Source organism: Aurantiacibacter sediminis (assembly GCF_016019885.1).
In the GTDB taxonomy this organism is placed as follows: Bacteria; Pseudomonadota; Alphaproteobacteria; order Sphingomonadales; family Sphingomonadaceae; genus Alteraurantiacibacter; species Alteraurantiacibacter sediminis.
Map to the genome: position 1 here is coordinate 55,116 of NZ_JAEANY010000001.1, position 222,364 is coordinate 277,479.

Annotated in this window: 233 protein-coding genes and 2 tRNA genes (2 of these 235 only partly in view); 110 read left to right on the forward strand and 125 right to left on the reverse strand. The window is 60.7% G+C overall.

Annotated features, from left to right (window positions below; genetic code table 11):
* From ahpC to I5L03_RS00305, 4 genes are all read left to right on the forward strand, one after another.
* Window positions 1-84: the end of an alkyl hydroperoxide reductase subunit C gene (gene ahpC / locus I5L03_RS00290; RefSeq protein WP_197919675.1), read on the forward strand. Its footprint begins 483 nt before the window's first position; only the last 84 of its 567 coding nucleotides appear in the window; the start codon falls outside the window, past its left edge; its stop codon occupies window positions 82-84.
* Between the two features lie 160 nt (window positions 85-244).
* Complete coding sequence (ahpF, locus tag I5L03_RS00295; protein WP_197919676.1) at window positions 245-1,846, forward strand: alkyl hydroperoxide reductase subunit F; 1,602 nt, start codon at window positions 245-247, stop codon at window positions 1,844-1,846.
* A 212-nt stretch (window positions 1,847-2,058) separates the two neighbouring features.
* Window positions 2,059-4,275: a catalase/peroxidase HPI gene (gene katG / locus I5L03_RS00300; RefSeq protein ID WP_197919682.1), complete on the forward strand. Its 2,217-nt coding sequence runs from the start codon at window positions 2,059-2,061 to the stop codon at window positions 4,273-4,275.
* Between the two features lie 126 nt (window positions 4,276-4,401).
* Window positions 4,402-5,022 carry a Pr6Pr family membrane protein gene (locus I5L03_RS00305; RefSeq protein WP_197919684.1) on the forward strand — a complete coding sequence of 207 codons (621 nt, stop codon included), beginning with the start codon at window positions 4,402-4,404 and terminating at the stop codon, window positions 5,020-5,022.
* Here the strand turns inward: I5L03_RS00305 and I5L03_RS00310 are convergent.
* Entirely contained in the window at window positions 5,019-5,816 is a 798-nt protein-coding gene (locus I5L03_RS00310) for a LytTR family DNA-binding domain-containing protein (RefSeq protein WP_197919685.1), read from the reverse strand. The genes I5L03_RS00305 and I5L03_RS00310 overlap by 4 nt on opposite strands.
* Window positions 5,817-5,971: 155 nt before the next feature.
* Between I5L03_RS00310 and I5L03_RS00315 the strand changes: the two genes are divergently transcribed.
* Window positions 5,972-6,526, forward strand: a complete 555-nt coding sequence (locus I5L03_RS00315) for a DUF2306 domain-containing protein (protein WP_197919687.1) — start codon at window positions 5,972-5,974, stop codon at window positions 6,524-6,526.
* Between the two features lie 3 nt (window positions 6,527-6,529).
* Here I5L03_RS00315 and I5L03_RS00320 read toward each other — a convergent pair whose 3' ends face one another.
* The 3 genes from I5L03_RS00320 to I5L03_RS00330 form a co-directional block, all read right to left on the reverse strand.
* Entirely contained in the window at window positions 6,530-7,102 is a 573-nt protein-coding gene (locus I5L03_RS00320) for a Smr/MutS family protein (protein WP_197919688.1), read from the reverse strand.
* Window positions 7,099-8,220 carry a murein transglycosylase A gene (gene mltA, locus I5L03_RS00325; RefSeq protein WP_325099997.1) on the reverse strand — a complete coding sequence of 374 codons (1,122 nt, stop codon included), beginning with the start codon at window positions 8,218-8,220 and terminating at the stop codon, window positions 7,099-7,101. Before mltA ends, I5L03_RS00320 begins: the two co-directional genes overlap by 4 nt.
* A 76-nt stretch (window positions 8,221-8,296) precedes the next feature.
* Window positions 8,297-8,968, reverse strand: coding sequence for a Tim44/TimA family putative adaptor protein (locus I5L03_RS00330; RefSeq protein WP_197919692.1), 672 nt, complete (start codon window positions 8,966-8,968; stop codon window positions 8,297-8,299).
* Between the two features lie 291 nt (window positions 8,969-9,259).
* Between I5L03_RS00330 and secB the strand changes: the two genes are divergently transcribed.
* The 4 genes from secB (at window position 9,260) to I5L03_RS00350 (ending at window position 13,293) form a co-directional block, all read left to right on the forward strand.
* Window positions 9,260-9,799, forward strand: a complete 540-nt coding sequence (gene secB / locus I5L03_RS00335) for a protein-export chaperone SecB (protein WP_197919694.1) — start codon at window positions 9,260-9,262, stop codon at window positions 9,797-9,799.
* 30 nt (window positions 9,800-9,829) lie between these two features.
* The gene (gene murJ, locus I5L03_RS00340; RefSeq protein ID WP_197919696.1) at window positions 9,830-11,413 is read left to right on the forward strand and encodes a murein biosynthesis integral membrane protein MurJ; all 1,584 of its coding nucleotides are present in this window, start codon (window positions 9,830-9,832) and stop codon (window positions 11,411-11,413) included.
* Complete coding sequence (gene trpS / locus I5L03_RS00345; RefSeq protein ID WP_197919697.1) at window positions 11,410-12,429, forward strand: tryptophan--tRNA ligase; 1,020 nt, start codon at window positions 11,410-11,412, stop codon at window positions 12,427-12,429. The genes murJ and trpS overlap by 4 nt, the downstream gene beginning before the upstream one ends.
* A 156-nt stretch (window positions 12,430-12,585) precedes the next feature.
* Window positions 12,586-13,293: a DUF4136 domain-containing protein gene (locus I5L03_RS00350; RefSeq protein ID WP_197919698.1), complete on the forward strand. Its 708-nt coding sequence runs from the start codon at window positions 12,586-12,588 to the stop codon at window positions 13,291-13,293.
* A gap of 63 nt (window positions 13,294-13,356) precedes the next feature.
* Here I5L03_RS00350 and dut read toward each other — a convergent pair whose 3' ends face one another.
* The 6 genes from dut to I5L03_RS00380 form a co-directional block, all read right to left on the reverse strand.
* Entirely contained in the window at window positions 13,357-13,815 is a 459-nt protein-coding gene (gene dut, locus I5L03_RS00355) for a dUTP diphosphatase (protein WP_197919699.1), read from the reverse strand.
* Window positions 13,808-15,538 (reverse strand): bifunctional phosphopantothenoylcysteine decarboxylase/phosphopantothenate synthase, encoded by a 1,731-nt coding sequence (locus tag I5L03_RS00360; protein ID WP_325100096.1) that lies wholly within the window; start codon window positions 15,536-15,538, stop codon window positions 13,808-13,810. The genes dut and I5L03_RS00360 overlap by 8 nt, the downstream gene beginning before the upstream one ends.
* 47 nt (window positions 15,539-15,585) lie before the next feature.
* The gene (locus I5L03_RS00365) at window positions 15,586-16,698 is read right to left on the reverse strand and encodes a hypothetical protein (RefSeq protein ID WP_197919700.1); all 1,113 of its coding nucleotides are present in this window, start codon (window positions 16,696-16,698) and stop codon (window positions 15,586-15,588) included.
* A 32-nt stretch (window positions 16,699-16,730) separates the two neighbouring features.
* Window positions 16,731-17,795 carry a hypothetical protein gene (locus I5L03_RS00370; protein WP_197919701.1) on the reverse strand — a complete coding sequence of 355 codons (1,065 nt, stop codon included), beginning with the start codon at window positions 17,793-17,795 and terminating at the stop codon, window positions 16,731-16,733.
* Window positions 17,796-17,848: 53 nt separating this feature from the next.
* Entirely contained in the window at window positions 17,849-19,405 is a 1,557-nt protein-coding gene (gene ubiB, locus I5L03_RS00375) for a 2-polyprenylphenol 6-hydroxylase (protein WP_197919703.1), read from the reverse strand.
* Window positions 19,406-19,547: 142 nt separating this feature from the next.
* Entirely contained in the window at window positions 19,548-20,279 is a 732-nt protein-coding gene (locus I5L03_RS00380) for a class I SAM-dependent methyltransferase (protein ID WP_197919705.1), read from the reverse strand.
* A gap of 56 nt (window positions 20,280-20,335) precedes the next feature.
* On the opposite strand from I5L03_RS00380, the gene mutM reads away from it, so the two are divergent.
* From mutM to I5L03_RS00405, 5 genes are all read left to right on the forward strand, one after another.
* Window positions 20,336-21,151, forward strand: coding sequence for a bifunctional DNA-formamidopyrimidine glycosylase/DNA-(apurinic or apyrimidinic site) lyase (mutM, locus tag I5L03_RS00385; RefSeq protein ID WP_197919707.1), 816 nt, complete (start codon window positions 20,336-20,338; stop codon window positions 21,149-21,151).
* A gap of 479 nt (window positions 21,152-21,630) precedes the next feature.
* Entirely contained in the window at window positions 21,631-21,891 is a 261-nt protein-coding gene (gene rpsT / locus I5L03_RS00390; protein ID WP_197919709.1) for a 30S ribosomal protein S20, read from the forward strand.
* 521 nt (window positions 21,892-22,412) lie between these two features.
* The gene (gene dnaA / locus I5L03_RS00395; protein WP_325099998.1) at window positions 22,413-23,816 is read left to right on the forward strand and encodes a chromosomal replication initiator protein DnaA; all 1,404 of its coding nucleotides are present in this window, start codon (window positions 22,413-22,415) and stop codon (window positions 23,814-23,816) included.
* Between the two features lie 257 nt (window positions 23,817-24,073).
* Window positions 24,074-24,286: a hypothetical protein gene (locus I5L03_RS00400; protein ID WP_197919713.1), complete on the forward strand. Its 213-nt coding sequence runs from the start codon at window positions 24,074-24,076 to the stop codon at window positions 24,284-24,286.
* A 119-nt stretch (window positions 24,287-24,405) separates the two neighbouring features.
* The gene (locus I5L03_RS00405) at window positions 24,406-25,185 is read left to right on the forward strand and encodes a HesA/MoeB/ThiF family protein (protein ID WP_197919715.1); all 780 of its coding nucleotides are present in this window, start codon (window positions 24,406-24,408) and stop codon (window positions 25,183-25,185) included.
* On the opposite strand, the gene I5L03_RS00410 is transcribed toward I5L03_RS00405, so the two are convergent.
* The gene (locus I5L03_RS00410; protein WP_197919717.1) at window positions 25,182-25,880 is read right to left on the reverse strand and encodes an NAD-dependent deacylase; all 699 of its coding nucleotides are present in this window, start codon (window positions 25,878-25,880) and stop codon (window positions 25,182-25,184) included. The genes I5L03_RS00405 and I5L03_RS00410 overlap by 4 nt on opposite strands.
* A gap of 117 nt (window positions 25,881-25,997) precedes the next feature.
* Between I5L03_RS00410 and dapB the strand changes: the two genes are divergently transcribed.
* From dapB to nth, 3 genes are read left to right on the forward strand one after another with little or no spacing between them, the layout of a single operon-like run.
* Window positions 25,998-26,726: a 4-hydroxy-tetrahydrodipicolinate reductase gene (gene dapB / locus I5L03_RS00415; protein WP_197919719.1), complete on the forward strand. Its 729-nt coding sequence runs from the start codon at window positions 25,998-26,000 to the stop codon at window positions 26,724-26,726.
* A 27-nt stretch (window positions 26,727-26,753) separates the two neighbouring features.
* Window positions 26,754-27,926 (forward strand): M48 family metallopeptidase, encoded by a 1,173-nt coding sequence (locus I5L03_RS00420; protein ID WP_197919721.1) that lies wholly within the window; start codon window positions 26,754-26,756, stop codon window positions 27,924-27,926.
* On the forward strand, window positions 27,923-28,573 hold the full coding sequence (gene nth / locus I5L03_RS00425; RefSeq protein ID WP_197919723.1) for an endonuclease III: 651 nt from the start codon (window positions 27,923-27,925) through the stop codon (window positions 28,571-28,573). Before I5L03_RS00420 ends, nth begins: the two co-directional genes overlap by 4 nt.
* Before the next feature lie 315 nt (window positions 28,574-28,888).
* Here nth and I5L03_RS00430 read toward each other — a convergent pair whose 3' ends face one another.
* Both I5L03_RS00430 and I5L03_RS00435 read right to left on the reverse strand, forming a co-directional pair.
* Complete coding sequence (locus I5L03_RS00430; protein WP_197919725.1) at window positions 28,889-30,169, reverse strand: dicarboxylate/amino acid:cation symporter; 1,281 nt, start codon at window positions 30,167-30,169, stop codon at window positions 28,889-28,891.
* A gap of 64 nt (window positions 30,170-30,233) precedes the next feature.
* A complete protein-coding gene (locus I5L03_RS00435) occupies window positions 30,234-30,911 on the reverse strand; it encodes a glutathione S-transferase family protein (protein ID WP_197919727.1) in 678 nt (225 codons plus the stop codon).
* 308 nt (window positions 30,912-31,219) lie between these two features.
* Between I5L03_RS00435 and I5L03_RS00440 the strand changes: the two genes are divergently transcribed.
* A complete protein-coding gene (locus tag I5L03_RS00440) occupies window positions 31,220-33,430 on the forward strand; it encodes an EAL domain-containing protein (RefSeq protein ID WP_197919729.1) in 2,211 nt (736 codons plus the stop codon).
* A gap of 206 nt (window positions 33,431-33,636) precedes the next feature.
* On the opposite strand, the gene yihA is transcribed toward I5L03_RS00440, so the two are convergent.
* From yihA to I5L03_RS00470, 6 genes are all read right to left on the reverse strand, one after another.
* Window positions 33,637-34,278, reverse strand: a complete 642-nt coding sequence (gene yihA, locus I5L03_RS00445; protein WP_197919731.1) for a ribosome biogenesis GTP-binding protein YihA/YsxC — start codon at window positions 34,276-34,278, stop codon at window positions 33,637-33,639.
* A gap of 27 nt (window positions 34,279-34,305) precedes the next feature.
* The gene (gene yidC, locus I5L03_RS00450; protein ID WP_197919733.1) at window positions 34,306-36,081 is read right to left on the reverse strand and encodes a membrane protein insertase YidC; all 1,776 of its coding nucleotides are present in this window, start codon (window positions 36,079-36,081) and stop codon (window positions 34,306-34,308) included.
* Between the two features lie 6 nt (window positions 36,082-36,087).
* Window positions 36,088-36,345, reverse strand: a complete 258-nt coding sequence (gene yidD / locus I5L03_RS00455) for a membrane protein insertion efficiency factor YidD (protein ID WP_197919735.1) — start codon at window positions 36,343-36,345, stop codon at window positions 36,088-36,090.
* Window positions 36,342-36,722, reverse strand: coding sequence for a ribonuclease P protein component (gene rnpA / locus I5L03_RS00460; RefSeq protein WP_197919737.1), 381 nt, complete (start codon window positions 36,720-36,722; stop codon window positions 36,342-36,344). The genes yidD and rnpA overlap by 4 nt, the downstream gene beginning before the upstream one ends.
* Before the next feature lie 305 nt (window positions 36,723-37,027).
* A complete protein-coding gene (rpmH, locus tag I5L03_RS00465) occupies window positions 37,028-37,162 on the reverse strand; it encodes a 50S ribosomal protein L34 (protein WP_160674864.1) in 135 nt (44 codons plus the stop codon).
* 69 nt (window positions 37,163-37,231) lie between these two features.
* The gene (locus I5L03_RS00470; protein ID WP_234034972.1) at window positions 37,232-38,014 is read right to left on the reverse strand and encodes an alpha/beta hydrolase; all 783 of its coding nucleotides are present in this window, start codon (window positions 38,012-38,014) and stop codon (window positions 37,232-37,234) included.
* Window positions 38,015-38,142: 128 nt separating this feature from the next.
* Between I5L03_RS00470 and I5L03_RS00475 the strand changes: the two genes are divergently transcribed.
* A complete protein-coding gene (locus I5L03_RS00475) occupies window positions 38,143-39,639 on the forward strand; it encodes a YifB family Mg chelatase-like AAA ATPase (RefSeq protein ID WP_197919741.1) in 1,497 nt (498 codons plus the stop codon).
* A gap of 86 nt (window positions 39,640-39,725) precedes the next feature.
* On the opposite strand, the gene I5L03_RS00480 is transcribed toward I5L03_RS00475, so the two are convergent.
* The 3 genes from I5L03_RS00480 to I5L03_RS00490 all read right to left on the reverse strand — a co-directional run bounded on the left by I5L03_RS00480 (window position 39,726) and on the right by I5L03_RS00490 (window position 41,684).
* Complete coding sequence (locus I5L03_RS00480) at window positions 39,726-40,619, reverse strand: DUF5694 domain-containing protein (protein ID WP_234034973.1); 894 nt, start codon at window positions 40,617-40,619, stop codon at window positions 39,726-39,728.
* 296 nt (window positions 40,620-40,915) lie between these two features.
* Entirely contained in the window at window positions 40,916-41,215 is a 300-nt protein-coding gene (locus I5L03_RS00485) for a hypothetical protein (RefSeq protein ID WP_197919745.1), read from the reverse strand.
* Window positions 41,187-41,684, reverse strand: a complete 498-nt coding sequence (locus tag I5L03_RS00490; RefSeq protein WP_197919747.1) for a winged helix-turn-helix transcriptional regulator — start codon at window positions 41,682-41,684, stop codon at window positions 41,187-41,189. Before I5L03_RS00490 ends, I5L03_RS00485 begins: the two co-directional genes overlap by 29 nt.
* 153 nt (window positions 41,685-41,837) lie before the next feature.
* Between I5L03_RS00490 and I5L03_RS00495 the strand changes: the two genes are divergently transcribed.
* Complete coding sequence (locus I5L03_RS00495; RefSeq protein ID WP_197919749.1) at window positions 41,838-42,152, forward strand: CC_3452 family protein; 315 nt, start codon at window positions 41,838-41,840, stop codon at window positions 42,150-42,152.
* Between the two features lie 87 nt (window positions 42,153-42,239).
* Here the strand turns inward: I5L03_RS00495 and I5L03_RS00500 are convergent, their stop codons facing one another.
* The 3 genes from I5L03_RS00500 to galE form a co-directional block, all read right to left on the reverse strand.
* Window positions 42,240-42,860, reverse strand: a complete 621-nt coding sequence (locus I5L03_RS00500; RefSeq protein WP_197919750.1) for an HAD family hydrolase — start codon at window positions 42,858-42,860, stop codon at window positions 42,240-42,242.
* 72 nt (window positions 42,861-42,932) lie between these two features.
* Window positions 42,933-43,058, reverse strand: coding sequence for a type B 50S ribosomal protein L36 (ykgO, locus tag I5L03_RS00505; protein ID WP_007165381.1), 126 nt, complete (start codon window positions 43,056-43,058; stop codon window positions 42,933-42,935).
* 88 nt (window positions 43,059-43,146) lie between these two features.
* Complete coding sequence (galE, locus tag I5L03_RS00510) at window positions 43,147-44,157, reverse strand: UDP-glucose 4-epimerase GalE (protein WP_197919751.1); 1,011 nt, start codon at window positions 44,155-44,157, stop codon at window positions 43,147-43,149.
* An 83-nt stretch (window positions 44,158-44,240) separates the two neighbouring features.
* Between galE and I5L03_RS00515 the strand changes: the two genes are divergently transcribed.
* Window positions 44,241-44,843 (forward strand): DUF4136 domain-containing protein, encoded by a 603-nt coding sequence (locus I5L03_RS00515; protein WP_197919752.1) that lies wholly within the window; start codon window positions 44,241-44,243, stop codon window positions 44,841-44,843.
* An 11-nt stretch (window positions 44,844-44,854) separates the two neighbouring features.
* On the forward strand, window positions 44,855-45,985 hold the full coding sequence (locus tag I5L03_RS00520; RefSeq protein ID WP_197919754.1) for a M14 family metallopeptidase: 1,131 nt from the start codon (window positions 44,855-44,857) through the stop codon (window positions 45,983-45,985).
* 5 nt (window positions 45,986-45,990) lie between these two features.
* Here I5L03_RS00520 and I5L03_RS00525 read toward each other — a convergent pair whose 3' ends face one another.
* Genes I5L03_RS00525 through I5L03_RS00535 form a run of 3 tightly spaced genes read right to left on the reverse strand, consistent with a single transcriptional unit; the run spans window position 45,991 to window position 47,683 of the window.
* Window positions 45,991-46,401, reverse strand: a complete 411-nt coding sequence (locus I5L03_RS00525; RefSeq protein ID WP_197919756.1) for a hypothetical protein — start codon at window positions 46,399-46,401, stop codon at window positions 45,991-45,993.
* Window positions 46,402-46,443: 42 nt separating this feature from the next.
* Window positions 46,444-47,142 carry a glycoside hydrolase family 25 protein gene (locus I5L03_RS00530; RefSeq protein WP_197919758.1) on the reverse strand — a complete coding sequence of 233 codons (699 nt, stop codon included), beginning with the start codon at window positions 47,140-47,142 and terminating at the stop codon, window positions 46,444-46,446.
* 49 nt (window positions 47,143-47,191) lie between these two features.
* Window positions 47,192-47,683, reverse strand: a complete 492-nt coding sequence (locus I5L03_RS00535; RefSeq protein WP_197919760.1) for a UPF0262 family protein — start codon at window positions 47,681-47,683, stop codon at window positions 47,192-47,194.
* Window positions 47,684-47,835: 152 nt separating this feature from the next.
* Between I5L03_RS00535 and I5L03_RS00540 the strand changes: the two genes are divergently transcribed.
* Both I5L03_RS00540 and I5L03_RS00545 read left to right on the forward strand, forming a co-directional pair.
* Entirely contained in the window at window positions 47,836-49,356 is a 1,521-nt protein-coding gene (locus I5L03_RS00540) for a replicative DNA helicase (protein ID WP_197919761.1), read from the forward strand.
* A gap of 90 nt (window positions 49,357-49,446) precedes the next feature.
* Window positions 49,447-50,265, forward strand: a complete 819-nt coding sequence (locus I5L03_RS00545) for a universal stress protein (protein ID WP_197919762.1) — start codon at window positions 49,447-49,449, stop codon at window positions 50,263-50,265.
* 13 nt (window positions 50,266-50,278) lie between these two features.
* Here I5L03_RS00545 and I5L03_RS00550 read toward each other — a convergent pair whose 3' ends face one another.
* Window positions 50,279-51,445 (reverse strand): phospholipase D-like domain-containing protein, encoded by a 1,167-nt coding sequence (locus I5L03_RS00550; protein ID WP_197919764.1) that lies wholly within the window; start codon window positions 51,443-51,445, stop codon window positions 50,279-50,281.
* A gap of 126 nt (window positions 51,446-51,571) precedes the next feature.
* Here I5L03_RS00550 and rpoZ point away from each other — a divergent pair, with 126 nt between their 5' ends.
* Complete coding sequence (gene rpoZ, locus I5L03_RS00555) at window positions 51,572-51,916, forward strand: DNA-directed RNA polymerase subunit omega (protein ID WP_197919765.1); 345 nt, start codon at window positions 51,572-51,574, stop codon at window positions 51,914-51,916.
* 63 nt (window positions 51,917-51,979) lie between these two features.
* On the opposite strand, the gene I5L03_RS00560 is transcribed toward rpoZ, so the two are convergent.
* The gene (locus tag I5L03_RS00560) at window positions 51,980-52,801 is read right to left on the reverse strand and encodes a sterol desaturase family protein (RefSeq protein ID WP_234034974.1); all 822 of its coding nucleotides are present in this window, start codon (window positions 52,799-52,801) and stop codon (window positions 51,980-51,982) included.
* 79 nt (window positions 52,802-52,880) lie between these two features.
* Here I5L03_RS00560 and I5L03_RS00565 point away from each other — a divergent pair, with 79 nt between their 5' ends.
* Entirely contained in the window at window positions 52,881-54,035 is a 1,155-nt protein-coding gene (locus tag I5L03_RS00565) for a DUF3667 domain-containing protein (RefSeq protein ID WP_197919767.1), read from the forward strand.
* 6 nt (window positions 54,036-54,041) lie between these two features.
* Here the strand turns inward: I5L03_RS00565 and I5L03_RS00570 are convergent, their stop codons facing one another.
* The 3 genes from I5L03_RS00570 to ftsH all read right to left on the reverse strand — a co-directional run bounded on the left by I5L03_RS00570 (window position 54,042) and on the right by ftsH (window position 56,731).
* Complete coding sequence (locus I5L03_RS00570) at window positions 54,042-54,275, reverse strand: DUF3072 domain-containing protein (protein WP_197919768.1); 234 nt, start codon at window positions 54,273-54,275, stop codon at window positions 54,042-54,044.
* 87 nt (window positions 54,276-54,362) lie between these two features.
* Window positions 54,363-54,647: a hypothetical protein gene (locus tag I5L03_RS00575; RefSeq protein ID WP_197919770.1), complete on the reverse strand. Its 285-nt coding sequence runs from the start codon at window positions 54,645-54,647 to the stop codon at window positions 54,363-54,365.
* 137 nt (window positions 54,648-54,784) lie between these two features.
* Window positions 54,785-56,731: an ATP-dependent zinc metalloprotease FtsH gene (gene ftsH, locus I5L03_RS00580; RefSeq protein WP_325100003.1), complete on the reverse strand. Its 1,947-nt coding sequence runs from the start codon at window positions 56,729-56,731 to the stop codon at window positions 54,785-54,787.
* Window positions 56,732-57,118: 387 nt separating this feature from the next.
* Here ftsH and I5L03_RS00585 point away from each other — a divergent pair, with 387 nt between their 5' ends.
* From I5L03_RS00585 to I5L03_RS00605, 5 genes are read left to right on the forward strand one after another with little or no spacing between them, the layout of a single operon-like run.
* Window positions 57,119-57,313: a hypothetical protein gene (locus I5L03_RS00585; RefSeq protein WP_197919772.1), complete on the forward strand. Its 195-nt coding sequence runs from the start codon at window positions 57,119-57,121 to the stop codon at window positions 57,311-57,313.
* Window positions 57,310-57,735 carry a hypothetical protein gene (locus I5L03_RS00590; protein WP_197919774.1) on the forward strand — a complete coding sequence of 142 codons (426 nt, stop codon included), beginning with the start codon at window positions 57,310-57,312 and terminating at the stop codon, window positions 57,733-57,735. Before I5L03_RS00585 ends, I5L03_RS00590 begins: the two co-directional genes overlap by 4 nt.
* Window positions 57,735-58,328: a hypothetical protein gene (locus I5L03_RS00595; protein ID WP_197919775.1), complete on the forward strand. Its 594-nt coding sequence runs from the start codon at window positions 57,735-57,737 to the stop codon at window positions 58,326-58,328. The genes I5L03_RS00590 and I5L03_RS00595 overlap by 1 nt, the downstream gene beginning before the upstream one ends.
* Window positions 58,325-58,537: a helix-turn-helix transcriptional regulator gene (locus I5L03_RS00600; protein WP_197919776.1), complete on the forward strand. Its 213-nt coding sequence runs from the start codon at window positions 58,325-58,327 to the stop codon at window positions 58,535-58,537. The genes I5L03_RS00595 and I5L03_RS00600 overlap by 4 nt, the downstream gene beginning before the upstream one ends.
* Before the next feature lie 25 nt (window positions 58,538-58,562).
* On the forward strand, window positions 58,563-59,489 hold the full coding sequence (locus I5L03_RS00605; RefSeq protein WP_197919777.1) for an alpha/beta fold hydrolase: 927 nt from the start codon (window positions 58,563-58,565) through the stop codon (window positions 59,487-59,489).
* On the opposite strand, the gene I5L03_RS00610 is transcribed toward I5L03_RS00605, so the two are convergent.
* Window positions 59,486-60,472 carry a hypothetical protein gene (locus I5L03_RS00610; RefSeq protein WP_197919778.1) on the reverse strand — a complete coding sequence of 329 codons (987 nt, stop codon included), beginning with the start codon at window positions 60,470-60,472 and terminating at the stop codon, window positions 59,486-59,488. The two genes, I5L03_RS00605 and I5L03_RS00610, sit on opposite strands and share 4 nt — an antisense overlap.
* 149 nt (window positions 60,473-60,621) lie before the next feature.
* On the opposite strand from I5L03_RS00610, the gene I5L03_RS00615 reads away from it, so the two are divergent.
* Window positions 60,622-61,428, forward strand: a complete 807-nt coding sequence (locus I5L03_RS00615; RefSeq protein WP_197919780.1) for a class I mannose-6-phosphate isomerase — start codon at window positions 60,622-60,624, stop codon at window positions 61,426-61,428.
* A gap of 1 nt (window position 61,429) precedes the next feature.
* On the opposite strand, the gene I5L03_RS00620 is transcribed toward I5L03_RS00615, so the two are convergent.
* The 4 genes from I5L03_RS00620 to I5L03_RS00635 all read right to left on the reverse strand — a co-directional run bounded on the left by I5L03_RS00620 (window position 61,430) and on the right by I5L03_RS00635 (window position 65,229).
* On the reverse strand, window positions 61,430-61,846 hold the full coding sequence (locus I5L03_RS00620; RefSeq protein ID WP_197919781.1) for a hypothetical protein: 417 nt from the start codon (window positions 61,844-61,846) through the stop codon (window positions 61,430-61,432).
* Window positions 61,843-63,198: an NADP-specific glutamate dehydrogenase gene (gene gdhA / locus I5L03_RS00625; protein WP_234034975.1), complete on the reverse strand. Its 1,356-nt coding sequence runs from the start codon at window positions 63,196-63,198 to the stop codon at window positions 61,843-61,845. The genes I5L03_RS00620 and gdhA overlap by 4 nt, the downstream gene beginning before the upstream one ends.
* Window positions 63,199-63,296: 98 nt before the next feature.
* On the reverse strand, window positions 63,297-64,175 hold the full coding sequence (gene mmsB / locus I5L03_RS00630) for a 3-hydroxyisobutyrate dehydrogenase (protein ID WP_325100097.1): 879 nt from the start codon (window positions 64,173-64,175) through the stop codon (window positions 63,297-63,299).
* Between the two features lie 37 nt (window positions 64,176-64,212).
* Window positions 64,213-65,229 (reverse strand): helix-turn-helix transcriptional regulator, encoded by a 1,017-nt coding sequence (locus I5L03_RS00635; RefSeq protein WP_325100005.1) that lies wholly within the window; start codon window positions 65,227-65,229, stop codon window positions 64,213-64,215.
* 29 nt (window positions 65,230-65,258) lie between these two features.
* Between I5L03_RS00635 and cysD the strand changes: the two genes are divergently transcribed.
* The 3 genes from cysD to I5L03_RS00650 all read left to right on the forward strand — a co-directional run bounded on the left by cysD (window position 65,259) and on the right by I5L03_RS00650 (window position 68,920).
* On the forward strand, window positions 65,259-66,173 hold the full coding sequence (gene cysD, locus I5L03_RS00640) for a sulfate adenylyltransferase subunit CysD (protein ID WP_197919783.1): 915 nt from the start codon (window positions 65,259-65,261) through the stop codon (window positions 66,171-66,173).
* Between the two features lie 96 nt (window positions 66,174-66,269).
* The gene (gene cysN / locus I5L03_RS00645) at window positions 66,270-68,180 is read left to right on the forward strand and encodes a sulfate adenylyltransferase subunit CysN (protein WP_197919784.1); all 1,911 of its coding nucleotides are present in this window, start codon (window positions 66,270-66,272) and stop codon (window positions 68,178-68,180) included.
* 11 nt (window positions 68,181-68,191) lie between these two features.
* Window positions 68,192-68,920 (forward strand): 3'(2'),5'-bisphosphate nucleotidase CysQ, encoded by a 729-nt coding sequence (locus tag I5L03_RS00650; protein ID WP_197919785.1) that lies wholly within the window; start codon window positions 68,192-68,194, stop codon window positions 68,918-68,920.
* Between the two features lie 50 nt (window positions 68,921-68,970).
* Here I5L03_RS00650 and I5L03_RS00655 read toward each other — a convergent pair.
* Window positions 68,971-69,057, reverse strand: a tRNA-Leu gene (locus I5L03_RS00655).
* A 233-nt stretch (window positions 69,058-69,290) separates the two neighbouring features.
* On the opposite strand from I5L03_RS00655, the gene I5L03_RS00660 reads away from it, so the two are divergent.
* Together I5L03_RS00660 and fsa are read left to right on the forward strand one after the other, a co-directional pair.
* The gene (locus I5L03_RS00660) at window positions 69,291-70,238 is read left to right on the forward strand and encodes a complex I NDUFA9 subunit family protein (RefSeq protein ID WP_197919786.1); all 948 of its coding nucleotides are present in this window, start codon (window positions 69,291-69,293) and stop codon (window positions 70,236-70,238) included.
* A 129-nt stretch (window positions 70,239-70,367) separates the two neighbouring features.
* Complete coding sequence (fsa, locus tag I5L03_RS00665; RefSeq protein ID WP_197919787.1) at window positions 70,368-71,021, forward strand: fructose-6-phosphate aldolase; 654 nt, start codon at window positions 70,368-70,370, stop codon at window positions 71,019-71,021.
* A 43-nt stretch (window positions 71,022-71,064) separates the two neighbouring features.
* Here the strand turns inward: fsa and I5L03_RS00670 are convergent, their stop codons facing one another.
* The 3 genes from I5L03_RS00670 to I5L03_RS00680 all read right to left on the reverse strand — a co-directional run bounded on the left by I5L03_RS00670 (window position 71,065) and on the right by I5L03_RS00680 (window position 74,443).
* Window positions 71,065-72,747, reverse strand: coding sequence for an AMP-binding protein (locus tag I5L03_RS00670; RefSeq protein ID WP_197919788.1), 1,683 nt, complete (start codon window positions 72,745-72,747; stop codon window positions 71,065-71,067).
* A 184-nt stretch (window positions 72,748-72,931) separates the two neighbouring features.
* Entirely contained in the window at window positions 72,932-73,345 is a 414-nt protein-coding gene (locus I5L03_RS00675) for a DUF4168 domain-containing protein (RefSeq protein ID WP_197919789.1), read from the reverse strand.
* A 228-nt stretch (window positions 73,346-73,573) separates the two neighbouring features.
* Complete coding sequence (locus I5L03_RS00680) at window positions 73,574-74,443, reverse strand: dienelactone hydrolase family protein (protein WP_197919790.1); 870 nt, start codon at window positions 74,441-74,443, stop codon at window positions 73,574-73,576.
* A 201-nt stretch (window positions 74,444-74,644) separates the two neighbouring features.
* Between I5L03_RS00680 and I5L03_RS13355 the strand changes: the two genes are divergently transcribed.
* Window positions 74,645-75,091 carry an NINE protein gene (locus I5L03_RS13355; protein ID WP_234034976.1) on the forward strand — a complete coding sequence of 149 codons (447 nt, stop codon included), beginning with the start codon at window positions 74,645-74,647 and terminating at the stop codon, window positions 75,089-75,091.
* Between the two features lie 18 nt (window positions 75,092-75,109).
* Here the strand turns inward: I5L03_RS13355 and I5L03_RS00690 are convergent, their stop codons facing one another.
* From I5L03_RS00690 to I5L03_RS00700, 3 genes are read right to left on the reverse strand one after another with little or no spacing between them, the layout of a single operon-like run.
* The gene (locus I5L03_RS00690; RefSeq protein WP_197919791.1) at window positions 75,110-76,132 is read right to left on the reverse strand and encodes an NAD(P)H-dependent flavin oxidoreductase; all 1,023 of its coding nucleotides are present in this window, start codon (window positions 76,130-76,132) and stop codon (window positions 75,110-75,112) included.
* Window positions 76,133-76,151: 19 nt separating this feature from the next.
* Window positions 76,152-77,330, reverse strand: a complete 1,179-nt coding sequence (purT, locus tag I5L03_RS00695) for a formate-dependent phosphoribosylglycinamide formyltransferase (RefSeq protein ID WP_197919792.1) — start codon at window positions 77,328-77,330, stop codon at window positions 76,152-76,154.
* Between the two features lie 3 nt (window positions 77,331-77,333).
* Window positions 77,334-78,614 (reverse strand): aspartate kinase, encoded by a 1,281-nt coding sequence (locus tag I5L03_RS00700; protein ID WP_407647586.1) that lies wholly within the window; start codon window positions 78,612-78,614, stop codon window positions 77,334-77,336.
* A 52-nt stretch (window positions 78,615-78,666) separates the two neighbouring features.
* Between I5L03_RS00700 and ubiG the strand changes: the two genes are divergently transcribed.
* Window positions 78,667-79,434, forward strand: a complete 768-nt coding sequence (gene ubiG / locus I5L03_RS00705) for a bifunctional 2-polyprenyl-6-hydroxyphenol methylase/3-demethylubiquinol 3-O-methyltransferase UbiG (protein ID WP_197919793.1) — start codon at window positions 78,667-78,669, stop codon at window positions 79,432-79,434.
* Here ubiG and I5L03_RS00710 read toward each other — a convergent pair.
* The 7 genes from I5L03_RS00710 to I5L03_RS00740 all read right to left on the reverse strand — a co-directional run bounded on the left by I5L03_RS00710 (window position 79,409) and on the right by I5L03_RS00740 (window position 84,248).
* On the reverse strand, window positions 79,409-80,419 hold the full coding sequence (locus tag I5L03_RS00710) for a glycerophosphodiester phosphodiesterase (RefSeq protein WP_197919794.1): 1,011 nt from the start codon (window positions 80,417-80,419) through the stop codon (window positions 79,409-79,411). The genes ubiG and I5L03_RS00710 overlap by 26 nt on opposite strands.
* A gap of 89 nt (window positions 80,420-80,508) precedes the next feature.
* Window positions 80,509-80,862 (reverse strand): ArsC family reductase, encoded by a 354-nt coding sequence (locus I5L03_RS00715; protein WP_197920666.1) that lies wholly within the window; start codon window positions 80,860-80,862, stop codon window positions 80,509-80,511.
* A gap of 57 nt (window positions 80,863-80,919) precedes the next feature.
* Window positions 80,920-81,384: a crossover junction endodeoxyribonuclease RuvC gene (gene ruvC, locus I5L03_RS00720; protein WP_197919795.1), complete on the reverse strand. Its 465-nt coding sequence runs from the start codon at window positions 81,382-81,384 to the stop codon at window positions 80,920-80,922.
* Window positions 81,385-81,489: 105 nt separating this feature from the next.
* The gene (locus tag I5L03_RS00725) at window positions 81,490-82,236 is read right to left on the reverse strand and encodes a YebC/PmpR family DNA-binding transcriptional regulator (protein ID WP_197919796.1); all 747 of its coding nucleotides are present in this window, start codon (window positions 82,234-82,236) and stop codon (window positions 81,490-81,492) included.
* 110 nt (window positions 82,237-82,346) lie between these two features.
* Entirely contained in the window at window positions 82,347-83,417 is a 1,071-nt protein-coding gene (locus I5L03_RS00730) for a hypothetical protein (RefSeq protein WP_197919797.1), read from the reverse strand.
* A 63-nt stretch (window positions 83,418-83,480) separates the two neighbouring features.
* The gene (locus I5L03_RS00735; protein ID WP_197919798.1) at window positions 83,481-83,717 is read right to left on the reverse strand and encodes a DUF2312 domain-containing protein; all 237 of its coding nucleotides are present in this window, start codon (window positions 83,715-83,717) and stop codon (window positions 83,481-83,483) included.
* A gap of 213 nt (window positions 83,718-83,930) precedes the next feature.
* Window positions 83,931-84,248, reverse strand: a complete 318-nt coding sequence (locus I5L03_RS00740; protein WP_197919799.1) for a DUF1244 domain-containing protein — start codon at window positions 84,246-84,248, stop codon at window positions 83,931-83,933.
* A gap of 60 nt (window positions 84,249-84,308) precedes the next feature.
* On the opposite strand from I5L03_RS00740, the gene pyk reads away from it, so the two are divergent.
* A complete protein-coding gene (gene pyk / locus I5L03_RS00745) occupies window positions 84,309-85,799 on the forward strand; it encodes a pyruvate kinase (RefSeq protein ID WP_197919800.1) in 1,491 nt (496 codons plus the stop codon).
* On the opposite strand, the gene I5L03_RS00750 is transcribed toward pyk, so the two are convergent.
* Together I5L03_RS00750 and I5L03_RS00755 are read right to left on the reverse strand one after the other, a co-directional pair.
* Complete coding sequence (locus I5L03_RS00750) at window positions 85,781-86,314, reverse strand: hypothetical protein (RefSeq protein WP_197919801.1); 534 nt, start codon at window positions 86,312-86,314, stop codon at window positions 85,781-85,783. The genes pyk and I5L03_RS00750 overlap by 19 nt on opposite strands.
* Window positions 86,315-86,371: 57 nt before the next feature.
* A tRNA-Gly gene (locus I5L03_RS00755) sits at window positions 86,372-86,446 on the reverse strand.
* Window positions 86,447-86,659: 213 nt separating this feature from the next.
* Here I5L03_RS00755 and trxA point away from each other — a divergent pair.
* Window positions 86,660-87,589, forward strand: coding sequence for a thioredoxin (gene trxA / locus I5L03_RS00760; RefSeq protein WP_197919802.1), 930 nt, complete (start codon window positions 86,660-86,662; stop codon window positions 87,587-87,589).
* Entirely contained in the window at window positions 87,586-88,203 is a 618-nt protein-coding gene (locus tag I5L03_RS00765; protein WP_197919803.1) for an LON peptidase substrate-binding domain-containing protein, read from the forward strand. Before trxA ends, I5L03_RS00765 begins: the two co-directional genes overlap by 4 nt.
* A 158-nt stretch (window positions 88,204-88,361) precedes the next feature.
* On the opposite strand, the gene I5L03_RS00770 is transcribed toward I5L03_RS00765, so the two are convergent.
* From I5L03_RS00770 to argB, 4 genes are all read right to left on the reverse strand, one after another.
* The gene (locus I5L03_RS00770; RefSeq protein ID WP_197919804.1) at window positions 88,362-88,985 is read right to left on the reverse strand and encodes a MarC family protein; all 624 of its coding nucleotides are present in this window, start codon (window positions 88,983-88,985) and stop codon (window positions 88,362-88,364) included.
* A 14-nt stretch (window positions 88,986-88,999) separates the two neighbouring features.
* Window positions 89,000-89,773 (reverse strand): hypothetical protein, encoded by a 774-nt coding sequence (locus I5L03_RS00775; protein WP_197919805.1) that lies wholly within the window; start codon window positions 89,771-89,773, stop codon window positions 89,000-89,002.
* Window positions 89,774-89,814: 41 nt separating this feature from the next.
* Window positions 89,815-90,090: a YggT family protein gene (locus I5L03_RS00780; RefSeq protein WP_197919806.1), complete on the reverse strand. Its 276-nt coding sequence runs from the start codon at window positions 90,088-90,090 to the stop codon at window positions 89,815-89,817.
* Window positions 90,091-90,183: 93 nt separating this feature from the next.
* Window positions 90,184-91,083: an acetylglutamate kinase gene (gene argB, locus I5L03_RS00785; protein WP_197919807.1), complete on the reverse strand. Its 900-nt coding sequence runs from the start codon at window positions 91,081-91,083 to the stop codon at window positions 90,184-90,186.
* Window positions 91,084-91,244: 161 nt separating this feature from the next.
* On the opposite strand from argB, the gene I5L03_RS00790 reads away from it, so the two are divergent.
* The 3 genes from I5L03_RS00790 (at window position 91,245) to I5L03_RS00800 (ending at window position 92,757) form a co-directional block, all read left to right on the forward strand.
* On the forward strand, window positions 91,245-91,397 hold the full coding sequence (locus I5L03_RS00790; RefSeq protein WP_197919808.1) for a hypothetical protein: 153 nt from the start codon (window positions 91,245-91,247) through the stop codon (window positions 91,395-91,397).
* A gap of 58 nt (window positions 91,398-91,455) precedes the next feature.
* Window positions 91,456-92,229 carry a polyphosphate kinase 2 gene (ppk2, locus tag I5L03_RS00795; RefSeq protein ID WP_197919809.1) on the forward strand — a complete coding sequence of 258 codons (774 nt, stop codon included), beginning with the start codon at window positions 91,456-91,458 and terminating at the stop codon, window positions 92,227-92,229.
* Window positions 92,230-92,334: 105 nt separating this feature from the next.
* Window positions 92,335-92,757: a thermonuclease family protein gene (locus tag I5L03_RS00800; protein WP_197919810.1), complete on the forward strand. Its 423-nt coding sequence runs from the start codon at window positions 92,335-92,337 to the stop codon at window positions 92,755-92,757.
* On the opposite strand, the gene nhaA is transcribed toward I5L03_RS00800, so the two are convergent.
* Together nhaA and I5L03_RS00810 are read right to left on the reverse strand one after the other, a co-directional pair.
* A complete protein-coding gene (gene nhaA, locus I5L03_RS00805; RefSeq protein WP_197919811.1) occupies window positions 92,754-93,965 on the reverse strand; it encodes a Na+/H+ antiporter NhaA in 1,212 nt (403 codons plus the stop codon). The genes I5L03_RS00800 and nhaA overlap by 4 nt on opposite strands.
* A 131-nt stretch (window positions 93,966-94,096) precedes the next feature.
* Window positions 94,097-94,282, reverse strand: coding sequence for a YdcH family protein (locus I5L03_RS00810; RefSeq protein WP_197919812.1), 186 nt, complete (start codon window positions 94,280-94,282; stop codon window positions 94,097-94,099).
* A 299-nt stretch (window positions 94,283-94,581) separates the two neighbouring features.
* Here I5L03_RS00810 and I5L03_RS00815 point away from each other — a divergent pair, with 299 nt between their 5' ends.
* The 3 genes from I5L03_RS00815 to I5L03_RS00825 are packed head-to-tail and all read left to right on the forward strand — an operon-like array spanning window position 94,582 to window position 96,068.
* Entirely contained in the window at window positions 94,582-95,040 is a 459-nt protein-coding gene (locus I5L03_RS00815; RefSeq protein WP_197919813.1) for a DUF4870 family protein, read from the forward strand.
* A complete protein-coding gene (locus I5L03_RS00820; RefSeq protein ID WP_197919814.1) occupies window positions 95,040-95,675 on the forward strand; it encodes a hypothetical protein in 636 nt (211 codons plus the stop codon). The genes I5L03_RS00815 and I5L03_RS00820 overlap by 1 nt, the downstream gene beginning before the upstream one ends.
* 6 nt (window positions 95,676-95,681) lie before the next feature.
* Window positions 95,682-96,068 (forward strand): hypothetical protein, encoded by a 387-nt coding sequence (locus I5L03_RS00825; protein ID WP_197919815.1) that lies wholly within the window; start codon window positions 95,682-95,684, stop codon window positions 96,066-96,068.
* 64 nt (window positions 96,069-96,132) lie between these two features.
* Here I5L03_RS00825 and I5L03_RS00830 read toward each other — a convergent pair whose 3' ends face one another.
* On the reverse strand, window positions 96,133-96,591 hold the full coding sequence (locus I5L03_RS00830; RefSeq protein ID WP_197919816.1) for a hypothetical protein: 459 nt from the start codon (window positions 96,589-96,591) through the stop codon (window positions 96,133-96,135).
* A 627-nt stretch (window positions 96,592-97,218) separates the two neighbouring features.
* Here I5L03_RS00830 and I5L03_RS00835 point away from each other — a divergent pair.
* Window positions 97,219-97,581, forward strand: a complete 363-nt coding sequence (locus tag I5L03_RS00835) for an endonuclease domain-containing protein (RefSeq protein ID WP_197919817.1) — start codon at window positions 97,219-97,221, stop codon at window positions 97,579-97,581.
* Between the two features lie 268 nt (window positions 97,582-97,849).
* On the opposite strand, the gene I5L03_RS00840 is transcribed toward I5L03_RS00835, so the two are convergent.
* The gene (locus tag I5L03_RS00840) at window positions 97,850-98,818 is read right to left on the reverse strand and encodes a hypothetical protein (protein WP_197919818.1); all 969 of its coding nucleotides are present in this window, start codon (window positions 98,816-98,818) and stop codon (window positions 97,850-97,852) included.
* 8 nt (window positions 98,819-98,826) lie between these two features.
* Window positions 98,827-99,888 carry a ribonucleotide-diphosphate reductase subunit beta gene (locus I5L03_RS00845; RefSeq protein ID WP_197919819.1) on the reverse strand — a complete coding sequence of 354 codons (1,062 nt, stop codon included), beginning with the start codon at window positions 99,886-99,888 and terminating at the stop codon, window positions 98,827-98,829.
* A 194-nt stretch (window positions 99,889-100,082) separates the two neighbouring features.
* Here I5L03_RS00845 and I5L03_RS00850 point away from each other — a divergent pair, with 194 nt between their 5' ends.
* Window positions 100,083-100,337, forward strand: a complete 255-nt coding sequence (locus I5L03_RS00850) for a hypothetical protein (RefSeq protein ID WP_197919820.1) — start codon at window positions 100,083-100,085, stop codon at window positions 100,335-100,337.
* A 152-nt stretch (window positions 100,338-100,489) separates the two neighbouring features.
* The gene (locus tag I5L03_RS00855) at window positions 100,490-100,711 is read left to right on the forward strand and encodes a hypothetical protein (protein WP_197919821.1); all 222 of its coding nucleotides are present in this window, start codon (window positions 100,490-100,492) and stop codon (window positions 100,709-100,711) included.
* A gap of 17 nt (window positions 100,712-100,728) precedes the next feature.
* Here the strand turns inward: I5L03_RS00855 and I5L03_RS00860 are convergent, their stop codons facing one another.
* Entirely contained in the window at window positions 100,729-101,031 is a 303-nt protein-coding gene (locus tag I5L03_RS00860; protein WP_197919822.1) for a hypothetical protein, read from the reverse strand.
* A 137-nt stretch (window positions 101,032-101,168) separates the two neighbouring features.
* Between I5L03_RS00860 and I5L03_RS00865 the strand changes: the two genes are divergently transcribed.
* Complete coding sequence (locus I5L03_RS00865) at window positions 101,169-101,411, forward strand: DUF2171 domain-containing protein (protein WP_197919823.1); 243 nt, start codon at window positions 101,169-101,171, stop codon at window positions 101,409-101,411.
* A gap of 103 nt (window positions 101,412-101,514) precedes the next feature.
* On the opposite strand, the gene I5L03_RS00870 is transcribed toward I5L03_RS00865, so the two are convergent.
* The 5 genes from I5L03_RS00870 to I5L03_RS00885 all read right to left on the reverse strand — a co-directional run bounded on the left by I5L03_RS00870 (window position 101,515) and on the right by I5L03_RS00885 (window position 104,819).
* Window positions 101,515-101,796, reverse strand: coding sequence for a hypothetical protein (locus I5L03_RS00870; protein ID WP_197919824.1), 282 nt, complete (start codon window positions 101,794-101,796; stop codon window positions 101,515-101,517).
* A 23-nt stretch (window positions 101,797-101,819) separates the two neighbouring features.
* A complete protein-coding gene (locus tag I5L03_RS00875) occupies window positions 101,820-102,005 on the reverse strand; it encodes a hypothetical protein (protein WP_197919825.1) in 186 nt (61 codons plus the stop codon).
* A gap of 12 nt (window positions 102,006-102,017) precedes the next feature.
* A complete protein-coding gene (locus tag I5L03_RS00880; protein WP_197919826.1) occupies window positions 102,018-102,209 on the reverse strand; it encodes a hypothetical protein in 192 nt (63 codons plus the stop codon).
* Between the two features lie 181 nt (window positions 102,210-102,390).
* Window positions 102,391-102,600 carry a DUF3892 domain-containing protein gene (locus I5L03_RS13610; RefSeq protein ID WP_407647587.1) on the reverse strand — a complete coding sequence of 70 codons (210 nt, stop codon included), beginning with the start codon at window positions 102,598-102,600 and terminating at the stop codon, window positions 102,391-102,393.
* A 176-nt stretch (window positions 102,601-102,776) separates the two neighbouring features.
* A complete protein-coding gene (locus I5L03_RS00885; protein ID WP_197919827.1) occupies window positions 102,777-104,819 on the reverse strand; it encodes a ribonucleoside-diphosphate reductase subunit alpha in 2,043 nt (680 codons plus the stop codon).
* A gap of 625 nt (window positions 104,820-105,444) precedes the next feature.
* On the opposite strand from I5L03_RS00885, the gene I5L03_RS00890 reads away from it, so the two are divergent.
* Window positions 105,445-105,666 (forward strand): hypothetical protein, encoded by a 222-nt coding sequence (locus tag I5L03_RS00890; protein ID WP_199803173.1) that lies wholly within the window; start codon window positions 105,445-105,447, stop codon window positions 105,664-105,666.
* Between the two features lie 7 nt (window positions 105,667-105,673).
* Here the strand turns inward: I5L03_RS00890 and I5L03_RS00895 are convergent, their stop codons facing one another.
* The 4 genes from I5L03_RS00895 to I5L03_RS00910 are packed head-to-tail and all read right to left on the reverse strand — an operon-like array spanning window position 105,674 to window position 109,815.
* A complete protein-coding gene (locus I5L03_RS00895) occupies window positions 105,674-106,129 on the reverse strand; it encodes a putative periplasmic lipoprotein (RefSeq protein ID WP_197919828.1) in 456 nt (151 codons plus the stop codon).
* 32 nt (window positions 106,130-106,161) lie between these two features.
* A complete protein-coding gene (nadB, locus tag I5L03_RS00900) occupies window positions 106,162-107,751 on the reverse strand; it encodes an L-aspartate oxidase (RefSeq protein WP_197919829.1) in 1,590 nt (529 codons plus the stop codon).
* The gene (locus tag I5L03_RS00905; protein WP_197919830.1) at window positions 107,751-108,866 is read right to left on the reverse strand and encodes a calcium:proton antiporter; all 1,116 of its coding nucleotides are present in this window, start codon (window positions 108,864-108,866) and stop codon (window positions 107,751-107,753) included. The genes nadB and I5L03_RS00905 overlap by 1 nt, the downstream gene beginning before the upstream one ends.
* Before the next feature lie 4 nt (window positions 108,867-108,870).
* Window positions 108,871-109,815: an ABC transporter ATP-binding protein gene (locus I5L03_RS00910; protein WP_197919831.1), complete on the reverse strand. Its 945-nt coding sequence runs from the start codon at window positions 109,813-109,815 to the stop codon at window positions 108,871-108,873.
* Between the two features lie 55 nt (window positions 109,816-109,870).
* Between I5L03_RS00910 and I5L03_RS00915 the strand changes: the two genes are divergently transcribed.
* The 4 genes from I5L03_RS00915 (at window position 109,871) to I5L03_RS00930 (ending at window position 111,726) form a co-directional block, all read left to right on the forward strand.
* Window positions 109,871-110,152, forward strand: coding sequence for a zinc-finger domain-containing protein (locus tag I5L03_RS00915; RefSeq protein WP_197919832.1), 282 nt, complete (start codon window positions 109,871-109,873; stop codon window positions 110,150-110,152).
* A 140-nt stretch (window positions 110,153-110,292) separates the two neighbouring features.
* Window positions 110,293-110,649: a hypothetical protein gene (locus tag I5L03_RS00920; protein ID WP_197919833.1), complete on the forward strand. Its 357-nt coding sequence runs from the start codon at window positions 110,293-110,295 to the stop codon at window positions 110,647-110,649.
* Window positions 110,650-110,731: 82 nt separating this feature from the next.
* The gene (locus tag I5L03_RS00925) at window positions 110,732-111,154 is read left to right on the forward strand and encodes a hypothetical protein (protein WP_197919834.1); all 423 of its coding nucleotides are present in this window, start codon (window positions 110,732-110,734) and stop codon (window positions 111,152-111,154) included.
* Window positions 111,155-111,171: 17 nt separating this feature from the next.
* A complete protein-coding gene (locus I5L03_RS00930; RefSeq protein ID WP_197919835.1) occupies window positions 111,172-111,726 on the forward strand; it encodes a DUF924 family protein in 555 nt (184 codons plus the stop codon).
* A gap of 1 nt (window position 111,727) precedes the next feature.
* Here I5L03_RS00930 and I5L03_RS00935 read toward each other — a convergent pair whose 3' ends face one another.
* From I5L03_RS00935 to I5L03_RS00970, 8 genes are all read right to left on the reverse strand, one after another.
* Window positions 111,728-112,516 carry a hypothetical protein gene (locus I5L03_RS00935; RefSeq protein ID WP_197919836.1) on the reverse strand — a complete coding sequence of 263 codons (789 nt, stop codon included), beginning with the start codon at window positions 112,514-112,516 and terminating at the stop codon, window positions 111,728-111,730.
* A 9-nt stretch (window positions 112,517-112,525) separates the two neighbouring features.
* A complete protein-coding gene (locus I5L03_RS00940) occupies window positions 112,526-113,173 on the reverse strand; it encodes an endonuclease III domain-containing protein (RefSeq protein ID WP_197919837.1) in 648 nt (215 codons plus the stop codon).
* A complete protein-coding gene (locus tag I5L03_RS00945; RefSeq protein WP_234034977.1) occupies window positions 113,170-114,327 on the reverse strand; it encodes an alkene reductase in 1,158 nt (385 codons plus the stop codon). Before I5L03_RS00945 ends, I5L03_RS00940 begins: the two co-directional genes overlap by 4 nt.
* 83 nt (window positions 114,328-114,410) lie before the next feature.
* Window positions 114,411-115,124 carry an endonuclease III domain-containing protein gene (locus I5L03_RS00950; RefSeq protein ID WP_197919838.1) on the reverse strand — a complete coding sequence of 238 codons (714 nt, stop codon included), beginning with the start codon at window positions 115,122-115,124 and terminating at the stop codon, window positions 114,411-114,413.
* A gap of 28 nt (window positions 115,125-115,152) precedes the next feature.
* Window positions 115,153-116,727: a glutamine-hydrolyzing GMP synthase gene (gene guaA / locus I5L03_RS00955; RefSeq protein ID WP_197919839.1), complete on the reverse strand. Its 1,575-nt coding sequence runs from the start codon at window positions 116,725-116,727 to the stop codon at window positions 115,153-115,155.
* A gap of 61 nt (window positions 116,728-116,788) precedes the next feature.
* Window positions 116,789-117,349: a PAS domain-containing protein gene (locus I5L03_RS00960; RefSeq protein ID WP_197919840.1), complete on the reverse strand. Its 561-nt coding sequence runs from the start codon at window positions 117,347-117,349 to the stop codon at window positions 116,789-116,791.
* Between the two features lie 357 nt (window positions 117,350-117,706).
* The gene (locus I5L03_RS00965) at window positions 117,707-119,329 is read right to left on the reverse strand and encodes a tetratricopeptide repeat protein (protein ID WP_197919841.1); all 1,623 of its coding nucleotides are present in this window, start codon (window positions 119,327-119,329) and stop codon (window positions 117,707-117,709) included.
* A gap of 116 nt (window positions 119,330-119,445) precedes the next feature.
* Window positions 119,446-120,120, reverse strand: coding sequence for a PEP-CTERM sorting domain-containing protein (locus I5L03_RS00970; protein ID WP_197919842.1), 675 nt, complete (start codon window positions 120,118-120,120; stop codon window positions 119,446-119,448).
* Between the two features lie 215 nt (window positions 120,121-120,335).
* Here I5L03_RS00970 and gyrB point away from each other — a divergent pair, with 215 nt between their 5' ends.
* Genes gyrB through I5L03_RS00985 form a run of 3 tightly spaced genes read left to right on the forward strand, consistent with a single transcriptional unit; the run spans window position 120,336 to window position 124,765 of the window.
* Entirely contained in the window at window positions 120,336-122,885 is a 2,550-nt protein-coding gene (gene gyrB / locus I5L03_RS00975; RefSeq protein ID WP_197919843.1) for a DNA topoisomerase (ATP-hydrolyzing) subunit B, read from the forward strand.
* 12 nt (window positions 122,886-122,897) lie between these two features.
* On the forward strand, window positions 122,898-123,998 hold the full coding sequence (locus I5L03_RS00980) for an AI-2E family transporter (RefSeq protein ID WP_197919844.1): 1,101 nt from the start codon (window positions 122,898-122,900) through the stop codon (window positions 123,996-123,998).
* A gap of 44 nt (window positions 123,999-124,042) precedes the next feature.
* Window positions 124,043-124,765 (forward strand): M50 family metallopeptidase, encoded by a 723-nt coding sequence (locus I5L03_RS00985; protein ID WP_197919845.1) that lies wholly within the window; start codon window positions 124,043-124,045, stop codon window positions 124,763-124,765.
* On the opposite strand, the gene I5L03_RS00990 is transcribed toward I5L03_RS00985, so the two are convergent.
* The 8 genes from I5L03_RS00990 to I5L03_RS01025 all read right to left on the reverse strand — a co-directional run bounded on the left by I5L03_RS00990 (window position 124,749) and on the right by I5L03_RS01025 (window position 132,245).
* Complete coding sequence (locus I5L03_RS00990; RefSeq protein WP_234035040.1) at window positions 124,749-125,879, reverse strand: endonuclease/exonuclease/phosphatase family protein; 1,131 nt, start codon at window positions 125,877-125,879, stop codon at window positions 124,749-124,751. The genes I5L03_RS00985 and I5L03_RS00990 overlap by 17 nt on opposite strands.
* 42 nt (window positions 125,880-125,921) lie before the next feature.
* Entirely contained in the window at window positions 125,922-127,355 is a 1,434-nt protein-coding gene (locus I5L03_RS00995; protein WP_197919847.1) for an MFS transporter, read from the reverse strand.
* 3 nt (window positions 127,356-127,358) lie between these two features.
* The gene (locus I5L03_RS01000; RefSeq protein ID WP_197919848.1) at window positions 127,359-128,156 is read right to left on the reverse strand and encodes a DUF1295 domain-containing protein; all 798 of its coding nucleotides are present in this window, start codon (window positions 128,154-128,156) and stop codon (window positions 127,359-127,361) included.
* Entirely contained in the window at window positions 128,149-128,790 is a 642-nt protein-coding gene (locus I5L03_RS01005; protein WP_197919849.1) for a lysophospholipid acyltransferase family protein, read from the reverse strand. The genes I5L03_RS01000 and I5L03_RS01005 overlap by 8 nt, the downstream gene beginning before the upstream one ends.
* Window positions 128,791-128,854: 64 nt before the next feature.
* The gene (locus tag I5L03_RS01010; protein ID WP_197919850.1) at window positions 128,855-129,160 is read right to left on the reverse strand and encodes a DUF3088 family protein; all 306 of its coding nucleotides are present in this window, start codon (window positions 129,158-129,160) and stop codon (window positions 128,855-128,857) included.
* On the reverse strand, window positions 129,160-130,761 hold the full coding sequence (locus I5L03_RS01015; RefSeq protein ID WP_197919851.1) for a carboxyl transferase domain-containing protein: 1,602 nt from the start codon (window positions 130,759-130,761) through the stop codon (window positions 129,160-129,162). The genes I5L03_RS01010 and I5L03_RS01015 overlap by 1 nt, the downstream gene beginning before the upstream one ends.
* A gap of 21 nt (window positions 130,762-130,782) precedes the next feature.
* Window positions 130,783-131,082: a DUF1330 domain-containing protein gene (locus I5L03_RS01020; RefSeq protein ID WP_197919852.1), complete on the reverse strand. Its 300-nt coding sequence runs from the start codon at window positions 131,080-131,082 to the stop codon at window positions 130,783-130,785.
* Window positions 131,082-132,245 carry an isovaleryl-CoA dehydrogenase gene (locus I5L03_RS01025; protein ID WP_197919853.1) on the reverse strand — a complete coding sequence of 388 codons (1,164 nt, stop codon included), beginning with the start codon at window positions 132,243-132,245 and terminating at the stop codon, window positions 131,082-131,084. Before I5L03_RS01025 ends, I5L03_RS01020 begins: the two co-directional genes overlap by 1 nt.
* 138 nt (window positions 132,246-132,383) lie before the next feature.
* Here I5L03_RS01025 and I5L03_RS01030 point away from each other — a divergent pair, with 138 nt between their 5' ends.
* Entirely contained in the window at window positions 132,384-133,895 is a 1,512-nt protein-coding gene (locus I5L03_RS01030; protein ID WP_197919854.1) for a PAS domain-containing protein, read from the forward strand.
* A gap of 1 nt (window position 133,896) precedes the next feature.
* Here I5L03_RS01030 and I5L03_RS01035 read toward each other — a convergent pair whose 3' ends face one another.
* Together I5L03_RS01035 and lgt are read right to left on the reverse strand one after the other, a co-directional pair.
* Window positions 133,897-135,015: a class I SAM-dependent methyltransferase gene (locus I5L03_RS01035; protein ID WP_325100013.1), complete on the reverse strand. Its 1,119-nt coding sequence runs from the start codon at window positions 135,013-135,015 to the stop codon at window positions 133,897-133,899.
* The gene (lgt, locus tag I5L03_RS01040) at window positions 135,012-135,962 is read right to left on the reverse strand and encodes a prolipoprotein diacylglyceryl transferase (RefSeq protein WP_407647588.1); all 951 of its coding nucleotides are present in this window, start codon (window positions 135,960-135,962) and stop codon (window positions 135,012-135,014) included. The genes I5L03_RS01035 and lgt overlap by 4 nt, the downstream gene beginning before the upstream one ends.
* 124 nt (window positions 135,963-136,086) lie before the next feature.
* Between lgt and I5L03_RS01045 the strand changes: the two genes are divergently transcribed.
* Complete coding sequence (locus tag I5L03_RS01045; protein WP_197919855.1) at window positions 136,087-138,855, forward strand: [protein-PII] uridylyltransferase; 2,769 nt, start codon at window positions 136,087-136,089, stop codon at window positions 138,853-138,855.
* Window positions 138,856-138,862: 7 nt separating this feature from the next.
* Here the strand turns inward: I5L03_RS01045 and I5L03_RS01050 are convergent, their stop codons facing one another.
* The 3 genes from I5L03_RS01050 to I5L03_RS01060 all read right to left on the reverse strand — a co-directional run bounded on the left by I5L03_RS01050 (window position 138,863) and on the right by I5L03_RS01060 (window position 140,513).
* Window positions 138,863-139,201, reverse strand: coding sequence for a PilZ domain-containing protein (locus I5L03_RS01050; protein WP_197919856.1), 339 nt, complete (start codon window positions 139,199-139,201; stop codon window positions 138,863-138,865).
* A 111-nt stretch (window positions 139,202-139,312) separates the two neighbouring features.
* Window positions 139,313-139,789 (reverse strand): hypothetical protein, encoded by a 477-nt coding sequence (locus I5L03_RS01055; RefSeq protein WP_197919857.1) that lies wholly within the window; start codon window positions 139,787-139,789, stop codon window positions 139,313-139,315.
* Between the two features lie 58 nt (window positions 139,790-139,847).
* The gene (locus I5L03_RS01060; protein ID WP_197919858.1) at window positions 139,848-140,513 is read right to left on the reverse strand and encodes a YggS family pyridoxal phosphate-dependent enzyme; all 666 of its coding nucleotides are present in this window, start codon (window positions 140,511-140,513) and stop codon (window positions 139,848-139,850) included.
* 20 nt (window positions 140,514-140,533) lie between these two features.
* Here I5L03_RS01060 and I5L03_RS01065 point away from each other — a divergent pair, with 20 nt between their 5' ends.
* From I5L03_RS01065 to I5L03_RS01115, 11 genes are all read left to right on the forward strand, one after another.
* Entirely contained in the window at window positions 140,534-141,070 is a 537-nt protein-coding gene (locus I5L03_RS01065; RefSeq protein WP_197919859.1) for a thiamine phosphate synthase, read from the forward strand.
* Window positions 141,071-141,145: 75 nt separating this feature from the next.
* A complete protein-coding gene (locus tag I5L03_RS01070; RefSeq protein ID WP_197919860.1) occupies window positions 141,146-143,503 on the forward strand; it encodes an FtsK/SpoIIIE family DNA translocase in 2,358 nt (785 codons plus the stop codon).
* Window positions 143,500-144,558, forward strand: coding sequence for a hypothetical protein (locus I5L03_RS01075; RefSeq protein ID WP_234034978.1), 1,059 nt, complete (start codon window positions 143,500-143,502; stop codon window positions 144,556-144,558). Before I5L03_RS01070 ends, I5L03_RS01075 begins: the two co-directional genes overlap by 4 nt.
* Before the next feature lie 34 nt (window positions 144,559-144,592).
* Window positions 144,593-145,075, forward strand: coding sequence for an ATP-dependent zinc protease family protein (locus tag I5L03_RS01080; protein ID WP_197919862.1), 483 nt, complete (start codon window positions 144,593-144,595; stop codon window positions 145,073-145,075).
* Entirely contained in the window at window positions 145,072-145,977 is a 906-nt protein-coding gene (rimK, locus tag I5L03_RS01085; protein WP_197919863.1) for a 30S ribosomal protein S6--L-glutamate ligase, read from the forward strand. The genes I5L03_RS01080 and rimK overlap by 4 nt, the downstream gene beginning before the upstream one ends.
* Before the next feature lie 90 nt (window positions 145,978-146,067).
* The gene (locus I5L03_RS01090) at window positions 146,068-147,042 is read left to right on the forward strand and encodes a beta-propeller fold lactonase family protein (RefSeq protein ID WP_197919864.1); all 975 of its coding nucleotides are present in this window, start codon (window positions 146,068-146,070) and stop codon (window positions 147,040-147,042) included.
* Entirely contained in the window at window positions 147,032-148,210 is a 1,179-nt protein-coding gene (locus I5L03_RS13575; protein WP_197919865.1) for a 7TM domain-containing protein, read from the forward strand. The genes I5L03_RS01090 and I5L03_RS13575 overlap by 11 nt, the downstream gene beginning before the upstream one ends.
* A complete protein-coding gene (locus I5L03_RS01100) occupies window positions 148,125-148,895 on the forward strand; it encodes a sugar-transfer associated ATP-grasp domain-containing protein (protein ID WP_325100014.1) in 771 nt (256 codons plus the stop codon). The genes I5L03_RS13575 and I5L03_RS01100 overlap by 86 nt, the downstream gene beginning before the upstream one ends.
* Window positions 148,896-149,039: 144 nt before the next feature.
* Window positions 149,040-149,834 (forward strand): hypothetical protein, encoded by a 795-nt coding sequence (locus I5L03_RS01105; RefSeq protein WP_197919866.1) that lies wholly within the window; start codon window positions 149,040-149,042, stop codon window positions 149,832-149,834.
* A gap of 10 nt (window positions 149,835-149,844) precedes the next feature.
* The gene (locus tag I5L03_RS01110) at window positions 149,845-150,531 is read left to right on the forward strand and encodes a hypothetical protein (RefSeq protein WP_234034980.1); all 687 of its coding nucleotides are present in this window, start codon (window positions 149,845-149,847) and stop codon (window positions 150,529-150,531) included.
* Complete coding sequence (locus I5L03_RS01115; RefSeq protein ID WP_234034981.1) at window positions 150,524-150,799, forward strand: hypothetical protein; 276 nt, start codon at window positions 150,524-150,526, stop codon at window positions 150,797-150,799. The genes I5L03_RS01110 and I5L03_RS01115 overlap by 8 nt, the downstream gene beginning before the upstream one ends.
* 37 nt (window positions 150,800-150,836) lie before the next feature.
* Here the strand turns inward: I5L03_RS01115 and I5L03_RS01120 are convergent, their stop codons facing one another.
* The gene (locus I5L03_RS01120; protein ID WP_197919867.1) at window positions 150,837-152,939 is read right to left on the reverse strand and encodes an amino acid permease; all 2,103 of its coding nucleotides are present in this window, start codon (window positions 152,937-152,939) and stop codon (window positions 150,837-150,839) included.
* Window positions 152,940-153,098: 159 nt separating this feature from the next.
* Here I5L03_RS01120 and I5L03_RS01125 point away from each other — a divergent pair, with 159 nt between their 5' ends.
* From I5L03_RS01125 to I5L03_RS01135, 3 genes are all read left to right on the forward strand, one after another.
* Window positions 153,099-154,550, forward strand: a complete 1,452-nt coding sequence (locus I5L03_RS01125) for a helicase HerA domain-containing protein (RefSeq protein ID WP_197919868.1) — start codon at window positions 153,099-153,101, stop codon at window positions 154,548-154,550.
* 85 nt (window positions 154,551-154,635) lie between these two features.
* Entirely contained in the window at window positions 154,636-155,751 is a 1,116-nt protein-coding gene (gene ald, locus I5L03_RS01130; RefSeq protein WP_197919869.1) for an alanine dehydrogenase, read from the forward strand.
* Between the two features lie 182 nt (window positions 155,752-155,933).
* On the forward strand, window positions 155,934-157,643 hold the full coding sequence (locus I5L03_RS01135) for a GGDEF domain-containing protein (protein ID WP_197919870.1): 1,710 nt from the start codon (window positions 155,934-155,936) through the stop codon (window positions 157,641-157,643).
* A gap of 1 nt (window position 157,644) precedes the next feature.
* Here the strand turns inward: I5L03_RS01135 and I5L03_RS01140 are convergent, their stop codons facing one another.
* Both I5L03_RS01140 and I5L03_RS01145 read right to left on the reverse strand, forming a co-directional pair.
* Complete coding sequence (locus tag I5L03_RS01140; RefSeq protein ID WP_197919871.1) at window positions 157,645-158,067, reverse strand: acyl-CoA thioesterase; 423 nt, start codon at window positions 158,065-158,067, stop codon at window positions 157,645-157,647.
* Window positions 158,064-160,184, reverse strand: coding sequence for a S9 family peptidase (locus I5L03_RS01145; RefSeq protein WP_197919872.1), 2,121 nt, complete (start codon window positions 160,182-160,184; stop codon window positions 158,064-158,066). Before I5L03_RS01145 ends, I5L03_RS01140 begins: the two co-directional genes overlap by 4 nt.
* A 40-nt stretch (window positions 160,185-160,224) precedes the next feature.
* Here I5L03_RS01145 and I5L03_RS01150 point away from each other — a divergent pair, with 40 nt between their 5' ends.
* From I5L03_RS01150 to I5L03_RS01170, 5 genes are all read left to right on the forward strand, one after another.
* Entirely contained in the window at window positions 160,225-162,030 is a 1,806-nt protein-coding gene (locus I5L03_RS01150; RefSeq protein WP_197919873.1) for an aminopeptidase P family protein, read from the forward strand.
* Window positions 162,031-162,101: 71 nt separating this feature from the next.
* Window positions 162,102-162,485 (forward strand): VOC family protein, encoded by a 384-nt coding sequence (locus I5L03_RS01155; protein WP_197919874.1) that lies wholly within the window; start codon window positions 162,102-162,104, stop codon window positions 162,483-162,485.
* A 219-nt stretch (window positions 162,486-162,704) separates the two neighbouring features.
* Window positions 162,705-163,262, forward strand: a complete 558-nt coding sequence (locus I5L03_RS01160) for an EF-hand domain-containing protein (RefSeq protein WP_197919875.1) — start codon at window positions 162,705-162,707, stop codon at window positions 163,260-163,262.
* Entirely contained in the window at window positions 163,262-164,002 is a 741-nt protein-coding gene (locus I5L03_RS01165; RefSeq protein ID WP_197919876.1) for a response regulator, read from the forward strand. Before I5L03_RS01160 ends, I5L03_RS01165 begins: the two co-directional genes overlap by 1 nt.
* Window positions 164,003-164,019: 17 nt before the next feature.
* Window positions 164,020-165,456 (forward strand): ATP-binding protein, encoded by a 1,437-nt coding sequence (locus tag I5L03_RS01170; protein WP_197919877.1) that lies wholly within the window; start codon window positions 164,020-164,022, stop codon window positions 165,454-165,456.
* Here the strand turns inward: I5L03_RS01170 and I5L03_RS01175 are convergent.
* Both I5L03_RS01175 and I5L03_RS01180 read right to left on the reverse strand, forming a co-directional pair.
* Window positions 165,453-165,860, reverse strand: a complete 408-nt coding sequence (locus I5L03_RS01175; RefSeq protein ID WP_197919878.1) for a ribose-phosphate pyrophosphokinase — start codon at window positions 165,858-165,860, stop codon at window positions 165,453-165,455. The genes I5L03_RS01170 and I5L03_RS01175 overlap by 4 nt on opposite strands.
* A 1-nt stretch (window position 165,861) precedes the next feature.
* Window positions 165,862-167,418, reverse strand: coding sequence for a helicase HerA-like domain-containing protein (locus I5L03_RS01180; protein WP_197919879.1), 1,557 nt, complete (start codon window positions 167,416-167,418; stop codon window positions 165,862-165,864).
* A 55-nt stretch (window positions 167,419-167,473) separates the two neighbouring features.
* Here I5L03_RS01180 and pabB point away from each other — a divergent pair, with 55 nt between their 5' ends.
* The 8 genes from pabB (at window position 167,474) to I5L03_RS01220 (ending at window position 174,189) form a co-directional block, all read left to right on the forward strand.
* Window positions 167,474-169,270 (forward strand): aminodeoxychorismate synthase component I, encoded by a 1,797-nt coding sequence (gene pabB / locus I5L03_RS01185; RefSeq protein WP_197919880.1) that lies wholly within the window; start codon window positions 167,474-167,476, stop codon window positions 169,268-169,270.
* Window positions 169,267-169,923 (forward strand): RluA family pseudouridine synthase, encoded by a 657-nt coding sequence (locus I5L03_RS01190; protein ID WP_197919881.1) that lies wholly within the window; start codon window positions 169,267-169,269, stop codon window positions 169,921-169,923. The genes pabB and I5L03_RS01190 overlap by 4 nt, the downstream gene beginning before the upstream one ends.
* Window positions 169,923-170,339 carry an alternative ribosome rescue aminoacyl-tRNA hydrolase ArfB gene (gene arfB / locus I5L03_RS01195; RefSeq protein ID WP_197919882.1) on the forward strand — a complete coding sequence of 139 codons (417 nt, stop codon included), beginning with the start codon at window positions 169,923-169,925 and terminating at the stop codon, window positions 170,337-170,339. The genes I5L03_RS01190 and arfB overlap by 1 nt, the downstream gene beginning before the upstream one ends.
* A 304-nt stretch (window positions 170,340-170,643) precedes the next feature.
* Window positions 170,644-170,811, forward strand: a complete 168-nt coding sequence (gene rpmG / locus I5L03_RS01200; protein ID WP_047003840.1) for a 50S ribosomal protein L33 — start codon at window positions 170,644-170,646, stop codon at window positions 170,809-170,811.
* Between the two features lie 102 nt (window positions 170,812-170,913).
* Window positions 170,914-171,582, forward strand: coding sequence for a LolA family protein (locus I5L03_RS01205; RefSeq protein ID WP_197919883.1), 669 nt, complete (start codon window positions 170,914-170,916; stop codon window positions 171,580-171,582).
* Window positions 171,583-171,830: 248 nt separating this feature from the next.
* The gene (xth, locus tag I5L03_RS01210; RefSeq protein WP_197919884.1) at window positions 171,831-172,622 is read left to right on the forward strand and encodes an exodeoxyribonuclease III; all 792 of its coding nucleotides are present in this window, start codon (window positions 171,831-171,833) and stop codon (window positions 172,620-172,622) included.
* 35 nt (window positions 172,623-172,657) lie between these two features.
* Window positions 172,658-173,695, forward strand: coding sequence for a GTP cyclohydrolase II (gene ribA / locus I5L03_RS01215; protein WP_325100018.1), 1,038 nt, complete (start codon window positions 172,658-172,660; stop codon window positions 173,693-173,695).
* Complete coding sequence (locus tag I5L03_RS01220; protein WP_197919885.1) at window positions 173,692-174,189, forward strand: GNAT family N-acetyltransferase; 498 nt, start codon at window positions 173,692-173,694, stop codon at window positions 174,187-174,189. Before ribA ends, I5L03_RS01220 begins: the two co-directional genes overlap by 4 nt.
* Before the next feature lie 7 nt (window positions 174,190-174,196).
* Here the strand turns inward: I5L03_RS01220 and asd are convergent, their stop codons facing one another.
* The 7 genes from asd to recQ form a co-directional block, all read right to left on the reverse strand.
* On the reverse strand, window positions 174,197-175,039 hold the full coding sequence (asd, locus tag I5L03_RS01225; protein ID WP_197919886.1) for an archaetidylserine decarboxylase: 843 nt from the start codon (window positions 175,037-175,039) through the stop codon (window positions 174,197-174,199).
* Between the two features lie 10 nt (window positions 175,040-175,049).
* Complete coding sequence (locus tag I5L03_RS01230) at window positions 175,050-175,313, reverse strand: DksA/TraR family C4-type zinc finger protein (protein ID WP_197919887.1); 264 nt, start codon at window positions 175,311-175,313, stop codon at window positions 175,050-175,052.
* A 50-nt stretch (window positions 175,314-175,363) separates the two neighbouring features.
* On the reverse strand, window positions 175,364-176,365 hold the full coding sequence (locus tag I5L03_RS01235; protein WP_407647589.1) for a right-handed parallel beta-helix repeat-containing protein: 1,002 nt from the start codon (window positions 176,363-176,365) through the stop codon (window positions 175,364-175,366).
* A gap of 56 nt (window positions 176,366-176,421) precedes the next feature.
* Entirely contained in the window at window positions 176,422-176,670 is a 249-nt protein-coding gene (locus I5L03_RS01240; RefSeq protein ID WP_197919888.1) for a hypothetical protein, read from the reverse strand.
* Between the two features lie 2 nt (window positions 176,671-176,672).
* On the reverse strand, window positions 176,673-176,879 hold the full coding sequence (locus tag I5L03_RS01245) for a toxin-antitoxin system HicB family antitoxin (protein WP_197919889.1): 207 nt from the start codon (window positions 176,877-176,879) through the stop codon (window positions 176,673-176,675).
* A gap of 6 nt (window positions 176,880-176,885) precedes the next feature.
* Window positions 176,886-177,797, reverse strand: a complete 912-nt coding sequence (locus tag I5L03_RS01250) for an SPFH domain-containing protein (RefSeq protein ID WP_197919890.1) — start codon at window positions 177,795-177,797, stop codon at window positions 176,886-176,888.
* Between the two features lie 81 nt (window positions 177,798-177,878).
* Complete coding sequence (gene recQ, locus I5L03_RS01255; protein WP_197919891.1) at window positions 177,879-179,678, reverse strand: DNA helicase RecQ; 1,800 nt, start codon at window positions 179,676-179,678, stop codon at window positions 177,879-177,881.
* 121 nt (window positions 179,679-179,799) lie between these two features.
* On the opposite strand from recQ, the gene I5L03_RS01260 reads away from it, so the two are divergent.
* Genes I5L03_RS01260 through phhA form a run of 3 tightly spaced genes read left to right on the forward strand, consistent with a single transcriptional unit; the run spans window position 179,800 to window position 181,312 of the window.
* Window positions 179,800-180,105, forward strand: a complete 306-nt coding sequence (locus I5L03_RS01260) for a hypothetical protein (RefSeq protein ID WP_197919892.1) — start codon at window positions 179,800-179,802, stop codon at window positions 180,103-180,105.
* Between the two features lie 7 nt (window positions 180,106-180,112).
* Window positions 180,113-180,304, forward strand: a complete 192-nt coding sequence (locus I5L03_RS01265) for a hypothetical protein (RefSeq protein ID WP_197919893.1) — start codon at window positions 180,113-180,115, stop codon at window positions 180,302-180,304.
* Window positions 180,305-180,364: 60 nt separating this feature from the next.
* Window positions 180,365-181,312, forward strand: a complete 948-nt coding sequence (gene phhA / locus I5L03_RS01270; protein ID WP_197919894.1) for a phenylalanine 4-monooxygenase — start codon at window positions 180,365-180,367, stop codon at window positions 181,310-181,312.
* A 76-nt stretch (window positions 181,313-181,388) separates the two neighbouring features.
* Here the strand turns inward: phhA and I5L03_RS01275 are convergent, their stop codons facing one another.
* The 5 genes from I5L03_RS01275 to I5L03_RS01295 all read right to left on the reverse strand — a co-directional run bounded on the left by I5L03_RS01275 (window position 181,389) and on the right by I5L03_RS01295 (window position 187,204).
* Window positions 181,389-181,634, reverse strand: a complete 246-nt coding sequence (locus I5L03_RS01275) for a hypothetical protein (RefSeq protein WP_197919895.1) — start codon at window positions 181,632-181,634, stop codon at window positions 181,389-181,391.
* A gap of 103 nt (window positions 181,635-181,737) precedes the next feature.
* Complete coding sequence (locus I5L03_RS01280; RefSeq protein WP_197919896.1) at window positions 181,738-182,010, reverse strand: GlsB/YeaQ/YmgE family stress response membrane protein; 273 nt, start codon at window positions 182,008-182,010, stop codon at window positions 181,738-181,740.
* A gap of 100 nt (window positions 182,011-182,110) precedes the next feature.
* Window positions 182,111-182,956 carry an undecaprenyl-diphosphate phosphatase gene (locus I5L03_RS01285; RefSeq protein WP_197919897.1) on the reverse strand — a complete coding sequence of 282 codons (846 nt, stop codon included), beginning with the start codon at window positions 182,954-182,956 and terminating at the stop codon, window positions 182,111-182,113.
* Window positions 182,957-183,107: 151 nt separating this feature from the next.
* The gene (locus I5L03_RS01290; protein ID WP_197919898.1) at window positions 183,108-185,288 is read right to left on the reverse strand and encodes a M13 family metallopeptidase; all 2,181 of its coding nucleotides are present in this window, start codon (window positions 185,286-185,288) and stop codon (window positions 183,108-183,110) included.
* A 131-nt stretch (window positions 185,289-185,419) separates the two neighbouring features.
* Complete coding sequence (locus I5L03_RS01295; RefSeq protein ID WP_197919899.1) at window positions 185,420-187,204, reverse strand: ABC transporter transmembrane domain-containing protein; 1,785 nt, start codon at window positions 187,202-187,204, stop codon at window positions 185,420-185,422.
* A 257-nt stretch (window positions 187,205-187,461) separates the two neighbouring features.
* On the opposite strand from I5L03_RS01295, the gene I5L03_RS01300 reads away from it, so the two are divergent.
* Complete coding sequence (locus I5L03_RS01300; protein ID WP_197919900.1) at window positions 187,462-188,682, forward strand: polyhydroxyalkanoate depolymerase; 1,221 nt, start codon at window positions 187,462-187,464, stop codon at window positions 188,680-188,682.
* A 273-nt stretch (window positions 188,683-188,955) separates the two neighbouring features.
* On the opposite strand, the gene I5L03_RS01305 is transcribed toward I5L03_RS01300, so the two are convergent.
* Genes I5L03_RS01305 through I5L03_RS01320 form a run of 4 tightly spaced genes read right to left on the reverse strand, consistent with a single transcriptional unit; the run spans window position 188,956 to window position 192,277 of the window.
* Window positions 188,956-189,579, reverse strand: coding sequence for a DUF4126 domain-containing protein (locus tag I5L03_RS01305; RefSeq protein WP_197919901.1), 624 nt, complete (start codon window positions 189,577-189,579; stop codon window positions 188,956-188,958).
* A 46-nt stretch (window positions 189,580-189,625) separates the two neighbouring features.
* On the reverse strand, window positions 189,626-190,732 hold the full coding sequence (locus tag I5L03_RS01310; RefSeq protein WP_325100023.1) for an acyltransferase family protein: 1,107 nt from the start codon (window positions 190,730-190,732) through the stop codon (window positions 189,626-189,628).
* The gene (locus I5L03_RS01315; RefSeq protein ID WP_197919902.1) at window positions 190,729-192,099 is read right to left on the reverse strand and encodes a putative O-glycosylation ligase, exosortase A system-associated; all 1,371 of its coding nucleotides are present in this window, start codon (window positions 192,097-192,099) and stop codon (window positions 190,729-190,731) included. Before I5L03_RS01315 ends, I5L03_RS01310 begins: the two co-directional genes overlap by 4 nt.
* Window positions 192,092-192,277: a hypothetical protein gene (locus tag I5L03_RS01320; protein WP_197919903.1), complete on the reverse strand. Its 186-nt coding sequence runs from the start codon at window positions 192,275-192,277 to the stop codon at window positions 192,092-192,094. The genes I5L03_RS01315 and I5L03_RS01320 overlap by 8 nt, the downstream gene beginning before the upstream one ends.
* A gap of 87 nt (window positions 192,278-192,364) precedes the next feature.
* Between I5L03_RS01320 and I5L03_RS01325 the strand changes: the two genes are divergently transcribed.
* From I5L03_RS01325 to I5L03_RS01340, 4 genes are all read left to right on the forward strand, one after another.
* Window positions 192,365-193,594, forward strand: a complete 1,230-nt coding sequence (locus I5L03_RS01325; protein WP_197919904.1) for a TIGR04063 family PEP-CTERM/XrtA system glycosyltransferase — start codon at window positions 192,365-192,367, stop codon at window positions 193,592-193,594.
* A 42-nt stretch (window positions 193,595-193,636) separates the two neighbouring features.
* The gene (locus I5L03_RS01330; RefSeq protein ID WP_197919905.1) at window positions 193,637-195,487 is read left to right on the forward strand and encodes a hypothetical protein; all 1,851 of its coding nucleotides are present in this window, start codon (window positions 193,637-193,639) and stop codon (window positions 195,485-195,487) included.
* 336 nt (window positions 195,488-195,823) lie between these two features.
* Window positions 195,824-200,416 carry a glutamate synthase large subunit gene (gene gltB, locus I5L03_RS01335; protein WP_234035048.1) on the forward strand — a complete coding sequence of 1,531 codons (4,593 nt, stop codon included), beginning with the start codon at window positions 195,824-195,826 and terminating at the stop codon, window positions 200,414-200,416.
* Window positions 200,417-200,427: 11 nt separating this feature from the next.
* Complete coding sequence (locus I5L03_RS01340; RefSeq protein WP_197919907.1) at window positions 200,428-201,864, forward strand: glutamate synthase subunit beta; 1,437 nt, start codon at window positions 200,428-200,430, stop codon at window positions 201,862-201,864.
* Here I5L03_RS01340 and I5L03_RS01345 read toward each other — a convergent pair.
* The 5 genes from I5L03_RS01345 to ung all read right to left on the reverse strand — a co-directional run bounded on the left by I5L03_RS01345 (window position 201,861) and on the right by ung (window position 206,208).
* Entirely contained in the window at window positions 201,861-202,853 is a 993-nt protein-coding gene (locus tag I5L03_RS01345; protein WP_197919908.1) for a hypothetical protein, read from the reverse strand. The two genes, I5L03_RS01340 and I5L03_RS01345, sit on opposite strands and share 4 nt — an antisense overlap.
* 7 nt (window positions 202,854-202,860) lie before the next feature.
* Window positions 202,861-203,802 carry an acyltransferase family protein gene (locus I5L03_RS01350; protein ID WP_197919909.1) on the reverse strand — a complete coding sequence of 314 codons (942 nt, stop codon included), beginning with the start codon at window positions 203,800-203,802 and terminating at the stop codon, window positions 202,861-202,863.
* An 85-nt stretch (window positions 203,803-203,887) separates the two neighbouring features.
* Window positions 203,888-204,958, reverse strand: a complete 1,071-nt coding sequence (locus I5L03_RS01355) for a sensor histidine kinase (protein WP_197919910.1) — start codon at window positions 204,956-204,958, stop codon at window positions 203,888-203,890.
* Between the two features lie 73 nt (window positions 204,959-205,031).
* On the reverse strand, window positions 205,032-205,358 hold the full coding sequence (locus I5L03_RS01360; protein ID WP_197919911.1) for a TraR/DksA C4-type zinc finger protein: 327 nt from the start codon (window positions 205,356-205,358) through the stop codon (window positions 205,032-205,034).
* A gap of 166 nt (window positions 205,359-205,524) precedes the next feature.
* Window positions 205,525-206,208: a uracil-DNA glycosylase gene (ung, locus tag I5L03_RS01365; RefSeq protein WP_197919912.1), complete on the reverse strand. Its 684-nt coding sequence runs from the start codon at window positions 206,206-206,208 to the stop codon at window positions 205,525-205,527.
* A gap of 113 nt (window positions 206,209-206,321) precedes the next feature.
* Here ung and I5L03_RS01370 point away from each other — a divergent pair, with 113 nt between their 5' ends.
* From I5L03_RS01370 to I5L03_RS01380, 3 genes are read left to right on the forward strand one after another with little or no spacing between them, the layout of a single operon-like run.
* Window positions 206,322-206,939, forward strand: a complete 618-nt coding sequence (locus tag I5L03_RS01370) for a ribonuclease D (RefSeq protein ID WP_197919913.1) — start codon at window positions 206,322-206,324, stop codon at window positions 206,937-206,939.
* Window positions 206,940-206,976: 37 nt separating this feature from the next.
* Window positions 206,977-207,645, forward strand: coding sequence for an LPS export ABC transporter periplasmic protein LptC (gene lptC, locus I5L03_RS01375; RefSeq protein WP_197919914.1), 669 nt, complete (start codon window positions 206,977-206,979; stop codon window positions 207,643-207,645).
* A gap of 19 nt (window positions 207,646-207,664) precedes the next feature.
* Window positions 207,665-208,219 carry an LptA/OstA family protein gene (locus I5L03_RS01380; RefSeq protein ID WP_197919915.1) on the forward strand — a complete coding sequence of 185 codons (555 nt, stop codon included), beginning with the start codon at window positions 207,665-207,667 and terminating at the stop codon, window positions 208,217-208,219.
* Here the strand turns inward: I5L03_RS01380 and I5L03_RS01385 are convergent.
* From I5L03_RS01385 to I5L03_RS01395, 3 genes are read right to left on the reverse strand one after another with little or no spacing between them, the layout of a single operon-like run.
* Window positions 208,216-208,917 (reverse strand): hypothetical protein, encoded by a 702-nt coding sequence (locus I5L03_RS01385; RefSeq protein WP_197919916.1) that lies wholly within the window; start codon window positions 208,915-208,917, stop codon window positions 208,216-208,218. The two genes, I5L03_RS01380 and I5L03_RS01385, sit on opposite strands and share 4 nt — an antisense overlap.
* Window positions 208,914-210,293, reverse strand: a complete 1,380-nt coding sequence (locus I5L03_RS13505) for an O-antigen ligase family protein (RefSeq protein WP_197919917.1) — start codon at window positions 210,291-210,293, stop codon at window positions 208,914-208,916. Before I5L03_RS13505 ends, I5L03_RS01385 begins: the two co-directional genes overlap by 4 nt.
* Window positions 210,286-210,549 (reverse strand): hypothetical protein, encoded by a 264-nt coding sequence (locus I5L03_RS01395; RefSeq protein ID WP_234034982.1) that lies wholly within the window; start codon window positions 210,547-210,549, stop codon window positions 210,286-210,288. The genes I5L03_RS13505 and I5L03_RS01395 overlap by 8 nt, the downstream gene beginning before the upstream one ends.
* A gap of 155 nt (window positions 210,550-210,704) precedes the next feature.
* Between I5L03_RS01395 and I5L03_RS01400 the strand changes: the two genes are divergently transcribed.
* From I5L03_RS01400 to I5L03_RS01420, 5 genes are read left to right on the forward strand one after another with little or no spacing between them, the layout of a single operon-like run.
* The gene (locus I5L03_RS01400; protein ID WP_197919919.1) at window positions 210,705-212,594 is read left to right on the forward strand and encodes an asparagine synthetase B family protein; all 1,890 of its coding nucleotides are present in this window, start codon (window positions 210,705-210,707) and stop codon (window positions 212,592-212,594) included.
* 21 nt (window positions 212,595-212,615) lie between these two features.
* Window positions 212,616-212,972 (forward strand): tail fiber domain-containing protein, encoded by a 357-nt coding sequence (locus tag I5L03_RS01405; RefSeq protein WP_197919920.1) that lies wholly within the window; start codon window positions 212,616-212,618, stop codon window positions 212,970-212,972.
* A 46-nt stretch (window positions 212,973-213,018) separates the two neighbouring features.
* Window positions 213,019-214,143 carry a methyltransferase domain-containing protein gene (locus I5L03_RS01410; protein WP_197919921.1) on the forward strand — a complete coding sequence of 375 codons (1,125 nt, stop codon included), beginning with the start codon at window positions 213,019-213,021 and terminating at the stop codon, window positions 214,141-214,143.
* Complete coding sequence (locus tag I5L03_RS01415; RefSeq protein ID WP_197919922.1) at window positions 214,140-214,997, forward strand: phosphoenolpyruvate carboxykinase (ATP); 858 nt, start codon at window positions 214,140-214,142, stop codon at window positions 214,995-214,997. The genes I5L03_RS01410 and I5L03_RS01415 overlap by 4 nt, the downstream gene beginning before the upstream one ends.
* Entirely contained in the window at window positions 214,975-215,274 is a 300-nt protein-coding gene (locus tag I5L03_RS01420) for a PqqD family protein (RefSeq protein WP_197919923.1), read from the forward strand. The genes I5L03_RS01415 and I5L03_RS01420 overlap by 23 nt, the downstream gene beginning before the upstream one ends.
* A gap of 6 nt (window positions 215,275-215,280) precedes the next feature.
* Here I5L03_RS01420 and I5L03_RS01425 read toward each other — a convergent pair whose 3' ends face one another.
* Window positions 215,281-216,444: a nucleotidyltransferase family protein gene (locus I5L03_RS01425; RefSeq protein WP_197919924.1), complete on the reverse strand. Its 1,164-nt coding sequence runs from the start codon at window positions 216,442-216,444 to the stop codon at window positions 215,281-215,283.
* Between the two features lie 142 nt (window positions 216,445-216,586).
* Here I5L03_RS01425 and rfbA point away from each other — a divergent pair, with 142 nt between their 5' ends.
* Genes rfbA through rfbB form a run of 4 tightly spaced genes read left to right on the forward strand, consistent with a single transcriptional unit; the run spans window position 216,587 to window position 219,963 of the window.
* Complete coding sequence (gene rfbA, locus I5L03_RS01430) at window positions 216,587-217,528, forward strand: glucose-1-phosphate thymidylyltransferase RfbA (RefSeq protein ID WP_197919925.1); 942 nt, start codon at window positions 216,587-216,589, stop codon at window positions 217,526-217,528.
* Complete coding sequence (gene rfbC / locus I5L03_RS01435) at window positions 217,525-218,070, forward strand: dTDP-4-dehydrorhamnose 3,5-epimerase (protein WP_197919926.1); 546 nt, start codon at window positions 217,525-217,527, stop codon at window positions 218,068-218,070. The genes rfbA and rfbC overlap by 4 nt, the downstream gene beginning before the upstream one ends.
* Window positions 218,067-218,915, forward strand: a complete 849-nt coding sequence (rfbD, locus tag I5L03_RS01440; protein ID WP_197919927.1) for a dTDP-4-dehydrorhamnose reductase — start codon at window positions 218,067-218,069, stop codon at window positions 218,913-218,915. The genes rfbC and rfbD overlap by 4 nt, the downstream gene beginning before the upstream one ends.
* Window positions 218,908-219,963 carry a dTDP-glucose 4,6-dehydratase gene (gene rfbB / locus I5L03_RS01445; RefSeq protein WP_197919928.1) on the forward strand — a complete coding sequence of 352 codons (1,056 nt, stop codon included), beginning with the start codon at window positions 218,908-218,910 and terminating at the stop codon, window positions 219,961-219,963. Before rfbD ends, rfbB begins: the two co-directional genes overlap by 8 nt.
* Here the strand turns inward: rfbB and I5L03_RS01450 are convergent.
* Complete coding sequence (locus I5L03_RS01450; protein WP_197919929.1) at window positions 219,960-221,222, reverse strand: MATE family efflux transporter; 1,263 nt, start codon at window positions 221,220-221,222, stop codon at window positions 219,960-219,962. The two genes, rfbB and I5L03_RS01450, sit on opposite strands and share 4 nt — an antisense overlap.
* A gap of 141 nt (window positions 221,223-221,363) precedes the next feature.
* Here I5L03_RS01450 and I5L03_RS01455 point away from each other — a divergent pair, with 141 nt between their 5' ends.
* Window positions 221,364-222,364, forward strand: the 5' portion of a protein-coding gene (locus I5L03_RS01455) for an acyltransferase family protein (RefSeq protein ID WP_197919930.1). Its footprint extends 136 nt past the window's final position; the window shows 1,001 of its 1,137 coding nt (coding positions 1-1,001); it begins with the start codon at window positions 221,364-221,366; the stop codon falls past the right edge of the window.

Sequence of the window (222,364 nt, forward strand, 5' to 3'; positions counted from 1 at the left end):
AACCCTGGCCAGGTGTGCCCGGCCGCATGGGAAGAAGATAGCGAGACGCTGAGCCCGTCGCTAGATCTCGTCGGCAAGATCTAAGCCGATAATCGGTCGCTGCAGGGCACTCTCTCTCCCCCGCCCTGCAGACCCCCCGGGCCGTGACGCCCGGAATAAAGAAGGCCCGGAGCATCTCTCCGCCCTCCCGCTCCGGGCCTTCCACTTTTCCTGAAAACCCGATTTTTCGAAAGGCACCGCGCCCATGCTCGATGCGAACATGACGACACAGCTCAAGACCTATCTCGGCAATTTGCGCGAGCCGATCACGCTCGTCGGATCGCTGGACGATGGGAAAAAGTCTGCGGATACGCGCGCTTTGCTCGAAGAGATCGCAGCGCTGTCCGACAAGGTGAGTGCCAGCTTCGATGGCGATGATGCGCGCAAGCCCAGTTTTGCCGTGACCCGCGCTTCGGACGAGACGCGCTCGGTCCGCTTTGCCGGCCTGCCGATGGGCCACGAGTTTACTTCGCTGGTGCTGGCGCTGCTCTGGGCAGGCGGTCATCCGCCGAAAGTCGAGCAGGATGTGCTCGACACGATCCGCGCGCTCGATAACGATTTTGATTTCGAGATGTATTTCTCGCTGAGCTGCCACAACTGCCCTGACGTGGTGCAGGCGCTGACGCTCATGGCGCTCGAGAACCCGCGCATCTCCGCAACGCTTATCGAAGGTGGGACATTCCAGTCCGAAGTCGACGAACGCGATGTGATGGCGGTCCCCTCGACCTATTTGAACGGCGATCTGTTCTACAACGGGAAGATGAGCCTTGAGGAAATCCTCGCCAAGCTGGACGATGGCGCAGATGCCAAGGCCGCAGAAAAGCTGTCCGCCAAGGAGCCGTTCGAGGTCCTGGTGATCGGTGGAGGTCCGGGCGGTGTCGCCTCGGCCATTTACACCGCGCGCAAGGGCACTCGCACGGGTATTGCGGCTGAGCGCTTTGGCGGCCAGCTGAACGATACGCTCGGGATCGAGAATCTGCCCGGCACAGAATATACCGAAGGCCCGAAGCTAACCTCGGATCTCGAACGCCAGGTGGCTGCGCAGGGCGATATCGACCTGATGAACCTCGCGACAGCCAGCAAGCTGATCCCGGCGGAAACCAAGGGCGGCCTGCACACGGTCGAACTGACAAATGGCGGTACGCTGAAGGCACGTTCATTGATCCTGTCGACCGGTGCGCGGTGGAAGCAGCTCGGCGTGCCGGGTGAAGAGGAGTACCGGAACAAGGGTGTCGCCTATTGCCCGCATTGCGATGGCCCGTTGTTCAAGGGCAAGCGCGTCGCCGTGATCGGAGGTGGCAATTCAGGCGTGGAAGCCGCGATCGACCTTGCTGGCGTGGTCGGCCACGTCACCGTGATCGAATTTGCCGAGGAATTGCGCGCGGACAAGGTGCTGGTCGACAAGCTGGAAAGCCTTTCCAATGTCGACATCATCACGAGCGCCCAGACCACCGAAATCACCGGCGATGGCAGCCGCGTTTCGGAGCTGACTTATTTGGACCGCGCGACGGAGAACAGCCATACGCTGGAGCTTGAAGGCGTCTTCATCCAGATCGGCCTTGTCCCGAACACCGAATGGCTGAAAAACAGCGATCTCGAACTAAGCCAATATGGCGAAGTCGTGATCGACAGCCACGGTGCGTCCAATTTGCCCGGCATCTTTGCCGCAGGCGATTGCACCAATGTGCCGTACAAGCAGATCGTGGTGGCGATGGGCGCAGGCTCCAAGGCGGCGCTTTCCGCTTTCGACTACCTCATCCGCAACGAAGCATCGCCGCAGGAGGAGCGGGTTCTGGAGCCCGCATAGGGCTCGCCAGAAGCAAAAAACTGCAAGGCCCGTCCGGATCAGCCGCGGCGGGCTTTTTGCATCTTGGCGATGTGCAGCACCGCTTCATCGAAAGAACGGCTGATCCGATCATTGAGTGCCAACTAATCGATTGGACTAATGAAGGCCGACAGTCCATTCCTGCATCATCAGGGGACATACGAGTCCCGATTATTGGAGAGAGGAACACTACAATGGACGCAAAGACCGGTTCAATTTCAGGCGGATGTCCCTTCCACGGCGATGGCGGCGTGCGCGATTTGCTCGGCCGGACCAATCGGGATTGGTGGCCTGATGCGCTGCAGCTCGACATTCTCACCCAGCAGGGCCGCAGCGCAGACCCGATGGACGAGAAATTCGACTATGCAGAGGCGTTCAACACGGTCGATTATAACGCTCTGAAAGCAGATATCACTGCCTTGATGACCGACAGCAAGGAATGGTGGCCTGCCGATTACGGGCATTACGGCCCCTTCTTCATCCGCATGGCATGGCACGCAGCCGGCACATATCGCACCGGCGATGGGCGTGGCGGCTCTTCCAGCGGACAGCAGCGCTTTGCTCCGCTTAACAGCTGGCCGGACAATGGCAATCTCGACAAGGCGCGCCGCCTGCTTTGGCCGATCAAGCAGAAATACGGCAAGAAGATCAGCTGGGCTGACCTGTTCATCCTGACCGGCAATGTCGCCATCGAAAGCATGGGCGGCCCGGTCTTCGGCTTTGGCGGTGGGCGTGCAGACGTCTATGAGCCCGAAACCGTGTATTGGGGCACCGAAGAAGAGTGGGTCGACGAAGGCGTTGAAACCCGCATCATCCCCGACGAGGGCAAGGCGCTGGAAAACCCGCTCGCGGCGATCCAGATGGGCCTTATCTATGTCAATCCGGAAGGTCCGGGCGGCAATCCCGATCCACTTCAGTCTGCCCGCGACATGCGCGAGACTTTCGCCCGCATGGCTATGAATGACGAAGAAACCGTCGCTCTCACCGCTGGCGGTCACGCCTTCGGCAAGGCGCATGGTGCAAAGCCTGCCGATTCCTTCGGCGGCGCGCCGGAAAGCGAAGTCCTTGCGCTGCAGGGTTTTGGCTGGCTGCACGATGAGGAAGAAATCGCCGCTGGCAATATCACCACTTCGGGCATCGAAGGCGCGTGGACGCCCAACCCGACGCAGTGGGGTGGCGACTATTTCCGTCTGCTGTTCAAATATGATTACGAGCTTGTCGAAAGTCCGGCAGGCGCGAAGCAGTGGCAGCCGGTGAACCCGGATGAGGAAGACATGGCGCCCGATGCGCGCGATCCTTCCAAGAAGGTGCCGACCATGATGACCACCGCCGACATGGCGCTGAAGATGGACCCGGATTATCGCAAGATTTCGGAGCGCTTCCGCGATGATCAGGCCGCGCTGGACGATGCCTTTGCGCGTGCATGGTTCAAGCTGTGCCACCGCGATCTGGGCCCGAAAGCCTGCTATCTCGGCCCGGAAGTTCCGGCAGAAGACCTGATCTGGCAGGATCCAACCCCCGCTGGCACGACCCCGTCCGACAGCGATGTATCGAGCTTCAAATCGGCAGTGCTCGATAGCGGGCTGACCGTCTCCGAACTGGTGAAGGCGGCTTGGGCCTCGGCCTCGACCTTCCGCAATTCGGACCGCCGCGGCGGTGCCAATGGTGCGCGTGTTCGCCTTGCCCCGCAAAAGGACTGGGCGGCGAACGATCCGGAGGAGCTCAGCAAAGTCCTCGGCAAGCTCGATGAACTGCGCGGTTCGCTATCGATGGCCGATGCCATCATGCTGGCTGGTGCGGCGGCTGTCGAGAAGGCAGCCAAGGATGGCGGTTTCGACGTGCATGTCGATGTCACCACCGGGCGCGGCGATGCCACCGAAGAGCATACCGATGCCGAAAGCTTCGAGCCGCTCGAGCCCTTCGCCGATGGTTTCCGCAACTACCTGAAGACCAAGGCCAATGTGAAGACCGAAGACATGCTGGTGGACAAGGCTCACCTGCTCGGCCTGTCCATTCCGGAAATGACGGCGCTGGTCGGCGGCATGCGCGCGCTTGGCGCGGTCAGCCATCATGCCGAGCATGGCGACCGGATCGGAGTGCTGACGGATCGCCCGGGCGTGCTGTCCAACGACTTCTTCACCAACCTGCTCGACATGGGCACGAAATGGGAAGTGGTCGATGAAAGCGGCGACGAGGAATTTGTCGGCCGTGACCGCGACAGTGGCGATGAAAAATATCGCGCCACCCGCACCGATCTCGTCTTCGGATCGAACTCGCAGCTGCGCGCGATTTCCGAAGTATATGCCGAGAATGGCGGGGAAAAACGCTTCGTCGATACGTTCGTGCGTGCATGGATCAAGGTGATGGACGCAGATCGGTTTGACATCCGCTACGCAAAGTATAGTGGCTGACGCATTGGTTTAACGGCCAAAGCCCGGAGAGCTTGCCCCCCAAGTATTCTTCGGGTCGCTGGGAGGCCCCTGGCAGCTTGCTGTCAGGGGTCTTTTCCTTTCTGTCGTCCGTCTCGAAGGCTTCGTATGGCCACGCCCTCTACCACTTCCACCACCGCCCGTGCGCTCGCCGTACTGATCGTGATTGTCGCGCTGGGCAGTGTGGCAATGCAAGTAGGGCTGAACATGCGCGACGGAGCGAGCCTTGCGGAAGTGCTGGCAGGGATGAGTCGCTACTTCACCATTCTTACCAATGTGCTGGTGGCCGCGACGTTTGCACTGGTCGCTGCAAACAGAGCCGTTTCGCCGCGTTGGCTGCTATGCATGGCTTCGGCCATTGCCGGGGTCGGAATCGTCTATCATGCAGCTCTGGCGCGATATCTCACCCATGAGGGCTGGGAAATCATCGCCGATCAGGGCGTGCATACCGCCGCGCCGATGCTGACGGTGATGTGGTTTATCGCGCTGATTCCGAAACGCATAGTGCGTTGGCGCGACGTGCCACTCGTCGTGATCTGGCCGATGCTTTATTGCTTCTATGCGCTGGGACGGGGAAGCCTGACGGGTGATTATGTGTACTTCTTCATCGATGCGAATACGCTGAGCGTCACGCAGATGACGGCGAATATCGCCGGGCTGACGGTGTTTTTCGCACTGCTGGGTGCAGCATGCGTCTGGTTCGTAAAATTGCGGCCCGCGCGGCGTTAGAACCAACCTGCATCCTTCAGCGGCGCGACATTTGCACGGCTGACCGGGGCCTCTATGCCATTGTCCAGCACCAACCGTACGTTGCGACCCTCTCGCTTAACATCGGCGACCGAACCGCGCGCGACCCACCAGCTGCGATGGACCTGTTCGCCTTCCATCCCGTCCAACTCTGCCACCGCATCGCGCATTCGCAGCAACACCAATTCACTGCCGAGCGCGGTGTAGGCGCGGACGTAATGGTCCTCCATCTCCAGCGCGATCAGCTGCGTGCCAAGCTCCGGAGGCAGGCGGTCGAGGAAGCGTGCTGGCGAGGGCGTTTCCGTTTGCGACACAATTGTCGAAGGCGTCGAAGCTGGTTCAACAGAGGGCTGCGCCTGCCGCTGGATCAACTGATTTGCCAGCGCGATGAGCGCGCCAATCATCGCCACATAGACATAATGCGTCATAGCAACATCGAGGCCGGGCCAGCCCCACCGCTCCGGTCCGCGCTGGATCATCCACACCACGGCCGCCATGGGAACGGATGAAATCAATACTCCGGCAATTCGCAACGCCCATGCGGGAAGCTGGAGTATCGGCGCGAGGCGCTGGGCGAGAGTGTCGATAGGTGCGTAGAGCGCATATCCCAGCACCGCAAAACCGATCCACACAACCAGCCTTATCGGCAATGGATCGTTGAAGCTGCCGAATGGCCCGATCAGCGCGAGCACCACGCCGATTGCCACCATGGTGGCGAGATCGACCAGCAATCGGCTGACGAAAGGCTTCTGATCGCGCGGCGTGCTCGTGCTCATGGTCGCAAGCCTAGCGCCCGTTCGCGCTTCGTAAAGTGGCAATCAGGCGTAAATCCGCGCTTTTCACGCATGCGCCGCACCGCTGCCGCAAATGGCATTGCCCGCAAATGGGCATGAGGCAGACAGGGTCTCGACACATCACAGGGAGACCTCACATGACAACCGCCACTGCCAATCCGCTGCAATTCTTCAATCCCTTCCACCGCCCCGCAGGCGCGCTGGACCTCGGTCCTTGGATCAAGGGGCTGGTGATCCTGTCGGGCACTTTCATGACGGCCATGTGCGTGCTGGCGATCGGCAAGGCCGCGCTCGGCCTGTCGGGCGACCTGCCGCATCTCAGGCACTTCGTCATCATGTTTCATGTCAGCACCGTGCTGCCCTGCGTGCCGCTGGGTCTTTACCTGCTGCTCGCCCCGAAAGGCACGCCGATGCACAAACAGCTGGGCATGCTGTGGCTCACGCTGATGGTCGTCACCGCACTCAGCACGCTGTTTATCCATGACGGCATGCGCCTGTCCTGGATCCACATTTTCGTGCCGCTGACCCTGCGCGCCGCCTGGCTGACGATTTCCAAGGCTCGCCGTGGCGATATCAAGGGACACCGGAATGAGATTGTGAGCCTTTATCTCGGCGCGCTGATGATCCCCGGCATCTTCGCATTCGTCATCGAAGGCCGCATGATGAACGCCATGCTTTTCGGCTGGGGCTGAGCCTCAGCGTCGCCGCTTGAGCACGATATAAAGCGCACCCTCGCCCCCGTGGCGGCGGTGCGCCTTTCGTATGGCGGCAATATCGGAGGCGTGCTGACCCGCAGCCAGCCAGTCGAGGATTTTCGCGCGGATCGCGCCGCGCTTGCTAGAGCGGTCCGCTGCATCGACCGGGCGCGACTTGCCGGTCACCACCAGCACCAGCCGCGCGCCCATGGCTTTGGCCTGCACAAGCCCGTCATTCAGCCGCACATAGGCCTGATCGAGCGTGTGACCGTGCAGGTCGAGCGAGAAGTCAGGTTCGGTTGCCGTACGCGAAAGTCGGCGCTCCCAATGCGAATCGAGACCGTGGGGAGCTTGCGTTGCAAGCGGTTGTGGTGCGGAAACGGTCTGCGGCCTGTCTCGCACACTGCCGGGAACGGGACGCGGAGTAGCGGGCTGCACAGGCTTCTTCGGTTTGGCCGTGGATGGCGATGCAGGTTTGACAGTTTGCCGACCGGGATGCAGCGGCGTGACCGTGCTCGCGACCTTGTTCCATAGCGCAGCCTCTTCGGGCGAAAGGCCGCGCGGTGCGCTCATCGGCTGAGGCGTGCAGCAGAGGCGTGTGGCAGCAGAATTACGGCCGGGCCGCGCCCGCTCATGCCGCCGGCGATCTCACGTGCTTCTGCGCCGCCACCCCAGAAAGTGTCGAAGCGATTGGCCCCACGAATCGCTCCGCCTGTGTCCTGCGCGATCCAGATGCCGTCTGCGACGTCACGGTCGAGATCGAGCAGCACCGGTGCGCCATAAGGCACATATTTGGGATCGACTGCGACGGCGTTGCGCGCGCGCACGGGCACGCCGATCGAGCCGATGGGCCCCTCGCCTTCCAGCTCGCGGAAAAACACCCAGCTTTCATTGAGGCGCATCAGCTCCGCGCCCTCTTGAGGGTTCTCGCGGATATATTGCATGATGCCCTGCATCGATCCGGCAAATTGGCCCGGCCCGTCTCCCAGCAGGCCACGCTCCCGCATTACGCCGCCAATGCCGGTGTAGGCATGACCATTCTGATTGGCATAGCCGATGCGGATGATCTCGCCGGTCTGCGGATCACGAATGCGGCCAGAACCCTGGATCTGCAGGAAGAAGAATTCGACCGGATCGCTGGCATAGGCGAGCACCTCAGAACTGCCATCGAGCGCGCCCTGCTCGATCTCGGCCCGTGTATAATGTGGCACGCAGCCTCCGTCCGGCGTGCGGCGGCTGAGAGGCGCGCGACCGGTGCGCTCGCGTTCGGGAATATCGTCTCGCCAGCAGCGTTCCAGATCACGCGGCGGGGCATAGACCGGCACATCGCCGGCCGAACGGCGGGTGCGGCTGCCGAGAATTTCGGGCTCGAAATAGCCGGTCGCAAAGGCGCTGCCATCGCCCACGCGAACTGGCACGAATTGGGTCGCAAAGAATTCGGCTGCGCGTTCGCGGGGCCATTCTGTTGCAGCATTGCACGGCGCTTCCCAATCCTCAGTACGCGTGAGGCCGGACTGGTCCTCGCGGCTGGTCGCAACGCGACATGACAGGCGAAACGCGTCAAAATCGGCGCGCAATTCGCTTCCGGAAATGCTCGCGAAAGATAGCGCGGGCACCTGCACTGCGCCCATGGCCGCAGCCGTTGCACCAGCAGGCGGAACAGGGCCAGGTCCGTCAGTTGCAGGAATCACCCGTGCGCATGCAGCAAGCAGGCCGATCGCACATAATGGGAGGAGGTGGCGCAGTTTTCTCACGCCGCCATTGCTATCAACCAGCGTCGGTCTCGTCGAGCAGCCAATTCGGATCGCTCGAGCGCGTATCGCGGCTGAAAGTCCAGATATCGCGGCTTTCGATCGCATCGTCGAGCGAGCCGGCCACCACATTGCCATCCTTGTCGCGCGTCACGCTGGCGATATCGGCCACGAAACGCACGGCGATGCGGGCAATCTTGCCGTCGAGCACGGCGGAATGGACCGTCTCATCTTCGATGCGGATCAGGCGATTGTCGAGCTTCAGGCCATTGGCCTCGCGATCATCGATTGCAGCGACGAAGCTTTCGTAGACATCGTCATCGCACAGATCGCGCAGCTCTTCCTTGTCGCCGCGCCAGAAGGCTTCGAGCACGAGCTCGTAAGCACCCTTCGCGCCTTCCAAGAAAGGCAGCAATTCAAAGCTGCGATCGGCGGCCTGAATGTCACGCAGGCCGGATTCGATTGCGGGGGAGAAGCCTGCGATGGCACGTTCGGTGCGCGCGGGTTCACCGGCGGGAGCGGCAGCATTCTGCTGCGCATCTGCTTCGGCATCGGCTTCCTGCTGGGCGCGTTCCAGCCGGTTGGCAATCAGCTCCTCCTCATGCTCGGCCTTGCGGCCCAGCACGGAATACAGACGCATGCCCAGAAAGGCTGCAATCATGGCGAGGATGACGATTTCCCAAATCACGCGATAAATTTCCCACTTCTTCCCTGCACTTTTCGAACGCCGAAGCGCTGCCCGCAGGATTACAACTTATGTGGACCAGATAAGTGCCAATAGCAAATGGACAAGGCCGACTTAAGGCTTGCTGAAGGAGACAGATACCGTCTCATCGTAAATAGTCAGAAAATCACGCGCGGCTGAGCAATTCATTGCGTTGAAACGCATGGCCAAGGGTGATAGGCGCGCAGCCGGATTACCATAGCGCCCAATCACCGCATTTGCGGCGCAAAAACAGACAGCGAAAGAATACAGATCATGGCCGATGAAGGCGACGTCCTGAAGAACCTCGATGATGGCAATGCCGCAAATGCCGGCAATGGCGCAGACAACCAGCCGGTGGCGGGTATCGTCTCGCAATATGTAAAAGACCTCTCGGTCGAAAACCCGAAAGCGCCGGAAAGCTTCAAATGGCGCCAGCAGCCCGAAATGGACGTGCAATTCAATATCGCCGCTCGCCAGATTTCGGACGAGCTGAGCGAAGTCGAACTGAAAGTCACCGCAACCAGCAAGACGTCGGAAGGCACGGCCTATATCGTCGACCTGTCCTATTGCGGTCTTGTCGGCATGCGCAACCTGCCTGAAGAACAGCAGCACGCTTTCCTCTATGCAGAGGCTCCGCGCATCCTGTTCCCTTTCGCGCGCCGTGTGATTTCGGATGCCGTGCGCGATGCAGGCTTTACTCCGCTGATGCTCGATCCGATCGACTTCAACGGCCTCTATGTGCAGCAGCTGCAGCAGAAGCGCGCGCAGGAAGCGGCGGCCGGTCAGGCACCCGCGCCCGGCGGCGAAGGCTAAGCCACCACAGATGAAGCGGGCCAGCGAGCAATGAGCCTGCTCAAGAATGTCGGCACGATCGGCTCGCTGACGATGGTCAGCCGGGTCGCCGGGATGGCGCGCGAGATGATTTTCTCGCGTGTCCTCGGCGCGAATGAAGTGACCGATGCTTGGTTTCAGGCGCTGATCATTCCCAACGTATTCCGCCGCCTGTTTGCGGAAGGCGCATTCTCGGCGGCTTTCGTGCCGATGTTCTCGAAGCGCCTGCATTCGGGCAAAGGCGGTGCGGAGAATATGGAAGCTGCGCGCACGTTCTCGCAGGACGTGATAAGCGTCTTCGTGCCCGTTCTGATCGCGCTGACGGCGATTTTCGAAATCGCTATGCCGGGTGTGATCTGGTTGCTCGCAGACAAACCTGTCGATCCGACAAGCTTCGACTATTCGGTCGATTTCGCGCGGATCATGTTTCCGTATATTTTCCTGGTCAGCATCGTCACGCTGCTGACAGGCATGCTGAATTCGGTGAGCCGCTTCGGGCCCGGCGCAAGTTTTCCGATCATCCTCAATCTCGTGCTGATCGGCACTCTGCTTTATGTCGAGACGACCGGGCTTGGCGTGGAAGCGATGGGCTATATCGTCGCCTGGGCCGTGCCTGCGGCGGGAGTGTTGCAGCTCGGCTGGCTGGTATACTGGGCGCATGTGGAGGGCTTTCGCCCGCGCTGGATCACCCGCCCGCGCCTGACGCCGGAGGTTAAGCGGCTTGGCATTATCGCCCTGCCTGCCGCCATCGGGGGCGGCGCCTACCAGATCAATACGCTGCTGCAGGTCTATTTCCTCAACCAGCTGGATGGCAGCACGGTGAGCTGGATGAATTATGCGGACCGGCTGAACCAGCTGCCGTTAGGCATCATCGGCATCGCGCTTTCCACCGCGATCCTGCCGAGCCTATCGAAATTCATCGGCGCGAAAGACGACGCAGGCGCGGCGCGCATCCAGTCGAACGCAATCGAGCTGGGCATGTTGCTGACGATCCCTGCGGCTGTGGCGCTGGCGATTTGTTCAGAGGCGTTCATCACCATCATCTTCCAGGGCGGACGCTTCACCATGGAAGATGCGGCCATGTCGGGCCGTATCCTCGCGATCCTCGTGCTCGGCCTCCCCGCTTACGTGCTGGTGAAAGTGCTGGTGCCTAGCTTCTACGCCCGGTCGGACACCAAGACACCGGTCTATGCCGCCTTCGCCGCGCTGGCTGTGTTCATTGGGTTCAACGTCGCTTTCCTGCAGCGCTTCGGCGTGGAAGGCGTCGCGGCAGCCTCTGCCATCGGCGCGTGGCTCAATGCGGCGATCCTTTACACCGTGCTTCGCTTACGCGGATATTACCGGGCGGACTGGGCCCTGATCGGGCGCGTAGCGCGACAGTTGATCGCCGCCGCCGCCATGGGCGTCGCGCTGTATTACGCACAGGACTATCTCGCCGATTATTACGCGGCTGGCCTCTTTGCCCGTCTCGTGGCAGTAGGCGCGCTCGTCGGCTGCGCTGGCATCGTTTATTTCGCCGTGGCCTTTGCCATCGGCGCAGTCAGCCGGGATCGGCTGAAAGCCTACACCAAGAAGAGAGTGCCCGAAGCATCATGATCGTCGTTTCCGGAATCCAGCCCACCGGCAAGCCGCATCTCGGCAATTACCTCGGTGCGATCCGCAATTACGTGAAATTGCAGGATGAGGCGCATGCGAGCGGCGGCAAATGCTTCATCTTTCTGGCAGACCTGCACGCGATCTCCATGCCGCATGACCCGGCAGAGCTGCATGCCAGCACGCTGGAAATGGTCGCGACACTGGTCGCGTGCGGGCTCGATCCTGCGAAGTCGGTGCTCTTCAACCAGGCGCAGGTGCCGCAGCATGCAGAACTGCAATGGCTGCTAATGGGCACGGCGCGCATGGGCTGGCTCAACCGCATGACGCAGTGGAAAGACAAGGCCGGCAAGAATCGCGAAGGCCAGTCGGTCGCGCTGTTCGGCTACCCGGTGCTGCAGGCCGCCGACGTGCTGCTGTATCAGGCCACCCATGTCCCGGTGGGCGAAGACCAGAAGCAGCATCTGGAGCTGGCGCGCGACATTGCGCAGAAGTTCAACAATGATTTCGCTTCGGAAGACGCGCCCGTCTTCACCCTGCCCGATCCCTACATCCCGGAAGAGGCAGCGCGGATCATGTCCTTGCGTGATGGCTCGAAGAAAATGAGCAAGTCCGATCCTTCGGATATGAGCCGGATCAGTCTGACCGACGATGCCGACACGATGGCGCAAAAGATCAAGAAGGCAAAAACCGATCCTGAGCCGTTGCCCAGCGAAATGGCTGGCCTTGCCGATCGCCCCGAAGCGCTCAACCTCGTGAGCATTTACGCCGCGCTGCAAGGCTCAAGCCCGCAGGCGGTGCTAAATGAATTTGGCGGCGAAGGCTTCGGCAAGTTCAAGCCCGCTATGGCGCAACTGCTGGTGAGCACGCTCGGCCCGATCCGCGATCGCTTCGTCGAGCTGAAGGAAGATCGCGAAGCGCTGGACGCCATTCTGGCGCGCGGTGCATCGCAGGCCCGCGAAGCGGCGGCTCCCACTCTTGCTGCCGCGTACACCGCGCTCGGCCTTGTGAGAGGCTGACGGAACCATCCAACCCCCTGAATCGTAAACATTTGTCAATGGCTTGGTTCAAGGCATATTCAGCACGCCCTTGATAAACACCGGGTCATCGTAGACATTATTGAGCGCAGAGTCGGGCATGCTTCCGGCTGCGCAAGGGACTGGAAGAGGTTTATTATGGCCCGTACAAAGGCGCGTATGCGCAACCTGAAATTGGCAGCTGTGCCTGCCCTCGCGCTGGCACTTGCAGCTTGCGCATCACCTTTCCGCGCCGATGTTTCGCGCTTCGAAAGCCAGCTTCCGGCACCGCAGGGGCAGAGCTTTTATGTCGTGGCCGATGATCCTGCTCTCGCAGGCGGCCTCGAATTCTCGCTGTATGCAGATGAAGTTGAAGAGGAAATGGCCTCGCTCGGCTACACCCAGGCAGCCACGGCAGAAGATGCCAGCCTGCTGGTCCGCTTCGACTATGGCGTAGACAATGGCCGCGAGCGTGTTCGCTCCACAGGCTTCCGCAATGATCCGTTCTTCAGCCCTTGGCGCACTTTCTCGCGCCGTGTGGCTTACCGCGATCGCCGCGGCCGCTTGCGGGTCGCTTACGTGCCGACCCGTCGCTGGGGCTATGGCTGGCAGGATCCGTTCTTCGGCGGCAATGACATTGTCAGCTACACGATTTTCACCAGCGGCATCGATTTGAAGATTGACGATGCTGCCACGGGTGAGCGTCTGTTCGAAGGCAATGCCCAGGCCGTATCGCAATCCAATCGCTTGCAATATCTCGTGCCGAACCTGGTGGAGGCGATGTTTACCGACTTTCCCGGCAATTCGGGAGAAACGGTACGCATTTCGATCGCTCCGGAAGACCGCGCAGAACGGCGGGGCGACTGATCGGAACGACTTTATCGAGTAGAAGAAGGGCCTCCATCGCGGGGCCCTTTTTTTATTGCGCGTCTAAAGCTTCCCGTGACCACCCGTCGAACCGAAGCCGCCTTTACCGCGCACGGTTTCGCTCAATTCGTCGACCTCTTCCCATGCTGCCAGTGTGACTGGAGCCAGCACCAATTGCGCGATCCGGTCTCCGCGCTCGATGGGGAAATCGTCATCGCCGAGATTGATCATGATGATCTTCAGTTCGCCCCGATAATCGGAATCGATCGTACCGGGCGTGTTGGGCAGAGTGATGCCATGCTTCAGCGCGAGGCCGGAGCGGGGGCGCACTTGCACTTCATATCCATCGGGAATGGCAATTGCGAAGCCGGTCGCGACCGCGTGGCGCTGGCTTGGCCGAAGCGTCAGGCTCTCAGCGGCGACCACATCCATGCCCGCGGCACCGGTGCTTGCGTAAACCGGAAATTCGAGGCCGTGGCCATGCGGCAGGCGCTTGATCTGCACCGGTACTTTATCAGGCATCCTCGGTCAGTCTTTCGGCAATCTGGGTGACGAGCTTCATCGCCACGGTCTGCTTGGTCATTTCGTCCCAGTGCTCGACCTTGCCTTCACGCACAAGGTGGATCTGGTTGTCATCACCACCCATCACGTCTTCGGAGACATCATTGGCGACGATCCAGTCCACGCCCTTGCTCTTGCGCTTCTTGCGGGCATTTTCGACGACATCGTCGGTTTCCGCAGCAAAGCCAATCAACAGTTCGGGCCGGTCGGTGCTGGCGGCGACGCCTGCGAGGATATCGGGGTTTTCAGCGAGGATAAGTGCAGGCGGGGCAGAACCACGCTTCTTGATCTTCTTTTCGATGTAATCGCGCGGACGCCAGTCGGCGACGGCAGCGACCATGATCGCGACATCGGCGGGCAGAGCTTTCTTCACAGCATCGGCCATGTCCTGCGCGCTGCCGACATCGATCCGGTCGACGCCCAGCGGCGTGCGAAGGTTTACAGGGCCGGAGACGAGCGTGACTTTCGCGCCGGCAGCAGCGGCGGCGGCAGCGATGGCATAGCCCTGCTTGCCGCTCGACCGGTTGGCGAGATAGCGCACCGGATCGATCGGCTCGTGCGTAGGCCCGGCAGTGACGAGCACGTGCTTGCCGTAAAGCGGGCGCTTCTTCGGATCTTCGTCGAATGCCGGCTGGCCTTCTAGCGGATCGAATTCGTCGAATGCGGGGCCAAGGCCGCCTTCCGACGGTGCATCGACCGGATTGACCGTGCCGCGCGCCATCGGGCCGACGGGCGCCGCGGCATCTTCGCCTTCGAATGGCTGCGGGGCCTGCTGGCGGGCATTGACTTCGTGATTGATCGCCTCGCGGTCTGTCGGCGGCGCGGCGCTGGCCTTGCCCTTCTTTGCAAAGAGATGTTCTGCGCCGGACAGATCGGGTTCGGGCAATTCGGGGCCAGGTACGATGCCTTCGGGCAGTTCCATATCGGCATATGCGTCGTCGTCGAAATCGTCCTGCTCTTTGGCCGCTGCGCGCGGGATGATATTGCCGAGTAGGCCGCCAAGGCCCATGCCGCCATCTTCGCCTTCATCCTCTTCGCCCACCTCAACATCATTGCGGCGAGCGAGGTAGGCGGCGATGTCAGTGCTGGCGGCTGCTGCATCGAGGCCGAGCGCATCGGCGATTTCAAGGAACACGGCTTCTGGCTCTGGCAGGCGACCGGGGCCGAATTCACCGCAGGCCATGCTGCCCATATCGGGCTCCATCACATTGACGCCGATATCGCGCAGGGTCTGCACGTTGCGCATGGTTGCTTCATGCTGCCACATTTTCACATTCATGGCAGGCACCGTCATCACCGGCGTATCGGTGGCGAGCAGCATCGTGGTGGCAAGATCATCGGCAATGCCCGCTGCCATCTTGGCGAGCAGGTCTGCCGTCGCGGGGCAGACGACGACAAGGTCGGCTTCGCGCGACAACTGAATGTGGCCGATCTCGGCCTCGTTCTTCAGATCCCAAAGCGTGGTGAAAACCTGGTTGCCGGAAAGCGCGGCGAGCGACATCGGCGTGACGAATTGCGCCCCGCCTTCGGTCAGCACGCAGGACACATCGGCCCCGCCCTTTTTGATAAGGCGGACCAGTTCGCAACTCTTGTAAGCGGCGATACCGCCACCCACGACAAGCAGGATGCGGGGATTGGTCGAGATGTCCTGTTCTCCGTCCTTGTTGATGCGCTGCTGGAGCACGGTTCTCACCCGTTAATAGTCCAAGCAAGCGCCTTCGCAAATGATGGTTAAGATAGTGTTGGTTTTTGCCCGCGCGCAGCAGTGAAAAGATCGACCACCGCGCGCGGCGCGAAGGCGAGGCCCGCAAGGTAGATTGGGAGGGTCAATTGCACCCAATAGAAATTCTCCGGCCGGGCGAATAGCGCCATCGCGGTGAAGAAGCCGGTGAACCAGATCGCCGCGAAAAGCCCCATGGTGCGGCCAAGCCCGATCCAGCCCAACAGCGGAAGGATCGCCAGCGGCACCGCCAGCCACAGCGGGAACAGCAGGAGGACAGTCAGTCTGGATAGCGCCGTCAGCGGCAGGATCGGTCCGGCAAGGGCATTCCACCCTTGCGAGGCGACATCGCCCGGCAGGCGCTGCGCCTCGACACCCAGATAATGCAGATACATGCCGACGCCGAAAAGGGCGAGCAGCAGGCCGATACCGACCGCTTCGCTCCAGCGCCTCTGTAACAGCGCAAAGGCGAGCCAGAGAAATACGAAAGGTGCGGCAAGTTCGCGCACCGCGAGGGCCATGCCTGCCAGCAAGAGCGCGGGCCACCAGCGATGCGGGCGGTACGAAGCAAAGGCGAGCGATAGGAGCAGGCCGGCGACGATTTCGTGGATCAAATAGGCTTCGGGAATAATTACCCCGGCGCCGCCAAACAGCATCGCGATCCCTGCGCCCGCCCGTTCTACGGGCAGAACCTGACCTTTCAGCCGCGCCATGAACAGGAGGATGGCGATAGGCAGCAAAGCTTTCAGCGTCAGGCTGACTGCCTGTGTCCCAATAGTCGCATGGAGTATCGCAAGCGTTGGCGGGCGAACGGTGACGAAGGGGCGCGTCGGATAATTGCCGCTGCGCTGCTCATCCATCGCGGCGGTATAATAATCCTCCCCTGCAATCACCCGATCCGAAATGCGGCTGTAAAGCGCGAGGTCGCCATCACCCTCCTCCAGCTCAACCTGCTCGGTTGCGGGTCCCTGATGGGCTCCGCTGCTCATATTGGGAGCGAGAACCGCCCACACCATCAACGCGCCGAGCAAGAGACACAGGAATGCAGCCGCCGCGCGTGGCAAATGGCGCAGCGGTCGGTCCAGACCGTCCCACCAGCCAATCGGATCGCGCGCAATGCTCATGGTATCGACTGTGAACCGGGAAGCTTGCCGCCTCAATGTCCGCGCGCCGAATTCCACAGGCTAGAAAACGCACGCGGCACCATGGCGAGGCCGACGAACCACACCGGCATTACGATCAGCGCCCAGTAGAAGTTGTTGTCACGCCCGGCGATCATGAACAGCACGCCGTAGCCGAGGCACAGCAGGAAACCGGTCAGTCCGAACCAGCTGCGCCAGCCCGCCCAGCCGAGCAGCGGCAGCAGCGCTAACGGTGCGGCGATAAAAGGCGGCAGGAGATAAAGCGGACTGGAGAGCACGATATTGGCCGTCCACCCGCCAAGACCGCGCAGGGACAACCAGCCGGGCGATGCGGGGTCTGCCTGGGTGGTGACAGCGCCGACCGCGAGCAGATGCATGGTCAGCGCCGCGCCGAACACAAGCACCAGCGCGCCCCACGCGGCGGCCTCCGCCCGTTTGCCGCGCGTCAGGGCGATGGCGCCCATAAGCAGGATGAAAGGCAGGGCCAGTTCGCGGATAAACACCGCAAGCGCTGCGGCGAGCACTGCCCAGATCCATCGCTCTGGCCGGTACAGCCCGATCGAGAGCGCAATCAGCATGCCTGCCCAGACTTCATGCAGGGCAAGATATTGCGGCTTCAATCCGCTGACCGATCCGATCACCAGCAACAGAAGCAGATAGCGAAGACGCCCCGGCCCGCCCTGCACATCGCGCAGACGGAAATGCCAAGCCGTAACCGTTGCGATACCCAGAATTATGGCGAGAACGATCAGCCCGCCCTGCCCGACAAACGCGGTAATGTGCGCGAGCGTTGGCAGGCGCACCGCTAACCCCGGGCGCACCGGAAAGTCGCGCGCGCGCTGTTCCTCGACCGCCACTTCATAATAGTTTTCGCCAGCAGCAACGCGCTCGGCGATACGGTCGTAAAGCTGCAGATCGGTGTCGCGAGGGACTTCGCCCTGCACATCCTCGGCGCGCTCTTCCTTCAGCTCGACAGGAGTAGCATCGGCAGGGGCGGTTACATCCAGCCCTGCCTGCGTGTCCTGCGCAGTAATCGCCGCAGCGATCAGCACGGCAGCCACCAGCGCGAGCGCCAGCATCGCCGCACCCGGCGCCCAATGCGCAAACCTGTCCCACGGCTTGGACCGTGATCTTACCCTAGCCACCCTGCTTCAATGCCCCCGAACACCAATGCGCCTCCCACAAGCGCCGCCATAACATAGCCGATCCAGCCCCGACCCTGTTTCTCGCGCCGATCCCAGATAAGCTCCACTTCATCGAGCGGCGGCTGTTCAGGCGCGCCGCCCTTGGGCGGGAATTTCTCTTCCAGCCGGCGGATCAGCTGCGGCACGCGGAGTAATGTCTCGGTATCGTGGCGGATACGATCGGCAATCGCCGCTTCCGGGCCCAGTTCATCGCGCATCCAGCTGCGAACATAGGGCGCGGAAGTCTCCCACATATTGATCGACGGATCGAGCTGTGTCGCGATACCCTCGACCATCACCATGGTCTTTTGCAGCAGCAGCAAGTGCGGCTGCGTCTGCATGTCGAAATCGCGGGTAATGGCAAACAGCCCGTCGAGCATTTGCCCTACCGAAAGCTCGCTCACCGGCTTGCCGCGCATCGGTTCTCCCACGGCGCGCAGCGCGGTCGCGAATTCGCCGACATCGTGATAGCTCGGCACATATTGCGCTTCGAAATGAATCTCGGCGACGCGTTTGTAATCGCCCGTGATGAGGCCGTAGAGGATTTCTGCCAGCCACTGCCGCGCCTGCGTATCGATCCGACCCATTATCCCGAAATCGATGGCAACGATTGTGCCATCATCTTTCACGAACAGATTGCCCTGGTGCATGTCCGCGTGAAAGAAGCCGCCTGCAATCGCCTGTGTCAGGAAGGCAAGCACCAGCCGGTTGGCAAGTTCGGGCAAGTCATGGCCTGCCGCGATCAGCGCTTCGCGATTGGAGATCTTGACGCCATCGATCCACTCGATGGTCATCACCCGGCCATTGGTACGATCCCAGTCGATATCGGGGATGTGATAGCGCTCGATCCCGCGCATCGCCTCAGCCAGTTCCGAAGCCGAAGCCGCCTCGCGCCGCAAGTCGAGTTCGCGATTGGTCCAGCGTTTGAAATTGGCAATGGTCAGGCGCGGGCGCAGCCGAGATGCTTCCCCGCCGAGCGCCTCAAGATGCGCCGCAGCCCATTCATAGGTCGCGAGGTCCTCGGCGAATTTCTCACGAATGCCGGGACGCAGCACTTTGATCGCGACTTCGCGGCCTTCGGTGGTGATGCCCTTGTGCACCTGCGCGATGCTGGCGGCACCTACGGGATCAGGATCGACGTGGCTGAAGAGTTCTTTGAGCGGCCGCTCGAAACTCGCTTCGATATGCCGCTTGATCTCTGCAAAGGGAACGGGCGGCAGATTGTCCTGCAGGCTGAGCAGATTATGCGCCGCTTCGTCGCCCACCAGATCGGGGCGCGTCGCCAGGGACTGCCCAAGCTTGATCGCCGCCGGTCCTACAGCACGGAATGCTCCGGCATAATCGGGCTCACGCGGCTGGATCGTGCCGAAACGGGCAATCCGCACCAGCCGTTTGACCGGAGCAGGCGTGTTGGGATCGCGCTCGATCCCGCGCAGCGCGCCATGCCGCGCCAGCGTCCGGCCCCATTTGAGAAGCCGCCAGATATGGGTCGAAGGCCGCGTCACGCCAAATCATCCCTTCCCGCTTGCGGGAGGGGCAGCGAGACTTGGCAGCTTGCCTGCCTAGCCGCAGCGGGGTGGGCTCTGTCGAGCCCATGCCCACCCCTGACCCCTCCCGCAGGCGGGAGGGGAATCGTCTTGGCGCTGCTCACACTTTCCACCCCGAATGGATGTTCACCGCACCGCCAAGGATGCTTTCGACCTTGGTATGCGCAAAGCCCGCGCGCTGAATCATCGCTTCGAATTCGGGCGGCTTGGGAAAGCGGCGAATGCTTTCGGCGAGGTAGCGATAGCTGTCCTCATCATTGGCAATCGCCTTGCCGATCTGCGGCATCAGCCTGTGCGAATAGAGATCGTAGACTTCCTTGAAGCCGCTCCATTCGGTGTTGCTGAATTCCATGCAGAAGAAGCGCCCACCGAATTTCAGCACACGGTGCGCTTCGGCCAGCGCCTTGTCGATAAAGGTGACGTTCCGGATGCCAAAGACGATGGTGTAGGCATCGAACTGGCGATCGGGATAGGTAAGCTCTTCGGCATTCTGGCAGGACCATGAAAGTCCATCGATACCGCGATCCATCGCCCGTTCGATCCCGACATCAAGCATGTCCTGATTGATATCGGCAACCACAACATCCGCGCCGCGCTCTGCCATGCGAAAAGCGATATCACCCGTGCCGCCAGCCATATCGAGAATCGCCTCGCCCGGCTGCGGTTTTACGCGGCTGACGAATTTGTCCTTCCACAACCGATGCATCCCGCCCGACATGGCATCGTTCATGATGTCATATTTGGCAGCGACATTGGAAAAGACCCCGCCCACACGTGCAGTCTTCTCATCGGGCGCCACGTCTTCGTAGCCGAAAGATACCTTTTCACTCATGGCCGCTCACTTAGGGGCAATTGTGCCTCGCGCAAAGGGTGTTAAAGGCTGTAGCCATGCCGGAATTGCCCGAAGTCGAGACAACCGTGCGCGGATTGGCGCGTTTCATGGATGGCGAGCGGATCACGCGCGTCCAGCTCAATCGCCCGGACATGCGCTTTCCATTCCCGCAGGGTCTGGTGCAATCACTCACCGGCGCGCGAGTGAGCAGCCTTGGCCGCCGTGCCAAATATGGCCTTATTCATACCGACCGGGACAGCACGCTGATCTTCCACCTCGGCATGAGCGGCCGCTGGCGGATCGATCCCGAAGACGACGAGAAGCACGATCACCTTGTTATAGAGACCGCGCGCAATCGCTTCGCGCTCAATGATCCGCGACGCTTCGGCTATGTCGATCTCGTCGATACGCCAGCCCTCCAGCAATGGCCTGCCTTTGCCGCCATGGGTCCGGAGCCGCTGAGCGATGATTTGACAGTCGAGCATCTGCGCGCGGCTATCAGTGGCCGGAAACAGGCGATCAAGCTGCTGTTGCTGGATCAGCACGTGGTGGCAGGGCTCGGCAATATATATGTGTGCGAAGCGCTGTTCCGTGCCGGTATCAATCCGTGCAAGGCAGGCGGGCGAGTATACAGGCCGGCATTGGAAAAGCTGGTTCCCGCGATCAGGGATGTGCTGACCCAGTCGATTACCGATGGCGGCTCCACCTTGCGCGACTATGCCCGCCCCGATGGCGAGCTCGGCTACTTTGCCACGCGCTTTCAGGTTTACGGCCGTGAAGGCGAGCCGTGTGTGCGCGGCGACGGCGGGATCATCAGGCGGGTCGTGCAAGGCGGGCGCAGCACATGGTATTGTCCTGTTTGTCAGGTTTAGCCTCATGATCGCCCATCCGGGCGATCGTCCTCGGTAATTATTTGTCTCATGCGGCCACATCCGTGGCCGCGTCCTCGGTGCTATTCGCTCCGGCGGGCTTCGTCCGCCTGCGCGGCACCTGCGGGCTTCGCGGTTGCTCGCTGTCGCCCGCCTGCGGCCAGCGAGACCAGCGCTCCAGTGTATCGGTGTTGCGGAGCTCGCTCGGCGACCAGCCGAGGGCAAGGCCGAACGGCCACCCGCAGCGGGCGCGTAGCGAAGCGGAGCGCGTCTAGCGAGGACGAAAGCGCGGATGCGCTTTCGAAAAGCAAACCACACTCCCCGGATGGGCGTGCGGAGAATATCGACCCAACTCAACACTTGCGTTTTTCGGACTGCGACACTAAATGCCGCGCCGATGCGGCGCTTTTTGCGCCCTTTTACCGATTCTAACGAGACAATGGACCGGCCGTTCGCGGACGGCTGAGATACAGGATTTATACATGGCCAACACGCCGCAAGCCAAGAAGCGCATTCGTCGCAACAATAACCGCGCCGAGATCAACGGTGCCCGTAAGAGCCGCATCCGCGGTTTCGTGAAGAAGGTCGAAACGGCCGTCTCCGAAGGCGACAAGAAGTCGGCTGAAGAAGCACTGCGTGCTGCGCAGCCCGAGATCGCTCGCGGTGTTGCGCGCGGCGTGATGCACAAGAACACGGCCGCTCGCAAAATGAGCCGCCTTTCGAAGCGCGTCGCCGCTCTTTGATTCGCTGACACGGCAGCTGCGATTCGCACGCAGCCGGCGCGGCAAAACGGAACGAAATTAGAACGAGGCTCGGGGTTTTCCCGGGCCTCTTTTTTTGCGTTTGCGAACTGACCCGAGAGCGCTCGGTAAGAATCTAGGAATTCCCGCGATTCGCGAGACTGTCACAAAACTATCTTTTGGAATCAGTGATATAAACGCAAGTCTGCGGCTTAGAGGCGAGTCAAGAACCTAAATTTTAATAAATTTGTCACCACACACTTGCCCCCCGGCGTGAGACGTTCATAACAGGGTTCTGGACGCGGCGCACTGCATCGCAGCCGGCAAATATTTAGTTATCGACGACAACAGTTCTGAAGCTCTCCAGCACGAGTTTCGGATCGGGGAAGTTGTGTCTGTGTCGCCGATGAGAGGGGGCAGCCTGCAAAGGCTCATAACCAAGGGACGGGGTTCACGAGATGATAAGAATGGGACCGCACAGCGGCCGTTCGGGCGCCAGAAAAAAAACAGCGGTTGAGGAAAATATGGAAGATCACGAAGCAGTAGACCTGGCCGCCGATTGGGCAGACATCAGCCAGGGGCTTCGAAAGGATCTTGGTCACCAGCTTTTCACCCAGTGGATCAAGCCGATCCAGCTGGGCAAGATCGACAAAGAAAGCGGCACGCTGCAGCTTTTCCTGCCGACCGAATTTTCCGCAAACTGGGTACGCGATCGCTATCATGATCGCCTGTCGCTCGCGTGGAAGATCGCACGCGGCGAAGTGCGCCACGTCAAAATCGAAGTGCATCCGGGCCGCCGCAAGATTGCCGATTTCGATCTGCGTGGGGACGATGGCTTTGGCCACCGCGCCGCCAATGATGCGACATTGGCGATGGAATCGATCGGTGACGATGGCTTCACTAGCTCGGTCGGCCTCGACCCGAGCCAGACTTTTGCCGCTTTCGTGACCGGCAGCACCAATGTGCTTGCCAAGAATGCGGCAGAGCGCATGTCCAAGGCCGAAAAGCCGCAATTCAGCCCACTCTATCTGAAGGCCGCGACGGGCCAGGGCAAGACGCACCTGCTCCACGCCATCGGCCATTCTTACCTGCAGGCCTTTCCGCGCGCCCGCATTTTCTACTGTAGCGCCGAGCGCTTCATGGTCGAATTCGTGCAGGCGCTGAAATCGAACGCAATGATCGAATTCAAAGGCCGCTTGCGCGCTTTCGACCTGCTGCTGGTCGATGACATCCAGTTCATCATCGGCAAAGCCGCCGCGCAGGAAGAATTGCTTTACACGATCGATGCGTTGCTCGCCGAAGGCAAGCGACTGGTGTTCGCCGCCGACCGCGCACCGCAGGCGCTCGATGGGGTCGAACCGCGCCTGCTCAGCCGCCTCTCGATGGGTCTGGTCGCCGACATCCAGCCTGCCGATATCGAACTGCGCCGCGCGATCCTTGAATCGAAACTTACGCGTTTCGCGCCGCTGGAAGTGCCCGCCGATGTGATCGACTTCCTCGCTCGCACCGTGTCGCGCAATGTGCGAGAGCTGGTTGGCGGCCTCAACAAGCTGATCGCTTACGCCCAGCTTACGGGGCAGGAAGTCTCGCTCCAGCTCGCCGAAGAGCAGCTGACCGATATCCTGTCGGCCAATCGCCGCCGCATCACGATTGACGAAATCCAGCGCACCGTTTGCCAGTTCTATCGCATCGACCGCAGCGAGATGAGCAGCAAGCGCCGCGCACGCGCCGTGGTGCGTCCGCGCCAGGTGGCGATGTATCTGGCCAAAGTGCTGACCCCGCGCAGCTACCCTGAAATCGGTCGCAAATTCGGTGGCCGCGATCACTCGACCGTGATCCACGCCGTGCGCCTGATCGAGGATCTGCGCGAGCGCGATGCCGATATGGATGGCGATGTGCGCAGCCTGCTGCGCCAGCTCGAAAGCTGAAACGAGTTACCGGCGGCGCGGCCTGCCTGCGTCGCCGGACCACAGCCTATCCACCTGCAATCCACTGACCTCGCACAGGGCTGTGCACAGCCTTGCGCACATGCGCGCCCGCCGGCGCTAACTACAGCCTTAAGTCGCAGGTTTTTCTTAGATAGTGTGCCCTGCCGCGTTGCGGCAACGCTTGGCCGTGGCGGGGCCGTAGATGTGGAACGCGGGCCCTCCTGATCGATTGAATCGATAATAACAGGAGAATTACAATGGCTGGTCCACTTATCGCACTTTCCCTTATGACACTCGGCGCGGGTGCCGCCGTAGGCGTGCAGCAATATCGCAAGATGAAGCGTCAGCTGCCAGAGAACAATGACATCCATCCGGAAGAGCGCTTGCAAGAGCAGCGTCTCGAAGAGGAGCGCGCAGAAGAGCCGCGCCTTCGTCAGGATGAGCAGCGGCTTGATAAAGCGACCGTCTAGGCAGACGTAAAAACTGATCCAGAAAGGCCGGCCGCAGCGCCGGCTTTTTTGTGCGCATCATCCAGTGCGGCCGGAGCAAAAGTATCGACACTGCGCCCCGCCAATGCCAACAGGCGCGCATGGACGAACCTCCCCATCCCCTGTCTCAAGAACGGCTCGATCGCTTCGCGCGGCACATTGTCTTGCCCGAACTGGGCGGCGTAGGGCAGATGGCCTTGTCGCGCAGCCATGTCGCGCTGATCGGCCTCGGCGGTATCGGCGCGCCCGTTTTGCAATATCTCGCCGGGGCGGGTGTCGGGCGGTTTACCCTGGTCGATGATGGCGATGTGGAGGCGAGCAATCTCCAGCGGCAAACGATCTACACCACACGCGACATCGGCCACGGCAAAGCGGTTTCCGCGCGCCGCTGGCTCGCCAATTTCGATGACAAGCTAAGCGTGGAGATTCACGACCAGCGGATCGCAGCTGATAATGCCGAAAGGCTGTTCGCCGACGCCGATCTGGTCATTGACGGAACCGATAATTTCGCCACGCGTCTCGCCGTATCGGACACATGCGTGGAGGCCAAAATCCCGCTGCTTTCAGCTGCCGTCGGCCGCTTTCAGGGGCAGGTCGCGGCCTTCCAGGGCCATCTGCAAAGCGAGCCTTGCTACCGCTGCTTCGTCGGCGATGCTTTCGACGCGGAGGACTGCGACACTTGCGCAGAAGATGGCGTGCTCGGCGCAATGGTCGGCTGGGTCGGCACTTTCGCCGCTATGCAGGCGGTGCGCATTCTGGTGAGCACGGCTGCCAATATGGGCGATCCCGGCTGGGGCACTCTCCAGCTGATGGACGGGATGAAACCCGGCATGCGGCCTATCACGATTGCAAAGGATCCGGAGTGTAAGGCGTGCGGCTAGCCGCGCGCTGACAACACCTCATCCACCCATCTCGGTACCAGCTCGCTCGCCGGGCCTAGCCGTGTTTTATCGAAGAAATGCGATCCGGCGCTGCCTTCAAGATTGAGTTCGAGCGTTCGCGCTCCTGCGCGGCTAGCTTCCTGCACGAAGCCGGCTGCGGGATAAACTGCGCCGCTGGTGCCGATGCTGACAAACAGGTCGGCTCGCGCGACGGCATCGAAAATGCGGTCCATCTGGTATGGCATTTCGCCGAACCAGACGATGTCGGGGCGCATCGCCGCCGCTCCGCATGAGGGGCAGGCAGGGCCATCGCACAGGGTGCCGTCCCATCTGTGCCGGGTATCGCAGGCGCGGCACCATGCGGACAGCACCTCGCCGTGCATATGGAGCGTGTTTTGCGCTCCGCCGCGTTCGTGGAGATCGTCGATATTCTGGGTGACGAGCAGCAGCTCGCCGTCCCATTCGCTCTCCAGCCGCCCCAATGCCTTATGCGCCGCATTCGGCTGGGCTCCCATCACATTGGCGCGCCGTTCATCATAGAAACGTTGGACGAGATCCGGATCGCGGGCGAACCCTTCCGGCGTGGCGACCTGTTCCACCGGATGGTTTTCCCAAAGACCGTCTTCGGCGCGAAACGTCTTGAGGCCGCTTTCGGCGGAAATCCCTGCGCCTGTCAGGATCACGATGTTTTTCATGGACAGACACTCCCCGATTCCGTTTGTCCTGTGCTTGTCGAAGGACTGCCTTTTCTTCTAGCTATGTAAACAAGCAAGGACAGCCCTTCGACAAGCTCAGGGCAATCGGAGGGTGGTTTGGCGAAAATTGGCATCATCGGCAGCCAGGGGCACATGGGGCAGGCCATCGCAGCAGTGCTGGGCGCGGGCGAGCATGAGTGCGCTGGCGGCGCGGACAAGGATGGCGACGTCCCTGCACTGGCAAATCGCAGCGATGCGCTGGTCGATTTCTCCTCGCCCGCCGCACTACAGGCCAATCTCGATGCAGCGAGCGCAGCGGGCATTCCGATCCTGATCGGCACCACGGGGCTGGCAGACGAACATCATGCAGCAATCGAGGCGGCGGCAAAGCATATTCCCGTCCTGCAGACCGGGAACACGTCGCTCGGCGTGACGCTGCTCGCCCATCTGGTGCATGAAGCCGCCGCGCGCCTTGGCGACGACTGGGACGTCGAAGTCCTCGAAATGCATCACCGCATGAAAGTCGATGCGCCATCGGGGACGGCGCTGTTGCTCGGCGAAGCGGCAGCGGATGCGCGCGGCATCGCACTGAGCGATCAGACCGAAAGCGGGCGCGACGGGCACACCGGGGCGCGCGCCAAAGGGGCAATCGGCTTTGCAGCACTGCGCGGCGGCACGGTAGCCGGAGAGCATTCGGTGATCCTAGCTGGCGAGGAAGAGCGCATCACCCTCTCCCACAGCGCGGAAAACCGCAGCATCTTTGCCCGCGGTGCCGTTCGTGGAGCGGCATGGCTCATTGGACGAGAAGCGGGACGCTATACGATGAAGGATGTGCTTGATCTCTGAGTCCCGATTTTGGGGAGGGGAATTCAGATGGCAATCGATCCGGCAGCAGCAACGCAGGCATATATCGACACGCTGAGTGCCGAGGAGTTGGCACTCGCTCGCGACTACACCACGGGCAATCACTGGCTGCTGCTGGCGGGTCTGCTGGTTTCGGCCTTTGTCACCTGGGTCATCGTGCGCAGCGGTGTGCTCGACAAGGTGGCGAAAAAACTGGAAGCGCGCGGCTTTTTCCTGCGCACCTTCTCCATCGCGCTGGTTTTTCTCCTCGTCAGCTCCATCCTGGCGCTGCCTTTCGGTATTTACGAGGATTGGTGGCGTGAAACGCAATATGGCCGCACGAGCCAGCCGCTCGCCGATTTCCTGAGCCAGGGTGCGATTGGCACGATCATTTCCGCAGTGCTGGGCGGGCTATTCCTGACCGGCCTTTATCTCCTCATTCGCAAGGCCGGCCGGTTCTGGTGGGCGTGGAGCGGCGCGCTGGTTGCGGGAGCGGCGTCTTTCCTTTTGCTCTTATCGCCCGTGTTCATCGAGCCGATCTTCAACCAATATCAGTACATCCCCGAAGGTGAAGTGCGTGATGCGGTGCTGGAATTGGCCGCCGACGCAGGCGTTCCGGAGGATCGCGTCTTCATGTTCGATGGTTCGCGCCAGTCGAACAATTTCACCGCCAATGTCTCCGGCGTGGGCGGCTCTGCACGCATCGCGATTTCCGATGTCGCGATGGATGAGGCTTCGCTCGATGAAGTAAAGGCGGTTACCGGGCATGAGATCGGCCATTACGTGCTCGGCCATGTGTGGCGCACGCTGATCGTCATCAGCATCCTGGCAGTGCTCGTCTTTTTCCTGACCGATCGCACCTATGGCTGGTTCGCTCACAAATTCGGTAGCGATGCCGCCTTGAAGGATCCGCGCGGCTTACCGGTATTGGCCTTTACGTTTGGCCTGTATTTCCTGCTGGTGACGCCTGTGACCAATGCAATGACGCGCATCGGCGAACGGGAAGCTGATGCCTATTCACTCGAGACGGTCGGCCTGCCCGATGCGCTCTCAGGAGCGCTCATTAAAACGGCCGAATATCGCTATCCTCTCGCGGGCCCTGTGGAAGAGGCGATCTTCTACACCCATCCGACCGTCGAAAACCGCATCCGCCGCGCAATGGAATGGAAAGCCGCGAATGGTGACGCTACAGCCGGGGAATGACGAAAGACCAGATTTTCGAATTCTTCCGCCGGATGGCCGAGCATAATCCGGAGCCGGAGACCGAGCTCGAATATAGCAATTGCTACCAGCTCGTCGTCGCCGTCGCGCTATCGGCGCAGGCTACCGATGTGGGCGTGAACAAGGCGACGCGCTCGCTCTTCGCGAAAGTCGAAACCCCGCAGCAAATGCTCGATCTGGGGATCGAGGAGCTGACCCGTCACATCAAGACCATCGGGCTGTTTAATTCCAAGGCGAAGAACGTCATGGCGCTCAGCCAGCTACTGGTGGACGAATATGGCGGCGATGTGCCCGACACGCGCGAAGACCTCGTCCGCCTTCCGGGCGTGGGCCGCAAGACCGCAAATGTCGTGCTGAATTGCTGGTTCAAGCAGGAGACGTTCGCAGTCGACACGCATATCTTGCGCGTCGGCAACCGGACGGGCCTCGCAAAAGGCAAGACGCCCGAGCAGGTCGAAGCCAAGCTGGAGAAGCGCGTGCCCCAACCCTTCCGCTTGCACGCCCATCATTGGCTGATCCTGCACGGCCGCTATGTGTGCAAGGCGCGAACGCCCGAATGCTGGCGGTGCGACCTGGTCGATCTATGCAGTTTCCGGAAGAAGGTGCTGGAGAAGCCGAAGGGGCGCTAAAGGCAACCGGCTGCGAACTCGCACGCATACCAAAGTGCGAAAACGGCTGTCGCAAAAAGTCCGAGAGGTACGTAGAGCATCGTTACGATTGCTTTCCATCGCTTGCCGATAGGAAGGATTTGGATTCCCATCACACCCGGCACCAAGAGCCCCACCCAGATTAGCCACCAAGGTAGCTCGAAGCTGCGTTGCGATGCGGTGAAGTCAGGTGGGCCAATCAGTAGCGCGAGTAATACGAACGGGGCCACTAGAGCTAGGGCAAGCCCTATGGTCCACAAAAACGGATTAAACTCTGTCAGGCCTTGTGGAGCTCGCTCAAACATCATCCGCGCTGCGTAGCTCGCCTTTGTCGAGTTCGCCCAGACTGCTTGCTGTCGTTACTGTAACGGTCGCATCGCCGGTCACATTTGTGGCCGTGCGCATCATGTCCATGATGCGGTCCACGCCGGCGACGAAAGCGATCGTTTCAAGCGGCACGCCGACAGCGCTGAATATCGCGCCCATCATCACGAGGCCCCCGCCCGGAATGCCCGCAGCGCCGATCGAACCGAATGTCGCCAGCAATGCGATCACAAAATAGTCGGCCCAGGAAAGGTCCACACCGAAAAGCTGCGCACCGAACAGGGTGACGAGGCCGAGATACATGGCCGTCCCGTCCATATTAATGGTCGAGCCGAGCGACACGACGAAGCTGGAGGTCGGCCTGCTGACACCCAGATTGCGCTGAGTGCAGCGCAAGGTCACAGGCAGAGTCGCAGAGGAGCTTGCCGTGGAATAGGCAACCGCGATCGCATCCACCATGCCGCGGAAAAAGCCGATGACATTCACCCTCGCCACGAATGCTAGGATGCTGACATACATGACGCTGATCACGATCAGGCAGCCGACATAGTTCAGCGCCACCAGCTTGCCGAGCGCGACGACAGCATCAAGCCCCAGCGTGCCGACCACCCACGCCATCAGCGCAAAGACACCGAAAGGCGTCAGCTCCATGATCAGGATGGTGATCTTCTGGAAAATCAGCGCGCCGCCATCGAAGGCTTTCGCGATCATCGCCGCGCCGTGCACGCCTGCGCCGGTTTCTGCTTCGTCATCATCCTCTACATCGCCGCGTGCAAGCAGGATGCCGATCCCGACGAGCAGCGAGAATACGATCAGTGGCAAGACCTGGACATTGGCCATCACGCCTACCGGGCTGACGGGGATCATGCTGCGCAGCATCTCCCGCCAATCGAACGGTGCCGGTTCGGGGATTTCTCCCATTTCGAGGATGGAGGTATCGATGCCGGCGCCGGGCTGGAAAATCGTGCCGAGCGTCAGTCCCAACACTACGGCCACTTGGCCTGTAATCACGAAAAGCAGTATGGCCCGCCAGCCGACGCTGCCCAATCGGCCGAGATTGCCGATCGCCGCGACGCCTGAAACCACGCTGAAAAAGATCAGCGGCACGATCAGCATCTTGATGAAGTCGATGAAGATATCACCGATGATCTTGATGCTTTCAGCGCCGGGTCCCCAGATATAGCCGGTGATGCCGCCGAGGATCAGCGCCGCTATCACGCGTTGCCACAGCGGAATTGCGAACCAGAGTTTCATGCGCGGCGTCCCTTCCCTAGCTCGCCATCAGACCGTCTGTGCCTATGCGGCAATGAGCGCTTTCTCAAGCGCCCCTCTCTTGCGCATCACCGATTTCAAACTGCGAAATTGTCCATTCCTCGGATCGCGCGGCCTCAATCCATTGCTGCATCCAGTCGTGCTCCCACACCGCCTGCATATAGGCCTGCGCGAAGCCGGGCACATTGATACCGTAGGTGATGAAGCGGCTGACGATGGGCGCGTAGAAAATGTCTGCCGCGCTGAACGTGCCGAACAGGAATGGCCCGCCCTTGCCGAAGCGCGCCCGCGCCTCTGCCCACAGGCCGAGGATGCGCACAATATCGGACTTAGTCTCATCGCTCAGTTCGACTTGTACCTTGGCGCGAATGTTCATCGGGCAATTGCGGCGTAGCGAGAGGTAGGAGGAATGCATTTCCGCGACCATCGCCCGGGCCATGCCGCGCGCTTCATCGGCTTTCGGCCAAAAGCGATCCCGCCCGACTTTGTCTGCGAGGTAATCCATGATGGCGAGGCTGTCCCACACCACGACATCGCCGTCCCACAGCACCGGTACCTTGCCATTGGAGGGCTGGAATTCGCCTTCCTGCGCCTTCTTCGCCTCCCAGTCCTCTCCGGCGATGTGCACGATCAGCTCTTCGAAATTGAGGCCGCTTTGCTTTGCCGCCAGCCAGCCGCGCAGCGACCAGCTGGAATAGTTCTTATTGCCGATAATCAGCTTCATGCAGTGCTCTTTCCCCGTTTCAGCGAGGCCTAACGGTTAATGTTGACGCTGTCGAGGCTGAACAAAAGCCCATCAAAAAGCACGGTTTCCCTCGGCTTTGCAGACGTGGTTATCACGCGAAATGTAAAATGCCTTCCCGGTTTGTTAACCATCCTCTGCCATGACGACCACTGACCTTCGGGCAAGTCCCGCATAGATGAGGGGTGTGAGTGGTCGGCACAAAACCGACAGGAAGGGCGAAAGCCCGGCGGATTGAACGCCTTAAGCATGCTCTTTGGGCAGGGTTGATAGCGTGCCTTTGCGCTGTCATGGGTCTGTTCGATCCCGTCGATCAGACGATCTGGGCAGTTCAAAATCTCAGCGCCACCCAAAATGCGTCAGGAGACGTCGGCTATATCTCCACCGAGCGGGACCTAACCGACGCCAACTTCCCGGAGCGCAGGGTTGAGCTGGCCCATTTGATCGATCGTTTGGACGCAGCAGGCGCGCGCGAAATCTATATTGATGGAGTATTTTCTCAGCCAACTTCGGAAGATGCCGACTCCACGCTGAACAGCTCGCTCCGGAATTTCAGCGGCGAGGCGTACCTTGCTCAGCGGGTTTTCGAATCGATTTCCCTGCAGATTGAGACCAAACGATCGGTCCCGCAAATCGCAGAGGGTATCCCAGAGGTCGCTTCCGACAAAATAACCAACTTTCTCGGCTTTGATTGGGAAGGAACATATCAGGTTAACACCGTTGACGGCATGAAACCCTCAATTGCAGCGCAGGTTGCTGGGGTTGAACCCACCGAAACAAATTCCTTCCCGATCAATTACTCCTTCGATCTGAGCACCATCCCGTCGATGAGCTTTGCACAGGCGAGGCGAAATGATGCTGATCTCTCACGCTTCGAGGGAACGGTGGTAATCATCGAGGCATCGCAGGTTGAAGGATTCAGCATTCCTGGGGTCAGAGATGTGCCTTCCGTTCTCGCGCACGTCTTTGCCGCAGAATCGCTCAAAGCCGGACACACACGATTTGTACCAGGTATCTTTGCCGCGGGAATTCTTGCGCTGTTGGTACTGTTGGCGGGCTTGGTCGCAGAGAAAACGATCCGTCGCGCACTTTATGCATCGCTGATTGTCGCGCTGATCGGATTCAGTGCATTTTCCGCCGTTCTTGGCTGGCGTATGGGCTTCGCCGATGCTCTTGCCTTTGCCGGAATCTTCGCGATTTTCCGCCTGCGGACCGTCTGGAAAGAATCCTTCGCGCTCGTCGATCTCGAAACCAATCTCCCGAGCTTTGCGGCGCTGGAGACCGACAGGGATGTGTCGGAAACCGTACCCGCCATCATTGTCGCCAAGATTCATCGGTTCGAGCAGGTCCGTCGCTCACTGCCAAAAGACCTTCATGCCGAATATATGCTGCGCATTACCAACCGGCTGAAGGCGGCAACGCAGGACGCGACGATTTACCTTGGCCAGGGGCACCTGATCGCATGGGTCATGCACGAGAAGGACCCGGCCCTGTTGCGGGAGCATCTGGAAGGCTTGCGCGCACTCTTCTCTGCTCCATTGCTTGTGGCTGACCAGCAGGTCGATGTCGGAATTTCATTCGGCGTCGATATTTCACCCAGCCCCAATGTCGCACGGCGACTGGCGTCGGCGGTCGAAGTCGCGGAAAAGACCAATGAGACTTATGAGCCTATAGCGATCGCCGATACGGCATCGGATGACGATCTGATCTGGAACATCTCGTTGCAGGCCCGCATCGATGCAGCGCTTTCGAACGGCGAAATCTATCTGGCCTACCAGCCCAAGGTGATGGTGCAGACCGGCGAGATTATCGGCGTGGAAGCACTCGTGCGCTGGAAAGACCCGGTGAAGGGACACATTCCGCCAGACAATTTCATCCGTCAGTGCGAGACCGCAGGACGCATGACCCAGCTCACCCGTTTTGTACTTCAGGAGGCCTGCAAGGCTGGCAATGCTTTTGAGGATAAGGGCCTCAACCTGCCGATTGCGGTCAATATTTCGGCCACGCTGGTTCACGAACATCAGATCGTCACAATGGTCTCGGACGTGCTCGACGAGACCGGCTTCGATCCGCGTCGCCTGACGCTGGAGATTACCGAGACTTATCGTATCTCCAATATCGATCGCGCAGCGGAAGTCCTGACCAGCCTTCGCCAGCTTGGCCCGAAGATTTCGATGGACGATTTTGGCGTCGGCGCCGCCAGCCTCGAGGCACTTTTGCGGCTGCCGTTTTCAGAGCTGAAAATTGATCGGCTTTTTGTCTCGCAAATCACTACCAGCGCCAAGGCCGAAGGCATCGTGCGGTCCATCCTTCAGATGGGCAAGGACCTGCGAATCATCGTTGTTGCTGAAGGGGTTGAAGACAGCGGAACGTTAACCCTTTTGCGTGATTCCGGGTGCCTCGTGGCGCAAGGATTTGGCATTTCCCGGCCCGTTGATTTCGATAGAATCATTAAATTTCAGATAGATAACCCTAAGACGCTTCTGCAAAACATGGTTTAAACTTTACAAATACCTTTGGTTAATGCAGTTTGATCCTGTTCAAACAGGAGAAAACCCATGGGTAGAAGCATTTGGGATTGGATCTTCGGTCGTGGCGGTCAGCGCAGCTGACCTCAGCCAAGAGATTTTATCAATATGAAAAAGGGCGCCGCTGGCGCCCTTTTTTATGTGCGATTTGGAAGCGATCTGGCCGCCGAATTGCGCCCTTAAAGACGCACGTCGCGCAACAGGGCCGCGCGCAGCTCATCGAGGCCCATGCCCTTTTCAGCGCTGGTGACATGAATTTGCGGGAATGCGGCCACGTGCTTTCGCGCTTCGGCTTCGACCTTTGACGTGACCGCTTCCAATGCGCTAGCTTTGATCTTGTCCGCTTTGGTCAGCACGACGCGATATCCGACAGCTGCCTCATCGAGCATTTTCATCATCTCACGGTCTGAATCTTTCAGCCCGTGGCGGCTATCGATCAGCACCATGGTCCGCTTCAGCGGCACGCGGCCGCGCAGAAAGGTTTTGACGAGGTTCTTCCACTTCGCGACGACTTTCACCGGTGCCTTGGCGAAGCCATAGCCCGGCATGTCGACGAGGCGGAACTGCGTAGGCTCGCCCACTTCGAAGAAGTTTAGCTCCTGCGTGCGTCCCGGTGTTACCGATGCGCGCGCGATGGCCTTGCGCCCCGTCAGCGCATTGATGAGCGAGCTTTTGCCGACATTGGATCGGCCGCAAAAAGCGATTTCGGGATAGTCCGGCTCGGGAAGGAATTTGAGCTGCGGCGCAGATAGCAGAAACTCCACACGGCCTGAAAACAGGCGGCGCGCTTCCTCCGCCAATTTCTCTTCTTCCTCGGTCATTGCAATTCCTCCGAACCGGCGAGGGGGTCATCCCTTCGCCTGTTCTGCTTTCTTGCGCTCCGCCTCTCGCGCCTTTTCCTCGCGCTCCTTCTCCATCTGCGCTTTCAGCTGCGGATTGCGCGAATAGAGGTATTTCTGCTGGGCCAGCGTCAGTATGTTGTTGCTGATCCAGTAAAGCAGCAGGCCCGCAGCAAACGGTGCCATCACGAACATCAGCACCCACGGCATGATCATGAAGATCTGCTGCTGCATCGGGTCCATCGCCGCGGGGTTCAGTTTGAACTGCAGCCACATGGTGAAGCCGAGTAGCACGGCCAAAATACCGATCGCGAGGAAGCCCGGCGGGGTGAAATCGAGCAGGCCGAACAGGTTCAGGATCGTTGCCGGATCGCGCGCCGAGAGATCCTCGATATAAGTAAAGGGCTGGTGGCGCATCTCGATCGCGAGGAGCAGCACCTTGTACAGTGCGAAGAAGATCGGGATCTGGATGAAGATCGGCAAGCAGCCGGCCAGCGGATTGACCTTCTCATCCTTGTAGAGCTTCGCCATCTGCTGCTGCAGCTCTGGTTTGTCGTCCTTGTAACGTTCCTGCAGCGCTTTCATCTTCGGCTGCACCGCGCGCATCTGAGCCATCGAGTGGAACTGCTTCTGCGCAATCGGGAACAGGATCAAGCGGATGATGAGCGTCAGGCCGATAATGGCGAGGCCGAAATTGCCGACAAGGCCGAACAGGAAGATCAGCACCTGCCACATCGGCCAGGCAATCCAGCGAAACCAGCCCCAATCGATAGCAAGGCCGAAGCGTTCCACGCCCTGCGCCTGGTATTCGTCCAGAACGCCGCTTTCCTTCGCGCCTGCAAACAGGCGAGTGGTGCGCGACACGGTTTCGCCGGCGGGCACGTTCACCGCGTCATACAGAAGTTCGGAGCGGAAGAGGTTGTTGCCAAGCGAGCGGACATAGCCATTGGTCGCTTCGCCTTCCTGCGCGATAAGCGCCGAGAGCCAGTAGATATCGGTGAAGCCAACCCAGTCGGTATCGCTGCCGAAATTGATCGGGCCTTCTTCAAGGACCTCATCATAGTCCCAATCGAAATTCACGCCTTCGCCGGTGGCCGCGATCGGGCCTGAGTGGACATTCCACGTGCTGGCGCTGGCAGTCTCGCTGGTACGCGTGACAGTCGCGAACGGACGCAGTGCGACAGTCGATGCGCCAGCATTGCGCACGGCCTGCGTGACGGTGAGCATGTAGTGCTCGTCAATTTCGAAGCGCAGCGCGAAGGTCAGTCCGGCGCCATTGTCCCATGACAGGGTGACAGGGGTTTCCTGCGTCAATTGGTCGCCTTCGGTAACGCTCCACACCGTTTCGGGTCCGGGCAGCGATACGCCGTCGCCATCCCAGCGGAACGCAGCGTAATGCTGTGCACTGGTGCCAGCGGGCGAGAACATGCGCACATTGTCGCTGCTTTCATCAACCGTCTCACGGTGTGTCTTCAAGTCGATATCGTCGATCCGCGCGCCGACCGGATTGATCGAGCCGTGGATTTCCGGCGCGTCGATGGTGACGCGTTCGCTGCTGGCAAGCGCGCTGGCGAGATCGACCTCGACTTCCGCGCTCACATCTCCGCCGACTCCGGATGCAGCTACATCCCCATCGGCGCGAGCGGCCTGCGTGTCCTCACGTCCGGCCATATTGGAAGGCGTTTCTTCCGGCTCCGGATAATAGGTGCGCATGGCGAAGTCCCAGCCGAAAAGCAGGACTGCGCTCAGCACTACGGCGAGAATGAGATTACGCTGGTTGTCCAAGATGAATTATCCGTCGCGATTATCTGTGTCGGGAAGCGTGGCAGCGCCGCGCGCCGGCGGAACCGGATCGTGACCATGCCCTCCCCAGGGATGGCAGCGCATTATACGCTTGAACGTCATCCATCCACCCCTGATTGCACCATGTCTTTCGAGAGCCTCGATTGCATAGGCGCTGCAGCTGGGCTGGAAGCGGCAGGTGGGCGGCAAAATGCGGCTCGGCCCCACTTGCCAGAAGCGCGCGATGAGGATCAAAACGCGCTTCACCGGCGCGGCCTCCTGCTGCCCTTGCGTGGACGGCGTGGCGGGTCCCCCTTCCCTTCACGGGCGCGGGTGAGAGCGGCTTCCAGCTCCTCGCCTAGCTGCGCAAAATCGCGCTCCACCCCACCATCCCGGCCAATCAGCACGTGATCGTGATCGGGCAGGCCATGCTCCGGCAGTGCGGCGCGCAGCAACTCACGAAAGCGCCGCTTCATGCGATTGCGGACCACCGCATTTCCGATCTTCTTAGTCACAGTGATGCCGTAACGCATTCCCTCGCCGCCATTAGGCCGCACAAGCAGCACGAACCCCGGCCGCGCAACGCGCAGTCCGCGATTCGCCGCGAGAAAATCCGCGCGTTTGGTGAGGACCGTTGGGGTCATGTTTCGAGAGATAGTGGGCCGAGAGAGCGATGCCGAATCTTTTGTTGTGCGAAGCCGCATCCGCGGCTTCGTCCTCAGTGCTATTCGCTCCGCGGGGACTTCGTTCCCGCTGCGCGGCACTTGCGGGTCGCGCCGTGCGCTCGGTCGGTCGCTTCGCGCCCGAACTGAGCCCTATTCTATAAACGCAAAAACGGGCTCCGAGAGGAGCCCGCAAGGCCGAATTGGCCGTCCACAGGTGCTGCGCAGTCCGAAGGACGGAGCGAGCAGCACCGAGGATGCTCGCCCGGATGGGCGAGCCTAAAGAATCAGGCGCAGAGGTTCTTGCGACCGCGACGACGGCGCGCGCGCAGGACCTTGCGGCCACCCGGGGTGGCCTTGCGGGCGAAGAAACCGTGGCGACGAGCGCGCACAAGGTTGCTCGGCTGGAAAGTGCGCTTCATGGCAAATACCTTCAAATAAGAACAAAAAGGGCCGCCAAACGGGGGCGGCCGCAAACATTGATGGCGCGCTTACTGCGAGACGGGGTCCAAGTCAAGATAGGCGAGCCTGGGAATTACCGCCTCTGCCTCCGTGCCTAGCCCGTCCTGCGCGCCACCCGAAGCGGCGTTAGCAGCTACCGGCGATTCGCTCAGCCAGTTTTGCATCTCTGCACCTGTCAGCCATCTCGCATCGTCGAACGACACCGAATTGGTCATGGCATAAAAAGCCCGCGCAGACGCCTCGTCCATGCCCATGTCGATGTAATAATCGAGATAGCGGCGATGCTCCGGCGCGCCAGCCGGATAGTCTTCTGCTCCCATACCGTATTCGTCCAGCCAGCCGTGGACCGCGAAGCTCGAACCGGCGGCGATTTCGCGCGAGGTGCCCGCAAGGAACAATTCCACTGCGCCCGAGCGGACAGATCCACCCTCAGGTGCGCGGGTAACAAGCCCTCGTTCGCGAATCATGCGCCCGACGCGCAGGTTCGCGAGATCATTATGGGTGCCCGGCGCTTCGATGAATTCCAACACGGCGATCTGGGGAAAGGCGGACAGCATCGCTGCGAATTGTGACGGCGTGCGACCATCGGTAATATCGACTAGCGCAGCCGTGCGATTATCGATGACGCGGAAAGGCCCGAAAGCCGCCAGCGCATCGCGATCTGCCGCCTCGTGCTCGGGCGAGACGTAACGGGCGGCACCGCGCACCTCGACCCATTCCTCCACCACCACGATTTCGCTCTGCTGCGCGGCTGCAGGCCCAGCGCAGAGCGGAGCGAGAAGTGGTGCGAGAATAGACAATTGCCGGAACATACCAGCCAAACTGGCAGGCCGATGCTGCGCAAATCCCAAGAGAAGGGGTTGCTATTAAATTAACGACACCTCCCCTCGACAGCGCAGCGTTCTCCGCTATCACCATAGAACAAAGGGGGAAAAATACATTGGTTTCAATGGTCAGCACGGTTGCCTATCTGGGGCTCGAGGCGCGCAGCGTGGAAGTGCAGTGCTCGCTCGCACTGGGCATGCCGAAGTTCAATATCGTCGGGCTGGCAGACAAGGCGGTTGGTGAAAGCAAGGAGCGGGTTCGCGCCGCGCTCTCCGCCATGGGCCTCTCGCTGCCGCCCAAGCGGATCACGGTAAATCTCTCACCTGCCGATCTTCCGAAGGAAGGCTCGCATTACGATCTGCCTATCGCGCTCGCGCTGCTATCGGCCATGGGTGTGGTGGACGCAGAAGCGATGAGCGAATGGCTTGCCGTGGGAGAACTCGCGCTCGATGGCCGCATCGCCGCTTCGCCCGGCGTTTTGCTTGCCGCCCTTCATGCCAGTGAGCAGGAATTGGGGCTGATCTGCCCCGCCGACCAAGGTCCCGAGGCGCGCTGGGCGAGCGACATTCGCGTATGCGCCGCGCCCGATCTCACCAGCCTGCTCAATCATCTGCGCGGCACAGCGCAGCTCGCCGAACCGCAGCCGGGAGAAGTGCAGGAAGCCGCACCGGGGCCGGATCTGAAACAGGTCAAAGGACAGGAAACAGCCAAGCGCGCTCTCGAGATCGCGGCAGCGGGCGGACACAATCTGCTGATGAACGGGCCACCGGGCGCGGGCAAATCGCTGCTGGCATCCTGCCTGCCCGGCATCCTGCCGCCGCTTTCCCCGGCAGAGGCGCTGGAAGTCAGCATGGTCGCCTCGGTCGCTGGAACGCTGGAAGGCGGGCGCATCAGCCGGGAGCGGCCATTCCGCGCTCCGCACCATTCGGCGAGCATGGCGGCGCTGACGGGCGGCGGGCTGAAAGTGAAGCCGGGTGAAGTCAGCCTTGCGCATCTGGGCGTGCTCTTCCTCGACGAGTTGCCCGAATTCCAGCGGGCGGTTCTCGATTCTCTGCGCCAGCCGCTGGAGACGGGCAAGGTCGATGTGGCGCGCGCCAATGCGCATGTGTCCTACCCCGCGCGCGTGCAGCTGATCGCGGCGATGAACCCATGCCGCTGCGGCCATTTGGGGGACCCGGCGCTCGCCTGTTCACGCGCCCCGCGCTGCGCCGCCGATTACCAGAGCAAAGTGTCCGGCCCGATGCTCGACCGGATCGACATGCATGTGGAGGTAGACCCAGTCTCCGCTGCGGACCTTGCCCTGCCCCCACCTGCAGAAGGCAGCGCCGAAGTGGCCAGCCGCGTGGCAGCAGCGCGCCGGTTGCAAACCGCGCGCGGCGTTCGCAGCAATGCCGAGCTGGAAGGCGACGCGCTGGAGCAACATGCCGGCCCGGACGACGCAGGCCGCACTCTGCTGATGCAGGCCGCCGAAGCGATGCGCCTCTCCGCCCGCGGCTACACGCGCATGCTGCGCGTTGCGCGGACCATTGCCGACTTGGCAGGCAGCGAAGGGGTAGGCCGCATGCATATTGCCGAGGCGCTCAGCTATCGCAGGCAGCCGCCGCGGGCTTAGTGACCGTTTTCGACCTTAGTCGCGGACAGAGCTAGGCGATTATTCAGCCCTTGGGAGCAGCCATTAGCAACCGAAGAGATCTGCAGTTATTCCTCCAGAATTGGTAGAACATCAATCAGCTCGACATCTCGCATTTGCGCGAGATAGGCTTCGTAATAGGCTTTGTGGGATTCTCCTACTATCGCGAGCATTCGCGAACCCGGCGAACGCCCCAAGACTTCCCGCATATTGGCAACCATCCGCAAATTCCTCGTCTCCCAATAAGCGACATACCTGCGACCATATTGCCCCTGCGATTGTTCAGCCAAAGCAGCGCCCCAATCCGACTCATAAGCCAATGCAGCAAATTCTGGCGAATTGGACGCTTGATACATTTGCAGAAAGGCGCCGGGTTCTGCGAGCAACGAATAAAGGGCTTCCCTATCTTCTGCGCGCTGCTGCGAAGCGGGATTGTCCCAAGCCGCATTGAGGGCAGCGCCATACGCTTCCCAGTCAGTCGCACCGGCGTAGAAATCTTGGGCGTCGACGCTCCACAACCGCTGTAGTCCGCTACGTACGGCGATGGGAGCAGCGATGAGACTGATCTCGCTCTGTTGCTCTCGCCTGCCTTCGAGCTCTCCCACGAGTGCTTCTGTCAAACCGTCCTGAGCGCTGCGTTCGCTTTGCGGGAGATACAGCCATTGAACCAGCGCGGACCCCGGCTCTCCGGCCGCGAGGAAAAGCAGCGCATTTCGTCGTCGATCGGATGCATTTTCCGTCTGACCATCGGCTAAGCGCTCCTCGATCAAAGCGGTCGCTTCGAACACGTTAAGTCCAGCGGCAGTGGTGGCTGAACTCGTATCGTAGCAGAAACGAGACAAGCTGCTCGCATATCTGGAAGGCATTTGTCGCATCATTTCGCATGTGAGCCCGGACATCGTCTCGACAGCGATGAAGTTTGGTGACCATGCCGAGAAGCGCTCGACAATTGGAGCGACCATTGTGGGCTCGAAAACGTCAGGCAGTCCACTCAAGTGAGGAGTTCCCAGGACCGCTACCTGATTGGCTTGACCTGCTGGCTTGTCAGTCATTTCGTCGGGCTGAAACGTTCGCTCATAGGGTTGTGCGGAGGCTGCTATCGAAGCAAGAAGACAGGGGACCGAGATAAGTAGGCGTCTGATCATGTGCGTGTGTTAGTTCTGCAAAACACCCGACGCAAGATGGTAATTTTCTTGTGGCTGGTTTTGAGACCTAATTGCCGACCATCCGCTGCCCACCCGACTGTTGCCATTCCTGATCACTCGCCCCCATAAGGCGTATTCTTTACCAGCTTGCGATTGTAGTCGGGCGCGCCGTCGTCCCACCACACGGGGCCGCGTTCGCCTAGGGCCACTTTGGCCTCGTGCACTTTGGCGCGGGCGGCTTTCACTTTGTCCTCATCACCCGTGGCATCGCGCACGGCGCGGCGGGCGTCCATCAGCTCGTTGACCAATTGTTGGCGGCGCTCTTCGGGCAAGTCAGGATTGCTCGCGCGCCATAATCGTCCATCGACGATGATGTAGCGCCCGTCAGGCGTTTTCCTTGGTGTGGTAGCCATCGTGCCGTTCCACCGGAGTGCCGATCTTGTCAGGGGTCTGCCAGCCGAGTTCGTGCCAGCCAAGCGCCCTGCCGTCATGCGCCTGAATGCCTATGGTCTGCACTGGCTCACCATCGCGGCAATCGACAAGCACCAGGTTCGGATTGCAGACATCCGCATGCTTTTCGCCCCATTGGCGCAAGGCCAGCATGGCCGGGAGCAGGCCGAGGCCTTTTTCGGTCAGGCGATATTCTACCTTGCGACGATCGCTTTCACACGGTGTGCGTTCGAGCACCCCGTGTTCGACCATCTTGGCAAGGCGATTGGACAGGATGTTGCGGGCAATGCCCAGCTCCTGCGAAAATTCTTCAAAGTGACACAGGCCGTTGAACGCGGCGCGCAGGATGAGGAACGACCAGCGTTCTCCCATCACTTCAAGTGCATGCGAGAGGCCGCAGCCAAGCTCGCCCAGTGGTTCTCTTATGCCCATACAATCATCTCAGTCCCGTACCTCTCCTACAGAGAAATGCGGGAATGCCAAAAACTTTCGCGAATAAGGGTTGCTAATCGAAACTTAGACTTATAGGTAGCGAATCACAACTGGTTTTCAGTTGCAACTTAATCGACGATCAAGGAGCCCGCCATGAAACGCTTCGCTGCCGCTGCCCTCTCTGCCATTCTCCCGCTTGCCGCGCTTGCTGCGCCCGCCGCCACGCAGGCGACTGGCACCAGCCAGCACTATTTCGAAGCGACTCTCTTAGCGCCCACTGAAGAGGAAACCGCGATTGCCGGCGGCGTTGTGTTCCGCTGTGATGGCGAGAGCTGCACCGGCCCACGCAGCGGCGATCGTCCCTTGCGCGTCTGCTCGGACTTGCGCCGCGATGTCGGCCAGATCGCCAGCTTCAAGGTTCGCGGTGAATTGATGTCGGACGCCATGCTGGCGCGCTGCAACGGCTGATCAGAACCGATCCCGCCGCCCCTCTCCATCTGGGCGGCACTTCATTGCCCCGGCGCCTTCGCGGCTGTCGGGGCATTTTTTATATGATCAGTCGAGCAGGCCGCGGGAAGTCAGGTCAGCTTCAAGCTTTGCAGCGTCCTCGAATACGTGCCCATGCCAGCCACGCGCTTTGGCAGCGGCGATATTCTCCGCCTTGTCATCGATGAAGAACAGGGCAGAGGGCGGAAGGCCGAAGCGCGTTTCCGCCAGCGCATAGATCGCCGGATCGGGCTTTGCGACTTTCTCCGTGCCGGAGACGACCACATCTTCGAAAACATCAAAGACCTCTTCGGTCGGCCGGAAAAGCGGCCAGAAATCGTCGCCGAAATTGGTAAGCCCGAATTGCCGCACACCGCGCGCATGCAGCCGCACAACGAGATCATGCGTGCCGGGAACATGGCCCGGAATGGTCTCGTTGAAACGCGTCGCATAGGCGCGGATGTGCTCAGCATATTGCGGATATTGCGCGATTCGTTCTGGCACCATCTCGGATAGCGAGCGGCCTTCATCCTGCTGGTGATGCCAGCGCTCGGTCACGACATTGGAGACGAACCATTCGAGCTCTTCGGGATCGTCGATCATCTTCCCGAACAGGCAGCGCAGATCCCATTGGATCAGCACGCGTCCAACGTCCCAGACGACGGCAGAAGGCGAATGGATCTCAGACATGCAAAAAGCCCCCGCACTGGCGGAGGCTCTGCAAAAGACCTGTGCCGCGCAACGCTGGCGGCACGGCGCCGGTTAGCCCTGACGGGCCTTGAAACGACGGTTGGTCTTGTTGATCACATAGGTGCGGCCGCGACGGCGAATCACGCGGCAGTCACGGTGACGGTTCTTCAGCGACTTAAGGCTGTTACGGATCTTCATGGTCTTTTCCCGAAAATATTACGGCACCGGAGATAGTCCCCGATGCCGGAAATTCAAGCCGCGCCGATAAGGTGGCGAGCTTACTTAGTCAACCATTTCCCCTGATTTCGCCGAGCTTTCGCTCCCATGCTAGGGCGTGGCCGATGATTTCATCGAGATCGGCGTGCTGCGGCTCCCAAGGAAGCGTTTTCTTGATGCGGCTTGGATCCGAAACGAGCGAATCGGAATCGCCTGCCCGCCGGGGCTGCATCACGCGTTCAATTTTCAAATTGGTCACCCGGTCCACCGCGTCAAGCACTTCGAGCACGGAGAAGCCACGGCCATAGCCGCAATTCATCGTCAGCGACGTGTCGGGCTTGGCGATCAATTCTTCCAGCGCCAGAACATGGGCAGCAGCAAGATCGCTGACATGGATATAGTCGCGCACGCCAGTGCCATCGGGCGTGTCATAGTCCGTGCCGAAAACCGCCACGCTCTCCCGCTGGCCAAGCGCCGCCTCCACCGCCACTTTGATGAGATGCGTCGCGCCAGCAGTCGACTGCCCGCTGCGTGCCTGCGGGTCTGCTCCAGCGACGTTGAAATAGCGCAGCGCGCAGTAATTTATGTCATGCGCAAATGCCGTGTCGGCGAGCATCTGCTCTGTCATCAATTTCGACCAGCCATAGGGGTTGATCGGCACTGTCGCCGTATCTTCGGTCACCGGCGAGACATCGGGGATCCCATAGGTCGCAGCCGTGCTGGAGAAAATGAAATGAGGGACGCCTGCTGCCACAGCCGCATCTAGCAGGGCGCGGCTTTTCACTGTGTTGTTGTGATAATATTTGAGCGGATCGGAAACGCTTTCAGGCACCACGATGGAGCCTGCAAAATGCATGATCGCGCGCGTCCCCTGCTCCTCGAAAACCCGCGCAAGCAGATCCGCATCGGCGATATCGCCTTCGTAAAAAGGCACATCATCGTGCACGGCAAAGCGAAAGCCGGTTGTGAGATTATCGATCACTGCAACCGGCCAGCCGCGATCGCGCAGGGCCAGCACCGCATGGCTGCCGATATATCCGGCGCCGCCGGTCACCAGCACGGGAAGTTTCATCGTCGTCATGGCGTAGCGCACTAGCAGGAAAGGGCTAAGGCACAATTACTGCGTTCTGGTGCACTTTCGCGTTTTGGTGCGTTATAGATCACATGATGAAATCTCCCCTCTTCCTGCTCGCCGCCTGCGCGCTCGCCACGGGATGCGCTGCACCTGCCTATGTCTCACCTGTCCAGGTCACGCGCTTTGTCAGCGAAACACCCGCATTCCTCGGTCAGGGCACGGTGGAAGTGGTCGCAGCGCCCGGCAGCGATGCCGCCTCGCTCGAATATGAAATCTATGCCAATGCCATCCGGCTCGAGCTGGAAGAGCTTGGCTATCGCATTGTCCCGGATGATGGAAACCAGACGGCGATGGTCTCCGTCGAGGTCTTCGTGGGCGCAGAAGAAAGGCGCAGGTCTCCTGTCACTGTTGGCGCTGGCGGATCGACCGGAACCTATGGCAGCGGCTTAGGCGCAGGCATCGGGATCAATCTCGGCAGCCTCTCCGGACCGCCGCCCGAACGTATCGAGCGGGAGATTTTTGTTGCGCTGCAGGGTAACGAAATGACTACCAATCTGTGGGAAGGCCGCGCAACCATGGTCGCAACCAGCAATAGTGATTTCGCCGAAGACGCAGCAGCCGCTGCCCGCATGGCGGACGCGCTTTTTGCAGGTTTCCCCGGTAATTCCGGCGAAACCATCGAAGTCGAATAAAAAGAGAATTCATGTCACAAACTGATATTGCCATCGATGCCGCTTTCGACAGCGGCAATATCGAGATCGTTTCCATTGATGGCGCCACAGCACGCCTACGCATTCCGAAGGACCGCAAGAGCGAATTTGCGCAGTGGTTCCACTTTCGCGTTTCGGGCGCAGTGGGCCACGAAGTCACGCTCATCTTCGAAGATCTGAAAAACACCGCTTACCCTGAAGGCTGGCCGTCATACCGCGCCTGCGTGTCGGAAGATCGCGACTTTTGGGGCCGCGCCGATACGGAATATGATGCCGACGGCGGCACAATGACCGTGCGCTACACGCCAGCATCGGACATGGCCTATTTCGCCTATTTCGCGCCCTATTCGATGGAGCGTCACCACGATCTCGTCGCCGAAGCAGCCAGCGCGGAAGGCGTGACCTATCGCCGCCTGGGCGAGACCTTTGACGGGCGCTCGATCGATTGCCTCGAAATGGGCGAAGGCGAGACGCAGCTCTGGATTTACGGTCGCCAGCATCCGGGCGAAACGCAGGCCGAATGGTGGATGGAAGGCGCGCTCGAAGTGCTCACCGATCCCGCCGACGTCGTTGGCCGGGCCCTGCGCGCCAAATGCCAGATTCACGTCGTGCCTAACTGCAATCCCGACGGCAGCGCCCGCGGTCACTTGCGCACCAATGCCGAAGGCGTGAACCTCAACCGCGAATGGGCCGAACCGTCAGCAGAGCGCTCGCCCGAAGTGCTCGCCATCCGCAATGCGATGGACGAAAGCGGCGTGGATTTCGCGATGGATGTGCATGGCGATGAAGCTATCGCCGCCGTCTTCCTCGCAGGCTATGAAGGTATTCCCAGCTGGAGCGATGATTTCGGTGAGCGCTTCTATCGCTACCAGCGCATACTCGATCGCCGCTGCCCCGATTTCCAGACCGCGAAGGGCTATCCAAAATCAAAGCCGGGCACTGCCAATTTGACGGTCAGCACGAACCAGGTTGCAGAGCGCTATGGCGCAACTGCCATGACGCTGGAGATGCCGTTCAAGGACAATGACGATTGGCCGGATGAAGCGCAGGGCTGGAGCCCCGAACGCTGCAAACTGCTGGCGCGCGATTGCCTCGCAGCGATGGTAGAATGGTTCGAGACCTAGGAAAGCTAATAGCCAAAGGTTTGCCGCCGCCATTGCTCTAGGTAAGGCACGGTCGATAGCGCGACCCAAACGCGTCCGTCGCCGATATCGTCGTTAAATCGTCCGGTAATCAGCGTTGTGCAAAGTCCCGCGTCCATTATCCGCTGGGGCATTGCACCTGCATCGACGAGGCGAGCGCGCATTTGCTCACGGTGATAATGGCCGCGATCCCCGTCGCTCGTCGAACATAAAATTACAGCAGGGTCAGCCACTTCTTCGGCTGCCGATACCAGCATCGCTGCCACGGCTGTCGATCGCTCTTCATCGGCCTCTGAAAAATCGACTATATAAATCCCGTCTTGCTGGGCTTGTGCTGGCACAGCCGAGAAGAACCCGACAGCAAGCGCAAGAGGAGCAGTTCCGATCTTCATCGGCATAAACATGCCAATTGATGAATTACGGCGCGCTTAACAGCCCCCTCAGTTCTGCACCACCACCCAGCGCATCGGCTCGCTATTCGCTGCGTTGGTGAGCGCGGAATTGGCAGTCCACAGCGTCCACGGCCTGCCCGCGTAATCGGGCTGCAGCCAGTCCCGCTCCAGCCAGAGATTCCGCTCGATCCGGGTGGCGATTTGATATTGGCGGGCGAATTCCTCGCTGATCTTCAGAACCACTGGCTGCCCGGCATGGCCTTCCACCTGATTGATGAACGTCGTCAGCTCGCTTTCGAGCGCGGCCTCCAACACGGGATCGCCGCATTCGCTTGGCTTTTTGTTAAGATAGATCGCTGGCGGCATCAGCGTTGCATCACGCGGGACGATCGTTACGAAATTGGCGGCCTGCTCTTCTGCCGGGATGCACGGATCATAGGTGTGGACCGCACCATGCGGGATATCGGTCTCGGTCAGCGCGGCCAGATTGCGGCCAAAATTCTGGTCGCGGCCCTCGGCTCCGCTGCTTGCCTCAAGATAGACGAAATCGGCGCGCGCCGTGCGCAGGGCGGAGATATCGACGATACCTTCGGCCTCGCCCATCACCACGCCTTGCACCGGATATTCGGCGCGTGGCGGTGCCCAATTCTTGCTGTGCCACCACAGGCCGACGCCGACGCCGATAAGGGCGATGAGCAGCAGGGCTTCGATCCAGAAGCGCAGCACGGATTTCTTTTTCTTGCCCATCGGGCGTCCCTGTTTGTTTCCTGCCGCTTGCTGCTCTTGAGGTCTGGTTTCAGGCCTTGATATGCAGCACGCAAATTAATGTGAAAAGACGGCGCGCAGTCTCGAAATCGGTTTCGACTTTGCTTTCCAGCGAATCGAGCAATTGCCGCGTGCCGCGATCATGGATGGCCCGGCGCGCCATATCGATCGTTTCGATTTCCTGAGCGGAGGCGCGGCGCAAAGCTTTGTAATAGCTGTCGCATATCGCGAAATAATCGCGCACCACCCGGCGCAGGCGCGCAAGGCCAAGGCCGATTGTACCTGCCGATTCGCCTGCGCGATCAGACAGGTGCAGCGCCAGCATCCCGTCGATAATTGCCAGATGCACATGCCACGGGCCCGAATGCCCCGCTTCCTCGGCCCGCAGTGGGCGGAAGAGATTATCCTCGACCAGATCACGTAGAGCCACTTCGCGCTCTTTTTCGATATCGTCATTGCGCGCGATCACCGTCGCTTCATCAAGCGTGATGCGATCGATCCGGTGGTCTTCGTCCTGCGCCATAACAGCATTCTCTTGGCCCAGCCGCGCCCCACATTGCAATTGCGAAAAGGATGGGATGCACAATCGTCCCCGCTTTCCACAGGGGGTGGTGCAAATTTGCAGAGCGCGAAGGCTTGCCCGCAGCCCGCGCGCCACGCAATAAGGCTCCCACAATGTCAGACGAAGATCTCCTTATCAAAACCGACGCGAAACCCGCCGATGGCGAGCCGAAAGGCCGCGCGCTTCCCGCCAATCTTGAGGCGGAAGCCGCCTTTATCGGCGCAGTCCTGATTGATAATCGCGTACTCGAAGAGCTGCCGGTGGAGCTTCAGGCCAAGCATTTCTACGCGCCGATCCACCAGCGGATTTTCGATCGCATACTGATCGGCGTCGAAAAGCAGATGGTCGTCACTCCGGTGACGCTCAAACCCTACTTCCAGGATGACGAGGGCCTCGCCGAACTGGGCGGCACCGCCTATCTTGCGCAGCTGACCGCCGACGGACAGGGCCTGCTCGCCCCGCGTGAAATGGCGCAGCAGATTTACGATCTGGCGCTTTTGCGCGAGCTGGTGAGCGTGGGTCGCGATCTGGTGGAAGGCGCGCTCGATACCTCCGAAGAGGTCGAGCCGATGAGGCAGATCGAAGGCGCAGAGGCGCGCCTCTTCCAAGTGGCCGAAGGGGCGACGAGCGAGAAAGCGGAAACCAATTTCCGCGCCGCCTCCATGGAAGCGATCCGCATGGTCGAAGCCGCGATGAGCTCGGGCGGCGGGCTGTCTGGCAAGACAAGCGGCCTCGCCTCGCTAGACAGCAAAACGGCCGGCTTGCACAATTCGGACCTTGTGATCCTCGCCGGTCGCCCGGGAATGGGGAAAACCTCGCTCGCCACCAATATCGCCTTCAATTGCGCCGAAGAACATCTCAACTGGATGCGCGATGGCGGGCCGCACAATTACGGCGCGCCGACAGCTTTTTTCAGCCTGGAAATGAGCGCCGACCAGTTGGCGACGCGTATCCTGGCAGAGCAGGCGGAGATCTCTTCGGAAGCGCTGCGCATGGGTAAGCTTTCAAAAGCTGAATTCCAGCAGCTTTCCTTTGCCGCGCAGCGTCTTGCCGAGCTGCCGCTATTCATCGACGACACGCCTGCGCTGACCATTTCCGGCCTGCGCGCCCGCGCGCGGCGTTTGAAGCGGCGGCACGATATCGGGCTGATCGTGATCGATTACCTGCAATTGCTCCAGGGCTCGGGCCGCGCGAATGACAACCGCGTGAACGAGATTTCCGAAATCAGCCGCGGCCTGAAAACCTTGGCCAAGGAATTGCAGGTTCCGGTGATCGCGCTGTCCCAGCTCAGCCGTGCGGTGGAGCAACGCGAGGACAAGCGCCCCATGCTCTCCGACCTGCGCGAATCAGGATCGATCGAGCAGGACGCCGATATGGTGTGGTTCATTTTCCGCGCCGAATATTACCACGAGGCGCTGCGCCCCGATGTCCCGACCGAAACCAGTTCGGAAGCCGACAAGGAGAAATACTCCGTCTGGGCCAGCCGAATGGAGGAGCTTGCCAATCGCGCGACGCTGATCGTCGCCAAGCAGCGTCACGGCTCCACCGGCAATGTCCCGCTGCATTTCCAAGCCGAGTTCACCAAATTCACCTCGCCCAATATGAAGGATTATTCGGACTACGGGTTCGAGTGATCTCTGTGAAAAGCGCGCGAATTTGCGCCAGATCAAATCGCTGATAGTCTCAGCAGGGCATAGTCGACTCATCACAGGAGGAGATTTGTCATGTCAGGCCCCATTATCGCCGGAACCGATTTCGGACCTCGTGCAGACCGCGCGATCGACCGTGCCATTGCGCTAGGTGAACAGCTTGGCCGCGAGGTGATCGTGTTTCACGCGCGCGATTTGCCTCCCTACTCTACCGACGACGGCCATGATCTCGATGCGCAATTGCGCGAAGTCTTGCCGCGCGGCGCGCAGGGTGTGCAGTTCGCCTACAAAAGTGGCAGCCCGCCCCATGCTATTGGCGAATATGCCGATGAGAAAAATGCGGAGCTGATCGTGCTGGGCGTGGCGCGACACAATTCGATTGGCGACTATTTCCTTGGCACTGCAGTAGACAATTGCATCCGCCGCACGGATCTGCCGGTATTGGTGGTTAAGAAGCGGCCGCAGCGTGAATATGAAACGATCGCCATCGCCACCGATTTCTCCGAATTTTCCGTCAGGGCAGCGCGCTGGGCAGCGGAGATGTTTCCGGACGCAAAACTCCATCTGCTGCACGCTTTCCATGTGCCCTACGCTGCCTGGAATAACGCCGCCTATGTCACCGAAGAAATCAGCGGCTATGCGCGCGAGAAGATGGATGAGTTCATGAAAGCACTGCCCGATGAAGTGCAAAGCCGTATCACGACCCATGTCGAAAAGGGTATGCTGACCAGCGCGATCAATACGCTGATCGCCCGTGAAGGCATTGATCTGGTCGTTCTCGGTTCGCACGGCGAAACGGGGTTTCGGCACGCAACGATCGGCAGTCAGGCGAACAGCCTGCTGACCTCCAGCATAGCGGATACGGTGATTATCGGCCCCCGCGTCGCTGACTGATAAGCGGGGGGCTTTACGGGTTGAGGCGCCGCGTCACCGTATAGTCGACCACCGATACGAGGCTCCAGCCGATCCAGCGTTTTAAGCGCTCCCATGAATTTGTGCGCTTGCTATGCAGTTCCGGTGTGATGTGTTCCGACACGTCCTGAAGCGTGTCGATATATTCACGAATGCGGTTCGCAAGATCCTCGTCCTCGATCCGGAACATCAATTCGAGATTGAGGCGGATCGAGCGGTGATCGAAATTGGCGCTGCCGAAGTAGGTGCAATCATCGACCACCAGCAGCTTCATATGCAGCTTGCTCGGCTGGAATTCATAAATGTTTGCCCCTGCCTTCAGCAGCTTGCCATAGGTTGAGCGCGCGGCGGCGATGGTGGCAGAATTGTCTGATTTCGCTGCCATCACAAGATTCACTTCCCCGCGCTTGGCAAGCTTGCGGATTAGGCGCCGATAGCTGCGCGGCGGCGAGAAATAGGCCATCACCATGTCGAGCCGCTTGGCATCGTTGAAATCGCGCTTGATGTAATTTTCCCAGTTACTGGGCACGCGTGTAGGGCCGCCGACAAGAAGCTGAACCGGGCCATCGCCCGGCTCCCAATCACGCACCATTTTACGCACCGCGCGGTAATGTGCGTCGTCATCACTCGCCCAGTCTCGAATCTGCGCAAACCATTCGCGTAATTTATCGACAATCGGCCCGCGCAGAAGGACGCCGAGATCGGTCCAGCCATTCTCTTCCGGCGGCTTGAAATAGTTTTCCGACACGTTGAATCCGCCGACAATCGCGCTTTCTTCATCGGCGATACACATCTTCTGGTGGTTGCGGATCAGGTACCGGCGCGTGGCCTTTGGATTGAAGAAGCAAAAACTGCCCCCGGCATCGACGATGGGCTGGAAAAACTTCTTCTCCGCATCGGTGCCGAAGCGGTCGACAATCAGCGTGACTTCGACCCCGCGCTCCGCCGCCGAGACCAGTGCATCGCGCACCGGGCCGCCTGCGGCGTCATCCTGAAACATATAGTAAAACACTTCCAGCTTGTGCTTCGCATCGCTGATGAAAGCGAGAAGCGCGACGTAGCGATGGGCGCCGTCCGGCATGAAAGTGAGCGTGTGGCCTTGCGCCTCTACCGTGAAGGGTTCGGGGAAATCATGCTGGCAGGCATCGGGCTCGGCGTACATAGGTGGTCCTTCAATGGCCTTTGGCGGGAACTGGGCCACCGCTGCCTCTACGCAAAGACCTTGACCCTTGTTCCCTCACCGCCTATTTGCGGCTCTTTCCGACAACACCAGAATATCGGAGTGCCCATGGCGCGCGTTACAGTCGAAGATTGCGTCGACAAAGTTCCAAATCGTTTTGACCTCGTCCTGCTGGCCGCACAGCGTGCGCGAGAGATTTCGGGCGGTGCCGAAATCACCCTCGATCGCGATCGTGACAAGAACCCGGTTGTGGCCCTGCGCGAAATCGCCGAGCAAACGGTGAAGCCGAAGCACCTGAACGAATCGCTGGTGCAGTCGCTGCAGCAGATCCTGCCGGATGATGAAGACGAGGCCGATGATGTCGGTTCGCTCAGCCAGTCGGCAGAGGCCATGCGCCTTTCCGCTGCCGCGCCGACCCGTTCGACGTCGATCGGTGCCGATTACGACGGCTGATCTTTTCGGATCATGCGATAAGCATAAAGGGGCCGCGCCTTCGGGTTGCGGCCCTTTTTGTTTTTAGCGGCGGGTGAAAGGTAGCCAGAGGCTGAAGCCGAGGCGCGATGTCTGATCGCCTTCCCATTCCTTCAGCCCGATGGTCATGCCGCGCTGACCCTCTCGTCCGCTCGCGACATAGGTGCCGAACAGCCTGTCCCATAGAGTTAGGACAGTGCCGTAATTGCTGTTCGTCTCCACTTCGCGATCTGAATGGTGGATGCGGTGCATGCTGGGTGTGACGAGCAGTTTGCGAACTCCGCGATCCCAGCGCTCGGGCAATGCGAAGTTTGCATGGGTGAATAGGGTGGCGACAGCAAAGCCGACCTCGAAAACGAAAACCGCCAGCGCCGGCGCACCGAGCGCAATGACCACCCCCATCTTCCAGAGCATCGACAGGACAATTTCGACCGGATGGAAACGCGCAGCCGTGGTCACGTCAAAATCGCGATCGCTGTGATGGACGCGGTGGAGCCGCCAGAGCAGCGGCACGCGGTGCGTCGCCCAATGCTGCAGGTAGAGTGCCAGATCGAGCAACAGCAATGTCGCGACAAAGGCCAGCCAGTATGGCGCAGCGATCGTGTTGAAAAGGCCCCAGCCCGCTTCTGCCGCCCACAGCGCTCCGCCGACCATCGCCAGCGGGAAAACCAGGCGGATCAGCAGCGTATCGAGCGCAAAGAGGGATAGATTGGTGAACCAGCGGCGCGGTTGTGATTGCTCACGATCCCGCACCGGCAACAGCCACTCGGCGAGAGCCAGCACCGCAAAAGCGATTGCCATGATGGCAAGGCCGATGGTGGGCGAGATACTGTCTGTGCCGGGCATAGCCGCAATGTGGTCTGTCATCGCGCCTTTCACAAGAAGGGCCGATTGTGTCTCGCTCCGCGCTGCCTATAGTGGGCAGTGACCAGGGACGGGGATCAGCATGAGCGACATTCTGGGCGGTATCGGCAGCGTGGTGGAGGGCGGATTGTTTTCGCGCGCGCTCGAGCCTGATTCCGGAGCCAAACTGCCGCATCCCGATCAGCCCGATGCCTGCAAGAATTGCGGTACGCCGCTCACTGGTGCCTATTGCCACGCCTGCGGGCAGCGCGGACACGTGCACCGCACAATCGGTGCTTTCCTGCACGAGCTTGTGCATGGCGCGCTGCATTTCGAAGGCAAGTTCTGGCGCACTCTGCCTCTGCTGATTTTCAGGCCGGGCCAGCTGACGCGCCGCTATATTGAAGGCCAGCGGGCGCGCTTCGTATCACCCATGGCGCTGTTCCTGTTCACGGTCTTCCTGATGTTCGCCGTGTTTCAAGTGGCTGGCCTCTCCACCTCCTCACTCGATCTCGATGATCCGCGCAGAGTATGGAATACGGAAATCGCCCTTCAGGATGTGACCGACAATCTGGAGCGGGCGCGTGAGGAGCGCGACACGACTGCGCGCAATCTCGAAGAAGCGCGCGCCGAGGATCCGAATAGTGCGCTTACTGCTCGTCTTCAAGACGAACTCGCTCAGGCCGACGCAGACATAGCGAACCTTGAAGCGGGGCAGGAGCAGCTCAGAGACATCGCATCCGAAATTGAAGGGGGCATTGAGCCGAGCCAATCTCTCCCTGAAAGCATGGTGCAGGTCGAAACAGAAGAGAGCGAGATGACGGGCGTCGATTTCCTTGACGAAGGGCTGCTCGCCAAGTGGAATGAGAACCCTGGGCTCATGCTCTATAAATTGCAGGCCAATGCTTACAAATTCAGCTGGCTTCTGATTCCCATTTCGATCCCATTCGTCTGGTTGCTATTCTTCTGGAAGCGGCGCTTCAAAGCTTACGATCACGCGATTTTCATCACCTATTCGCTCAGCTTCGTGACGCTGTTGTTTATCATCCTATCGGTGCTGGGAGTCGCCGGTTTCGGCCAAGCAGCGTGGCTTTTGCCAATGTTCGTGATCCCGCCAATCCACCTCTACAAGCAGCTGCGTCACGCCTATGAGCTCAGCCGCTTTAGTGCGTTCTGGCGGCTCATGGTGCTCAGCATTTTCATCTGGATAGTGATCATACTGTTCGTCCAATTGCTGCTAATGCTGGGCGCTTATTAGCCTCGCTCAGCTGCCGCGCCCGGTCGCGTCCTGCAATTCGTCAATCCGCTTGGATGCTTCTGCCTTGGTCAGCGACGTGTCGTAAGCATCGGGCTGGCCGGCCTCTTCGCTCAGCGTCTTGAGATAGCTCGCCTGCGCGCCGGTCATGCGCTCATCGCCTGTCGTCCAGTTCTCGGGCGCCTTTTCGGCATTCGATACCGGATCGCTTTTCGGGGCTTCATTGGGTGAAGGTGCAGTCATGATTGTCTCCTTTCCCGAATAACGTGTAAGTTCACGGTTTGTTCCGCGGACCGTCTGCCCACTGTTATTGCGGCAGACGGGTCGCGACTATTCTTGGATATTATCGCCCGTAATCGGAGCCGGGCCTGGTTCTTCTTCGTCGCCTTCGCGTAGCTCATCGGCTAGGTTCGATGCGCCTTCAGCAACCGCTTCGGAAGCGTCGATCGCGCCCTCTTCGATCGCTTCGCCAGCGACCTCGGCGTTCGCAGCGGCATCTTCAGCGGCCATATCTGCCGTTCGCGCTGCGTCGTTTTCAGTCTGCTCGGAACAGGCGGCAAGGCCGAAACATGTGACCGATGCGGCGAAAAGGGTGGTGGCGATGGCGGTTTTCATTACTCGTACTCCGGAATGTTCTTTGGATTTTAAACCCCTGAGAACAATGAGTGTTCCGATAACACTTCGCACATGCGAAAAGGGCGGCGCATCGCTGCACCGCCCTTCGCGTGTTTCAAAAGCTGTAGGAAAGCACTTTACGCGCCTTCGGGTGCCTCGCCGCCGCCAAAGCGCTTGCCAGCCTTGGGGATGGAGGAGCCATGCGTCGGCTGCTGGATGACGGGGCCGCTCGGCGCATCGGGCCGGTCGATCTTGCCGTTTTCCATCAGCTGCGTGATCTCGTCACCGGTCAGCGTTTCGTATTCGAGCAGCGCCTGGGCGAGCAAGTGGAGCTTGTCCTCCTGTTCGGTCAGCACGTCGGTGGCGCGCTTGAGGCCGCTTTCGACGAGGTCCTTTATCTCCGCATCAATCAGCTTGTTGGTGTCGGCACCAGCCATCGTGCGGCTGGACTGACCCATGCCGAGATAGCCTTCCTGGCTCTGCTCATACATCAGCGGGCCGAGCTTGTCCGACATGCCCCATTTGGTGACCATGTTCTTGGCCAGATCGGTAGCATATTGGATATCGCCCGACGCGCCGCTCGAGACTTTGTCATGGCCGAAGATGATCTCTTCAGCGACACGGCCACCCATGGCGACCGCCAGGTTCGCGTGCATCTTGTCACGGTGATAGGAGTAATTGTCCCGCTCCGGGAGGCGCATCACCATGCCCAGCGCGCGGCCGCGCGGGATGATGGTAGCCTTATGGATCGGGTCCGATGCCGGCTCGTTCAGCGAGACGAGCGCATGGCCAGCCTCGTGATAGGCTGTCATCTTCTTCTCGTCCTCGGTCATAACCATGGACTTGCGCTCGGTGCCCATCATCACCTTGTCCTTGGCGTCCTCGAACTCCTGCATGGCGACAAGGCGCTTGTTGCGGCGCGCGGCCAGCAAGGCGGCTTCGTTGACGAGGTTGGCAAGGTCAGCGCCAGAGAAGCCCGGCGTACCGCGCGCAATGGTACGCGGGTTCACATCAGGCGCCAGCGGAACCTTCTTCATGTGCACGGCGAGGATCTTCTCGCGGCCATCGATATCGGGAACCGGCACCACAACCTGGCGATCGAAACGTCCCGGGCGCAGCAGCGCCGGATCGAGCACGTCGGGACGGTTGGTGGCGGCGATGATGATGATGCCTTCATTGGCTTCAAAGCCATCCATTTCGACCAACAGCTGGTTCAGCGTCTGCTCGCGCTCATCATTGGAATTGCCGATACCGTTGCCGCGATGGCGACCCACGGCATCGATTTCGTCAATGAAGACGATGCACGGCGCGTTCTTCTTCGCCTGTTCGAACATGTCGCGCACGCGGCTTGCGCCCACGCCCACGAACATCTCAACAAAGTCGGAACCCGAAATGGTGAAGAAGGGCACACGCGCTTCGCCTGCAATCGCGCGGGCGAGCAGCGTCTTACCCGTACCGGGAGAGCCGACCAGCAGCGCACCCTTGGGAATTTGTCCGCCAAGCTTGGAGAAGCGCTGCGGATCCTTCAGGAATTCGACGATTTCCTGCAGCTCTTCGCGCGCTTCATCGATGCCGGCCACGTCTTCGAATGTCACACGGCCCTGCTTTTCAGTCAGCAGCTTGGCCTTGGATTTGCCAAAGCCCATCGCGCCGCCTGCACCGCCGCCCTTTTGCACCTGGCGCAGCGCGAAGAAGGCAATGCCGAGAATGAGGAGGAATGGCAGCGAGTTGATCAGCACGACCCAGAACAGGCTCATCTGCTCAGCCTGCTCGCCCGTATAGCTCACGCCAGCTTCTTCCAGCTGTTCGATCAGCTGGGGATCTTGGGGCGGCGGCACGGTGGAGAATGTCTGATCGTTACCCAGCGTACCGGTGATGCGGCCTTCAGACAGCACAACCGATTCGACGCTGCCTTCGGCCACGCGGTTCTTGAAGTCCGAATAGGGGATCTGCGAGCCCGGCGCTTCGCGGTCTCCGCTGAACATCGAAACGGTCAGCAACAGGGCGAGGAAGATACCACCCCATACGAAGAGGCTCTTCATCCAAGGGTTGGGTTGGTTTTCGGGTTCGCGATTCTCATCCATGCTCAGGGGCATCCTTTCGTCCAGACAATGTAGGCCTGCCGGAGTGAATGACAAGATAACGGCGATACCGCTTTTGGGGCGGGATTTCCGATCGGTGTGAGCGGGATGACGAATGGCGGGGGTGTGACAGGTGTGACAGTGTCCTGGCGCAATTAGTCGCCGATTGCGCAAAGCGGCGGAAAACCAAGGTTTCGAACCACAAATTGAAGCGCGCAGTGACATGTCGCCTGCCTGCGCTACAGGACTGCTTGTAGGAAAGCGGAATTCGCTGGCGCCACCCGGCACATAATATTCGCAGGTCAAGCAACCCAATCCTTTTGACAAGGTCGCTTGACAAAATCCGAATCGATGTCTAGGAACCTTTACATCACTTCAAGGGAGCTTGACATGAGCACCATTCAAAAATCGCTTTTATGGGCCGCCGCCATCATCATCTTTGCGCTGATCGGTGCTTTCGGCCCGGTGGAGAACGACACCTTCAAGTCCATGTTCTTCATGCTGCCAGTGCTCGCATGGGCAACCATCGGACAGCGGCGTAGCTGCCTGCCCTGCCCGATTTCCAGAACGGGAGAAAAATCATGAGCTTTGCATCGCGCGCCAAGCCTGAAAAGCTGCGCTATCTCATCCGAATAGCCTTCGCGATGGTGATTTATCTCGGCTCGCTTTTTGCAGCAGAAATCCTGATCGAGGATCAGGGCATGTCAGGGTGGCCCGCCTATGTGCTGGCTGCCCTGCCCGGCCTTTCCTTCGCCGCCGTTTTCTGGATCTTCGTCCGCCTGATTGTGGAAGAGCGCGATGAGTATTTCCGCATGCTGTATGTCCGCCAAGTGCTTGTCGCGACCGGCCTTGCGCTGACAGCCGCAGCGGTCTGGGGCTTCCTCGAAACCTATATGCCGGTGCCGCATATCCGCGCCTTCTGGTGGCCCACCATCTGGTGCTTCGGCCTCGGCGTGGGAGCGGTTTATAACAAGATCACGATGGGCACCTATGGGGAGTGTGCGTAATGACTGATGCTGTTCAGAAGAAACCGAAGCCCGGGCTCTGGGCAGGTCTGTTTGCCGCCAATCTGGGCATAATCGCCGCACTGTTCATTACTGGGGCGCTGGAAGCGCCGACGCCATATATTCTATTCGCGCTCAATTTCCTGCTGCTGATCCCGATGATCAAAGCCGGAAAGCAGGCGCAGGAGGAAAGCGGCGCGATGACGCGGGCCATGCGCGATTACAATCGTCGGTTTTTGGTCGCGAGCGCGCTTTACGCTGCCACCATGTTGGGCGCGGGCGGATTGACCAATGTCATCCCACAGGAATCGCCCGCTATGTGGCTGCTCGCGATCGCTCCCATGCTGCCCGCTTTCGGGATGATCTGGGCGATAACCCGCTACCTGCGCGAGGAAACCGACGAATACCAGCGCTACAAGGCCGTGCGCGCCTCGATGGTCGGGCTGGGCTTCGTGCTGGTACTCGGCACCGGCTGGGGTTTCCTCGAAACATTCGGCCTCGTCCCACATATCTGGGCCTGGTGGGTGTTCCCCGCATGGGCCATGGGCCTCGCTCTCGGGATGGTCCTGCCGGAGCATGCCGGAGATGCCTCGTGAACAATCGCCTCCGCGTCTTGCGGGCAGAGCGGCAATGGAGCCAGCAGGATCTTGCCGACCGGCTCGAAGTCAGCCGCCAGAGCGTGAATGCAATCGAGACGGGGAAATACGATCCCTCGCTCCCCCTCGCGTTCAAGATCGCCGATGTTTTCCAACTCGCGATCGAAGAGATTTTCCTGCGCGATGTGGGGGAGCAGGCTGCCGAATAGGCGCTCGAGACAAAGGATAAATTCAATGATGTTTTTCGGAATCTCGCCTCTGCGAGCACGCCATGTTCTTGCCGTCTCGCTGAGCATCATTTTGCTCGGTTTCGCTGCTCTCCTCGCGTTGCCTGCCAAGGCGCAGGAGGCATTTGAGCCGACGCGGTTCAGCGTCGAGGTGGTCGGAGAGGGGCCGGATGTGATCCTCATCCCCGGCCTCTCGACCACACGCGAAGTATGGCGACCGCATCTCGGCGCGCTGGAGGGTCACCGCATCCATCTGGTGCAAGTGCGCGGCTTCGGTGAGGATGCTGGCGTGAATGCCGAAGGCCCGATCATGAACGGCCTGATCGCCGAGTTAGCGCGCTATATCGAAGCAAACGGGATGGAGAACCCGGCTATCGTCGGCCATTCAATGGGCGGCTTTATCGCGATCTCGCTGGCAGCGGACCATCCCGGCCTGCCTGGTCGCATCATGATCGTCGACAGCTTGCCGTGGTTCGCCGCCATTATGGTGCCGCCGGGAACAGAGCCAAACATGGCGCAGGTGGAAGCGCAGGCTACAGCAATGCGGGCCATGATGCTCTCCATGCACGGGCGCGATATGCCAGAAGGTTCCAACGACGCGCTGCTTTCAAGCTACACTATCGACCAGGCCAATTTGCCGCGGTTGCGGGAGCTTACTGGCGACGCGGATCTGCGTGTGACTGGGCAACTTGCCTATGAACTCATGACGAGCGACATGCGGCAGGCCATCGCCGCCATCACCGTTCCCGCGACCGTCGTCGTCCCCCAAAATCCGGCATTTGGGACCGAGGAAGCGACAATCGCCTTCTACACCCAGCAATACGATGTGTTGCCGAATGTGGAGTTCGAAGTGATCTCGCCAGCTGCGCATTTCGTGATGGTGGACCAGCCTGCGGCATTCGAAGCAGCACTCCTCGATTTCCTCGCCGACTAGAACAAATTATGGCGGGCGGGGATTGGCGCACCCGCCTGCTCTGCGATCATACCAAGCCATTGCTGGACCTGGCCGATTTCCTGCTCGAGTGCGGGCGAAGCAGCCGAGGCCTTCTCATCGAACTCGCCACCGAGTTTGGCGTGCTTGCGGAAGATCGGGCCATCGACCACGGTCTCTACCTCCCGCGGATCGTAGGGCAGCCCCGCCAGCTCCAGCACCGCCTCCACCGTATCGGCGCGGTCGAGCGCGAAACGATCTCCGTCCAGTACGCGCAGGCGCGGCCCCTGCGAACTAGCCTGCAGCATCGCGTACATCCGCTGCGAGAGAAACCACGCGAGGCCTGCCGCCTGCAGGTCAGTCATCGAAAACTGCTCGCGCGCATCCATACCGAGGTCCATGCCCGCATATCCCATGACTTCGAGATAGAGCTGCCGCCCCCAGCGCCGCCCCATCAGCGCGCGCTTGTCGACCGAGCGCAGGAATGTGGGCAGCGGATTGGTCATCAACACGGCTTTTGCATCCGGGCGCGCTTCCAGCAGCGCGGGGATCAGCATGTTGGCGTGATTGGTCGGCTTGACGAAGACGGCCTCGGCGCGGCTCCACGGGCGCGAGAGCAGGTCGCATACAGGCTTTACAAGGTTCTTCGCCGCGTCGCCTGCACCTGCAAGCTGGGCCAGAATGCCCGGCTCCGCCATGCCGACGCTCACACCGGGAATGTTCATGGCGCGCGCGAGCAGGGTCGAGCGGCAGAAGGCGGTGTGGAAGATGAAATGCAGCGGGCCTGTTTTCACCTGCATGCTTCGGACTGAATTCAGCGGCAGCCACTGCGCATCCTCGTCGCCTTGAGGCTGAAGATCGGCGAGAAATCCGGACTGCGTGAGTGCGTCCTTCGAAATCCGCACAAACCGCATACGCTTACCCGCCAGATCGAGCGTATGGGGGAGCCAGTGCGGATCGGCCTGGATTGCGGCGATATCGGTCATGGCCGTGACTTACGGCAGGTCTCGCGCGAATTCAAAACGCGTTTCGCCCACTATCGCACTGGAATTGTTCGCAGCGTTATGCAAACGGCAATATTTCATGGTTAAGCGATCCTTTCATGGACGCTGCTCACTCATTCACAAGGTCACCCATGGTTCTGCCTACGCGCACGGTCGAGAAAGTATGGGGCCGGGACGAACTTCCCGCACCTTTCGTCTCGCCTGAAGGCAAGCGCATCGGCGAAATCTGGTTTGAGCCACCTGCAGACCTGCCCGAACTGCTGGTTAAATACCTTTTCACAAGCGAGAAGCTTTCGGTCCAGTGCCATCCCGATGCCGATCAGGCGGAGGCGGCAGGCCTCGGCCGCACGGGCAAGGAAGAATGCTGGCTGGTCGTCGCTGCAGAACCGGGCGCAACGCTGGGCATCGGTTTCAAGTGCGATCTGAGCGCCGAAGACATGCGCGCCGCCGCGCTTGACGGTTCGATCGAAGAACTGATGGTCTGGCACGAGGTTCAGCCAGGCGATTTCTTCTATATCCCGGCCAACACGGTCCACGCGATTGGCCCGGGCTGCTCGATCATCGAAGTGCAGGAAACGAGCGATATTACCTATCGCCTCTACGATTACGGGCGCGATCGGGAATTGCATCTTGAGCGCGGCATCGCGGTGGCAAGCGGATCGCCCTATCCTGCCGACTTGCGCAAATCCCTTCCCGCCTCCGGCCATGCGAATCTGGTGTCAGGCCCTGCTTTCACGCTCGATTATGTCGACGGCGTCGCGGATGACGCTCTGCTCTACGCCTATTCGGAAAAGCTGCTGGTGGTCCCCCTGTCAGGAGAGGTGCTAGTGGCAGGCGAAGTGGTGAAGCCCGGCGAATGCGCCTACGCGCCAAACCTCGCCAGCGTCACCTTCGACCCGCACGGCAAGGCACTGGTGACGGCGCCCTGCGTTAGCTAACTTAGCCAGTTGTTTCGGCCATTTCGCTAATCAAACGATCAATCTCAGGTGTAAGGACGAGACCGCTCGCCTCTAGGTCGGCAATAGCCTCAACTGTTACATAGAAATCCTCCATGCCGATGGTTTTGTCTCTCGGCGACACTTCTGCATCGGCAAGCATGACCACGTAACCATCATCCTCTCGCGATGGAAACGCCAGCGCGGTCTTGCCGGATTCGCCGACGTTCCGAAGGATTATTAGCGGCTCATTTTCCGAGCGCTGTCCCACTTGGGAATGAGCGACCTGTAAAATGGAATACTCATGCTTATTGGCTAACTCGTTGCAGCTTGCATCTCCGCGCTGGCAATTATCTTGCTGACAGCCGGATATAACAAGCGCGCTGAACAGGAGCGCGATATTTACGCTAGCCTGCTTCACATCACCCCGAATGCCAGCATCGCATCGGCCACTTTCTTGAAGCCAGCGATATTCGCGCCTTTTACATAGTCGACATATTTGCCGTCATCGCCTTCGCCGTGCTCGACACATTTTTCATGGATGTCGTCCATGATGTCCTGCAGCATTGAGCCGAGCTTTTCGGTGTCCCAGCTGATGCCGTCGGCATTCTGGCTCATTTCGAGACCCGATACTGCAACACCCCCGGCATTGGCGGCCTTGCCGGGCCCGTAAAGCACTTTGGCGTCGCGGAAGATTTCGACGCCGTCATTGGTGGTGGGCATGTTCGCGCCCTCGGCAATTGCCAGCACGCCATTATCGACCAGCTTCTGCGCCTCGTCTTCGCCGATTTCGTTTTGCGTGGCACAAGGCATGGCGAGGTCGGCTTCGATGTCCCATGGCTCACCATCCTCGGTGAATTCGACGCCTGAATATTCGTCCGCATATTCGGAAATTCGGCCGCGCCGGTTCATCTTCAGGTCCTTGATCCAGTCGAGCTTATCGGCATCGATGCCATCGGGATCGTGCACGCATCCATCGCTGTCCGACAGGGAAAGGACCTTCACGCCCTTATCGATCAGCTTTTCGGCAGCATGCAGAGCGACATTCCCCGAACCGGAAATGATCGCGGCTTTACCATCCAATTCCTTGTCGGCATGCTTGAGCATGTTTTCCAAGAAATAGACCGCACCATAGCCTGTCGCCTCGGGGCGCATTTTTGAGCCGCCATATTCGGTCGCCTTGCCCGTCAGCACGCCTTCCCAGCGCCCGGTGATGCGTTTGTACTGGCCGAACAAATAGCCGATTTCGCGGCTGCCCACGCCAATGTCTCCAGCGGGCACGTCAACCTCCGGGCCGATGTGGCGGTAAAGCTCCGTCATGAAGCTCTGGCAGAACCGCATCACTTCACTGTCGCTTTTGCCTTTGGGATCGAAGTTGGATCCGCCCTTGCCACCACCGAGCGGAAGGCCTGTGAGCGAGTTCTTGAATGTCTGTTCAAAGGCGAGGAACTTTAAGACGCTTTCGGTCACGCTGGGATGAAAGCGCAGGCCACCTTTATAAGGGCCGATGGCGTTGTTGTTCTGCACTCGCCAGCCGCGCTCCACGCGGATATTGTTGTCGTCGTCTTCCCAGCATACGCGGAAAGAGACGATGCGATCGGGCTCTGCAATGCGCCGCAGAATGCTCGCTTCGTGATATTCCGTCTTGTCCTCGATCCAGCCGAAAATGTCCTGCGAGACTTCAGCTACGGCCTGAACGAATTCTTCCTGTCCGGGATTGCGCTTGCGAACGCCTTCCATGAATTCTTCAAAGGTCGGGCATTGGCTGGACATCGCGGTTCCTCGGCAGCATTCGTACCGCAGCAATCGCGCGCGGCTTCCCCTGTTAGGCGAGCGAAGCCGCGATTGGTTCCGCTGGTTAGGCCGAGACTTCAGTCGTATTCGGTAATGATCGCGCTGAAATCGCGCGCACCGTTCCCGTCTGCGTCGAACGCTTCGTAGAGTTCCTTGGCCTTCGCACCGATGCGGGTGTTCATGCCTGCCGTCTCCGCCGCTTCCATGGCGAGCTTTAGATCCTTCAGCATCAAACCTGTCGCGAACCCGCCCTGATAATCATTGTCCGAAGGCGATGTCGGCCCGACGCCGGGGACCGGGCAATAGCTCGTCATGGACCAGCACTGGCCCGAACTGACGCTGGAAATGTCGTAAAAGGTTTGCGGATCGAGGCCGAGCTTCTGTGCCATCGCAAAGGCCTCTGCCGTGCCGATCATCTGGACGGCGAGCAGCATATTGTTGCAGATTTTCGCCGCCTGACCGTTGCCCGCATCGCCTGCATGGATCACCGCCTTGCCCATGTGCTTCAGCACTTCTTCGGCGCGCTTGAACCCCTCATCGCTGCCCCCGACCATGAAGGTCAGCGTGCCCGCATCGGCTGCCGCGATCCCGCCCGATACCGGCGCATCCACCATGGGGTATCCAGCAGCCGCAGCGGCTTCAGCCACTTCGCGTGCGGTCGATACATCAATGGTGGAGCAATCGATCAGCACCGCACCCTCGGGCGCATGGCCGATCACGTCGCCGGTATAGACTGCTTTCACGATTCCGCCATTGGGCAGCATGGAGACCACCGCATCGACACCTTTGCATGCCTCGCTCGCCGATGTGAAAGCCTCGCAGCCCTTTTCTTTCGCCGCCGCCAACGCCGCCTCGCTCAGGTCGAAAGCGCGCACCTCGTGCCCCGCCTTTGCCAGGTTAGCGGCCATGCCGCCGCCCATGTTTCCAAGACCGATAAATGCGATTTTCATGGCGATTCTCTCCTTGGGCCTGCGCTTCTCATTTCAGATGAAACTATGCAAGGGCGAGCACCCCTGTCAGCACATGGCGCACGAGGTCGACCTGCCCGCGCGCGCCGGTTTTGGCGTAAATTTTCTTCGAGTAATTGCGCGCAGTCTCGATTGTCAGGCCGTGCTCTTCTGCTGCCTCGGCAATCGACAGACCTTGCGCCATGGACCAAGCCATACGCGCCTCGCTCGGTGTCAGGTCGAAAAGATCGACCAGCTGTTCGGCGCGCGTTTCGGAGGAGGACCGGTCCCCGCGAAGGTAGACAACCGCCACCGCATCCTTGCCGCCTGCCAGAGCGGCGAGCCGCAGAGGCGATACCAGAATATCGATCCACGGATCGTGGCTGAGGTTGATCGCGCGCGGACGCGCCTTTGAGTTCGCAGCGAATTCCTTCACCAAGGCAGTGAGCTGGCGGTCCACTGCCGGATCTGAAGGAACCAGCCTGTCATAGGCGCCGCGCGCCAATAGCCCACTTTCGCGCAACAAGCGCTCGGCCTGCTGATCGCTGTCCACGATCCGGCGCTTCGCATCGAGACTGATCCACCCGAAATCGAGCCGGGCAAAGGCTTGCGCGCTCATGGCCGAGCGGGCGCGCTCCCGCTCCAGGCCTGCCAGCACGCGCAGGGCGGCGGCAAAATGCGGGGCCAGGGCAGCGAAAAGGCCGGCGATGCCCCCCTCGCCATTCTGAAGGACAAGCGTTGCTGTCAGCCCGGCTTCGCCAGCAAGCCGGATGGCGTGATGCTCTCCGCCAAGTTCGTCGGGTGAATAGGGCCTGCCGGGACGCAGATCGGCAAGAGAAGTGGGCTCGCTTACCGAACCCGCCGTAAGTCGCACAACATCACCGCCCGATTGCAAGATGATCGCCGTGCCGTGTGCATTTGCAGCCGATCGAAGCCGCGAAAGAAAGGTCTGCCACATCGGCTGTTCGAACATGCCGTCATGCAGCGGCACGAGCAGTTCAGTCTCGCCGAGATTGGGAATACGCACGCCATCGCCATACCACCTCCCATTTGGGAGGTCCACTCGGCATGCAGCGCGCTAAAGGGCTTCGCATGACTGCACCGCTCACTCACCTCCAGCGCCTCGAGGCAGAGGCCATTCACATCATCCGCGAAGTCGCTGCCGAGGCCGACAAGCCGGTGATGATGTATTCGATCGGCAAGGATTCAGCGGTGATGCTGCATCTGGCGAAGAAGGCCTTCTACCCCTCGCCGCCGCCTTTCCCGCTCCTCCACGTCGACACGACCTGGAAGTTCAAGGACATGTATGAGCTGCGCGAGCGCTCTGCCGAAGAAGCGGGCATGGATTTGATCGTGCATCAAAACCCCGAGGCGCAGGAACGCGGCATCAATCCGTTCGACCACGGCCCGCTGCACACCGATATGTGGAAGACGGAAGGGCTGAAGCAGGCGCTGACCATGCACGGTTTCGATGCGGCCTTCGGCGGCGCGCGGCGCGACGAGGAAAAGAGCCGCGCTAAGGAGCGCATCTTCTCCTTCCGCACCGCCAGCCATGGCTGGGACCCGAAAAACCAGCGCCCGGAATTATGGAACCTCTACAACGCGAAGAAGCGCAAGGGCGAGAGCATCCGCGTCTTCCCGATTTCCAACTGGACCGAATTGGACGTGTGGCAATACATCCAGCTCGAGAATATCGAGATCGTCCCGCTCTATTTCGCAGCCAAGCGCCCCACGTTCGAATGGGAAGGCGGACTGTTCATGGCCGACGATATCGAACGGCTTGAACGCGTCATGGGCCATCGCCCCGAGATTACCGAGCGCTCGGTCCGCTTCCGTACGCTGGGCTGCTTCCCGCTGACCGGCGCAGTCGAAAGCGAGGCGGCAACGCTCAGCGAAGTGATCCAGGAAACGCTGCTCACCACCACCAGCGAGCGCCAGGGCCGCGTCATCGACAAGGATGCGGGCGGTGCCGGCATGGAGAAGAAGAAGCAGGAGGGCTATTTCTGACGCGAAGCGTCATCCCGGACTTGATCCGGGATCTTGTAGAAAGAAGCTCTTAGATAAATTCATGGAGATCCCAGCTTTCGCTGGGATGACGAAAGAATGACCGACTCAGCCTACCAGACCGACGCCCTCATCGCCGAGGATATCGACGCTTATCTCGACACGCACCAGCACAAGACGATGCTGCGCTTCATCACATGCGGCAGCGTGGACGATGGCAAATCGACGCTGATCGGGCGCCTCCTTTACGACAGCAAGATGATCTTCGAGGACCAGCTCGAAGCCCTCAGCAACGACAGCAAGAAAGTCGGCACGCAGGGGCAGGACATCGACTTTGCGCTGCTGGTCGATGGCCTCGGCGCAGAGCGCGAGCAGGGCATCACCATCGATGTCGCCTATCGCTTCTTCAACACCGAAAAGCGCAAGTTCATTGTCGCCGATTGCCCGGGGCATGAGCAGTACACGCGCAACATGGTCACCGGCGCTTCGACCGCGGACCTTGCCGTGATCCTCGTCGACGCGCGCAAGGGCGTGCTCGTCCAGACGCGGCGGCACTCCTATCTCTGCCACCTGATCGGCATCCGCAACATCGTGCTGGCAGTGAACAAGATGGACTTGGTCGAGTACGCTCAGGAGACCTTCGACAACATCGTCGCCGACTATACGGCCTTTGCCGAAGAGATCGGCATCGCAAGCTTTACCGCTCTCCCCATCTCGGGCTTCAAGGGCGACAACATCACGACCGCGCCGAGCGAAAACACGCCGTGGTACGAAGGGCCGAGCCTGGTCCAACACCTCGAAAGCGTCGAAGTCCTTTCGGAAGTCGCGGCGGAAAAGCCGTTCCGCATGCCGGTGCAATGGGTCAACCGCCCCAATCTCGACTTCCGCGGATTCTCCGGCCTGATCGCCACCGGCGTGATCAAGCCGGGCGATGCGGTGCGCGCTCTGCCTTCAGGCAAGACGAGCACGGTCAAAAGCATCGTCACTTATGACGGCGAGTTGGATGAAGCCATCGCCGGCCAGTCGGTCACCATCACACTGGAAGACGAAATCGATTGCTCGCGCGGCGACGTGTTGTGCGTCGCGGACAATCCGCCAGAAACCGCCGACCAGTTCGAAGCGACGCTCGTCTGGCTGAACGACGAGGATCTGCATGTCGGGCGCAGCTACTGGCTGAAGCTGGGCACGCAGACAGTCTCCGCAACCGTGCAGCAGCCGAAATACCGGGTGGACGTCAACACGATGGACCACATGGCGGCGAAGACGCTCAGCCTCAACGATATCGGCGTGGCGGAAGTCTATGCCGACAAGAACATCGTTTTCGAGCCCTACACGACCAGCCGGTCGCTCGGCGGCTTCATCCTGATCGACAAGATTACCAATGCGACCGTTGGCGCAGGGATGCTCAATTTCAGCCTACGGCGCAGCCAGAACGTTCATTGGCAGGCGACCGATATCAGCCGCGAGCATCATGCGGGCATGAAGAACCAGACGCCGCGCGTGCTGTGGTTCACCGGGCTTTCGGGCAGCGGCAAGTCGACCATCGCCAATGAGGTGGAGAAGAAGCTCGCGCTGATGAATCGCCACACCTTCCTGCTCGATGGCGACAATGTGCGCCATGGCCTCAACAAGGATTTGGGCTTTACCGAGGCTGACCGGATCGAAAACATTCGCCGCATCGGCGAAGTCGCCAGGTTGATGACCGATGCCGGGCTGATCGTGCTCACTGCTTTCATCTCGCCCTTCCGTGCCGAACGGCAGATGGTGCGCGATATGCTGGCCGATCATGAATTCATCGAGATCTTCGTCGATACGCCGCTGGAGGTTGCCGAGGAACGTGACGTGAAGGGCCTGTACAAGAAGGCGCGCGCTGGGGAATTGAAGAACTTCACGGGCATCGACAGCCCCTATGAGCCGCCGCAAAAGCCTGAAATCACCGTTAACACGGTCGAGATGACGCCCGAAGAAGCCGCTGATTACATCATTGGCCAGATCCTTCCCTTGAAATGAGCGACAACCCGATGACTGATGCCGAACTCGCTGCCCACCTTGCCGAATGCGCCGGGCGCATCCTGCTGCAAGTCCGCGCCTCCGGCATGATCGGCGGAAAGGCGCTCGGCAAAGCTGGCGATGAGACGGCAAACCAGTTTCTCGTCCATGCCCTGCGTGCGCAGCGCCCTGACGACGGTCTGCTGTCCGAAGAGAGCAAGGACACGATGGAGCGGCTTGAGAAGGAGCGTGTTTGGATCGTCGATCCTGTCGATGGCACGCGCGAATATGGTGAGGAGCGGACCGATTGGGCGGTTCACGTTGCGCTTGCTGTTGACGGCAGGCCTGAGATCGGCGCAGTCGCCCTGCCCGGCCTTGGTGAAGTGCTGAGAACCGATCAGCCCTGCGCTTTGCCCGACGCGGCCGAAAAGCTGCGCATGGTCGTCAGCCGCACCCGCCCCGCTCCCGAAGCTGTCATAGTTGCCGAAGCGCTGGATGCGCAGCTCGTCCCCATGGGTAGCGCGGGCGCCAAGGCCATGGCGATTATCCGCGGAGAGGCCGACATCTACCTGCACACCGGCGGCCAATACGAATGGGACAGCTGCGCCCCAGCCGCAGTCGCCGCCGCCCACGGCCTCCACATCAGCCGCGTCGACGGCTCACCCCTGCTTTACAACCAGCGCGACACCTATCTGCCAGACCTCCTGATCTGCCGGAAAGAGCATGCCGAAGCTGTCTTCGACGTCCTGCAAGCGAACTGAGCCGTAACGCTTGCCGAGCGGTCGGCGCTTTTGCTGATTTTCCGAAAAAATGGTGCCCAGAAGAGGACTCGAACCTCCACGGGGTTGCCCCCACCGCCACCTGAAGACGGCGCGTCTACCAATTCCGCCATCTGGGCACACATCGTAGGGCGAAGCGTGGCTCCGCCGTGTGGTAGGAGCGCGCCTCTAAGGCAGGCTTGTGGCTGAGTCAACGCGGCTTTTGCTTGGCGTGTGCGCTTTTTGGCTGCGATCGAGGCGGCTCGGCGGAACGGGCTATGGCAATCACGCGTTATTGAAGCATTGCCCGCCGCCTGCTGCCTGTGCATAGGGCGGTGCGACACACCTAATCTGCTCGAAGGACCTGCCTCCCATGGCCAAATCATCTCCGCTCCAAGGCAAGCTTGTCACCCTGATCGGGGGCAGCGGATTTATCGGATCGCATGTGGCGCAAGACCTGCTCGAGCGCGGCGCGCGCGTGCGTATAGCTGCGCGTGAGCCGGAGAAGGCCTTCAAGCTGAAGCCGCTCGCCAACCTCGGGCAGATCCAGTTTGCCCGCTGCAATGCGGCCGACAAGGCCAGCGTCGAGGCCTGCGTGCGTGGATCGGATGCGGTGGTTTACCTGATCGGCACATTCGAGGGCAATCAGCAAAAGCTGCAGGCAGACAGCGCCGGGCACGCGGCGAAAATCGCCGCCGAACAAGGCGCGATGGGTTTCGTTTATATCTCCGCGATTGGCGCCGATCCGGAGAAGGAAACCGGCTATTATCGCACCAAAGGCGATGGCGAGCGCCAGGTGCTGGAAGCGTTTCCCAAGGCGACCGTGATCCGCCCATCCGTCGTGTTTGGCGAGGACGCCGGACTCGTCCCGATGTTTGCCGACATGGTGCAGATGATGCCGGTGATGCCGGTGTTTGGAGCCGACTCCAAATTCCAGGTCGTGTGGGTGGACGATGTCGCGGCAGCCGTGGCAGTGGCGCTCGAGAATGTCGGCAAACACGGCGGCAAGACTTACGAAGCTGCGGGCCCCGAAGAGCTTTCCATGATGCAAATTCATGAGATGATCGCCGACGGGCAGAACCGCGAGCGTGTGTTCTTCCCCATGCCCACTCCGCTGGCAAAAGGCTTTGCCGCACTGCCGCTTACGCCGATCAATTCGGATCAGCTGGCGATGCTGGAAGAAGGCAGCACGGCGACTAAAGGCGTAGCGCAGCTCGACAAGCTCGGCATCGATCCCAAGCCGCTGTCGCTATTCCTCGATCGCTGGATGGTCCGCTATCGCAAGCACGGGCGTTTTGGCAGCAAGCGCAAGGCCGGCTGAGCGCGGCCAACAGTCAGCCAAGTGAGGAAATCCTGCGCGCATCGGTAGCGCGCCGGGCTTTGCCACGCCTATAGTCGCGCCAACGAATCGCACCTTGCAGACAGCGCCAACTTTGGGAAAGCCCACGCCATGAAATTCTTCGCAGACACCGCCGAACTCGATGACATCCGCGAATTGGCGGCCACCGGCCTGCTGGACGGCGTCACCACCAATCCCTCGCTAATCGCAAAGTCGGGCCGGGATTTCATGGAAGTGACCAAGGAAATCTGCAGCATCACCGATGGCCCGGTGAGCGCCGAAGTCGTCGCTCTCGATCACGAGACGATGATGAAAGAGGCGGAAAAACTGCGCAAGATTGCCGACAATGTCTGCATTAAGGTGCCGCTGACCGTCGATGGCCTGAAGACCTGCAAGGCGCTGACCGATGATGGCACGATGGTGAATGTCACTCTGTGCTTCTCGGCCAATCAGGCATTGCTGGCGGCCAAAGCTGGCGCGACTTTCGTGTCACCTTTCGTCGGCCGGCATGATGACAATGGAACGGATGGCATGGACCTGATCCGCGACATCCGCCTCATCTACGACAATTACGACTTCCACACGGAAATTCTCGTCGCCAGCGTGCGCCATGTCGTCCACGTGCTCGAAAGCGCGCGCATTGGTGCAGATGTGATGACTGCGCCGCCGAAGGTGATCCACGCGCTGTTCAAGCATGTGCTGACGGACAAGGGTATCGAAGGCTTCCTGAAGGATTGGGAAACCACCGGGCAGTCCATTCTGTAAAGGGTGGTGGGCCCCGCCAGCGCGGGGCCGCACCCTCCCCTGATTAGCCGCCGAGCACGCCTTCGGCTTTTTCGTTCACATTCTTCGCAATCCACCGATCGCGCAGTTTGAACTTCTGGATCTTGCCGGAGCCGGTAAGCGGCCACTCCTGCACCTCTTCCCAATAGGCGGGGCATTTCTGTGGCGCGATCTGGGAGCGGCAATAGGCGCGCAATTCTTCCGGATCGAAATTGTGGCCGTCTTCCATCCGCACGCAGGCGGCGACGGCTTCACCCAGCACTTCGTCCGGCACGCCGAACACCGCGCATTCGGCGACGCCGTCATGTTCGGCAAGGACATTCTCGATTTCTGCGGGAAAGAGGTTTTCACCTCCGCGAATGATCATTTCCTTCACCCGCCCGGTGATGCGGACAAAGCCGCGATCATCCATCGTGCCGAGGTCGCCTGTGTGCAGCCAGCCATCGGCATCGATCGCTTCGGCGGTGGCTTCCGGGTTCTCGTGGTAGCCGAGCATGGTTGCGTAGCTGCGTGAGCGAATTTCGCCCACTACGCCGCAATCGACAATTTCATTCGTCGCGGGATCGAAAATACCCACTTCGCAGCCCAGCGCCGGGCGACCGATGCTGGTGGTGATGTCCTCTACCGCATCTGAGGGCCGCGCGCTGGTGATGACGGGGGAGCTTTCGGTCTGGCCATAGGCGACCAAGGCCTTGGACCCCAACACGGCCTCTGCTGCGCGAGCGAGTTCGGGCGCAACCATCGCGCCGCCCATGCCGATCAGCTTGAGCGAGGAAAGATCGCGCGGATTGGCCTTCTGGGTCGCGATCATCGCAACGCCCATTGTGGGCACGGCGAGTGTCCAGGTCACTTTCTCCGCTTCGATAATATCGAGCGCCGCATTGGGCTCGAAGAAGGGCAGCGGCACGTATTTTGCGGCAGTTTGCAGCGAGCCCAGCACGCCCATCGAGCAGCCCATGGTGTGGAACAGCGGCGTCAGGCCGATGGTCGATTGCCGATCTTCCAGATTGCCCGTTTTGGTGAAGAGCCGGGCATTATTGGTGATGTTGCGATGCGAGAGGACCACGCCTTTCGGAAAGCCTGTTGTGCCTGACGTATACTGGATCTGCGCCGCATCGTTGGTATCGACTTCGGGCAAAGTGCCGCTGGGATCGGTAAACATCGCCGCTTCGTCATGCATGTCCACGACTTCGCGGAGGGCGGGAATATCGTCGGCCACGGCTCGGCCGATTTCGGCCATCGGATTGCCGCGCACTTCCTTGATCAGGAACAGCGCAACACTGCCGGATTGGCGCAGCACATAATCGAGCTCGCGCTTCTGGTAGGCAGGGTTGACGGTAACGAGAGTGAGACCGGCAAGCGCGCACGCATATTCGACGAGCACCCATTCGGGAATGTTCGGGCCCCACACGGCGATGCGTTCACCCGGCTGGAAGCGCGCGGCAAGGCCCTTGGCCATCCGCTCCGCATCGGCGAGCAATTCGGCATAGGTCCAGCGGCGACCGGTAGTGCCATCCATCTTGCCTTCGACCAGCGCATCGGCATCGCCGTTTCGCTCCGCCTGCTCTCGCAGCAAGCCGCCTATCGTGCTGTCGAGGATTTCCTCATCGGCGTACCAGTCGCAATGAGCCTTTTCGAGGCGCTGCTCGGCCATAACATTCTCTCCATCTTCATGTCGGTCATTCGCGCCGACTTTTATCGAATCCATATAGGTATGGGCCGGTCCCGACCAAGAGGCAGTGAAGCAATGTTTTTCGGGCGTGGAAAGCCCATAAAAATGGCCCCGCCAGCGAATGGATGGCGGGGCCAGGGCTCGGATGTGCAGGCATGGACCGGGCCTGCTTTCGTAGTGGCCGTTCGTCACGTCCGGCCACGCCGGCTTTGCCGCCGGTCTATTGCTCAGGAGTTTCGTTCACCTCGTCCATCATAGCGTCCGCGGCCTGCCGGATCCGCATGGCGATGGCTGGATCGGCCTGCGCCGCGCGAGCGATCGCACTATAGCGCGCGGGATCGAGGCCTTCTTCCGCAACAATGCTCTCTGCCTGCGCGAGGCGCGCATCATCCGTCATGTCCGGATCGCGCTCTTCACGCAGACGAACGGTTGCTGCGGCGAAGCTGGCGATTTCGGCATCGGTAATGTCTTCGCCTGTCAGCTCCATTTCAGTTTCAGGATCGGATGGAGGAATGGGAATGTCCTGCATCGGCTCCGGCGTTTGCACCGGCGGTATGGGCGAAATGTCCTGCGCAGCCGCGCCTGCGCTGACGAGCAGTGCCGATGCCGCCGCGCTGATTATCCAAGATTTCATGTGCTTGTCCTTGCGTTTGTCACGCCCCCGCAAGTGAAGGCTGCGCGCGCCCACGCGGCGGCACAATCGCACACGCGCCGGAAAGCGCGCGAAAGCCGATTATCGGTGAAAACTGTTTCCTGGCCGCGATGAGCCGTTGGCGCGAAACATGAAGCGGCTCAGCGGCATGTCTCGCTTCGCCGTTTGTTGGGCTCCTCCGGTCGAAGCGCCCGCCGAATCAGCTTCGCCTCAAAGCGTCCGGGAGAACAGCGCGAGGAGATTATTCCACGCGCGCTCTGCCGGATCGCGGGCATAGGCGGGGCTATCCAGCACGGTCCAGCCGTGATCTCCGTCATAAAGCTCAACGGAGACATCGGCGCTGGCAGCTGCTGCGGCGGCTTCCAATTCTTCCTTCATGCCTTCGCTGCTCGCATTGTCATCGCGCGCGATGCCGATGTGGACGCCGCTATCAGCAGGAAGATCGCCGAGCAGGTTGACAGGCGCCATATCCTCGCCCCGGGTCAGGCCGCCGCTATGGAAGCTGGCCGCCGCCTTGATCCGATCGGGCACGGCATGGGCACAATAGATGGTCCAGCTGCCCGTCATGCAATGGCCGAGATTGCCGATGCCCTTGTTTGTATCCACCGCGTCCTGATCATCGAGCCAGCTCGCGACACTGCGCGCAGTAGCCATGATGGCCTGAGGCGTGTTCACTTCGCGCCACGGCGTCACGCGCTCCCACCCGTCATTGTTGCGCCAATCGCTGAAATCTTCGAATTGCTGCCCGGCAACCGAGCGATAATAAGGGTTTGGCACCAGCACGCTGTAACCGGACTCCGCAAGCCGTCGCCCCATTTGGATCTTCGCAGGACGCAGGCCTGCAATATCGGGCCATAGGATCGCTGCAGGGGCAGAGCGGCTAGCTGAATGGATGAATACGCCATCCATCGTTCCGCCATCGGCAGCGAAGTTGACCTGCCGCTCGACGAGGCCGATCGCTTCTGTGTCCATCGGCTCCATCGGGGCGCAGGCGGCAACGGCGCCTGCTGCGCCCAAGGCTCCGAATTGGCGGCGACTGACGGGTCGATTGATCGCGGAAAACTGATCGCGTTCGCACATGGCAGATACTCTCCTCAATTCCCGTCCGCGAGGGGACTAGCACTGTCAGCGAGCTGTGCAAACCGAGCCGTGGCAGAGCGCACCGCTTGGCCGATTTGCCCTTCGTCCAATGCAAATGTCGCTTGTCGATCATTTCCTTGATTCTTTCGTGGCAATCGGCATTTTGGTTTCATGGACAAGAGGGCGGAAGAAATTCGGAAAATGAGCCAGAAGGGTCCGATCCAGCTGGATCGTGGCTCCTATGATGGCGGAAACCTGCCACGCGCAGAAATTACGCGTCCGGCAAATATCGCGGAGCGGGACGGGCGCATCAATTGCCCGGTGTGCGACGAGGACATCTCGGCACGGGCCAAGAAATGCCGCCACTGCGGCGAAGTGCTCGATCCCGATATGCGCCGCGAGAAAATGTCCGAGCGCCGAGCGGCTACCGGCCGTGCCTATACGCGCAACAAGAACAAGGTGGCCGCTGCCATCTTTGCGATCCTGCTCGGCTGGATCGGTGTGCACAAATATTACCTTGGCCGCGTGGGCCAAGGCATTCTCTACACGCTGTTCTTCTGGACCGGCATTCCCGGCCTGCTCGGCCTGATCGAAGGCATCATCTACCTGACCATGGATGATGAGAGGTTCTGGGAAAAATACGGCTGAGCCGAATTCAAGCCCCGTTTAGGCTGCGCGTGAAGGGCGCTTTAAAGCGGCCTCGCTCTGCTCCATCAGCTTGGCAATGATTTCTGCCGCGGGTTCCTCTTCGGTGACCAGGCTGACCGACTGACCAGCCATCAGCGAACCATTTTCGATATCGCCATCCACTACGGCGCGGCGCAGAGCGCCTGCCCAATAATGTTCGATTTGCAATTGCGCCTCGGCCATCTCGATCTCGCCTGAATCAAGGATCTTGGCGACTTCCCGCTGCTTATCAGAGAAAGCGTCAGTGCCTTTGTTTTTCAACGCGCGCACGGGGATGACCGGCAGGCGCGGATCGATCTGGACACTCATTTCCGCATCGCGAGCTTTGGCGCGGAAGAAGGCTTTCTTGAAATCGGAGTGCGCGATGCTTTCGGTGGCGCAGGCAAAACGCGTGCCGAGCTGCACGCCGCTTGCGCCCATTTCCAGATAGGCGGCCATCATGTCGCCCGTGCCAATGCCGCCGGCGACGAAAACGATGAAATCTTTTGCCAGTTCAGGCAGGAATTCCTGCGCCAGCACGCTGGTGGAAACAGGGCCAATATGGCCACCTGCCTCACTGCCTTCGATCACCAGCGCATCCGCGCCTGATCGTAGCAGCTTCTTTGCAAGCGCCAGGGTGGGCGCGAATACGATGACTTTTGCGCCGTGCTGCTTGATCGCCTCCACACTGCCTTTGGGCGGGATGCCGCCTGCAAGCACGACATGGCTGACCCGATGCTTCCCGCAAATATCGATTAGCTCGAAAATGTCGGGATGCATGGTGATGAGGTTCACGCCGAAGTGCTTGTCCGTCATCTCCTTCGTCGCGGCGATTTCGGCATCGAGCAGGTCGGGCGTCATCGCCCCGCAGGCGACCACGCCGAAGCCGCCGCCATTGCTGATCGCGGACACAAGATTCCGCTCCGAAACCCAGCTCATGGCGCCGCACATGATCGCATGCTCGGTGCCGAGGAATTCGCAGCCACGCGCCATGAGCGCGCTCGTCTTTGGATATTCAGTCATGGCGAGGCGATTAAAGCGATCAGTCGCGATAGTCTATCCGCACTTTGCCCGCAGCCTCCGCCGCGAGCGCACGGGCATCGTCGGTTGTCTCACCCACCGCTAGCGCAACGCCCATGCGGCGGTAGGGCCGCGTCGTGGGTTTGCCGAAGATGCGGACATCGACATCGGGGCCAAGACCAAGCGCATCTGCCACGCCTTCGAACCCGAAGTCGCTGCTGTCACGATCAGCGAGGATAACGGCGGAGGCGGCGGGCACGGCGGGCTCATCGGCGAAGATCGGCAGGCCCATCACTGCGCGCGCGTGCAGGTCGAATTCGGACAGCCCCTGCGAGATCAGCGTGACCATCCCGGTATCGTGCGGGCGCGGGCTAAGTTCGGAAAAGATCACCTCCTCACCCTTTACGAAGAATTCGACGCCGTAGAGACCCCAGCCGCGGCCCTCGCCTTCCAGCGCTGTCACGACTTTTTCGGCCATATCCTGCGCTTTGGCGAGAGCGGCATCGCTCATCGCGGCGGGCTGCCAGCTTTCCTGGTAATCGCCGCGTTCCTGCCGGTGGCCGATGGGCTCGCAAAAAGTAAAGCCGCCCGAATGACGCACGGTGAGCAGGGTGATTTCGTAATCGAAAGCTATAAACTGCTCGACGATGACGCGCTTGCGATCGCCACGCATATTCTCGACCGCGTGGTTCCAAGCGGACTCCAGATCAGCCGCGCTGCCGACCTTGCTCTGACCTTTGCCGGAGGACGACATGACCGGCTTGATGACGAGCGGAAAACCCGTGTGATCCGCCCCCGCCTGCACTTCGGTGAGGCTTTCCGCATAGCGATAGCGCGACGTCGTCAGGCCCAATTCCTGCGCTGCCAGCTCTCGGATTGCATCGCGGTTCATCGTCAGCTGCGTGGCGCGCGCGGAGGGAACGACGGTGAAGCCATCCTCTTCCAGTTCGGCGAGCACTTCGGTGCGGATCGCCTCAATCTCTGGCACGATATAGTCGGGCTGGTGCCTCTCGACCACTTCGCGCAAGGCACTGCCGTCGAGCATCGAAAAGACTTCCCGCGCATCTGCCAGCTGCATGGCAGGCGCATTGTCATAGGCATCGCAAGCCACGACATAAGCGCCCAGCCGCTTGGCGGAAATCACGAATTCGCGACCGAGTTCGCCTGAACCAAGCAACAGGATTTTTGCGGTGTGGCTCATGCCTCAGGCCGCATCGTCTTCGGCGTCGAGACCGTAGGCCGTGTGCAGGACGCGGACCGCGAGCTCGGTCTCATCTTCGTCAATCAGCACGCTGACCTTGATTTCGGACGTCGAGATTGCCTGCACATTAATTCCGCGATCGGCCAATGCCTTGAACATAGTTGCAGCCACGCCCGCGTGGCTCTTCATGCCCATGCCGACAACGCTGATCTTGGCGACTTTGCTGTCGGTAATCAGGCGATTGAAACCCAGAGCCTCCTGGCGATCCTCCAGCATCGCCTGCGCGCGGGCCAGCTCGGCCTGCGGGACGGTGAAAGTCACATCGGTCTCACCCTTGTCGCGGCCGACGTTCTGGATGATCATGTCGACATTGATCCCCGCCTCACCCAGCGGGGTGAAGATATCGGCGACGGCGCCCGGCTTGTCCGGCACGCGGGTGAGCACCACGCGCGCTTCATTCTTGTCATGCGCGATTCCCGTTACGGATTGGCGTTCCACTTTGCCTTCCTCCAGAAGTTTTCCCATCTCCGTTTCGGAGACGATCATGGTACCGGGCAGACTGTCTGCCGAAGGCGAATTTTCATCCACGAAGGATGAGAGCACCTGCACCCGGACATTGTATTTCATCGCCATGCTGACGCTGCGGGTTTGCAGTACTTTTGCGCCGACAGAAGCCAGCTCCAGCATTTCTTCAAAGGCGATATGCTTGATCTTGCGCGCACGCGCCACGATGCGCGGATCGGTAGTATAGACCCCGTCCACATCGGTGTAGATATCGCAGCGATCAGCCTCGATTGCGGCAGCCACCGCAACAGCCGAAGTATCCGATCCGCCGCGACCCATGGTGGTGATGCGGCCATTATCGGAAACGCCCTGAAAGCCCGGGATGATGGCGATTTCGCCGCCCTGCATCGCTTCGATCATGGGTTCGGCTTCGATAGCGCCGACACGGGCATTGGCGTGGCTGGCGAAAGTCCGCACCGGCACTTGCCAGCCGAGCCAGCTGCGCGCCTTGCGCCCCATGCTTTGTAAGGTCAGCGCGAGGAGGCCACTCGTCACCTGTTCGCCGCTGGCGACAACAACATCATATTCCGCCGGATCATAGAGCGGGTTCGCCTCGCGGCAGAAATTTACCAGTCGATCGGTCTCACCCGCCATGGCGGAAACGACCACCGCAACTTCATTTCCCGCAGCGGCCTGCGCGCGCACGATATTGGCGACACGGCGGATGCGCTCGGTCCCTGCGACCGATGTCCCCCCGAATTTCATCACAATGCGCGCCACGGTAACTCTCGTCGGTATGGTTGAATGCCCCCGGGGCTGTTAAGGGCAGAGCATGACCGACGCAACTGTCACATCTGAAACCGGTTCCGATCAGGGACATCAGACCATCCGTCCGGAAGAGGCGGCGCATTTCGGCAAGCTGGCGCGAGAGTGGTGGGATCCGAAGGGATCATCCGCCATGCTGCACAAGCTCAACCCGGTGCGCCTCGGCTTCATCCGTGAAGCGATCGACATGCATTGGGCTGGCGATGTGGAAAGCGTGAAGCCGCTGGCTGGCAAGAGCGCGCTCGATGTCGGTTGCGGTGCTGGGCTGCTTTGCGAGCCGCTGGCGCGCATGGGAGCGGAGGTGACGGGTGTCGATGCCGCGCCGGAAAATACGCAAGTCGCCGCGCTGCACGCTGAAGGTGCGGGCTTGGATATTCGCTATGTGCCGGGGGAGCTGGGCTCGCTTGGTCTCGGCAAGTTTGATCTCGTTACCTGCATGGAAGTGATCGAGCATGTCGCGGACAAATCAGCCTTCCTTGGACAGCTTGCCGGGCATCTGGCGCCGGACGGGTTGCTCATCATGTCCTGCCCCAACCGGACGCTGTTGAGCAAAGCCTTCCTAGTCGAGGGCGCAGAGGCGCTGGGCGCTGTGCCGAAGGGCACACATCACTGGGAAGATTTCGTCACGCCCGAAGAGCTTGAAGATCTGCTTAGCGCGGAAGGCCTGAAGGTGACACGGACAAAAGGCATCGCTTTCTCTCCGTTGAAAGGCCTGCACATCAGTGATGATATGTCGCTGAATTATATTCTTACCGTGCGGAGACCGGTGGAGTAAGCTGGGTGAAGCACCGCGGCAGGCCCGCCAAATTGCGCCGTTCGGCGACCATGCCCGGCTGATCTGCAAATACGCCATCGACACGCGCTGCGGCCAACATGTTGAACAGCATCTCCGCACAGCCGTGGCTTGCCGGATTGTCGCCCCGCTGCAGGGAGGGCGGCAGGAAAGCGTTTTCCCGACGCAACGTCCATGCGTGCACCAACAAGCCGCGCTCCTGTGCCGCTTCGGTCAATCCGGTGCTCGCACCCTCGGCATTCAGAACAAGGGGGATCGCGACGCCTATACCATTGGCATAGCTGGCTATGTCGTCGAGGCCGGACGGGGTCACCATATCGGCATAGCTGACTGAGAGATCGTCGGCCGGGCCTCCTTCGGCGGACATGAGCTGCACCAGCCGGATTTCGGTCATGCCATCCAGCCGCCGCAGTGGCTCGACATCGAAGCTCTGAATGAACACGGGTGCGTCCATGCCTGCGTAGTCAGCCGCGTGCAACTGCTCGACCAGCATCGCGGCGAGATCGAAGCCCTCAGCCATGAAATAGGTCGGATGCTTGATCTCCGGATAGATGCCGATCGTGCGACCGCTTTCTGCTTCACGCGCGCGGACGAGGCGGATGATCTCGTCTAGTGTCGGTATTTGATACAGCCCGTCATAGGCGGTGTTCTGCGGACGAATATCAGGCAGCCGCTCGCGGGCGCGCAGAGTGCGCAGTTCGTCGAGCGTAAAGTCCTCGGTGAACCAGCCGGTCAGCTCTTCACCGTCAATCACTTTAGTGGTGCGGCGGTCGGCAAATTCAGGGCGGTCAGCGACATCCGTGGTGCCGGAGATTTCGTTCTCATGTCGCGCGACCAGCACGCCGTCCATGGTCGGCACAAGGTCTGGCTCGATATAATCTGCGCCCTGGGTGATCGCGAGATCGTATGCCGCCAGAGTATGCTCCGGTCGGTCTCCGCTCGCTCCGCGATGGGCTATAATCAGCATTCCAGCTTCCCCTTCTCGCTGCGCCCAGGCAGGCGAAAATGCTGCACCCAATGCTGCGCAGCAAAATATTGTAAACGCTAGAAAACGTATCAGCAAAGCGCGTTCTCCCATTCGCTCTCTGCAAAGCCGACCAGCACGTGCTCGTCGCCTTCGCGCTCCATGACCGGTCGCTTGATCATGCTGGGATGTTCGACCATCAGCGCGATCGCCTTTTCACGAGTCATGTCGGCCTTCTGCTCGTCGTCCAGTTTGCGAAATGTCGTGCCGCGGCGATTAAGCAGGACTGCCCAACCGCAGCGATCCGCCCAGCGGGACAGATCCTTTTCGGAGACGCCTTCCTTCTTGTAGTCATGGAATGTGTAATCGAGGCCCTGGGCATCCATCCATTTGCGCGCTTTCTTGACTGTGTCGCAATTGGGAATGCCGTAGATGTGGATGGTCATAGTCTCTCCGATATAGATGGCGTCCATGACATCTGGACGACGCCGATTGCGCTTGTTCTATCTCAGATTTGCGTCAGCGATAGCAACCGCAAGCGCGTCTGCGGCATCCGCGCCCGCAAGCTGCACTCCGGGCAAAAGCACCTTCAGCATCGCCTGCACTTGCGCTTTCTCCGCGCCACCGGTTCCCACGACAGCCTTCTTGACCAGCCGCGCCGCGTGCTCGCGTACTTCGAGACCCGCCCCGCCGCATGCTGCAATCACGGCACCGCGCGCCTGTGCCAGCTTGATCGTCGATTGCGCGTTTTTATTGGCAAAGATTTCTTCCGCCGCCGCGCGATCCGGCGCGTGGCTCGCAATGACGGCTTCGATTTCCGCGTGCAGTTGCGTGAGCCGCGCCGCGATTGGCGCTTTGGAGTCCGTTTTTACTTGCCCATTCGCAACGTGCGCAATGCGGCTGCCCTCGGCCCGTATTACGCCCCAGCCGGTGCAGCTAAGCGAGGGATCGAGGCCGAGAATTATCACGCTGGCAGGCTCAGCCCAGCCCTACGCGCCAGCCGAGCCGCCATGCGAGCGCGAGCAGGAAGATGAAGCACAACAGGGCAACGAAAAATCCGCCCACCCAAGCCTTCACGCTTCCAGCTTCTCCATAACCTCGTCGGAGATTTCGTAATTGCCCCAAACGGTCTGCACGTCATCGTCATCGTCCAGTGCATCGACCAGCTTCAACAGCGTACCCGCAGCCTTTTCGTCCATATCGACGGTAATGTTGGGCTTCCACGCGAGCTTCACCTTCTCTGCTTCGCCCAAAGCCTTTTCCATGTCGGTGGCGACCTGGTGGAGCGATTCGGGCTCGGTCCAGATGGTGTGGCCGTCATCGGAGCTTTCGATATCGTCCGCGCCGGCTTCCATCGCTGCCATCAGCACCTTTTCTTCGTCTCCGGCGCTTGCCGGATATTCGATCAGGCCGCGGCGCTCGAACCCGTGCTGCACGCTGCCTTCGGTGCCGAGATTGCCGCCATTCTTGCTGAACGCGGTGCGCACGGCAGTGGCGGTGCGGTTGCGATTGTCGGTCAGCGCCTCGACGATGATCGCGCTGCCGCCCGGGCCATAGCCTTCGTAGCGGACTTCTTCGTAGTTCTCGCCATCTGCCGCGCTCGCCTTGTCGATCGCGCGCTGGATATTGTCCTTGGGCATGGACTGCGCCTTGGCGGTATTCACCGCGAGGCGAAGGCGCGGGTTCATGTCCGGATCGGGCGTTCCCATCTTTGCCGCCACGGTGATTTCGCGGCTCAGCTTGGAAAAGAGGTTGGAACGCTTCTTATCCTGCGCACCCTTGCGGTGCATGATGTTCTTGAATTTGGAATGGCCTGCCATGGGAATATCTTACGTCAATGATTGGGAATGATGCGGCTTTACTCCGATGCCGAAGTCTGACGCAAGCGCTAGTCTCCCGGCCTGACGTTCAACTGACGAGCGAACCGCCCTTACTCGGACAGTATATCCGAATTGATCGTGACCTCGCGCCCCTCACCCCAGGTCTGGCGCGACGACGTGACGCGATTGTCGTTCAGCAATTCGAGCACGCGCTCCGGGCTCGGCAAGCGATCCTGTGTGACAAAGGACACATCTCCCGCCGCGCGGTAAAGCGTGATGGAAAAGGCCTCATCGTCATTATCGCGATCATTGATCCCTTCGATGTGCAGTTGCGGGCTGACACGCACGGCATTGCCGTTGTCACCCAGCGCCAGAAGATAGCTCGTTTCACTTTCATTGGCGCGGTACACCGCCTGGCCCAAATGCAGCTGTGAATCCCGGCACCAAGTGACGGGTCCAGCCTCTTCCTGCTGTTCCTCGACCAGGCCCTGCAGCAGACCGCCAAGCAGGCTGTTCACGACATTGTCCGCCGCATCGCCGCGAACATCGCGCGAGCGGCCGCGGAAGCGCAGCTCGTCTTCGCAATCGCCAATAGGAGCAACCGCGACCGCATCGTGGTCAGGCAGTTGCAGCTCCGCCAGTGCGCCTTCCATCCAGTGCAGCAGGCCATCGCTCGTCCGCGTTGCAGAGCTGGCGCGCATCTTCACATACCATTCGCCGACGGCGAACATGGCGACGCCAGTACTGCGCATGCCGTTGCGCGGGCCGGGTTCGAATATCGTTATCAGCCCTGACTGGGCCTCAGCGCCGGATAAGGCAAAGCTGCGTGGGCCGAGCACCCGCTCCGGATTGTCGTAATTGGGGCTCATGGCGATCACCGATTCTGCCTGAGCGAACCATACCGGCAGAGCGCCATTGGTGTTGCGGAAGACGTAGAAGCTCAGAATTTGGCTGCGATCAGCGCTTTCGAAATTCATTCCGATATCGAGCTGATCCTCGGCATAGGCCGCCGCATCCGTGCGCGGCAAACCGCCCAGCATCGCGGGTACCGCAATGTCGCTATGCGGGTGCTCATAAGCCTCGCCCTCCGCGAGCGAAATGGCCTCTTGGGCCGCCGTAGGCGAGACAAGCATCGCGCCCGAAAGTGCGAGCGCCGCCGCCATACAAATACGCGAAATCATGACCCTATCCCCTTCACCACAAAGGCTGGCACATCACCGGCGAAGGGGCAAGACAAAGGGCGATCAGCCCATGCCGAGCGCGGCCTTGTAAGTGTCCAGGATCATTTCCATTTCGCTGCGGTCATTAGTGTCCATTTTCCGCAGGCGCACGATCTGGCGCATGATCTTCACATCGTAACCGACTGCCTTGGCTTCCGCGTAGACATCGCGAATGTCGTCGGCGATGCCCTTCTTTTCCTCTTCGAGGCGCTCGATACGTTCGATCAGCAGGCGCAGGCGGTCGTCAGTGGCTTCAGCCATGTTGGGTAACTCCGGTTGGAATGAGAATCAGTTGCCGCGCTGGTTAGCCGCGCATCCCGGCGCGGTGAAGGTGTAATTACAGAATTTCTCCCCTCCCGCCTGCGGGAGGGGCAGAGAGACTTGGCAGCTTGTCTGCCTCGTCGCAACGGGGTGGGCCGTTCCGGCCCATGCCCACCCCCAACCCCTCCCGCGAGCGGGAGGGGAGTGGCGCGATCACCGAAGGTCTGCCGCGTTTTTGGCGATGCTGGCCTGCATTCGCGCGATCTGCTCCTCGCTCGCCTCGCTCTGGCGCGTGGCTTTCCATTCGTCCATGGGCATTCCGTGGATGAGCGCGCGTGCTTCGGCCTTGTCGCCTTCATATCCGGCATCGCGAATCCAGTCGGCGAGGCAATTGCGGCAGAAGCCAGCCAGCCCCATCAGCTCGATATTCTGCGCGTCGTGGCGATGGCGCAGATGGCGCACCAAGCGGCGAAACGCGGCGGCTGCCACGTCATCGGGAAGCGCATCCAGCGGGTCAGTCGTGTCATGCATAGCAATGCCTCATCTAAAGTGCTCTTGTCTTGTCACATTAGCCTGCCATAGGCTGGGCATATGGCAAACGAAACACGCGCAAAGCTCGACCCTCGCGGCCGCAAGGTCAAGATCCTCGCCACCACCGGCCCTTCCACCGCAGACCCGGACGTGCTGCGCAGCTTGTTCAAGGCCGGGGCCGACGCCTTTCGCGTGAATATGAGCCACGGCGAGCATGAGATGCACGCCAGGACCATCGCCAATATCCGCGCGTTGGAAAAGGAATTCCACCGCCCCATCGCTATCCTGGCAGACTTGCAGGGGCCGAAGCTGCGCGTGGGCAAATTCGCCGATGGCAAAGCGACCATTGCGCACGGAGCGAAGTTCACTTTCGACCGGTCGAGCGAGCCGGGCGATGCCACCCGCGTCGAATTACCGCATCCCGAAATCTTCGCCGTGATCGAAGAAGGCCAGCGCCTGCTGGTCAATGATGGCAAGATGCGTTTCCGCGTCCTGTCGGCGAGCGAAAATGCCATCACCTGCAAGGCCGAAGTCGGCGGCGTAATTTCGGATCGCAAGGGCGTGAACGTGCCCGATGCCGAAATTCCGATCCCCGCGCTGACCGAGAAGGATCGCAAGGATCTCGCCTTTGCCATGGATCAGGGTGCGGACTGGATCGGCCTGTCTTTCGTCCAGCGACCCGATGACCTTGCCGAAGCCCGCCGCCTGATGCGCGGCCCCAATGGCGAACCGCGCGGTGCGCTTTGTGCCAAGATCGAGAAGCCTTCAGCGGTGCGTCGCCTCGATGAAATCATCGAACAGTCGGACGCGATCATGGTGGCGCGCGGCGATCTGGGCGTGGAGCTCAATCCCGAAGAAGTGCCGCCGCTGCAGAAGAAGATCGTCAATAAAACGCGCCTGACCGGCAAGCCGGTGATCGTGGCAACGCAAATGCTCGAAAGCATGATCGAAAGCCCAGCGCCGACGCGCGCCGAAGTTTCTGACGTTGCCAATGCCGTTTATGATGGCGCGGATTGCGTGATGCTTTCGGCCGAGACTGCTGCGGGCGACTGGCCCGAGGAGGCCGTGCTGATGATGGCGAGCATCGCGCGCCAGGTTGAGAATGACGAGGCCTATAAGGACCGCGTCCGCATGCTCGATACGCCGCCCGATCCCACCACAGCCGATGCAATGGCACATGCCTGCATGACGATCGGCGATACGGTAAAGCTCGGGGCGATCGGCGTGTTCACCTCATCGGGCAGCAGCGCCCGGCGCGTTGCCCGTGAGCGTCCCGCTGTGCCCGTTATGGTCCTAACCCCCAGCATGGCTGTTGCCCGCCGCGTGGCTCTCCTGTGGGGCGCGCATCCGGTGGCAACCAAGGACATCGGCAGCTTTGAAGAAATGGTCGCCAAGGGCAAACGGATGGCCCTGCGCCATGGCTTTGCCGAAAGCGGCTCCCGCCTCGCCGTCATGGCCGGCGTGCCTTTCGGCCAGTCCGGCGCGACGAACATCGTGCATGTGGTGACGGTACAGGGCGACGAGTTGGAAGGTTATTCCGGCGAAGGCTGATCGCCATCGCCATGCAGCGGCGCGTCGTCTGACCAGCATTCTTCAAGGGTAGCCAGGCTGCCCTCCACCCAGTTGGCGAGCGGCGTGTCCACATTGGATGTGAAATAGAGGTCGTTGCCGCCGTAGCTGTCATAATGCGCGCTGCTGCGCAGGCTGTATTCGACGCCATCCAGGCTCAGGATCACCGATCCATCGGGGCGCACGGGTATGCCGGGCACCAGCACGCGCGGCGGGGCGATCTGGGTGGAAGCGACTACCGCATCGCGCGCGGCGGGGCAGCGCTGTGTGTCGGTCCATTGGATGGTGCTGGTCCGTTCATCCTGCGCAATGGTTATCCGGCGAAACCAGAATTGCAGCCGCCCCTCCCCGCGCAATACGCCGACTTCCACCGTTACATCGTCACCCATTTGCGATGGATTGCGCGTGAAAGTCATGAAGGGCGCGTAATCGCGCGGGACAAAATCCTGCGGCGGCGCGGCGGCAAGCAGGGTCAGGGAAGCAAGCGAGATCAGCATCGCGCAAGGCTACATCACCCGGAGCCGGGTGGCCATAATGATGTAATAGAAAGAGAATGGAGCGGGCGAGGCGATTCGAACGCCCGACCCCAACCTTGGCAAGGTTGTGCTCTACCCCTGAGCTACGCCCGCTCACTGACGCTCTACCCGAAGACACGCTCCGGATGGGGAGCGGCGCAGTTAGCAACGGTTATCACGCCCTGCAAGAGGGAATCTTGCGCATTTGCGAAAAGTCGGCTCGCCTGCGCCCTGCCCCCTTCACAAAGCGCACAGAAACGCCACATTGCATGCTTACGCGATCACAAGACCTACAGGAGCATCACCTTGGCAAGCATGGGCCTCAATATGGACGAACAAAAGGCAGTCGACCGCTTTCGCAAGCAGGTTGTCGAGCCGAGCCAGACCAAGCTTGTTATCCTCGATTTCTGGGCGGAATGGTGCGGACCGTGCAAGGCAATCGCCCCGATGCTGGAGAAAGTCGCGGCAGAATATGCCGACAAGGGCGTCGTGCTGGCCAAAGTCGACGTCGATGAAGAGAAGTTCATCGCCAGTCAGTTCCAGGTCCAGTCGATCCCCACCATCTATGCCATGTTCCAAGGCCAGCCGGTTGCCGATCTGACGCCGATGCGCAGCGAATCGCAGCTGAAGCAGGCGCTCGACCAGCTGCTCGAGCAATTGCCGGTGCAGGCAGGCGCGCATGATGGCGAAGGTGCCGATCAGATGGCGCAGATGGAAGCGCAGGTCGCACAGATGATCGAAGCGGGGGAAGCGATGCTGGCCGGCGAAGAGAAGGATCAGGCGCTGGAGCTGTTCACCCAGCTTGCAACGCAGGCGCCGCCGCCAATCGCGCAACGGCCCGATGTCCAGTCCGGATACATCCGCGCGCTGGTCGCCAATGATCAGGCTGATGCCGCGAAAGCGGCGCATGACGCGCTGCCGGAAGAGGTTCAAAACGATGCAGCAGTGAAGCAGGCCTATTCAGCGATCGAGCTTGCCGGGCAGCAGGTCGATGATAGCGAGTTGAAGAACTTGCGTGCGGCGGCTGCAGAGCGCCCCGCCGATACAGACGCGCAGCTGGCCTTTGCCGAAGCCGCATTCGCCGCTGGCGAGCGCGATGAGGCGGCCGAAGTGCTGCTGCGCGCCATCGAAGGTGGCGGCGAGGAAGGCAACGAAGCGGCCAAGGCCAAGCTCCTGCAGATTTTCGAAGCGGTGGGGCTGGAAGATCCTTGGGTCTCTGCCCAGCGCCGCAAGCTGTCGTTGATCCTGTTCGGATGAGTGAGACCAAACGCCTTTCGATCTTCCCGCTGACCGGGGCGATCCTGTTCCCCGGGCTGCAATTGCCGCTGCACATTTTCGAGCCGCGATACCGCGCCATGGTGGGCGATGCCCTGGCTCGCGATCGCCGTATTGCAATGATCCAGCCGACCGAACCCGTCGAAGATGCGCCGCTCTATTCCGTCGGCTGCGTTGGAAAGATCGAAGATGTCGAGACGAGCGAGGATGGCCGCTATAATGTCATCCTTCTCGGCGAAACCCGCTTCCGCATCAAGCACGAGCTGGAAGTGGCAACGCCCTTCCGCCAGGTCGAGGCAGAATTGATCGAAGAGCCTGAGGAGGAATACCTTTCGCTCGGCGAGCGAGCCAGCCTCGAATATGAAGCGCGCAAATTCGCCGACAGTCAGGGCTACGCCATCGATTGGGACTCGGTCGCCAAGCTGGACGATGTGACCATGGTCAACGGCATTTCCCAAATCGCGCCTTTCGACGCCGCCGCAAAACAGGGACTGCTCGAAGCCCCGAACCTGCGAGAAAGATGCGACTTGCTTGCAAGCCTGCTGGAATTCTTCGGCAAAGGCGATCCTGATGAAAGCAGTGTGACGTTGCAGTAGAGCCTTCTCCCTTGACGGGAGAGGGATAGGGTAGCTTTATCGCGCAGCGATCTAGCGAAGCTTGGGTGAGGGTGTCAGATGCCACCCACCCTCTTCCAACTCCGCCTAGCGATTAAAATCGCAAGTCTTCGTATCCTTCTCCCGTCGAGGGAGAAGGATTAGATTCCAAAACTCCCGCGCAGCCCGTCGATCACATATTGCGCCGCGAGAGCTGCCAAGAGCACACCGAGCAGGCGGGTAATCACGGCTTCGACCTTGTCGCCCAGCAGGCGGATCAGGGGGCCGGCGGCAATCAACGCGAGCATCGTGATGAAAAGCACGCTCACCAGTGCGCCCAGAACGACGAGGCTTCCTTCAAGCCCCTCCGCCTCATTCTGCAAAAGCATGATCGCGGCGATCGCGCCGGGGCCGGCGAGCATGGGCATCGCCATCGGGAAAACGGAGACATCCTCCACCTGCGGAGTGGCGGCGACCTTTTCGGCACGCTCCTCGCGGCGCTGGGTGCGTTTTTCGAATACCATTTCCCACGCGATCCAGAACAGCATCAGCCCGCCCGCAATGCGGAAAGCGTCGAGTTCAATATGCAGCGCGCCAAGCAGGTCCTGCCCGAAAAGCGCGAACACCAGCAGGATGATCAGCGCGATAAAACAGGCGCGGATCGCCATATTGCGCGCCTGCGCAGCGGTGGCGGCTTTCGTGAGTCCGGCATAGATCGGCGCGCAGCCGGGTGGGTCGATCACCACGAATAGTGTGATGAAAGCCGACAGGAAAAGCTCGGTCATGGCTGGCGTCACGCCTAATCCTCCAGTGCCGGGGGCGCGGTCCAGAACAGGGCGCGCTGCACTTCGCCGTCCCTTACCCAGTTCACGATCACGCTGCGCTCTCCGCTGGCCGTGTGGAACCAATCCCAGCGCAATGTGCGATCAGCAGAGAAGCGCCCGCCGCTTTCGGCCATCGGCATAAGTTGTACAGCGATCTCAGGCTGCGCCTCACCGACGCGCGGGCAATCCGCCACCATGCCATTGATCGCAGTCAGGCCCGGCACGATGATGGCATCTTCAGGAATATCAGGCTCTTCAATTGGTGTGGGCTGCGGATTGTCCTGCGCGCCGATATCGTAAATCCATTTATAGCTGCCGTCGCTTTGCAGCTCCCAGGCGGTGACATAATTGCCGACCAGCCCCTCAGTGTCCTGAAACCGGCCGAAGGTCACGGCAAGCGTGCCATCACAGCTCGACCAGACGGTGTTCGGCCCCCAGACAACCGACTCCTCCGGATCATCCAGCGCGGCGAGCCACGGTGCGGCTTCGATCGGTCCATTCTCGCCGTGGATCAGCGCGCCGGGTGCAGCAGTGGCGGCGAAGGCGGTCCACTGGCCCTCTTCTCGCGCCATTCGTGCGAATGCGAAGTCGGCAGCGGCGACACTGCCCGGATCGCCGACCGAGCCGAGGCGCTCCAGCGTGCGCTCTGCCGCGCGGGATTGGCGGTTGAGCGCCTGTTCGCGCGGAGAGGTACAGGCCCCCACCATGGCGAAAAGCGCGACAGCCGAAATCAGGATTTTCGCGTTCATAATTCGCCCCTGCGCGGACGAGTGGAATTTGTCAAAGCCCCTTAGGCGAGGCTGCGAATGATAGTGTCGAGAATCTGCAGGCCGATGATCAGGACCAGCGGCGAGAAATCGATTGCTCCGGTGTCAGGCAGGATGCGCCGGATCGGCCGCAGGATCGGATCGAGCAGGGCATTGATCGAATTATATACCTGCATGAGAAATTGATTGCTGGGGCTCACCACATTGAATGCAAACAGGAGGCCGATAATGAATTGCACAATGATCAGCATGATCACTGCGCTGAAGATAATTCCGAAAATTTCGATGAGAGGCGCCATGAGTTTCCTGTTTCGACCTGAGGGGCACGGTCGCTCGATGCGCCGCCCGGATTACGTCCCTGTTCTTCTATTTAGGGATCACGAGGGGAAGGCTCAACCCGCGCTGACGAGAGTTCCTGCACCGCGGCTGGTGAAGAATTCGAGCAGCATGGCGTGCGGCACGCGTCCATCGAGGACGACAGCAGCTTCACAGCCCGCCTCCACCGCATCGACGCAGGTCTGTAATTTGGGAATCATGCCGCCGCTGATAGTGCCGTCTTCGTGTAGGCGGCCAATCTGGGCAGGTGTCAGATCGCTCATCAGCGCGCCCTTCGCATCAAGCACGCCCGGCACATCGGTGAGCAGGAACAGCCGTGCTGCACCCAATGCCGCCGCGAGCGCACCCGCCATCGTATCGGCATTGATATTGTAAGTCTGGCCCTCGCCATCGCTGGCGATGGGGGCGACGATGGGGATCATGCCCGCATCGCTCGCTGTCTTGAGGATGGTGGTATCGACATGCTTCGGCTCCCCGACAAAGCCGAGGTCCACTGCCTGCTCAATCTGGCTGTCGGGATCCTTCACCGTCCTATTGACCTTTTCGGCGCGGACCATCTTGCCATCCTTGCCGCTAAGGCCGATCGCCTTGCCGCCCGCCTGGTTCACCCAGCCGACCAATTCCTTGTTGATGGCGCCCGACAGAACCATTTCTGCCACTTCGGCAGTCGCCTTGTCCGTCACACGCAGGCCATCGACGAATGTGCTTTCGACGCCCAGTTTTTTCAGCATAGCCCCGATTTGCGGCCCGCCGCCATGGACCACGACAGGGTTGATGCCGACAGCTTTCAACAACACGATGTCTCGCGCGAAATCCTCCGCCGCGGCGGGATCGCCCATGGCGTGGCCACCATATTTGACCACGAAGCTGCGCCCGGCATAGCGCTGGAAATAGGGCAGCGCCTCAATCAGCGTTTCGGCTTTGGCCAGCATCGGATCGGGTAAAGTTTCGCTCATCGCCCTTGGCATAAGCCGCTCTTCCGAAGAGGGCCAGCTTTTCCGCCGAAGAGGCTTCCTGTGGATTTTAACGGTATACTAACCCTCTCCTGCGAAATTCCCCTGAGGCAAGCGTGCCACTGCGCCTGCCACACCTTTCAAGCGACGCCGAGGGGGGCAGCATGAACGAACCGAAAGAAAAGCGCGGCGACCGCCGTGAAAGCGGAGATCGGCGCAAGGCGCAGCTTCCATTCGACGGGCCTGACCGCCGCAAAGGCGGTGATCGGCGCAGCGGCGAAGATCGCCGTGCAACGCCGCGCGTTTATTCGTGCTGATTGATCTGGGCGCTTATTCATCTGGTCAAGGCCGCCAAGCTGCGGCAGGTTGGCCGGCATGAAACGCAAACTCTACAATTCGCTGCTCGAACCGCTCGAACATGAGCTAGTGCGCATGGCGCGCTGGGCGAAAGCCAATGGCGAGCGCATATGTGTGCTATTGGAAGGCCGCGATACGGCGGGCAAAGGCGGCACGATCAAGGCCATTTCCGCGCGGCTCAATCCGCGCCAGTGCCGCGTCGTCGCCCTGCCCAAGCCGAGCGATGTCGAGCGCACACAGTGGTACTTCCAGCGCTATGTCCCGCACCTGCCCGCCGCTGGCGAGATCGTCTTGTTCGATCGCAGCTGGTATAATCGCGCAGGCGTTGAAAAGGTGATGGGCTTTGCCGATGAGCGGCAGGTCGCCAATTTCCTGCGTAATGCGCCTGTTTTCGAAAAACTTCTGGTCGACGATGGCATCCGCCTGTTCAAATACTGGCTCTCCGCCGATCAGGAACATCAGGAGGAACGCTTCGCCGAGCGGCGGGAAGATCCGCTCAAGCGGTGGAAGCTGTCACCCATCGATGTGGCATCGCGCACCAAATTCGCCGAATATACTGTCGCGCGCGAAAAGATGTTTGCCGCCACCCATACCGAGCATGCCCCGTGGACAGTCGTCGATTACAACGACCAGAGGCACGGGCGGCTGACACTGATCCGCAATCTGCTCGACAGGCTGCCCGATACGCATGTGCCGGACGAGGAGCTGGCGTGGCCCGAACTCGGCCATGAACCTCTCGGCGAAGAGCATGGCCAGCTTCACCCCATCGCTCCCTTCCCGCTGGAGGATTAAGCGCTGTTCCGCAAGGCGGGCACACCACCGCGCTTCGACGCCAAATGGCAGGATCGGCGGCGCAGGAAACGGTCTTGGCGGCGGCTGCGCTGGCCATTGCTTATCGTGATCATAATTGCCGCAGCTTGGGCCTATGAGCGGTTTGGGTACCGTTCGGCGGAATGGGACATGGTGGATTACGATTGGATCGAATGCGGCACTGGGAGCGGAGCCGCCTGCGTCATCGATGGCGATACTCTGGTGATCGGCCACAGGCGCATTCGCCTGACAGGTTTCGACACGCCAGAACGCGACGGTGCCTGCGAAGCCGAACGGCGGCTGGCATCCGTCGCACGCTATGAGCTGACGCGCTGGCTCAATCGCGGCTCGTTTGAAATGGACGGCGGAGCAGAGCCGCCACGCGATCAATATGGCCGCGAATTGCGGAGCGCGCGACGCGCAGGGGAACAAGTGGCCGACTACATGGTGGCCCGCAATCTCGCCCGCCGCAGCGGTTTCGACCAAGATTGGTGCGCCGGTGAAGGCTAGCCCGCAGCGCTGACTCGCGCGTTTTCTTCCTCATCAGCCGGTGCTTTCGGGAGCGTCGCCTTGAGGAGCAGGAAGCCTGTAATGGCCGCGATGAGCGATCCGGACAGGACTCCGATTTTAACCGCGTCAATCTGCGCCGGGTCTTCAAAGGCAAGGTTGCCGATAAACAGGCTCATGGTGAAGCCGATTGCAGCGAGCAGCGAGACGGCATGCACCTGCTTCCACCCGACATTCTCGGGCAGAGTTGCGATGCCGGACTTCACAGCGGCCCATGCAAAGCCGACGATGCCGATCTGCTTGCCGATCAGCAGGCCGAGCGCAATGCCCAGCGGCAGCGGAGCAAGCAGCGTATCCAGGCCCACACCCGTCAACGAAACACCGGCGTTGGCAAATCCGAAAATCGGGATCACGAGAAACGCCACATAGGGGTGCAGAGCATGCTCCATCCGCTCGAGCGGGCGTGAACCGTCTTTCGCCTGCACCGGCACACACATGGCGGCGGCCACACCTGCAAGGGTCGCATGGACGCCGGACTTGAGCACGAAAACCCACAGGACGATGCCGAGAATGACGTACGGTATGCTGGAGCCTGTCTTCGCGCGGCCGAACGCAGCCAGCACAACCAGCGTTACCGCCCCTGCGAGCAGCATCGTGATGTCGGTTTCCGCGGTATAAAAGAGCGCGATAATCGTGATCGCGCCGATATCGTCGATCACCGCAATCGCCAACAACAGGGCCTTCAGCGCGACAGGCACGCGCGGGCCGAGCAGCGAGAGGATACCCAACGCAAAGGCAATATCAGTTGCGGCGGGAATCGCCCAGCCGCTGATGTTCTCAGGCGAGTTCCAATTCAGCGCAAGAAACACCGCAGCGGGGATCGCCATGCCGCCGACAGCAGCAGCGAGCGGAAGGCTCGCCTTGTTCCAACTATTGAGCTGGCCGATCAGCGCTTCACGCTTCACTTCCAGACCAACGAGGAAGAAGAAGATCGCCATCAATCCATCGTTGATCCACAGCAGCAATGGCTTGTCGATCATAGCTGAGCCGATGCCCGCGACCACGGGTATTTGCAGCGCGCTGAAATAGCCCTCCGCCAAGGGCGAGTTGGCAATTATCAGAGCAAGCGCTGCAGAAGCGATCAGTACAATACCGCCGGCGCTTTCCTTCTTCAGAAAATCGGTGAGCATGGGAGCGACTTTGCTAATCATAGTTTCGTCTCTTCAGCGGATCGGGGCAGGCGGTAAGAGGATTTCCAAAAAAGCGAGGGGCGGACCGGCCGCGACATTTGGGGGGGGAAGGGAAGTGGACTTGCCGCTTCCGCCCCGCCCCTCGCCGAGGCTTAGCCTCGAGAGGTGGCCAGCACGTGGCTGGGTGTCAGGCGGACCAGATGCTCCTTGACGCGCAGTTTGCGGCGCTTGAGAGCCATGACTTTCAACTGATCGGGCAGCCGCCGCATGCTTTCCATGCGCAGCGCTGCGTCCAGCTTCTGATGAAGCTCGGTGAGTTTATAGAAACGGGCCGACATCCAAAATCTCCCAAAACACGGGTTGAAGATGATCGGTCAGCTTTTGCTGTGTTTTGTGGGGAGAAGCGTCCGGCTCTCCGTTCAAACACGCATCGGCTGTCCGATGCGGTCCGACATCACAAGCGCAAATGAGACGCTTGCCAGAGGGGCCCGGTCCGCATTCATGTAAATGTATAACATCGGATTTGGTTTCAAGCAGAAGCGATTTTTTGCATCACCTCCCGTTTTCAATGGGCCTTTCCTATCAGTGCCGCGCCGCCTAGGCTTACGCAAAACATCTTCTCTCGGAAGGGGATATCATGGACGAAGCTTCACAACCGCAAACGGCCAGCGCGCCGCGAGACAATTCGCTCAGCATGCAGCGGCCGGTGATCATTTCGATCCTGTATCTTGCGAATTTCGTGCTGGGCGTTTCCGTCTTCATCGGCGTAATCCTCGCCTATGTCTGGCGCGGGGAAGAGCGGACGAGCCAGTGGGAGCAGACCCATTTCACCTATCTCATCCGCACTTTCTGGATTGGACTGGCGATCTCACTTGTTTTCGCGCTTGGGTGGTTTGGCCTGATTTTCGGCACGATGGCTACCTTCGATGCAGGACCGAGCACTTCGGGCCCTCCCGGTGGTTTCTTCGTCATCATGTTCGGCGGCATGCTGGTTTTCGTCCTGTGCGCTGCATGGTTCGCCATCCGCAGCATTCTCTCACTGGTTAAGGCAGGCGAGCGCCGCCCGATGCCCAACCCCAAGGCCCTGTTGTTCTGATGCGCACCTATGCACTCCTCCTCGCCCCCGCCGCGCTTGCGCTAAGCAGCTGTGCGAGCACTTCCGATGCCCCCGCCCTTCCCGCTTCGCAGGAGGCGTTCTGGGATGCGCTCTCCAGCCATTGTGGGAATGCCTATGCGGGCGAGCTCACCAGCTCGGACGAGCGCGATGCCGACTGGCAAGGCAAGATCATGATCGCGCATTGGACCGAGTGTTCCGACACGCGCATCGCCATTGCCTTCCATGTGGAGGACGATACCTATCCCGGCGGCTGGAACCGCAGCCGCACCTGGCTCGTCACCCGTACTGAGGATGGTCTGCGTCTCAAGCACGACCACCGGCATGAGGACGGCAGCGAGGATGTGCTGACCCAATATGGCGGCGACACGCTGTCCACCGGCACGGCGCGGGTGCAGGACTTCCCGGTGGATGCCTACTCCATCGCCCTGTTCGAGCGCGAAGGCCTCACCGCCTCGCTCACCAATGTCTGGCGGATGGAGGTGGATGATGTCGACGCGCCCGGCGCCCGCTTCACTTACCAGCTCACCCGCCGCAACGATCCCACCCGCCTGTTCCGCGTGGAGTTCGATGCGAGCGACCCGATAGAGCCGCCCCCGCCAGCCTGGGGCTGGTAGGCCGCCATGCGGCTCGCCGCGCCGGTCCTCGCCTATTGGGCGGTGACTTTCACGCTGGGCTTCGTGCTCGGCACAATGCGCGTGCTCTGGGGCGCAGAGGCGCTGGGGGAGACCGCCTTCGTGGCCATCGAGATTCCCATCATGCTCGGCGCCAGCTGGCTTGCGGCGCGCTGGCTGCTGCGGCGCTTCGCTATTGCCACTGCGCGCGAGGCGCTTGTCATGGGCGGTGCGGCATTCGCGCTGTTGATGGCGGCCGAACTGGTGCTGGCCAGCGTGATCGGCGAAGGCGCGCGCGGCTGGCTTGCCTCGCTCACCCGGGCACCCGGCCTCTATGGCTTTCTCGGCCAGATCGGTTTCGCGCTGATGCCGCGGCTCGCCATCGGGCGGCGCTGATGTGGGCGCCCCTGATATGAGCACAAGAGTGGAACACTCCCTGAAGGTGTAAGACACGCGCTCCTCAGCCATAATGCACCCCCGGCCTGTCGCATTGGGCGAGCAATTGCAGCATCGCATTATCGTCATTCTTGCGCAGAATTCTGCGATATTTCCCGCGCCGCATCACCACCTGCACCAGCCCTGTGTGGAAGCGATAGGCGGCCGAGAGACCGGTGGACTTTGCCGAGGCGCGATTGATACGGCTCACCCGCCTGCCCAGCGCCACATCCCAGGCATTGGCGAACCCCGCCGCACCTGCCCGCCGCCGCAAGCGATAGGCGCTGGTCACATCCATCCCGACACACCGCGCGGCCTCCGCCACGCAGAGCGTCTGCGCAAGATAACCGATAAACGCACCCTGCCGCTCAGGCGTCCACCCGTCCTTGCGTGCGCGCACGGGAACGGGGTGGAACGCCGGAATGCGGCGGCGCGGCTTGGGATGACCGGCTTGGGGATGGCGAGATGGTGTGGCGCTGCTCATGCGCCGGAGGGTGAGAGCGGGTGCGGGCTGTAGGAAAGCGCAAAAGGGGCCGCCCAAGGAAAGAGGCGAGGCAGCCATAAGCTCCCTCGCCTCTCCTAATTGGCGCGGGTCATCCGCGCAGCAGCCCGGGCGCAAACGCCCTGGGCATGAGCCTGCCAAACAGGCTCTTGGCGCGCGGCCGGCGGCGTCCGCGCATTTTCGCCTTCAGCACCGAGGGTGCACATGCGAGGGTTTTGAAACGGGCCTTCATCTTCAGTCTCCTTGATTGGAGGGTTGGAGAGATCGGCCAGCCGCTGCTCGTTTCGGTGTTTTCCGGGAGGCTTGGGCCACCGTCAAACACGCACCGGCTGTCCGATGCGGTCCGACATCACGAGAGGCTTTCGCCGCCCGCCAGAGGGGCCCGGTCCGCATTGATACAATGTTTCATTGGCGGGGTGGTTCCCGGAGGGAGGGCGATTTTTGGTGGTAGCTGAGAAAGGCCCACCCCTAGCCCCTCCCGCAGGCGGGAGGGGAACATGTCGCGCGCAATCCAACCCTCCCGCTTGCGGGAGGGTCGCGAGACTTACCAGCTTGCTGGTTAGTCGCAGCGGGGTGGGCAAACCCAAACGTTTAAGGCAAACCCACCTCATGCCCGAGTGGAACCCCCGAAACACCAACCGCGCCCGCACCCTGCGCAACGCCGCTCCACCGGCAGAACGCACCCTCTGGCAGCACCTCTCCCGCAAACAGCTCGGCGTAAAGTTCAGCCGCCAAATGCCCGTCGGCCCCTATTTCGCCGATTTCCTGTGCCGCGATCTCAAACTGGTCGTCGAATGCGATGGCGAGAGCCACGATCTGCGCCCCGATCACGACGCGCGGCGCGATGCTTTCATGCAGGCCGAAGGCTACACCGTACTCCGCTTTGCGAACGAGGATGTGCGGCACAACACCGAAGGCGTGCTCCACATGATCCGCGAAGAAGTCGAACGCCTAAAGCCAAAGCCCAAATAAATCCCTCCCGCCCGCGGGAGGGAAGCGAGACTTGGCGGCTATGCCGCCTAGTCGCAGCAGGGTGGGCAATTCCGAGCACCGATCGCCAGACAACACCTCCCCAACCCTCCCGCCTGCGGGAGGGTCGCGAGACTTATCAGCTTGCTGATTAGTCGCAGCGGGGCGGGCAAAATCCCCCCGCCGCTTGCCAGAGAAGAGTGGGGCCTCCCGGCCCCATGCCCACCCCTAACCCCTCCCGCAGGCAGGAGGGGGAGAGGCGAATGTAATTCTAGTCACCCACCGTCAGCTCTTCATAGGGCTTTCGATCGACTTCTCTTAGGTTTTTGCGCAATTCACTCGGATAAACTACTTGAATATGGCCCACACCTTCAATTTCATGCTTGGCTATACGATACTCTGTAGAGCCATGGTTCTCATAGAAAACCAAAACCGCCGAAGTGAGACCATCCTCTACCATTTTGCTTTTGACCCAAGCGAATGAAACTTCGACACTGCACATATGCAAATACCGCACTTCCAATGGACATACATATTCACCAAGGAAAGCTAGGCTATTCCAAGGAAAGTCTTCTTCTTCGTCCTCATCTGGATCAAGATTAAATTGAGTTTCAATACCCGCTCCATTGAGCGCGCCATCAAGAAATAATCGTGTCCGGGTTCTGTCGGATGCTTCAAACTCAGGCGACTCGCCCAACTTTTTGCGCACGAATTCCGCTACGAAAACGCCAAACTGCTCCACAGATTTAATTGTTGTCTTCGAAACTTTCTTTGAGCTGGATTTGCCGGCATCGAAAGCGATTTTACCTGCAATCTGATTCACCAATAGCTTTGTGAAAGCTGAAACAGAAACTATTGCTAGCAGAGCTTCATCAGCGTCGAAGTCGAGCTTGTAATCGTGAGTTGACGGGTTCCTGTAGTCCTCGCGGTAACGCGTAAGCTGTTTAAGGGCGCGCGGCCTTATCAGCTTTTCTTTCTCCAAATATTCTTCGATCTTAAAGGGAGTGAGCTTAGACGGATCCTTTCCCGCAAGAACCCTATAAGCTTCTTTCAACCCCCCTTCAAAGGCTTGATTACAACGGTAAATAGCATCAGTGCACGAATCTAGTTCACCATCGTCCTCTCGCTCAAAGTGCTTTATCGCTACAGCGATGTGGCGCTGAATTGATCGAAGACCTGGCATAAAATCGCCAGCTGGCAAATCCTCGATTGCACCATGAATAATCTCGGTCAGATCCATACCGGGACCTACTCCGCAGCAACACCCTTAGCGCTGGTCTCGCCGAACATATCAGGGCCTTCGTCCGCGACTTCTTCTTCGTTCGCGGCTTTGGCGGTGCGGCGTTTGTCGAAGCTACTCCACACATCCTGCCAATTGCCCGTCGTCGCGCCCTTGGAATATTCGGTGGCGCGGGTTTCGAAGAAGTTGGCGTGCTCCACGCCGTTCAGCAGCGGGGCGAGCCAGGGCAGCGGGTGGTCTTCGACCATATAGATGGTCGGCAGGCCGAGCTGCTGCAGGCGCCAGTCCGCAATGTAGCGGATATACTTCTTGATTTCCTTCGCCGTCATGCCGGGCACGGGGCCATCTTCGAAAGCGAGATCGATGAAGGCATCTTCCAGGCGCACCGTTTTCTGGCACATGTCCATGATGTCTTCCTTCACCGCCTTGGTCAGGCAGTCCCGCTCCTGACAGAAGGCATGGAAGAGGCGGGTGATGCCTTCGCAGTGCAGGCTTTCATCGCGCACCGACCAGCTGACGATCTGGCCCATGCCCTTCATCTTGTTGAAGCGCGGGAAGTTCATCAGCATGGCGAAGCTGGCGAAGAGCTGCAGCCCTTCGGTAAAGCCGCCGAACATCGCCAGCGTGCGGGCGATATCCTCATCATTATCGACGCCGAATTCCTGAAGGTAGTCGTGCTTGTCCTTCATTTCCTCATATTCGAGGAACATGCCGTATTCGCTTTCGGGCATGCCGATCGTGTCGAGCAGGTGGGAATAGGCCGCGATATGCACCGTCTCCATATTGGAGAAGGCGGCGAGCATCATCTTGACCTCGGTCGGCTTGAACACGCGGCCGTATTTCTCGTGGTAGCAATCCTGCACCTCGACATCGGCCTGGGTGAAGAAACGGAAGATCTGCGTGAGCAGGTTCCGCTCATGATCCGACAGGTTCTGCGCCCAGTCGCGGCAGTCCTCACCCAGGGGCACTTCTTCCGGCATCCAGTGGACCTGCTGCTGCCGTTTCCAGAACTCATAGGCCCACGGATATTCAAAGGGCTTGTAGGTCTTGCGGGCTTCGAGCAACGACATGTGGTGGTCTCCGGTGTTTGTGCGAATAACCTATATAGGGAATCACAGGCGTGATTCGATAGCAAGCATGGTCTTTGTGTCGGGGATAATTTGGGGATTGCGGTGCATGCTTTAGGCTATGTTTCGGAACATGCGGCCTCGCGCGTGGATTGATGGGTTACGAACCCGCACTGAAAATCAGGAGCAAGCCCCCCATGTCCGACAGCAAAACGAAGTCCGCCTATAATGAGACCGACGGCACCAGCACTGGCAACACCTATGATTACGAGCCCGGAGACAGCCGCGCCGTCACTCATCAGGAAGAGCCTGATGGTGCAGGCCTGACCGCCACCGGCGTGCGCGAAGACGAGGCGCGGATGCGTGCCAAGGGTGAGCGCCCCGCTCTAAAGGATAATCCCGACAACGATATAATCGAACGCGCGATCGAGCGCGGCCTTAAAGACAGCTAAGGCGTAGTAATCGGTTGTTTTTAAAGGGGCGGGCTTCGGCTCGCCTCTTTGCGTTTGGCCCGACGGGTTTTTGCGACGAGCCGTTGGAACGCAAATCCGCGATACAATGTTTCATTTACGCGTAGCCAATTCCGGCGCGTTGGAGAGAGAGAATGACCACCACATCACGTGCGGGAAAGACCGGCTGGAATACACTGCCCCCGCCGGCCCAGCAGGACGACCCGTCGCCCAAAGTCTCGCAATCGCTCGACCGGATGCGCCAGATGGGCGTGCTGACCGAGGAGAGGCCGCAATTCCATCATGGCCCGCAGCAAAAACAGACCACACGCGCGCGCCACGCGGACGGTTCTCTCGCTGGTGGCTTTGCCAAGTAGCGGCGATTGGCGCGCGCTCAGCGCTCCTGCTTGTTGATGCGGCGCGAAATCTCGAGACCGATCAGGATCGGCGTCGCCCACAGCCAGGTGAGCAGCCCTGCCTCTCTCCAGCCGCCATTTTCAGGCAGCCGCATCGAGCAGCCATAGATTTCCAGCAGGTTTTCGGGCTGGCAAGTCGAGGGCCAATAGGCATCGGCATAGAGGTAAATGCCCAGCCCGAACCACGCCACTTGCGCGACGTAGAGGACGAGAAACCGCGACACACCGATTTCGCCATATCCGTGATGCGTCGGAAAGCGTTTGTTGGCTCTGCTACCCATGCGTCTTGCATACGCGCAGAATGGTTAGGAAAGCCTTACCAAAAATGAGCCGTGCATCATCGGCGATGAAATGAGGAACGTGTGCCCCGCCCTTCCGTTGATTAAGTAAGACGCTAATTTGAAAGGCAAATTACTTTATGTTTGAGAAGCTACGCATCAGTGAACACATGGAAGTCACCAATTCGGAAGGCGAGCATATCGGCACCGTGGATGCGGTGGAGAATGACAATATTAAGCTGACCAAGTCGGACAGCATGGATGATATGCACCACTTCCTCAGCATGAACGATGTCGACCGCGTGAAAGATAATCGCGTGTACCTCAAGAAGGATGCACGGATTCCGGCGGGTCTGGGCAACAAGGCCCAAGCCACCGTCTGATTGAAAACGAGTTTCTGTCCGCCCGTGAGGGTGGCAGCAAAAGGAGCCTGGCGCTCGCAAAGCCTCAAGGAGGCTGGCGAGGCCGGGCTCCGCGTTTCTGGCCTCAGCCCCGGCTTTTCGACCCGAAGAAACTGCCCCCGCCAAGCACGGTGATGCCGAGGAAGAAGCCGAAATCATACCAGCCGCCCGAATTGGGCACGGCGTAGACCGCAATGTTCGGATCGAAGAGCGATCCGATCCAAGCGAAGGGGAAGACGAAGCCATGCCATAGGCCCCACCAGAAACCGGGTGCGGATGCCTCGGCTGAGACACCCGCATCGATCTGGTTCGCACAGGCCGACAGCAGCACGGCCAACCCTACAGTGATGGCAATTCTCTGGAACATGGCGGAATTCTCCTCCCCGCAAATCATCCCACTGGCCTGATATAGATCGCGAAGGCCACCATGAACAACATGGTCAATCCCATGATAAAGAACTTGCGCGCACCCGCCACATCGCCGCCGCGCATCAACACCGATCCGCGCCACGCGTTGAGAATGGCCAGAACGCCGACCACGACGATGGCGGAGACAAACAGCGCGTCATTATCCATGATTGCCTTCCCTTATGCTGCGGTGAGCAGATTATTGATGATCCACCAGATCATCGGCACGAAAATGACTGCAAGCACCATATGCGCGCAGCCCAACGCGGCGCCCGACCGCCCCGATTTGCGCATCCGCCAGCCATTCACAAACACCAGCACCGCAAGCACCGTGCCTACGATCCCGACAATCATCGGTATATTCCCGTCCACGCGCGTCCCCTTATCCCCGCCAGCTTGAACGACAGAGCCTAACCGTGATTGCTGGCGCGGGGAAGCTCTGCCTCACCGCCTACGACCAATTCATCACAAAACAAATCGCCCTCCCGGGCCGAAGCTCGGGAGGGCGATGCGATAAGCCAGTGAAAGGCTTCGCGCCAACTGGCGCGCTAATTCAGCCAAGATTGTTGTTGCGAGTACCGTCCGGGTTCGAAGCCGGAGTCTTCACTCCGTTAACATCACGTACGTGGTAATTTGGATATTCCCCATTTTCGATAGCCCGGACGAACTGTGCACGTGTCATCTCGTCACCCGTGAAATTATCACGAAAACCAGCGTTCCGACCGCTATCGGTTTCTCTGGTCACTTTTACTCTTTTCGGCATAGTTCAATCCTTCTCAGGTTTCCCCAAGGGATTGACTGCCTCACTCTGTTCACACATTGTGAGCACGCAACTTCAATCACCCTTGGGTGTTGATGTTAGAGACCCGGAGCAGTTGCCGCTGCTTCGGGTCTCGGCTTTTCCGACTTCGATATCGGAAACTTGTCAAAGTTCGCTCGTCACTGACAAGCCAGACATTCCTCATAGTCGGTCTGCTCGGCAGCCAGTTCGAACTTCTGCGCATCGGCGGTGTTGTCCGCTTCCACGCCGCCTGCGAAACCGGCGCGCTGCACGCTCTTCGAACGCAGGTAATAGAGCGACTTGATGCCCTTTTCCCACGCTTGGAAGTGCAGCATCATCAGGTCCCACTTGTCGACATCGGCGGGGATGAAGAGGTTGAGACTCTGCGCCTGATCGATGAAAGGCGCGCGGTCGGCGGCGAATTCGAGCAGCCAGCGCTGATCGATTTCGAAGCTGGTCTTGAACGCGGCCTTTTCCTCATCCGTCAGGAAGTCGAGATGCTGGACGCTGCCGTTTTTCTCGAGGATGGAATTCCACACATTGGTCGAGTTCTTCGATTTCTTGTCGAGGATCTTTTCCAGATGCGGGTTCTTCACCACGAAGCTGCCCGAGAGGGTCTTGTGCGTGTAGATGTTCGCCGGGATCGGCTCGATACAGGCGCTGGTGCCGCCGCAGATGATGGAGATCGACGCAGTCGGCGCGATTGCCATCTTGCAGCTGAAGCGTTCCATTGCGCCCATTTCTTCCGCATCGGGGCAAGGGCCGCGTTCCTTCGCGAGCATCATCGATGCTTCGTTCGCCTTGGCATTGATGTGCTTGAACATTTTCAGGTTCCACACCTTCGCCATCGGGCTTTCGAAGCCGATTTGCTTGGCTTGCAGGAAGGAATGGAAGCCCATGACGCCGAGGCCGACCGAACGCTCACGCGCGGCGGAATATTTGGCGCGGGCCATCTCGTCCGGCGCGCGGTCGATATAGTCCTGCAGGACATTGTCGAGGAAGCGCATCACGTCCTCGATGAACTGCTTGTCGCCATTCCACTCTTCCCACTTTTCGAGGTTGAGCGAGGACAGGCAGCACACCGCCGTGCGATCATTGCCAAGGTGATCAACACCTGTCGGCAGGGTGATTTCCGAACACAGGTTCGAGGTCGAGACCTTGAGGCCGAGATCGCGGTGATGCTTTGGCATCATGCGGTTCACAGTGTCGGCGAAGACGATGTAGGGCTCACCTGTGGCGAGACGCGTTTCGACCAGCTTCTGGAACAGCGAGCGGGCATCCACCGTCTTGCGGACGCTGCCATCCTTGGGCGAGACGAGATCGTAGCTTTCGCCAGCGCGCACGGCTTCCATGAAGTCGTCCGTCACCAGCACGCCGTGGTGCAGGTTCAGAGCCTTGCGGTTGAAATCGCCCGAGGGTTTACGGATTTCGAGGAATTCCTCGATTTCCGGGTGGTGGATGTCGATGTAGCAGGCAGCCGAGCCGCGGCGCAGCGAGCCCTGCGAAATCGCCAGCGTCAGCGAATCCATCACGCGCACGAAAGGAATGATGCCGCTGGTCTTGCCGTTGAGGCCAACCGGCTCACCAATGCCGCGCACATTGCCCCAATAGGTGCCGATGCCGCCGCCCTTCGAAGCGAGCCAGACATTCTCGTTCCACGTGCCGACGATGCCATCGAGGCTGTCCGACACGGAGTTCAGATAGCAGCTGATCGGCAGGCCGCGCGTGGTGCCGCCATTCGAGAGAACGGGCGTTGCGGGCATGAACCACAGGTTGGAAATGTAGTCATACAGGCGCTGCGCATGCTCGGCATCGTCCGCATAATAATCGGCGACGCGGGCGAACAGGTCCTGATATTTCTCACCCGGGAGCAGGTAGCGATCGGTGAGCGTTTCCTTGCCGAATTCGGTCAGGTTCGCATCGCGCGTCTCGTCGATCTTCACGTCGAAACGGCGCGGCAGGATGCTCTTGGAATCGCTTTTGGACTTGGCGGCTTCCGACATGGCAGCCTTGGTGGCTTCCGCCATCGCGCCTGCGGCAGCTTCTGCCACCAGCTCTTCGCTTCCGGCGTCTTTCTTATCCATGCTCACTGCCTTTGCCTTTTTCGGAGCTTTCTTTTCAGAAGCGGGCTTTTCAGGGGCATCGGTCGTCATGTTTTCGTCCAGTCCCATCGCCGCATCGTCTCCGTTTCGAAATTCCATTGGCCCCGTTTCCCGTTTCTGCACGGCGCGGGGATGAACCCGGCCGAATGCGTTTTTGTTCCGCTTGTGTTCGACTCGGGGCTGTCACCCCTATGTAGTCATTCACAACGCTTTTTCACATGGATGGGCGCGGAATCTTTATCCCCCGCCCATCATCAGATCACCCACTGCATGGTCCACAAGGCCCCCTGTTCTTTACGCCGGAATTCGCCGAATCCGGGCCCCTCGTGCGAATCAGCACGCAAGGCGTGAAAACAAGGTCTAGTGGGTAGCCCCGCAGCCGTGACCACAACCCCTTGTGAATCGGCAGCGGGTGAGACGCAAGAGGGTTAAAGGCGATTTACCGTCAATTTGTGTCGCGAATTAGCGGTGTGTTATGCTCACAAAGCACCGCGACGCGTGGAAAGTCCACGGCTCGCGGGTCACGCAAGGGGTAAAATCAATCTGCGGAAAAAAATCTGTGCAGTTTCACAAATGCGATTCAAAATGAGCGATCCGTGAATCAATCGAATCCGGGCGTGAAATTTTCGTTCGATTTGTCCACCGCAGTTGGCGCGACTCTGGACGCTGTGCGCGAAGCCGCTAAGCATTGCGCAACCATTTTCAGTCAGGAGCCAGCCTTGTCATGATCGCCTTTCTGAAAGCCATACCGTTTGGCGCATTGCTCGCCGTGATAATTGCCTTGTTCATGGGATCAGGCGGCGCGACGGGCGGCATGCTGAACATTTTCCAGGTCGATGTGAACTTTCCCGAATATGGAATTAATTTCGATTTCTACTGGAGCTGGATGCTGTTCCTTGGCGGAACGTTCCTCGCCTTTGTTTTCATACTCATGATGGACGATTGAGGGCTTCTCAGTCTTCGCAAGAGCTAGGACGTCCGCTATCAAAGCGGACATCCACAGCCTCGCGGTCCTCATTGAGGCAAAATGCGCGGCGTCCACTCCGCGGATATTCCCCGAGATTGTCAAAACGCAGTTCGTAAGGCGTGTTTTCGCGGAGATATTCCGGCGGAACGCTTTGCATGAAGCCCGTGGGCACCTCGCCGTAGCGAATATCGGCAATCGTTTTGCATTTTGGCGCTTCATCTGTGCTTTCGATCGGCACAAATATCTCCCAGACGATACGTTCGTTCTGGTGCATGCTGACACGCGTCGCGCAGACAGGCTCCGGATTTGAGCCGATGAAACGCCCGAGATTGGTGAAGGTGAACTGCGGCTGCGATGTCCCTGCTTCGATTCTCGCGCTGCGATCCCAACTGCAGCCCGCGAGTGGTAAGCACATTAGGATGAGGAAGAAAACGAAGCGCATATGTCGGGTCTTCTCCTCGCTCCGGTAAACGATCACGGCACCAGCACCGTGTCTTCGACCACCTCCGCCGTCTCCGGATAATCGAGCGTATAGTGCAGCCCGCGGCTTTCGTGGCGTTTGAGGGCGCTCTTCACGATCAGGTCGGCGCATTGGTGGAGGTTGCGCAACTCGATGAGGTCGGTCGTCACGCGGAAGTGGCCGTAATAGTCGCGGATTTCCTCGCCCAGCAGATCGATCCGGTTGCCCGCGCGTTCGAGCCGCTTGGTGGTGCGCACAATGCCGACATAGTTCCACATCATGCGGCGGATCTCGGTCCAGTTCTGCTTGATGACGACTTCTTCGTCGGAATCGGTGACGCGGCTTTCATCCCACTCGCGGATGGCTGGCGGCGCGTCGAACCCGTCCCAATTTGCCAAGATATGCTTGCCCGCCGCCTCCCCGAACACGAAGCATTCGAGGAGGGAGTTGGACGCGAGGCGATTGGCGCCGTGCAGGCCGCTTTCGGTGACTTCGCCCGCGGCATAGAGGCCGGGCAGATCGGTGCGACCGTTGAGGTCAATCACCACCCCGCCGCAGGTGTAATGTTGCGCGGGTACGACCGGGATCGGGCCCTTTGTCATGTCGATCCCCAGCCCCATTAGCTTTTCATGGATGGTCGGGAAATGATGCGTCACGAAATCGGCGGGCATGTGGCTGATGTCGAGATGCACGTAATCGAGGCCGTAGCGCTTGATCTGGTCGTCGATCGCGCGGGCAACCACATCGCGCGGGGCAAGCTCCATCCGCTCGGCGTCGTAATCCTCCATGAAGCGGTGGCCGGTTTCGGGATGGAACAGCCGCCCGCCCTCGCCGCGCACCGCCTCTGTAATGAGGAAATTCTTGACCTCCAGATTGTAGAGACAAGTCGGGTGGAACTGCATCATTTCCATGTTGGAAACGCGCGCGCCTGCGCGCCAGGCCATCGCAATCCCGTCTCCCGTCGCTCCGCGCGGAGCGGTCGAAAACTGGTAGACGCGGCCTGCGCCGCCCGCTGCAAGGATCGTCGCCCTGGCTGTGTAAGTCTCCACCTTGCCGGTCGTCACATCGAGCGCATAGGCGCCCCACACGCGGCCCGATCCTGAGTATTTCTCGGCATTGCGCCCGGTGATAAGATCGACGCAGGTGCGATCCGGGAGCAGGGTGATGTTGGGATGCTCTTCCGCCGCCTTGAGCAATGCCGCTTGAACTGCCCAGCCGGTCGCATCGTCGACATGGACGATGCGGCGATGCGAATGCCCGCCCTCGCGCGTCAGGTGCAGATCGCCGCTCTCGCGATTGAACGGCACGCCCAGCTCGCACAGGCGATCGATCGCAGCAGGCGCCCCCTCGATGACGAATTCGACAGTCTCGCGATCATTCAGCCCCGCGCCCGCGACCATGGTATCGCAAATGTGATCTTCAAAAGTGTCGCCCGCATCGAGCACTGCCGCAATGCCGCCCTGCGCCCAAGCGGTGGAACCGCTGCGCAGCGTACCTTTGGCGAGGACCAGGACTTTGCATTTCTCCGCCAGCGTCAGCGCAGCCGTAAGCCCCGCCGCGCCCGAACCGATGATAAGGACGTCGTGTTGATCAGCAATCGTCATCAGGGAACCATCGTCGTAAAAAGATAAGTGGCGAAGATCACGAGACAGACAGTCCCGTGCAGGACGGTTACGCGCCCGCGACTCATCCCGACAGCGGCGACAAACAGCGTCAACGCAAGAAGCGTCATGTCGCGCGGGCTGACACCGAGAGTCAGCGGCAGGTCAAATAGGATTGAGACGAAAGCGACTGCCGGGATTGTCAGCCCTACCGCAGCAAGTGCCGATCCAACGGAGAGATTGATGCCGGATTGCAGATCGTCTCGCTGCGCGGCGCGAACGGCTGCAAGCCCTTCCGGTGCAAGGACCATTCCAGCGATTAGGATAGGCATAAGCGCAAGCGGCAAGCTGGCCGCAATCAGCGCACCTTCAATTGTCGGCGATAGCCCCTTGGCCAGCAAAATGACCGCGCCGAGAGAAACCAGCAACATGGCCAACGCGCTCCACGCGAGACGGGCGGTCGGCTCGTCTACAGAGGTTTTCTCAGCTGCCGGGGTCGCCGGAAGGAAATAGGCGACGTGTCGCACGGTCTGGACAAGCACGAACGTCAGATAAAGGACAAGCGACACAATGCCGACAAATATAAGCTGCGAAGGCGAATAAGACGCCTCTGAGCCGTTTGCCGTAAAGTTCGGCAGAATGAGGACGAGGACAGCCAATGCGGCAAGGGTGCTTATTCCAGCCATAGCCCCTTCCCTCGTAAAGTGCTGCTCGCGAAACTTGATACCGCCCACAAGGAAACAAGCGCCAAGCATCCCTGCCATGATGATCATTATGGCAGCGACCAGCGTGTCGCGCGCCAGTGTTTCGGCATTCGCGACCTGCGAAATCATCAAAGAGACAATCAACGAGACTTCGATGACGGTAACCGCCACGGCAAGAACAAGCGTGCCAAAAGGTTCTCCGACCTTGTGTGCGATCACCTCCGCGTGATGGACTGCGGCGAGGACCGCCCCGATTAGGATACCGCCCAAGAGCGGCGTCCAGAATCCGCCCAGTTTGGGAAGGCCCAAAGCACCCGCAAGCAATCCAGCAATCGGAAAAAGTATTGTCCACCACGGCAAACCTATCTTGATTTTACCCGAAGCGGCTTCCTCAGCCTGAGCGGTCATAGCCATCACTTCACTCCTCGCTTGTCAGCTGGACAAACACATCCTCCAGATCCGCCTCGCGCGTTGTCACATCCTCGATCGCGTAGCCATGCTCCTGCACCTTGGCGAGGACTTGCCCGGCGGTCGTTTCGGATTTGTCATAGGTGACTTCGAGGACGCGGTCCTCCACCACCTCAGCCTTGATGAAAGCTTCTTCCATGATCGGGCCGCCAAGGTCCTTGTCCACCTGCACGCGGACAATCTTTTCGCCCATCATTCCGATCAGCTCGCGCGTCGGCTTGTTGGCGATCAGCTCGCCATGATTGATGATGGCGACGCGCTCGCATAACTCTTCGGCCTCTTCGAGATAATGTGTGGTGAGCACCACGGTCACACCCTCTGCATTTAGCTCGCCGACCAGGTCCCACAGCTGTTTGCGCAGTTCCACATCGACGCCAGCGGTGGGTTCATCGAGCACGAGGATGGGCGGCGAATGCACCATGGCCTTGGCAATCAGCAGCCGCCGCTTCATCCCGCCCGACAGCGTGCGGGCATAGGCATCGCGCTTGTCTTCCAGCCGCACGGCTTTGAGCAATTCTTCCGAACGACGCAGCGCCTTGGCCACGCCATACATGCCGCTCTGGTTTTCCAAGACTTCATAGGGCGTGAAGAACGGATCAAAGACGATTTCCTGCGGCACGATGCCGATGTTGAGCTTTGCATTGCGGTGGTCCCGATCAATGTCGTGACCCCAGATTTTCACGCTGCCGCCAGTCTTGTTCACCAGCCCGGCCATGATGTTGATCAGCGTCGACTTACCCGCGCCATTGGGGCCAAGCAGGCCGAAGACCTGCCCTTCCGGCACATCGAAGCTGACGCCTTTCAGCGCTTCTTTCGGGCCGGATTTTTTCGTCCCGGCATAAACCTTTTTCAGGTCGCGGATTTCGATTGCGGCGGATGGCTGATCGTTTGACATTGCCGCGCTCTTTGGGGCTTTTCCGCAGCGGCGTAAAGCGATAGAGGCTGAGGCCATGAGCAACTCTTCGATCCCTGCCCCTGAAACCACCCTTGTCGATTCCGCCCGCGTCTGGTGCGATGGCGCCGGCGATATTCGCGGCGGCGAGAACTATCTGCCCGCCAGCCTTGGCCATCCGCGCGTGTGGATGCAGATCGATGAAAAGGGCTATGTCGATTGCGGCTATTGCGATCGGCGTTTCGTGCTGAAAGGCGGCCCGGCCGATGATGGCAATGTGCCCGACGTGTCCGCCACCGGCGCAGATGCCAAAACCGCGCGCAAGAACCCGGCATATTGAGCTCTTCGGCAATCCTGCTTGGCGCCGCCCTGGCCTCGGCTTCGCAACCATCCTGTAATCTGATCAACGTTATACTTGATCCGCAAGCGCAGGCATACGAGCGGATCTCGATCGTTGTTCGCCCCGAAAGGCATGTAAGCGTGGCGCTGGACGGCGTGGCGGCAATCCCGTTTGGCGCAGACACCTGTAATCTCGATCTTGGCCCGACCGAAGACGAGATGAGCGTCCATTGCTCCCATCATATGCAAAGCTTCGATCAAGCGGCGGAGGAATTCGCGAGGCTGCACAGCTATTTTCAGGCCTGTTTGCCCAGGCCGTTGGAATTGAGCGATGAGGGCAACACACGGGGCGGCCCACAGGTCTGGAGTGCGGACAGCTGGTTTGAAGCGGAAGACGGCGAAATCACAGGGGGTTGGCGTGTACAGATCGAGCATTACGATCTGTCGGGAACCCCGAGGCCTAACCAGCGGGTGACGCTGGAAATCACGCGGCATTAGCGCGCAGGCCGGAACCCGAGGGCCGGCTGACAGCTTCTATTCAGTGAAACTGTGTTACATCCGCGCTCCTAGGAGAAATGCCATGACCAAGCTATTTGCAACCGCAGCCGCTGGCGTCGCCCTTGCCATCTCGGCTCCGGCACTGGCGCAAGACCGCGACGAACGCATGCAGCAGCGCTCCGACGAAGCTTTTGCCGAATTGGTTGAAGACCGCGAGCGCTCCGGCGAAGCACAGACCTGCATCAGCATTTTCAATTCCAATCGCCTGCAAGTGGTGGAGCATGTCGGCCTCGCCTATCGCAGGGGCGATACGCTGTGGGTTGCCCGCACAACCGAACCCGATGCCATTGGGCCGTGGGATGTTCCCATTATCGAGCGGTATGGCAGCCAGCTTTGCCGCAACGATGTGACGCGCCTGATCGATCGTTCGAGCGGTGTTTTTTCCGGCGTGGTATTCTTTGAAGATTGGGTGCCTTACACCGAAGTGGATAGCGCAGAAGGCTGAGCCACGGCGCGCGTCCGATGGCACTCGCACAGAGGCGTTGGGCCGCGAACCTGCTTTATTTCTGGTTTCACGAGCTTTCGCCTGCCGATTGGTGGGGCGGATCGCAAGAGGTGGATCGGGAATGTGAAAAGCGCTTCCGGCCAGAGCTGGAGGCGCTTTCGTCTTTGCGGCCTGAAAACTTCGTAGCCGATCCGCAAGTGGCGCTTGCCGCGGTGCTGCTATTCGACCAGATGCCGCGCAACATCTATCGCGGCACGGCCAGGGCGTTCGCTTTCGATCCTCTGGCCCGCGATATAACGCATTACGCGCTCGACTTCGGCTGTGACCTCCTATTGCCGCCGCGCCGCGCACAATTCCTCGCCATGCCCCTGATGCATAGTGAGGACATTGCGGACCAATTGCGCTCGCTGGAGGCTTTCCGGCGGATCAGGGATGGGAGCAATCTCAGCTTTGCGCGGAGCCACTACCGCATGATTGCGCGCTTCGGGCGTTTCCCGCATCGCAACGATATTTTAGAGCGGAAAACCACACCTGCGGAACAGCGCGCTATCGATGCAGGGTTTAGCTGGTAGCTCAGCCTTTCGGCTTCACCAGTTTTTCCGGGCGCATGCGTTTCGCTTCTTCGAAGAGGCCGTATGTCTTGTTCACATAGTTCGACACATCGGTGATCGAATTGACGTAGCTTTCCAGCTCTTCGGTCATTTCCTGCTCGACCAGCCGAACGCGTGCCGAGGGATTTTCCGTTTCGAAGGAGACGTAGAACCAAGGCTCACCTCGCTTCAGCACGAGCGGTTTGGAAATGTCATACCACTCGAATGCCCATGCGAGCGGGCGCGGCCAGATATGGATGGGAAAACGTCCACCCATCTGCACTCCCGGGCGCGGGGTGGGAAACCAATGCAGATAAGGAGCGGTCTGGACCACATAGCAGGGCTGGTCCGCCACGAAGACGTAAGGCGCGGTGAACTGTACGATGGGCCGATTTGGATCGCGCCATTCATTGGGCGGCTGGACGATAAACAGGTTCGCGCGCCCTTGCGGGCGCATTCCCGATTTCTCGCCATCGGCATCGTTGAGCTGGATCTGCCCCTGTGCATTCTTCTCGAATTTCAGAGTGAGGTCGACCGGGCAGGGAATTACGAAATGGCGGCGATCGAAGTCGATGGCAGCGGGGCAGGCCTGGATGCTTTTGGCAGAAGCGGCCTTGGGATCGGAGCGGCTGAATGTCTTAGGCGGCGCCCAGATGGCATCACCATTGCCCGGCCAGCGCACTGTCCAGCCGACGGTCACCGTGCGCGGTTTGCCACGTGCCTCTGCCTCATCCGCACCGGCATCCTCGGCAAAGTAATCATCCCAACTCATGCATTCCCCTCAGGTCGTTTCGGCATAAAACTCGCATAGGTCGCTCACCGGGCATTCCCCGCATTTGGGGCTGCGCGATAGGCAGATGCGCTTGCCGAACTGGATGAGCCAGAAGTGCCCATCGCGCAAGGCCCACTCCGGCGTTCTGTCTTCCAGCTGCTCCGCGGTCTTCTCGGCGGTTTTCGCATCGGTCAGCCCGATGCGGTTGCACACCCGGTGGACATGCGTGTCGACCGCGATCACGTCCTCATCGAAGACAAAGCTCATCACGATATCGGCGCATTTCCGGCCAATGCCCGGCAGGCCGAGCAGTCCCTCCCGTGTGCGCGGCACGACACCATCGTGGTCGGCAAGCAGCGCGGTGCAGAACTTGCGGATGTTGCGCGCCTTGTTGTTGTAGAGCCCACACGGCTTGATCGCTGCGGCGACCTCCTCATCGCTCAGCGCGAGCATCTGCTGCGGCGTGCGCGCAAGGGCGAACAGCGCCTTGCTGGCCTTCGCCGTATTACTGTCCAGCGACTGGGCAGAGAGCATGCACGAAATGCAGCTGCGGAACGGATCGGGTTGCCCCTTGGGCCCTTTAGCGTCCTTTGTCCGCCCGGGCATGGCCTTGGCCAGGCGGCGATAGACCTCTTCAACTTGCTGCGTCGAAATCACGCGGGTAGCGGATCGTCGACTTTTTCCAGCGTCGGATAGTCGGTGTAGCCCTCCGCGCCGCCGCCATAGAAAGTGTCCTCATCGGGATCGTTATATGGGCCGCCCTGGGCAATACGCTCAGGCAAATCGGGGTTGGCGAGAAACAGGCGACCGAACGTAATGCCATCGGCGCGGTCATCGCTGATCCACTGTGCGGCCTCATCCGGTTCAAAATTGCCGTTGGCGATGAAGAACCCGTCGAATGCTTCACGCATGGACTTCATAATGCGATCGCTCTTCTCACCCTCTTCGCCGCCTGTGTGCGAATTGGGGCGGATGACATGCAGATAGGCCAGCCCGCGTCCGGAAAGTATTTTCGCCGCCTCGGGATAGGTTTCTTCAGGCTTCGCGTCGGAAGTACCGCCCGGCCCGCCCATCGGCGAGAGACGCACACCCACCCGCTCCGGCGAAAGCTCGTCGCAGACTGCGGCGACAACCTCTTCCATCAGGCGGAGGCGGTTTTGAAGCGACCCGCCATAGTCGTCATCGCGGTGATTGGTTTCGGAGCGGATGAACTGATCGATTAGATAATTGTTGGCGCAGTGCACTTCGACACCATCAAACCCCGCCTTTGCCGCGCAGCGGGCAGCATGGCGGTAATCTTCGATCAGTCCGGGAATTTCATCGGTACGCAGCGCGCGTGCTTGCTCGAAGGAAACTTGCGGGCCATCTTGATGATGATCACCAACAAAAGCCTTACCTTCCGGGGTCCATGCACTTGCCGACACAGGCTGTCCGCCATCGGGCTGGAAAACCGGATGCGAGATCGCACCGACATGCCACAGCTGGCAGAAAATCCGCCCCCCGGCGTTGTGCACAGCATCGGTTACCAGCTTCCAGCTTTCGACCTGTTCGTCAGTGTAGATGCCCGGTGTCCAGGCATAGCCCTGCCCCTGCTGGCTGATCTGGGTGGCTTCCGAAACGATCACGCCCGCACTGGCGCGCTGCGCGTAATAGAGCGCGTGCAGCGCGGTTTGGGTGTTGTCGTCCGCTTCGGACCGGCTGCGCGTCAGCGGTGCCATGAAAATCCGGTTATCGGTGGTGAGCGCGCCGACATGGCCCGGCTTGAAAAGCGCGGAAAGGCTTCGATCGGATGGCATAACGGTGTCGGGCATTGGCGGGCTCCATAGGCAAAGCGATAAAAACCGATTTGCTTTGCGAACGGCGCACGGGCCGCGACGGTTCCCCTGAACCGCGCTCAGCGCGTTGGAATGAGCGCCGAGCCGGTTTCGCAATCGCCAAGGATCGGACAAGCTTCGCAATGCGCGTTTCGCGGCCTGCAATGGACCTGACCAAGGCGTTTCACCAGCAGGTGATGCTCATCGATATCCTCCGCGCTCCACTCCTGCGGCAAGAGCGGCATCAGCGCATCGTAGGCGCGCGCGGTGTCCGCCTTGGGCGGGATAAGCCCGGTGCGCTGCATCACCCGGCGATGGTGCCCGTCGATTACCAGCGCACGGCGGCAAAAGATACTGGTGTTCATGACGCCTGCAGCAATCTTGCGACCCACGCCGGGCAGGTCCTCCAGCCATTGCATGGCCACATCATCGGGCAGGTTAGAGAGGTGGCGCAAATCCACTGCCCCGCGTTCATCACGGATCTTGCGAAAGCTGGCGCGCAGCCGCTCTGCCGCGACCGAAGGGAAAGTCTGGCCCTGCAACAGCTCTTCCAGCTCACCGAGATCGGCATCGGCCACCGCATCCCAGCTGCCATAGCGCGCCTTGATCGCATCGGTGGAGGCGTTTGAAATCGCGGTCTTGCTCTGCGCGCCGATTACCCCCTGCACCAGCACCCACACCGGATCGCGGCGCTTGTCATCGGGACGAATGATCCGCCCGAACGCCCGGATCAGCGTCGCCTGAATGCGCTCCAGCGTATCAGTGCGCGGATCGGGGCCGAAGGGGAGTTGCATGAAGTCGAAATGCCGACGCTGGAGTGTATCATTCCCACTCGATCGTGCCGGGCGGCTTGCTCGTATAGTCGTAGACCACGCGGTTGATGCCCTGCACTTCGTTCACGATGCGGGTCGCACACTGCGTTAGGAAGCTCGCATCGAAGGGGTACACGTCGGCGGTCATGCCGTCGGTGCTGGTTACGGCGCGAAGGCCGCAGACACTGTCATAGGTGCGGTGGTCGCCCATCACGCCGACCGTGCGGACGGGGAGCAGGACTGCGAAGGCCTGCCAGATTGCGTCATACAATCCGGCATTGCGGATTTCCTCGAGATAGATCGCGTCCGCCTTGCGCAGGATATCGCAGCGTTCTTTCGTGACTTCGCCCGGAATGCGGATCGCGAGGCCGGGGCCGGGGAACGGGTGGCGGCCGACGAATATGTCCGGCAGGCCGAGCTCGCGGCCGAGTTCGCGTACTTCGTCCTTGAACAGTTCGCGCAAGGGCTCGACCAGTTTCATATTCATGCGTTCGGGCAGGCCGCCGACATTGTGGTGGCTCTTGATGGTCACCGAAGGTCCACCGGTGAAGCTGACGCTTTCGATCACGTCGGGATAGAGCGTGCCTTGCGCGAGGAAATCGGCGCCGCCGATCTTTTTCGCCTCTTCCTCGAACACATTGATGAATTCGCCACCGATGAATTTGCGCTTCCTTTCGGGATCGGTCTCGCCTGCGAGGCCTTTCATGAAGCGTTCTTCCGCATCCACCACGACGAGCGGTATATTGTAATGATCGCGGAACATGGTTTCGACCTGTTCGCGCTCATTCAAACGCAACAGACCGTGATCGACGAAGACGCAAGTCAGCTGGTCGCCGATGGCCTCGTGGATCAGGATTGCCGCGACGGAAGAATCGACCCCGCCCGACAGGCCGCAGATCACGCGCCCGTCGCCCACCTGCTCGCGGATTTCGGCGACTTTGGTCTCGCGATAGGCAGCCATGGTCCAGTCGCCGGCGAGGCCGCATACCTTGTGCACGAAATTGGCTAGCAGCTTGCCGCCATCGGGCGTGTGAACGACTTCAGGGTGGAACTGCGTGCCGTAATATTTACGGGCTTCATCGGCGATCACCGCGAAAGGTGCGCCATCGCTGGTGGCGACGATTTCGAAGCCGGGCGCAAATTTGGTGACCTTGTCGCCGTGGCTCATCCAGACCTGATGTCGCTCGCCTTCCTGCCAGAGTCCGTCGAACAGCGCGCAGTCCTTCGTCACCGTCAAGAAAGCCCGGCCGAATTCGCCGCCCTCGCCCGTCTCATGCCCGGGGCGAACTTCGCCGCCCAATTGGTGGCTCATCACCTGCTGGCCGTAGCAAATGCCAAGGATCGGGAGGCCGCTATCGAACAGCACTTGCGGCGCGCGCGGAGAGCCATCGTCAGGCACGCTGGCGGGCGATCCGGAAAGGATAATCCCCTTGGGCTTCATCCGATGAAACGCCTCTTCGGCCATGCTGAAGGGCGCGATTTCGGAATAGACGCCTGCCTCGCGCACGCGGCGTGCAATCAGCTGGGTAACCTGGCTGCCGAAATCGACGATAAGGATGGAATCAGGGAGATGGTCGTGCTGCATTGCGGCGGGTTAAGGCGCGCCGCGCCGACTGGCAAGCGTGCAGGCCCGGCGAGGTGCCGCATTATTCCTGCTGTGAAGAAATGTGATCCCCTGTCGCCGGCGCGTTGTCGCTCGCACCGTCGGCGCTGGTAGCAGTGCCGGTTTCAATGAAAATGCCGAAGACGGCGATGACTGTGCCGGTAACATTCGTCTGGCACATGCCGCGCGACACGACGCGTTTCTCTTCGCCATCGTCGCAAATAATCCGGGCGCTGAATTCATAATCATCGCCGCGCGCCAGCGCCCTATCGACCGATCGCTGCACCATTTCGCGATCCGATGGGTGGTAATAGGAAATGGCCGCATCCATGGCCGGTGCGCCTTTGGCCGGATCGCGCCGATGAATGTCGAACACCCGTTTCGACCAGAAGATCTCACGCGTTTGCAGGTCGATCGACCACGTTCCTATGCCTCCAAGACGCTCGGCAGCGAGCAGCGTGGTCTTGGTCCGCTCACAAGACCGGCGGAGATTGGCAAGCTCGGACGGCAAACGCCCCAGCGCGATAAGCACGATGATCGCGAGGACACTGAGTGTCACGCCAAGGATTAGAATGAAGACGCCACTTTCCATAACAGTCCTCATGGAAAAGCTGCGGCAACCGCCGATAGCGGCCGCCATTGCGATAATTAAAGAGGCATAGCGCACAAACGTAGAATTTTCATCCTGCTTGTCACAGGAGCACAAACAGCCGCCCGAACAGGATATTGCAAAACATGCAACACATGTCGCTTATTTCGCATTTGAACAATATTGTTGCGCGGCCTATTTGGCGGTCATCAGACGCGCCAAGGGTAAGCGGCGCGTCGGACCAGAACCCCGATCCGGAAGGCCTCTCTCCCCCCTTCCCGTTTTCCGGATCGAAGCGAGAATGGCCATTCCCATCCACTTGGGGTGGCCATTCTTGCTTTGGGGGCATTCAAAAAGCGAAAGTTTCGCGGGTCAGATCCGCTCGAGCAGGGCATCCATCGCGGCACGCTGGTCTGATGTCGCAAATTCGCGAATGCCGCGAATGATAGTGCGCGCCTCGGCATTGCGGCCATTGGCGACCAGCGCATTGGCATAGTGCCAGCGGATCTGCAGATTGCCCGGCGCCCCTTCGATCGCAGCGGAGAGATGCTCCAGACCAGCAGCGGCCTGACCGTTCTCCAGCAAGACCCAGCCCAAGGTATCGCGCACACGCGGATCGCGCGGAGCGAGCGCATGGGCGGCACGGGCGCGCTGCAGTGCCTCAGCATTGCGGCCCGCCTCTAGCGCTGCCAGCGCGCCATTGTTCATGATGACAGCGATCCGCTCCCCGCCATCTTCGATCAGCGAGGAATAGAGCCGATCCGCCTCTTCATCATTCCCGGCATTGAGCGCCCTTTGCGCTGCCGACGCGCGATCGGCGAAATCATCGGGGAGGTCGCCGGGCGCAAGACGCGCTGCAAAGCGATCCTCCTCGCCGCGTTCCTGCACCAAAGTCGATGCCAGCGCCAAAAGCTGCGGCGTGGCTGTCGCGCTATCTGCCAGCGGAACCGCTATGGCCCAAGCCTCCTCCATCTCGCCTTCTTCCATCAAAGCGCTGGCGAGCAGCGTGCTGGCATGCTGGTGCCCCGGCATCTGGCCGAGAAAATCCTGCAAATGTGCGATTGCCAGCGAGGGGAAGCCGCGCAGATAGGCAATTTCGCCCATCAGCAGGCGGCCCTGCGGAATTGCGCCAATCTCTGCCTCGGCGCTCTGGATGATGTCGTTCGCATCGTCGAGATCGCCCTGCGCAAATGCCAAGCGTGCCTGCAGCAGCAGAGCGAGAGGATGGCTTGGCGAAATGTCCAGGATCGCTTGCAAATGCGCATCGGCAGCATCGAAATCGCCCAGATCCGCTTCCACAGCAGCAATCGCAAAGCGCGCGCGCATGCTGGAGGGATGCTCTGTTGCGGCGCGCTCGTAAAACTCCTGCGCGGCGCCGTAATCGCTGCGCATAAGGCGCAATTGCCCCGCCAGCAGAAGCCCTTCGAGGCTTTCTGCGTCACTGGCGAGCGCGCGATCTGCCATTTCCTTGGCAAGGGCAGGCTGGCGCTGGGAAAGCGCCATCGCTCCGCGCAGGGCGAGCAAGCGTGCATCATCGGGATGCGCTTCAGTCGCGCTATCAGCCAAGGCCAATGCTTCATCGAAGCGGTCCGATTGGCCGAGCGCCTGTATTGCCACCCAGTGTGCCAGCGCCGTGTCGCCCGCCGTTTCTGCCAGCTCAAGCGCGGCATCGAAGTCATTCTGCAACAGGGCAGCATGCGCCTGCAGCGCGGCAAGATCGGCAGGCGGATCGGCGCGCTCTTCCAGCATTGCCAAGATACGCTCTGCCGATCTGCCATCGCCCAGTTCCAGCAGAGTGCGGGCATAAAACTCGGCCGCACGCGGATCGGCATTTTCGGCATTCATCGCATTGGCAAGCGAAATGCGCGCCGTCTGGTAATCGCGCTCCTCATAGGCGGAGAGGCCAGTTTCAAGCGGATCGGCATCGTCCAGCACGCCGCAGGCCGAGACCGTTACAGCGAGCGCAGAGGCGAGGAGAAAGGAGCGGATTTTCATGGCTCGACAATAGCTTCCCGGTCTTAAAAAGCCGCTAAAAGCGGGGACGCCTCAAACAAAAGCGGCGGCAGCTCTTTCGAGCCACCGCCGCCTTTCACGTTTCGCTTTTGGTGAGCTTAGGCAGCAGCAAGCTGCTTGCGGCGACGGATGCCCCATGCACCGGCAATGCCCAGACCGAAGAGCAACAGACCCGCAGGAGCCGGAACCGGAGTGCCCGGAACGTGGGTAAGATCGAAATTGATATCGAAATGCGGGATGCTGTTGAGGTGCGGATCAAGCATGTTCAGCCATGACGAACCGCCGAAATCCATCGTCTTGTCATTCGCGCCGATGCCGAACTGGAAAACGGTATCGCCAGCGAAGGGATCGCTCGGGTTCAGCGTGTAGGTGATCCCTGCCACGGTGATCGTGCCCATGGCGCTGGTGAAATAGTCCTGAACCGAAGGATCGTAAGGACCACCGCGAGCCTTATAGTCGAAGCCGGTGCCGTCGAGCGTATCGATCAGGCCGCTGAGCGACAGGTCCAGCGTGGCGACTTCGCCCTGCGCGTTGATGGCCGTGCCGCTAAACGTGCCCGTGCCAGCGTGGGTGTCGACCGAGAAGGTGACATCGTCCTGGAAGGAGAACCGGCGATCGCAGCCGCTACGCAGCGAATTGACCCACAGGCCGTGCGAGCAGCCCGTCTGGTTCGTCGCATTGCTCACATCGTAATCGAGGACATCGGCATGGGCCGGTGTCGCGATCGTTGCCAGCGCCAATGCTGCGCTGGAAAGTGCGAGTTTGAGTTTCATATTCTTGCCCCCATTGGACGTGATTCCATTTGGCTGATGCTTGGGTGGCCGATGACGGTTTGCGAAGCCATCGCGCAAATCCGGGCGTATCAAAACGGAGCAAGTAGCCGCGAAAGTGCTTAAGACAGGTCATTTGGCGATGGGCGGTGGAAAAGACCGGGGGGTTATGCCCTGCAAAGCTTCCGAAAACGCCCCTGCGCGCCTATATAAAAGGCATGACAGATACGCCCGAAACCGGCGCGGAAACTTCCGCAGAAAATCCCAACAAACGCCATGGCGAATATAGCTCTGACAGCATCAAGGTCCTGAAGGGCCTCGATGCCGTGCGCAAACGCCCCGGCATGTATATTGGTGATACAGATGATGGCTCCGGCCTGCACCACATGGTGTTCGAGGTATCGGATAACGCCATCGACGAAGCGCTGGCCGGTCACTGCGATCTGGTGCTGATCGAACTTAATGCCGACGGCTCTGTCTCGGTCGAAGATAATGGTCGCGGCATCCCGGTGGACATCCACAAGGAAGAAGGCGTGTCCGCTGCCGAAGTCATCATGACCCAGCTGCACGCAGGCGGCAAATTCGAAAACACCTCTGACGACAACGCTTACAAAGTGTCGGGCGGCCTCCACGGCGTGGGCGTCTCGGTCGTGAATGCGCTGTCCGAATGGCTGGAGCTGCGCGTGTGGCGCAACGGCAAAGAGCACTGGATGCGTTTCGAGCATGGCGATGCGGTGAATTCGCTTGAGATCGTTGGCGATGCGCCGCCGGTCGAGAAAAACGGGGATGAGAACGGCTTGAAAAAGGGCACCCGCGTCACTTTCATGCCGAGCACGGATACGTTCAAGAACGTGACCGAATTCGATTTCGAAAAGCTGGAGCACCGCTACCGCGAGCTCGCTTTCCTCAACTCTGGCGTGCGCATCCTGCTTCGCGACAATCGCCCGGAAGAGGCGGTGGAGCACGATCTTTTCTACGAGGGCGGCATCGCTGCCTTCGTCAAATGGCTGGATCGCAACAAGCAGCCGCTCGTGCCCGAACCGATTTCGGTGTCGGCAGAGAAGGACGGCATCGGCATCGATGTCGCGCTGGAATGGAATGATTCCTATTACGAGAACGTCCTCACCTTCACCAACAACATCCCGCAGCGCGATGGCGGCACGCACCTTGCGGCCTTCCGCGCCGCGCTCACGCGCACGCTGAACAATTACGCGTCGAGTTCGGGCCTTCTGAAAGGCGGCAAGATTTCGCTGTCTGGCGAGGACATGCGCGAGGGGCTGACAGCGATCGTGTCGGTGAAGCTGCCCGACCCGAAGTTCTCCAGCCAGACGAAAGACAAGCTGGTCTCCTCCGAGGTTCGCTCTCCACTGGAAAGCCTGATTGGCGAGAAGATGAGCGAGTGGCTGGAAGAGAATCCCAACGATGCGAAGACCATCGTCCAGAAGATCATCGATGCCGCCGCCGCGCGTGAAGCTGCCCGCAAGGCGCGCGAAATGAGCCGCAAGGGTGCGATGTCCGTCGCCTCGCTGCCGGGTAAGCTTTCCGATTGCCGCGAGCGCGATCCGGCCAAATCCGAAATCTTCCTGGTCGAGGGCGATTCGGCAGGCGGCTCCGCCAAATCTGGCCGCGATTCCAAATATCAGGCGATCCTGCCGCTGAAGGGCAAGATCCTCAACGTGGAGCGCGCGCGTTTCGACCGGATCATTTCGTCCAAGGAAGTCGGCACGCTGATCCAAGCCATGGGAACGGGCCTGCGCGATGAGTTCAACCTTGAAAAGCTGCGCTATCACAAAATCGTGATCATGACCGACGCCGACGTCGACGGTGCGCATATCCGCACGCTGCTGTTGACCTTCTTCCACCGGCAGATGCCCGAAATCATCAAGGCCGGACACCTCTTCATCGCACAGCCGCCGCTGTTCAAAGTCGGCAAAGGCAAGAGCGAAGTTTACCTGAAAGATCAGCCAGCGCTCGATCGCTATCTGGTGCAGGCCGGCTTGCAAGACCGTGTTCTGGAAACGGCAGGCGGCGCGCGCTCTGGCGCCGATCTGGCCGATCTGGTCGAGCAAGCGCTGCTCCTGAAGAACCTTCTGGCCTTTGCGCCGCGCAAATACGATTCCGCCGTGATCGAGGCGATGGCCATGTCCGGCGCGCTCGAGACGGACCTCAGCACCGACACGCGCAATGCGCGCCTCGCCGATGCTGCAGCCCAGATGCAGCTCTCCGATCCCGAAGCCGACTGGTCGGCCAAGCTCAACGATGCAGGCGATGTGCGGTTTGACCGCGTGTGGCGCGGCGTCACCGACGTGCATCTGGTCGAAGCAAAGTTTCTCGACAGTGCCGAGGCGCGCAAGCTTCATCGCCGCGGCGTGGAACAGGCGGAAACCTACTCCTCACCAGCGCGGCTCGTAAAAATCGGCTCCGGCGATGCGCAGCCAGTCGACGCGGACGCTGATGAGACCGATGCAGAGGCTCCTGCCTTCGATCCGCAGACTGCCATCCTGCGCCCGACTCAATTGCTCGAAGCGGTGCTGGCCGCAGGTCGCAAGGGACTCTCGGTCAGCCGCTACAAGGGTCTGGGCGAGATGAATGCCGAACAGCTGTGGGAGACCACGCTCGATCCCGACAATCGTGAGCTGTTGCAGGTAAAAGTCGAAGACGCCGATGTTACCGATGAGATCTTCACCCGCCTGATGGGCGATGTCGTCGAACCGCGCCGCGAATTCATTCAGGACAACGCGCTGAACGTGGCGAACCTCGATGTGTAAGCGGAGCGCTCGGTGAATACAGCAGGCAGTCGCGAGAACCTCGAAACAGGCGGCTACCTGCTGTTCCTTCTGCTGGTGACCGCAGGCTTCCTGTTCGTTTCCTGGCCTTTCGCTTCCCCGCTGCTTTTCGCGACGCTGGCTGCGATCATGTTCCAGCCCATGTATCAGTGGTTCCTGAAAAAGATGGGCGGCGGCGCAAACCGTGCAGCGATCGCGACGCTGCTGGTCATCACCTTTGCGGTGATCCTGCCTGCGCTTTTCATCGGCAGTGTGGTCGTGGAGCAGGCGACCGCAGTGGTTCTCGCCTTTCAGCGCGGAGAGATTGATCTCATCGGCTGGTTCAATGCGGTTCAGGCCGCGTTGCCGGAGGTCGTGCGCGAAAATTTGGACGGCGAGGGACTGGGCACAGCCGAACTGGTCCAGCAGCGCGTGCAGGAATTGGCGCTCGAGTCATCAGGCCTGATCGCGCGGGAAGCGCTCGCCATCACCGGCAGCGCCGTCGGCTTTGTGCTCTCCTTCGGCGTTGGCCTCTATGTCGTCTATTTCCTGCTGCGCGATGGCAAGGAAATCGGCGAGCGTGTTCTCGCCCACCTGCCCCTCGCCAGCAATGTTGCCGAGCGTCTGGCGCATCGTTTTCTTTCCATTGTGCGTGCGACGATCAAAGGGTCGGTCGTGGTGGGGCTGGTGCAGGGCCTGCTCGGCTCAATCACCTATTGGATTGCGGGAATGCCTTCGGTCGTGCTGCTCGGCCTGCTGACCGCGCTCTTCTCGCTCGTGCCCGCTATCGGCCCCGCCATCGTCTGGGTGCCTGTGGCCGCATATTTACTGGCGATGGGCGATATCTGGCAGGGCGTAGTCGTGCTGATTTCAGGTGTCGCGATCATCGGGATGGTCGACAATGTATTGCGCCCAATTCTTGTAGGCCGCGATACGGGCATTCCCGACTGGATGATCCTGATCACGACGCTGGGCGGCATTGCGGCGATGGGCATTGCCGGGATCGTGGTGGGCCCGATGGCCGCTGGCCTGTTTCTCGCCGGATGGGGCATTTTGCTCGAAATGCGCACAGAGGAAGCCTATCGCGCTGGTGGGGCACCTGAGGCCACTTCGTAGATTGGGGCTTGCACCTTTACAGGTGCGATCCCGATATAGCGCCCATGAATTACGGCGTTCGAAAAGGCAGTCAGGAAGAACAGGTCGGCAGACTGGTGCTTACTGGAGTTTTGGTGATCGCCCTGCCGGCGCTGCCATTCGGCAATTACCTGCTTTTCCCCTTCACCATCCTGACCACTTGGTTTCATGAAATGGGCCACGGTCTGACGGCGATGCTGCTCGGCCTCGATTTCGAGAGATTGGTGCTCCTGCCGAATGGATCGGGCTATGCCGAAAGCACATCGAGCGGTCCGCTCTCCGCCCCATCGCGAGCCCTGATTGCGGCTGGAGGCCCGATCGGCCCGAGCGTCTTTGGCGCAGGCCTAATCATAGCCAGCAGTCGGCGCGAGTGGTGGAAGCCCGCTTTGCTGGGCCTTGCGGCAATCATCGCGCTATCCGTCGTGATCTGGGTGCGCAGCCTGACGGGGCTCATTGTCCTGCCATTGCTCGCGGCTGGCCTGATCTGGATCGCTCTTAAGGGCAAAGCGTGGGCACAGCGCTTCACGCTCCAATTCCTCGGCGTGCTGGCCGCGCTCAGCATGTTTCGCGATTGGGATTATCTGTTTTCCGAAGGCGGATTGATCGGCGGGCGCGCCATGCCGTCCGACACTGCGATCATGGAGCAGGCGCTGTTCCTGCCGCACTGGCTTTGGGCTGGCCTGATCATCGCCATTTCAGGCGCGCTGATTGGTTTCAGCCTGAAATACGCGCTCAATCGGCAGGGCTGAACGCTTCATCCTCATCGCCATCAGGCAAAGTAAGGTTTTCCGCATCGGGCCCTTCGCCGCCTTGTGAGGCTGCTTCCAGCTCTTCGCGCGCATCTTCAATCGCCTCTTCGGTCAGTTCGGGTGCTTCCTGCTGGCCGGAAAAGCGCGCGCTTTGCTGGCACAATTCGACTTCGAGCGGAAAATGATCCGACCCGACATCCGGGCCGACATCGAAGCGGATCACACCGAAATCATCGGTGTGAAAAACATGGTCAAGCGGCCACCGCATCAGCGGATTTCGGGCATTGAAAGTGGCGTGGAAACCGCGACCGATGCGCGGATCGACCACTTGTCCGATGCGCTGAAACGTCTCGGTCACGCGCGACCATCCGACATCGTTGAAATCGCCGATCACGATCGTCGGGCGACCGGATTCGCGCACAAGATCGGCGAGCAGGACAAGCTCGGCATCACGCTGCCCGCTATCTTGCCCGGGCTTGGGCGGACGCGGATGGACCGCAAACAGCGTTGGCAAGCTGCCATCCTCCCGGCGAAGGCGTGTGCGGATCGACGGGGTGCCGCCTCCCGCCAGCTGGTTGCGCTCCGCATCCACCAACTCAAACCGAGACCACAGCGCCATGCCATAGGTATTGTCGAGCGGGATTTTCACCGAATGCGGATAGCGTTCATCAAGCGCTTCGGAGAGCGCGTCGGTCCACGCCTGGTCGTTCTCCATGGCGAGGAAAATGTCCGGATCAGCGCTAAGCACATAGTCGATGGTGCGCTGGTAATCGGTATTGCTCTGCAGGACATTGAGCGCAACCATCGACAGCGCGTTTACTGGTTCGCACTGCTCGGCATCGACGGCCTGCTTGGAGGCAAGCGGGCTGTAGGGGAATATCTGATAAACCTGAAACGCCATTGCGAGCACGCCGAGGCCGCTCCAGATCACCAGCCGCTTCGCGCGCAACACGAACAGCGTGGCGAGCGCCAACACCAGCAGCACCACAATCTGTAGGCGCGGGAAATCGAAGCTGCGAATCCACCATTTGTCCGCTGCAACAAACGCGACGATCGTCGCGATTACGCCGACTATAATCAGCAGGCGAGCAAAGCGGGCGATCCATACTTTCATCACGGCTGCTCATCACACAGCCCATGGCGAAAGTCACGCGGCTTACTGTGTCAGTTCTTCATCCTTGGCGAAGAAGAAAACCGTTGCCGCAGAAACAATTGCGAGCGCCGCGCACACCCATGCGGTGGTGGCAAAGCCGCTGACGAGCAGGCTTGGGTTAGCCGAGCCCCCGGTCAGGACAAAACCCAGCAGTGCCGTTGCGATCAGGCCCGCCGTGCGCGAGATGGCGTTGTTGATGCCGGATGCGACGCCGGTAAAGCGTTGCTCCACGGCATTCATCACGGCGGTCGTCAGGGGCGCGACGCTGGCCGCCATACCGAGCGCCATCACGATGAGGCCGGGAAGAATGCCGGTCCAATAGCTCATATCGGGCCCCACGCTGATCGCCATCAGTGCAAAACCAGCTGCGACCAGCAAAGGGCCGGCGGTTAGCATGAGGCGCATGCCCACTTTACTCGACAGCCCTCCGATTTGGCGAGAAAGAGCGCCCATGATGAGCGGAAACGGCAGCATCGCCGCGCCGGCAGCCGTCGCGCCATAGTCGAACGCATTAATGAGCATGAAAGGCAGCAACACCAGCAGCGCGCCCAGCGCCGCGTAAAGCAGAAGTGTCAGTATCGAGATGGCGCTGAACGATGCGCTGCCGAAAACGCCCATCGGCATCATCGCATCCTGACCCAGCCGATTTTCATTCCAGAAGAAGGCCGCCAGCGCGATGAGACCCACGGCAAGCGGCCCAACGGCTCCGGCCGAAAATCCTCCATCAGGCAAAGCCGTGAGGCCGTAGACCGTCCCACCGAGGCCGAGTGTCACGAGTCCAGCGCCGATAAAATCCAGCGGCGGCCTCTCGCCCTCCTCTTCGCGGCTTTCGCCGATTGCTCGCCAGCCGATCACTGCCGCGCCCAGCGCAAGCGGCAGGACGACGGCAAAGGCCCAGCGCCAATTCAGCCAATCGACCAGCACGCCGCCTGCCAAAGGTGCAGCAGCCCCCGCGATGGCCCCGGCTGCGGCCCAAGTCCCGATGGCCTTGCCGCGCGCTTTCCCGGTGAAGGCATCGGCGAGGATCGCCAGACTGTTCGGCGCAAGGATCGCCGCACCCACACCCTGCACCACCCGTGCGCCCAGCAGAATTTCGAGCGTGGGTGAGACAATGCAAGCCAGCGTCGCGGCGGAATACAATGCGAGGCCGAGCAGGAAGAGGCGTTTGCGACCGAAGCGGTCTCCCAACGCGCCTGCCACCAGCACCAAAGCCGAAAGCGGCAGCAGGTAGGAGTTGACGATCCACTGCACGCCGGCCGCATCCGTGCCGAAATCAGCTTGCATCTGCGGCAGCGCGACGTTGATGATTGCGCCCATGACGAAAGCGAGGCTCGATCCCAGCACCGTCGCGATCAGCGTGCCCGTTTGCGAAGGACAGGTGCCGCTGCCCTCGCGCCCGGCTGTTTCATCACATGGCGGGGCGAATGCGATGGCCATGGGTCAGCTGCCTTTGCTGGGCGGCATGGGAATGAAGGCGGAAGTCCGCTCGACATAGCGCTTGAATTCGTCGCCATATTTGTCGCGCATGCCGTCTTCCGTCATCGCTGCACCCGACCATTTGACGAGCGTGAAGGTGAGGAAGACAGGCCCGGCCACGGTCCATAGCGCGGTGGTGAAATCCACGCCTGCCACGACCAGCCATATGCCCCACCAGACGCATGCATCGCCGAAGTAATTGGGATGGCGGGTGTAGCGCCACAGGCCCTGATTCATGACTTCGCCGTCATTCGCCGGATCGGCCTTGAACCGGGCGAGCTGCCAATCGCCCACCCATTCGAAGAAAAGCCCGACCAGATACAGCATCAGCCCGGCGATCATCAAAAGACCGATTGAGGCCTCAGCCCCGGCGCGCAGAATGCCGAGCTGCGCAGGGCTGCTGACCAGCATGATGAGTACAGCCTGCAGCAGCCATACCTTCCACAGCGCCGTCAGCGCATATTTCACACGGTTATCCGGGTCAGGCAGGATCTTGCGATAGCGGCTATCCTCTCCGCCGCCCAGAAATCGGCGCAATAGGTGAATGCCGAGGCGGACGCCCCATAGCACCGTCATGCCGCACAGCAGGAATGCCACCGTCCCCGGCTCATCCGCGCGCCATAGCGAGAGGGCGGCGAGCGTTGCCATGGAAAAGCCCCAAACGGAATCGACGAAACTGACTTTGCCAAGGCCAATCGAGATCACCCAAAGCACCGCCATCGCTGCGAGCAGCGCCAGCGCATTGGGGATCAGCTCAGCCACGTTGCCTGCCCGGCCCTTCAACCTCGCCGCGCGCCTGGGCTTCCAGCAGTTTGAAGCGATCGAAATCGGGCAAGTTGGCGCGGTAAAATGCGGCGATCTTGGCAAGATCATCCTCAAAACTCTCACCCGGCATGATCGGCTCACCTATCGCGCCGTAGCGTTTCTCATAGTCGAACCAGACGGGCACAAATGGCACCCCGGCCGCCTTTGCGATATGCCAGAAGCCGCTGCGCCAGCGACCGTCGGATGAGCGGCTTCCTTCAGGCGCAATCACCAATGCGAGGCGATCCCGGCGCGCGAATTCAGCGGCCACCGCCTGCACATATCCGCCTTTGCGCGATCGATCGATCGGCATGCCGCCCATATCTTTCATGAAGCGCGTCATCGGCCATTTGAACAGCGTGTGCTTGCCGATGAAACTGGGCGCGACGCCCATTTCGCGCACCGCTCCTGCAAAATAGACGAAATCCCAATTGGTGGTGTGCGGCGCGCCGAGCAGGATGAATTTGTTGAGCGGCGGCGGTGAGCCGAGTATCCGAAAGCCTTTGAGCCGATAGAGCCCGCGCAGGATGCGCCAGACAATGCGGGACAGCAGGCTTGGTGCGTGATCGGTGCGGTCTGGCGATTGCGGCATTGTCTCTCCTGCAACCGGCCTAGCAGCCGCACGGGAGATTGCCAGTGGCTTGGCGAAAAGCGGGTCAGCTATTGCGCAGCGGGAAGCCGTGCCTTTCACGCAGCGCTGCGAGCAGCGCATCCTGCGTATTCACGAAACCGCCTTCCGCAAAAGCGAGCGCGGGGCAATTCTGATTGCTTTGACCCAGCGCCTCGACCACCGCCGCGCGCGGCTTCGGCCAAGGGACGCGGACCACGTCCAGCTTCTCCGCCAGCTCCGGGAACAGCGCCAGCAGCCCGTCGACCTCGACACAATCGCGGCAGAAATACTCGCCGCCATCTTCGGAAGCGTAGGAGCGTTCGAGGATGAAGAGAGTGTCTTTGGTCACCATCACATCCGGAACACGCCAAACTGCGGTCGCTGCGGTATCGGCGCTTCCAGACAGGCCGCGAGGCTCAGGCCCAGAACGTCGCGCGTTTGGACAGGGTCGATGACGCCGTCATCCCATAGGCGCGCGGTGGCGTAATAGGGGTTGCCTTCGTCCTCGTACTTCTGGCGGATCGGGGCCTTAAATTCCTCGGCCTGATCGTCGGTCCAGCTGTCGGCATCGCGGTGGACGGTGGCGAGCACCGATGCGGCCTGTTCGCCGCCCATCACCGAGATGCGCGCATTGGGCCAGGTGAACATGAAGCGCGGGGAATAGGCGCGGCCGCACATGCCGTAATTGCCCGCGCCGAAGCTGCCTCCGATCACCACGGTGATCTTGGGCACCTGCGCGGTGGCGACCGCGGTTACCAGTTTCGCGCCGTGCTTGGCGATGCCTTCCGCCTCATATTTGCCGCCGACCATGAAGCCGGAGATGTTCTGCAGGAACAGCAGCGGGATGCCGCGCTGGCAGGCAAGCTCGATAAAATGCGCGCCCTTCTGCGCGCTTTCGGAAAAAAGCACGCCATTATTTGCGAGGATCGCCACCGGCATGCCCCAGATATGCGCAAAGCCGCACACCAGAGTGGAGCCGTACTCGCGCTTGAATTCGTGAAATTCGCTGCCGTCCACGATGCGCGCGATCACTTCGTGCACATCGTATGGTGCGCGCACATCTTCGGGCACGATGGCGTAGAGATCTTCGGCATCGAATTTGGGCGAGCGCGGCTCTCGAATATCGAGCTTCGCGCCTTCATTGTGACCGAGATGGCTGACGATATCGCGCACGACGGTGAGCGCGTGCTCGTCATTCTCGGCCAAGTGATCGACCACGCCCGATTTCTTTGCATGCAGCGCGCCGCCGCCCAGATCCTCGGCGCTGATCTCTTCGCCCGTCGCGGCTTTCACAAGCGGCGGTCCGGCAAGGAAGATCGTCCCCTGTTCTTTCACGATGACGCTTTCGTCCGACATCGCGGGCACATAGGCCCCGCCCGCGGTACACGAGCCCATCACGCAGGCGATCTGCGGAATGCCCATGCTGCTCATCTGCGCCTGATTGTAGAAAATGCGCCCGAAATGGTCGCGGTCGGGGAAGACTTCGGCCTGGAACGGCAGGTTCGCCCCGCCGCTATCGACCAGATACACGCAAGGCAGCCGGTTCGCTTGCGCGATTTCCTGCGCGCGCAAGTGCTTCTTCACCGTCATCGGGTAATAGGAGCCGCCCTTCACGGTCGGATCATTCGCGGCGATCATCACCTGCCGACCGGAAACGCGCCCGATCCCGGCAATCATCGACGCGCCGTTAACATCCCCGCCATACATGCCGTGCGCCGCCAGCTGGCCGATCTCAAGGAAAGGCGAGCCCGGATCGAGTAATCGCTCAACCCGCTCACGCGGCAACAGCTTACCGCGCGAAACATGCTTCTCCCGATGCCGCTCGGGCCCGCCGAGCGCGGCTTCTGCCACCTTGGCGCGCAGCTCTTCGGCGAGAGCCTTGTTATGATCGAAGCGCGCCTTTGCATCGGGCGCTTCGCGGTCGAGAGTAGTCGTGAGAATGGGTGCTGTCATATGCGGCAAATCCTTGCGGCTTTATGCGTGTGGGGGCAAGCCCTCAACTATGATAACCTGACCCTCGCTGGCGTTCAGGCGATCCTTGGCGATGGCGCGATATTCGGGTGATGTGATCCATGCCTTGGCGGCGGCTTTATCCGGAAATTCGATAAGGACCGAGCGGGTGTAGTCCCAATCGCCTTCGAGGACTTCGGGCGCTTCGTCGACGCTCAGCAGCTTGCCCTGGAACTTGGAGAAAACACGCATGAATGCGGCTTCATACCTGTCATAGCTCTCGCGATCATGAATGCGGAAACGGGCGATGATGTAGGCGGGCATTACGCCGCCCCGATCAATTCCCGCCCGATCAGCATGCGCCGGATTTCATTCGTGCCCGCGCCGATATCTAGCAATTTCGCATCGCGCAGATAGCGCTCGACCGGCCAGTCCGTTGTATAGCCCGCGCCGCCCAGCGCTTGGATCGCCTCGCCCGCCACGCGGAAGGCGTTTTCGCTGGAAAGCAGGATCGTGCCTGCCGCATCGAAGCGTGTCGTCTTGCCATTGTCGCACGCCTTGGCGACGGCGTAGGTATAGGCGCGCGCCGATTGCAGCGCGACATACATGTCCGCGACCTTCGCCTGGATCAGCTGAAAATCGCCGATGCGCTTACCGAACTGGTTGCGCTCCCGGACGTAGGGGATGACGGTGTCGAGGCAGGCCTGCATGATGCCGAGCTGAACGCCGGAAAGCACGACACGCTCATAGTCGAGGCCGCTCATCAGCACCTGCACGCCGCGGCCCACCTCGCCAAGCACGTTCTCTTCCGGAACATGGCAGTCTTCGAACACCAACTCGCTGGTGGGCGAGCCTTTCATGCCGAGCTTTTCGATTTTCTGGCCCACAGAAAAACCAGCCATATCCTTCTCGATCAGGAAAGCAGTGATGCCCTTGGAGCCGCCCCCCGCATCGGTCTTGGCATAAACCACCAGCGTTTCGGCGTAATGGCCGTTGGTGATCCAGAATTTGGTGCCGTTGAGTAAATAGCCGCCCTGCACCGCGTCCGCCTTCAGCTTCATGCTGACCACGTCCGACCCGGCGGCAGGTTCGCTCATCGCCAATGATCCAACATGTTCGCCTGAGATCAGGCCTGGAAGGTATTTCGCTTTCTGATCGGCTTTTCCCCACCGCGCGATCTGGTTGACACAGAGATTGGAATGCGCGCCGTAAGACAGGCCGACCGACGCGCTCGCACGGCTGATTTCCTCGATGGCGATGGTGTGTTCGAGATAGCCGAGGCCCGTGCCGCCGTCGTCCTCGCTCACGGTCATGCCGTGCAGGCCAAGCTCGCCCATTTCGGGCCAAAGCTCTTCGGGGAACCGGTCCTGCGCATCGATTTCGGCGGCCATCGGCGCGATGCGTTCATCGGCAAAGCGGGCGACTGTTTCGCGAATCATCTGGGCTTCGTCTGTCAGGCCGAAATCGAAATCGGGAGTAGCACGCATTCTCAGTTCCTTTATCTGTGCGCCGCCCATAGCAAGGGCAGTGGCAAAGGGAAACTGGTTGCAGGCGAAACTGCATCGCGCTGCAATTGCATTTTCGTAAAGGCACGCTAAGTCCGCTGCCAGGACAAGCTATTGACTTTGAACGATACGCCCGACGACCGGCTGATGCCGGAACCCGATCCGCGATTCGTGGATGACGCTGCGCGTTTGGCTATCCTTGAAAGTTTCCAGCCCGATGCGCTGGAGGAAGACCCGGAACTGGCAGCGATTGTCCAGTTTGCCGCGCGACTTTGCAATGTGCCGATCGCGCAGGTCAGCCTGGTCGAAGAAACGCGGCAGCATTTCCTCGCAGGCGAAGGGCTGGATGTTACATCCACGCCGCGGCGCTCTTCCTTCTGCAAGCATGCGATGAAGACGCCGGGCCTGATGGAAGTTCGCGACGCGACGAAGGATGAGCGCTTCGCTGATAACGATCTAGTCACTGGCAAACCACACATTCGCTTTTACGGCGGGCAGCCGCTCATTTCAGATGAAGGCGCACCGCTGGGTGCACTTTGCGTCATCGATACCGAGCCGCGGCCCGAAGGGTTGAGCGACTTGCAGCGCGAAGGCATGGCCGTTCTCGCCCAAGCGGTAATGCGTCGCCTCAATGCCCGCCGGGAAAGCCTTGCTGCGACCCGTGCGATTGCCGAGCGCGAAGGGCGGCTGAAGCGTATGATCGACGGCGTGCCGCAGATCGCCTGGTCCGCTGACGCCAACGGCAATTTCGACTATTTCAACTCACGCTGGCAGGAACGCATCGGCACCGAACCTCCCACGAATGCAGAGGCGTGGCGCTCCTACATTCATGCCGAGGATCAGGAAGAGGCCTTTAGCGGCTGGCACGAAGCCTTCGAACAAGGCGAGCAATACAGCACCGAATTCCGCATGAAGCAGAGCGATGGCAGCTGGCGCTGGATGCTGGCGCTGGCCGTTCCGGTGACCGACGCGGACGATCATACGATGCGGTGGTTCGGCACAATCACCGATATCGACGAAGTTCAAAAGGCTTTGCATGAGCGGGACATGCTGGCGCGCGAGCTTTCGCACCGGATCAAGAATATTTTTGCCGTGGTGATCGGCCTTGCCTCGCTGAAAGTGAAGCGGACGCCTGAGCATGAGCCCTTCGCGCGTGAGCTGACGGAAGTGATGCGGGCGCTCAGCCGAGCGCATGAATTTGTGCGGCCTGAAAGCGGCGTGGTGCAGCAAAGCCTCACCGGGCTCTTGACTGCGCTGTTCCAACCCTATGCGTTCAGCGAGGATGAGCCGCGCGTCAGCATCACTGGCAGCGATGCGGAAATCAGCCAGAAGGCAGCAACGCCGCTCGCGCTCGTGTTCCATGAGCTTGCCACCAATTCTGCCAAATACGGCGCGCTCAGCACCGATGATGGGCATGTGACGCTCGTTGTCGAAGATCGCGGCGATACGCTGGCGCTGACCTGGACCGAGATCGGCGGACCGAAAGTTTCGGCCAGCGGGAAAGAGGGTTTTGGCACGCGCCTGCTCGAAATGAGTGTCAGCGGACAGCTGGGCGGATCGATCGATCGCCAATACCATGAGGATGGATTGGTTGCTGCGCTGACCGTCTCAAAAAAGGCGATCAGCCAGTAACTCAGCCGGTCATCGGGCGCTCCGCCTGATAATTCGGGAAGCCCGCGCCTTCAGGCCAATGCGGGGCAACAAGCCCCATCACCTTGAACAATTCGCCCATCTGGTCTGCATCGATCAGGCGATCGCGTGCGCGCATCAGCGCCTCTCGGTGCTGCGGTGAATGTTGCGCCAGCGCTTCGGCACGCTCGCGAATGCCGAGAGCGCGCAGCCATTCACCCTGTGTCACCGTGCCCAGCACGCGCGCCTCGCGCGATCGCACCACCTGCTCCATCTGCGCAAAATCGACATGGGCGGAGATATCGACATCGCCCGGCGCCTCGAACACGCCGACGCTCTGATGACCGCTCACGGCCTGCACGGTCGAACCGCTGCGACCATGGCGATAGCCGTAATCGATAAAGAGCGCGGCACCTCTCTGATCGATTAGCCGCCCGGCGACTTCGAACATGATCGCAGCGGAGGCGGGGCTCGTTTCGATCACCGTTCCGGGCGGATCGTCACGGCGTGCTTCGGGCACAGCGCTGTCCATCGGCTGGCGACCGGGCACTTCCACGAACCGGTCGTCTTCACCCAGCCCGACCATGACTTCGCGCCAGCCTTCATCGGTCCTCACCACTTGGCGAACAGGTAGCGCGTCGAGGAACTCGTTCGCGACCAGCAGGATAGGGCCCTCGGTCGGGATGCTCGAGAGATCGTGATGATGAATGGCCCCCGGCACCGAAGCCAGCTGCGCATCACGCATCCGCCGCGAGGTTTCGACGAGATGGATGCGCGGCTCCAACCCGTATCGCGCCATCGCCCGCTGCGCATCGCGCGCCAGAGTGCCTTTGCCGGGGCCAAGCTCGACATAATGGACAGGCTCCGTGCGGCCCGAGCGAATCCACACGTCCGCCAGCCACAGTCCGATCAATTCGCCGAACATCTGGCTGACTTCGGGCGCAGTGATGAAATCGCCCCCGCCATAGCTGCTCGGCCCGCCGATGGCTTTCTTGTCCGCGTAATACCGCGCGTTCGATTCCGCCATGTAGTGCGCAAGGCTGATTGGCCCGGTGGATCTGATCAGCCGCCGGAACGTATCGCCAAGACTGCGCTTGGCATCCTCGTCACGCAGGTCGTTCACGGCTGCTCCGTTGTGATTTCCGGCGGCGCGCCTTTGGGCTGCGCCGGCTTGGTGCGCGCAGTGCCCACAGGCTTGCGTGTAAGCGACCAGATGATCAGGCCAAGGCCGAGCAGGATGAGCGGAACGGTGAGCCACTGGCCCATGGACAGCCCGGTTCGCTCGGCAAATTCCGTAAGCTGCACATCCGGCTGACGGAAGAATTCGTTCACGAAGCGGGCGAGCGAAATGAGCACGGTGAAGACGCCCACCAGCAGCCCGGTCCGGAAACGCGCCTTGGTCAGCCAGAACAGTGCCAGCATCACGGTGAGGACAACAAAGCCCTCTCCGAAAGCTTGGTAAAGTTGGCTGGGATGGCGCGGCAGGCCAAGAGGATCGGTCGGGAAAATCATCGCGATCGGCGCATCGGGTCCGGCAACGCGGCCCCACAGCTCGCCATTAACGAAATTCGCCAGGCGGCCCAGCATCATGCCCATGCCGACATTGACCGCGATGTAATCGCACACGCGCAGGAACGGCAGTCCGCCCCGCCAGCTGACCCAGGCAATCGCAGCGACGACGCCGATCAGCCCGCCGTGGAAGCTCATTCCGCCATCCCATAGCCGCAGCACGCGCCAGCTGACGAAAGTGTCGGGCTCAAACGTGTACCACAGGCTCTGATCGTAGAAAGTCGCGTAGCCCAATCGACCACCAATGATCACGCCGAGCATGCAGTAAAAGAACAAGTCATCGACATGCACCTGCGCCATCGGTGCGCCGGGCTGCTTGATCATCTTGCTGAGGTGCCAATAGGCGAACAACAGGCCGATCAGATAGGCGAGCGAATAGTACTTCAGCTCGAAAAAACCCAGATCGATGCCCGGGCGCAGGCCCAGCTCGCTCCAGTGAATGACATCGCCCGTGGCGCTCGCCAGCATGTCCAGCATATGTAATTCGCCCTTTGGCTGCATTGCGCCGATTTCGGCCCTGTGGGCTGCGCTTTGGCATAGAGCACGCGCAGGTTAAAGCCCCGCTAAACGCGCAAACACCAAACATCGCTTTGCAATGGCGGGTGGCAATGCGTATTTTGTATGAGTGAGCCTTCCCAAGATCCCCAAGCAACGCAAGATCATCGACCGGCGCGCGCTGGCAGCCGATGTCGCCTCTATCATCGAGGAGAAGGGCGCGCAGGCAGGGCGCCAGCAAGTGGTTCAGCGGCTGCGCGAGGCTTTGGAGGCAGGCCGTGCGGAGCTGGCGAAACGCCTGTCCAAGCGCCCCGGCACCGGCCATGTCCATGCACATGGTCAGGCCTTCCTGATCGACCAGCTGATCCGCGTGATCCACGATCACGTCATCACCGATGTCTATCCGGTGGGCAATCGCTCCAGCGGCGAACGCATCGCGCTGCTGGCTGTGGGGGGATACGGGCGCGGCGAAATGGCACCGTTTTCGGATGTCGACCTCGCCTTTATCACGCCGGACAAGCCGACCAGCTGGTGCGAGCAGGTGATCGAGGCGATCCTCTATTACCTGTGGGATCTCAACTTGCAGGTCGGCCATTCCAGTCGCTCTCTCGCCGAGTCCGCGCGCATGGCGAAAAGCGATCTCACCATCCGCACCGCTTTGCTGGAGGCACGCTTCCTGTGGGGCGATCAGGATGTCTACGATGCGGCGCGCGAGCAATTCTGGGGCGATGTCGTACCCGGATCGCAAAGCACTTTCATTCAGGAAAAGCTCGAAGAGCGTAATGGGCGGCATAGACGGATGGGGGATTCGCGCTACGTCGTCGAACCCAATGTGAAAGACGGCAAGGGCGGCCTGCGCGACCTCCAGACGCTCTACTGGATCGGCAAATATGTTCACCGCGTCCACAGCGCGGCAGAGCTCGTCGACAAGGGGCTATTCACGCAGAAGGAATATCGCAGCTTCCGCCGGGCGGAGAGTTTCCTGCTCGCCGTGCGCGCGCATTTGCACACCATTGCCAAGCGCGGCGAGGACCGGCTGACCTTCGATCTGCAACGCGAAGTCGCCGACCGTATGAATTACGCCGACAGGCCGGGCAAGAGCGCGGTCGAGCGTTTCATGCAAATGTATTTCCTGCAGGCGAAACATGTCGGCCACCTGACCGGCGTGTTCCTTTCCCAGCTTGAAGAACAGACTGCGGAGAAAAGCCGCTTTGCCGAATTGCTCACGGCGATGCGAAAAGGCCGCGCCAAGAAAGTGGACGGCTATCTCGTCCACGATGGCACGATTGCAGCGCCCAAGGATGACTGGTTTGCAGCCGACCCGGTGCGTTTGATCGAAGTCTTCGCCATCGCCGAGCGCGAAGGGCTGGAAGTCCATCCGCAAACAATCCGCATCGCTCGCCGCGATGCAGCGCTGATTACTGCCGAAACGCGCAAGGATGAACGCGCCAACGCCCTGTTCATGGAAGTGCTGGCCGGGCGCAGTGACCCCGAAACCGTGCTGCGCTGGATGAATGAAGCGGGCGTCTTCGGCCGCTTCGTGCCCGATTTCGGCAAGGTCAACGCGCAGATGCAGTTCGACATGTACCACCACTACACGGTGGACGAACACACGATCCGCGCCATCGGCCTGCTGAGCGAGATTGAGCGCGGCAAGCTGCTGGAAGATCATCCGCTGGCGAGCGACCTGTTGCCCAAGCTGGTCAACCGGCGGGTGCTTTATGTCGCCACGTTGCTGCACGATATCGCAAAGGGGCGCGGCGGCGATCATTCGGTGCTGGGCGCAGACGTTGCGAACAAGCTCTGTCCGCGGCTCGGCATGGATTCGAAGGAGACAGAGCTCGTCAGCTGGCTGGTCCGCTATCACCTCTGGATGAGCGCATTTGCCTTCAAGCGCGACCTGTCGGACCCCAAGACGATCACCGATTTCGTCACCGAAGTGCACTCGCTGGAGCGCCTGCGGCTGCTCACCATCCTGACCATCGTCGATATTCGCGCGGTGGGGCCGGGCGTGTGGAACAGCTGGAAACGCCAGCTACTCGCCGATCTGTTCGAGGCGGCGCAGGAGCGCCTTCGCCTTGGCCACAAGACCCATGGCCGAGCAGAGCGCGTTGCAGCCAAGAAGGAGCGCGTCGCCGACATGCTCGGCGAACGGGCGCATCTGGTCGAGGATCTCTCAGATGCTTTCAACGACAGCTATTGGATTGCGGAGCCCGAAGATGTGATCGCGATCAACCTGCCGCATTATCAAGCGGCGAACGATATGAATCATTCGCTTTCCATCCACACCGAATATTACCCCTCGCTGGGCGCGACGCTGGTGACGGTGATCGGGGACGATCACCCGGGCCTGTTTTATCGCATCGCCGGGGCGATTACGCTGGCTGGCGGCAATATCATCGATGCGCGCATTCACACGAACCGTGTGGGCAAGGCGGTCGATAATCTGCTGGTGCAGGATCCGATGGGCAAACCCTTCAGCGAAGCGCAGCAGCTTGGGCGGCTGAAGAAATCAATCAAGGATGCCTTGGCCGACCGCATCGATATGGTGCCGAGCCTTGCCAAGCGTCCACTCAAGCAAATGCGCGCCGAAAACTTTCGCATCGCGCCGCAAGTCGATTTCGATAATGACGCGTCCAATCGCTTTACCGTGATCGAAGTGAATGCAACTGACCGCCCCGCGCTGCTGAACCGCCTGACCCGTGCCATGTTCGAACAGAGCCTGCTCATCAATTCGGCGCATATCACTCATTATGGCGAGCGCGCGGTCGATGCCTTCTATGTGACCGACCTGTTAGGCACGAAGCTGGAATCGCCCGACCGGCTGGCCAAGGTCGAGCAGGCTCTGCTCGATGCGATTGCCGCCGGCGAGCCGGAGGCGGCAAGCAAAGCAGCGTGATCAGTCCTCAGCTGCGGATGAATTCCAGTATGTGATTGAAGACATATTCGCTGAGCGGCGCGGTAAATTTGCATCCAGCCTTGTCGACTTCTGTCCAGCACACTTCCGCCTGCATCATCTGCAAGTTTGCCATTCTGACAAATATCGGCGTGCCGCGCGGCGGCATGTCGAGGATTTGCACCTGAAAACCGTTTGGCGTCAGATCCTTGATCTGCGTCTTACGCCATGCGCGAGAGCCGATTTTGATCTCGCATTCCAGATTGACTGACGCGCGACCTTTCCCACGGCGCTCCTCGGCCTCTTCCGCATTGAAGCGGTCAGCTGAATCGGTTGCTGGCTCTACCATGGCGTAAACACTTTCCCTGAGGAGATCCGTTCGTAATCAGGGTGTGTATTGCAGTGCGGTTAACTTCAGGTGTTCACGACAATCAGGCTTTTCGCCTAGCTGGCTGGCAGTTTACCGTACCCGCGCCACGCGAAGATATCCTGAGCGTCCTTCGAAGCGGATTTCATAGGCACCGCTCCAATGACGCGAGACCGTGCCGGTCCACCCTTCGCGCACGCGGTTGCGCAAAGTGGAGCCATCGATTTCGCGCCAGAGCTGGCCATTGTCCATCAGCAGCACCTGATCGCGGCGTGAGCCCCGCAGGACTTCCTGCACGGTGACCGTCAGCGTCGCCTCTTCCTCTTCCTCGCGCTCGAAAACCGCATCCTCCTCGCGGAAGCCGAATACCTCCTCGCGTCGCTCTTCCTCTGCTTCCTCACGTTCCGCAATCACGACCACCTGCTCGGCATAGGTGCGATCGAAACAGGCCAGCCGTTCGGCATCGTCGCTGATCGCTGCGCAATCGGCATAAGGATTGTCCTGCGCCTGCGCCGGGAGTGCAATTGCAAATAACGGAAAAGCGAGAAGATTGGCGTAGCGAAGGGTCATGCGAGGAATCCGTTCCGATAGATAATTCAGCATGTTCTGCGTCGCGGCTGGTCGCGCGTCAACCACGCTCGCCAAACAGCGCCGTTCCGACGCGAATATGCGTTGCGCCGAGCATGATCGCGGTGGCGAAGTCACCGCTCATGCCCATGCTGCGGCTGTCCAGGCCGTGATCGTCCGCCAGCTTTGCCATCAGCGCGAAATAGGGTGCGGGCTCTATGCCGAAGGGCGGCACGCACATGAGCCCGGCGAGCGGAATGTCGGCATTGCGCGCTTTTTCCAGCAGGCTCGGCAGATCCTTTATCGCGCAGCCACCCTTTTGGTCTTCATCGCCAATATTGACCTGCACGAAGCAGGGCACTTGCCGCCCGACCTTATCGAACGCCTTGGCGAGCGCCTTTACAAGGCTGGGCCGGTCGAGCGAATGGATACAATCGAACAGTGCTGCGGCATCTTCCGCCTTGTTCGATTGCAGCTGGCCGATGAGGTGCAGTTCGATGTCCGGTGTTTCCTCACGTAGCGCGGGCCATTTGTCCTGCGCTTCCTGCACCCGGTTTTCGCCGAACACACGCTGTCCGGCGGCGATGACGGGCGCGATTTTCTCTGTCGGATGCGTCTTGCTGACGGCGATGAGTGTCACATCCTCGGGCTCGCGCCGGGAAATCTGGCAGGCCCGGGCAATCTCCGCATTGACGGTTTCGAGGCGAGAGGTAGCGGTTTCGGTCATGTGCGCGCTATAGCGGGGCCATGGCCGCTTTCCAGCCCCTTCCCGATCTCTGGCTGCTGTCTGATGAGCGGAACGATCATGTGGTGGAGGAGCGCCTGAGAGGCTTCGGTGAGCCCGTCGGCTTCGTCTACCGCCACTACCACCTGCCCGACGCCAAGCGGTATGCGCGCTATTGCAAGCTGAACCGGATCGCTCGAGCGCAAGGACATCTCGTGATACTTGCAGACAGCGCGCTCACTGCCCGCGAATGGGGAGCGGACGGGATCTATGGCGCTCCGCTCAGCCTCTATCCGCGCCGCCACGACCTGATCCAGATCGCCGCCGCCCACAATATGCGCGAGATAGCGCAGGCGAACCGCGTGGAGGCCGATGCCGTGATGCTCTCGCCAGTATTCCCAACGCGCTCGCATCCCGGTGCGAGGACTCTCGGAGCGACACGTTGGCATGCGCTGGCAAATTACGCGCATATGCCCGTTATTGCGCTCGGCGGCATGACGCGCGAGAAGGCGAAAGTTCTTAAATCCAAACGTTGGGCGGCCATCGACGGTTTGAGTTAATCACCCAACACCATTGACCGGGGACTCGGGCTATGGGATTCTCTCCAGCGGGACATATTTGCAAAGGGATCAGACATGGCCAGCAGAGCCGCCAATCAGGGCGCGGACTGGAAAGCCGCTTTCCGTAAATCGCTCGCCCGCAGCGCGCAGCTGACGGGCGCGGTGGTGTTGTATGGCTTCACCCTCTTTCTCGCGATTGCGCTGCTCAGCTACACGCAGACCGATCCCTCGCTCTCCACCGCAGCGGGCGACGTGGTGGACAATTGGATGGGTAAGCCCGGCGCATTTGTCGCCGATCTGGCGCTGACTGCGTTCGGTTGGGTGTCGGTGCTGTTTCTCCCGCTCACCTATGTTTTTGCACGCAAATTGTGGCGTGATGCCGATGAAGAGGAAAGCTGGGGCGGCAATTGGTGGCGCACGGTGGCGATCATGCTGCTGGCGATGGCGCTGCTTTCCACCGCCTTCTCGCTCATCACCGATCCCCGCGATCACTCATGGCCAGCAGGCTTTGGTGGCCTCGCCGGACTTCTCGGCGAAGGCGGTATCCGTGCGCTTGCCGGACTGCTGCCCGAAGCCGGGCGTTTCTGGGCAATCCTTGCTGGCGGCGCGCTGAGCCTGATTGGCGGAGCTGTGCTCGCCGGACGCATCTTCGCTCTTGACTGGTCACGTTTCCTTTCAATCCCGGAATGGATTAAAAATCCGCCGCAATTAACCAAACCGGCTAACCCCTTTCAGAAAGAGGCGAAGCGCAAGCAGCGTCGCAAGCCGGATATTCGTTCTGCCGATGGCGATGATGGCGAGCCCGGCGACGGTGAGGCCCCTACTCTCGCTAAGCGCCGTCCGACCGAGATTTCCGACCCCGCTGCACCCCCGCGCCGTGCCAAGCCTGCCCCCAAGGCGGCGCAAAAGGATATGTTCGCCGAATACGATCTGCCGAGCATAGAGCTTCTCGAAGACACCGATCCCGGCAACGCCGCCCCGCTCGACAAGCTGGCGCTCGAGCGCAACGCCCGCCTTCTCGAAAACGTGCTCGACGATTTCAACGTCAAGGGCGAAATTACGGCGGTGAAGACCGGTCCGGTCGTCACCATGTATGAGCTGGAGCCTGCTCCCGGCATAAAGGCCAGCCGCGTGATCGGCCTTGCCGAAGATATCGCCCGCAATATGTCCGCCATTAGCGCCCGCGTCGCGCCGATTCCGGGCAAGACCGTGATGGGCATCGAACTGCCCAATGCAGACCGTCAGATGGTCAGCTTCAAGGAGCTGGTCGAGAGCGAAGCCTATGTGAATCATAAGGGCAGCCTGCCGATCATCCTGGGCAAAGGCATTTCGGGCGACCCGATCGTCGCAGACCTTGCCGCCATGCCGCATCTGCTCGTCGCGGGTACGACGGGGGCGGGTAAGTCCGTCGGCCTTAACGCCATTCTCCTCAGCCTGCTCTACCGCTTCACTCCCGAAGAGTGCCGGATGATCCTGATCGATCCCAAGGTACTGGAACTGAAGAGCTACGAACACATCCCCCACCTCCTGGCCGAAGTTGTGACCGAGCCGCCCAAGGCCGTGCGCGCGCTCAAATGGGCGGTCGAGGAAATGGAGCGCCGCTATCGGCAGATGTCGGATGTCGGTGCGCGTAACCTCGCCGGCTTCAACGACCGCGTCCGCGCTGCTGCTGCCAAGGGCAAGCCGCTCCAGCGTACCGTCCAGACCGGCTTCGATCCCGAGACCGGCGAAGCGATCATCGAGGAAGAACTGCTCGAATACGAAGTCCTGCCGCAGATCGTGGTGATCGTGGATGAGCTCGCCGACCTCATGCTCGTCGTCGGCAAGGAAATCGAAGGCATGCTCCAGCGCCTGTGCCAGAAGAGCCGCGCGGCAGGCATCCACGTGATTACCGCGACGCAGCGGCCCAGCGTCGATGTCATCACCGGCGTCATCAAGGCTAACCTTCCGACGCGCATCAGCTTTGCCGTATCCAGCCGCATCGACAGCCGCACGATCATCGGCGAGCAGGGTGCGGAGCAGCTGCTCGGCAAAGGCGACATGCTCTACAAGCCGCTCTCCGGCCAGTTAACCCGCGTCCACGGCCCCTTCGTCAGCGACGAAGAAGTCGAAAAGGTCGCCGAACACTGGCGCCAGCAGGGCGCGCCGCAATATATCGATTCCGTGACCGAAGAGCCCGAAGACGGCGGCTTCTCCTTCGAGGACGAATTCACTGCCAGCGACAATCCCGAAGAGCGCAAATATCGCCAGGCCTGCCAGATGGTAATCGAGAACCAGAAGGCGAGCGGGTCATGGCTCCAGCGCCAGATGAAAGTCGGCTACAACACCGCCGCCAACTGGATCGAGCGCATGGAAAGCGAAGGGCTTGTGGGGCCAGCGAACCACGTCGGCCGGCGAGATATCTACCGCGATAAGGATGGCAATCCGATTTGAGGGAATTCCTTGCTTCGCTGGTATTGATGGCTGCAGGCACATTTGCCTTGCCGCCCGCCTCGGCAACAGCACAAGACGATGCGGAGTATGAGCGCGCGTGCCCATGGGAACAGCGCGAAGAGCCGGCTTGTGTGGAAGCGCGGGCCGCGCAAAGTGCGACAGCATACGGCCTCGCACCGATTTCCGATATCGAAGGCGAAGAGTATCGCATCTATCTGATCGACGCCTGGGATCAGGAGCGTCATGTAATTGTATTTGCCCGCCCGGCTGGCCAGACCCCCGAACTGACTGTCCGCTTTGCAGTTGATCCACAATTCACGCTCACGCAACCAATCTCGGGCGAAGTTTGGAACAGGGTGGAACGTGAGAGTGCACTGATCACTTGCAGTGTTGGCCCTCCCCCGCCGCGCAACGATGACCGCATCGTCGTATGCGCAGATGGTATCTTGGCAGTTGTCGAAACCAGATCAAGTGATGGTAATATTCGCCGCGCAGCTGGACATAGTTGCGACCGAGCGCTCGGCCGACCAGGCGTTCTAGCATATAACTATGCCGAACGACTGCATCTGCTAGCGGCAAACACTCTCATACGATGCGCCGATCTCAGCCGGGAAGAGTTCAGCGCACCTTGGTCGCTGCTTGACCAGTGTTCCCTGCTTGAAGGTGATACCGTTGCCGCGTCGCATGCATTGAATTTATTCGCTCGCTTTGAGCTTGGCGGGAACGATTATGCTCTGCCCGAACGGATTCTCGCTCGCGGCGCCATCCTGACCGATCACGACGGAGCCATCGTCGAGGGGCGAGCGGCCATCACCGCTTATTGGAAGACGAATTTTGAAAGCGTCAGGCCATATCGAGCGTCTGGATTGAATCCAGAGACAGTCCAAATTAGGGCTAATATTGATCTCGCAGAGAGCGACGGCCGTGAGGGCCCCGACATGTGGATCGACGAAGCGATCATCATCTTTGGTCGCGAAAACTATCGCCCGTTGGTCGTTACCCGCATCGAACTCGGCGAACCAATTGAACTCACCGAGCCTGACGAAGACAACTAGTTCCTTCCTTCTCAAAATGCTTTAAGCGCCGGCAATGAGCGAATCCGCCGACAAGCCGAAGAAACGCAAACCCTCACCCGCCGATATTGTCGGATGGCGGGAGCTGGTTTCGCTGCCGGAGCTCGGTCTCGACGGCATTCCTGCCAAGATCGATACCGGCGCGCGTACGTCTTCGCTGCATGCTGAGGTGATCGAGGATTTCGAGCGTGATGGAGAACGCTATGTCCGCTTTTGCGTCGACTGGGGCGGCGAGCGTCATACTTGCGAGGCGATACATGTGGACATACGCGGCATCACCAGTTCCAATGGCGAAACCCAGCGCCGCTATGTCATCAAGACGCCGCTGACGATCGGTAGCTTTACTTTCCGCGCCGAGATCAGCCTGGCGGATCGATCGGACATGAAATTCCCGATGCTGATCGGCAGGTCGAGCCTGCGGCGGCGGTTTGTCGTCGATTCAGGTCATTCCTGGTTGCAAACACCCGGCATGGAGCCGGTGAAAGGTCATAAGCCGTGAAAATTGCCATGCTGGCGCGAAACGCCAATCTCTATTCGCACAAGCGCCTTGTCGAAGCGGCGGAGGATCGCGGGCACACGCTCGATATCCTCAACACCACGCGCTGCACGGTCAATATCGCCAGCCACCGACCGACGCTCACCTATAATGGTGAGACGCTGTCGGGGTATGACGCGGTCATTCCGCGTATCGGCGCCTCAATCACCAATTATGGACTTGCCGTGTTGCGGCAGTTTGAAATGGCGGGCTGCTGGCCGCTGAATGAGAGCGTCGCCATCGGGCGCAGCCGGGACAAGCTGCGCAGCATGCAGATCCTCGCCAAATATGGCCTCGGCCTTCCGCTGACGGCCTATGCCAATGACCCCAAGCAGGCAGAAGAGATTATCAAAGCCGTGAACGGTCCGCCGGTCGTCATCAAGCTACTCGAAGGTACGCAGGGCATCGGGGTGGTGCTGGCCGAAACGATGAGCAGCGCCAAATCAGTTGTGGAGGCGTTTCGCGGCGCGAATGTGAACATCCTGGTGCAGGAATTCATCAAGGAAGCCGGCGGCACCGATATTCGCGCGCTGGTGGTCGGCGGTAAAGTCGTCGCGGCGATGAAGCGTACAGGCGCGGCGGATGATTTCCGTTCCAACCTACATCGCGGGGGCAGCGCAGAGCTGATCAAGATCACCCCCGAAGAACGCTCCACCGCCGTACGCGCGGCCAAGCATATGGGGCTGAACGTCTGCGGCGTGGACATGCTGCGGTCCAATCATGGCCCCGTGATTATGGAAGTAAACTCCTCCCCCGGGCTCGAAGGGATCGAGAAAGCGAGCGGCAAGGATGTTGCAGGCACGATCATCAAGTTTATCGAGGACAATGCGAAGGACGGCAAGACCAAGACCCGCGGCAAAGGATAGCATCTTCGGCTGACCGCAAGGATCGCGGCGCAAAACCTTTCGCTTTAAGGTTAGCAATTCCTAAACCACTCACTCAGTAGAAACCCTGACATGTTCAGGGACAAACCCCTCCGTGCTGCCATGGCGCGCGCTCGCAATGTGCTGCGCCTGATTGCGCTGGTCGGCTGCGCATTTGTGCTCATCGCTTCTCCTGCCAACGCGCAGGATGAGGCGGACGATGGCGCGTGGGTGCTCGATCCGTTTGCGCGGGTCGAAGCTGGGATCGTCCTGTCCGAAAGCGGGGACCGCGAAAACGACCTCATCATCAATGGCGATGGCGGCTATCTGCGCGCGCAAATTGGCATCACTTTCGGCAATGATACAAGCGAACTGCGCCTTGATGCCGACCGCATCGAAGTCGAACGATTTGACTCGGCCACGGGGCGTGACGGCTTCAATCGCGATCGCCTGACAGCGCAATTCAGCCAAGCGATCGACGATGATTGGGAAGTGCAGCTGCGCGGCCGCCTGTATGACGATCTTGTCACGGTGGAATCGATCGATACGGACGAATTGCAAGGCTCCGTCCAGGTCGAATACGAGCCTGAGCGCGCGCATCGCTTTCGCCTGCGCGGCACATGGCGAGACCGGGAATATGACGATGGCGAAGGCGTGAATGGCGCATCATCGACAGGCCAAGGCCCGCGCGTCGACTTCGAATATCGCCACCGGATCGGCCGCTATCACTACATCAATTTCGATCTGCGCGCCGAAGAGATCAATTCAGCCAATCCCGACCGCGCCTATACCCGCGAATCCGTCGGCGCGTCCTACACCCGCCCGATCACGCGCAACTTGCGTGTGCGTCCTGCGATAGAGCTGCGGCATACGCGTTTCGACGGTCGCTTCACCGTCGATGCGGAAGAGCGCGACGATACGCAGGTAGTGCCCGAAGTCGAATTGCTCTGGTGGACCGGTAATTGGCGGATCGAGGGCGAAGCCAAATACATTTTCAGCAGCAGCAATGATCCGTCGCGGGACCGCGAGGGGTATCGCTTTGCCGTGAGCGTGGGCTATGTCTTCTAAGCTCTGGCGCAAATGGCGCCTCAGCAGGTGGCGCAAGCTGCGACGGGTGCTGTCCAAGGCGACCCCGCAGATCAAACGGCCCGCCCTTATCGGCGCGGCCGTTTTCGGCGTTATTGCCCTGCTCGCATTCCTGGGCATCGCCAATACAACCAACGCATTCTACATGCCGCAATCGCTGGGGGAGAATGCCGTTTCCTACCAGGTCTGGGGCATGAAGCCTTCGAACCTGCTGATGGCCCTGCCCATCGGCGCATTCCTGGTGGTGCTGGCGCGTAGCTTCGTCGGGATGAAGGCATTCGGCCTGTTTACGCCCATGCTGATCGCCATCGCCTTCCTGCAGATCGGCCCCATTTACGGCCCGCTGGTGCTGATGTCGGCTGTGGGCGTCGGCATGCTGGTCGCCCCCACACTTCTCAAACTGCGCATGACGCGCGTGGGCTTCCTCGGCGTGCTTATCAGCTTCGTCGTGTTCGTGCTCGCCGCGTTGCAGGTGGCTTTCGATACCGAATTGCAAGTTGATGCCTTCCCCGTCGTGGTGACTGCGCTGGTGGTCGAGCGCTGGTATCGCCAATGGGAGAAGGATGGCCCGTGGGAAGCGTTCTCCATCGCCATGAGCACATTCTTCCTGGCACTGATCATCCAGTTTGTGATGGTCAGCCGGGTTGCCCTTACACTCATCGAAATTTCACCGCTGGTGCTGCCCGGCTTTGCCGGTCTCGCGATTGCCCTGCTTGGCCGATATCGCGGCCTGCGCATCAGCGAAATCAAACGCTTCGCCCCTATCTGGCTTGAAGGAAGACGCAATGCCAAAGCTATCGCAGCTCTTGAAGAGGCCGCCCAGGCGACGGAAGTTTCGAACGGAACAGACGAGCCAAAGACCGAAGAAGAAGACATCATTATCGCGCCTGTCGCGCCTCGAATTCCCCAAATTCCAATCCCGACCTTTGGCACGAGCTTCGGACGAGAGCTTGCGCCGATTGAAGTTCGGAAGCCCGATGGACGAGATTCTTGGGATCAACTTGCGCAACGCCATCATCGCCAAATACAACCCGCGCTGGGCGATCGAACAAGCGCGCGACAAGGTGGCGGCCAAAGTGGCCCTGAACGCTGGCGGCGTCGTAACTACCGGCACGATATGCGTAATCTCCAGCTATGGGGATCTGCTTGATTTCGACCCGTTGCGCGATTTGCCCGACAGTTGGGCGATCAAGCCTGCGCGAGGGTCACAGGGTGACGGCATCGTTCTCGCCTTGAGGCGCGAGGGCAACAATTGGTACAAGGGATCGGGCACGAAGCTGACGCCCAGCGATGTGGTGAACCACATCCGCCGGATCGTGGATGGCGGCTTTTCTGGCGACAGCGCGGCAGAGGATGCTGCGCTGATTGAGCCGCTGATCCGGCCCGATAAACGCATCCTCGAACTGGTGCCCGAAGGCCTGCCGGACGTGCGCGTCATCAGCTTGCGCGAGCATCCCCTAATGGCGATGATGCGCATCCCGACGCTCGCCTCGGACGGCAAGGCGAACCTGCACCAGCGCGCCATCGGTGCGGCAGTCGATATCGATACGGGCGTTATTACCCGCGCAATGGTCGTCGGCCGCGAAATCACACATCACCCGGACACCGGCTTCAACCTCATCGGCGTGAAGCTGCCCGAATGGGACCGGGTGCTGGAAATGAGCTCCAAATGCAGCGCCGCGATCGGTCTCGGCTATCTCGGTGTCGATATCATTCTCGATGAAAATGACGGCCCGATGGTGCTTGAAGTCAACGCGCACCCCGGCATCGAAATCCAGAATATCAACCAGAAAGGTCTGCGGGCGAAGATGCTTGAAGCAGGCGAGAAGTGCTGACCAAGGCGAAATTATACTTAAGAAATAGAGCGTCTCGTAAACCTTAACCGGCTTGACCTCATTGATTTATTGAAACAACCTTTCTTCCGTCTTGGAAGCGAGTCACTTTTACCCGGTCTCGCTTCCCAAATTGGGGAGAGACCGATGTTTTGCAAAATCCGTTCCACCGCCTGCCTGCTTGCCGCCACTTCGATGATGGCGATGCCGATCGCCGCACAGGCGGAAGATGCAGCCCAGCTTGTTGATATTAACGGTATGTTCGCTGCCGATGCGGAGACCGAGCTGCGCAATCGCGGGTTCGGCTTTGTGAGCCACAATCGGAACTCGCAGGGCTACAATTACAGCTATTGGTGGGACGAAGAGGATGATGACTGCGTGCAGGTCGAGGAATACCGCGGTCGCATCCAATCCATCACCGATGCAAGCGATCAGGACTGCGGCCATCACATGAATGCTGATGCCACGGCTGCGCTGGGTGTCGCAGCGGGTGCAGCCGTTCTTGGCGCGATCTTTGGGCACAACAGCAACCATCACGATGATAACCGCCACAGCGACGATCATGCTTACGAACGCGACTATGAGCGCGGTTATAATGACGGGCTGCACAACGCATCCTATCACAACCGCGACCGGTCGGAGGGGTACTCCGCTGGCTATTCGGCCGGGGTGGATCAACGTAACACCAACTTGCGCCATCACAGCCGGCGTGGCGGATACCATCAGGCAGCGCAGATCAGCGACCTGCAGGGCTCGCGCGCAGCCGGTGCCATGGACACGATGGAAAGTCGCGGCTTCCGCCAGGTGGACAATTTCACGAGCGGCAATACGCGCTATTCAATCCAATATAACCGGAACACGCGCCAGTGCGTGCAAATGACGATCGCTGATGGCCACATCTACGACATTCGCGATATCGGCCAGAACCCGAACTGCCGTTGAGGAGAGCGTGATGCGTCGAGTTGCACTTTTGGGTGCTGCCCTAGCCTTCCCGCTCGCTGCCTGTGGCGGGGAGGCCGAAACGCTCGATCCTGAAACCACGGAGGAGCTGGCTGAAATTCCCGAAAGCCTCGCACCTTTTGGAGATGGATACCCTGCTTCAGGCGATCCGTGTCGCCAGCTTGGCGAAAGCGAGGCGACCTCCAACTACCTGGATGACAGCGCACTGCTGGTCGGATGCCCCAGTGAAGCCTCGGCAGAGGCGCTGGGCGGCGACATCGTCGGCAATGTCGAAGGCGTACGCTTGGTCTCCGTCCCGATGGGCGATGCCAATGTCGGAATGGGCGAAAACGGACCGCCTCCACCTGCTGAGGGCGATGCCTTGGTCGATGGCACCGAATACAACGCCACGACTATTCTCGATTGCGGTTTTGACGGCGCAGAGCCCACGCAACGCTGTGATGCGGGTGTCGTGCGCAACTGGATGGAGGACGGCTCGCATCTCGTCGAGGTTCAAAAACCCGATGGCTTCAAACGCGCGCTGTTCTTCGACGGCACGACGCCTGTGGGCGCAGACAGCGCAGAGGCTGACGGTTCGGCGGGCTGGGATTTCGATTACACCCGCGATGGCGACCGGGTGACCATACAGTACGGGCCCGAAACCTATGTCATCGTCGATGCGCTGATCACCGGTGGCTGATGTGACAGCGGAGGCACCACAGCGGCCAGTGGCGAAATGGGCGTTTCTCATATTTGCCATCTTTTACGTGATCGCGGTCTTCCTCTTGCTCGTCGGAACCTATGGCTGGTTCGGGCAGGAGCGCGACCCGCTGTCGGGTATTTTCCTGATGCCGCTGGGCTTGCCCTGGAACTTGCTCGGTGAGCAGGCTGGGCTGGGAGGACCGGCGCTCGGCATCGGTGCGCCTTTGATCAATGCGGCGGCACTCTATTGGATATGGAAGCGGTGACCTGAGCCTTGGTCGGGGAAGTCCGAATGCCCCGCAATTAGGCTTTGGCCATTTGCCCTGTTGCCAATTGGCGGATCGCCGCTGGTTCGCCGATGATGGAAAGCAGGTCATTTGCCCGCAATTTCAAATCATCGCGAGCGATAATCAATTCGCCGCCCCTTTCGACCATCACAATCAGGCAGCTTTCGGGCAAAGGGATTTCGGACAGCGGTTTGCCGCTCGCATCCGCCAGCGCGGGGAAATCGGCAGGATATCCGTGCAGGAAATGGTCGTCGCGAACGAGCAGCGCATTCATCGCCGCCTCGTCCTTTGCCGAAAGCCAGCGTTCCTCGAAATCGGGGCTGCGCGCGATTTCGGCAAGGTGCCCGGCAATGCGCAAATCGAGGCCCACCGGTTCTTCCGGCACCAACAAGATAACCACCGTGTGCAGATCGTGCTTGCTGCCGAAGGAGATTTGCGCCTCTTCCCGCAGGCGGAAAACGAACATGCACGGCTCCGAAATCTCCGGAACGGAGCGGTGCATCAGCATCACCTTCGCCAGTACGCGGTGACGCTCATACGGATTGGTTTCCAGATCGCCGCGCAGAGCGTCCGCATCGATGCCAAACCGCTCTTCGCCTTCGCCGACGGCGCGTTCGAGCAGGATTTCCAGATCGAAATGGCCACTATCCAGATCGATCATCGCAGAGCGCGCAATCGCGGCTTCGTAGGTCAAATTCGCCTCGGCCGTACGTGCGTGCACGATCGACATCAGCTCATGCTCGATACCTTCATAGCGGCTCTTGCCCAGCTGTTCATGCATATGGAAGATCGCGCCGCGGCGCTTCACCTGGTCGGCAGCGTAAAACTGATACCAGAGCGCCGATCCGATCACGATGAGTCCTGTAAAGCCGATGGGGAGGTAGCCCATCTCGACGATCAGCCAGAAGGCGATCAGGATTCCCCCGACTGGGACCCAAGGATAAAACGGCGTGCGAAAGCCCGGCTTGTAGGAAGAAATGCCGCTTTCGCGCATCACGATCACGGCAAGGCAGACGAGCCCGAACAGCAGCAGCTGGAAGGCGCTGGCGAGCTTTGCCACCGAGGCGACATCGAACAGCACAAGCACCGCCACCATCGCGCCGACCGTTACCGCAATGGCGAGGCTCGGCGTCTCGAAACGGCTGAGCGTTGCGAGCTTTTCCGGCAATAGCTTGTCCTTCGCCATCGCAAAGGGATAGCGGGAGGCCGACATGATCCCGGCATTGCCTGTAGACGCGAAGGCAGCAATGGCCGCGACCACGATCAGGATCACGCCGAGGTCGAATGGCACCCAGCCAAGAAATGCCGCCGCGCCATCCGCCATTGGCGTGAGGCTGCCGAACAGTTCTTCCGGTGTCAGCAGCTTGACCAGCAACAGCGTGCCGAGCGTGTAAATCGCCGTGGCGGTGAGAAGTGCCAGCGTCATTCCCAGCGGGACATTGCGATCGGGATTCTCGATCTCTTCCGCGACGCTCGCGACTTTTGTCAGGCCGGCATAGGACACGAAGACGAGGCCTATGGTGGAAATAAAACCGACCAGTCCATCGTTGAAAAACGCGCCATACTCCGGACCCGGCGTAAAGGCGTCGGGCACGCCCACTTCGGCGAAACCGAGGATGACGAAGGCGCCAAGAATTACCACGAGAGTGGTCACCAGGATGCGCTGGAGCATCGTCGTTTCTTTTGCGCCCGCATAGTTGATCGCGCCGAAAACCAGCGTCAGAACGACCGCAGTCAGCGTGATTGGCACATCGAGATAGAGTCCAAGGTAGGCGCCCATGCCCACCAGTGCGAAGGCGCTTTTGAACACCACCGCGACCCATGATCCAAGGCCGCCAATTGCTCCCATCAGGGGCCCCATCGCGCGATCGAGGAAGAAATAGGTTCCGCCCGATTTGGGCATGGCGGTGGAGAGTTCGGCCATGCAATACATGGCCGGAAGGATCAGGAAACCGGCGGCAAAATAGGCGAGATAGACGGAAGTGCCGGTAGTCGCCGCAGCAATGCCGGGCAAGAGGAACAAACCGGACGAAAACATCGCGCCTGTCGCCATCGCATAAACGTCGAACAGCTTCAGACTCTTTGAAAGAGCAGCTTCGTCGCCGCCGGAACCTGCCATCGATTTTCCTTTTTACGCGAGAATTCTTCTTATCTGAAGGCATTTACGCATCGCGGCAAGGCTTGTGCCCGGATTAAGCCTGGTCTGAAGTTCGCTTCGCGTGGGAAAACAGGCCGAGGCGTCTATGCGACTCTCTGCCCCGCCCATAAAGTGATCAATGTGAATACGGACATCGAAATCGGGAAGGATGCCCACGGCACGCCGGTACCGGTGGACGTGGAGGAACTGCTGGCCACGCGGCTGCTGGTGCAGGGCAATTCGGGCAGCGGAAAGTCGCATTTGCTGCGCCGCCTACTCGAACAGAGCGCTGCGATGGTGCAGCAGATCGTCATCGATCCCGAAGGCGATTTCGTCTCGCTGGCCGATCATTTCGACCATGTCGTGATCGAAGGCGGCAGCTATTCGGTGCGCGAGATCGAGGCGCTGGCAGGCCGCATCCGGCAGCACCGCGCAAGCGTTGTGCTTTCGCTCGATGATCTGGAAGTCGAGCAGCAAATCCGCTGCGCCGCCGCTTTCCTGACCGCCCTGTTCGATGCTCCGCGTGAGCACTGGTTTCCCGCGCTGGTGGTGGTCGATGAAGCGCAGATGTTTGCGCCCGCTGCTGCCGGAGAAATGGCCGAAGACACGCGCCGCATGACGCTTTCCGCCATGACCAACCTCATGTGCCGGGGCCGCAAGCGCGGACTTGCCGGGATCGTGGCGACGCAGCGCCTCGCCAAGCTTGCCAAGAATGTCGCGGCAGAGGCGAGCAATTTCCTTATGGGCCGCACATTCCTCGATATCGATATGCAGCGCGCCGCCGACCTTCTCGGCATGGATCGCAAGCAGGCAGAGCGCATTCGCGATTTGCAATGCGGCCATTTCCTCGGGCTTGGTCCGGCGGTGAGCCGCCGCCCGGTGGCGGTGCATATCGGCGATGTAAAATCGGGCGGGAAGAATGCCGCAACGGCGCTTACTCCGTTGCCGCAGGCCGACGCCGCATCCATGGGCGAATTGCTGCATGCAGACCTTGCCGAGGAGGCGGCTGAGCCAGTGCGCGCTCCGCCGCCTTCGCCCCCGCCTGCCCCGCCGGTCGAAGCCATTGCACAAAGCCTGGCAGAGCGCGCCGAACCGGTGTCGGATAGCGACGGTGACCAACCAGCCATTCCCTTACCGCAGGGCGATGTGGACGGGCTGTTGCGCGAAATGGCCGCAGAAGAAGGCGCGACATTCAAGCCGGTCGCAACTCTGTTCCGCACCTTCGCCACCCGCTGCCGGGAGCGCGCAATTCCCTCTGCACACATCGACATGGGCGTTTTCCGCCGCATGTTCGCATTTGCCAGCGCCGGGGTGGACCAGCTCGATCCGGCTGCGCGCGAAGCGGTCGAGGAGATGGCAAGCCAAGTGGCTGACGATGTGCTCGCGCCCTATCTCGCCATCGTCGTCGCCGCCGCCAAGGGCCAGCGTGCTCCTGACGAAGACACGCTCGCCCGCGTCTACGGCACCGCCAGCCCGGGCCGCATCCGCCGGCTGCTCGATCATCTGGAGAAGACCGGCCTAATCAGCGTGCATGAGGATTTCGGCGGCGAGCGAACGATTACCGTTCCCGGCATCGAAGCAGTCATGGCCTGAGCCTCATTGGCTAATCCGATAAGCGTTGCCCGAAACCGGTTTCGCCTGTAACGAGCGCGCAAAATCTCATCCATCGGAGTCCCCCATGCGCATCGGTTGCCCTACTGAAATCAAGAACCGCGAATATCGCGTCGGCCTGACGCCCGAAAGCGCGGGCGAGCTGGTGAATGCCGGGCACGAAGTCTGGATGCAGGCAGGCGCGGGCGCAGGCATCGGTGCCTATGACGCGCAATATCGCGATCGCGGCGCGAAGGTGGTCGATACCGCCGAAGAAATCTTCGCCGAATGCGAAATGATCGTGAAAGTAAAAGAGCCGCAGGCGAGCGAGCGCGCCATGCTGCGCGAAGGCCAGCTGCTTTACACCTATCTGCACCTCGCACCCGACCCCGATCAGACGCACGAGCTGGTCGAATCGGGCTGTACCGCCATCGCCTATGAAACGGTCACCGGTCCGCGCGGCGGCCTGCCACTGCTTACCCCGATGAGCCAGGTGGCTGGCCGCATGAGTATTCAGGCAGGTGCACATGCTCTTGAAAAAGCGCAAGGTGGCCGCGGCGTGCTGCTCGGCGGCGTACCGGGCGTGATGCCGGGGAAGGTAGTCATCATTGGCGGCGGTGTCGTCGGCTTTAACGCAGCACAAATGTCGGCGGGTCTTGGCGCAGACACCGTGATCATGGATCTCGACCCTACAGTGCTGGAAAAAGTCGGCACCCATTTCGAAGCGCGAGCCAGCACCCGCTTTGCCAGCAAGGCGAATGTCGAAGAAGCGGTCGCCGAGGCAGACATGGTTGTCGGCGCAGTTCTGGTGCCGGGTGCCGCCGCACCCAAGCTGGTGAGCCGTGCGATGCTCTCGACCATGAAGCCGGGTGCCGTGCTGGTGGACGTCGCGATCGATCAGGGCGGATGCTTTGAAACGAGCAAGGCGACCACGCACGATGATCCGACCTATGTGGTTGATGATATTGTGCATTATTGCGTCGCCAACATGCCCGGCGCTGTCAGCCGCACCAGCACCTATGCGCTCAACAATGTCACGTTGCCGCACGCGCTGCGCATCGCCAATCTGGGCTGGAAAGAAGCCATGCGCACCGATCCGCATCTGGCGCAGGGCCTCAACGTCCATGCCGGCCGCGTGACATATCCAGCCGTGGCGCGCGAATTGGGGTATGATGAGTTGCCAATCGGGCAGGCCATCGCCTGATAAACAGCGGGGTCTGTCCGTCGCAAAGCTATCGCTGAAATAAAACGAAAAATCGCGATTTTTTCGCTCTCGTTTTAACTTAGGTTTAGGCGTATTCCTTTATCCCCTTCGCGATGAGGGGGAACCGGATCAACTTTTTGCTCACGCGATTGGCCGTGTGGATAGCGGTATTGGCGGTGGCCATGCCCTCGTCCCATGCCCTCGCACAGGGTGCTGCCGGAGCCTCTGCACCAGAACGGGCTTCGCTGAAACAGGCCTGCCGCGCGCCAGCGCCGCTTGGGGAAAATCTCGAGACGATCTTGCCCACACTCGAATGGAACTGCGACCCTGCGCCGCGAACTGTCTCTCTTGATCCAGAGCGCATTGTCCTGCGCTTTGATGTCAGCGATAGCGAAGGCGGTGACAGGCTTGCCTGGTTCCTGACCGATCGAAGCCGCTTCGAGGCAGTGACGATTATCACCGAAAGCCTCGACGGAAGCCTTTCAGCACGCCGCTGGCTGCATGGCGAAGGCGAGCACTCCAAAGCTGGCGCCATGGTCAAATTCCCGTTGAGGGACAGGACACAGGAAGCCCGATATATCTACGTCGCGATCGACAGACCGACGACGCTTGCATCGATCAGGCGCGCGCAACTGGCGGAGAATGACCCCATCGCGGTCCCCGCTACGCAAGCGAAAACACTGCTGATCGCGGCTCTATGTGGTCTGCTGATCATGCCACTCTTCTTCAACGTGGCGTTTTACCGCGTTCTGCAACAGCGATTTGTGATTTGGCACGGCGTGCTGACAACAGCCGTCCTGCTGACGATTCTTGTCGATTCTGGCGTCATCACTTTCTTCCTACCGCTGGGCGTATCCTTCCTCGCAACGGCAGACGCGTTTATGCTGGGCATGGCAGTGGCCGTTGGCGGAATGTTCGGCTGGACATTCCTGGATGGTTCGCGGCTCGACAGCCGGTTGCGGCTTGCCTTTCCCATAGCTGCGGCTTGGATGGCTGCTGTCAGCGTGCTGCACGCCGCATTCCCCTTTGCGCTGCGTCCGTGGCATCACAGCCTCTACAACGCTGCTTTCGTCCCCGTGCTGGCGATATTTATCATCATGCTTTTCGCCGCCATGCGCCGCGGCAGCAGGGAAGCGCGCGTGCAGCTGATGGGCTGGTCGATGGTGCTGGTCGCCGTGGCCATGACGATGACCGACCACTTCATCCCCTTCGCATCCTCTTTCGACCTAATGACGCTGTTCTATGTCGGCTGCACCATGGGCACGGCGGTGGCGAGCTTTGGAGTGGCGGACCGGATGATGGTATTGAAGCATCAGCGCGACAAAGCGCGCACAGAAGCGCGTTTGCTGGAAAAGCTGTCCGAGCGCGATCCGTTGACGGGCCTCTACAATCGCCGTGTTGTGGAAGAACGCTTCATGGAATTGCGCCGTGGCGGCTATTCGGCGCTCGCCGTTCTCGATCTCGATAATTTCAAATCGATCAATGACACTTTCGGTCACGCTGTAGGCGATGAAGTGCTGCGTATCGTCGGCGCGTCGCTCAATAATGAAGAGGGCGTGCTCGCCGCGCGTATGGGCGGTGAGGAATTCCTGCTGCTGGTTGAAGGTGAGGGTCCGGCAATCGAAGCGGAGCGCCTGCGTCTCGCAATCTCAGCCCAAATTCATGACCAGCTTAGATTGCCGCGCGCTGTCACCGCCAGCATGGGCATTGTGGTGGCTCCAGGCCAAACGCTTTCCGAGATGGGCTTTACGCAGATGTACGATCGCGCCGACCGCCTGCTTTACGAAGCGAAAGCGTCCGGCCGCGACCGGACCATGAGCGAGCATTTGAAGGCTTTCGAACCGCGCCGCGACAAAAACCGTCGGCGCGAGGATCGCAGGCAAGCTGCCTGATCTATCGGGTGGGCGTGTCCCAACCACCTTCGGGCATGAAGGGCGCGGCTACCTCGCTCGGCACACGCAACAGTTTTCCGCTCGCTTTTTCTATCATCGCCCACGTCGTCTTGGCGCGCACGAGCTCTTTGCCGTCGCTGTCGGTGAAGCTGTAGTGCCGATTGAAGCGCGGGCCGCGCGGACCTTCGCGAATTTCGGTGAGGCCGGTGACTTCGGCCCCTTCAGCCACATTGCCGCGATAATCGATCTCATGCCGCAGGACGAGCCAGACAAACTGATCCTTGTCCTCCTCGCGCGCCTGCGCATCCCAATGCGCTCCGGAAAGGTCTTCCATCCAGCGCACCCAGACGGTGTTGTTGACGTGTCCGTTCACATCGATGTGCTCGGGCAGTGCGGTGAATTGGAGGGAGAAGGAGTTGCTCATGCCGCGTCCTCCACCGGCACTCCCATCTGCCAGAGGATAAACGCCATTTCCTCCGCCGTTTCGCGGATGCCTTCGAAGCGGCCCGACTTGCCGCCGTGGCCTGCACCCATGTTGGTCTTCATGATGAGGAGGTTATCGTCGGTCTTCATCTCACGCAGTTTCGCGACCCACTTGGCTGGCTCCCAATAGGTGACGCGCGGATCGTTGAGGCCGGCGGTGACCATCATAGAAGGGTAGGCCCGCGCGCTCACCTGGTCGTAGGGCGAATAACTGCGGATCAGCTCGAAAGCGTCCTTGCTCTCGATCGGATTGCCCCATTCGGGCCATTCACCCGGTGTCAGCGGCAGCGTTTCGTCGAGCATCGTGTTGAGCACATCGACGAATGGGACATCGGCAACGATAGCACCGAACAGCTCGGGCGCCTGGTTGATCACCGCCCCCATCAGCTCGCCGCCTGCAGAGCCGCCGCTGGCCGTCAGCTTGCCGGCGGAGGTAAAGCCATGTTCGACAAGCCCGCGTGCGACATCGACGAAATCGTTGAAAGTGTTTGTGCGCTTTTCCAGCTTGCCGTCGAGATACCATTGCCGTCCAAGATCATCCCCCCCGCGGATATGCGCTATGGCATAGGCAAAGCCGCGATCGACGAGGCTGAGGCGGGTGGTCGAAAAGCCCGGCGGAACGGCAATCCCATAGGCGCCGTAAGCATAGAGGTGCAGCGGTCCGCCAGCGCCGCCATTCAGCGCGTCACGGTCCTTGCGATACATCACGCTGACCGGAACCTTCACCCCGTCGCGCACTTCGATTTCCAGCCGCTCGGTTGCGTAGAGGTCACGGTCGTATCCCGAAGGGATCTCTTGCACCTTGCGCGGTTCAAGCCGTTTGTCGGTGACATGGTAGTCAAAGGTCGTGGCCGGGCTCACCATGCTCGCATAAGACAGGCGTAGTACGCCGGTCTGCCATTCGGGATTGCTGCCAAGCCCAGCTGTGTAGGATGCCTCGGGAAAGGCGATGGGTTCGACCCGCTGCGGATCGTCATAATACCGCAGTTCGATGAAATCGAGCCCTCCGCGCCGCCCTTCTAGGACGTAGAAATCGGCGAAAAGCTCGCAATCGGTGAGGTAGGATTCTTCCGAACCTTCGATCAAGGTCGTCCATGAACCCGGCGACTCAAGCGGCGCAGTGGCGAGACGGAAATTCTGGTGGGTGTCGTTGGTCAGGACATAAAGAAGCCCATCGCGTTCATCGACATCGTATTCAACGCCCTTCTGGCGCGGCTTCACGAGCAGGGGCTCTGCACAGGGATCGTTGGCAGGAACAAGCCGTAACTCGCTCGTTTCATGGTCTGTTGCGGAGAAGATCAACCATCGCTCATTGGCAGACAGGGCGCATCCAACGGAGAAGCCGATATCCTCTTCGAAATACAGCGTTACATCCTCGCTCTGCGGTGTTCCGAGCCGATGCATCAGCAAAGTGCGGGTACGCCAGTTTTCGTCAGCGCGGCCATAGACCAGCGCGCTACCATCGGTCGTGAAAACGATATTGCCAACGGTACCTTCAACCGCGTCATTACCCCATGGCGCGCGTGTTCCGGTAATCGCATCATCGCATTCGGCATCGGTTGCCAGATCGCGAAAGCGCACCGTAAATCGTTCGGAGCCATTGTCGTCCACCGAATAGGCCAGCAACCGCCCGTCGCGGCTTACCGTCAGCGCGCCAAGGCGGAAATATTCCTTGCCCGCCGCCAGCGCCACTTCGTCCAGGATGAGCTGGTCTGGCCCACCGCCGACTGGTCGACGCCACCATTTCTTGTATTCGGCGCCTTCTTCAAATTCTATCCAATATTCCCATTCGCCATCCTTTTGCGGGACGCTGGAATCGGCCTCCTTTATCCGCCCGCGCATTTCCTCGAACAGCGCGTCCACCGCCCCTTCCTGCCCCTTCATCTGCGCTTCGAACCAGGCGTTTTCAGCCTTCACATAGGACAAGATGTCCTCGTCCTTCACTTCGGGATAGCCGGGATCGCGCAGCCAGGCGTAATCATCGGTGACCGTGATGCCGTGATGGGTGAAAGAGAATGGGCGTTTTGCCGCAATCGGCGGATGGGTGGAATCGCTCATGGATGACGCCTATGTAGGCCCCAAGAAAGGACTGCAAGCCATGTTGATGCAAACCCACGAAGCCCGCCTGTCTGCCCTGAGGGAGGAACTCGCCCGGCGCGAGCTGCACGGCTTCTTCGTGCCGATCAGTGACGAGCACCTGTCCGAATATGTCGGCGCCTATGCGCAGCGCCTCGGCTGGCTCACCGGCTTTGGTGGCAGTGCAGGTAGCGCGGTTGTTCTGAAGGACGACGCTGCCATGTTCGTGGATGGCCGCTACACCATCCAGGTGCGCGACCAGGTCGATGGAAAGCTGTACGATTACAAGAGCGTGCCCGCAGACAAGCCGGGCGACTGGATTGCCGAGAAATGCGCAGAAGGTGCACGCATCGGCTTTGATCCGTGGCTGCACACGCGCGGCTGGGCTAAAGCGATGGAAAAGCGCCTCGCCAAGGCCGGGATCGAGCTTGTCGCGCTGGACAGCAATCCCATCGATGCGGTGTGGGCCGACCAGCCCGAGCCTTCGCCTGCCAAGGTCTTCATCCAGGATGATAAATTCACCGGCCGCATGGGCGCTGAAAAGCGAGGCGAGATCGCCGACTGGCTGAAGGAAGAAAAGCTCGACGCCGTCGTTATCAGCGCGCTCGATTCGGTCGCATGGGTGCTGAACATTCGCGGCGCGGATGTCGATCACACACCGGTCGCCCTGTCTTACCTGATGGTTCAGGCAGACGGCACTGCGGACTGGTTCATCGCGCCTGACAAGGTGCCTGACGAAGTGGCGAGCGCCCTTGGCAATGCAGTACGCATCCGGCCTCGCGACTCTTTCGAAGCGGCTTTTGCCGAGCTTGCAGGCAAGCGCGTCGCGGTAGACCCGGAACGCAGCGTCTATGCGATTTTTGACCGGCTTGAAGATGTTGGCGCGGAACCCGTGCAGGAAACCGATCCCGCCGTGCTGCCCAAGGCGATCAAGACCGAAGCCGAACAGGCAGGCCACCGTGCCGCGCAGGCGCGCGATGGTGCAGCGGTCAGCCGCTTCCTCAACTGGCTGGAAGGCGAAGCGCCCAAGGGCACGGTTGATGAACTCTCCGCCGCCGCCAAGCTGCAAAGCTTTCGCGAAGCGACGGGCGAGCTGCTCGACCTGAGCTTCGACACGATTTCAGGCGCAGGCTCCAACGGCGCGCTGTGCCACTATCGCGTGAGCGAAGAGACGTGCCTGCCGCTTGAACCCAACAGCGTCTATCTCGTCGATTCAGGCGGCCAGTACAAGGATGGCACCACTGACATCACCCGCACCGTGTGGGTCGGCCCCGGCGAACCGCCCGCCGAAGTGAAAGATCGCTTCACCCGCGTGCTTAAAGGCCACATCGCGCTCGACACGCAGACTTTCCCGACCGGCACGCCGGGCAGCGCGCTCGATGCGCTGGCGAGGCAGTTTCTGTGGCAGGCGGGCGTCGACTATGCGCACGGCACGGGCCACGGCGTCGGCAGCTTCCTTGCCGTGCATGAAGGACCGCAGCGCATCGCGAAGGGCTCCGGTTCACAGGCCGGCACCGACCAGGCGCTGATCGCAGGAATGATCCTTTCCAATGAGCCCGGCTACTACAAAGCCAATGAATACGGCATCCGGATCGAAAATCTGGTGCTCGTCGAAGAGCGCGAGATCGAAGGCATGGAAGGCGACTGGCTGGGCTTTGAAACGCTGACTTTCGTTCCCATCGAGAAGCGCCTTGTCGATCGCAGCCTGCTCAGCGAAGCGGAAGTCGCCTGGTGGAACGACTACCACGCTAAGGTCCGCGAAGTGCTCGCTCCGCAGCTCGAAGGTGACAATCTGGCCTGGCTCGAAGACGCATGCCAGCCATTGTAACTTAGCATATGTTCATGTAATGTTCCCAGCGGGACTCGAGGGTCGCGACTCGATTTGCGGAAGGAACAGACATGATCGGATATGTAACACTCGGCACCAACGATCTCGACAGCGCGGCGGAATTCTACGACGCCATCGCCAAAGAGATGGGCGGTTCGCGCATGATGGAGGAAGAAGGCTACTTCATCGCTTGGACCGGGCCGGACAACACGCCGGGCTTCGCCGCCACACGGCCATTCGACAAGAAAAAGGCGACGGTCGGCAATGGTATGATGGTCGCGCTGCAAGCGAAAGACCCCGAACAGGTCGACCGCATCCATGCACTCGCACTGGAATTGGGCGGCAGTGACGAGGGCGCACCCGGCCAGCGTGGAGGCGGCTTCTACGCCGGATATTTCCGCGATCGGGACGGCAACAAGCTCAATGCCTTCTGCATGACTAGCGTGCCTGCCTGAGACCGCCGCTTCCGAACGGAAGTTTGAATAGATAAAGCCCCGCTGAACGGCGGGGCTTTTTCGTTACAATTTGCGACAATTTCCCGCGATCCCGGCAAAATGCTGCGACACTTGGCTCCTAGAACTGCAGGCATAGAGCAGCGTGTTGCCGGTCCTCCCATGTCCCCTTCAACACGGCGGCGCGTTGCTCTACCCACTAACTGTAGTAGAGATAGAGCCATGAAAAAGCCCCTTTTGCTCGCCGCCGCCTTTGCAGGCCTCACCACCAGCGGCATGGCTGCCGCACAGGACATGCCGCGCGGCGATATGACCCGCGCCGATGTTGCCGAGCGTGCTGCCAGCGCTTTCGAACGGATGGATGTGACCGGAGACGGTGTCATCAATGCGCAGGACCGCGAGGCCCGCGCAAGAGAACCTTTTGCAGAGGCCGATGCCAATGGCGACGGTGCGCTGACTTTCGAAGAAATGCAGGCAGCACGCGAAGAACGCCGCGAGGCGCGCGAAGAACGCCGCGGACAGCGCGCCGAGCGCCGTGGGCGAGGTCAGCGCGGTGAACGTGCTGGTCGCCGAGGCGGAGGCGGCATGGCCATGCGCATGCTGCGCAATGCCGATACCGATGGCGACAATGCTGTCAGCCAGTCGGAATTTACCGCTGCTGCCCTCGCCCGCTTCGATCGCGCCGATGCCAATAATGATGGCGTGGTGACAGTTGAGGAACGCCGGGCCCAGCGCGCTGAGCAACGTGGCGCAATGCGCGGGAACCGCGGCCGCCGGTAATGGCTGACGATCCCGTCAAACTGCTGCTCGTCGATGATGAGCCAGCGTTACGGCAATCCCTGGCCGAGTATCTCTCGCGCCAGGGGTTTGTCGTGAAAGAGGCTGAAGACGCCAACAAGGCGCGCTCTACCTTGCTCGATTGGACGCCCGACCTGGTACTGCTCGACATCATGATGCCGGGCGAGGACGGGCTTTCTCTGTGCCGCCATCTGGTCGAAGCCAGAGGCCTGCCGGTGATCCTGCTTACGGCAAAAGGCGAAGCGACCGATCGCATTGTAGGGCTGGAAATCGGGGCGGACGATTATGTCGTCAAACCTTTCGAGCCGCGCGAACTGGTCGCCCGCATCCGCTCCGTCCTACGCCGTGCGGCGAAAGGCGGCGCGGAAAGCGCAACCAGCGAAAGCGATGCACGTTACGAGTTCGAAGGCTGGCAGCTCGATCCTCTCAAGCGCCGCCTCACCGATCCTGAAAGTACCGTAGTGCCGATTTCTTCGGCAGAGTTTCGCCTGCTGACCGCCTTCCTCGAGCACCCCAGACAAGTGCTCGACCGTGATCGCCTGCTCGACATGGTGCAGGGCCGCGAGGCGCATCTGTTCGACCGCGCGGTCGACAATCAGGTGAGCCGCCTGCGCCGCAAGATCGAAGAGGATTCGCGCGATCCCAAATTCATCCAGACGGTGTGGGGCGGCGGCTACCGCTTCGCCAGCGACGTGCGCCGTTTTGTGCCGGACGCGGAATAGGGCACAAGAGCCCCGCAATGCTGCGCCGCCTGTTTCCGCAAAGCCTGTTGGGGCAAGTCATGCTGGCTGTCGCCGGTGCGCTGTTGCTCGCGCAAATGGCCTCTGCTGTCCTGCTGTTCCGCGCGGGCGAACAGAGGCGCGAAGAGGCCGCGCTGACCGGTGCCGCCTTTCAGCTAGTGAATGGCGCGCGTAGTGAGGCGGGTGAGCGCCCTTTGCGTCGCGCCCTTGAAGACAGACGAGCTGGTGATCGCGGGCAGAGCGGTTTACCGCCCACCCTGCGCTATCAACGGACCGAAACGCCGCCGCCGGGTCTCGATATCACCATATCCGAAGGCGATAGAGAGGCGTTCTTGCGAGAGCTTTTGGCCCGGCAGGGCGCGGATCCACATGCCATGCGCGTTGCAGTGGTTCGCGCAGGCGATGATCCGTCCCTCAATGCCTACGCTGCGGAGCGCCCGCGGTTTAACCGGCTCGATGACTGGCGTTCGCGCCGGTTGTTGATTGCCGCTGTGCAATTGGACGATGGCGGCGATTGGCAAACCGCCCGCATTCTTGAGCCTCCCCGGCAGCAAGGCGCTGTCGCCGCGATCATTTTTCAAACGCTGGTCATCTTCGTCATCGTAATGACGATCCTTTATCTGATGCTGCGCCGCATCACCCGCCCGCTCGGTGCGCTGGCATCGCGGGTGGAGGACTTCGACGGTAGCAAAGCTAATCCTGATCCTCTGCCAGCGAGCGGCCCCGCCGATACACGCCGCCTGATCACCGCTCACAATGCAATGGAAGCGCGCATCGCGGCCTTGCTCGACGAGAAAGACGTGATGCTGGGCGCAATTGGTCACGATCTCAAAACCCCGCTCGCCGCGCTGCGGGTTCGGATTGAAAGCGTGGAGAACGACTCAGAGCGTGCGCGGATGGCCGCGAGTATCGAGGATATCACGACCTCGCTCGACGATATCCTTTCGCTCGCCCGCGTCGGCAGGCCGAGCGATCCACTGGAGCGGACCGAACTGGCCGCGCTGATCGCCGGCGTGGTCGAGGAATATGAAGACAGGGGCCGCGATGTGGTGCTCAGCGAGAGCGAACGCATCGCCATTCCGCTGCGCGCCACCTGGCTGCGGCGGGCATTGCGCAATCTTATCAGCAATGCGCTGCGCTATGGCGATCAGGCGCGCGTCAGCCTCACCAGAGAGGATAACGCTGCAGTAATCCGCATAGCCGATAGCGGCCCGGGAATTCCCGTAGACCAGATAGCGAATATGCTCGAACCCTTCACCCGCGGCGAGGCCTCGCGCAATCGCGAGACTGGCGGCGCCGGGCTGGGCCTGACGCTCGCCCGCGCGATTGCCGAACAGCACGGCGGCACGCTGACGCTTGCCAATACTCGCAGTGCAGATGGCGAGGTCGCGGGGCTGGTTGCGGAAATCCGCTTGCCAATGGACGGTTCGGCCTAGGCCCTGCGACGCTGCCAATAGTCGAAGGCCTGCTGCTGCAGTTTCTCAACATGACGCAGCGCCTCGCGACCGGTCCACTCGCCGCGATAGTCAGTCCGGCCGGTCCACCAGCCCTGCCCCGGCAGACGGTCGCTTTCGCGCACAACCAGCACCGCCAGTTCGGGCTCCCCATTGGCGCGCGCCGTTTCGTCGATGGCATCGAGCGTCCGGCATAAGGTGCGCATTTTGGGCCGCGTGAAGCGGAAGCCCAGCTTGCCGAGCATTTCGGAATAGCTCACCGCTTCGCCTCTCTTGGCGGCCTCAAGCAACAGGGCGCGAATGCGCTCCACATCGTAAAGCGCGCTCGTATCGCCCGGCTGCGAAAGCCCGCTTTCGTCAAGGAATTCGGCGAGCGATTTGTCCACCTCAGCGCATCAGCCCGCCGACGATATTGCGGACGAAGGCGTTTAGCCCGGTGCGCACCGGGTCTGCGCGGGAGCGGCGGCCGAGTGCCTTGGCAACACCAATCGACACCAGCGATCCGGCTGCAGCCTTTGCGGCGCGTTTGCCAGCTGTGCCGATATCCATGCCCCACAGCGTCGTCGACTTGCGTTCGCGCTTGCGGACTTCTTCCTCGCCCTTTTCGTCGACTTCCTTGGCCGTTTCGACAGCGTCGAGTGCCTTTTGTGCGAGCACTTCCTCGGCGCTTTCGCGGTCGATTCGCTCGTCATATTTGCCATCATGCGGGCTGACCGATTGGATAATCGCGCGCTCTTTCTTGGTCACCGGGCCAAGGCGGCTGCGCGGCGGCTTGATGAGCGTGCGCTGCACCACCGTGGGCGCGCCCTCATCGTCCAGCGTGGAGACCAGCGCTTCACCCACGCGCAATTCGGTGATCGCTTCTTCCACGTCGAGATCGGGATTGATGCGGAAGGTCTCCGCCGCCGCGCGGATCGCGCGCTGGTCCTTTGGGGTGAATGCTCGCAGGGCATGCTGCACCCGGTTGCCCAGCTGGCCCGCGACTTCCTCCGGAATGTCGATCGGGTTCTGAGTCACGAAGAACACGCCGACACCCTTGGAGCGGATCAGGCGCACCACCCGCTCGATGGTTTCCTGCAAAGCCTTCGGCGCGTCGTCGAAGAGCAGATGCGCCTCATCGAAGAAGAACACCAGCGTCGGCTTTTCGGGATCGCCCACTTCGGGCAGGCTCTCGAACAGCTCGGCGAGCAGCCACAGCAGGAAAGTCGCATAGAGCTTCGGGCTGCGCATCAGCTGGTCGGCGGCGAGGACGTTGACGATGCCCTTGCCGTTTTCATCGGTCTGCAGGAAATCGCTGATCTCCAGCGCGGGCTCGCCGAAGAAATTGTCCGCGCCCTGGCTTTCGAAGCTCAGCAACTGCCGCTGGATCGCGCCGACGCTGGCTTTCGATACATTGCCATATTCGCCGGACAAATCTTTGGAGTTGTCATAAGCCCAGGCGAGCATCGTACGCAGATCGTCGAAATCGAGCAGCAGGGTCGGCTTGCCATCGGTGGCGAGGCCTTCATCCGCTGCACGGAACACGATCTGCAGCACGCCTTCCTGCGTCTCGTTGAGATCGAGCAGGCGGGCGAGCAGCAAGGGCCCCATTTCGGACACTGTGGTGCGGATCGGGTGGCCCTGCTCGCCGTAAAGGTCCCAGAACACCACCGGATTATCCGAATAGGCATAATCATCCATGCCCAGTTCCTTGGCCCGGCCTTCCAGCTTGTCGGCATGTTTGAAAGTGGGCGAACCCGGCATGGCGATGCCTGAAAGATCGCCTTTCACATCGGCCACGAAAACCGGCACACCATGCGCAGAAAAGCTTTCAGCCATGCCCTGCAATGTCACCGTCTTGCCGGTACCGGTCGCGCCGGCGATCAGCCCGTGCCGGTTCGCGCGGCCGAGATCGAGTGCCTGCCGGTTGCCGTCCAGATCGTTGCCGAGGAAAATGTCTGCCATTGTGGCCCCTATTCGTGTGTTGCCGTGATCGGGCAGTGACACTAGGGCAGAGCTAATGGATGGCAAGACCCCCTTTGTACTTCTGGATGATGCAAGGGCTTCCGGTGCGAGCGATGCGCATTTCTTTGCCGCGCCCGAGGAGGTGTTCGTCGCGCGCCTGCCAGAGGAAGTGGACGCGGTACTTGCCGCCGCCGATGCCGCGCGTGTGAAATCCGGCAAACATCTGGCGGGCTATGTGGCGTATGAGGCTGGCCTTGCGCTGGAGGATCGCCTGGCTCCGCTCGCCAAGCCCCGCGCCGGTGCAGACGGACCGCTGGTGTGGCTGGGCCTGTTCGATGCGCCGGAGATCATCCCGGCCGCACGCATGCCCGCATGGCTGGCTGACCGCGCCCGCGACGATGCGGCGAGTATCGGCCCACTCGATCCGCAAATTTCCCCCGGCGGCTATGTCGCGGCGTTCGAGCGCTTGCAGGAAGCGATCCGCGCGGGCGACATGTATCAGGTGAACCTCACCTTCCCGCTGGCAGGCCCCGCGCGCGGCGATCCGCTGGCGCTTTATGCCAAGATCCGCCCCGATGCCGCAGCTGGATATGGCGGGCTGATTTTCGATGGCTCGCATTACCTGCTGTCCTTCAGCCCTGAACTGTTCGTCTCGCTCAGATCGGGCGAGGCCAAGGTCAAGCCGATGAAAGGCACGCGGGCGCGCGCTGCCGATCAGGCGGAAGACCACGCGCTGCGCGAAGAGCTTGCCGCCTCGGTCAAGGACCGGGCCGAGAACCTCATGATCGTCGACCTGATGCGCAATGATCTCTCCCGCGTGGCAGAGGCTGGCAGCGTGCGGGTTGAAGAGCCCTTCGCGGTCGAGACCTATCCCACCGTCCACCAGATGGTTTCCACCGTCCGCGCGCGGCTGCAGGATGGCAAAGGCGCGGTCGACATGCTGCGCGCGATCTTCCCGTGCGGTTCGATCACCGGCGCGCCGAAAATCCGCGCGATGGAACTGATCGACGAGGTGGAGCGCGATTCGCGCGGGCCCTATTGCGGATCCATCGGGCGCATCGGGCCGGATGGCGATGCCGCTTTCAATGTCGCGATCCGCACAATCCGCCTGACCCCGGGTGAAAACCAGAAACACAAGGCCGTGCTCGGCGTTGGCAGCGCGATTGTCGCAGACAGCGATGCGATGGGTGAATGGCGCGAATGCCTTGTGAAAGGCGCGTTCGTGCGCGGTGCAGCAGCCGGCCACGATCTGATCGAGACCATGCGCTTCGATCCGCAGCACGGCATGCCGCTGCTGGAATTGCACCTTGAACGGATGAAAGCGAGCGCGGCGGAGCTGGGCTTTTCCTTCGACCGCCATGAAACGCGCAATCGCATCCAGGCGCTGTGTTTCGAGCTGGAGGACGCTGCGAAAGTGCGGCTGATGCTCAGCCGGTCGGGTGCAGTGTCGCTCGAAACACATCCGCTTCCTTCACCGCTGGATGAGCCGGCCAAATGTATCGCTCTGCCCCATCCCACCGTCGCGCATGACTGGCGCCTGCGCCACAAGAGCACCGATCGCAGTTTTTACGAAGCGGCGCTTGAGTGCGCACGCGATGCCGGCGCGCATGAAACGCTGTTGGTGCGCGATGACGGCCAGCTGACCGAAGGTTGCTGGACCAATGTCTTTATCGAGCGCGATGGCACGCTCCTCACCCCGCCCGCTTCGCTCGGCCTGTTGCCGGGCGTGCTCCGCCGTTCCCTGCTCGAAGCAGGCAAGGCGCGCGAGGCGGAACTGACGCTGGACGACCTCGCGGACGGCTTCCTCCTCGGCAACGCCCTACGCGGCCTCATTCCGGCGACCCTGATATGATCCAAATTCCCATTGTCTACGAAGACGGCGAAGCGCTCGTCATCGACAAGCCCGCAGGCCTGCCGATCGAACAGCCGCGCAAGGGCGGGCCGAGCCTTGCAGACCATATCGAGCAGCTGAAGCTCGGCTTCCAGCGCGCGCCCCAGGCTGTGCACCGGCTCGATACCGATACATCCGGCTGCCTGCTCCTCGCGCGCAATCCCAAGGCGCTGAAGCGCTTCAATACTGCCTTTCAGGAAAAGCTCGTCCAGAAAACCTATCTCGGCATTGTGGCCGGGCCGGTGGAAGAGGATGAAGGCACGATCGATCTCGCGCTCAGCAAGATCAGCAGCGAAGCGAAAGGCTGGCGCATGATCGTGGCGAAGAAGGGCAAGCCTTCGGTTACGCACTGGACGAAGCGCAAGGAACTGGAAGGCGGTGTTACGCTGGTCGAATTCCGCCCGGAAACCGGTCGCACCCACCAGATTCGCGTGCATGCCGAACATGCTTTCGGGCGCAGCCTGCTGGGTGACCCCGTCTATGGCAATAAGGATGCGCGCGTTGGCCGCACTATGCTGCATGCGAGCGCTCTTGTAGTGCCGCGCGAGAATAAACCGGAAATCACCGCCCACGCCCCTCTGCCTGCAGATTTCATCAAACTGGGCGCGGAATAATGAGCGGCCGCCTGGAAGAGCTGCTCTCCCGGGCCAATGCAATTGCCGAGGAAAATTTCATCGCCGCTTCCGGCCCCGGCGGCCAGAACGTCAACAAGGTGGCGACTGCCGTCCAGCTGCGGGTGAATATTTACGAGCTCGGCCTGACGCCGCGCGTGTTTCATCGGCTCAAGAAGCTCGCCGGAAGCAAGCTCAACATGGCGGGCGAAATCCTGATCGATGCGCGCAGCCACCGGACGCAGGAAGCCAATCGCCGCGATGCACGCGAACGTCTCGGCGAGCTGATCGAAGAAGCGCTGAAAGAGCCCAAGAGGCGCGCGAAGACGCGGGTAAACCGCGTGGGCAAGACAAAACGCCTCGCCAATAAGAAGGCTCACGGCGAAAAGAAGGCCCTGCGCGGAAAGATCGACCTGTGAGTCCTTCTCCCTCGACGGGAGAAGGATAGCGAAGCTTGTCGGCGAGCCAACTAGCGCAGCTTGGAAGAGGGTGACCGCGCGTGTAATGAATCACCCCCTCCCAGCTTCGACTAGCAAGCAAGCTTGCAAGTCTGCATATCCCTCCCCCGTCGAGGGGAAGGTGTTCGTTCCACGCTTGACTTTTCCCCGATTCTCACCCATTGGGCGCGCCGGAACGGCGGTGCACCGGTGCGCCGCCTGTATTTTTTCGGGCCACCCGGACGCGATTCGGCCAGCCCCTCAAAGCAATTTTGGAAGCAAGACCATGGCGAAGCCCGCAACCATCAAGATCCGCTTGAATTCGACCGCGGACACTGGCCACTTCTATGTGACCAAGAAGAACCCGCGTAACCACACAGAAAAGTTCACCTTCCGCAAGTATGACCCGATTGCGAAGAAGCACGTCGAGTACAAGGAAGGCAAAATCAAGTAAGCGAAGCCCGCGCGCAATCGCGGTGTGCTCACAAGATTTATGAACGGCGGGAACCACGCCAGTTCAGTGACAGTTCAACGCTGCACCACTAAGGATTGCAGTATGAACGCGAAAACTCTCTTATCGAAAAAGCCTCTCGCTGCCGTAATGGCGGGCGCGATGGCTGTTACCCTGCCCGCTTCGCTGGCGCTGCCAGTGGCGACTGCCACGGCCCAGTCGCAGTCGAACGATCTGTCCCGCGCGACCCGCGCGCTGCGTGCGATCACAACGCTGCAGGCCGATTTTACCCAGACGGACCGCGCCGGAAACACCGTCTCGGGCGAGCTGACCTTGCGCAATCCGGGGCGCATTCGCTTCGAATATGAGGAAAGCGTCAACATGCTCGTCGTGTCTGACGGGCGCGCTTTGACGCTGGTCGATTACGATGTGCAGCAGGTTGAACGCTGGCCGATCCGCAATTCACCGCTTGGCGCATTGCTTGATCCGAACCGGGACATGACCCGCTACGGCACGGTGCAACCGACCGACAGCGACAATGTGATCAGCATCAATGTGCGCGATCCCGAACGCCCGGAATTCGGCGTGATGACGCTCATTTTCGTTGAAGATGCCAGCGCGCCCGGCGGCTTGGAACTCGCCAGCTGGGTGGCACTCGACTCGCAAAATACGCGCACCACCGTGCGGCTGCGCAATCACCGCTATGGCGCTTCGGTACCCGACAGTGCCTTCCGCTACCGCGATCCGCGCCGCTCAAGTCGTCGTCCGGGATAATCGCCTCGGGGCCGAGTGGTTGTAAATTTGCGACAAATGGCCGCCGAAATTCATTGGCGAGACAGGCGTGAACCCGTAATTTACTTAAACAAGGTGCGGTTGAGGCGGGTTTCCCCCCTGTTGCCCGATTCTCAATCACACCGCACCTTGTGAAGCGTGACGAACGCTTAATAGGAACCCCCGCCGCAATGCCCCCGCGGTGGGGGTTTTTGTTTGAGGTTTGGGTTTACGCTCCCTATCCCTCCCCCATGATTTCAATCGCTACCTGGAACATCAATTCCGTCCGCCTGCGCATGCCCATTGTCGAGCGTTTCCTGAAGGAGGAAGCGCCTGACGTGTTGTGCCTGCAGGAGATCAAGTGCCAGGAGCATCAGTTCCCGTTCAAGGCGTTTGAGGCGCTGGGCTACAATCATTTCGCGATCCACGGGCAGAAGGGTTATCATGGTGTCGCCACGGTCAGCCGGGTGCCGATCACCGAATTTTCCCGCCATGATTGGCAGGCCAATGGCGAGGCGCGGCATGTCGGTGTCGAATTGCCCGACCATGACGGAATGATCGTCGAGAATGTCTATATCCCCGCAGGCGGCGATGAGCCTGATCGCGAAAAAAATCCGAAATTCGGCCAGAAGCTCGATTTCTTCGAGCGGATGACGCGCTGGGCGGACACAATCGATCGGCCCACCCTGATCGTGGGCGATTTCAACGTCGCGCCGCTGGAAAGCGATGTGTGGAGCCACAAGCAGCTGCTTAAAGTTGTCAGCCACACGCCCATCGAAGTGGAAACGATGCAGCGGTTCAAGGATGCCCACGGCTTTACCGATATCGGGCGCGAATTCATCAGGGATCCGGATCGCTATTACAGCTGGTGGAGTTATCGCTCCAAGGACTGGAAAGTGAACGATCGCGGGCGGCGGCTCGATCACATGTGGGCGAGCCCCGAACTTGCTGCGCAATCGACGCGCCACTGGCTGCGTGAGGATGCGCGCGACTGGGAAAAGCCGAGCGACCACATTCCGCTCATTACGGAGTTCGATCTCTGAGCGCGTCGGCCGCCTACCCCTCGCCCGAGCGGCGGGTGGCGCAGGCGGTCGACGCGCTGCGCCATGGCTGGCCGCTGCGCATCGGCGACGGCCTTACACTGCTGCCTATCGAAACCGCGGCCGAGCGCGCGACGCAATCGGCGCAGATGCTGGTCTCTGCTGCACGTGCAGAGACGCTGCGGCTAGGCAATCAGCGCGCTGCGGCAGGCGGCCACCATCCGGTGTTTATTCGCGCCGCAGAGGCTTTGGACGTGCGCGCAGCCCTGCCGATTGCAGACCCCGCGCTCGACACCGCCAATCCGCTGAAAGGCCCCTTCAAGGCGCTCGATCTCCCATGGCTTGCCGAGGCCGAGGCCGCAATGGAGCTGGCGCGGATCGCCGGTATTCTCCCTGCCTTCCTTGTCGATCCCGATCCTGCCGGAGAACCGGTGTCGCTGGAGCCGACCGACCTCGCGGCCTGGAGCGCACCCATCAACCTCTCCGTCGCTACCCGCGCGCACCTGCCCATCGCGCGCGAGGAAGAGGCCGACATCATCGCCTTCCGCAGCGCCAATGACATGCGCGAACATGTCGCGCTGGTGCTCGGCGAGCAGACATCGGACAGGCCGCCGCTGGTGCGCTTGCATTCCGAATGCCTGACCGGCGATATTTTCGGCAGCCTCAAATGCGATTGCGGTCCGCAACTGGATGCAGCGCTTGCGGCCATGTCAGCCGAAGCGGCGGCAGGCGGCTGGGGCGTCCTGCTCTACATGCGGCAGGAAGGGCGCGGCATCGGCCTCATCAACAAGCTTCGCGCCTATCGTCTGCAGGATGAAGGCGTGGATACGCTGGAGGCAAACCAGCGCCTTGGCCTGCCGGAGGAAGCGCGCGACTTCCCGCTTGCCGCGCGGATGCTCGATCTGCTGGCGGTGCGCGAAGTGCGGCTGATGACCAACAATCTGGAAAAGGTCACCGCGCTCGAAAATGCAGGCGTGAAAGTCATCGAACGCGTGCCCCACCAGCTGCCGTCCAATCCGCACAATACGCGCTATCTCGCGACCAAACGCGACCGGGCGGGGCATCTGCTCACATGAGCTGGGTGATTCGGGAGGAACGCGAGGACGATGAAGCCGCCATTCACAGCCTGACCGCAAAAGCGTTCGCACCAATGCCCTTCAGCGATGGCAGCGAACCCGCCATCATTGATGGCCTGCGCAAAAGCGGGGACCTGGCACTTTCACTTGTGGCAGAGGATGAACACCGGATTGTTGGCCATATCGCTTTTTCACCCGTAGCGATCAGCGATTGTTCGCAAGAGTGGTATGGCCTGGGGCCAGTCAGCGTAGCACTCGATTGCCAGCGAAAAGGGTTGGGCAGCGCATTGATCGAGCGCGGTATCGCGGACATGCGAGCGGCGGGAGCGCGCGGCATCGTGTTGCTGGGCTCGACCGAATATTACCCCCGCTTCGGCTTCGAGCGTGATCCGAAGCTGCAATATCCCGGCCCACCTGCAGAGAACTTCATGCGACTTATATTGCAGGGTGACGTGCCAGCAGGGACGGTGAGCTACGCAGCCGCCTTCGGATAGAAGGCGTTTAAAGCCAGCGCCCGATGGCCTGGCCCATGCGCACGCTGTCTCCGGCTTTCAGTGCACTGTCCCATTCGAGCGTGCCCGGCTCAAACAGCAAAACGACAGTAGAGCCCAAGAAAAAGCGCCCCATTTCCGCGCCCGCCTTCAGCCGGTGCGTGCCGGGCGAAAAACCGAATTCGCGCATCTTCGGGCTGTGCGCCGCCTCACGCCCGCCCCACACGGTTTCGATCCCGGCAACGATCATCGCGCCCACCATCACGCTGGCAAAGCTGCCGCGCGCGCTGTCGAACAGGCAGGCGAGGCGTTCGTTGCGCGCGAACAGGCCATCAACATTTTCCGCCGTCACCTGGTTTACGCTGAACAGATCGCCCGGCATGTACCGTGTCGAACGCAGATCGCCCACTGCCGGCATATGGACGCGGTGGTAATCCTTCGGGCTGAGGTAAATCGTGGCGAAGTGTCCGCCCGCAAATTTCTCTGCCGCTTCCGCATCGCCGCCGAGCAATTGCGCGGCGGTAAATTCGCGGCCCTTGGCCTGGAAAATGCGCCCCTCGGTGATACGTCCGATCTGGCTCACCGCGCCATCGGCTGGGGAAAGCACATGCGTCTGGCTATCGGCCAGCGGGCGCGCGCCGGGTTTGAGCTCGCGCGTGAAGAAGTCGTTGAAGCTTTCGTAAGCTTCGACAGGCCGCGCTGCCTCGCTCATATCGACATCGTATGATGCGATGAAGCGATGGATCAGACGATCCTTGATCCACGGCGTCGTGCTGCCAGCGAATTTTCCGGCGAAGCGCGAGATGGCGTGGTGCGGCACAATTCGCTGGAGAGCGATGAAGGGCTTGGACATGGAGGTGGCCTTAGCGCAACTGGCTGTCTTTGGAACCGCGGCGATTGATGGCAGAGTGGCGCACGCTTGCATCCTTGCCTGATTGGCAGGCTACGCAGGTCTGGACGCCGGGAACGGCAATGCGGCGCTTTTCAGGGATATCCTCCCCGCATTCACGGCAATAGAGCGCGCTTTCGCCTCTGGGCAGGCGGGCACGCGCCGCAGCCACCGCATCGTTTACACTGTCTTCAATCTGATCCTGAACCGCGCCATCGCGCGACCAACCGCCTGCCATATAATATCTCCTGCCCGATCAACGGGCGGCAGCAGGCATGTGTTCCGGCGCTATCGCACCTCGTAGCGGGAGAGACCGCGGCCAAGAGCGTTATCGCCGATGCCGCCCATGTCGCCCGACCAGTCTGCGACAAACACGGTGTTGCGGCTCACGCCCGGAGCAAGGCGAGCATCATTGCCGACCACTTGCAAAGCGGAAGAGGAGCGCTGGCTTCCCTCGGCGGCGACGGCGATAAAGGCGGAATAGTTTTCCTTGTCCGCGCCCTGCACGAACCAATTATTGGTGATCTGGCCCGATGCGCCGCCGGGCAGGTCGATCATGTAATTGGTCGCGCGGCCTGCGGCATCGTCAAAACTGGAGGAAGCGATGTCCACCCGCTCGGCGCGCGATTTGACGTAATGCCCGCCGCGCCCCTGCTCGAAGCGCGAATTGGTGATGCGGACATGGCCGAGATCGCCGGTGTAGATCGAATGCGCACAGCCGCCCGGGCCATCGCATGTGCCGAGCCGGGTAAAGGTGGAGCGATCGACCACCATGCGCGAAGATCCATCACTCCCGGTCAAAATGCCCTGCTGGCTGTCGCGGAACCAGCTTTGCGCGACGGTAAGATCGCCCGTTTCAAGGCGAATGCCCGATCCGTTGAAATCGGGCACGCGCATGTTCTGGAAAATGAGGCCCGAAACGTCGGCGCTCTGCCCGCGCAACACCAGCGCGGCCTTGCCTTCGCAGGTCACGCCATCGAAAATGGCGCTCCCCGGCTCGCTGGCGAAATAGGAAATGCTGCCCTGCGTCTGCACCGCGCATTGTTCGTGGCGCCCAGCCGCTATGGCGATAGTGCCGGAATTGCTGCCGATCGCATTGACCGCATCTTGTAGTCGCTCGAAACCCTGCCCCGTCTCGACCACAGTGTAGGGCGACGCACGATCCTGCGCGAAAAGCGAAGCGGCAGGAATGGCCGCCACAGCGAGGCCGAAGACTGCCAGAATGGCCTTCGTCGGAAGGCGTTTCACCATGGGGCGAGCGAGCGTGGGCGCGGCATAGGTCATCACCATGCCAGCCGTAGCGAAAAAGGGTTAATTGCCCGCTAAGGAGAGGGTTAGCGCGCTGCTCAGCTGCGCCAGCGCCAGCCGCCGCGCGTATGGCGTTTGGCGAGCAACACGAAGATGACCGTCGAGAATGCCATGCCGATCGCTCCGACGGCGAGCCAGTCGCCTTCGAGCATGAGGCCGAAACCGACCATCAGCGCGAGATAGACGCCGAGCAGAACCCATCCCTGCCATGCGCATGGCAGGCCAGAACCATATCCAAGGCGCTTGGGCTCAAACCATGGGTCATCGCTCAAAATGCTGTGCAGCATATTCAATCCTCCTTCGGCGGTCGCCCGCGGCGTGGTGTCTTCGACATGCTGACTTCGATGCCGCGCCTGGCAAGCGCCTCGCGGATCAGCACTTCGATCTCGGCATTTACTGAGCGCAATTCGCGCGAGGCGAGGCGCTCCACTGCATCGTGGAGCGCCGGATCAAGCCGCAGGGCAAAGGCCTTTTTGGGTTTTGGCTTTTGGGCCATGACAAACTACTGGTACAGCGATCCAGCGTTGACGACGGGCTGGGTCTCCCGATCGCCGCACAGGACAACGAGCAGGTTGGAAACCATGGCGGCGCGGCGCTCATCATCCAGATGGACGATGTCATCGCTCGCCAGCTTCTCCAGCGCGTCTTCCACCATCCCGACAGCGCCCAGCACCACTTTCTTGCGCGCCGCGATCACGGCATCGGCCTGCTGGCGGCGGAGCATCGCTCCGGCGATTTCGGACGCATAGGCAAGGTGCGTGAGCCCTGCTTCGTCCACTACGATCCCGGCGACTTTCAGCCTGTCATTGAGCTCAGCCTGCAATTCGGAATTCACCACATCCGGGTGGCCGCGCAGCGTCGTCTCATTCTCCTCAAAATCGTCATAGGGGTGGCGCGCGCCGACGGTGCGCAGTCCCGCCTCGATCTGGATATTCACGAATTCCTTGTAATCATCGACATCGAAAACCGCCTGCGCCGTGTCGCGCACGCGCCAGACCACGTTGCAGGCGACATCGATCGGGTTGCCGCGCTTGTCATTGATCTTGATGCGTTCGGAGTGAACGTTGTGCGCGCGCACGGAGACTTTCTTGCGCCCCATCCACGGCCACACCCAGCGCAGACCCTCGGTCCGGTCCGTCCCGCGATATTCGCCGAACAGCGTGATCACCGCGCCCTGATTGGGCTGGATCATGTAGAAGCCGCACCAGGCAAACAGGCCGACAAGAAACACCGCCAGCGTCGTCCACATTTGCACCGCATATGGTGCGCCCGCATCCTTCAGATTGATGGCGTGAACGAACATCCAGATGGAAAGCCCTGTCAAAATGGTGGCGGCTGCCAGCATCACAAAGCCATTGTAGCCCGAAGCCTTACGCTCCTGGCTGGCAGTCATTGCAGACGAAATCTCCGTCATAAATCCTCCTGTTGATATAATTATGATATCATCTTTATATCACAGATTGGTTTTGCGCAAGGAAAACCGGATTGCAGAAGATCAATTGTCGCGAATGGCCTTCAGAAATGCCTCGCCATAGGCGGCGAGTTTCTTTTCGCCCACGCCGGGGATCGTGCCCATTTCGGCGAGTGTCGCAGGCCTGTCAGCTGCCATGCTGCGCAGAACAGCGTCGTGAAACACGACATAGGGCGGCACCTGCGCCTGCGCGGCGAGATCGCGGCGCAGTTCGCGCAATGCATCGAACAGCGGATCGCCGACAGGATTGGGCGTGCTGTCACGCCGACGTTTGCGGCCCATTGACCGGGCAGGCGGACGCGTCATCGTCAGCTCGGCCTCTCCCGTCAGGATAGCGCGCGCATCGCCTCCCAGCTTCAACCCGCCATAGTCGTTCTGGACAAGGCTGCCGCGCACCTGCAGCGCCCGCGCGACGGGTTGCAGCAGCCGGGCCTCTTCACCTTCGACTATGCCGAAGACCGAAAGCTTGTCGTGCTCTCGCTGCATCACGCGCTCATCGCTCGCGCCCGTCAGCACCTTTTGCAGATGGCCGAAGCCGAAGCTTTGCCCCGTGCGATAAACGGCGGACAGCAGCTTTCGCGCCAGCTCGGTCACGTCGATCTGCTCAGGCGGATCGAGGCAATTGTCGCAATTGCCGCAGGTTTCAGGCGGGTCTTCGCCAAAATGCCGCAAAAGCACCGCGCGGCGGCAGCCTGCGGTCTCCACCAATCCGGCGAGCGCATCGAGGCGGCTGCGCTCACCGCGCTGGCGCTCTTCACCCACATCGCCAAGACGCGCGCGGGCCTGCGCAAAATCGCCGGGGCCCCACAGCGTGATCGCCAGCGCCGGATCGCCATCGCGGCCCGCACGGCCGGTTTCCTGGTAATAGGCTTCGATCGATTTGGGGATGCCCGCATGCGCGACAAAGCGCACATCGGGTTTGTCGATCCCCATGCCGAACGCGATGGTTGCGACCATCACCATGTCTTCGCTGGCGACGAAGGCGGACTGATTGGCAGCGCGTACTTCCGGCGGAAGGCCTGCATGATAGGGCAGGACAGGCCGACCGCTCGCCGACGCCAATTGCTCTGCCAAAGCCTCCACCTTCTTGCGCGTGGGCGCGTAAATAATGCCGGGACCCGTATGCTCCTCCAGTAGCCCAGCCAGCTGTCGCCCCAACGAATCGCGCGGGGCGAAGGCGTAGCGGATATTGGGCCGATCGAAGCCAGCAACGATCAGGCCCTCCTCGGCAATGCCCAGCTGGGTGAGGATGTCCGCCCTCGTATGCGCGTCTGCGGTGGCGGTGAGTGCAAGTCGTGGCACATCCGGGAAAGCATCCATCATCGGGCGCAGCTGGCGGTAATCGGGCCGGAAATCATGACCCCATTCGGACACGCAATGCGCCTCATCCACCGCGAACAGGGCGATGCGCGCGCGTGACAGGAGATCGCGAAAACCCTGCTGGCTGGCGCGCTCGGGCGCGACATAGAGCAGGTCCAGCTCGCCCGCTTCGAACGCGCTCATCGTCTCGCGCCAATCCGCATCGACACTGGTGAGCGTGGCTGCACGAATGCCGTTGGCGCGCGCGCTTCGCAGCTGATCGTGCATAAGCGCAATCAGAGGCGAGATGACGATGCAGGTCCCGTCCATCATCGTGGCTGGCAGCTGGTAAGTGAGCGATTTGCCGGCACCTGTGGGCATTACCGCCAGTGTCGATTGCCCATGCAGCACCCGCGCCACCACATCCGCCTGGACACCGCGAAAGTGGGTGAAACCGAAAATGCGGCGCAATTGATCATGCGCGTGATCGGCGTCGGGCAAGGAGAGGATTGAGGCGGTGGGCATCGCATTTCGTCCCTGCCAGATCGCACCCTGCCTCGCCAGCACCGCAAAGCGCATTTCCACTTGGCTTTCTCTGCGCTAAGCGTGCTCGCCTTGATTACCACCACCTGAGAGGGGTTCATCCATGAAGAAACTTGCCATTATTGCCGCTGGTGCTGCTTTCGCGCTGTCTGCCTGCGGTGAAACCACCGACGCTTCCGATGATGCTGTCGCCGACACGGTAGAAGTGCCTGCCGATACCGCGATGGAAGACATGCCGGAGCCGGTCGCCGACGAAGACGCCTTGGCCGATGACGAAGCCATGAGCGATGAAGATGCCGAAGCCGCAATGGACGTGAATGAAGACATGGCCGAGCAGGCTGGCGACGATGCCATGGGCGTTGTCGAAGCGGCGGAAGCAGCCGAAGCCGAAATGGAAGCAGCCGAGTAAGCTGACGATGCGCCGCACCCTTACGGCATGCGCCCTGGGTGCGGCGCTTATCTCCTGTTCCCCGCAGAACAGCACCGAGGCGCCCGAGCCGCCAACGCCTGATGAAGAGCGCGCCATTGCTCAGGCGACAGAAATGCTCGGTGAGAGAACGGGCGATGACGAGCCTGCAGCCAATGCGCCCGACAGGCCCGCTCCCTAGACACCATGCGGCGTCCCTTGAAAGTGGATAGCCCTTTCAAATTGTGATAATTTCCAACCCATGGCCACTGTGACGCACCAATCCGAACAGGCGCAGGATTTCTCCGCGCTTCCTGAAGTTTCCAGCGACGTGTTTACCGCTCCATTGAAACGCCCCGACCATGTGGGTGAAAACTGGATCGAGCCCCAGCAGACCCAATACACATCGGAAGACGACGCGATCTGGAATGATCTGTTCGCGCGCCAAATGGAAGTCCTGCCCGGCCGCGCCTGCAGCGCGATGATGGAAGGCATGGAAAAGCTGGACCTTGGCAAAGGCGGCGTGCCCGATTTCGACCGGCTGAGCGAAGAACTGGGCGCTATGACGGGCTGGAGCGTCATCCCGGTGCCCATGCTCATTCCCGATCACGTGTTCTTCTGGCACCTCGCCAATCGTCGCTTCCCGGCAGGCAATTTCATCCGCACGCGCGAGACATTCGACTACATCCAGGAGCCGGACGTTTTTCACGACGTTTTCGGGCACGTGCCGCTGCTGACCGATCCGGTATTCGCCGATTACATGCAGGAATATGGCCGCGCCGGGTGGAAAGCCATGCGCTACAACCGGCTGAAGGCGCTGGGCGCGCTCTATTGGTACACGGTCGAATTCGGCCTGATTATGGAGCAGGGCGAGCCGAAGATATTCGGGGCAGGTATCCTGTCCGGCCCGCAGGAAGCCGTGTTCGCACTGGAAGCGGACAGCCCCAATCGCATCATGCTGAATGTCGACCGCGTCATGCGTACAGATTACGTGATCGACGATCTGCAGCCGACCTATTTCGTGATCGAGAGCTTCGAAGATCTCTACCGCCAGACGGTTGAGCGCGATTTCGATCGGCTTTATCGCAGCCTTGGCCCGAGCTTCACCTATGCCAATTCGGCCATTATCGATGTCGACAATGTGGTGCATCGCGGCACTCAGGAATATTTCCTGCGCGGTGGCCGTGGCAGCAGCGCAAAGCTGGTCTGAGCCCATAGCGTAAGAAAAAAGGGCCGGCCGCCATCACGGCGTCGGCCCTTTTGCTAAACCGATAGAAGCGCGGCGATTACATACCGTCGCCGTCTTCCGTTGCCTCGCCATCCATCGCTGCCCTGTCTTCTCCGCCCTCTACAGCTTCATCGACGATCGAGTTGGCTTCCGCGTCGGACATGACGACACCGTCATGCTCGGCTTCGGCTGAGTATTCGCCTTCTTCCGCCATTTCTTCCGTGTCATCGTCGGCTGCTCCTCCGCAGGCGGCAAGGCTCAGGCCGAGCGCGCTGGCGGCGGCGAATACAGTACGTCTTTTCATCAAAGCATCCTCTGGGATTGCGTGGTGCGACCGAAATTGGTTCCGGCCCGCCCTTTGGCGCTGACCCGGTTCCAACACACCTTCACGGCGTGCAAGAGTATGCTTAACGAATAAATCGGGAGTGCAACAGATTCACCACCAATAGCGCGACGATTGCACCCAGAATCGAGATAAGAACCGCGGATATGGTATATGTGCCCTCGGCAAGGCTGCCGGCCCCGAGCACCGGCGCAACGAGCAGCCCGGCAATCAAACTGCCGGCGATGCCGCCCACGACATTCAAACCGATGCCGCGCGAAAGCCGTTCTGCACGCAGAACAAACGCTGTGAGCCACCCCGTAACGGCTCCTGCAACAATCATGAAAACAATACCCACGGAATAAACCTGTGTTTACAACTCTCGACCTGGTTCAAAAACAGGAGTTGAGCCTAAACGTTCCGAAAACGGCTGTTTCGAGCCTGCGAACTCGCGCCGTTTAGAAGAAGGTCAGCAGGGCTATGCCCATGGCAATGCGATACAGCACGAAGACAAGCATGCTCGCTTTTTTCAGGAAATTCATAAGGAAAGCCATCGTCAGGAAAGCCGCGATGAATGTAAGAACGCCGGCAATCAGCGCTTCCATGGCAAGCGTCGATCCGGCTTCAAATATTTCCGGAACAATCAGTATTCCCGCCCCGGCAACGGCAGGGATGGAGAGCAGGAAGGAGAAGCGCGCGGACTCGAAACGATTATAGCCCAGCGCGCGGGCAGCCGTCATCGTGACCCCCGAACGGCTGGTGCCCGGAATGATCGCCAGCGCCTGCGCGATCCCGACGATGAGGCCATCGCGCCAGGTCATATCCTCGAACCGCTTTTGCTCGCGCCCAAAATGGTCAGCAAGCCCAAGCAGGATGCCATAGAAAATCAGGTTGAAAGCGATGAGATCGGTGAAACGGATCGAGCTCATCAGATCGTCATCGACAATGGTGATGCCGAACATGCTTGTCGCGATGCCGTTGAACAGGCCGAGCTTGATAGAAAGGCCGAAAACAACCGCCGGGATCGTTCCCAGCGCAATCCACCAAAATAGCTGGCGTGCCGCAGGCGCTTTGCCAATGCCGATACTGGCAAAGCCGCCGCGCGCGAGCATGGCCACGTCTTTGAAGAAATAGACCATGATCGCCAGCAGCGATCCGACATGCACCGCCACATCGATCAGCGGCCCCTGATCGGGAAAATCGGTGAGATAGGGGATCAGTATCAAATGCCCTGACGATGAAATCGGCAGGAATTCGGTGATCCCCTGAACGATGGCGATCAACAGCAGCTGGAGAAAGGTCATGGGCGTAGCTCAATGGCGCGATGGCAGGCCAAGTCAAGCGTAAGTGGCTGGCCACCCCGCTTGCGGGAGGGGTTGGGGGTGGGCAATAAAGAAAAAGCCCGCCCTGGCAGCTGTCCAGAGCGGGCTGTTTCTAAAGTTTTGAAGCAAGCGCTTACCAGATGCGGATGCGCTCTTCCGGCGGCAGATACAGCTCATCGCCTTCGGTGACATTGAACGCTTCGTACCAGGCATCGGTGTGACGCACTGCGTTGTTGAGGCGGAATTCACCCGGCGGGTGGTTCGCCGTCATCACGCGGTTGCGCAGGCTCTCCTCACGCTCCATGCCGCGCCAGATCTGAGCGTAGCCGAGGAAGAAGCGCTGATCGCCGGTCAGGCCGTCGATGACAGGTGCTTCCTCACCGCCCAGCGAAAGCTGGTAGGCACGGTAGGCCATCTGCAATCCGACAACATCGCCCAGCGTTTCACCCATGGACTGCTGCGCACGCAGGCAGACCGGGCCTTCGGGACTGTCGACCGGGCAGAAGCTTTCGATATATTCGCCCATGCGAGAGGTGAATTCTTCGAAACCTTCACGGTCTGCATCCTGCCACCAATTGCGCAGCGTGCCTGTGGCATCGAATTGCGAGCCCTGATCGTCGAAACCGTGGCCGATCTCGTGGCCGATCACAGCGCCGATGCCGCCATAGTTCACAGCCGCATCAGCGGTGCCGTTGAAGAATGGCGGCTGCAGGATTGCGGCAGGGAAGACGATGCGGTTGGTGAGCGGCGAATAATAGGCGTTCACCGTCTGCGGCAGCATGCCCCACTCGCTGGGATCGACCTGCGTGCCGAGGCGCGAGGTGTTGTCATTGATCGCCCATTGCGTGGCGCTCATCCGGTTGGCGAGCGGATCATCGCTAATTTGGATACCGTCATAGGTTTCGAATTCATCCGGATAACCGATCATCGGCACGAAGCCTTCCAGCTTGGTGCGCGCTTCGGCGAGTGTTTCCGGCGTCATCCACTCGTTCTGGTCGAGGAAGCCGCTCATCGCGATGGTCAGATTGCCCACCAGCGCATCCATGCGCTCTTTGCTTTCAGGCGGAAAGAACTGCTCGACATAAAGCGCGCCAAGCTGCTCGCCCAGCATGCCTTCGACATTCGAAATGCCGCGCTTCCAGCGGGGCTGCTGCTCTTCCAGACCGTTGATCGTCTGACCGTAGAATGCGAAATTTGCCGCATCGAGCTCGCTCGAGAGCACATCGGCATTCCCGCTGAGGAAACGGATAGCCATATAGGCCTTGATCGTTTCGAGCGGCGTTTCGGTCAGCAGTTCCATCATTGCCGGCAGGCCGCCGCCAATCATGGCGAGCTGGTCTTCGGTCAGGCCAAGCTCTGCGATCTCTTCATCGGTTGGCGGGAGCTGGCTGGCGAGGAAGCGATCTTCTTCGCTGAACTGGCCAGCTTCGAGCAGCGCTTCGATCGGGAATTCACCCGACAGCTCGACCAGCTCCTCGCGGCTCAGCACATTATAGGTGAGCTGCGGAACGCGCAGCATCTGGCGCGCCCATTCCAGTTCGGCAACGTTACGTTCGAAAGCGTAAACGGCCTGTGCCGCAGCGTCGCCATCGGCATAGCCGGCAGCTTCCAGCATGGTGCCGAGATATTCAATATAGGCTTCGCGGATTTCGAGATTGCTCTCTGAATCGACGAGGTAATAGTCGCGGTCGGGCAGGCCCATGCCGTTGAAGCCGATCGAGACGTTATAGTTTGTCGGGTTGCGCGCATCGATACCGACGCCTGCACTTACTAGGCTGGAATAGCCCGGCTGCTCCATCAGCCGCACCAGCGCTTCCAGATCGGGCGCGGTGAAGATGTTCTGTAGGTAGGGCTGCGCCGGAGCGAGGCCGCTCGCATCGATCGCTTCCACATCGACATAGGCGTTGTAGGCATCGACGATACGGCGCGCCGTCGTGCCTTCTGCCGGATTCGAATCGACCAGCTGGCGGATCAGGCCCTGCACATCCTCAACCGACTTTTCGCGCAGCATGTCGAAAGCGCCGAAACGCTGGCGGTCAGCCGGGATTTCGTTCTGTTCGATCCACAGGCCATTCGCATAAGCGTTGAAATCATCGCCCGGATCGAGATTGGCGTTGATGTAGTCGAGACCGACGCCCCATTCGCCAAAGTCCATGGTCGGCGTTTCGCTGCCGCCCATATCCTGGCCGACGAGTTCGTCATGGACCAGTTCATGCAGTTCGCCATCGTGATGGTGATGCTCTTGCGCCAGTGCAGGCGCGGTTGCGGCAAGGCCTAGGGCCGAGACCGTCGTAATCAAAATCTTGCGGATCATATCCGTGCAGTCCTCTCTATGAGATTGGGGTAAGCAATGACCAGTTTCGCACAGCAATGCGGGACGGTTTCTGTCGTTACCATATCGATGTAACGTCGATTCCGCTCGACGCAAGTCATCGCGGTAATGACTCACTTCGCCGCAGGCTCGTCAAACTGCAGCGAGGCGAGACGCGCGTAAAGCCCGCCTGTATCGCTAAGGCTGGCGTGATCGCCCTGTTCCACCATACGCCCGTCTTCCATCACCACGATGCGATCTGCCGCGCGCACGGTGGCGAGGCGGTGCGCGATAACAAGCGTGGTGCGGTTTTCCATCAGGTGGTCGAGCGCATCCTGCACCAGGCGCTCGCTTTCCGCATCGAGCGCGCTGGTCGCTTCATCGAGCAGCAGGATCGGCGCATCGCGCAGCAGCGCACGGGCAATGGCAACGCGCTGGCGCTGCCCGCCGGAAAGCCGCGCGCCGCCCTCGCCAAGGAATGTATCGAGCCCATCGGGAAGCGCACGCAGGAATTCCTCGGCATTTGCCGCGCGCGCCGCATCCCAGATCGCCTCCTCATCGGCATCCCATGCGCCGTAGCGCAAATTGTCGCGAGCGCTCGCAGCGAAGAGGATGCCTTCCTGCGGGACGAGGGCGATGCGGCGGCGAATGTCAGCCGGATCGGCCTGCGTCAGCGGCACGCCATCCAGTTTGATCGTGCCCGCCTTGGGATCGTAGAACCGCTCGACGAGCTGGAAGATTGTCGATTTGCCTGCACCTGACGGTCCGACAATTGCCACGGTTTCACCGGGCTCGACCCTTAGGCTGAAATCGGCGAGCGCCTCTTCATCAGGGCGGGTCGGATAGCTGAATGTGACATTCTGGAAGGCGAGGCCACCGCGCGGCGGTGTGGGCAAAGACTGCGGACGGGCGGGAGCGGTGATCTCCGGCTCCTCCTCCAGCAATTCGGCCAAACGGCTCGCGGCCCCTGCTCCGCGCAGCAGATCGCCATAGACTTCGGTCAGCGCGCCGAACGATCCGGCCGCGATAATTCCGCCGACCACAAAGGATGTGATCGTGCCGCCGGTAATTTCACCCTGGCTCACCAGTTCTGCCCCACGCCACAGCAGCAGCACGATAGCGCCAAAAATCAGCGTCATGATCGTGGCGGTCATGATGGAACGGATCAGGATGCGTTTTTTCGCAATGGCGAATGTCTCATCCACCGCGCCGCGGAACCGGCCGGCTTCGCGCTCTTCCTGGTTGAAGCCCTGCACGATCTTCATGGCGGACAGCACTTCCGTGGTGATCCCGCCCACATCTGCCACCCTGTCCTGGCTGGTGCGGCTCACGGTACGCAGCCGCCGCCCGAACACTGCGATGGGGATGATAATGATGGGGATGCCCGCCAGCAGCCAGACAGTCAGCTGCGGGGCGAGCCAGAAGAGATAGCCAACGCTCAGCACCGCCATGATCGAATTGCGCAGCGCGACCGAAACCGTGGTCCCGACGATCGTTTCGATGATCGCGGTATCCGATGTCATCCGGCTGCTGATTTCCTTGGGGCTGTTTTCCTCAAAGAAGCTTGGCGAAAGGCGCAGCAAGTTGGTGTACACCCGGTCCCTGATATCGGCGACGACCCGCTCCCCTATCCAGCTGACGAAATAGAAACGCAGCGCCGTGCCGATGCCGAGTACGCAGACGAGCAGCAGCAGATAGCGGAACCACCGATCGATATCGCCATCGCCGCCGAACCCGCGATCGACCACCAGCTTCATACCGTAAGGGATTGCCAGCGACATCACCGCCGCTGTCACAAGCAGCGCGATGGATGCGAGGATAATTTGCAGCGGATACTTCTTCGCTTCCCGCACAATCATGCGCAGGGGCTTCAGGCTCTTGGCCGGTTTGGGATCGTCTGCCGTTTGGGGAAGCGCCATAAGTACCTAGCGACCTAGCCCAATGCGTGGCCCCGTCAACCCGGCCTACAGTCTGGATTGGTTACGAGACATGGCAATTTTCCACTGCCGCAGTGCGGAATCTTTATGCCGCGTTGCAACATCCGGCAAAAAAGGGCATGTCACGGCATCTCGCGCACTAGCCCATAATGGCAGGCGCTCGAATTCCCGGTCGGCGGGAGAGGACGAAACCGTCCAGCCTGAAACGCCGCCGCCAATTACGCAGGGGACGCAACAGCTTGCTTTATTCCGCATATGAAATGCAAAAGGCGTGGTTCAGCTCGGCCAGCAATTGGGCGACGGTGGGCGCGCGGCTTTTGGACAATCCGTCACTCCCGATGGGCTATTTCGGCATGGGTCCTGCCGCCGCCAGCGCGCTGAAACTCTTCGCGCATCTTTATGAAGAGCGCGGCAAGCCCGATTTCGATATCCAGCCGGTGGATGTGGACGGCGTTCTCAAGCCCGTTTCCGAAACCGTGGTATTGGAAAAAGCCTTCGGTTCGCTGAGGCGGTTCAAGCGTGACGGTCTTCCCAAGGATGCGCCCAAGCTGCTGATCGTTGCGCCGATGAGCGGCCACTATGCGACTCTGCTGCGCGGAACGGTGCAGCGCATGGTGCAAAATCAGGAAGTCTGGATCACCGATTGGGCCGATGCGCGGCTGGTTCCACTGTCCGAAGGTCAGTTCGACCTCGACGATTACATCGACTATTTGATCGAATTTCTGCAATTCATCGGAAAAGGTGCGCATGTGCTCGCCGTGTGCCAGCCTTCGGTCCCAGCCTTTGCCGCCGCCGCAGTCATGGGCGCGTCGAAGGATCCGTGCCGACCCAAGACGCTCACCATGATGGGCGGCCCGATCGATACGCGTGCGAGCCCGACGAGCGTGAACGACCTCGCGATGGAAAAGCCGCTGAGCTGGTTCGAGAACAATGTGATTGCGACCGTGCCGTTCAACTATCCGGGCGCCGGCCGCAAGGTCTATCCCGGTTTCCTGCAGCTGGCAGGCTTCATCAGCATGAACCTGGTCGATCACATGATGAGCCATTACGAGATGTTCAAGCACATGACGATTGGCGATCATGACAGCGCCGACCGGACCAAGCAGTTCTACGACGAATACCTTTCGGTCTGCGACATGACCGAGGAATTCTACCTGCAGACGATCGTGCATGTGTTCCAGGAGCATTCGCTGCCTAAGGGCGAATTCGTCCATCGCGGCAAAGCGGTCGATCCCGGTGCCATCCGCGATACCGCGCTCCTATGCATCGAAGGCGAGCTGGATGACATTTCCGGCATCGGCCAGACGCGCGCCGCACTCGACCTCGCCGAACATTTGCCGATGGCGAAGAAGAAATACCACCTCGCACGCGATTGCGGGCATTACGGTATTTTCAATGGCAGCAAATGGCGCGACCGGATTGCCCCGGTGGTCGAAGAGTGGATGAGAGCCAATTCTTGAGTTGCGAAGCCGCATCCGCGGCTTCGTCCTCGGTGCTATTCACTACGGCGGGACTACGTTCCGCCTGCGCGGCACCTGCGGGCTTCGCGGTTGCTCGCTGTCGCTGACCTGCGGCCAGCGAGACTAGCGCTACCTACATTCGGTGTCGCGGAGCACGCTCGGCGACCTGCCGAGGGCAAGGCCTAATGGCCGCCCGCAGCGGGCGCAGCTTGCCTGCGCGTATAGCGAGGACGAAAGCGCGGATGCGCTTTCTAAAAACAAACTCACTCAAACTCAAACCGATGCCTCGCCACCTTCCCGCTTCCCGAACACCCGCTTCAGTAGGCGGCGGAGCATAATCACCGTCCCGATGGCCAGCGCGAGCAGGACCAGCGCCACGCCTGCGGCAGCCCAGGGGTATTCGTAGACGAACCACAACAGGCCGATCGTCGCGACATCCTCTGCTGTGGACATGGCGATATTGCTGACGGGTTCAGGGCTTGTGTTGATCGCCGCGCGGGCGCCTGCCTTGCCGCCATGTGAAAGCAGTGCGCCGCCGCCGCCGAGCAGAAAGGCGAGTACTTGCAGGGCAGGATCGCCCGGATCGACGATGGCGAGCGACAGCAGCGCGCCGCCAATCGGGCGCACCAGCGTGTGAACCGTGTCCCACGCGCTGTCGAGCCACGGGATCTTGTCGGCGAAAAACTCCGCCAGCGCGCCAAAAGCGGCCACGCCCATCACCCATGGGTTGGCGAGTATTTGCAGCGATTCGAGATGCTCGGGCAGCGGCACATGGCCGGTACTCATCGCCAGTCCAGTCGCGAAGATCACGAGATACAGCCGCCAGCCCGCCAGCAGGCTCATGCTGCCCGCTATGCCGATGATTTCCATGATGCCGAGTGAGCTCGTCCCATCCATGCGCGCGAGTATTCCCGCAGGCGGCGCAAATGTCGAGCTTGCGCGCCTATTCAGCCGGGACGGCCCTGCGGCGCTTGGACGGCGCGAAGCGATTGAGTGCGCGCTGGGCTGGCTTCTCCAGCAGGCGATAGGCGCAGTGGCTCAGGATCAGGAGGGCCACGCAATAGAGCGCAAATCCGCCGGGCCCGATCTGCACCCGATCATCCGCAAGGAAGATCTTGGCGAGGATGAATAGCGGGAAGTGAATGAGGTAGGTCGAGTAGCTGATATCGCCGAGCCATTCGAACACCCTCCCGCCGAGCATCCACGCGACAGGGCCCGTGGACAGCGCCAGCGCAAGCAAACAGGCCGCAAAGCCGAGCGGGAGAAGAAAAACTTGCGCGCGTTGGGTCACTATCCAAGCCGCAACCAGCATACAGCCGAGAATGGCAGGCCAAAGCGCAATCACTTCGCCATCGCGCCAGCGCAGCCACAGCAGCGCCAGCATCATGCCGATTATAAATTGCAGCACGCAGCGGATAAGGCCGAGCCGCGTAATATCGCCGCCCAGCGTAGTCGCTCCGAATGCGGTGAAAATCCCCGCCAGCAGCAATGCGCATCCGATAATGACCGCAATAAAAGCGGGCGCGCGCAAAATCTCCCATCGGGCGGCCAGTACGATGAAGGGAAACAGGACATAAGCGCCCAATTCGGCGCTGATCGACCACGCGGGGTGGTTCCAGCTGAGCGCATCGGTGAAGCCCCAATTCTGCAACAGCAGCACATGCAGTGGCAGTTCGACGAAGGGATAGCCTTCTGTCGAGCGCCCGGTCGCGAGCAGCAATAGCGCAAAGCCTACCATCGCCAGCAAAACGGCAATGTGCAGCGGCCAGATCCGCGCAACCCGCCGCCACCAGAAATCGGGCGCCCCCGCCAATCCGCTTTCCCGCAAGCGCGGCCCATAATTGAGCCACATGACGAAGCCTGAGAGCATGAAGAACAGGTCCACCGCCAGATAGCCTTGCGCAAACACGTCAATCAGCGCGTCCGGCACCCAGTCGGTCAGCGAAAGCCGTGCGTGGTAAAGCACCACAAACCACGCCGCGATCCCGCGAATGCCGGTGAGCGCGGGGAGATGCGGCGGCCGCTCAGGCGGAGCGATGACGGTTGTCACGCAGATGCCTCTGCAGGCTGGCGATCCTTCAGCCACGGGCGGGTTTCTGCCGTCTCGAACCGTTTGTCGCGCCGCAGGATCGTGGCGAGCGCAATCTCCAGCCCCACCATCATGAAGATGAAAGGCTGATAACCCACACCGATAAACAGCGCGCCGACCAGGTAGATAACATGGCCATGCTGCAGGGCGGTCGCGAAGCCGCGCCATTTCACCGCCTCTTCATCCGTGAAGCGGGCATAGCGACGGCGAATGCGCTCCATGCTGATCAGACCCGTCAAGTGAATCGCCAGCCAGATCGCAAAACCGAAATAGCCCTGCTCACCCAACACTTCGAAATAGGCCGAATGGTAGGCGCGGCTTTCCTCTGTAATCTCGATATATTCGACCTGCTGCGTCTCGCCCAGCTCGGTCACATTGCGGGTGTTGTAGGTAAAACTGTTGCCGCGATAGGCATCGAAGCCGCCGCCCGTGGGATTGGCTGCCACATAGTCGAGGGTCCACTGCCACACCGCCACGCGGGTGGAGGCGGATTGGTCCGACTGGTGATCGGTGATGGTCGACATCCGCTCTGTATAGGCGGCGGGCAGAAAGGGGATTGCCACCAGCACCGCAGCAGCGGCCATGCCGGCGAAAAGGAATTTGTGCTTCACGCTGCGCATCATCAGCACAGCCAAAGCGGCGATGCAGACAAGGCCCGTCCGCGTTTGCGTCCCGATAGGTGTAAGCAAGGCGGCAAAAGTCAGCGCTAGCGCAAACGCCCAAGCGATCCGTCTCTCGGTAATGATCGAAGAATAGCGCCCGACCCACAGGATGAGCGGGATCATGGTGATCGCGACGGTGGAGAGCGTGCTTCCTTCGTAAAGGCCGCTATTTTCCTGCACCAGCGATACAAGCACGCCGTAACCGCCACCGCCGGAAAACACCGTCTTGATGCCTGCGGGAATGATGATCGTCGCAGCGCTCAGCACCATGATCAGTGCAGCGGATTCCAGCCGCAGTTTCGTTCGCAAGGTCAGCGGCAGGAAAGCGGCAAAGACCAAGGCTTTCCAGACCCAGTCCCATTTCTCCCATGCCGAGTCCTGAAATTCCGCCCCCAGCGTCGTGTAGCCGCACCACAGCAACAGCATGATGATGAGCCCCTGCCGAACAGAGGGCCTGCTGCCCTGCTTGTTGTCGAGCAATATATAGCCGCCGAAAGCTGCAAGGAAGACGATCAGCGAGACCTGCAGGCTGGTGAGGAAGCCCCACGCTACTTTCTGCGGCGCGACGATATCGACATAGATATAGAGCAGCACCCAGAGGAACGGGCGCTTGAAGCCCATTGTCAGCATGGCGGCGATGAAGGCGAATAGCAGGATATCACGCATCGCCTGCGCCCTCCGCCTTTTCACCCATCGGTGCGCCATCGCGAGGCTGGCGTTCCCAGCCGCGCGGCGACTTTCCATCCTCCGGATCGTCATAATCAAGATCATCCCGGAACAGCATGCGCCAGCCGACCAGAAGGATCAGGCCGTGCGTCAGCAGGATGGAGAAAATATCGATCACAAAGCGGTTTCCGAATGCGGTTCAGCCTCGCCCATACGCGCAAGCTCTTGACGCTGCGTTAAGCAAGATGTGTCAGATGCGAGCGCGATGACCCGGATTTTGCACGTTCTCGATCATTCGCTGCCGCTGCACAGCGGCTACACCTTCCGCACGCGCGCGATTCTGACCGCGCAGAAAGCGATGGGGCTGGACGTTCGCGGGATCACCGGTCTGCGCCACAGTGCGGATGGCCCGCGCGTCGAAGAGGTGGACGGCCTCACTTTCCACCGTACACCGGGCAATGCGGAAGGGCCCGCTGGTCTCAAGGAATGGCGGGAGATCGGCGCGCTTGCCGATGCGATCGTGGCGCTGGCCGAGGAGTGGCGGCCCGACATCCTCCATGCCCATTCGCCCGCGCTTGATGGCCTCGCCGCGGTGCGCGCGGGCAAAAAGCTGGGCATTCCGGTGGTCTACGAAATTCGCGCCTTCTGGGAGGATGCCGCTGTCGGCAATCTCACCTCCACCGAAGGCTCATTAAAGTATCGCCTCACACGCCAGCTAGAGAACATGGCGGTGAGCGGCGCAGACCATGTGATGACGATTTGCGAGGGCTTGAAAAGCGATCTCGTGTCACGCGGTGTCTTGCCCGACAAGATCGGCATCATGCCCAATGGCGTGGACCTGACGATGTTCGGTGAACCCGCCCCGCGCGATGATGCCTTGGCGGATGCACTCGGCCTAGGTAGCGGCCCGGTGATCGGCTTCATCGGCAGTTTCTACGATTATGAAGGGCTGGACGATCTGATCGCTGCCATGCCCATGCTGATAGAGCGCCATCCCGATGCGCGGCTGCTGATGGTCGGCGGTGGCCCCATGGCAGATGAGCTGAAAGCGCAGGCTGAAGCCTCTCCGGTCGCCGATGCGATATGTTTCACTGGGCGCGTGCCGCATTCCGAAGTCGAACGCTATTACGCGCTCACCGACATCATGACCTATCCGCGCAAGAAAAGCCGCCTCACCGATCTGGTCACGCCCCTCAAACCGCTCGAAGCCATGGCGCAGATGAAACTCGTCGCCGCAAGCGATGTCGGCGGTCACCGTGAGCTGATCACCCATGGTGAAACCGGCGTGCTGTTCGCGCCGGATGATCCCGCGAACTGCGCAAATGCGCTCGCCGACCTGCTCGATGCGCGCGGAGAATGGGATGGCTATCGCGAGCGCGGCCGTGCGCATGTTCGCGATAATCATGACTGGCACCGCAATGCACAGCGTTATCAGGTCGTTTACCAAAGCTTGCTAGGTGACCCCGGGAATAGCCAGAGGTCGAATGCCGCCTGATCATTCAGGATGCTGCGGCCGGGCGCGACGATAGGATTTCTCATGGCATCCATGCCGATCGAACAGAAGCATACGTCACGCGGAGGCAGCAGGCCGCCGGTCAGTGCGCATCCCGCTTTTCCGGCGGTGGTCGCACTGTGGTTTGCTGCGCTGCTCGGCCTCGGCAGCCTCATCCTGCCGGGTGCGCTGATCGAACGGCTCGTCAGCGCTTCTGGCATAGCCTCGCTCATTCCCGCCGCCGCACCGCCTCTCGGCTTTACCGCCCGCGCTGCCATCGCTCTCGCGGCGACAATTCTCGGCGCGCTGATCGGCCTTGTCGCTGCGCGCCGCGTCGCACGCGCTCGAACCAGCAATGACATGGATGATGATCTGCTGGAGGATCTTGATCTCGAAGACTCTGGTCACAAACCTTTCAATGCCGAAATGGACCTTGAGGAAGACGGCATCGAGCCTGACGCTGACGAGGTGGAGCCCATTCAGGAAGTGCAAGGCGATGCACCGAAGAAGCGTCGCCGTGCGCTGGCGATGCAGGAGGTAGAGGGCCCAAGCGAATTCCTGATGGCTGCGCCGCTGCCCGGTTCAGATGAATTAGGGCATGACATCCTGCTGGATGATTTGCTCGATCTGGATGCCGATGCTGCCTTTGAAGAGGTTGAAGTGACAGGCCCTGCCGAGGCGTCGGAGCACCGGCCGGAGCGGCAGGAATTTATCGCTCCCAAAGAGGAACCTGCAGAGCGGTTCGTCGATGAGTCGAACGAAGCCGCGCCGGAGCCGCTGCATTTCTCCCCGCCATCAATGGCCCGGCTGGAAGAGGATGGCGAGGTTGAGAACGACGTGCGGCCGTTTGATCTACCGACCGCTTATGAGCCGGATGCTGCTGACGAAAGCAGTGTCGAAGAAAGTGGCGACACCGACGAAAGTTTTGAGGACAGCATGACGGACCAGCAGTTTTTCGATTCCGATCCCGAAACGTCCTTCGTCACTGAAGACGCTGAGCCAGATCAGGCAAATGCGACAGCGGACGAAGATAGCGTCGAGAATGACGGCCTTGTCCAGCTCGTCCAGAAACTGGGCAACACGCTCGAAAAGCACCGCGAATGGTCTGCCAAGCGCGCCGCAGAGGCGACAGCGCCTGTGCATGCCGCCTTTGACCCTTCCAATGAAGTAGGGGACGATCCCGCTCCCGTCCCGCAAATGTTCGAAGCTGCTCCGCAAGCAGAGCCCGCCGAAAGCGCTCCTGCGGTTCCGCAAGTATTCGAAGCCGCGCCGCCCGAAGATGCTGCCGAAGCCATGGCTGCCTATTTCAGCAAACCTACAGACAGCGACCCGGAACATCCGACCGTTCCAAGACCCGCTCCAGGCGAAGCCTATGCTCCCCTGTCGGCCAATATGCGGCTCGGCGAAGACGTCGAGGATGAAGATGACGACGACCTTGACGAGATCGGCGCATCTTTCAGCCTTCCTCTCAAACAGCAGGTCACAGCGCCGGAACCGCAGACGGCAACGCCCACGCCGCGCCCCGCTTTCGATATTCCTCCTCCCTCGCCAAGTCTGCATCAGCCAGCCACGGAAACTGACGACACTTCGGACGGTGAAGATAGCGATACTGCGGTACAAAGCACCGACCATTCGCGTGACGCCGCCTACGGCTCGCTGTCTTCGGTCAGCAACCCGTTCAAGCAGAATGCATCCGAATTTGTCCGAATAGAAGATGCCGAGCCTGCTGCGGACGCGCCGCGCCCGGCTGTCGTTTTCCCGCATCAGGAAACGCGCCAGTCAGAGCCTGTCGCAAACGCAGCACCCGCCTCGCAGGCGCGCAAAGCTGCCTCGAACGACGACAATGAGCGCGCCCTTCGCGAAGCGCTGATGAATTTGCAGCGGATGGGCAAGTAAGCGCCCACGGCGAACACCGCCTCGCGCGCCTTTTCGCCACAGTCAGCCTCTGAGCAGTATCAAGGCGCGTGCATAGCTTTGCACCGCCCTTCTGCCCCCTTGTGCGCTGCAACAAAATTTGCAAAAGACTTTTCATGTCGCCATAGGGGTGGTTCACGACATATTCGTGCAGCCGCGTGCTGGAGTAGCGCAATTCGTTACCGGTGAAACCGGTTTCGGAAGCACTCTCTATCCGTCTCGCAACATGGAAGAGTATTGCAATTGACCGAGTATCGTGCCGATTTTCCCCAAGCTCAGGGCCTGTATGACAGCGTAAACGAACATGACAATTGCGGCATGGGCTTCGTCGCGCACATCAAAGGCGCGAAATCGCACGACATTATTACGCAGGCGCTGGAAATCCTCGCCAATCTCGATCACCGCGGTGCCGTGGGTGCAGATCCGCTGCTGGGCGATGGCGCCGGTATCCTGATCCAGATTCCGGACAAGCTCTATCGCCGTTGGGCCGATAGCGAAGGCCTGACACTGCCCCAGCCGGGCGATTACGCGGTCGCCATGTGCTTCATGCCGCAGGACGCAGAGGCGCGTGAGTTCATCACCGGGCAATTTGAGAAATTCATTGCCAAGGAAGGCCAGCAACTGATCGGCTGGCGCGATGTGCCGACGACCGAGACCGGCCTTGGCAAGGCAGTGCTGGAAAGCATGCCGGTGATCCGCCAGTGCTTCATCGCGCGCGGCGAAAATTGCGCCGACCAAGACGCGTTTGAGCGCAAGCTGATCGTCATTCGCAAGCAGACGCAAAATCCGCTCAAAGAGCTCGCTGAAAAGCATGACATGCCGGGCCTAACCAAGCTCTACATGCCCAGCTTTTCCAGCCGCACGGTCGTTTACAAGGGCCTGCTGCTCGCCAATCAGGTCGGCAGTTTCTACGACGATCTGCGCGATCCCGATTGCCAGAGCGCGCTCGGCCTCGTGCACCAGCGCTTTTCCACCAACACTTTCCCCAGCTGGCGGCTGGCCCAGCCCTTCCGTCTGATCTGCCACAATGGCGAGATCAATACGGTTCGCGGCAATGTGAACTGGATGAACGCCCGCCGCCGCACGATGGAAAGCGAGCTGCTCGGCGCCGATCTCGATAAGCTGTGGCCGATCGTGCCGCACGGCCAGTCGGACACCGCGTGCCTCGACAATGCGCTCGAACTGCTGCTGCTCGGCGGATACAGCCTCGCCCATGCAATGATGATGCTGATCCCGGAGGCATGGGCCAAGAACGACCTCATGGATCCCAAGCGCCGGGCTTTCTACGAATATCATGCCGCGCTGATGGAGCCATGGGATGGCCCCGCCTCGGTCGCCTTTACCGATGGCCGCCAGATCGCCGCGACGCTCGACCGCAACGGCCTGCGCCCCGCGCGCTATTGCGTGACCAAGGACGATCTCGTCTGCCTCGCATCCGAAAGCGGCGTGCTGCCTTTCGCGGAAGAGGACATCACCCGCAAATGGCGCCTGCAGCCGGGCCGCATGCTTCTCATCGACCTTGAGGAAGGGCGCATTATCGAGGACGAGGAGCTCAAGAACGAGCTCGCCAATGCGCATCCTTACGAGGAATGGCTGCACGCTGCGCAATACAAACTGAAAGATCTCGAAGCGATCGAGACCGATGACGAGGCGGTGCAGCAGCACGAAGTCTCCCTGCTCGATCGCCAGCAGGCCTTTGGCTACACGCAGGAAGACATTTCGCGATTCCTCGAGCCGATGGCGGTGGCGGGGGACGATCCGATCGGATCGATGGGCACCGATACGCCCATTGCCGTGCTCTCCAAGCGCAGCCGCCTGCTCTACGATTACTTCAAGCAGAACTTCGCGCAGGTCACCAATCCGCCGATCGATCCGATCCGCGAAGAGTTGGTGATGAGCCTGCTGACCATGGTCGGCCCGCGCCCGAACCTGCTTGGCCGGGAAGCCGGCACTCACAAGCGCCTCGAAATCAGCCAGCCGATCCTGACCAATAGCGGGATGGAGAAAATCCGCTCGGTCGAAAGCGTGCTCGACGGCGCCTTCCGCACCGAAACGATCGACATCACCTGGGAAGCGGACAGCGGGGCAGAGGGCCTCGAAATGGCGATCAAGGAAATGTGCTGGGCGGCTACCGAAGCGGTGCTGCAAGACAAGAACATCCTGATCCTGTCCGACCGTGCACAGGGGCCGGACCGCATTCCCATGCCCGCCCTTCTCGCCACGGCTGCCGTGCACCACCAGCTGACCCGGCAGGGCCTGCGCATGCAGACCGGCATCGTCGTCGAGACCGGCGAAGCGCGCGAAGTGCATCATTTTTGTGTGCTGGCAGGTTACGGAGCGGAGGCGATCAACCCGTACCTCGCTTTCGAAACGCTGGAGGATATCCGCCAGCGCAAGGCGCCTGAATTGACCACGAAAGAGGTTGAGAAAAACTACCAGAAGGCGGTGGGCAAGGGCATCATGAAAGTGATGTCCAAAATGGGCATATCCACCTATCAATCTTATTGCGGGGCGCAGATCTTCGATGCGGTGGGCCTGTCCTCCGAATTCGTCGAGCGCTTCTTCACCCGCACCGCCACAACCATCGAAGGCGTCGGCCTCAAGGAAGTCGCCCAGGAAACCGTACGCCGCCATGCAGAGGCCTATGGCGACAATCCGATCTACACAAACATGCTCGATGTAGGCGGCATCTACCAATATCGCCTGCGCGGCGAAGAGCATGCCTGGACGCCTGCCAATATCGCCGACCTGCAGCACGCCGTTCGCAGCGAGCCGGGGCAGAATGCGCAGGATCGCTACAGGGCTTTTGCCAAATCGGTGAACGAACAGGCAGAGCGCCTGCTGACCATTCGCGGCCTGATGGAACTGAAAAAGGCGGATCAATCGATCCCGCTCGAAGAGGTCGAGAGCGCGGAAGATATCGTCAAGCGCTTCAGCACCGGCGCGATGAGCCTTGGCTCGATCAGCCATGAAGCCCATTCGACCATGGCGATTGCGATGAACCGCATCGGCGGCCGCTCCAACACCGGCGAAGGCGGGGAAGAGCCGTTCCGCTTCAAGCCGATGGACAATGGCGATTCCATGCGCAGCCGGATCAAGCAGGTCGCATCGGGCCGGTTCGGCGTAACGACCGAATATCTCGCCAATTCCGACGATATCCAGATCAAAATGGCGCAGGGCGCAAAGCCCGGCGAAGGCGGCCAGCTGCCCGGCCACAAGGTGGACAAGCGCATCGGCAAGGTGCGCCATTCGACGCCGGGCGTGGGCCTGATCTCCCCGCCGCCGCATCACGATATTTACTCGATCGAAGACCTCGCGCAGCTGATCCACGATCTGAAGAATGTGAACCCGGCCGCGCGCATTTCGGTCAAGCTCGTATCCGAAGTGGGTGTGGGCACGGTGGCCGCAGGCGTTTCCAAGGCGCGTGCCGACCATGTGACCATTTCGGGCTATGAAGGCGGCACGGGCGCATCGCCGCTCACCAGCCTGACCCATGCAGGAAGCCCGTGGGAAATCGGCCTCGCCGAAACGCAGCAGACGCTGCTCCTCAACAATCTGCGCAGCCGCATCGCGGTGCAGGTGGATGGCGGGCTGCGCACCGGGCGCGATGTGGCGATCGGCGCATTGCTGGGCGCGGACGAATTCGGCTTTGCCACCGCTCCGCTGATCGCGGCGGGCTGCATCATGATGCGCAAGTGCCACCTCAACACCTGCCCCGTGGGCGTTGCCACGCAGAACCCTGAGCTGCGCAAGCGCTTCGTCGGCACGCCCGAGCATGTGATCAATTACTTCTTCTTCATCGCCGAAGAGCTGCGCGAGATCATGGCCGAAATGGGCTTTCGCACGGTGGAGGAAATGATCGGCCGGGTGGACCGGATCGACATGAACCGCGCCATCCACCACTGGAAGGCGGACGGGGTGGACCTTTCCCGCCTGCTGCACACGGTCGAGCCGCCCGAAGGCAAGGAGCTGTTCCACACCGAAACGCAGGATCACGGCCTTGAAAACGCGCTCGACAATGAGCTTATCACTGCCTGCGCGCCGGCGCTGGAGCGCGGTGAAAGCGTGCAGGTGGAGCGCGAGATCCGCAATGTTAACCGCACCGTCGGCACAATGCTGTCGGGCGAAATCGCCAAGCAACATGGCCACGCAGGCCTTCCGGTCGATACCGTCCGCGTGAACTTGACCGGCACGGCGGGGCAGAGCTTTGCCGCATGGCTGGCGCATGGCGTGACGCTGGATCTGGTGGGCGATGCCAATGACTACGTTGGCAAGGGCTTGTCCGGTGGCCGCGTGATCGTGCGACAGCCCGATGGCGTGGACCGCGATCCGCGCAAGAACATTATCGTCGGCAATACCTGCCTCTACGGCGCGATTTCGGGCGAGGCCTATTTCTGCGGCGTGGCGGGAGAACGCTTTGCCGTGCGCAATTCGGGCGCGGTCGCCGTGGTTGAAGGCACGGGCGATCATGGCTGCGAATACATGACCGGCGGCGTTGTCGCCGTGCTCGGCCGTACGGGCCGCAATTTCGCTGCCGGAATGAGCGGCGGCGTTGCCTATGTTTACGATCCCAAGGGCACGTTCCACGAACGCTGCAACATGGCGCAGATCGAGCTGCAAAAGATTGATCCCATGGCAGACGATTCAGACGGTATGGGCCTGCCACAGCAGCGCCCCTCCACCGTCGACGATCTCGGCATGGGCGATCCGCTCTATCACGATGCCGCGCGGCTGAAGATCCTGCTGGAACGGCATAAGCTGCACACCGGCTCTGCCCGCGCGGCGGAAATGCTGGGCGACTGGGAAAACACGCTGGGCAAATTCGTTAAGGTCATGCCGAAGGATTATGCGCGCGCTCTGAAGCAGCTTGAGGCTGAGCGCGATGAAGCCGCCATGGAAGCGGCGGAATAAGGGTCAGAATAATGGGAAAAGAGACAGGCTTTCTCGAAGTCGACCGTGAAGATCGCACCTATGCCGATCCCAAGGAGCGGCTGAAGCATTACAAGGAATTCGTCATTCCGCATGACGAGCCGGCGCTGCAGAAACAGGCCAGCCGGTGTATGAATTGCGGCATCCCCTATTGTCACAACGGTTGCCCGGTGAACAACATCATCCCGGACTGGAACCACCTCGTCTACGAAGGCGACTGGCAGAATGCACTGGAAGTGCTGCATTCGACCAACAACTTCCCGGAATTCACCGGCCGCATCTGCCCCGCTCCGTGCGAGGCGAGCTGCACGCTCAATATCACGGACCAGCCGGTGACGATCAAGAGCATCGAATGCGCCATTATCGATCGCGGCTGGAAGGAAGGCTGGGTGAAGCCGCAGCCGCCGAAGAAGCAGACGGGCAAGAGCGTCGCCGTGGTCGGCTCGGGCCCCGCCGGCATGGCCTGCGCCCAGCAGCTTGCCCGCGCCGGACATTCGGTGACGGTGTTCGAAAAGAGCGACCGCGTGGGCGGGCTGCTGCGCTACGGCATTCCCGACTTCAAGATGGAGAAGACGCTGATCAATCGCCGCGCGGTGCAGATGGAAGCCGAAGGCGTGACCTTCCGCACCAGCACCGAAGTCGGCGTCGATGTGTCGATGAAATCGCTGAAGGAAAATTTCGACGCGATCGTGCTGTCCGGTGGGGCGGAACATCCGCGCCAGCTCGAGATACCGGGCGCGGAAATGGCTGGCGTTCGCTTGGCGATGGAATTCCTTACCCAGCAGAACAAACGCAATGCAGGCGATGATGAAACCCGCGCCGCCCCGCGCGGCTCGCTGACCGCCACGGGCAAGCATGTTATCGTGATCGGCGGCGGTGACACCGGCAGCGATTGCGTGGGCACCAGCAACCGGCAGGGCGCGGCTTCGGTCACCCAGATCGAGATCATGCCGCAGCCGCCTGAGAAAGAGAACAAGCTGCTCACCTGGCCAGACTGGCCGATGAAGCTGCGCACATCCTCCAGCCATGAAGAGGGCGTGGAGCGAGACTGGGCGGTACTGACGAAGGAAGTGATCGGCGAGGATGGGAAGGTCACCGGCCTCAAATGCGTTCGCGCGGACTGGTCCGAAGGGCAGCTGAAGGAAGTGCCGAACAGCGAATTCACGCTGAAGGCAGATCTCATCCTGCTCGCAATGGGATTCCTCGGCCCGGTGCGGCGCGGAATGCTCGACCAGGCCGGAGTCGAGGTCACCCAGCGCGGCAATGTCGATGCGAACGAGCAGGATTACCGCACCTCGGACGAGCAGATTTACGCTTGCGGAGACATGCGCCGGGGCCAGAGCCTCGTCGTATGGGCCATCCGCGAAGGCCGCCAATGCGCCGCCAGCGTGGATGAAGCGCTGATGGGCGTCACCGAGCTGCCGCGCTAGTCCGCGCGCGCCTCAGCCAGCGCCGCACGAAAGGCGGCAGGTTCATCGAGGCGCAGGGCGATGTGAGTGATCAGCTTTGTTTTACCGAACAGGCCCGGGACTTCGACCGGCTCCCCCAGGCGGAGTGTCATGTTGGACGCGCTAAGGATCGTAGTGTCGATGGTCGATTTGGCCTTGAGCGTTTCGGCATCGAACGCCTCTCCCACTGCGGCAATCTTATCCAGCGGCACAGTAAAATCGAGCGGAGCGCCCGCGCGAATGCGGACATAGTCCGGACCCACCAGCACCGGCATCAGCCGCAGGCTCTTGGTGAGCGCGACGAACCAGAGCAATCCTGCCAGCGTTAGCGCGAAAGCGATCCATGCGACAACCGGATTCCACAGCATCAGCAGCAAATGCACGACACCCAGTTCGATCACCTGCAAGGCAATTAGCGTCACCAGCATGGGTGCGAGATAGCGGTGATAGGCGAAGCCCTTCGCGCCTTCAGGCACATCGGGGGCACGCCGCCAGACGAACAGCGCGAGGTGCATCATGCGTAGTTCGGTAGCCCACATTTTGACCATTGGCGGCGGCAGGACGCTGCCCAGCGCCGCTTCCCACTCTACGCCAACACGCCGCGCGGCGAGCAGCTTCACACCCGACCACACAGCCCAGAGGGCGATAGTGCCCGCCAGCGCTGCAAGCAGTGGCGGCATGGCGAGGATGCGTTCGCGCACCGCAGGCGCGCCGCCTAGCAGCACGATCAGCGCCCCGATCGCGGCCGCACTGAGCATTGCGAAGGCAGCGGGCCTGCGATCCTGCGCTTTGGCGATAGTCGAAAGACAGAGCGAGTCGACGACGATCCAAGCGAAGAGCAGCGCTGCAATTGTAACATTCGCCGCAGCCCAATCCGTATAGGTCATCAGCCGCGCGAGACCCACAGCAGCAATAGTGGCGATAATCACCGCGATATTGCGCGGAATGCGAGCGATCAGGGCGCGTGCCATGGCGCCATCATAGGCCTTTCACAGAGGCGCGAAAGTGAGCATTTGTGAAGCGTTGTTGCATGGGCTGCAAGGCGGCGCGGCATCGCGGCTCGACCAAAAAACCCAGCACTATCGCCAGCAGGACTGCCGCAGGAATGGTCAGCCAGGCGGAGAGATCCATTTTCACTAGCGGGTGGTGGACAGCATAAAGCGCATAGGACGGAATACCCAGCCACGCGGCCACTTTCGCGCTCGGAAACTGGCTCACCGCGCCCAGCCACAAGGCGAGCGGCATCACCACCATCAGGGCAGCATAGTCGACCAGCACATTGCCATCCTGCGGCATCATCATGACGGTGAAAGGCAGGAGCAGGGCGAGCATTCCCCACGGCCAGCCGAGGCGCATGCGGTTCAGAGTCACGATCCGGTAGATCGCAATGCCGATGCAGAAACTGAACGCCGTGCGCGCGAGGCCATAGCCGAATGTATCCCATCGGAAGCCCAGGTCGGCACTACCGCGCACTTCGATGCCTATGACGACGCCGACCAAGCCTATCAGCAGAGCTGCCACCCATGCGCGCCGACCAAAGCCGAGCAGGAGGGCAAATGCAGCCCCCGCGATGAATTCAAACAGGAGCGACCAGAGCGGAATATTAGCGGGATAGAGAAAGGTCCTGCCTGTAGGAATCATCAGCAATGTCCCGGCAGAACCGCCATTGATCGCCAGACCGATCGCGGCCCCGATCACCATCATGGGCCCAAGCCGGATAAGCCGTTCGATCAGGAAAGGCCCTGCTTGCATGCGGTGGGCATAGGCGTGAAACAGCACAAATCCGCTGAGCGCGAAGAACAGATCAACGGCGAGGTATCCGCGCGGCACCAACCGCCCGGCATGGTAAAACACCACAGCCAGAGCCGCGATCCCGCGCATCGCATCAAGCGTGTGAAATCTCTCCGCACTCCTCGTCATGGCACGGGTTTAGCGCGAATTGCTTGCGTTTCTCTCAATCGCGGGAGGGGAGCTCGCCGGACGATCTGCCCGGTGCAACCCGGCTTCAGCGCGCTTGCAGCTCGGCAGAGATACGCGCGACGATTGTCGGATCGTCGGCGGCTGTTTTCTCCTCCGGGATTTCGAGGAATCCTTCGTGGAGTTGGGCAATGCGCTGGCATTGCATCAGTCCAAGGCCATAGCCTTCGCCGACATGCCCGTCTTCCGGTTTGGAAAACGGCTTCATCGCCAAATGGCGCTTCTCCTTGGGAATGCCGGGGCCATTGTCGCAAAAGCCAAACTCATATTCCCCGCCGTCGCGCCTGACGGTCAGTTTGACCACCGGTTTTTCGACCCCCGCATGGCGCACGGCATTTTCAATCAGGCTTTGCATCATCTGTCGAAACAGAGTCGGCTCGACGACGACTACCGGCAAGCGCGGAGAAAGAATTTTTGCCCCATGACTGATCAGCAGCGCGGACAAATTGAAGCGAACTTCCTCCAGCACAAGGTTGAGATCGGTTCGCTTGAAAGTCAGGCCGAGTTGGTCTGATTTCGCAGCCTCCAGCATGGCCGTAAGGTGATTGGCAAGGCCATGCGCGCTTTCCTTGACGGCCTTACTGACTAGTGTGGCGCGTTCGCTCAGGCTTGAATTCTTGTCCCGCTCAATAATGCTCACACCGCTGATGATCGCTGCAATCGGGCTGCGCAAATCATGCGCCACCGAATGGGCATATTCACGCAATTGCCGGTTGGCGCGGGTCAGCGCGTGCTCGCGATTCTTTAGCGCGGTAATGTCCTTGGCAATCGCCAGCAGCAATTCCTCGCCACCCTCTGTCGTATAGACCGTCTTGCGCGTGCTGAGGATCCGCGTTTCACCCTCCCAATCGGTGATCTCTTCGACGATTTCGGATTGGCCGCTGGCAAATGCCTTGCGGTCCTCCTCAAGGAAAAGCGTAGCCTCATCTTCGGCAAAATTCTCGGCTGTCGTCGCGCCGATCACGTGCTTGCGTTCTTCCGGCGAATAGAGGGCGAGAAACGCGTCATTGGCATAGACGACGCGGGATTCGCGGTCTTTGACAAAAATCAGGCTGTCAGTGCTGTCCAATACGGCATGGACGAATCCTTCGCCAAGCATGACCTTTCCCCTTCTCGCGCAAACTGCAATCGACCCTTCCGCGAGTCAAGGCAATGACATTTCGGCAAATTTTTTACCCTGCACACCCCACGCAGCGCGCCACACTTGGATCATTCTTAAGCCGCCCCGCAGCGATCTCTTCGCCGCATTTTGCGCAATAGCCCCATTCGCCTTCGTCGAGCCGCGCAAAGGCAGCCCTGATCCGCGCGCGTTCTGCGCCGCGGCGTCGCTCCTCGGCCTGCGCCATCGCCTGCTGTTGCATTGCGTCCATACGAGAGAGGCGGCCGACACTGTCCTGTTGCAGAGTGACAGGCTCGCGGCCCTCCGCGCTCAACGCATCGAGCCGGTCCAGCTCTTCCAGTCGGGCGGTGAGAGCCTTGCGCGCGTCATCCTCTGTCATGCGAGACAGCTTTCCTACAAACTGCGCGTTTGTCAAAACCCCGCCCATGGTCGGCGCAGTGCAAATTTTCTTTCCGGTACAGCATTTTGCAGGCGCAAAACCTGCCCCGGAGATTTTGCCTCAGGACACTGTCACACCTGTCACACCCTTCGGCGATCGAATCGGATCAAAGCGACCAGTCGACAGGCTCACACCCCTGCGCTTCCAGAAAGGCGTTCGTCCGGCTGAAGGGCTTACTGCCAAGGAAGCCGCGATGGGCGGACAGCGGGCTGGGGTGCGGGCTGGTGATGAGCAGATGCCGATCGCTCGCGCCCAATGCCGGAATGCGCTTTGCCTTGGCCTGCGCATGGCTGCCCCAGAGGATGAAAACGCACGGAGCATCGCGCTCGGCCACTGCCGCCACGCAGGCATCGGTAATCGCGTCCCAGCCCTTACCCGCATGGCTGCCCGCCCTGGCTTCCTCCACCGTCAGCGTGTTGTTGAGCAGCAGCACGCCCTGCTGCGCCCAGCTTTCAAGGTTCCCATGGGTGGGACGCGCAATGCCGATATCGCTCTCCAGCTCCTTGAAGATGTTGACCAGCGATGGCGGCACTTTGACGCCGTCCTGCACCGAGAAGCACAGGCCATGCGCCTGCCCCGACCCGTGGTACGGATCCTGCCCCAGGATCACGACTTTTACGCTGTCCAGCGGCGTCAGCTCCAGCGCGCGCAGTCGGCACCCGCGCGGCGGGTAGATACGCTTGCCCGCATCCTCCTCCGCGCGCAGCCAGCCACCCAGCTTGCGCGCTTCAGGCGCGGCGAGTGCAGGTTCGAGGACCGGCTTCCAGCTATCGGGAATGGCATCGGACATGGATCAACCTCTCATCGCCCTGCGACAGGCTCAGGACGAACGGATAGGGGCGCCGGGATCGCAGGGCCAGTCCGCCCTTCCCTCCTATCCCCATTGCGACTAAGGCGGCAGCGATGACTGTACACTTTCATGAAGAAGACCTGCCCGCAGGCGTGCTCGCCGATGGCCCCGTTGCCGTCGATACCGAAACCATGGGGCTGGTGACGCCGCGCGACCGGCTGTGCGTCGTCCAGATCAGCGATGGCCAGGGCGATGAGCATCTGGTGCGCTTTGCCAAGGACAGCACCTTCGATGCGCCGAACCTAAAGGCGGTGCTTGCCGATCCGGATCGGATCAAGATCTACCATTTCGCGCGTTTCGACCTTGCCGCCATCGAGCACTATCTGGGCGTGGAAGCAGGCCCTGTCTTCTGCACCAAGATCGCCAGCAAGCTGACCCGCACCTATACCGATCGCCATGGCCTCAAGATCCTTGTCGATGAACTGCTGGGCGAGTCGATCTCCAAGCAGCAGCAGTCGAGTGACTGGGGTGCGGCGGAACTCAACGATGCGCAGCGCGAATATGCCGCGTCCGATGTGCGCTACCTCCACCGCATGCGCGAGGTCTTCATCGAGCGGCTTGAGCGCGAAGGACGCACCGCAATGGCGCAGGCCTGTTTCGACTTTCTGCCCACCCGCGCCCGGCTCGACATTGCCGGCTGGGCAGAACACGACATCTTCAGCCACGCGTAAGGAGCAAATCGCCAGCCTTTGGCGTTAGAAACACACGATGACCATCGCCGCCGACCGTATGCGCTCAAAGCGCCAGGCTTTCGCCGCCCCGGGCAGCTCGCTCGACAAGGTCGTGCGCCTGCTGGCGGTCGGTTTGCCCGCATTGGTCGGCGTCGTGGCGGCGCTGATGCTGATCACGCCGCTGGGGCCGCGCGGCGAAGTGAGCTTCCTGCTCGATCGCAACAAGGTGGCTATCGCCGAAGACCGGCTGCGCGTCGACAATGCAATGTACCGCGGAGAGGACGGCGAAGGCCGCCCATTCTCGCTGATCGCAGGCTCCGCCGTGCAGCAAAGCAATTCGGTGCCACTGGTCGAAATGCGCGATCTGACGGCGCGCCTCCTGCTGCCCGAAGGCCCCGCCGTGCTGAGCGCGCCCGAAGGCACCTATGACATTGATGACGAGCAGGTGGGCATTCCCGGCACTGTCCGTTTCACCGCATCCGACGGCTATGAATTCACCGCCAGCAATGTGACGATCAACCTTCTCACCCGCACGCTGATGGGCGAAGGCGGGATACGTGGCGAGATACCGGCAGGCACGTTCCAGGCAGACTCGATGCAGGCCGACATGGAAGCGCGTACCTTCACTCTCACCGGCAATGTGCGCGGACGCATGGTGCCCGGACAATTGCGCATGCCGAGCGGCATGAGCATGCCGGGACGTTAGTATGACAGAGAGATCGACGATGACCGATACAACTGCTTCCCGCCTCTCCTTACGCAAGCTGGCCCTGCGCGGGCTTGCCGCTGGCCTGTTGGCGGGCGGTGCGAGCGCACTTGGCTTTGGTGCGCTGGCGGGCGCGCAGGATCTGGGCGGAATCGTCTCGAATGAGCCGGTCAGCTGGGCTGCGGACAATGGCCAATTGCAGGATCGCCAGAACCGCGTAGTCCTCTCAGGCAATGTCGTGATCCAGCAAGGCAATCTGCGGATGACTGCCGATCGCACGACCATCTCCTATACCGATGCGGGAACGCTGCGCATCCAGCGCATCAATGCAACCGGCGGCGTCGTGGTGACCCGCGGCGATGAACGCGCGCGCGGCGATGCGGCTGTCTATGACTTCAATCGGAGAGTGATCATCCTGTCCGGCGGTGTGGCTATCAATCGCGGGACCGACCGGCTCGATGGCGGTCGTCTGGTGCTCGATCTCAATTCCGGCGTGACAAGCGTCGACGGGGAGGGTTCGCGCGCTAGCGACGGGCGCGTATCGGGCACGTTCGCCGTTCCGGAAAGCAACTAGTCAGCAGGACAATCGCGCGGCCAGAAGAGCGCGCGATCCTCTGCCGCAACGGATGCGACGAGAATGGCGAGCCGGTCGCACGGCAGGGTGGCCCCCGCATCGAGCGCCTCGGCCAGAAGCAGCGCGACATCGCGCGGATCGGCAGACGGAAGCGCCACCGTGAGCGAGTTGGCCTGCCAATGTCCGTCAGCCGCGTAGCGCTCGACCATAGCGGCGCGGCCTTCTGCACTGACGATGAGCTCGGCAAGCAAGGCGCGAGTCTCGTCGGGTAGCGAGCCAGTCGATAGCAGCGCCGCAATGCGCTGCGCCGCGAGGTCATGACGCTCTGCCGAGAGCGCAGCGCGCGCGGAGGCGAGCTGGGCGACTGGCACTCGCCAGCCGCGCGTCGCGCTCGCTTCCATCGCGGCAAGGGCCAGTGCCCGCTCGCCATCTTGCGTCGCCGCGAGCGAGAGCAGGGCGAGGTGCTCGGCAGGCAAGGGGCGGCGCGCGATGAGGCGGCGGGCCTCGCTCACGGCGGTCTCGCCCGCCTCCGCCGCGATGGCATCCCGGCTGCGCTGTTCGGCGGCAAAGCCTGAGAAAGCGCGCGGGACTAGCGGCGTGAGATGCGGCTGGAAACGCGATGCACGATCGAGCTGGGCGAAGATCACCACCACGGCGAGCGCCAACAACGCGCCGGTCCAGATGAGCCGGCCCATCACGAGGTCGGCTCTCTGCGGGAGACCATCAGCACAATGCACAGCGCCGCAATGCACAGCAGCGACTGGTTGCGCAGCGGGTAATCGACCAGCGATTGCAGCGCGATCGCCCCTACCGCTGCGCCCGCGCCCAGACGCAGCCAAGTGCCCTTACCGCTTCGACGCGGCAGGGCGGAAAGCAGCACCCAGCCGAGCCAGAGCAGCGCGATCACCAGCGCAAAGATGCCGCCCTCGATCGCGATCTCCAGCCAATCACTATGCGCTCGGCCCGCGCGGCGCGGCGATATGTGTTCGAGCGACTCGTGGACTTGGAAAACCTCGTCGAACGTGCCCATCCCGCTGCCCACCGGCCAATACTGTCCGGCTGCGTAATAACTGTCTTCCCACATCTCCGGCCGGTCTGCAGCGCCCGCCGATACGAAGCGATCGACACTTTCGGAAACCCGCCCCCCGGTCATATAGGAGGCCGCAAACAGACCACTGACGAAAACTGCCGCAGCAAGTGCGATCCCGAAAGCCATCCGCGGATTGGCCTGCTCTTGCGCTTCTCGCCCGATCACCGCCGCGCCCAGCCGTAGGAGGAAAAGTCCCAAGGGCATGGCGAGCAGAGCCATGCCAGTCCGGGACTGGGTCAGCACCACGGCAAGCGTGAAGAACACCGTAGCAGTGCCGGTGACGAGGACACTCAGCAGATCCTTTGGACGAGGAAGCGCCGCCAGGAAGGTTAGCGCGATCACGAACAACAATGCGGTCGAATTGCGGTTCGCGAATGTCGCGTAGAAAACACCCGGATCGGACCGCTCATTATAAAGGAGGCCCCACTGATTGCCGGACGCAAATTGCACGACGCCGAGCAGGAAGGCCCCCGAGACACAGAGCAAGGTAAAGCGCAGCAAGGCCAGCTTTTGGTCGCGCTCGAGCGTGCTGCCGATGGCAATGATGACTAGCGGTGCCAGCGTGCCGCAAAAGGCGACCAAAGTGCGCATGGGATCGACGCTGGCAGGAAACCAGCGATCCGCGCCAAGACCTGCGATCGCAAAGCTTTCCGCAATCAGGTCGCGCCCGGGCAAGCTTTGCCAGAGAGTGGGCGGCAGATAGATCAGCTGGATCAGCGGGAGAGCCAGGGTCGCGGCGACCAGCACAACCAGTGCGCGGGGGGCATAACGAGCAAAATCGGAGCAGGTGCGCCAGTTCACCGCCAGCACAGCGATGGCCGCCAGCTGGATGACCATATTGCTGAGGCCATAGGCCACGCCGCCGCCGCCCAGCAGGATAGCGAGCGTAATGAGGACGCAGAGGTGCAGAACCGGCGCATTGCGCCAGAGGGCAAATTGTCGAGATTGATGATTAACGCCCGTAAGGCGGTTTGGGTCAGCCACCCGTGCCAGGCGAGGCGTTGGAGCCCTCATTGGTGTCCGCGGCCACCAGCACCAGCAATCCGCCGCCGATCAGCAATGCGCCAAGCAGGATGTAGATGAAACCTTCATCGTCATCATCATCTTCGTCCGTGATGGCAGCGATCTGTATGGTCTCAAGCGAGATACCGGCGCTATTCGCACGCGTGTTCGCCTGCGCCGCGATAGGCGTAATGGCCATCAAGGTGGCGGCGGCGATTGCAAGCGCGTTCTTCAGCATTCGGACTATCCCGTAGCGGTCGATGCCTCGGTTTAGTCCCGCCATAGGGTGCAATGCAAGCTGCGTGCGACAGTCCGCTCCAAGCATTCGCTGGACACAGGCGTCGGCGCCACTCTAGAAACCCGTCACCTCCCGCACTCAGATGGAAAGCACCGATGAGCGCAGTCGCGGCGATCCTGCACACAGACGGCGAACCCGCCGCCGCATCTGCGATCAGCGCGATGACCGCTGCGATGCATTATCGCGGGCAGGACGGTGTGCATCATCAAGTGCTGGGTCCGTGCGCCATCGGCCATTGCGCGCTCCACGTCAGCGCAGAAGATCGCGACAGTGTGCAGCCGCTTAGCGAAAATGAAGCGAGCTATACGATCTCACTCGACGGCTATGTGGCGAACTACGAGGAACTGCGCCGCGATCTGACGCAGCGGGGCGTCACCTTGCGCAATCGCTCCGACGCGGAACTGGTCCTTCAGGCCCACATCCTTTGGGGCCGAGAATGTCTCGAGCACATAAACGGCGAGTTCGCCTTTGGCATTTATGATCACGCCAATGAAACGCTGTTCTGCGCCTGCGACCACACCGGGCTTCGTCAGTTGCATTATCATTGGGACGGGAGGACATTCGTCGCGGCCACCGATATCGCCGGTGTTCTGGCAGCGCTGGATGAGCGGCCCGCGCCAAACTATGGATATCTGGCCGAGCATATCGCCAATGGCTGGTTCACTTATGACGAAACGCCGTGGCAGGGCGTCATGCGACTGCCGCGCGGGCACTGCCTGACGTTCGAAAACGGCAAGCTCCAGCGGCGCGAATATTGGGAACTGCCACTCGAAATTACCACACGCTACCGCAGCGATGGCGAGTATATCGAGCATTATCGTAGCCTGCTGACAGAATGCGTTGCCGAGGCCGGGCGCAGCGATCGGCCCGTGGCGTGCGAAGTCAGTGGAGGGCTCGATTCATCGGCCATATTCGCACTGGCGAACCAGATGGATCGGGCGAGCAATTGGCCTTCCCCCGGTCTGGCAGGTTTCACGCTATCGGCCCCGCGCGGCACGCCTGCCGATGAAGCGCGTTACATTGAAGCTCTGGCTTCTGCCATCGGTCGAGAGATAGAGGCCGTACCGCTGTTCTGCCCCGATCTCGACTGGTTCGAAGCGCAAGCACAGATTGATCAGCGCCTCCCCTTCTTGCCCAACACCGTGATGCTGCGCGGCCTGGCCAAGGCCGCGTCAGATAACGGCTGCCGGATCAGCCTTACTGGCCAAGGCGGCGATCAGTGGCTCGATGGATTGCCGCATTATTATCGCCAGTCCTTGCGCGGCGGGGATTTGTCCGCCTTCGGGCGGAGCTTTCGGGCGGATCGGCGCGCGCGTGGCCTAGCATGGTCGGCGGCGCAGGCGGTCAGGCAGAGTGTCGTCGCCGGTTTGCCCGATGGCGTCACGGACGGGCTGCGCGCTTTGCGAGATGGCGAGCCTGAAATCGCGACAGGCACGCATTGGCTGTCAGGCGAAATGCAGCGGGAGCTTCGGAGACGCTCCAACGCTTTTAGGGCGCAAATGGCAGCATTGCCCACCGATGACCGCCCCAAGCGCGGCAAGCTGGTCGCGCCCTTCGCGCTGCTCGTCTTCGACATGCTCAATGTGCAAGCGGCTCGCCTCGGTGTAGAAAATCGCCATCCGATGCTGTCACGCAAGTTCATCGAGTTCAGCGCGCGCACGCCCGAACACATCCGGCTGCGCGGCGGCACGACGAAGCATATCCATCGCGAGGCGATGAAGGGCATTTTGCCGGACAAAATCATCGATCGCGAGAGTAAAGCCCATTTCAGCCAGACTTTCCTGCCCTATCTTCCCGAAATGCAGGCACTTGTTGCCGAGCAAATCCATGAAAATGCTGAATTTCGCCAATTAGTTGAAAGCGACACGGTGTGCGCCGCGTTCGACGGGGCGAAGGGTGCTCCGATTGACCAGATACCCATCTGGTCGCTATGGGGAACATATGCATCAGCCCTGTTTTTGGAACAGGCGAGAGTAGACTATTGAACATACGAAGGCAGTGAGACCATGGAACGCCAAAAAGCCAAAAAGTCCGCTTACGTCCGGCCTGAGCTAAAGGTCTTCGGATCGGTGCGCAATCTGACGGGCGGCAGCCTGGGCAATGTGGGTGATGGCGGCATCATGACGATGGCCATGTCGGATCCGCGGGCGAAGCAAAATATCGTTCGCGTCGGCTCGCACCCCGCAGGATTTGGCTTCTATCGCTTTGATTACAAGCCGCAATTCCAGGCCGAGCACGGTGCTGATCGCCAGTTCGGCGTGATGGCGGATGAAGTCGAGGCGATCCTCCCTTCCGCCGTCACCCGCGATGCCAAGGGCTACGCCCGCGTCGACTATGCTCAGCTGGGAATTACCCTCGCCTGATTTCGGGCTTTACGCGCCGATGCTTTGCCGGGACAATGGCTGAGACATGGCCGGCACTCTCGAAGAACATTACGAATATCTATCGACGGAGCGGAGGCACGAGCTTTATGCGCAGGCCATCGCGAAAGCCTTGGCCCCGGGCGATACCGTGGCTGATCTGGGCTGCGGCTTCGGCGTACTGGGCTTTCAGTGCCTGGAAGCCGGCGCGGCGCAAGTGCACGGCCTCGATCGCACCGATGCGATAGAAATTGCGCGCGAAACGGCGCGGCGGGAGGGGCTATCTGATCGCTATCATTGCATTCGCGGCAGCAGCTTCCGAACAGAGCTGGACGAGAAAGTCGAGCTAATCATCTGCGATCATGTCGGCTTCTTCGGCATCGACTATGGCATTATCGCGATGCTGGGCGATGCGCGGCGGCGGATGCTGAAGCCTGGGGGGACCGTGATGCCTCGGCGGATCGATTTGCAGATTGCCGGCGTGCGATCGGACAAATGCGCGAAACTCACCAAAGCGTGGTCCACCGCTCCTGTGCCGAGCGAGTATGTGTGGCTGGACGGCTATGCTGCCAATTCGAAGCATCGCGTGGAACTGGCTGCGGACGAATTGTGCAGCGCGGTTGCTGCGCTTGGCAGCGTTTCGCTCGACAGCGATTGCCCCGATGTGCTGCGCTTCAAAAGTGAGGTCACTATTGAAGAAGGCGGCGTGCTCCATGGAATTGCGGGCTGGTTCGATTGCGAATTGGCAGAAGGCGTTTGGATGACAAACTCGCCTGTCGAGGATCGCGCCATCGCCCGATCGCAGGCATTCTTCCCGCTTGGCAAACCCATGGATGTCGAAGCGGGCGAGAGGCTAAGCGTCTCTTTCCGCATCGATCACGAGCATCAAGTCCTGTCCTGGACCGTGGCGCGGCAGGACGGAAGAAATGCGCAGCCCATGTCCACTTGGTGCAGCACGATTGTGTCGCCGAGCGACCTGTCCGGGCAAAGCGGCACACCGCTGCGAGCCAACGACCTCGGCCGTGCGCGGAAAGCCTTGCTTGACCTGATCGATGGCCATCGCAGTGCACAGGACATTGAAGCCGCGTTGCTCGCAATGAAACCGCCGCTTTTCCCGTCAGAGGATGAGGTGAAGCGCTTTTTGACCCACGAATTGAAATCGGTCTCCGAGTGACACCTGCGCCGGTCCTGCAAACGATGGCCGCGCGCGAGCAGGAAGCGCTTGCCAGCACACCCTACGATCGATGGCTGACACCTGCCGGGGATGTGGCTGCGGAATTTCACCGGACGGGCGTTAGCTATCTTATGCGCTTTCCGAACCAGGCCGATTTCAGCATCGCGGCAGATTTGGCCGAGATCGTCTGTCTTCCCGCGCCAGAGACCGACGAGAAGACTATCGCGTCGCTTTTCGCCAATTCGGTCAGGCCCGTAATCGGCAACCATGCAGGTGAGCTGAACCTCCACGGCAGCGCGGTGGTGATCGGCGGAAAGGCGATCGCGATCATGGGTTATTCACGCCGGGGCAAGACGACGCTGGCAGGCGCGCTCGCAAAGGCTGGGCACCCATTTTTGAGTGAAGACGTGCTGGCCCTCACACTTGACGGTCGCAAATATGAGGTCGCGCCCCAAAGGCCCGTGCTTCGCGTCTTTGCCGACACCGCCGCATACCTCGCTGGGCAGCCGCCTTCGGACCAGGGTGAGAAAAGCGAGATTGCGGGAAGCGCGGATTTGCCGGCAGCACATCACTCGGCCGAGCTTGGAGCCATTTGCCTGCTCGGCGCGGGCGAGATAAATACAGTGTCTATCACGCAGCTAGGACCATCCGCGGCGCTGGCTGATATCATGCAGCACAGCTTCGTGCTGGATGTTGAGGATCGCCGGAGGCTGTCCGCGCATTTCGAGCGACTTGCTGCGCTGGCCAATGCTGTCCCGTGCTATCAGCTTGACTATCCGCGGGACTTCGCGCGATTGCCGGAGGTCGTGGCAGCAATCGCGGACAGCTTTGATGGGCAATACAATGGCGATTGAGGCAGGCGACAGTTTTACTTCATCCCCCGATGTCATCGCGCGCGAAGTGGGCGGCGAGACGGTGCTGCTCGATCTGGAAAACGGCGTGTATTTCGGCCTCAACCCCGTGGGTGGGCGAATCTGGAACTTCCTTGACGGCGAGACGCGCTCCGTCGTCGAAATTACTCAGTTACTGTCCGAGGAATATGAGATCGATGCCGTCCAGGCCGAGGCTGATGTGATTGCGCTGGCGACCGACCTGCTCGAACACGGATTGATAAAGCCTGCTGCGGATTGACTGGCGCTATTGGCCACGTCCTGCGAAAACATTTCGGACACCGCTCGCGAAGCGTCTTGCGTACAATAATGGCGCAGGCCAATGCACGGCTTCGGGGAAGCGCTTCTCCAAGGCATCCTTCGAAGGGAACAGGTGGCGCTGAAGGTGGCCTAAGCGGGGCACAAACCCATCAAGGCTTCCCAGATCGCGCCAGAGACGTGCTCCTGCCGATCCCAGCGCAAAATAGCTCTCGACACCCGTCACGTCGCTTTTCCTCGCAAGCCGGGAGGCGACATCATCCGGCAATGGCGCGTCGAAAAATGCGTCGACTTTTTTGAGTTGGTCGAGGCACATCGCGCCCATCTCCCGCCTCTCTGCCGCGGCGACCAGATCGGCCCAATCCGCGTCGGAAAATCGCTGCATAAGAAGCGCGATATCGAGCAGCCAGATCAGCCGGTCATCTGCGAAGACCCGAGCATAATCCTGGATATAGCCCGACAGATCGTGCAGCCTCTGGTTCATCACGGCGCGCAGCAATAGGAGCGGCGGAGAGAGCGTTCGCGCTGCGTCGCATAGGCGGGGCAGCGGGATTTGATTTTTGAACAGGATTACCTCACCGAAGACCTGTGCGAGGAAAGGCGTGCCCACGCTGCGCCAATGCAGGTCGATCGCATGGACGAAGCCCATGCCGGTGTCGAAAAGCCAGCTTTCCTGCCCAAAATAGTCGATCTCATGCCGCGTCCAGTCGAGCTCTTCCAGCAAAGCGCGGACGGAATCGAGCTGCTGCGGCTGTATCAGCACGTCGCTATCCCCGCGCCTGCGTGCGGCAGGTGTGTCATGCAGCAGATATGCCGTCGCCGTGCCTTTCATGACGATGCAGTGGATCTGCTCTGCGGCCAATCGCTGAAGCACCGGGACGAGCACATCGCGGTGCGATTCTTCCCAGAGCACTTGCAGCCGTGCTTCATCACGAATGGCCTCGATCACTTCGGCTGGCCAGCTCGAAAAATCATGACCGATCTCGATCAGTGCCAAGGCGATCCCATGATAGCGTATGCGCTCAATCGCCGCCTTTTCTTCAGCCGACCACGCGTCTTGCCAATCCGCCTGCTCGCCGCGCAGCATCGCAGCCAGCGCAACGTCCAAGCCGCGCAATACGGGTGCATGCTCGGTAAGGGTTGCAGCGGACACTGGCACGGATGAAAAGCCTTTCGGTTCTGCCGGACAAGGGACAAGGGTCACCGCCTACTTGCAACTTCCGCAAGCCGCTGGCCAGAGTGCTTTCGGCAACCTCGGATGGAGAAACTTCACCTTCGCCACGAAGGTTGACGGCATGGGCGATAGCGGCGATGCCGATGCGCACTCCAATCGGCAGCAGAGGCCCGCTTTCTTGCAACGCAAAGGTATCATTCTGGCAGGTGGCAAGGGGTCGCGCCTCTATCCGCTGACACGCGGCCTCTCCAAACAGCTGATGCCGATCTACGACAAGCCGATGATCTATTATCCGCTCAGCACGCTGTTGCTGTCTGGCATTCGCGATATCCTGATCATCACCACGCCGGAGGATCAGGAGCAATTCCAGCGCCTGCTGGGCGATGGATCAGATCTCGGTATCACTTTGTCCTATGCCGCGCAGCCACGGCCAGATGGGCTGGCGCAGGCTTTCCACATCGGTGCCGATTGGCTCGATGGGGCGCCATGTGCGCTCGTCCTCGGAGACAACATCTTTTACGGCCACGGGCTTCAGAGATTGCTCGAAAGCGCCGCTGCGCAAACTGGGGGAGCGAGCGTTTTTGCCTATCGCGTGAACAATCCCGAAGCCTATGGCGTCATCGATTTCGACGCGGCGGGCAAGCCGCGATCCATCGAGGAAAAGCCGGCCGCGCCAAAGTCAGCCTATGCCGTCACCGGTCTCTATTTCTTCGACAGCACCGTAGTCGAGCGGGCGCGCAGTTTGACACCGTCGACGCGCGGAGAGCTGGAGATAACCGATCTCATTCGCCTCTACATGGACGATGATGCACTTTCGGTTGAAATCATGGGCCGCGGTTTTGCCTGGCTCGACACCGGCACGCATGCTTCGCTTCTTGATGCGGCGAGCTATGTGCGGATTACCGAGGAGCGGCAGGGTCTCAAAATCTGCTGTCCGGAAGAGATTGCGTGGAGGCAAGGATTTATCGATGACGCGCAGCTTCAGGCGATAGCGCAGCCGCTCGCAAAATCGGGCTATGGCGAATATCTGCTGCGCCTGCTGAGCGAAGGCGCACGCTCATGAAGGTATCGCCCTGCGCCGTGGAAGGACCGCTGCTCATCGAGCCGCGTATTATCGAGGATGATCGCGGCTTTTTCATGGAAAGCTGGAATGCCGCAGCCTTTGCCAAGGCCGGGATCAACGCCAAATTCGTACAGGACAATCACTCACATTCGGACAGGGGAGTGCTGCGCGGACTGCATTTCCAGAACCCGCAGCCACAGGGGAAACTGGTGCGCGTGGTGACCGGATCCGTCTTCGATGTAGCGGTGGATTTGCGCCGTAGCTCGCCCACATTCGGTCAATGGGTCGGCATCGAATTATCGGCGAGCAACAGACGGATGCTATGGCTCCCGCGTGGCTTCGCGCACGGGTTCTTGACGCTCGAAGACGGCACCGATTTCGTTTACAAATGCGATGCTTTTTACGCTTCGGAGCACGAGCATACGCTAGCATGGAATGATCCGGACATCGGCATTGATTGGCCCATTTCGGCAGATAAAATTCGGCTGTCTGCGAAAGATCGCGAGGGCGCTGCTTTCCGCGAGGTGGAGGCCTTCGCATGAAAGTGCTCGTGACAGGCGCGTCGGGCCAATTGGGGCGCGCCGTGATGGATTTGGCTCCGCATTCGGTTCAGGTCACAGGCGTAGACAGGCAGGATTGCGACCTTGTGGATGTTGATGCGGTGCGCACGATGGTGACCGATCACGCGCCGGACTTTATCATCAATTGCGCGGCCTATACTGCGGTCGATCAGGCGGAGAGCGAGCCGGAACTGGCGCGGGCGATCAACGCCGATGCGGTAGAGGCAATTGCCTCGACCCACAGCGGCAGGCTGGTGCATGTGTCCACCGACTTCGTTTTCGACGGGACGTCCAGCCGTCCATACCGCCCCGATGACGCGCGCAATCCGTTGTCGACTTATGGCCGAACCAAGGCTGCCGGAGAAGATCACCTGCGGGAGCGAGACCTGCTGATCCGAACGGGATGGCTGTACGCAGCAGGTGGCCGAAACTTCGTGCGGACCATGCTGCGCCTGATGAGTGAGCGGGATGAGCTTGGCGTGGTAGCCGACCAGGTTGGCTGCCCGACTTGGGCGCCGGGACTTGCCAAAACGATTTGGGGCCTGATCGGGGCTGAGGCTGACGGCACTTTTCATCACAGCGATGCAGGCGTTGCCAGTTGGTATGATTTTGCTGTCGCTATTCAGGAAGAAGCCCGCGCTATGGGTCTGCTGCAAAACAGCATTCCGATTATTCCCATCGCTACTGCGGACTATCTCACCGCAGCTCGACGCCCGGCATTCTCCCTGCTCGATTCCAGCAAGACGCGGGACTTGCTGGGCGATGGCCATACGCATTGGCGCATGAATTTGTGGCATATGCTGCGCGCGGAGAAGCACCTTGGCTAGTCTGCTTATCACCGGCGGTGCGGGATTTATCGGCGGCAACTTCGTCCATTACTGGGCCGAGAGGCACCCCGATGACGCGATGATAGTGCTCGACAGCCTGACCTATGCCGCCCACTGGCAAACCATCGCGAATGTCGAGCAGGCAGAGTTGGTGGTCGGCGATATTCGTGACACGACACTGGTCGAAAAATTGCTGCGCGAGCGCTCAATTTCGACGGTTGTGCATTTCGCGGCCGAAAGCCATGTGGACCGTTCGATCACAGGACCCGATGCTTTCATCGACACCAATGTGCTCGGGACGCATAGCCTGCTGAAGGCGGCGCGCGCGGTGTGGCTCGACGAGGAATCAGGCAAACCACATCGCTTCCACCACATCTCGACCGACGAAGTCTACGGCTCGCTAGGGCCGGACGATCCGGCGTTCAGCGAGACGACACTTTACCAGCCCAATTCGCCCTATTCGGCATCGAAGGCTGCCTCCGATCACTTGGTGCGCGCTTACCATCACACATTCGGGCTGGAGGTGACGACCAGCAATTGCTCGAACAATTACGGGCCGTACCAGTATCCCGAAAAGCTGATCCCGCTATTCCTGCTCAATGCGCTGCATGGAAAGCCGATGCCGATTTATGGTGACGGAATGAATGTGCGGGATTGGCTGCATGTGCATGACCATTGTCGCGCCATCGAGGCTTGCATGACGCGCGGCGTGCCGGGCGAAACCTACAATATCGGCGGCGGGGCAGAAATGGCCAATATGGCGGTGATCGACCGGGTCTGCGCTGAGGTGGACCGCGCATTTGCACAGGACGCAACTCTTGCCGACCGCTTCCCCGATGCGCCAGCCGCCAAAGGGCGCTCATCCAGTGAGCTGAAGTCATTTGTGACAGATCGCATGGGTCACGATCGGCGCTACGCTATTGACGATAGCAAGGCGCGCGCGGAACTTGGATATCGGGCAGAGCGTGACTTCGCAGCAGGCATTCGCGACACCTTGCAATGGTATCTGGACAATGAAGCGTGGTGGCGAGCTGTCAGCACGCGCTAATTCGTCCCGCCATTGCCGTACAGCCGCAATTGCAGCCCCAGCCACAAAATCAGTGACAGCGCGAAATTCGCGGCGAAGGCGGCGGCGTAGCTTCGCGCCGCCACTTCGATAGTAAGCTGCGGGCTCATCTCGATCATCGCAATTGCGGTAGCGAGCCCGAGCACTCGCGGAAGGATCGTCAGATAGCCAAGTTGGCGCGAGAGAAAGGTAAAAAGGAACAGCGCCCCGCCCATGCGTAGCGCTTCACCCGCGAGCAGCCACGGCACGGCGATTGCGCCGCTGCGAAATTCGTCGGCAAAAAGCAGCGAAATCAGTAAAGGGTAGATCGGCTGCAACAGCCAGATCAGGCCTATTCCTACGATGGGCAGTAAAAAAGCGGCCAGCAACAGCAGGGCGTAATCGCGCGAGAAGGCGCGCTCCTCCGACTGGTCCCAGCGGACTACGGTGATGCCCGCGACCGTGTTGAAAATGCTCGCCGCCAGCAGGACGAAGAGGAAGCCCGGTTGCAGGAGACCGATGGCCACTTCGCCCAGCTGCAGGCCGACGACTGATCTTAGATAGAGGGCAATCAGCGGATCGAGCAGCAGGCCGATGGAAACCGGCAGGGCGATTATCATGACCGGGCCTTTGGCTGGCATCACGCGGATCGCGGCGCTTTCGATCAATCCAGCCAGGCGGCTGCGCGCAGCGATCAATCCGCAAATGATGACGCAAAGCGGCGAGAGCATCACGAAGATAAGTGGCTCGGTCACGCCCAGTGAAAGGAGCATTGCGGTGAGCGCCAGATTGGCCGCCGCGCCGGCGAGCGTCGCCAGCGCCATGGTCCGTGCCAGCCCCAGCCCAAGGAACAATCCTGCGATAATGCGCCAGCCAGTCGCCCCCGCAATTGCCACAGTCACGCCGAGCGCCAAGACCGCAAAATCCAGTCTCTGCGGCACAATCCAGGCGAGAGCGACGGCAACCGCTGGCAGGGCGAGCGCCATCAGCAGAAGCGATATGCCCAGAGTAGTCGAGACAATCTGCCCCTGGGTATAGGCAGGCCGCTTGCGCGCCAATTCGCGGTTGAGCGCATCGCTCACCCCGCCGCCTGTGACAGTCGCGGTCGTTTCGACAAGGTTGTTGACCAGCGCGATCCACCCCACCCCGGCCGGGCCCAGCGCGAGCGCAATCAGCTTGTTACGGATCAGCTGGAACAATAGGTTGCCGAGCGTCCCACTCACCATTTGCGAGCTGCGAGCGAGGGCCTGCCGAAAAGCCATAATGGTTATCGTCCCTGCTCAGCCTGGCGAAATCTGCGCATCGCGCATCGGTGGGGCTTTCAGCCGATAGCAGATCGGGCCTAGGGTGTAAGTCGCATTCGCAAAGCTGGCCTGAAAGAGCGCGTCGCAACCATGTCGCCCATGCAAAGCAAAATCTCATTTCGCTCGGTGCTCGCCAGCGCGCCGACTTTCAAGGAGGCCTACGCCGCGCATGGCTATCGGGCACCGGGCTTCGACACGCTGCGCCTGATCGCTGCGAGCGCGGTCGTCCTGCATCATGCCGGCGCGTTGCAGCACGATATCGTGCGGGACGATGTGATCTACGCCTTTTCCGGCCAGTATACGCATCTTGGATTGCTCGCAGTGTCAGTGTTCTTTGCGCTAAGCGGGTTCCTGGTGACGCCCGGGCTGCTGAAAAGCGGCAGCGTGCTCTACTATCTCAGCCGCCGTTTCATGCGCATCATGCCGCTGCTGACGACGGTGGTGCTTATTACGATGTTTGTGGTGGGTCCGCTGCTGACAAGCCTGCCTGTGGCGCAGTATTTCGCCGAGCCGGAGACGTGGAACTATCTGCGCAATATCACCACGCTGCTCAGCCTGACGCTGCCCGGCGTCACCAGCTACGATGGCGGAAGCGCGATCAACGGGCCGCTCTGGTCCCTGCATTTCGAATGGCTTTGCTATGGCATGCTCGCCGCTGCGACGCTGGCAGGCATGCTGCGCCATCGCTGGTTGTTTCTCACGCTGTACGTGGCTGCGATTGTAGCGCTTGTCGGCATTTTCGGTCTGTCGCCGGATGCGGGGCAAAACGCTTGGGCCTACCTTCTCCTGACACTCTTCAGCTATTTCGGGAGCGGCGTGCTGATCTTCCTGTTCAGGGATGCTGTCCGCTGGTCTGCGCTGCTGATGGTGGCGGCATTGATCGCACTGGCGCTATCCCTTTGGGCTGGTGCAGGAGCATTGTTTGCGCCCCTTCTCGTCACCTATCTCGTCGTCGGTTGCGGCCTCATGCGCTTTCCGTGGGGAGGCATCCTGGCGAAGGTCGATTTATCCTACGGTGTGTATTTGACTCATAGCGTCATCCTCACTCTTCTGGTCCACTACACCGGGATGCAGTCCTGGCTCGGCCTGTTCGCTGCCAG

Excerpts from the sequence above, each read along its gene's own strand:
- I5L03_RS01020 (WP_197919852.1), bottom strand. The coding sequence starts at position 131,082 with ATGCCCGCCTACATCATCGCCCGTTTCCGCATTCATGATCGCGAGAGC.
- I5L03_RS01055 (WP_197919857.1), bottom strand. The coding sequence starts at position 139,789 with ATGACCCTTCGCTACGCCAATCTTCTCGCTTTTCCGTTATTTGCAATT.
- I5L03_RS00765 (WP_197919803.1), top strand. The coding sequence starts at position 87,586 with ATGAGTGAGACCAAACGCCTTTCGATCTTCCCGCTGACCGGGGCGATC.
- I5L03_RS00870 (WP_197919824.1), bottom strand. The coding sequence starts at position 101,796 with ATGTTCCAGAGAATTGCCATCACTGTAGGGTTGGCCGTGCTGCTGTCG.
- I5L03_RS00945 (WP_234034977.1), bottom strand. The coding sequence starts at position 114,327 with ATGCCCGACACCGTTATGCCATCCGATCGAAGCCTTTCCGCGCTTTTC.
- I5L03_RS00670 (WP_197919788.1), bottom strand. The coding sequence starts at position 72,747 with ATGGATTCGATAAAAGTCGGCGCGAATGACCGACATGAAGATGGAGAG.
- I5L03_RS01110 (WP_234034980.1), top strand. The coding sequence starts at position 149,845 with ATGCGTCGAGTTGCACTTTTGGGTGCTGCCCTAGCCTTCCCGCTCGCT.
- I5L03_RS00370 (WP_197919701.1), bottom strand. The coding sequence starts at position 17,795 with ATGCTGGCGCTCGCGCTGGTGGCTGCCGTGCTGATCGCTGCGGCGATT.
- I5L03_RS00930 (WP_197919835.1), top strand. The coding sequence starts at position 111,172 with ATGGCACTCGCACAGAGGCGTTGGGCCGCGAACCTGCTTTATTTCTGG.
- xth (WP_197919884.1), top strand. The coding sequence starts at position 171,831 with ATGATTTCAATCGCTACCTGGAACATCAATTCCGTCCGCCTGCGCATG.
- arfB (WP_197919882.1), top strand. The coding sequence starts at position 169,923 with ATGAGCGGCCGCCTGGAAGAGCTGCTCTCCCGGGCCAATGCAATTGCC.
- I5L03_RS01350 (WP_197919909.1), bottom strand. The coding sequence starts at position 203,802 with ATGACGAGGAGTGCGGAGAGATTTCACACGCTTGATGCGATGCGCGGG.
- I5L03_RS01295 (WP_197919899.1), bottom strand. The coding sequence starts at position 187,204 with ATGGCGCTTCCCCAAACGGCAGACGATCCCAAACCGGCCAAGAGCCTG.
- I5L03_RS01010 (WP_197919850.1), bottom strand. The coding sequence starts at position 129,160 with ATGGTGACCAAAGACACTCTCTTCATCCTCGAACGCTCCTACGCTTCC.
- I5L03_RS00310 (WP_197919685.1), bottom strand. The coding sequence starts at position 5,816 with ATGAGCACGAGCACGCCGCGCGATCAGAAGCCTTTCGTCAGCCGATTG.
- I5L03_RS00865 (WP_197919823.1), top strand. The coding sequence starts at position 101,169 with ATGTTTGAGAAGCTACGCATCAGTGAACACATGGAAGTCACCAATTCG.
- I5L03_RS00710 (WP_197919794.1), bottom strand. The coding sequence starts at position 80,419 with ATGCTGATTATAGCCCATCGCGGAGCGAGCGGAGACCGACCGGAGCAT.
- cysD (WP_197919783.1), top strand. The coding sequence starts at position 65,259 with ATGACTGCACCGCTCACTCACCTCCAGCGCCTCGAGGCAGAGGCCATT.
- I5L03_RS00690 (WP_197919791.1), bottom strand. The coding sequence starts at position 76,132 with ATGACTGAATATCCAAAGACGAGCGCGCTCATGGCGCGTGGCTGCGAA.
- I5L03_RS01060 (WP_197919858.1), bottom strand. The coding sequence starts at position 140,513 with ATGACCGAAACCGCTACCTCTCGCCTCGAAACCGTCAATGCGGAGATT.
- I5L03_RS00905 (WP_197919830.1), bottom strand. The coding sequence starts at position 108,866 with ATGGCTATGACCGCTCAGGCTGAGGAAGCCGCTTCGGGTAAAATCAAG.
- I5L03_RS00675 (WP_197919789.1), bottom strand. The coding sequence starts at position 73,345 with ATGAAATCTTGGATAATCAGCGCGGCGGCATCGGCACTGCTCGTCAGC.
- I5L03_RS00650 (WP_197919785.1), top strand. The coding sequence starts at position 68,192 with ATGACTGATGCCGAACTCGCTGCCCACCTTGCCGAATGCGCCGGGCGC.
- I5L03_RS00780 (WP_197919806.1), bottom strand. The coding sequence starts at position 90,090 with ATGGCGCCTCTCATCGAAATTTTCGGAATTATCTTCAGCGCAGTGATC.
- I5L03_RS01345 (WP_197919908.1), bottom strand. The coding sequence starts at position 202,853 with ATGGCACGCGCCCTGATCGCTCGCATTCCGCGCAATATCGCGGTGATT.
- I5L03_RS01250 (WP_197919890.1), bottom strand. The coding sequence starts at position 177,797 with ATGACGGAGATTTCGTCTGCAATGACTGCCAGCCAGGAGCGTAAGGCT.
- I5L03_RS00875 (WP_197919825.1), bottom strand. The coding sequence starts at position 102,005 with ATGGATAATGACGCGCTGTTTGTCTCCGCCATCGTCGTGGTCGGCGTT.
- I5L03_RS01230 (WP_197919887.1), bottom strand. The coding sequence starts at position 175,313 with ATGGCAGGCGGTTGGTCGCGCGATGGCGCGGTTCAGGATCAGATTGAA.
- I5L03_RS01265 (WP_197919893.1), top strand. The coding sequence starts at position 180,113 with ATGCGCCGCACCCTTACGGCATGCGCCCTGGGTGCGGCGCTTATCTCC.
- recQ (WP_197919891.1), bottom strand. The coding sequence starts at position 179,678 with ATGCCCACCGCCTCAATCCTCTCCTTGCCCGACGCCGATCACGCGCAT.
- rpoZ (WP_197919765.1), top strand. The coding sequence starts at position 51,572 with ATGGCGCGCGTTACAGTCGAAGATTGCGTCGACAAAGTTCCAAATCGT.
- nhaA (WP_197919811.1), bottom strand. The coding sequence starts at position 93,965 with ATGATTAGCAAAGTCGCTCCCATGCTCACCGATTTTCTGAAGAAGGAA.
- I5L03_RS00860 (WP_197919822.1), bottom strand. The coding sequence starts at position 101,031 with ATGGGTAGCAGAGCCAACAAACGCTTTCCGACGCATCACGGATATGGC.
- I5L03_RS01160 (WP_197919875.1), top strand. The coding sequence starts at position 162,705 with ATGAAAAAGCCCCTTTTGCTCGCCGCCGCCTTTGCAGGCCTCACCACC.
- I5L03_RS00540 (WP_197919761.1), top strand. The coding sequence starts at position 47,836 with ATGTCAGACGAAGATCTCCTTATCAAAACCGACGCGAAACCCGCCGAT.
- I5L03_RS00520 (WP_197919754.1), top strand. The coding sequence starts at position 44,855 with ATGTCACAAACTGATATTGCCATCGATGCCGCTTTCGACAGCGGCAAT.
- asd (WP_197919886.1), bottom strand. The coding sequence starts at position 175,039 with ATGTCCAAGCCCTTCATCGCTCTCCAGCGAATTGTGCCGCACCACGCC.
- ahpF (WP_197919676.1), top strand. The coding sequence starts at position 245 with ATGCTCGATGCGAACATGACGACACAGCTCAAGACCTATCTCGGCAAT.
- I5L03_RS00405 (WP_197919715.1), top strand. The coding sequence starts at position 24,406 with ATGGACGAACCTCCCCATCCCCTGTCTCAAGAACGGCTCGATCGCTTC.
- I5L03_RS01015 (WP_197919851.1), bottom strand. The coding sequence starts at position 130,761 with ATGACAGCACCCATTCTCACGACTACTCTCGACCGCGAAGCGCCCGAT.
- I5L03_RS01025 (WP_197919853.1), bottom strand. The coding sequence starts at position 132,245 with ATGCGTGCTACTCCCGATTTCGATTTCGGCCTGACAGACGAAGCCCAG.
- phhA (WP_197919894.1), top strand. The coding sequence starts at position 180,365 with ATGGCCACTGTGACGCACCAATCCGAACAGGCGCAGGATTTCTCCGCG.
- I5L03_RS01065 (WP_197919859.1), top strand. The coding sequence starts at position 140,534 with ATGGCCGCTTTCCAGCCCCTTCCCGATCTCTGGCTGCTGTCTGATGAG.
- I5L03_RS00430 (WP_197919725.1), bottom strand. The coding sequence starts at position 30,169 with ATGAAACTCTGGTTCGCAATTCCGCTGTGGCAACGCGTGATAGCGGCG.
- I5L03_RS00400 (WP_197919713.1), top strand. The coding sequence starts at position 24,074 with ATGGCTGGTCCACTTATCGCACTTTCCCTTATGACACTCGGCGCGGGT.
- cysN (WP_197919784.1), top strand. The coding sequence starts at position 66,270 with ATGACCGACTCAGCCTACCAGACCGACGCCCTCATCGCCGAGGATATC.
- I5L03_RS00545 (WP_197919762.1), top strand. The coding sequence starts at position 49,447 with ATGTCAGGCCCCATTATCGCCGGAACCGATTTCGGACCTCGTGCAGAC.
- ald (WP_197919869.1), top strand. The coding sequence starts at position 154,636 with ATGCGCATCGGTTGCCCTACTGAAATCAAGAACCGCGAATATCGCGTC.
- I5L03_RS00850 (WP_197919820.1), top strand. The coding sequence starts at position 100,083 with ATGTCCGACAGCAAAACGAAGTCCGCCTATAATGAGACCGACGGCACC.
- I5L03_RS01080 (WP_197919862.1), top strand. The coding sequence starts at position 144,593 with ATGAGCGAATCCGCCGACAAGCCGAAGAAACGCAAACCCTCACCCGCC.
- I5L03_RS00590 (WP_197919774.1), top strand. The coding sequence starts at position 57,310 with ATGAGCTTTGCATCGCGCGCCAAGCCTGAAAAGCTGCGCTATCTCATC.
- I5L03_RS01380 (WP_197919915.1), top strand. The coding sequence starts at position 207,665 with ATGACCGATACAACTGCTTCCCGCCTCTCCTTACGCAAGCTGGCCCTG.
- rfbC (WP_197919926.1), top strand. The coding sequence starts at position 217,525 with ATGAAGGTATCGCCCTGCGCCGTGGAAGGACCGCTGCTCATCGAGCCG.
- I5L03_RS00595 (WP_197919775.1), top strand. The coding sequence starts at position 57,735 with ATGACTGATGCTGTTCAGAAGAAACCGAAGCCCGGGCTCTGGGCAGGT.
- I5L03_RS01410 (WP_197919921.1), top strand. The coding sequence starts at position 213,019 with ATGGCCGGCACTCTCGAAGAACATTACGAATATCTATCGACGGAGCGG.
- I5L03_RS00890 (WP_199803173.1), top strand. The coding sequence starts at position 105,445 with ATGATCGCCTTTCTGAAAGCCATACCGTTTGGCGCATTGCTCGCCGTG.
- I5L03_RS01145 (WP_197919872.1), bottom strand. The coding sequence starts at position 160,184 with ATGAGCGATTCCACCCATCCGCCGATTGCGGCAAAACGCCCATTCTCT.
- I5L03_RS01235 (WP_407647589.1), bottom strand. The coding sequence starts at position 176,365 with ATGGTGATGACCTATGCCGCGCCCACGCTCGCTCGCCCCATGGTGAAA.
- I5L03_RS01070 (WP_197919860.1), top strand. The coding sequence starts at position 141,146 with ATGGCCAGCAGAGCCGCCAATCAGGGCGCGGACTGGAAAGCCGCTTTC.
- rpsT (WP_197919709.1), top strand. The coding sequence starts at position 21,631 with ATGGCCAACACGCCGCAAGCCAAGAAGCGCATTCGTCGCAACAATAAC.
- I5L03_RS00790 (WP_197919808.1), top strand. The coding sequence starts at position 91,245 with ATGAACGAACCGAAAGAAAAGCGCGGCGACCGCCGTGAAAGCGGAGAT.
- I5L03_RS01360 (WP_197919911.1), bottom strand. The coding sequence starts at position 205,358 with ATGACAGAGGATGACGCGCGCAAGGCTCTCACCGCCCGACTGGAAGAG.
- I5L03_RS01155 (WP_197919874.1), top strand. The coding sequence starts at position 162,102 with ATGATCGGATATGTAACACTCGGCACCAACGATCTCGACAGCGCGGCG.
- I5L03_RS00970 (WP_197919842.1), bottom strand. The coding sequence starts at position 120,120 with ATGAAACTCAAACTCGCACTTTCCAGCGCAGCATTGGCGCTGGCAACG.
- I5L03_RS00810 (WP_197919812.1), bottom strand. The coding sequence starts at position 94,282 with ATGTCGGCCCGTTTCTATAAACTCACCGAGCTTCATCAGAAGCTGGAC.
- I5L03_RS01135 (WP_197919870.1), top strand. The coding sequence starts at position 155,934 with ATGCCCTCGTCCCATGCCCTCGCACAGGGTGCTGCCGGAGCCTCTGCA.
- guaA (WP_197919839.1), bottom strand. The coding sequence starts at position 116,727 with ATGCAGCACGACCATCTCCCTGATTCCATCCTTATCGTCGATTTCGGC.
- I5L03_RS00570 (WP_197919768.1), bottom strand. The coding sequence starts at position 54,275 with ATGACTGCACCTTCACCCAATGAAGCCCCGAAAAGCGATCCGGTATCG.
- I5L03_RS01240 (WP_197919888.1), bottom strand. The coding sequence starts at position 176,670 with ATGCTGCACAGCATTTTGAGCGATGACCCATGGTTTGAGCCCAAGCGC.
- pyk (WP_197919800.1), top strand. The coding sequence starts at position 84,309 with ATGGCAAACGAAACACGCGCAAAGCTCGACCCTCGCGGCCGCAAGGTC.
- purT (WP_197919792.1), bottom strand. The coding sequence starts at position 77,330 with ATGAGCCACACCGCAAAAATCCTGTTGCTTGGTTCAGGCGAACTCGGT.
- gltB (WP_234035048.1), top strand. The coding sequence starts at position 195,824 with ATGGGCTTCGTCGCGCACATCAAAGGCGCGAAATCGCACGACATTATT.
- I5L03_RS00735 (WP_197919798.1), bottom strand. The coding sequence starts at position 83,717 with ATGGCTGAAGCCACTGACGACCGCCTGCGCCTGCTGATCGAACGTATC.
- I5L03_RS01315 (WP_197919902.1), bottom strand. The coding sequence starts at position 192,099 with ATGCGTGATATCCTGCTATTCGCCTTCATCGCCGCCATGCTGACAATG.
- trpS (WP_197919697.1), top strand. The coding sequence starts at position 11,410 with ATGATCGTCGTTTCCGGAATCCAGCCCACCGGCAAGCCGCATCTCGGC.
- ubiG (WP_197919793.1), top strand. The coding sequence starts at position 78,667 with ATGACCGACGCAACTGTCACATCTGAAACCGGTTCCGATCAGGGACAT.
- I5L03_RS00410 (WP_197919717.1), bottom strand. The coding sequence starts at position 25,880 with ATGAAAAACATCGTGATCCTGACAGGCGCAGGGATTTCCGCCGAAAGC.
- gdhA (WP_234034975.1), bottom strand. The coding sequence starts at position 63,198 with ATGTCCAGCCAATGCCCGACCTTTGAAGAATTCATGGAAGGCGTTCGC.
- I5L03_RS00490 (WP_197919747.1), bottom strand. The coding sequence starts at position 41,684 with ATGGGCATAAGAGAACCACTGGGCGAGCTTGGCTGCGGCCTCTCGCAT.
- I5L03_RS01050 (WP_197919856.1), bottom strand. The coding sequence starts at position 139,201 with ATGGTAGAGCCAGCAACCGATTCAGCTGACCGCTTCAATGCGGAAGAG.
- I5L03_RS00770 (WP_197919804.1), bottom strand. The coding sequence starts at position 88,985 with ATGACCGAGCTTTTCCTGTCGGCTTTCATCACACTATTCGTGGTGATC.
- I5L03_RS00350 (WP_197919698.1), top strand. The coding sequence starts at position 12,586 with ATGGCCCGTACAAAGGCGCGTATGCGCAACCTGAAATTGGCAGCTGTG.
- I5L03_RS00830 (WP_197919816.1), bottom strand. The coding sequence starts at position 96,591 with ATGAGCAGCGCCACACCATCTCGCCATCCCCAAGCCGGTCATCCCAAG.
- I5L03_RS01450 (WP_197919929.1), bottom strand. The coding sequence starts at position 221,222 with ATGGCTTTTCGGCAGGCCCTCGCTCGCAGCTCGCAAATGGTGAGTGGG.
- I5L03_RS00820 (WP_197919814.1), top strand. The coding sequence starts at position 95,040 with ATGCGCACCTATGCACTCCTCCTCGCCCCCGCCGCGCTTGCGCTAAGC.
- I5L03_RS01150 (WP_197919873.1), top strand. The coding sequence starts at position 160,225 with ATGTTGATGCAAACCCACGAAGCCCGCCTGTCTGCCCTGAGGGAGGAA.
- I5L03_RS00960 (WP_197919840.1), bottom strand. The coding sequence starts at position 117,349 with ATGAGGACTGTTATGGAAAGTGGCGTCTTCATTCTAATCCTTGGCGTG.
- I5L03_RS00680 (WP_197919790.1), bottom strand. The coding sequence starts at position 74,443 with ATGTGCGAACGCGATCAGTTTTCCGCGATCAATCGACCCGTCAGTCGC.
- I5L03_RS01400 (WP_197919919.1), top strand. The coding sequence starts at position 210,705 with ATGAGCGCAGTCGCGGCGATCCTGCACACAGACGGCGAACCCGCCGCC.
- I5L03_RS00825 (WP_197919815.1), top strand. The coding sequence starts at position 95,682 with ATGCGGCTCGCCGCGCCGGTCCTCGCCTATTGGGCGGTGACTTTCACG.
- I5L03_RS00420 (WP_197919721.1), top strand. The coding sequence starts at position 26,754 with ATGGCAATCGATCCGGCAGCAGCAACGCAGGCATATATCGACACGCTG.
- I5L03_RS00525 (WP_197919756.1), bottom strand. The coding sequence starts at position 46,401 with ATGCCGATGAAGATCGGAACTGCTCCTCTTGCGCTTGCTGTCGGGTTC.
- I5L03_RS00585 (WP_197919772.1), top strand. The coding sequence starts at position 57,119 with ATGAGCACCATTCAAAAATCGCTTTTATGGGCCGCCGCCATCATCATC.
- I5L03_RS00440 (WP_197919729.1), top strand. The coding sequence starts at position 31,220 with ATGGGTCTGTTCGATCCCGTCGATCAGACGATCTGGGCAGTTCAAAAT.
- ung (WP_197919912.1), bottom strand. The coding sequence starts at position 206,208 with ATGTCCGATGCCATTCCCGATAGCTGGAAGCCGGTCCTCGAACCTGCA.
- I5L03_RS01355 (WP_197919910.1), bottom strand. The coding sequence starts at position 204,958 with ATGCTTGGCGAAGGATTCGTCCATGCCGTATTGGACAGCACTGACAGC.
- I5L03_RS00470 (WP_234034972.1), bottom strand. The coding sequence starts at position 38,014 with ATGTTCCGGCAATTGTCTATTCTCGCACCACTTCTCGCTCCGCTCTGC.
- nadB (WP_197919829.1), bottom strand. The coding sequence starts at position 107,751 with ATGACGATTGCTGATCAACACGACGTCCTTATCATCGGTTCGGGCGCG.
- I5L03_RS00925 (WP_197919834.1), top strand. The coding sequence starts at position 110,732 with ATGACCAAGCTATTTGCAACCGCAGCCGCTGGCGTCGCCCTTGCCATC.
- I5L03_RS00320 (WP_197919688.1), bottom strand. The coding sequence starts at position 7,102 with ATGAGCGCACCGCGCGGCCTTTCGCCCGAAGAGGCTGCGCTATGGAAC.
- I5L03_RS00560 (WP_234034974.1), bottom strand. The coding sequence starts at position 52,801 with ATGACAGACCACATTGCGGCTATGCCCGGCACAGACAGTATCTCGCCC.
- lgt (WP_407647588.1), bottom strand. The coding sequence starts at position 135,962 with ATGCAGCCAAAGGGCGAATTACATATGCTGGACATGCTGGCGAGCGCC.
- mutM (WP_197919707.1), top strand. The coding sequence starts at position 20,336 with ATGCCGGAATTGCCCGAAGTCGAGACAACCGTGCGCGGATTGGCGCGT.
- I5L03_RS00365 (WP_197919700.1), bottom strand. The coding sequence starts at position 16,698 with ATGAGCATTGCGCGCGATCCGATTGGCTGGTGGGACGGTCTGGACCGA.
- I5L03_RS01140 (WP_197919871.1), bottom strand. The coding sequence starts at position 158,067 with ATGAGCAACTCCTTCTCCCTCCAATTCACCGCACTGCCCGAGCACATC.
- I5L03_RS01275 (WP_197919895.1), bottom strand. The coding sequence starts at position 181,634 with ATGAAAAGACGTACTGTATTCGCCGCCGCCAGCGCGCTCGGCCTGAGC.
- I5L03_RS00835 (WP_197919817.1), top strand. The coding sequence starts at position 97,219 with ATGCCCGAGTGGAACCCCCGAAACACCAACCGCGCCCGCACCCTGCGC.
- I5L03_RS01325 (WP_197919904.1), top strand. The coding sequence starts at position 192,365 with ATGACCCGGATTTTGCACGTTCTCGATCATTCGCTGCCGCTGCACAGC.
- ykgO (WP_007165381.1), bottom strand. The coding sequence starts at position 43,058 with ATGAAGATCCGTAACAGCCTTAAGTCGCTGAAGAACCGTCACCGTGAC.
- I5L03_RS00895 (WP_197919828.1), bottom strand. The coding sequence starts at position 106,129 with ATGCGCTTCGTTTTCTTCCTCATCCTAATGTGCTTACCACTCGCGGGC.
- I5L03_RS01330 (WP_197919905.1), top strand. The coding sequence starts at position 193,637 with ATGGCATCCATGCCGATCGAACAGAAGCATACGTCACGCGGAGGCAGC.
- I5L03_RS01370 (WP_197919913.1), top strand. The coding sequence starts at position 206,322 with ATGACTGTACACTTTCATGAAGAAGACCTGCCCGCAGGCGTGCTCGCC.
- lptC (WP_197919914.1), top strand. The coding sequence starts at position 206,977 with ATGACCATCGCCGCCGACCGTATGCGCTCAAAGCGCCAGGCTTTCGCC.
- yihA (WP_197919731.1), bottom strand. The coding sequence starts at position 34,278 with ATGACCGAGGAAGAAGAGAAATTGGCGGAGGAAGCGCGCCGCCTGTTT.
- I5L03_RS00915 (WP_197919832.1), top strand. The coding sequence starts at position 109,871 with ATGAGCAACTCTTCGATCCCTGCCCCTGAAACCACCCTTGTCGATTCC.
- I5L03_RS00740 (WP_197919799.1), bottom strand. The coding sequence starts at position 84,248 with ATGCATGACACGACTGACCCGCTGGATGCGCTTCCCGATGACGTGGCA.
- I5L03_RS00950 (WP_197919838.1), bottom strand. The coding sequence starts at position 115,124 with ATGCAACTCCCCTTCGGCCCCGATCCGCGCACTGATACGCTGGAGCGC.
- I5L03_RS00615 (WP_197919780.1), top strand. The coding sequence starts at position 60,622 with ATGGTTCTGCCTACGCGCACGGTCGAGAAAGTATGGGGCCGGGACGAA.
- I5L03_RS00480 (WP_234034973.1), bottom strand. The coding sequence starts at position 40,619 with ATGGTCGCTCCAATTGTCGAGCGCTTCTCGGCATGGTCACCAAACTTC.
- I5L03_RS01245 (WP_197919889.1), bottom strand. The coding sequence starts at position 176,879 with ATGGCCCAAAAGCCAAAACCCAAAAAGGCCTTTGCCCTGCGGCTTGAT.
- I5L03_RS00775 (WP_197919805.1), bottom strand. The coding sequence starts at position 89,773 with ATGAACGCGAAAATCCTGATTTCGGCTGTCGCGCTTTTCGCCATGGTG.
- dut (WP_197919699.1), bottom strand. The coding sequence starts at position 13,815 with ATGCCTGATAAAGTACCGGTGCAGATCAAGCGCCTGCCGCATGGCCAC.
- I5L03_RS01220 (WP_197919885.1), top strand. The coding sequence starts at position 173,692 with ATGAGCTGGGTGATTCGGGAGGAACGCGAGGACGATGAAGCCGCCATT.
- secB (WP_197919694.1), top strand. The coding sequence starts at position 9,260 with ATGGCCGATGAAGGCGACGTCCTGAAGAACCTCGATGATGGCAATGCC.
- I5L03_RS00380 (WP_197919705.1), bottom strand. The coding sequence starts at position 20,279 with ATGAGTGAAAAGGTATCTTTCGGCTACGAAGACGTGGCGCCCGATGAG.
- I5L03_RS00990 (WP_234035040.1), bottom strand. The coding sequence starts at position 125,879 with ATGAAAGTATGGATCGCCCGCTTTGCTCGCCTGCTGATTATAGTCGGC.
- nth (WP_197919723.1), top strand. The coding sequence starts at position 27,923 with ATGACGAAAGACCAGATTTTCGAATTCTTCCGCCGGATGGCCGAGCAT.
- I5L03_RS00315 (WP_197919687.1), top strand. The coding sequence starts at position 5,972 with ATGACAACCGCCACTGCCAATCCGCTGCAATTCTTCAATCCCTTCCAC.
- I5L03_RS01180 (WP_197919879.1), bottom strand. The coding sequence starts at position 167,418 with ATGGCAGACATTTTCCTCGGCAACGATCTGGACGGCAACCGGCAGGCA.
- rfbD (WP_197919927.1), top strand. The coding sequence starts at position 218,067 with ATGAAAGTGCTCGTGACAGGCGCGTCGGGCCAATTGGGGCGCGCCGTG.
- I5L03_RS00935 (WP_197919836.1), bottom strand. The coding sequence starts at position 112,516 with ATGAGTTGGGATGATTACTTTGCCGAGGATGCCGGTGCGGATGAGGCA.
- ftsH (WP_325100003.1), bottom strand. The coding sequence starts at position 56,731 with ATGGATGAGAATCGCGAACCCGAAAACCAACCCAACCCTTGGATGAAG.
- argB (WP_197919807.1), bottom strand. The coding sequence starts at position 91,083 with ATGAGCGAAACTTTACCCGATCCGATGCTGGCCAAAGCCGAAACGCTG.
- I5L03_RS01005 (WP_197919849.1), bottom strand. The coding sequence starts at position 128,790 with ATGCCGCAATCGCCAGACCGCACCGATCACGCACCAAGCCTGCTGTCC.
- I5L03_RS01205 (WP_197919883.1), top strand. The coding sequence starts at position 170,914 with ATGAACGCGAAAACTCTCTTATCGAAAAAGCCTCTCGCTGCCGTAATG.
- dnaA (WP_325099998.1), top strand. The coding sequence starts at position 22,413 with ATGGAAGATCACGAAGCAGTAGACCTGGCCGCCGATTGGGCAGACATC.
- I5L03_RS13355 (WP_234034976.1), top strand. The coding sequence starts at position 74,645 with ATGAGCCAGAAGGGTCCGATCCAGCTGGATCGTGGCTCCTATGATGGC.
- I5L03_RS00885 (WP_197919827.1), bottom strand. The coding sequence starts at position 104,819 with ATGGAATTTCGAAACGGAGACGATGCGGCGATGGGACTGGACGAAAAC.
- I5L03_RS00715 (WP_197920666.1), bottom strand. The coding sequence starts at position 80,862 with ATGACCATCCACATCTACGGCATTCCCAATTGCGACACAGTCAAGAAA.
- I5L03_RS01165 (WP_197919876.1), top strand. The coding sequence starts at position 163,262 with ATGGCTGACGATCCCGTCAAACTGCTGCTCGTCGATGATGAGCCAGCG.
- katG (WP_197919682.1), top strand. The coding sequence starts at position 2,059 with ATGGACGCAAAGACCGGTTCAATTTCAGGCGGATGTCCCTTCCACGGC.
- murJ (WP_197919696.1), top strand. The coding sequence starts at position 9,830 with ATGAGCCTGCTCAAGAATGTCGGCACGATCGGCTCGCTGACGATGGTC.
- I5L03_RS01170 (WP_197919877.1), top strand. The coding sequence starts at position 164,020 with ATGCTGCGCCGCCTGTTTCCGCAAAGCCTGTTGGGGCAAGTCATGCTG.
- I5L03_RS01290 (WP_197919898.1), bottom strand. The coding sequence starts at position 185,288 with ATGATCCGCAAGATTTTGATTACGACGGTCTCGGCCCTAGGCCTTGCC.
- I5L03_RS00500 (WP_197919750.1), bottom strand. The coding sequence starts at position 42,860 with ATGTCTGAGATCCATTCGCCTTCTGCCGTCGTCTGGGACGTTGGACGC.
- I5L03_RS13610 (WP_407647587.1), bottom strand. The coding sequence starts at position 102,600 with ATGCCGAAAAGAGTAAAAGTGACCAGAGAAACCGATAGCGGTCGGAAC.
- I5L03_RS00965 (WP_197919841.1), bottom strand. The coding sequence starts at position 119,329 with ATGAAAATCCGCTCCTTTCTCCTCGCCTCTGCGCTCGCTGTAACGGTC.
- I5L03_RS00515 (WP_197919752.1), top strand. The coding sequence starts at position 44,241 with ATGATGAAATCTCCCCTCTTCCTGCTCGCCGCCTGCGCGCTCGCCACG.
- I5L03_RS00565 (WP_197919767.1), top strand. The coding sequence starts at position 52,881 with ATGAGCGACATTCTGGGCGGTATCGGCAGCGTGGTGGAGGGCGGATTG.
- I5L03_RS00575 (WP_197919770.1), bottom strand. The coding sequence starts at position 54,647 with ATGAAAACCGCCATCGCCACCACCCTTTTCGCCGCATCGGTCACATGT.
- I5L03_RS01395 (WP_234034982.1), bottom strand. The coding sequence starts at position 210,549 with ATGCTGAAGAACGCGCTTGCAATCGCCGCCGCCACCTTGATGGCCATT.
- I5L03_RS00610 (WP_197919778.1), bottom strand. The coding sequence starts at position 60,472 with ATGACCGATATCGCCGCAATCCAGGCCGATCCGCACTGGCTCCCCCAT.
- rpmG (WP_047003840.1), top strand. The coding sequence starts at position 170,644 with ATGGCGAAGCCCGCAACCATCAAGATCCGCTTGAATTCGACCGCGGAC.
- I5L03_RS01260 (WP_197919892.1), top strand. The coding sequence starts at position 179,800 with ATGAAGAAACTTGCCATTATTGCCGCTGGTGCTGCTTTCGCGCTGTCT.
- I5L03_RS00730 (WP_197919797.1), bottom strand. The coding sequence starts at position 83,417 with ATGATTTCGCGTATTTGTATGGCGGCGGCGCTCGCACTTTCGGGCGCG.
- I5L03_RS00550 (WP_197919764.1), bottom strand. The coding sequence starts at position 51,445 with ATGTACGCCGAGCCCGATGCCTGCCAGCATGATTTCCCCGAACCCTTC.
- ppk2 (WP_197919809.1), top strand. The coding sequence starts at position 91,456 with ATGAAACGCAAACTCTACAATTCGCTGCTCGAACCGCTCGAACATGAG.
- gyrB (WP_197919843.1), top strand. The coding sequence starts at position 120,336 with ATGACAGATACGCCCGAAACCGGCGCGGAAACTTCCGCAGAAAATCCC.
- I5L03_RS00995 (WP_197919847.1), bottom strand. The coding sequence starts at position 127,355 with ATGGCCATCGCATTCGCCCCGCCATGTGATGAAACAGCCGGGCGCGAG.
- I5L03_RS00535 (WP_197919760.1), bottom strand. The coding sequence starts at position 47,683 with ATGGCGCAGGACGAAGACCACCGGATCGATCGCATCACGCTTGATGAA.
- pabB (WP_197919880.1), top strand. The coding sequence starts at position 167,474 with ATGGATGGCAAGACCCCCTTTGTACTTCTGGATGATGCAAGGGCTTCC.
- I5L03_RS00530 (WP_197919758.1), bottom strand. The coding sequence starts at position 47,142 with ATGGGCAAGAAAAAGAAATCCGTGCTGCGCTTCTGGATCGAAGCCCTG.
- I5L03_RS00605 (WP_197919777.1), top strand. The coding sequence starts at position 58,563 with ATGATGTTTTTCGGAATCTCGCCTCTGCGAGCACGCCATGTTCTTGCC.
- I5L03_RS01090 (WP_197919864.1), top strand. The coding sequence starts at position 146,068 with ATGTTCAGGGACAAACCCCTCCGTGCTGCCATGGCGCGCGCTCGCAAT.
- I5L03_RS01405 (WP_197919920.1), top strand. The coding sequence starts at position 212,616 with ATGGAACGCCAAAAAGCCAAAAAGTCCGCTTACGTCCGGCCTGAGCTA.
- I5L03_RS00750 (WP_197919801.1), bottom strand. The coding sequence starts at position 86,314 with ATGCTGATCTCGCTTGCTTCCCTGACCCTGCTTGCCGCCGCGCCGCCG.
- I5L03_RS13575 (WP_197919865.1), top strand. The coding sequence starts at position 147,032 with ATGTCTTCTAAGCTCTGGCGCAAATGGCGCCTCAGCAGGTGGCGCAAG.
- I5L03_RS00815 (WP_197919813.1), top strand. The coding sequence starts at position 94,582 with ATGGACGAAGCTTCACAACCGCAAACGGCCAGCGCGCCGCGAGACAAT.
- I5L03_RS00910 (WP_197919831.1), bottom strand. The coding sequence starts at position 109,815 with ATGTCAAACGATCAGCCATCCGCCGCAATCGAAATCCGCGACCTGAAA.
- I5L03_RS00305 (WP_197919684.1), top strand. The coding sequence starts at position 4,402 with ATGGCCACGCCCTCTACCACTTCCACCACCGCCCGTGCGCTCGCCGTA.
- trxA (WP_197919802.1), top strand. The coding sequence starts at position 86,660 with ATGGACGAACAAAAGGCAGTCGACCGCTTTCGCAAGCAGGTTGTCGAG.
- I5L03_RS01340 (WP_197919907.1), top strand. The coding sequence starts at position 200,428 with ATGGGAAAAGAGACAGGCTTTCTCGAAGTCGACCGTGAAGATCGCACC.
- I5L03_RS00840 (WP_197919818.1), bottom strand. The coding sequence starts at position 98,818 with ATGGATCTGACCGAGATTATTCATGGTGCAATCGAGGATTTGCCAGCT.
- I5L03_RS00485 (WP_197919745.1), bottom strand. The coding sequence starts at position 41,215 with ATGGCTACCACACCAAGGAAAACGCCTGACGGGCGCTACATCATCGTC.
- rfbA (WP_197919925.1), top strand. The coding sequence starts at position 216,587 with ATGGGCGATAGCGGCGATGCCGATGCGCACTCCAATCGGCAGCAGAGG.
- I5L03_RS01120 (WP_197919867.1), bottom strand. The coding sequence starts at position 152,939 with ATGGCAGGTTCCGGCGGCGACGAAGCTGCTCTTTCAAAGAGTCTGAAG.
- I5L03_RS00435 (WP_197919727.1), bottom strand. The coding sequence starts at position 30,911 with ATGAAGCTGATTATCGGCAATAAGAACTATTCCAGCTGGTCGCTGCGC.
- I5L03_RS00855 (WP_197919821.1), top strand. The coding sequence starts at position 100,490 with ATGACCACCACATCACGTGCGGGAAAGACCGGCTGGAATACACTGCCC.
- I5L03_RS00725 (WP_197919796.1), bottom strand. The coding sequence starts at position 82,236 with ATGGCAGGCCATTCCAAATTCAAGAACATCATGCACCGCAAGGGTGCG.
- galE (WP_197919751.1), bottom strand. The coding sequence starts at position 44,157 with ATGACGACGATGAAACTTCCCGTGCTGGTGACCGGCGGCGCCGGATAT.
- I5L03_RS01420 (WP_197919923.1), top strand. The coding sequence starts at position 214,975 with ATGGGCAATACAATGGCGATTGAGGCAGGCGACAGTTTTACTTCATCC.
- I5L03_RS00985 (WP_197919845.1), top strand. The coding sequence starts at position 124,043 with ATGAATTACGGCGTTCGAAAAGGCAGTCAGGAAGAACAGGTCGGCAGA.
- I5L03_RS01105 (WP_197919866.1), top strand. The coding sequence starts at position 149,040 with ATGTTTTGCAAAATCCGTTCCACCGCCTGCCTGCTTGCCGCCACTTCG.
- rpmH (WP_160674864.1), bottom strand. The coding sequence starts at position 37,162 with ATGAAGCGCACTTTCCAGCCGAGCAACCTTGTGCGCGCTCGTCGCCAC.
- I5L03_RS00845 (WP_197919819.1), bottom strand. The coding sequence starts at position 99,888 with ATGTCGTTGCTCGAAGCCCGCAAGACCTACAAGCCCTTTGAATATCCG.
- I5L03_RS00660 (WP_197919786.1), top strand. The coding sequence starts at position 69,291 with ATGGCCAAATCATCTCCGCTCCAAGGCAAGCTTGTCACCCTGATCGGG.
- I5L03_RS01190 (WP_197919881.1), top strand. The coding sequence starts at position 169,267 with ATGATCCAAATTCCCATTGTCTACGAAGACGGCGAAGCGCTCGTCATC.
- rnpA (WP_197919737.1), bottom strand. The coding sequence starts at position 36,722 with ATGACCCCAACGGTCCTCACCAAACGCGCGGATTTTCTCGCGGCGAAT.
- I5L03_RS01285 (WP_197919897.1), bottom strand. The coding sequence starts at position 182,956 with ATGACCTTTCTCCAGCTGCTGTTGATCGCCATCGTTCAGGGGATCACC.
- fsa (WP_197919787.1), top strand. The coding sequence starts at position 70,368 with ATGAAATTCTTCGCAGACACCGCCGAACTCGATGACATCCGCGAATTG.
- I5L03_RS01305 (WP_197919901.1), bottom strand. The coding sequence starts at position 189,579 with ATGGATGGGACGAGCTCACTCGGCATCATGGAAATCATCGGCATAGCG.
- I5L03_RS00495 (WP_197919749.1), top strand. The coding sequence starts at position 41,838 with ATGAAACGCTTCGCTGCCGCTGCCCTCTCTGCCATTCTCCCGCTTGCC.